Source organism: Acetobacter nitrogenifigens DSM 23921 = NBRC 105050 (genome assembly GCF_000429165.1).
Classification (GTDB): Bacteria; Pseudomonadota; Alphaproteobacteria; order Acetobacterales; family Acetobacteraceae; genus Acetobacter; species Acetobacter nitrogenifigens.
The window spans coordinates 57,672-288,357 of the sequence record NZ_AUBI01000004.1 but is presented as its reverse complement, the minus strand read 5'-3'; the positions used below and the strand labels follow the sequence as shown (position 1 = coordinate 288,357).

The 230,686-nt window shown below is 60.5% G+C and carries 191 protein-coding genes, 5 tRNA genes, 1 pseudogene and 1 riboswitch (2 of these 198 only partly in view); of the genes and pseudogenes, 127 read left to right on the top strand and 70 right to left on the bottom strand.

The window, feature by feature from the left end; genetic code table 11:
• Nucleotides 1-426, top strand: the 3' portion of a protein-coding gene (locus G442_RS21415) for a hypothetical protein (protein ID WP_051292093.1). 117 nt of this gene lie to the left of the window's left edge; the window shows 426 of its 543 coding nt (coding positions 118-543); its start codon lies beyond the left edge, outside the window; its stop codon occupies nucleotides 424-426.
• Nucleotides 427-723: 297 nt separating this feature from the next.
• Nucleotides 724-2,022 carry a transcription termination factor Rho gene (rho, locus tag G442_RS0108095; RefSeq protein ID WP_026397592.1) on the top strand — a complete coding sequence of 433 codons (1,299 nt, stop codon included), beginning with the start codon at nucleotides 724-726 and terminating at the stop codon, nucleotides 2,020-2,022.
• 178 nt (nucleotides 2,023-2,200) lie between these two features.
• Here the strand turns inward: rho and G442_RS21410 are convergent, their stop codons facing one another.
• From G442_RS21410 to G442_RS0108075, 4 genes are all read right to left on the bottom strand, one after another.
• The gene (locus tag G442_RS21410) at nucleotides 2,201-3,067 is read right to left on the bottom strand and encodes a formate/nitrite transporter family protein (protein ID WP_035376333.1); all 867 of its coding nucleotides are present in this window, start codon (nucleotides 3,065-3,067) and stop codon (nucleotides 2,201-2,203) included.
• A 440-nt stretch (nucleotides 3,068-3,507) separates the two neighbouring features.
• On the bottom strand, nucleotides 3,508-4,467 hold the full coding sequence (gene trhO / locus G442_RS0108085; protein WP_026397591.1) for an oxygen-dependent tRNA uridine(34) hydroxylase TrhO: 960 nt from the start codon (nucleotides 4,465-4,467) through the stop codon (nucleotides 3,508-3,510).
• A complete protein-coding gene (locus tag G442_RS0108080; protein WP_084440437.1) occupies nucleotides 4,464-5,402 on the bottom strand; it encodes an ABC transporter ATP-binding protein in 939 nt (312 codons plus the stop codon). The genes trhO and G442_RS0108080 overlap by 4 nt, the downstream gene beginning before the upstream one ends.
• Nucleotides 5,403-5,405: 3 nt before the next feature.
• Nucleotides 5,406-6,416, bottom strand: a complete 1,011-nt coding sequence (locus G442_RS0108075) for an ABC transporter permease (RefSeq protein ID WP_084440450.1) — start codon at nucleotides 6,414-6,416, stop codon at nucleotides 5,406-5,408.
• A gap of 174 nt (nucleotides 6,417-6,590) precedes the next feature.
• Between G442_RS0108075 and G442_RS0108065 the strand changes: the two genes are divergently transcribed.
• Together G442_RS0108065 and G442_RS0108055 are read left to right on the top strand one after the other, a co-directional pair.
• Nucleotides 6,591-8,063 carry a lytic transglycosylase domain-containing protein gene (locus G442_RS0108065; protein WP_246789364.1) on the top strand — a complete coding sequence of 491 codons (1,473 nt, stop codon included), beginning with the start codon at nucleotides 6,591-6,593 and terminating at the stop codon, nucleotides 8,061-8,063.
• 477 nt (nucleotides 8,064-8,540) lie between these two features.
• Nucleotides 8,541-9,089, top strand: a complete 549-nt coding sequence (locus G442_RS0108055) for a peroxiredoxin (protein WP_035376384.1) — start codon at nucleotides 8,541-8,543, stop codon at nucleotides 9,087-9,089.
• A 9-nt stretch (nucleotides 9,090-9,098) separates the two neighbouring features.
• On the opposite strand, the gene G442_RS26130 is transcribed toward G442_RS0108055, so the two are convergent.
• The 7 genes from G442_RS26130 to G442_RS25000 form a co-directional block, all read right to left on the bottom strand.
• On the bottom strand, nucleotides 9,099-9,608 hold the full coding sequence (locus tag G442_RS26130; RefSeq protein WP_051292092.1) for a hypothetical protein: 510 nt from the start codon (nucleotides 9,606-9,608) through the stop codon (nucleotides 9,099-9,101).
• A 151-nt stretch (nucleotides 9,609-9,759) separates the two neighbouring features.
• The gene (gene hemW / locus G442_RS0108045; protein WP_026397585.1) at nucleotides 9,760-10,911 is read right to left on the bottom strand and encodes a radical SAM family heme chaperone HemW; all 1,152 of its coding nucleotides are present in this window, start codon (nucleotides 10,909-10,911) and stop codon (nucleotides 9,760-9,762) included.
• Nucleotides 10,912-10,976: 65 nt separating this feature from the next.
• Nucleotides 10,977-12,977, bottom strand: a complete 2,001-nt coding sequence (locus G442_RS0108040) for a potassium transporter Kup (RefSeq protein ID WP_026397584.1) — start codon at nucleotides 12,975-12,977, stop codon at nucleotides 10,977-10,979.
• Nucleotides 12,978-13,095: 118 nt separating this feature from the next.
• Entirely contained in the window at nucleotides 13,096-13,815 is a 720-nt protein-coding gene (locus G442_RS0108035; RefSeq protein WP_026397583.1) for a YggS family pyridoxal phosphate-dependent enzyme, read from the bottom strand.
• Nucleotides 13,816-13,873: 58 nt separating this feature from the next.
• Entirely contained in the window at nucleotides 13,874-14,359 is a 486-nt protein-coding gene (locus G442_RS0108030) for a cupin domain-containing protein (protein ID WP_026397582.1), read from the bottom strand.
• A 70-nt stretch (nucleotides 14,360-14,429) separates the two neighbouring features.
• Nucleotides 14,430-16,658, bottom strand: a complete 2,229-nt coding sequence (locus tag G442_RS0108025) for an amylo-alpha-1,6-glucosidase (RefSeq protein WP_026397581.1) — start codon at nucleotides 16,656-16,658, stop codon at nucleotides 14,430-14,432.
• Between the two features lie 108 nt (nucleotides 16,659-16,766).
• Nucleotides 16,767-16,982, bottom strand: a complete 216-nt coding sequence (locus tag G442_RS25000) for a hypothetical protein (RefSeq protein WP_154660358.1) — start codon at nucleotides 16,980-16,982, stop codon at nucleotides 16,767-16,769.
• A gap of 183 nt (nucleotides 16,983-17,165) precedes the next feature.
• Between G442_RS25000 and G442_RS0108020 the strand changes: the two genes are divergently transcribed.
• The 10 genes from G442_RS0108020 (at nucleotide 17,166) to G442_RS0107975 (ending at nucleotide 29,670) form a co-directional block, all read left to right on the top strand.
• Nucleotides 17,166-17,549 (top strand): hypothetical protein, encoded by a 384-nt coding sequence (locus G442_RS0108020; protein ID WP_026397580.1) that lies wholly within the window; start codon nucleotides 17,166-17,168, stop codon nucleotides 17,547-17,549.
• On the top strand, nucleotides 17,546-19,741 hold the full coding sequence (locus G442_RS0108015; RefSeq protein WP_026397579.1) for a pyrroloquinoline quinone-dependent dehydrogenase: 2,196 nt from the start codon (nucleotides 17,546-17,548) through the stop codon (nucleotides 19,739-19,741). The genes G442_RS0108020 and G442_RS0108015 overlap by 4 nt, the downstream gene beginning before the upstream one ends.
• Nucleotides 19,742-20,012: 271 nt before the next feature.
• The gene (locus G442_RS0108010; RefSeq protein WP_026397578.1) at nucleotides 20,013-21,629 is read left to right on the top strand and encodes an FGGY-family carbohydrate kinase; all 1,617 of its coding nucleotides are present in this window, start codon (nucleotides 20,013-20,015) and stop codon (nucleotides 21,627-21,629) included.
• A gap of 79 nt (nucleotides 21,630-21,708) precedes the next feature.
• Entirely contained in the window at nucleotides 21,709-23,046 is a 1,338-nt protein-coding gene (locus G442_RS0108005; RefSeq protein WP_026397577.1) for an ABC transporter substrate-binding protein, read from the top strand.
• Between the two features lie 82 nt (nucleotides 23,047-23,128).
• Nucleotides 23,129-23,965: a carbohydrate ABC transporter permease gene (locus tag G442_RS0108000; RefSeq protein ID WP_051292091.1), complete on the top strand. Its 837-nt coding sequence runs from the start codon at nucleotides 23,129-23,131 to the stop codon at nucleotides 23,963-23,965.
• 4 nt (nucleotides 23,966-23,969) lie between these two features.
• Complete coding sequence (locus tag G442_RS0107995) at nucleotides 23,970-24,797, top strand: carbohydrate ABC transporter permease (protein WP_026397575.1); 828 nt, start codon at nucleotides 23,970-23,972, stop codon at nucleotides 24,795-24,797.
• A 31-nt stretch (nucleotides 24,798-24,828) separates the two neighbouring features.
• Nucleotides 24,829-25,938: an ABC transporter ATP-binding protein gene (locus G442_RS0107990; protein ID WP_026397574.1), complete on the top strand. Its 1,110-nt coding sequence runs from the start codon at nucleotides 24,829-24,831 to the stop codon at nucleotides 25,936-25,938.
• A 13-nt stretch (nucleotides 25,939-25,951) separates the two neighbouring features.
• Nucleotides 25,952-26,725, top strand: a complete 774-nt coding sequence (locus G442_RS0107985) for an SDR family NAD(P)-dependent oxidoreductase (protein ID WP_026397573.1) — start codon at nucleotides 25,952-25,954, stop codon at nucleotides 26,723-26,725.
• A gap of 225 nt (nucleotides 26,726-26,950) precedes the next feature.
• Complete coding sequence (locus G442_RS0107980) at nucleotides 26,951-28,426, top strand: mannitol dehydrogenase family protein (protein WP_026397572.1); 1,476 nt, start codon at nucleotides 26,951-26,953, stop codon at nucleotides 28,424-28,426.
• 86 nt (nucleotides 28,427-28,512) lie between these two features.
• A complete protein-coding gene (locus tag G442_RS0107975) occupies nucleotides 28,513-29,670 on the top strand; it encodes a pyridoxal phosphate-dependent aminotransferase (protein WP_026397571.1) in 1,158 nt (385 codons plus the stop codon).
• A 362-nt stretch (nucleotides 29,671-30,032) separates the two neighbouring features.
• Here G442_RS0107975 and G442_RS21400 read toward each other — a convergent pair whose 3' ends face one another.
• Nucleotides 30,033-32,186, bottom strand: a complete 2,154-nt coding sequence (locus tag G442_RS21400) for a TonB-dependent siderophore receptor (protein WP_084440433.1) — start codon at nucleotides 32,184-32,186, stop codon at nucleotides 30,033-30,035.
• Nucleotides 32,187-32,535: 349 nt separating this feature from the next.
• Here G442_RS21400 and G442_RS0107965 point away from each other — a divergent pair, with 349 nt between their 5' ends.
• The 13 genes from G442_RS0107965 to G442_RS0107900 all read left to right on the top strand — a co-directional run bounded on the left by G442_RS0107965 (nucleotide 32,536) and on the right by G442_RS0107900 (nucleotide 47,918).
• Nucleotides 32,536-33,795 (top strand): aminopeptidase, encoded by a 1,260-nt coding sequence (locus tag G442_RS0107965; RefSeq protein WP_026397570.1) that lies wholly within the window; start codon nucleotides 32,536-32,538, stop codon nucleotides 33,793-33,795.
• Complete coding sequence (locus tag G442_RS0107960; protein ID WP_246789363.1) at nucleotides 33,792-34,367, top strand: hypothetical protein; 576 nt, start codon at nucleotides 33,792-33,794, stop codon at nucleotides 34,365-34,367. Before G442_RS0107965 ends, G442_RS0107960 begins: the two co-directional genes overlap by 4 nt.
• Before the next feature lie 912 nt (nucleotides 34,368-35,279).
• A complete protein-coding gene (locus G442_RS0107950; protein WP_035376332.1) occupies nucleotides 35,280-35,756 on the top strand; it encodes a flagellar basal body-associated FliL family protein in 477 nt (158 codons plus the stop codon).
• Nucleotides 35,753-36,874, top strand: coding sequence for a flagellar motor switch protein FliM (gene fliM, locus G442_RS0107945; RefSeq protein ID WP_026397567.1), 1,122 nt, complete (start codon nucleotides 35,753-35,755; stop codon nucleotides 36,872-36,874). Before G442_RS0107950 ends, fliM begins: the two co-directional genes overlap by 4 nt.
• A 13-nt stretch (nucleotides 36,875-36,887) precedes the next feature.
• The gene (locus tag G442_RS0107940; RefSeq protein ID WP_026397566.1) at nucleotides 36,888-37,394 is read left to right on the top strand and encodes a DUF6468 domain-containing protein; all 507 of its coding nucleotides are present in this window, start codon (nucleotides 36,888-36,890) and stop codon (nucleotides 37,392-37,394) included.
• A complete protein-coding gene (locus tag G442_RS0107935) occupies nucleotides 37,391-38,152 on the top strand; it encodes a MotE family protein (RefSeq protein ID WP_026397565.1) in 762 nt (253 codons plus the stop codon). Before G442_RS0107940 ends, G442_RS0107935 begins: the two co-directional genes overlap by 4 nt.
• Before the next feature lie 112 nt (nucleotides 38,153-38,264).
• The gene (locus G442_RS21395; RefSeq protein WP_146882344.1) at nucleotides 38,265-40,784 is read left to right on the top strand and encodes a tetratricopeptide repeat protein; all 2,520 of its coding nucleotides are present in this window, start codon (nucleotides 38,265-38,267) and stop codon (nucleotides 40,782-40,784) included.
• A 373-nt stretch (nucleotides 40,785-41,157) separates the two neighbouring features.
• Nucleotides 41,158-41,619 carry an adenosylmethionine decarboxylase gene (gene speD / locus G442_RS0107925; protein ID WP_026397564.1) on the top strand — a complete coding sequence of 154 codons (462 nt, stop codon included), beginning with the start codon at nucleotides 41,158-41,160 and terminating at the stop codon, nucleotides 41,617-41,619.
• Between the two features lie 70 nt (nucleotides 41,620-41,689).
• The gene (gene speE / locus G442_RS0107920; RefSeq protein WP_026397563.1) at nucleotides 41,690-42,562 is read left to right on the top strand and encodes a polyamine aminopropyltransferase; all 873 of its coding nucleotides are present in this window, start codon (nucleotides 41,690-41,692) and stop codon (nucleotides 42,560-42,562) included.
• Nucleotides 42,563-42,647: 85 nt separating this feature from the next.
• A riboswitch (glycine riboswitch) is annotated at nucleotides 42,648-42,740 on the top strand.
• A 165-nt stretch (nucleotides 42,741-42,905) separates the two neighbouring features.
• Nucleotides 42,906-44,039: a glycine cleavage system aminomethyltransferase GcvT gene (gene gcvT, locus G442_RS0107915; protein WP_026397562.1), complete on the top strand. Its 1,134-nt coding sequence runs from the start codon at nucleotides 42,906-42,908 to the stop codon at nucleotides 44,037-44,039.
• Between the two features lie 60 nt (nucleotides 44,040-44,099).
• Nucleotides 44,100-44,462, top strand: coding sequence for a glycine cleavage system protein GcvH (gene gcvH / locus G442_RS0107910; protein ID WP_026397561.1), 363 nt, complete (start codon nucleotides 44,100-44,102; stop codon nucleotides 44,460-44,462).
• Between the two features lie 153 nt (nucleotides 44,463-44,615).
• Nucleotides 44,616-47,483, top strand: coding sequence for an aminomethyl-transferring glycine dehydrogenase (gene gcvP, locus G442_RS0107905; RefSeq protein WP_026397560.1), 2,868 nt, complete (start codon nucleotides 44,616-44,618; stop codon nucleotides 47,481-47,483).
• 45 nt (nucleotides 47,484-47,528) lie between these two features.
• Nucleotides 47,529-47,918 (top strand): helix-turn-helix transcriptional regulator, encoded by a 390-nt coding sequence (locus G442_RS0107900; RefSeq protein ID WP_084440432.1) that lies wholly within the window; start codon nucleotides 47,529-47,531, stop codon nucleotides 47,916-47,918.
• A 31-nt stretch (nucleotides 47,919-47,949) separates the two neighbouring features.
• Here the strand turns inward: G442_RS0107900 and G442_RS23910 are convergent, their stop codons facing one another.
• Complete coding sequence (locus G442_RS23910) at nucleotides 47,950-51,138, bottom strand: glycosyltransferase (RefSeq protein ID WP_051292090.1); 3,189 nt, start codon at nucleotides 51,136-51,138, stop codon at nucleotides 47,950-47,952.
• 698 nt (nucleotides 51,139-51,836) lie between these two features.
• Here G442_RS23910 and G442_RS0107885 point away from each other — a divergent pair.
• From G442_RS0107885 to G442_RS0107860, 6 genes are all read left to right on the top strand, one after another.
• Nucleotides 51,837-53,222 (top strand): beta strand repeat-containing protein, encoded by a 1,386-nt coding sequence (locus tag G442_RS0107885; RefSeq protein ID WP_026397558.1) that lies wholly within the window; start codon nucleotides 51,837-51,839, stop codon nucleotides 53,220-53,222.
• Between the two features lie 258 nt (nucleotides 53,223-53,480).
• Nucleotides 53,481-56,237, top strand: coding sequence for a glycosyltransferase (locus G442_RS21385; protein WP_371863408.1), 2,757 nt, complete (start codon nucleotides 53,481-53,483; stop codon nucleotides 56,235-56,237).
• Between the two features lie 92 nt (nucleotides 56,238-56,329).
• Nucleotides 56,330-57,523, top strand: coding sequence for an ATP-grasp domain-containing protein (locus tag G442_RS21380; protein ID WP_051292089.1), 1,194 nt, complete (start codon nucleotides 56,330-56,332; stop codon nucleotides 57,521-57,523).
• A 157-nt stretch (nucleotides 57,524-57,680) separates the two neighbouring features.
• Nucleotides 57,681-58,583 (top strand): IS1595 family transposase, encoded by a 903-nt coding sequence (locus tag G442_RS0107870; protein WP_026397556.1) that lies wholly within the window; start codon nucleotides 57,681-57,683, stop codon nucleotides 58,581-58,583.
• Between the two features lie 516 nt (nucleotides 58,584-59,099).
• Nucleotides 59,100-62,816, top strand: a complete 3,717-nt coding sequence (locus tag G442_RS0107865; protein WP_026397555.1) for an N-6 DNA methylase — start codon at nucleotides 59,100-59,102, stop codon at nucleotides 62,814-62,816.
• Nucleotides 62,817-63,245: 429 nt separating this feature from the next.
• Nucleotides 63,246-63,791 (top strand): hypothetical protein, encoded by a 546-nt coding sequence (locus G442_RS0107860; protein WP_026397554.1) that lies wholly within the window; start codon nucleotides 63,246-63,248, stop codon nucleotides 63,789-63,791.
• 168 nt (nucleotides 63,792-63,959) lie between these two features.
• On the opposite strand, the gene G442_RS21375 is transcribed toward G442_RS0107860, so the two are convergent.
• Complete coding sequence (locus tag G442_RS21375) at nucleotides 63,960-64,823, bottom strand: rhamnan synthesis F family protein (RefSeq protein WP_051292088.1); 864 nt, start codon at nucleotides 64,821-64,823, stop codon at nucleotides 63,960-63,962.
• Nucleotides 64,824-65,054: 231 nt separating this feature from the next.
• On the opposite strand from G442_RS21375, the gene G442_RS0107850 reads away from it, so the two are divergent.
• Nucleotides 65,055-65,324: an HU family DNA-binding protein gene (locus G442_RS0107850; protein WP_026397553.1), complete on the top strand. Its 270-nt coding sequence runs from the start codon at nucleotides 65,055-65,057 to the stop codon at nucleotides 65,322-65,324.
• A 196-nt stretch (nucleotides 65,325-65,520) separates the two neighbouring features.
• On the opposite strand, the gene G442_RS0107840 is transcribed toward G442_RS0107850, so the two are convergent.
• From G442_RS0107840 to G442_RS21370, 5 genes are all read right to left on the bottom strand, one after another.
• Nucleotides 65,521-65,595: transfer RNA gene (locus G442_RS0107840), tRNA-Gln, on the bottom strand.
• 66 nt (nucleotides 65,596-65,661) lie between these two features.
• Nucleotides 65,662-66,312, bottom strand: coding sequence for a hypothetical protein (locus G442_RS0107835; protein ID WP_026397552.1), 651 nt, complete (start codon nucleotides 66,310-66,312; stop codon nucleotides 65,662-65,664).
• A gap of 41 nt (nucleotides 66,313-66,353) precedes the next feature.
• Nucleotides 66,354-67,181, bottom strand: a complete 828-nt coding sequence (gene proC / locus G442_RS0107830; protein ID WP_026397551.1) for a pyrroline-5-carboxylate reductase — start codon at nucleotides 67,179-67,181, stop codon at nucleotides 66,354-66,356.
• The gene (locus tag G442_RS0107825) at nucleotides 67,181-67,684 is read right to left on the bottom strand and encodes a type III secretion system chaperone family protein (RefSeq protein ID WP_026397550.1); all 504 of its coding nucleotides are present in this window, start codon (nucleotides 67,682-67,684) and stop codon (nucleotides 67,181-67,183) included. The genes proC and G442_RS0107825 overlap by 1 nt, the downstream gene beginning before the upstream one ends.
• 159 nt (nucleotides 67,685-67,843) lie before the next feature.
• Nucleotides 67,844-68,188, bottom strand: a complete 345-nt coding sequence (locus G442_RS21370) for an accessory factor UbiK family protein (RefSeq protein ID WP_051292087.1) — start codon at nucleotides 68,186-68,188, stop codon at nucleotides 67,844-67,846.
• A 149-nt stretch (nucleotides 68,189-68,337) separates the two neighbouring features.
• On the opposite strand from G442_RS21370, the gene rfaD reads away from it, so the two are divergent.
• The 6 genes from rfaD (at nucleotide 68,338) to G442_RS0107790 (ending at nucleotide 74,289) form a co-directional block, all read left to right on the top strand.
• On the top strand, nucleotides 68,338-69,318 hold the full coding sequence (rfaD, locus tag G442_RS0107815; RefSeq protein ID WP_026397549.1) for an ADP-glyceromanno-heptose 6-epimerase: 981 nt from the start codon (nucleotides 68,338-68,340) through the stop codon (nucleotides 69,316-69,318).
• Between the two features lie 26 nt (nucleotides 69,319-69,344).
• Nucleotides 69,345-70,193, top strand: a complete 849-nt coding sequence (gene lgt, locus G442_RS0107810; protein ID WP_026397548.1) for a prolipoprotein diacylglyceryl transferase — start codon at nucleotides 69,345-69,347, stop codon at nucleotides 70,191-70,193.
• Between the two features lie 73 nt (nucleotides 70,194-70,266).
• Nucleotides 70,267-71,286: a class I SAM-dependent methyltransferase gene (locus G442_RS21365; protein ID WP_051292113.1), complete on the top strand. Its 1,020-nt coding sequence runs from the start codon at nucleotides 70,267-70,269 to the stop codon at nucleotides 71,284-71,286.
• Nucleotides 71,276-72,094: a peptidoglycan editing factor PgeF gene (gene pgeF, locus G442_RS0107800; RefSeq protein ID WP_026397547.1), complete on the top strand. Its 819-nt coding sequence runs from the start codon at nucleotides 71,276-71,278 to the stop codon at nucleotides 72,092-72,094. The genes G442_RS21365 and pgeF overlap by 11 nt, the downstream gene beginning before the upstream one ends.
• The gene (locus G442_RS0107795; protein WP_035376331.1) at nucleotides 72,091-73,065 is read left to right on the top strand and encodes a hypothetical protein; all 975 of its coding nucleotides are present in this window, start codon (nucleotides 72,091-72,093) and stop codon (nucleotides 73,063-73,065) included. Before pgeF ends, G442_RS0107795 begins: the two co-directional genes overlap by 4 nt.
• 126 nt (nucleotides 73,066-73,191) lie before the next feature.
• Complete coding sequence (locus tag G442_RS0107790) at nucleotides 73,192-74,289, top strand: ABC transporter substrate-binding protein (RefSeq protein WP_246789362.1); 1,098 nt, start codon at nucleotides 73,192-73,194, stop codon at nucleotides 74,287-74,289.
• 481 nt (nucleotides 74,290-74,770) lie between these two features.
• Here G442_RS0107790 and G442_RS0107785 read toward each other — a convergent pair whose 3' ends face one another.
• The 4 genes from G442_RS0107785 to G442_RS21360 form a co-directional block, all read right to left on the bottom strand.
• Complete coding sequence (locus tag G442_RS0107785; RefSeq protein WP_211229127.1) at nucleotides 74,771-75,172, bottom strand: hypothetical protein; 402 nt, start codon at nucleotides 75,170-75,172, stop codon at nucleotides 74,771-74,773.
• Nucleotides 75,173-75,267: 95 nt separating this feature from the next.
• Entirely contained in the window at nucleotides 75,268-75,909 is a 642-nt protein-coding gene (locus G442_RS0107780) for a hypothetical protein (RefSeq protein ID WP_026397543.1), read from the bottom strand.
• Between the two features lie 261 nt (nucleotides 75,910-76,170).
• Nucleotides 76,171-76,758 carry a cob(I)yrinic acid a,c-diamide adenosyltransferase gene (locus G442_RS0107775; RefSeq protein ID WP_026397542.1) on the bottom strand — a complete coding sequence of 196 codons (588 nt, stop codon included), beginning with the start codon at nucleotides 76,756-76,758 and terminating at the stop codon, nucleotides 76,171-76,173.
• A 169-nt stretch (nucleotides 76,759-76,927) separates the two neighbouring features.
• Complete coding sequence (locus G442_RS21360; RefSeq protein WP_035376330.1) at nucleotides 76,928-77,512, bottom strand: DUF4142 domain-containing protein; 585 nt, start codon at nucleotides 77,510-77,512, stop codon at nucleotides 76,928-76,930.
• Between the two features lie 220 nt (nucleotides 77,513-77,732).
• Between G442_RS21360 and G442_RS0107765 the strand changes: the two genes are divergently transcribed.
• The 3 genes from G442_RS0107765 (at nucleotide 77,733) to G442_RS0107755 (ending at nucleotide 79,737) form a co-directional block, all read left to right on the top strand.
• Nucleotides 77,733-78,113 carry a DUF423 domain-containing protein gene (locus G442_RS0107765; protein ID WP_051292086.1) on the top strand — a complete coding sequence of 127 codons (381 nt, stop codon included), beginning with the start codon at nucleotides 77,733-77,735 and terminating at the stop codon, nucleotides 78,111-78,113.
• Entirely contained in the window at nucleotides 78,106-79,047 is a 942-nt protein-coding gene (locus tag G442_RS0107760; RefSeq protein WP_026397540.1) for an SAM-dependent methyltransferase, read from the top strand. Before G442_RS0107765 ends, G442_RS0107760 begins: the two co-directional genes overlap by 8 nt.
• A gap of 171 nt (nucleotides 79,048-79,218) precedes the next feature.
• The gene (locus G442_RS0107755) at nucleotides 79,219-79,737 is read left to right on the top strand and encodes a thioredoxin family protein (RefSeq protein ID WP_026397539.1); all 519 of its coding nucleotides are present in this window, start codon (nucleotides 79,219-79,221) and stop codon (nucleotides 79,735-79,737) included.
• A 188-nt stretch (nucleotides 79,738-79,925) separates the two neighbouring features.
• Here the strand turns inward: G442_RS0107755 and G442_RS0107750 are convergent, their stop codons facing one another.
• Complete coding sequence (locus G442_RS0107750) at nucleotides 79,926-80,534, bottom strand: superoxide dismutase (RefSeq protein WP_026397538.1); 609 nt, start codon at nucleotides 80,532-80,534, stop codon at nucleotides 79,926-79,928.
• Between the two features lie 135 nt (nucleotides 80,535-80,669).
• On the opposite strand from G442_RS0107750, the gene G442_RS0107745 reads away from it, so the two are divergent.
• Complete coding sequence (locus G442_RS0107745) at nucleotides 80,670-81,536, top strand: squalene/phytoene synthase family protein (RefSeq protein WP_026397537.1); 867 nt, start codon at nucleotides 80,670-80,672, stop codon at nucleotides 81,534-81,536.
• A gap of 289 nt (nucleotides 81,537-81,825) precedes the next feature.
• Here G442_RS0107745 and G442_RS0107740 read toward each other — a convergent pair whose 3' ends face one another.
• Entirely contained in the window at nucleotides 81,826-82,287 is a 462-nt protein-coding gene (locus tag G442_RS0107740; RefSeq protein WP_026397536.1) for an Lrp/AsnC family transcriptional regulator, read from the bottom strand.
• Between the two features lie 110 nt (nucleotides 82,288-82,397).
• On the opposite strand from G442_RS0107740, the gene G442_RS0107735 reads away from it, so the two are divergent.
• Entirely contained in the window at nucleotides 82,398-83,858 is a 1,461-nt protein-coding gene (locus tag G442_RS0107735) for an aminotransferase class V-fold PLP-dependent enzyme (RefSeq protein WP_026397535.1), read from the top strand.
• 124 nt (nucleotides 83,859-83,982) lie between these two features.
• On the opposite strand, the gene G442_RS0107730 is transcribed toward G442_RS0107735, so the two are convergent.
• Nucleotides 83,983-85,446, bottom strand: coding sequence for a GntP family permease (locus G442_RS0107730; RefSeq protein ID WP_084440448.1), 1,464 nt, complete (start codon nucleotides 85,444-85,446; stop codon nucleotides 83,983-83,985).
• A 364-nt stretch (nucleotides 85,447-85,810) separates the two neighbouring features.
• Between G442_RS0107730 and yghU the strand changes: the two genes are divergently transcribed.
• The 5 genes from yghU to G442_RS0107700 all read left to right on the top strand — a co-directional run bounded on the left by yghU (nucleotide 85,811) and on the right by G442_RS0107700 (nucleotide 92,380).
• Nucleotides 85,811-86,689, top strand: a complete 879-nt coding sequence (yghU, locus tag G442_RS0107725) for a glutathione-dependent disulfide-bond oxidoreductase (RefSeq protein WP_026397533.1) — start codon at nucleotides 85,811-85,813, stop codon at nucleotides 86,687-86,689.
• 213 nt (nucleotides 86,690-86,902) lie between these two features.
• Nucleotides 86,903-89,161 (top strand): PQQ-dependent dehydrogenase, methanol/ethanol family, encoded by a 2,259-nt coding sequence (locus G442_RS21355; RefSeq protein WP_146882353.1) that lies wholly within the window; start codon nucleotides 86,903-86,905, stop codon nucleotides 89,159-89,161.
• A gap of 251 nt (nucleotides 89,162-89,412) precedes the next feature.
• A complete protein-coding gene (locus tag G442_RS0107710) occupies nucleotides 89,413-90,507 on the top strand; it encodes a DmpA family aminopeptidase (RefSeq protein WP_026397532.1) in 1,095 nt (364 codons plus the stop codon).
• Nucleotides 90,504-91,943 carry an APC family permease gene (locus G442_RS0107705; RefSeq protein ID WP_084440428.1) on the top strand — a complete coding sequence of 480 codons (1,440 nt, stop codon included), beginning with the start codon at nucleotides 90,504-90,506 and terminating at the stop codon, nucleotides 91,941-91,943. Before G442_RS0107710 ends, G442_RS0107705 begins: the two co-directional genes overlap by 4 nt.
• Entirely contained in the window at nucleotides 91,940-92,380 is a 441-nt protein-coding gene (locus tag G442_RS0107700; protein ID WP_170230062.1) for a GNAT family N-acetyltransferase, read from the top strand. Before G442_RS0107705 ends, G442_RS0107700 begins: the two co-directional genes overlap by 4 nt.
• A gap of 152 nt (nucleotides 92,381-92,532) precedes the next feature.
• Here G442_RS0107700 and G442_RS0107695 read toward each other — a convergent pair whose 3' ends face one another.
• On the bottom strand, nucleotides 92,533-93,393 hold the full coding sequence (locus G442_RS0107695) for a DMT family transporter (RefSeq protein WP_026397529.1): 861 nt from the start codon (nucleotides 93,391-93,393) through the stop codon (nucleotides 92,533-92,535).
• A gap of 116 nt (nucleotides 93,394-93,509) precedes the next feature.
• On the opposite strand from G442_RS0107695, the gene G442_RS0107690 reads away from it, so the two are divergent.
• Complete coding sequence (locus G442_RS0107690; protein ID WP_026397528.1) at nucleotides 93,510-94,919, top strand: aminotransferase-like domain-containing protein; 1,410 nt, start codon at nucleotides 93,510-93,512, stop codon at nucleotides 94,917-94,919.
• A gap of 135 nt (nucleotides 94,920-95,054) precedes the next feature.
• Entirely contained in the window at nucleotides 95,055-95,327 is a 273-nt protein-coding gene (locus tag G442_RS21350) for a hypothetical protein (RefSeq protein ID WP_026397527.1), read from the top strand.
• Nucleotides 95,328-95,456: 129 nt separating this feature from the next.
• On the opposite strand, the gene G442_RS0107680 is transcribed toward G442_RS21350, so the two are convergent.
• Nucleotides 95,457-98,090, bottom strand: a complete 2,634-nt coding sequence (locus G442_RS0107680) for a glycosyltransferase family protein (RefSeq protein WP_146882355.1) — start codon at nucleotides 98,088-98,090, stop codon at nucleotides 95,457-95,459.
• 463 nt (nucleotides 98,091-98,553) lie between these two features.
• Nucleotides 98,554-99,317, bottom strand: a protein-coding gene (locus G442_RS24305; protein WP_146882357.1) for an IS5 family transposase whose coding sequence is annotated in 2 segments (ribosomal slippage) — nucleotides 98,554-98,984 and nucleotides 98,984-99,317 — 765 coding nt in all. Because the reading frame shifts where the segments join, the coding sequence is not laid out codon by codon here.
• Between the two features lie 174 nt (nucleotides 99,318-99,491).
• On the opposite strand from G442_RS24305, the gene G442_RS0107665 reads away from it, so the two are divergent.
• The 5 genes and pseudogenes from G442_RS0107665 to G442_RS26545 all read left to right on the top strand — a co-directional run.
• A complete protein-coding gene (locus G442_RS0107665) occupies nucleotides 99,492-101,582 on the top strand; it encodes a S9 family peptidase (RefSeq protein ID WP_026397523.1) in 2,091 nt (696 codons plus the stop codon).
• A gap of 226 nt (nucleotides 101,583-101,808) precedes the next feature.
• Nucleotides 101,809-102,993 carry an AI-2E family transporter gene (locus tag G442_RS21345; RefSeq protein WP_174766890.1) on the top strand — a complete coding sequence of 395 codons (1,185 nt, stop codon included), beginning with the start codon at nucleotides 101,809-101,811 and terminating at the stop codon, nucleotides 102,991-102,993.
• 110 nt (nucleotides 102,994-103,103) lie between these two features.
• A complete protein-coding gene (locus G442_RS0107655) occupies nucleotides 103,104-103,994 on the top strand; it encodes an NAD(P)-dependent oxidoreductase (protein ID WP_026397522.1) in 891 nt (296 codons plus the stop codon).
• Between the two features lie 265 nt (nucleotides 103,995-104,259).
• On the top strand, nucleotides 104,260-104,715 hold the full coding sequence (locus tag G442_RS24995) for a hypothetical protein (RefSeq protein ID WP_146882360.1): 456 nt from the start codon (nucleotides 104,260-104,262) through the stop codon (nucleotides 104,713-104,715).
• A gap of 1,274 nt (nucleotides 104,716-105,989) precedes the next feature.
• Nucleotides 105,990-106,037 (top strand): annotated as a pseudogene (locus G442_RS26545) (hypothetical protein); the annotation flags it as partial.
• Between the two features lie 291 nt (nucleotides 106,038-106,328).
• Here the strand turns inward: G442_RS26545 and G442_RS26120 are convergent.
• From G442_RS26120 to G442_RS24300, 3 genes are all read right to left on the bottom strand, one after another.
• Complete coding sequence (locus tag G442_RS26120) at nucleotides 106,329-106,568, bottom strand: hypothetical protein (RefSeq protein WP_246789360.1); 240 nt, start codon at nucleotides 106,566-106,568, stop codon at nucleotides 106,329-106,331.
• Nucleotides 106,569-106,996: 428 nt separating this feature from the next.
• A tRNA-His gene (locus tag G442_RS0107635) sits at nucleotides 106,997-107,072 on the bottom strand.
• 430 nt (nucleotides 107,073-107,502) lie between these two features.
• Nucleotides 107,503-108,075, bottom strand: a complete 573-nt coding sequence (locus G442_RS24300) for an HNH endonuclease signature motif containing protein (RefSeq protein WP_035376329.1) — start codon at nucleotides 108,073-108,075, stop codon at nucleotides 107,503-107,505.
• An 822-nt stretch (nucleotides 108,076-108,897) separates the two neighbouring features.
• Between G442_RS24300 and G442_RS0107625 the strand changes: the two genes are divergently transcribed.
• Nucleotides 108,898-109,563 carry a recombinase family protein gene (locus G442_RS0107625; RefSeq protein WP_026397518.1) on the top strand — a complete coding sequence of 222 codons (666 nt, stop codon included), beginning with the start codon at nucleotides 108,898-108,900 and terminating at the stop codon, nucleotides 109,561-109,563.
• Here G442_RS0107625 and G442_RS0107620 read toward each other — a convergent pair.
• The 6 genes from G442_RS0107620 to G442_RS0107590 all read right to left on the bottom strand — a co-directional run bounded on the left by G442_RS0107620 (nucleotide 109,560) and on the right by G442_RS0107590 (nucleotide 113,924).
• Complete coding sequence (locus G442_RS0107620; RefSeq protein ID WP_146882391.1) at nucleotides 109,560-109,970, bottom strand: hypothetical protein; 411 nt, start codon at nucleotides 109,968-109,970, stop codon at nucleotides 109,560-109,562. The genes G442_RS0107625 and G442_RS0107620 overlap by 4 nt on opposite strands.
• Nucleotides 109,964-110,554, bottom strand: coding sequence for a peptidoglycan recognition protein family protein (locus G442_RS0107615; protein WP_026397516.1), 591 nt, complete (start codon nucleotides 110,552-110,554; stop codon nucleotides 109,964-109,966). The genes G442_RS0107620 and G442_RS0107615 overlap by 7 nt, the downstream gene beginning before the upstream one ends.
• A 255-nt stretch (nucleotides 110,555-110,809) precedes the next feature.
• Nucleotides 110,810-111,544, bottom strand: a complete 735-nt coding sequence (locus G442_RS23900; RefSeq protein ID WP_146882393.1) for a hypothetical protein — start codon at nucleotides 111,542-111,544, stop codon at nucleotides 110,810-110,812.
• 582 nt (nucleotides 111,545-112,126) lie between these two features.
• Entirely contained in the window at nucleotides 112,127-112,609 is a 483-nt protein-coding gene (locus tag G442_RS0107600; RefSeq protein ID WP_026397515.1) for a hypothetical protein, read from the bottom strand.
• 138 nt (nucleotides 112,610-112,747) lie between these two features.
• The gene (locus G442_RS0107595) at nucleotides 112,748-113,353 is read right to left on the bottom strand and encodes a hypothetical protein (RefSeq protein ID WP_146882396.1); all 606 of its coding nucleotides are present in this window, start codon (nucleotides 113,351-113,353) and stop codon (nucleotides 112,748-112,750) included.
• A complete protein-coding gene (locus G442_RS0107590; RefSeq protein WP_146882399.1) occupies nucleotides 113,346-113,924 on the bottom strand; it encodes a hypothetical protein in 579 nt (192 codons plus the stop codon). The genes G442_RS0107595 and G442_RS0107590 overlap by 8 nt, the downstream gene beginning before the upstream one ends.
• A gap of 291 nt (nucleotides 113,925-114,215) precedes the next feature.
• On the opposite strand from G442_RS0107590, the gene G442_RS24295 reads away from it, so the two are divergent.
• Entirely contained in the window at nucleotides 114,216-114,644 is a 429-nt protein-coding gene (locus G442_RS24295; RefSeq protein WP_084440427.1) for a BRO-N domain-containing protein, read from the top strand.
• Here G442_RS24295 and G442_RS24990 read toward each other — a convergent pair.
• The 4 genes from G442_RS24990 to G442_RS0107570 form a co-directional block, all read right to left on the bottom strand.
• Nucleotides 114,549-115,160: a hypothetical protein gene (locus G442_RS24990; RefSeq protein WP_051292082.1), complete on the bottom strand. Its 612-nt coding sequence runs from the start codon at nucleotides 115,158-115,160 to the stop codon at nucleotides 114,549-114,551. The genes G442_RS24295 and G442_RS24990 overlap by 96 nt on opposite strands.
• An 88-nt stretch (nucleotides 115,161-115,248) precedes the next feature.
• Nucleotides 115,249-116,124: a site-specific integrase gene (locus G442_RS0107580; RefSeq protein ID WP_146882401.1), complete on the bottom strand. Its 876-nt coding sequence runs from the start codon at nucleotides 116,122-116,124 to the stop codon at nucleotides 115,249-115,251.
• A 670-nt stretch (nucleotides 116,125-116,794) separates the two neighbouring features.
• Nucleotides 116,795-116,870: transfer RNA gene (locus tag G442_RS0107575), tRNA-His, on the bottom strand.
• A 71-nt stretch (nucleotides 116,871-116,941) separates the two neighbouring features.
• Nucleotides 116,942-118,126, bottom strand: coding sequence for an aminotransferase (locus G442_RS0107570; RefSeq protein ID WP_026397511.1), 1,185 nt, complete (start codon nucleotides 118,124-118,126; stop codon nucleotides 116,942-116,944).
• A gap of 330 nt (nucleotides 118,127-118,456) precedes the next feature.
• Between G442_RS0107570 and G442_RS0107565 the strand changes: the two genes are divergently transcribed.
• Both G442_RS0107565 and glnA read left to right on the top strand, forming a co-directional pair.
• A complete protein-coding gene (locus G442_RS0107565; RefSeq protein ID WP_026397510.1) occupies nucleotides 118,457-118,795 on the top strand; it encodes a P-II family nitrogen regulator in 339 nt (112 codons plus the stop codon).
• A gap of 180 nt (nucleotides 118,796-118,975) precedes the next feature.
• Entirely contained in the window at nucleotides 118,976-120,421 is a 1,446-nt protein-coding gene (gene glnA / locus G442_RS0107560) for a type I glutamate--ammonia ligase (RefSeq protein WP_026397509.1), read from the top strand.
• Between the two features lie 346 nt (nucleotides 120,422-120,767).
• Here the strand turns inward: glnA and G442_RS0107555 are convergent, their stop codons facing one another.
• Nucleotides 120,768-121,358: a GNAT family N-acetyltransferase gene (locus G442_RS0107555; RefSeq protein ID WP_026397508.1), complete on the bottom strand. Its 591-nt coding sequence runs from the start codon at nucleotides 121,356-121,358 to the stop codon at nucleotides 120,768-120,770.
• Nucleotides 121,359-121,658: 300 nt separating this feature from the next.
• Between G442_RS0107555 and G442_RS0107545 the strand changes: the two genes are divergently transcribed.
• The gene (locus G442_RS0107545; protein ID WP_026397507.1) at nucleotides 121,659-122,876 is read left to right on the top strand and encodes an NADP-dependent isocitrate dehydrogenase; all 1,218 of its coding nucleotides are present in this window, start codon (nucleotides 121,659-121,661) and stop codon (nucleotides 122,874-122,876) included.
• Nucleotides 122,877-123,240: 364 nt separating this feature from the next.
• On the opposite strand, the gene G442_RS0107540 is transcribed toward G442_RS0107545, so the two are convergent.
• Complete coding sequence (locus tag G442_RS0107540; protein WP_026397506.1) at nucleotides 123,241-123,705, bottom strand: ester cyclase; 465 nt, start codon at nucleotides 123,703-123,705, stop codon at nucleotides 123,241-123,243.
• Nucleotides 123,706-123,979: 274 nt separating this feature from the next.
• Between G442_RS0107540 and ada the strand changes: the two genes are divergently transcribed.
• From ada to G442_RS0107510, 6 genes are all read left to right on the top strand, one after another.
• Nucleotides 123,980-125,053 (top strand): bifunctional DNA-binding transcriptional regulator/O6-methylguanine-DNA methyltransferase Ada, encoded by a 1,074-nt coding sequence (gene ada / locus G442_RS0107535; RefSeq protein ID WP_026397505.1) that lies wholly within the window; start codon nucleotides 123,980-123,982, stop codon nucleotides 125,051-125,053.
• Between the two features lie 603 nt (nucleotides 125,054-125,656).
• Nucleotides 125,657-126,391: a 2OG-Fe(II) oxygenase gene (locus G442_RS0107530; RefSeq protein WP_051292080.1), complete on the top strand. Its 735-nt coding sequence runs from the start codon at nucleotides 125,657-125,659 to the stop codon at nucleotides 126,389-126,391.
• 222 nt (nucleotides 126,392-126,613) lie between these two features.
• Nucleotides 126,614-127,645 carry a transglycosylase SLT domain-containing protein gene (locus tag G442_RS21325; protein WP_051292079.1) on the top strand — a complete coding sequence of 344 codons (1,032 nt, stop codon included), beginning with the start codon at nucleotides 126,614-126,616 and terminating at the stop codon, nucleotides 127,643-127,645.
• Nucleotides 127,646-127,782: 137 nt separating this feature from the next.
• Entirely contained in the window at nucleotides 127,783-129,123 is a 1,341-nt protein-coding gene (locus G442_RS0107520) for an FAD/NAD(P)-binding protein (protein ID WP_026397503.1), read from the top strand.
• On the top strand, nucleotides 129,120-129,494 hold the full coding sequence (locus tag G442_RS0107515; RefSeq protein WP_026397502.1) for a YidH family protein: 375 nt from the start codon (nucleotides 129,120-129,122) through the stop codon (nucleotides 129,492-129,494). The genes G442_RS0107520 and G442_RS0107515 overlap by 4 nt, the downstream gene beginning before the upstream one ends.
• Nucleotides 129,491-130,390 carry a LysR family transcriptional regulator gene (locus tag G442_RS0107510; protein ID WP_026397501.1) on the top strand — a complete coding sequence of 300 codons (900 nt, stop codon included), beginning with the start codon at nucleotides 129,491-129,493 and terminating at the stop codon, nucleotides 130,388-130,390. Before G442_RS0107515 ends, G442_RS0107510 begins: the two co-directional genes overlap by 4 nt.
• 745 nt (nucleotides 130,391-131,135) lie before the next feature.
• On the opposite strand, the gene G442_RS24985 is transcribed toward G442_RS0107510, so the two are convergent.
• Complete coding sequence (locus tag G442_RS24985; protein WP_154660357.1) at nucleotides 131,136-131,717, bottom strand: hypothetical protein; 582 nt, start codon at nucleotides 131,715-131,717, stop codon at nucleotides 131,136-131,138.
• Between the two features lie 153 nt (nucleotides 131,718-131,870).
• Nucleotides 131,871-132,299, bottom strand: a complete 429-nt coding sequence (locus tag G442_RS25725) for a hypothetical protein (protein WP_026397500.1) — start codon at nucleotides 132,297-132,299, stop codon at nucleotides 131,871-131,873.
• Here G442_RS25725 and G442_RS26540 point away from each other — a divergent pair.
• Nucleotides 132,195-132,653 carry a transposase gene (locus tag G442_RS26540; RefSeq protein WP_146882413.1) on the top strand — a complete coding sequence of 153 codons (459 nt, stop codon included), beginning with the start codon at nucleotides 132,195-132,197 and terminating at the stop codon, nucleotides 132,651-132,653. The two genes, G442_RS25725 and G442_RS26540, sit on opposite strands and share 105 nt — an antisense overlap.
• Before the next feature lie 24 nt (nucleotides 132,654-132,677).
• On the opposite strand, the gene G442_RS0107500 is transcribed toward G442_RS26540, so the two are convergent.
• Complete coding sequence (locus G442_RS0107500) at nucleotides 132,678-133,640, bottom strand: LysR family transcriptional regulator (RefSeq protein WP_035376362.1); 963 nt, start codon at nucleotides 133,638-133,640, stop codon at nucleotides 132,678-132,680.
• Between the two features lie 125 nt (nucleotides 133,641-133,765).
• Here G442_RS0107500 and G442_RS0107495 point away from each other — a divergent pair, with 125 nt between their 5' ends.
• From G442_RS0107495 to G442_RS0107485, 3 genes are read left to right on the top strand one after another with little or no spacing between them, the layout of a single operon-like run.
• Nucleotides 133,766-134,656 carry an NAD(P)-dependent oxidoreductase gene (locus G442_RS0107495; protein ID WP_026397498.1) on the top strand — a complete coding sequence of 297 codons (891 nt, stop codon included), beginning with the start codon at nucleotides 133,766-133,768 and terminating at the stop codon, nucleotides 134,654-134,656.
• Entirely contained in the window at nucleotides 134,656-136,179 is a 1,524-nt protein-coding gene (locus G442_RS0107490; RefSeq protein ID WP_026397497.1) for an aldehyde dehydrogenase family protein, read from the top strand. Before G442_RS0107495 ends, G442_RS0107490 begins: the two co-directional genes overlap by 1 nt.
• 3 nt (nucleotides 136,180-136,182) lie before the next feature.
• The gene (locus tag G442_RS0107485; protein ID WP_026397496.1) at nucleotides 136,183-137,547 is read left to right on the top strand and encodes a DUF3100 domain-containing protein; all 1,365 of its coding nucleotides are present in this window, start codon (nucleotides 136,183-136,185) and stop codon (nucleotides 137,545-137,547) included.
• Nucleotides 137,548-137,599: 52 nt separating this feature from the next.
• Here G442_RS0107485 and G442_RS0107480 read toward each other — a convergent pair whose 3' ends face one another.
• Nucleotides 137,600-139,681: a phosphocholine-specific phospholipase C gene (locus G442_RS0107480; protein WP_026397495.1), complete on the bottom strand. Its 2,082-nt coding sequence runs from the start codon at nucleotides 139,679-139,681 to the stop codon at nucleotides 137,600-137,602.
• Between the two features lie 267 nt (nucleotides 139,682-139,948).
• Between G442_RS0107480 and G442_RS0107470 the strand changes: the two genes are divergently transcribed.
• Nucleotides 139,949-140,503 (top strand): GNAT family N-acetyltransferase, encoded by a 555-nt coding sequence (locus tag G442_RS0107470; RefSeq protein ID WP_307188545.1) that lies wholly within the window; start codon nucleotides 139,949-139,951, stop codon nucleotides 140,501-140,503.
• A 173-nt stretch (nucleotides 140,504-140,676) separates the two neighbouring features.
• On the opposite strand, the gene G442_RS26115 is transcribed toward G442_RS0107470, so the two are convergent.
• The 6 genes from G442_RS26115 to G442_RS0107440 all read right to left on the bottom strand — a co-directional run bounded on the left by G442_RS26115 (nucleotide 140,677) and on the right by G442_RS0107440 (nucleotide 145,040).
• Nucleotides 140,677-141,060, bottom strand: a complete 384-nt coding sequence (locus G442_RS26115; protein ID WP_264800449.1) for an isochorismatase family protein — start codon at nucleotides 141,058-141,060, stop codon at nucleotides 140,677-140,679.
• 6 nt (nucleotides 141,061-141,066) lie between these two features.
• Nucleotides 141,067-141,252, bottom strand: a complete 186-nt coding sequence (locus G442_RS26110; protein WP_026397492.1) for an isochorismatase family protein — start codon at nucleotides 141,250-141,252, stop codon at nucleotides 141,067-141,069.
• Nucleotides 141,249-141,698 carry a GNAT family N-acetyltransferase gene (locus G442_RS0107455; RefSeq protein ID WP_051292109.1) on the bottom strand — a complete coding sequence of 150 codons (450 nt, stop codon included), beginning with the start codon at nucleotides 141,696-141,698 and terminating at the stop codon, nucleotides 141,249-141,251. Before G442_RS0107455 ends, G442_RS26110 begins: the two co-directional genes overlap by 4 nt.
• Before the next feature lie 300 nt (nucleotides 141,699-141,998).
• Complete coding sequence (gene metC, locus G442_RS0107450) at nucleotides 141,999-143,222, bottom strand: cystathionine beta-lyase (protein WP_026397490.1); 1,224 nt, start codon at nucleotides 143,220-143,222, stop codon at nucleotides 141,999-142,001.
• Complete coding sequence (locus tag G442_RS0107445; RefSeq protein ID WP_051292076.1) at nucleotides 143,219-144,121, bottom strand: sulfurtransferase; 903 nt, start codon at nucleotides 144,119-144,121, stop codon at nucleotides 143,219-143,221. Before G442_RS0107445 ends, metC begins: the two co-directional genes overlap by 4 nt.
• Before the next feature lie 49 nt (nucleotides 144,122-144,170).
• Complete coding sequence (locus G442_RS0107440; protein ID WP_174766894.1) at nucleotides 144,171-145,040, bottom strand: helix-turn-helix domain-containing protein; 870 nt, start codon at nucleotides 145,038-145,040, stop codon at nucleotides 144,171-144,173.
• Nucleotides 145,041-145,271: 231 nt separating this feature from the next.
• On the opposite strand from G442_RS0107440, the gene G442_RS0107435 reads away from it, so the two are divergent.
• From G442_RS0107435 to G442_RS0107425, 3 genes are all read left to right on the top strand, one after another.
• Nucleotides 145,272-146,339 (top strand): AI-2E family transporter, encoded by a 1,068-nt coding sequence (locus G442_RS0107435; protein ID WP_026397487.1) that lies wholly within the window; start codon nucleotides 145,272-145,274, stop codon nucleotides 146,337-146,339.
• 122 nt (nucleotides 146,340-146,461) lie between these two features.
• Entirely contained in the window at nucleotides 146,462-147,067 is a 606-nt protein-coding gene (locus tag G442_RS21315) for an endonuclease/exonuclease/phosphatase family protein (RefSeq protein WP_246789371.1), read from the top strand.
• A 360-nt stretch (nucleotides 147,068-147,427) separates the two neighbouring features.
• On the top strand, nucleotides 147,428-148,696 hold the full coding sequence (locus G442_RS0107425; protein ID WP_051292075.1) for a PQQ-dependent sugar dehydrogenase: 1,269 nt from the start codon (nucleotides 147,428-147,430) through the stop codon (nucleotides 148,694-148,696).
• Nucleotides 148,697-148,856: 160 nt separating this feature from the next.
• On the opposite strand, the gene G442_RS0107420 is transcribed toward G442_RS0107425, so the two are convergent.
• On the bottom strand, nucleotides 148,857-149,774 hold the full coding sequence (locus tag G442_RS0107420; protein WP_026397485.1) for a LysR family transcriptional regulator: 918 nt from the start codon (nucleotides 149,772-149,774) through the stop codon (nucleotides 148,857-148,859).
• Between the two features lie 135 nt (nucleotides 149,775-149,909).
• Here G442_RS0107420 and G442_RS0107415 point away from each other — a divergent pair, with 135 nt between their 5' ends.
• Complete coding sequence (locus G442_RS0107415; RefSeq protein WP_026397484.1) at nucleotides 149,910-150,461, top strand: hypothetical protein; 552 nt, start codon at nucleotides 149,910-149,912, stop codon at nucleotides 150,459-150,461.
• Between the two features lie 146 nt (nucleotides 150,462-150,607).
• Here G442_RS0107415 and G442_RS0107410 read toward each other — a convergent pair whose 3' ends face one another.
• From G442_RS0107410 to G442_RS0107400, 3 genes are all read right to left on the bottom strand, one after another.
• Nucleotides 150,608-151,954 carry a class I SAM-dependent RNA methyltransferase gene (locus G442_RS0107410; RefSeq protein WP_026397483.1) on the bottom strand — a complete coding sequence of 449 codons (1,347 nt, stop codon included), beginning with the start codon at nucleotides 151,952-151,954 and terminating at the stop codon, nucleotides 150,608-150,610.
• Complete coding sequence (locus G442_RS0107405; RefSeq protein WP_371863411.1) at nucleotides 151,938-154,055, bottom strand: DEAD/DEAH box helicase; 2,118 nt, start codon at nucleotides 154,053-154,055, stop codon at nucleotides 151,938-151,940. The genes G442_RS0107410 and G442_RS0107405 overlap by 17 nt, the downstream gene beginning before the upstream one ends.
• A gap of 514 nt (nucleotides 154,056-154,569) precedes the next feature.
• Entirely contained in the window at nucleotides 154,570-155,019 is a 450-nt protein-coding gene (locus G442_RS0107400; RefSeq protein WP_026397481.1) for a membrane protein, read from the bottom strand.
• A 195-nt stretch (nucleotides 155,020-155,214) separates the two neighbouring features.
• Here G442_RS0107400 and G442_RS0107390 point away from each other — a divergent pair, with 195 nt between their 5' ends.
• The 29 genes from G442_RS0107390 to G442_RS0107245 all read left to right on the top strand — a co-directional run bounded on the left by G442_RS0107390 (nucleotide 155,215) and on the right by G442_RS0107245 (nucleotide 186,169).
• Nucleotides 155,215-156,597 carry a bifunctional ADP-dependent NAD(P)H-hydrate dehydratase/NAD(P)H-hydrate epimerase gene (locus G442_RS0107390; RefSeq protein WP_051292108.1) on the top strand — a complete coding sequence of 461 codons (1,383 nt, stop codon included), beginning with the start codon at nucleotides 155,215-155,217 and terminating at the stop codon, nucleotides 156,595-156,597.
• A gap of 103 nt (nucleotides 156,598-156,700) precedes the next feature.
• Nucleotides 156,701-156,785: transfer RNA gene (locus G442_RS0107385), tRNA-Leu, on the top strand.
• A 124-nt stretch (nucleotides 156,786-156,909) separates the two neighbouring features.
• A complete protein-coding gene (gene tig / locus G442_RS0107380) occupies nucleotides 156,910-158,247 on the top strand; it encodes a trigger factor (protein WP_026397479.1) in 1,338 nt (445 codons plus the stop codon).
• Nucleotides 158,248-158,539: 292 nt separating this feature from the next.
• Nucleotides 158,540-159,181 carry an ATP-dependent Clp protease proteolytic subunit gene (locus tag G442_RS0107375; protein WP_026397478.1) on the top strand — a complete coding sequence of 214 codons (642 nt, stop codon included), beginning with the start codon at nucleotides 158,540-158,542 and terminating at the stop codon, nucleotides 159,179-159,181.
• 128 nt (nucleotides 159,182-159,309) lie between these two features.
• Nucleotides 159,310-160,578, top strand: coding sequence for an ATP-dependent Clp protease ATP-binding subunit ClpX (gene clpX / locus G442_RS0107370; RefSeq protein ID WP_026397477.1), 1,269 nt, complete (start codon nucleotides 159,310-159,312; stop codon nucleotides 160,576-160,578).
• Nucleotides 160,579-160,839: 261 nt separating this feature from the next.
• Nucleotides 160,840-163,326, top strand: coding sequence for an endopeptidase La (lon, locus tag G442_RS0107360; RefSeq protein WP_026397476.1), 2,487 nt, complete (start codon nucleotides 160,840-160,842; stop codon nucleotides 163,324-163,326).
• A 186-nt stretch (nucleotides 163,327-163,512) separates the two neighbouring features.
• Complete coding sequence (locus G442_RS0107355; RefSeq protein ID WP_026397475.1) at nucleotides 163,513-163,797, top strand: HU family DNA-binding protein; 285 nt, start codon at nucleotides 163,513-163,515, stop codon at nucleotides 163,795-163,797.
• A 148-nt stretch (nucleotides 163,798-163,945) separates the two neighbouring features.
• Nucleotides 163,946-164,020: transfer RNA gene (locus G442_RS0107350), tRNA-Val, on the top strand.
• 338 nt (nucleotides 164,021-164,358) lie between these two features.
• Nucleotides 164,359-164,724: an NADH-quinone oxidoreductase subunit A gene (gene ndhC / locus G442_RS0107345; protein ID WP_026397474.1), complete on the top strand. Its 366-nt coding sequence runs from the start codon at nucleotides 164,359-164,361 to the stop codon at nucleotides 164,722-164,724.
• A gap of 54 nt (nucleotides 164,725-164,778) precedes the next feature.
• Nucleotides 164,779-165,351: a NuoB/complex I 20 kDa subunit family protein gene (locus G442_RS0107340; RefSeq protein WP_026397473.1), complete on the top strand. Its 573-nt coding sequence runs from the start codon at nucleotides 164,779-164,781 to the stop codon at nucleotides 165,349-165,351.
• Complete coding sequence (locus G442_RS0107335; protein WP_026397472.1) at nucleotides 165,344-166,003, top strand: NADH-quinone oxidoreductase subunit C; 660 nt, start codon at nucleotides 165,344-165,346, stop codon at nucleotides 166,001-166,003. Before G442_RS0107340 ends, G442_RS0107335 begins: the two co-directional genes overlap by 8 nt.
• Nucleotides 166,004-166,013: 10 nt before the next feature.
• Nucleotides 166,014-167,291, top strand: coding sequence for an NADH-quinone oxidoreductase subunit D (locus tag G442_RS0107330; RefSeq protein WP_051292074.1), 1,278 nt, complete (start codon nucleotides 166,014-166,016; stop codon nucleotides 167,289-167,291).
• Nucleotides 167,288-167,917 carry a complex I 24 kDa subunit family protein gene (locus tag G442_RS0107325; RefSeq protein WP_026397470.1) on the top strand — a complete coding sequence of 210 codons (630 nt, stop codon included), beginning with the start codon at nucleotides 167,288-167,290 and terminating at the stop codon, nucleotides 167,915-167,917. The genes G442_RS0107330 and G442_RS0107325 overlap by 4 nt, the downstream gene beginning before the upstream one ends.
• 12 nt (nucleotides 167,918-167,929) lie before the next feature.
• Nucleotides 167,930-169,264, top strand: a complete 1,335-nt coding sequence (gene nuoF / locus G442_RS0107320) for an NADH-quinone oxidoreductase subunit NuoF (RefSeq protein ID WP_026397469.1) — start codon at nucleotides 167,930-167,932, stop codon at nucleotides 169,262-169,264.
• A 5-nt stretch (nucleotides 169,265-169,269) separates the two neighbouring features.
• Entirely contained in the window at nucleotides 169,270-171,309 is a 2,040-nt protein-coding gene (nuoG, locus tag G442_RS0107315) for an NADH-quinone oxidoreductase subunit NuoG (protein WP_026397468.1), read from the top strand.
• 4 nt (nucleotides 171,310-171,313) lie between these two features.
• Nucleotides 171,314-172,336 (top strand): NADH-quinone oxidoreductase subunit NuoH, encoded by a 1,023-nt coding sequence (gene nuoH, locus G442_RS0107310; RefSeq protein ID WP_026397467.1) that lies wholly within the window; start codon nucleotides 171,314-171,316, stop codon nucleotides 172,334-172,336.
• Nucleotides 172,336-172,824 (top strand): NADH-quinone oxidoreductase subunit NuoI, encoded by a 489-nt coding sequence (nuoI, locus tag G442_RS0107305; protein WP_026397466.1) that lies wholly within the window; start codon nucleotides 172,336-172,338, stop codon nucleotides 172,822-172,824. The genes nuoH and nuoI overlap by 1 nt, the downstream gene beginning before the upstream one ends.
• A gap of 24 nt (nucleotides 172,825-172,848) precedes the next feature.
• Nucleotides 172,849-173,592 carry an NADH-quinone oxidoreductase subunit J gene (locus G442_RS0107300; protein WP_169720792.1) on the top strand — a complete coding sequence of 248 codons (744 nt, stop codon included), beginning with the start codon at nucleotides 172,849-172,851 and terminating at the stop codon, nucleotides 173,590-173,592.
• Nucleotides 173,589-173,912 carry an NADH-quinone oxidoreductase subunit NuoK gene (gene nuoK / locus G442_RS0107295; protein WP_026397464.1) on the top strand — a complete coding sequence of 108 codons (324 nt, stop codon included), beginning with the start codon at nucleotides 173,589-173,591 and terminating at the stop codon, nucleotides 173,910-173,912. The genes G442_RS0107300 and nuoK overlap by 4 nt, the downstream gene beginning before the upstream one ends.
• Nucleotides 173,913-173,918: 6 nt before the next feature.
• Nucleotides 173,919-175,859, top strand: coding sequence for an NADH-quinone oxidoreductase subunit L (gene nuoL / locus G442_RS0107290; protein ID WP_026397463.1), 1,941 nt, complete (start codon nucleotides 173,919-173,921; stop codon nucleotides 175,857-175,859).
• Nucleotides 175,860-176,007: 148 nt separating this feature from the next.
• Entirely contained in the window at nucleotides 176,008-177,432 is a 1,425-nt protein-coding gene (nuoN, locus tag G442_RS0107285) for an NADH-quinone oxidoreductase subunit NuoN (RefSeq protein WP_026397462.1), read from the top strand.
• Nucleotides 177,422-178,213: a biotin--[acetyl-CoA-carboxylase] ligase gene (locus G442_RS0107280; RefSeq protein ID WP_026397461.1), complete on the top strand. Its 792-nt coding sequence runs from the start codon at nucleotides 177,422-177,424 to the stop codon at nucleotides 178,211-178,213. The genes nuoN and G442_RS0107280 overlap by 11 nt, the downstream gene beginning before the upstream one ends.
• Complete coding sequence (locus G442_RS0107275) at nucleotides 178,197-179,009, top strand: type III pantothenate kinase (protein WP_026397460.1); 813 nt, start codon at nucleotides 178,197-178,199, stop codon at nucleotides 179,007-179,009. Before G442_RS0107280 ends, G442_RS0107275 begins: the two co-directional genes overlap by 17 nt.
• A 9-nt stretch (nucleotides 179,010-179,018) precedes the next feature.
• Nucleotides 179,019-180,665, top strand: a complete 1,647-nt coding sequence (locus G442_RS0107270; RefSeq protein WP_026397459.1) for a ribonuclease J — start codon at nucleotides 179,019-179,021, stop codon at nucleotides 180,663-180,665.
• A gap of 328 nt (nucleotides 180,666-180,993) precedes the next feature.
• Entirely contained in the window at nucleotides 180,994-182,310 is a 1,317-nt protein-coding gene (proS, locus tag G442_RS0107265; protein ID WP_026397458.1) for a proline--tRNA ligase, read from the top strand.
• Nucleotides 182,310-183,557, top strand: coding sequence for a lipoprotein-releasing ABC transporter permease subunit (locus G442_RS0107260; RefSeq protein ID WP_026397457.1), 1,248 nt, complete (start codon nucleotides 182,310-182,312; stop codon nucleotides 183,555-183,557). The genes proS and G442_RS0107260 overlap by 1 nt, the downstream gene beginning before the upstream one ends.
• The gene (locus tag G442_RS0107255) at nucleotides 183,550-184,245 is read left to right on the top strand and encodes an ABC transporter ATP-binding protein (protein WP_026397456.1); all 696 of its coding nucleotides are present in this window, start codon (nucleotides 183,550-183,552) and stop codon (nucleotides 184,243-184,245) included. The genes G442_RS0107260 and G442_RS0107255 overlap by 8 nt, the downstream gene beginning before the upstream one ends.
• A 392-nt stretch (nucleotides 184,246-184,637) precedes the next feature.
• The gene (locus G442_RS0107250; RefSeq protein WP_211229126.1) at nucleotides 184,638-185,498 is read left to right on the top strand and encodes a glucosamine inositolphosphorylceramide transferase family protein; all 861 of its coding nucleotides are present in this window, start codon (nucleotides 184,638-184,640) and stop codon (nucleotides 185,496-185,498) included.
• 104 nt (nucleotides 185,499-185,602) lie between these two features.
• Nucleotides 185,603-186,169 (top strand): phage tail fiber protein, encoded by a 567-nt coding sequence (locus G442_RS0107245; protein ID WP_026397454.1) that lies wholly within the window; start codon nucleotides 185,603-185,605, stop codon nucleotides 186,167-186,169.
• A gap of 320 nt (nucleotides 186,170-186,489) precedes the next feature.
• Here the strand turns inward: G442_RS0107245 and G442_RS0107240 are convergent, their stop codons facing one another.
• Nucleotides 186,490-187,731 (bottom strand): UbiH/UbiF/VisC/COQ6 family ubiquinone biosynthesis hydroxylase, encoded by a 1,242-nt coding sequence (locus tag G442_RS0107240; RefSeq protein WP_051292072.1) that lies wholly within the window; start codon nucleotides 187,729-187,731, stop codon nucleotides 186,490-186,492.
• Nucleotides 187,732-187,941: 210 nt separating this feature from the next.
• Here G442_RS0107240 and G442_RS0107235 point away from each other — a divergent pair, with 210 nt between their 5' ends.
• The 4 genes from G442_RS0107235 (at nucleotide 187,942) to G442_RS0107210 (ending at nucleotide 195,906) form a co-directional block, all read left to right on the top strand.
• Nucleotides 187,942-188,280 (top strand): P-II family nitrogen regulator, encoded by a 339-nt coding sequence (locus tag G442_RS0107235; RefSeq protein WP_026397452.1) that lies wholly within the window; start codon nucleotides 187,942-187,944, stop codon nucleotides 188,278-188,280.
• A 209-nt stretch (nucleotides 188,281-188,489) separates the two neighbouring features.
• Nucleotides 188,490-190,019 carry an oligopeptide:H+ symporter gene (locus tag G442_RS21310; RefSeq protein WP_146882408.1) on the top strand — a complete coding sequence of 510 codons (1,530 nt, stop codon included), beginning with the start codon at nucleotides 188,490-188,492 and terminating at the stop codon, nucleotides 190,017-190,019.
• 354 nt (nucleotides 190,020-190,373) lie between these two features.
• A complete protein-coding gene (locus G442_RS0107220; protein WP_026397450.1) occupies nucleotides 190,374-193,007 on the top strand; it encodes a TonB-dependent receptor plug domain-containing protein in 2,634 nt (877 codons plus the stop codon).
• A 265-nt stretch (nucleotides 193,008-193,272) separates the two neighbouring features.
• A complete protein-coding gene (locus G442_RS0107210; protein WP_026397449.1) occupies nucleotides 193,273-195,906 on the top strand; it encodes a TonB-dependent receptor plug domain-containing protein in 2,634 nt (877 codons plus the stop codon).
• A gap of 595 nt (nucleotides 195,907-196,501) precedes the next feature.
• Here the strand turns inward: G442_RS0107210 and tssG are convergent.
• Genes tssG through tssA form a run of 8 tightly spaced genes read right to left on the bottom strand, consistent with a single transcriptional unit; the run spans nucleotide 196,502 to nucleotide 205,560 of the window.
• Nucleotides 196,502-197,620 (bottom strand): type VI secretion system baseplate subunit TssG, encoded by a 1,119-nt coding sequence (tssG, locus tag G442_RS0107205; protein WP_026397448.1) that lies wholly within the window; start codon nucleotides 197,618-197,620, stop codon nucleotides 196,502-196,504.
• Nucleotides 197,617-199,434: a type VI secretion system baseplate subunit TssF gene (gene tssF / locus G442_RS0107200; protein WP_026397447.1), complete on the bottom strand. Its 1,818-nt coding sequence runs from the start codon at nucleotides 199,432-199,434 to the stop codon at nucleotides 197,617-197,619. Before tssF ends, tssG begins: the two co-directional genes overlap by 4 nt.
• 3 nt (nucleotides 199,435-199,437) lie before the next feature.
• Nucleotides 199,438-199,938, bottom strand: coding sequence for a type VI secretion system baseplate subunit TssE (gene tssE, locus G442_RS21305; RefSeq protein WP_051292070.1), 501 nt, complete (start codon nucleotides 199,936-199,938; stop codon nucleotides 199,438-199,440).
• Nucleotides 199,935-200,738, bottom strand: a complete 804-nt coding sequence (locus G442_RS0107190; protein WP_026397446.1) for a type VI secretion system accessory protein TagJ — start codon at nucleotides 200,736-200,738, stop codon at nucleotides 199,935-199,937. The genes tssE and G442_RS0107190 overlap by 4 nt, the downstream gene beginning before the upstream one ends.
• The gene (gene tssC / locus G442_RS21300) at nucleotides 200,735-202,357 is read right to left on the bottom strand and encodes a type VI secretion system contractile sheath large subunit (RefSeq protein ID WP_051292069.1); all 1,623 of its coding nucleotides are present in this window, start codon (nucleotides 202,355-202,357) and stop codon (nucleotides 200,735-200,737) included. The genes G442_RS0107190 and tssC (G442_RS21300) overlap by 4 nt, the downstream gene beginning before the upstream one ends.
• Before the next feature lie 10 nt (nucleotides 202,358-202,367).
• Nucleotides 202,368-203,861 carry a type VI secretion system contractile sheath large subunit gene (tssC, locus tag G442_RS0107180; RefSeq protein ID WP_026397445.1) on the bottom strand — a complete coding sequence of 498 codons (1,494 nt, stop codon included), beginning with the start codon at nucleotides 203,859-203,861 and terminating at the stop codon, nucleotides 202,368-202,370.
• Nucleotides 203,862-203,864: 3 nt separating this feature from the next.
• Nucleotides 203,865-204,371: a type VI secretion system contractile sheath small subunit gene (tssB, locus tag G442_RS0107175; RefSeq protein WP_026397444.1), complete on the bottom strand. Its 507-nt coding sequence runs from the start codon at nucleotides 204,369-204,371 to the stop codon at nucleotides 203,865-203,867.
• Between the two features lie 58 nt (nucleotides 204,372-204,429).
• The gene (gene tssA, locus G442_RS0107170) at nucleotides 204,430-205,560 is read right to left on the bottom strand and encodes a type VI secretion system protein TssA (RefSeq protein ID WP_035376327.1); all 1,131 of its coding nucleotides are present in this window, start codon (nucleotides 205,558-205,560) and stop codon (nucleotides 204,430-204,432) included.
• A 272-nt stretch (nucleotides 205,561-205,832) separates the two neighbouring features.
• On the opposite strand from tssA, the gene tssH reads away from it, so the two are divergent.
• The 8 genes from tssH to tagF all read left to right on the top strand — a co-directional run bounded on the left by tssH (nucleotide 205,833) and on the right by tagF (nucleotide 219,417).
• Nucleotides 205,833-208,484, top strand: a complete 2,652-nt coding sequence (gene tssH / locus G442_RS21295) for a type VI secretion system ATPase TssH (protein WP_051292068.1) — start codon at nucleotides 205,833-205,835, stop codon at nucleotides 208,482-208,484.
• 232 nt (nucleotides 208,485-208,716) lie between these two features.
• A complete protein-coding gene (locus G442_RS0107160) occupies nucleotides 208,717-209,196 on the top strand; it encodes an Hcp family type VI secretion system effector (protein ID WP_026397442.1) in 480 nt (159 codons plus the stop codon).
• 127 nt (nucleotides 209,197-209,323) lie between these two features.
• Nucleotides 209,324-211,090, top strand: a complete 1,767-nt coding sequence (locus G442_RS0107155; RefSeq protein WP_026397441.1) for a type VI secretion system Vgr family protein — start codon at nucleotides 209,324-209,326, stop codon at nucleotides 211,088-211,090.
• Between the two features lie 168 nt (nucleotides 211,091-211,258).
• Nucleotides 211,259-212,782, top strand: coding sequence for a type VI secretion system-associated FHA domain protein TagH (gene tagH, locus G442_RS0107150; protein WP_026397440.1), 1,524 nt, complete (start codon nucleotides 211,259-211,261; stop codon nucleotides 212,780-212,782).
• Nucleotides 212,779-214,104 (top strand): type VI secretion system baseplate subunit TssK, encoded by a 1,326-nt coding sequence (gene tssK, locus G442_RS0107145; protein WP_026397439.1) that lies wholly within the window; start codon nucleotides 212,779-212,781, stop codon nucleotides 214,102-214,104. The genes tagH and tssK overlap by 4 nt, the downstream gene beginning before the upstream one ends.
• Complete coding sequence (gene icmH, locus G442_RS0107140; RefSeq protein ID WP_026397438.1) at nucleotides 214,101-215,438, top strand: type IVB secretion system protein IcmH/DotU; 1,338 nt, start codon at nucleotides 214,101-214,103, stop codon at nucleotides 215,436-215,438. The genes tssK and icmH overlap by 4 nt, the downstream gene beginning before the upstream one ends.
• Nucleotides 215,435-218,860, top strand: a complete 3,426-nt coding sequence (tssM, locus tag G442_RS0107135) for a type VI secretion system membrane subunit TssM (RefSeq protein ID WP_026397437.1) — start codon at nucleotides 215,435-215,437, stop codon at nucleotides 218,858-218,860. The genes icmH and tssM overlap by 4 nt, the downstream gene beginning before the upstream one ends.
• Nucleotides 218,860-219,417: a type VI secretion system-associated protein TagF gene (tagF, locus tag G442_RS23890; protein ID WP_051292067.1), complete on the top strand. Its 558-nt coding sequence runs from the start codon at nucleotides 218,860-218,862 to the stop codon at nucleotides 219,415-219,417. The genes tssM and tagF overlap by 1 nt, the downstream gene beginning before the upstream one ends.
• Nucleotides 219,418-219,451: 34 nt before the next feature.
• On the opposite strand, the gene G442_RS0107125 is transcribed toward tagF, so the two are convergent.
• On the bottom strand, nucleotides 219,452-220,072 hold the full coding sequence (locus G442_RS0107125) for a hypothetical protein (RefSeq protein WP_146882423.1): 621 nt from the start codon (nucleotides 220,070-220,072) through the stop codon (nucleotides 219,452-219,454).
• A gap of 168 nt (nucleotides 220,073-220,240) precedes the next feature.
• Here G442_RS0107125 and G442_RS0107120 point away from each other — a divergent pair, with 168 nt between their 5' ends.
• The 9 genes from G442_RS0107120 to G442_RS0107080 all read left to right on the top strand — a co-directional run bounded on the left by G442_RS0107120 (nucleotide 220,241) and on the right by G442_RS0107080 (nucleotide 229,488).
• Nucleotides 220,241-221,935 carry an ATP-binding protein gene (locus G442_RS0107120; RefSeq protein ID WP_084440422.1) on the top strand — a complete coding sequence of 565 codons (1,695 nt, stop codon included), beginning with the start codon at nucleotides 220,241-220,243 and terminating at the stop codon, nucleotides 221,933-221,935.
• Nucleotides 221,936-222,079: 144 nt separating this feature from the next.
• Nucleotides 222,080-223,264 (top strand): peptidoglycan-binding domain-containing protein, encoded by a 1,185-nt coding sequence (locus tag G442_RS0107115; RefSeq protein ID WP_026397434.1) that lies wholly within the window; start codon nucleotides 222,080-222,082, stop codon nucleotides 223,262-223,264.
• Nucleotides 223,265-223,268: 4 nt separating this feature from the next.
• Complete coding sequence (locus tag G442_RS0107110) at nucleotides 223,269-224,126, top strand: c-type heme family protein (protein ID WP_026397433.1); 858 nt, start codon at nucleotides 223,269-223,271, stop codon at nucleotides 224,124-224,126.
• Nucleotides 224,123-225,469 (top strand): serine/threonine-protein kinase, encoded by a 1,347-nt coding sequence (locus G442_RS23885; RefSeq protein ID WP_051292066.1) that lies wholly within the window; start codon nucleotides 224,123-224,125, stop codon nucleotides 225,467-225,469. The genes G442_RS0107110 and G442_RS23885 overlap by 4 nt, the downstream gene beginning before the upstream one ends.
• A 44-nt stretch (nucleotides 225,470-225,513) precedes the next feature.
• Entirely contained in the window at nucleotides 225,514-225,726 is a 213-nt protein-coding gene (locus G442_RS0107100; protein WP_026397432.1) for a hypothetical protein, read from the top strand.
• On the top strand, nucleotides 225,723-226,814 hold the full coding sequence (locus G442_RS0107095; RefSeq protein ID WP_026397431.1) for an FHA domain-containing protein: 1,092 nt from the start codon (nucleotides 225,723-225,725) through the stop codon (nucleotides 226,812-226,814). The genes G442_RS0107100 and G442_RS0107095 overlap by 4 nt, the downstream gene beginning before the upstream one ends.
• A gap of 46 nt (nucleotides 226,815-226,860) precedes the next feature.
• Entirely contained in the window at nucleotides 226,861-227,583 is a 723-nt protein-coding gene (locus tag G442_RS0107090; protein WP_026397430.1) for a PP2C family protein-serine/threonine phosphatase, read from the top strand.
• Nucleotides 227,580-228,401 carry a response regulator gene (locus G442_RS0107085; protein ID WP_211229125.1) on the top strand — a complete coding sequence of 274 codons (822 nt, stop codon included), beginning with the start codon at nucleotides 227,580-227,582 and terminating at the stop codon, nucleotides 228,399-228,401. The genes G442_RS0107090 and G442_RS0107085 overlap by 4 nt, the downstream gene beginning before the upstream one ends.
• Nucleotides 228,402-228,750: 349 nt before the next feature.
• A complete protein-coding gene (locus G442_RS0107080; RefSeq protein ID WP_211229124.1) occupies nucleotides 228,751-229,488 on the top strand; it encodes a M15 family metallopeptidase in 738 nt (245 codons plus the stop codon).
• A 15-nt stretch (nucleotides 229,489-229,503) separates the two neighbouring features.
• Here the strand turns inward: G442_RS0107080 and G442_RS21280 are convergent, their stop codons facing one another.
• Together G442_RS21280 and tsaB are read right to left on the bottom strand one after the other, a co-directional pair.
• On the bottom strand, nucleotides 229,504-229,977 hold the full coding sequence (locus G442_RS21280) for a GNAT family N-acetyltransferase (protein ID WP_035376326.1): 474 nt from the start codon (nucleotides 229,975-229,977) through the stop codon (nucleotides 229,504-229,506).
• On the bottom strand, nucleotides 229,974-230,686 hold the 3' portion of the coding sequence (gene tsaB, locus G442_RS0107070; protein WP_026397427.1) for a tRNA (adenosine(37)-N6)-threonylcarbamoyltransferase complex dimerization subunit type 1 TsaB. The gene runs 4 nt beyond the window's last position; 713 of the gene's 717 nt are visible here — the last part of the coding sequence; its start codon lies beyond the right edge, outside the window — the gene reads right to left on this strand; its stop codon occupies nucleotides 229,974-229,976. Before tsaB ends, G442_RS21280 begins: the two co-directional genes overlap by 4 nt.

The following is a 230,686-nucleotide window of genomic DNA, read 5'->3' as shown; positions in this document are numbered from 1 at the left end:
CAGCGCGTCGTTGACCGGATGGGAGCTGAGCCCTGGCGTTATGGCGGCGCCTCGCCGGATGGACGGGCGCGGGTCGTCGTGGGATTGCGGCGTGACGGGGAGGACGGCGTCGTGGGCGAGTACGCGGTGCTGGATCGCAGGCTGCGTCCTCTAGCCTATGGAAGCGTTACGGGATCGTTTGAGATGCCGTCAGCTGCGGGACTGTCCGTCAGTTGCCGCATGGTTGTGACGTTGCCTGATCGTGTGCTGACGCTTTCGGGAACCTGCGCTCCACGGAGTCTTTCCGGGTCAATCGAAGTGAGGCGAACGCCAAAACTTCTTACGCAGCAGGTGCAAAATTTTGTCTCTCCTGATATGTCGGTGGCGCAGTACTGGTTAACCGCTCGTGGGTTTCAGGAGGCGTTTTCTTTGTCACGAGGCCTTTAATTTTCTATAAGATACTCGTTATCGTCGCCGACGTGAGGATTTCGTCGCTCTCGCTGCAAATTCGAGCCTGACAAATTCGAATTTCGAGCGACAATTTTTTCTTGACATGATGGCGATGCGCGACTACCGACAGCGCCACCGCTGACGGGGCCTCCGTCAAGCGCGTTCCTCCATCAAGACCCCGCTTCCAAGGGGGCGCGCCGAATGCGCGCCGTCCAGCCTGTATCGCATTGATATTGGGCAATGGGCGCCTTGATCCTCCCAAGTTTCTGCTTGCCACATCAAGGCGCGGCGCAAATGCATCTTTCTGAACTCAAGGCCAAGACACCGGCTGACCTGCTCTCTTATGCCGAGAGCCAGAACATCGAGAACGCGTCCTCGCTGCGTAAGCAGGAGTTGATGTTCGCGATTCTCAAGGCTCTGGCCGACAACGATCAAGCGATCTACGGCGAAGGCACGCTCGAAATCCTCCCCGACGGTTTCGGCTACCTGCGTTCGCCCGAGGCGAACTACCTGCCAGGGCCTGATGATATCTACATATCCCCTGTACAGGTGCGGCGCTTCGGCCTGCGAACCGGCGACACGGTTGAGGGGCAGATCCGCGCCCCGCGTGACGGAGAGCGCTATTTCTCGTTGCTCAAGGTCAACACGATCAATTTTGAGGCCCCCGATGCGATTCGCCATCGCATCAATTTCGACAACCTGACGCCGCTCTATCCTGAGCGTCGCCTGCAGATGGAGATCGAGGGGCAGACACCTCCCGAGCCTGAAACCGGCGGAAAGGGCAAGAAAGGCCAGACGCGCGACTTCACGCCGCGCGTGATCGACCTCGTCTCCCCGATCGGCATGGGGCAGCGTGCGCTCATCGTGGCGCCGCCGCGCACAGGCAAGACGGTGATGCTCCAAAGCATCGCAGCGTCGATCTCGGCCAATCATCCTGAAGTCTTCCTGATCGTTCTTCTGATCGACGAGCGTCCGGAAGAAGTCACCGATATGGCCCGCTCGGTTCGTGGCGAAGTCGTCGCCTCCACCTTCGATGAGCCCGCGACGCGCCACGTGCAGGTCACGGAGATGGTTCTTGAGAAGGCCAAGCGTCTCGTCGAGCACAAGCGCGATGTTGTGATCCTTCTCGACTCGATTACGCGCCTCGCCCGCGCCTACAACACCGTCGTTCCTTCATCGGGCAAGGTGCTGACCGGCGGTGTGGACGCCAACGCGCTGCAGCGCCCGAAGCGCTTCTTCGGCGCCGCGCGCAACATCGAAGAAGGCGGATCGCTGACAATCATCGCCACTGCGCTGATCGACACGGGTTCGCGCATGGACGAGGTGATTTTCGAAGAGTTCAAAGGCACCGGCAACTCGGAGCTCATTCTCGATCGCAAGCTCGCCGACAAACGCACCTTCCCGGCGATCGACATCACCAAGAGTGGCACGCGTAAGGAGGAGCTCCTTGTTGATCGCGCCACCTTGTCGAAGATGTGGGTCCTGCGCCGTATCCTCGCTCCGATGGGCACGATGGACGCGATGGACTTCCTGCTCGACAAGCTCAAATACAGCAAGTCGAACAATGATTTCTTCGAGGCGATGAACAACTGATCGGTATGATCGGTTGTTTTCTAAAGCCGGGCTTCGCCCGGCTTTTTTTATGCTTGATAGCGTCGGCGTGCGTGGAACTGGTTACATGCCAGTCGAAGCTCTGCTTTTTATCTTCGATGGCGAGATGCTGACGCCAAAGGAGTTGCTCAACTCAAGGTGCAGAGATTGATAAAAAAGATCAATCGGAGGCCTTGAGTTCATCACGAATGGGAGCGTGATTGAGCAATGCCGCCAGGACCGTGCCGCCGGCAGTGTTGCCGAGTAATGTCGGAATCATAAAACGGAAGAAATAATCAGTAATACTCGCGTGGCCAGACGCGACGCCGAAGAATGCTTCGGCGGAGCCAGCGATGATGTGTGGCGTCCCAAGGAGAGCCACCAGCGTCGTCAACAAGACAATAATAAAAGGCTTGGTTACGCCCGCTGCGGGCAACAGCCAGACCATAAGCCCGATAATCCACCCTGCGATCAAGGCTAGTCCGAAGGTGTGACCGAAACTGTGCGCCATGGTTGATTGTGAGAGTTCTAACATGGCGGCGCGCGTCGCGTCAGGAAACAGATTTGTGCGGGCGGACACCCAGCCCCACAGCAGTGTAGGCACAAGATTGGCTACGAGCACTGCTGCCCACACACGCAAAGTCTGCTGCGCCAGGGCTAGGCTGCGCTGGCCAAGCAACGGGATCAACGCAGTCAGAGTGGTTTCCGTAAAAAGTTGCTGCTGGCCTAAAATGACGATCAAAAATCCGATACTATAACCAAAGCTTGCGAGAAGGGGCGACCAGGAAGCCTGCGGGAGATGGCTTGATATTGTCGCCTCGGTGAGGAACGAAAAGCCGACGGAAAGCCCCGCAGCAAGGCCGGACCATACGAGTCCTGGTAATGTGCGTTCGAGTTCTTCCATGCCCTGGGCATGGATAATCTCATGTATGACCAGAGGGCCAATTGGCGCACGCTGTTCGGCTTGCTTTTTCTCTCGCTCGTCGAGGTGAGGGGAATCGTACCCCCCGCCTTTCTGACCGTGTGCAGGTGCTTCGTTGTTGCCCATCGTCTCGCCTCAACGTCGTATTCGGTGTCTCGTTCCCTGGCGTGTGAGGCCGATGCATAATTCAATTTTTGCGCGAAGAGTTCATTCGAAGGAATTCAAGGCGACTGAGCGGTCTATCAATACCGTTCGTTGAACGCGCTCTTGGAAACGTCTGATCCTTGGCAGTCCAGGGCGTTGAAGAGTTCGATCGGACGGTAGGATACGTATCTTGTATTGCTGAGGCGGTTCTGTTGAGCGGCTGTAGGAGGGAGAAGCGTTAATTTTGGAATGGGACATGCTCAAGTAAATGATATTTTTATACTTATGTCTGGAAAAGAGAAGCGCTTGTTCTATTTTTAAAAAATCATGAGGAGATTCGTATCTTCGCGCAAAAAACCGACGCTTTCCTTGAAATCAAAACCCTTGGCGGGGCGTGACCGGCCCTTGAGAGTTCCATGATTTTACTCGGATCCCAGATGGACCACGCCGCGCGCCGCCGCCAGACGGGTCTGGCGCTCGCGTTCGGCATAGCGTCGACGTTGGGCCTCGCTGCGTTCGTTATGGCAGGATGGGCAACTGACGCCGTCCTGAAACAGTGGCGACTCCCTGTCGGCTACGCTGATTGGCGCGCGGCAGGCGTGGCAGACGTCATAGCGGCCGGGAGCCAGGCCGTGAGTGACGGTCACGCGCTGATCGAAGACGAAACATTCGCCGCGCCACAGACTGTCTTCCTCAGGAACGGTTTCCAGATATTTCAGGATGCCGCCCTTGAGGTGATAGACTGCATCAATTCCTTCAGATTTTACGAACGCCGTCGCCTTTTCGCACCTGATCCCGCCGGTACAGAACATGGCGATTTTAGGGGTGCGACCCTCCGCTAGTAAAGATTCACGCTTTTCCTGAAACCATGCAGGAAAATCGCGGAACGTTTGGATATTTGGATCTATCGCGCCTTCGAACGTGCCGACCGCGACCTCGTAGTCGTTGCGCGTGTCGATCAGGATCGTGTCAGGATCGCGGATCAGGGCGTTCCAGCCTGCAGGTTCTATGTAATCGCCAGCGTCGGTCCGTGGGTCGAGGTCCGGCACGCCCATCGTTACGATTTCACGCTTGATCCGCACTTTCATGCGGAGAAACGGCATCGTGGCGGCGCGCGACTCTTTTACGTCGAGTTCGGCGCAGCCGGGCAGGGAACGGATATAGGCCAGCACCCTCTCAATGCCGTCGTCCGTGCCTGCGATGGTGCCATTCACACCCTCGTGCGCCAACAGCAAAATGCCTTTTACGCCCTGCGAGCAACAGAGTGTAGCAAGAGGCGCTTTCAGGGCTTCGCAATTCTCGAATGGCGTGAAGCGGTACAGCGCCGCCACGCGCACGGGCAGAGGCGACGATGCGTCGGTGGGGGGATGCCGGGCGGTCATGACGTCTCCATCTCGGCGCGGTAGGCGTCCAGCACAGCGGTGGTGGGGCCGTCCATGCGAATGCGCCCGCTCTCCAGCCAGATAATACGCGTGCACCATGTCTCCAGCACGTTCAGCGCGTGGGAGGTGATGACGAGAATGTCAGCGCCCTCCACCACGGCGGAGAGACGGTCTTTCGCCTTGTCCTGAAACTTTGCGTCTCCGGCCATGAACCATTCGTCCATCAGCAGGATGTTCGGCGCGATCGCCGTCGCCAGCGCAAAGCCCAGCCGGATCGCCATGCCGGAGGAATACAGCCTGACGGGAAGGTCGAGGAACTCGCCAAGCTGGGCGAACGCCTCGACGTCCTTTTCGAGTTGACGCAACTGCGCGGTGCGAAGGCCCTTGTGTCTGGCCTGCAACTGAATGTTCTCGCGGCCTGTCAGTTCGCGGTTCATGCCGGAATTCGTGTCGATCAGAGTTTCGACTGAGCCTTTGACCGTCACCATGCCCGGCACGGCTTCGTAGATGCCGCCTAACGCACGCAGCAGCGTGGACTTGCCCGCGCCATTATGGCCGATCAATCCGACACGTTCGCCGGGACGAATGGTGAAGGAGACGTCCACCAGCGCACGCACGCGCACGACGCCCGTGTCATTGGGGTCGATCTCGACCTCGCCGCCGGTACGGGCCGCGCGGGTTTTGGCGATTGGCGCGCGTGCGCGGCGAAACAGCGTTTTCTTCAGTGATCGGGCGCCGCCGTGAAAGATCGGAAAATCGAGGGTCAGGTGGTTCACCCGGATCAGGGCTTCCCCCTTGCGGCTAACGGCGTTCCCGGTGCGCCCCGGCTTCGAACCGTCCTCTGCGGGTGTGTGCGTCAGAGAGTCTGCTCGCGTTGCGTCTGGCTTCGTTGCGTCCGTCCCTGCTGGTTTCGGGCTGATGAGATCGGATGTCATGGCTCAGATCCAGAACGCAAGGCGTGCGCGCGAACGGGAAAACACCAGCAGTCCAGCGGCCCACATCGTCATGCTGACGCCCAGAGCCACAGCCCAGATCGTCAGAGACGGCGCCGAGCCGGTCAACGGCGCGCGCACGATTTCCAGCAACGAATAGAACGGGTTGAAAATCAGCCAGCGGCCACGCGCGCCAAGCTGCTGGACGTTCCAGATGATTGGCGTGACGTAGAAGGCGATCTGAATGGCGCTGCTGATGATTTGCGGCACATCGCGAAAGCGGGCGCAGAGCGAGCCAAGCAGTAAAGCGAAGGCGAAGGCGTTGAGCGCCCAGATCACAAGAGCTGGAAGGGCCAGCAAGCCGACGAAGCCGGGGAGCAGGCCGAAAATGGCGTAGACGCCGATCGGCACGACGATGTTGTAGCTGAACGTCAATCCGCTGCGCACCAGCATGCGTAGCGCCTGAAGCGAGAACGGCAGGCGCATCGAACGAATCGAATCAGCCGCGCGGGTGAAGCAGCCGCATGCGTCCTGCGTCACGCCAGCCACGCCGACCTGCCAGAGGATCATCGAGATCGACAGGTAAGGGAGATAGTCGCGCAGGACGAGATGAAACAGGCGGCTGTATATGCCGCCCATCGCGCCCACCATGATCGCGCTAGACAACGTGAGCCAGAGCGGGCCAACGGATGAACCGCGAAACTGTAACTTGATGTCGAGCCAGCCCAGTGCGACGGCCAGACGCCAAAGGCGCAGGCCCCGGCCGATGTCCTCCAACGCGATCAGGATGCGGGAGCGCCAGATCACGGGCTCCGCGTCTTCGTCATGGTCCGCTGCCGCCGTGAGGAGATCGCTGACGACGAAATCCGCACGATCCGCGAGGGCCTGCGTCGCGTCATGCTCGTGCGTCAGGACGTCGGTGTGACCGTTGGGGACGTTCATGATCCGACCGCGTAGCCCATAAGCCACGACCCGGGCAACCGTGAGCGCGTCTGGAGGGCCTGGTGCCGTCGCCATGCTCGCCGTGTCGCCATCATGGCGACACAATGCCTCGCCAACCTCCACAATGTCCGCTTCAGAAATACTTTTGCAGACAAAATGCGTGCATTCGAAAGATTTGGACGATATTGCTCTGACTCGAAGTGAACTGAATCAGGCGACGACCGAATTGTTGACGGAACGAGCATATTCATGACCGACTTGCGTAAGGCGACCATGATCGCGTCGTTCTCTTCTGGTTCATCGCCATCGCCTCAATCCGACGCCCCTCCGCTGAATCGACGTGGTTTCGTCGGAGCGGCGCGCGTGGCGGCAGCTACGGGGCTGCTCGCTCTTCTCTCCGCTTGCGCCGGGCAGGCGCCGTCAAACGAGATGACCGTCTCCGTAGCGCAGGAAGAAGCGCATTACCGCGCGCACGCCAAATCCTACTACGCGCCTCCCGGACCGCCGGAAGATCCGTGGGGGCCGTATATCGTCGAGGCCGCCAAGCGCTTCGACGTGCCGGAGCAATGGATTCGTGCCGTGATGGATCGGGAGTCAGGCGGGCGACTCTATCACAACGGATCGCTTGTCACGTCCGCTCCGGGCGCCATGGGGCTGATGCAGCTCATGCCGCCGACCTATGACGAGATGAAAGAGGCCTACAATCTCGGGGACGACCCCTACGATCCGCATGACAGCATTCAGGCTGGCGCGGCCTATATCCGGGAAATGTATGACATCTACGGGTCGCCGGGGTTTCTGGCTGCGTACAACGCCGGGCCCGGGCGGCTCGAAGATTTCCTGTCACGCAATCGTACGCTGCCGCGCGAGACACGTAATTACGTGTCGGCGATCGGCCGCCAGATCGCGGGCATAACGCCCAATAACCGCTCGCAGGCCGATCTTCTGGTCGCGAGCCACGAATCGTCGGCGAACGTAGCCTACGCTTCGGCTGCCATGCCGTCCGGCGAGGCGCAGGCCGTGCGTTCCGCTTGGGCGCATCGCGAAGAGAATCAGAACGACGGCGGCGACAACGCCGATCAGCCCGTGCAGGTGGCGGAGGCCCCGGCCGACAACGCACCCGCAGCGGCTGCGCCAGCTTACACTCATGCGTGGACGCCGGTTTCGCGAAACCCGGATTCGCCGCAGGCGGTGAACGCAGTGTGGGCGGCTCGATTGAAAAATCAGGGGGCGTCCCCTGCCGCCGCCAGCGTGCAGGTTGCGTCCGCTGACGCGGCTTCGCCAGCCGCTGCGCCCGCCAGTGATACGCCCGCCACGCCTGAACCTGCACCGCAGGCGGCCCCGGTCGTCGAACGGCCCGGCCGCCGTTTCCAGCTTGTCAGTCCGGCTATGGCCGAGCCCGCCCCCCTGCTGTCCCGTTCCGCACGTTCGGTGGGGTCGCGTGGGGCCGGAGTCGTGGTGGACGCCGATCGTAGCTGGGCCGTTCAGGTCGGGGCGTTCACGACCTCGGCGATGGCGGAGCAAGCCGCGAGCCATGCCCGCAGCCACGCCAGCACCCTGTCCGGCGCTCGCTCACAGGTGGCGAGCGTCAAGGCGCCGCGCGGGCAGCTCTACCGCGCTCGCCTTGTCGGGCTGACGCGGGCTGACGCGCTCGCCGCCTGCCGTCGATTGGACGCCAGTTCTGGAAATTGCGTGGTGGTTTCCCCAGATTCCGCTCGGTAAGTGGAGCCGCGTTGAACAAGACCGCTCGCAAGAGGGCAGGTGTCAGCGTATCAGCGTCTTGAAGCGTTTCCATACGCGGCTCTCAGAGAAAACCTTCTGGAAGCACGACGGGTCGAGACTCGTCATGGGTTTGGCGAAAAGCTGACGCAGCCTTTGCCAAACATTGGTTATCAGGCGCTTGAGCCAGTTAAAGCGGGGCGCGAGTTCCGGGCAGTTCTTGTTTCGCTCTGATGCTGAACACGGAAGACGTGATCTGCACCATCGCTCTCGCCTCCCCGAGTTCTACTCCGAAAACCGGAGCGAGTCGCCTCCGCCGCTGACGCCTTGACGGGATCTCTCCCATAGCGAAGCGCGATGCAGGCGTATTTCACTATGCTCAAGGCGCCGCTTGTCGTTCACGCCTCGCGGGAGCAAGCTTCACTGATCCGGATCGGTCAGGGCTTCACAGCCGGTCTCTCCAACAACGAAAGCGTCTCCATGCTCCGTCGCGCAGCTTCCGTCCTGCTCCCGCTGGCGCTCGCCGCCGGTTTCGCGCCCACGGCGCACGCCGCGTTGCCCGTCGGCCACGCAGCGCCGCCCATATCCCTGCAAGCCAGCATGGGGGGGAAGGAATTCAGCTTCTCTCTGGCCGACGCGCTGAAAAAAGGGCCGGTGGTCGTGTATTTCTATCCGGCCGCATTTACGCCAGGCTGCACCATCGAGGCGCACGACTTCGCGGACGCGATGGACGATTTCCACGCGCTTGGCGCGACTGTCATAGGCGTTTCGATGGACCCCATCGACAAGCTCGACAAATTCTCGGTCAGCGAGTGCCGAAGCCGCTTCGCGGTTGCCGCTGATACGGACGGCGCGGTGGCGAGCGCATATGACGCGAAGATGGCGCTGAAGGCTCACGCGACGCGCACGTCGTACGTTATCGCGCCAGACGGGCGTATCGTGATGAGCTACAGCGACAAGGCGCCAGACGAACACGTGACGCGCAGCCTCGCGGCGGTGCGGGCCCTGAAAGACGGTAAAAGCGGCTAGGAACCCGCTTCAGCCTGACGTCGATCCAGATGGATCAGCGTCAGCGCTGCGGCGCAGTCCCCAGTTGGTCTTGGTCCGCAGCCAGTCCAGCTCAACGACGAGGGCGAGGCGCCGCCCGGCGGGCGTATCCGAAGGCGGCTCCGCTTCGTCGCCTTCGATGAAGCCCCATTTGACCAGATCATCTCGAATCTTGGACGTGTCATAGACGTAGCCGTTGGTGACGATCGCCTTCAGCCGATGGACGATCTGCGCGAGCAAAAGCAGGTCGACGGCGTGTTTGTCGACGCAGATCTGGTGCTCGCGCAGCACGGCGGCTTCGGCGGCGAGGCGCGCTTCACGCTCGGTGACCAGAGGCTGGATGTCGTAGTCGAACATTCTGTAGCGTTCGGGGTCGCCGGTCTCGACCCAGCGTCGAGGGCCGGGGGCTTCGACGAGCCACGCCATAGCTTGAAATCTGACAGTGAGGTCTGGTGCGGCGAAAAGTGCTGTGGACGGGGCGTTCTGGTTCCGGTCGGTCATCTTGCCTTGCGAATCCTCCCTCACGCGTCAGTTACGCTGACACTCTCATGCCGTATCTTCACGATAGCGCCGTTAGTCTCATTTCGTAGACGAATTTTTGACTGCGGCAATGCGTTAACGCGACCTTTTCACCAAAGACATCATCGTTTCTTCATAACACTAGGCGCGGCAGGATGGCTTCGAGCCGTAAACGTCCGGCTGGCGTCGCGCATAACCGCCGGGCGTCGCCCGCGCCGATCATCTGCAGATAGCCTTCTTCCTCGCAGAACTTCAGGGTGTTCGCGTCGATGCAATCGCCAAGGATGAGGCCGGTGCGGCGCGCGAACCGTGTGGCGTTCACCCCTTCGGTCAGGCGCAGCCCCATCAGCAGCATCTCGCGCGCCCGGTCCTCGCGCGCGAGCAGGACTTCTTCCGTCTGTCCATCGCCGTCGCGCTCGACGCGCTCGGCCCATGGTTCCGGTGCGCGGTGGCGGCGTGTCGCCGCAAGACCTTTGGCGCGCGGCATCCGGCCATGTGCGCCGGGGCCAATGCCGATATAGTCGCCATAGCGCCAGTACGTCAGGTTGTGGCGGCTTTCCGCGCCCTGCGCCGCGTAGTTCGACACTTCGTAAGGGGCGAGGCCATGGCGTGCGGCGACGTTGGCGGTTTCCTCATAGAGCGCGGCCGCGAGGTCTTCGTCCGGCAGCGTCAGCGCGCCTTGCCTGTGCAGGACTTCGAAGCGGGTCCCGGTCTCGATGGTGAGTTGGTAGAGCGAGACGTGATCCGCGACCAGCGTCAGGGCGGTTTCCAGCTCTTCCCGCCATTGCGGCAGGGTCTGGCCGGATCGGGCGTAAATCAGGTCGAAGCTGACGCGCGGGAAGAGAGCACGTGCAAGCTCGAGCGCCTTGATTGCGTCCGACGCCGAATGTTCGCGCCCGAGCGCCGCCAGAGCGTCGTCGCACAGGGCCTGCACGCCGAGAGAGACGCGGTTGACGCCGGCGTCGCGAAACGCGCGCAGACGCGCGGCTTCGACGCTGGTCGGGTTGGCCTCAAGGGTAATTTCGATATCCGGCGTCGCGTCGAACAGGCGAAGCGCGTCCTCGATCAGGGCCGCGACGCCATCCGGCGGCATCAGAGACGGCGTGCCGCCGCCGAAAAAGATCGAACCAAGCCGTCGCCGCCCGGCCAGCGCGGCTTCACGAGCCAGCTCACGCCGCAGGGCGGCGACGAAACGCTCCGAGGGAATACGCTCTCGAACGTGGCTGTTGAAGTCGCAATAAGGGCATTTCGCGAGACAGAACGGCCAGTGGATATAGAGCGCGATCGGCTCGTCCGCTGCGTCGGTCGCTCCGGCGAACTGCGCGTTGGTCGGTAGGGTAGAGGTCGCGCTCAGATCGCCACCTTCACGCCGAGTTCGACGACGCGATCGGTCGGAATACGGAAGAATTCCGTGGCGGGAGTCGCGTTGCGCGCCATGAACAGGAACAGCGACATCCGCCAGCGCGAAATCTTGGTGACGGACGAACGGGCCAGCAACTCGCGCGAGATGAAATACGACGACTGCATGGGGTCGAAATCGATCCCGTTGGCCTTCAGTTCTTCAAGGGCGCGCGGGATGTTCGGCGTCTCCATGAAGCCGTAGCGGAGGATCACGCGGTACATGTCGTGCGCCAGTTCCTCGACGGCGACGCGATGGCCGCGATCGGCTTCCGGCTGTTCGAGGTTCTGCACCGTCACGAACAGGACGTGATCGTGCAGCACCTTGTTGTGCTTCAGGTTGTGCAGCAGGCAGGGGGGGACGAACTCCGGTGTGGCGGTCAGAAACACCGCCATTCCGGGCACGCGGATCGTGCGGGATTGCGGCAGCCGGGCGAGGAAGGAGCCCATCGGCAGGCTGTCCTGTCGCTGGCGCGCGACGATGAGGCTGCGCCCGCGCTTCCATGTGGTCATCATCAGCGTGAGCACGCCGCCCAGCATCAGCGGCACCCAGCCGCCGTCCGGGACCTTCAGCACGTTCGAGCTGAAAAACACGGCGTCGATGACAAGCAGCGGGACGAAGGTGGCGTACACCGCAGGCCGCGACCATTTGAACTGTCGGTGAAAGACCACGAAGCACAGCATGGTCGTGCAGATGAACGTGCCGGTCACCGCGATGCCGTAGGCGGCGGCCAGTCGGTCCGAACTGCGGAAGGCGAGCACCAGCAGCGTGGCGCCGATTGCGAGGAAGCGGTTGAAGTCGGGCAGGTAGATCTGCCCTTCCTCCTCGGCGTTCGTGTGGGTGATGCGCATGCGCGGCAGGTAGCCAAGCTGGATAAGCTGGCGGCAGACCTGAAAGCCGCCGGAGATGCCAGCCTGGCTGGCGATGACGGTCGCAAATGTGGAGAGTATGACGAGCGGCAGCCGAAGGGCGCTCGGAGCCATCATGAAGAACGGATTCGAAAGGGAGCCCGGATCGGCCATGATCAGCGCGCCCTGTCCCAGATAGTTCAGGGCCAGCATGGGCAGCACGAAGAAGTTCCAGGCGTACTGGATCGGCGCGCGGCCGAAATGCCCCATGTCGGCGTAGAGCGCCTCCGCGCCGGTCACACACAGCACGACCGAGCCGAGCGCCACGAATGATAGCGCGCCGTGATGGATAATGAACATTACCGCGTAATAAGGTGACATTGCGAACAGCACGCCAGGGTGATGCAGGATCTGCGACACCCCGAGCAGCCCGAGGGTCGCGAACCACAGGAGCATCACCGGCCCGAAGATGGTTCCCACCTTGCCTGTGCCAAGCCACTGCACGCTGAACAGCGCGATCAGGATGATCACTGAAGCGGGAAGAATGAATTCCTGTGCGGCGGGCAGGCTGACCTCGACGCCCTCAATCGCGGAGAGCACCGATATGGCGGGCGTTATGATGCCGTCGCCGAAAAACAGGCAGGCGCCGACGATGCCTGTCATCCCGAGCGCAAGACGCAGCTTCGGGCTGGTGGTGACGCGCTGAGCCAGCGAGCTGAGGGCCAGAATGCCGCCTTCGCCGTTATGGTCCGCGCGCATGACGAGAAGGACGTATTTGAGCGTAACGACGATCAGGAGTGTCCAGAAAATAAGACTTTCGACGCCCAGGACTTCAAAATCGCGGATCGGGTGGTGGCCGTTGACTGCTTCGATCGTCGACCGCAGGGCGTAAAGAGGACTCGTGCCGATGTCGCCGTAGACGACGCCGAGAACGCCCAGAAGCGCGGCGAAGCCGACCGGAGCCGCCGTGTGTTCGGGCTGGTCGGCGCCAAATTCGGTGATGCGCGCTGCTGTCTGAGCAGCCTTGGCCGTCGCCGTCTGGGACTCCGGGCCAGCGGCAGACCTGGAGTCCTGCTGGCCCGGTGTGTTGGTAGCGTCGGTCATGCGTAGTCAGACTCCTGAAGGACGGCTGAAGCCGCCCGGTCGGGGATGCGCAGAAAATGGGATGCGGTCGAACATGGAGAGTTCGCCTGATCGCGTTTCGGTGACTTAGGGCCTGTCGTCACGGTCTTGCAAGCATGGCGGGGCGTCCGCCGAAAATCGCCGTGCCGACGCGCACCAGTGTTGCGCCTTCAGCGATGGCTTCCGGGAAGTCAGCTGACATGCCCATGGACCGCGTCGGGAGACCGTGTGCGTCGGCGAGGGAGCCCAGGAAGCGGAAATGGGGCGCTGGGTTCGTTCCTTCTGGCGGGATGCACATCAACCCGCGCACCCGGTCGCCGAAGCGCTCCCGGCAGGTTCGGATGAACGCGTCCGCTTTTTCTCTGGGCACGCCGAACTTTTGGGGCTCGTCGCCGGTGTTGACCTCGATCAGCAATTCCGGGAGCCGCCCTTCCCGGTCCGCGGCGCGCGCCAGAGCGTCGGCAAGGGCCGGGCGGTCGAGGCTTTCGATCATGTCGGCGAGGCGCACGGCGTCGCGCGCCTTGTTGGTCTGCAAGCCGCCGATCAGGTGCAGTTTCAGATCCGGGTAACGGGCGCGCAAGGCGGGAAATTTTTCCGCCGCTTCCTGCACGCGGTTTTCGCCGAAGACGCGTTGCCCGGCTCGTAGCGCGGCCTCCACGCTCGCCGCCGGATGAAATTTGGAGACGGCGACAAGGCCGACCGAGGCGGGGTCTCGACCGGCGTCGCGCGCGGCGGCTTCGATCCGGGAGCGGACGGCGCGCAGGCCTTCGGCGATCGGATCGTTCACGCCTGTGGCCGGGTCAGATGACGGATCGTTCATAGACGGCAAAATGCCGCTCCTGAGCGTCAGGTCAAGCAGATGGTCGGAAGAAGGGTGCTTACTTCGCCGGGGTCGACGCGTTGGCCGGATTGTCGGCGGGGTTCACATAGGTCATGCCGAACGGGCCGACGCCGCTGACCTGCACAACCGTCGGAGAGGCGCCTGTGCGAAGCGCGTGAGGAACGCCTTGCGGCAGGTGCAGGAACGAGCCGGCTGCAAGCTCCTCTTTCTCACTGCTGTCCAGCGTTTTGCCGACGAAGTGCGTGAAGTGACCGGAGATGACAGTCAGCATCTCGTCCATGTTGTGAACATGGGGCGCGATGGTGGTGTGCGGAGGCATTTCGACGCGGATTACAAACGGGCCGGCGGCCGACACATCGCCGAAGACGTAGGAAATCTTCACGCCTTTGGGGAAGTCGACAGGCGCGGCGGCCCATGTGATCTGCCTCGGGGTAAGGACGACCGCCTTATCCTCGGCTGATGCGCAGAAAGGGGTGAGTGTCATTCCAATCAGGGAGACGGTCAGAAACGCTTTTTTCGACATTTGATCCTCTACGCGATGCGTGACGTTGCCGTTCCACGCACCCCAATACGGGTGCGTGGAACGGCCGGACTCAGTTCACGATATGCAGGCGGATGGACGGCGACCGCTCCACCACATTGATGGCGACTTCGTCTCCAACGCGGACGACGCGCGCCGTCAGATGCTCGCCGCCGACGGCGAGATTGAACAGGGTCAGGGATTCTATCGATTCAGGCAGGCAGGGCCGCGTGAACTCAACCGAGACTGATCCAGGATCGTAGCGCAGGCCGAGAATTGCCTGCAGCACGGCGGGCAGGGCGGCGGCGGCCCACGCCTGGGGTGAGCAGGCGACCGGATAGCGCACCGGCCCTTCCGACCTGTCGCGGGTGAAACCGCAATACAGCTCCGGAAGGCGCCGCAGGTCGGTGTAGAATGCAGCTGTGAACAGCGCCTCGAATATCTGGACAGCTTCGTCGCGATAACCGTGGCGGGCGAACCCCATGGCGATCAGCGAGTTGTCGTGAGGCCAGACGGTGCCGTTGTGGTAGGACATGGGATTATAACGCGCCTCGCCCTCCGGAATGGTGCGTATGCCCCAGCCACAGAATGAATTGCGGTGCATCAGCGTGCGGACCACCTGTTCCCGCCGTTCGGCGGGGGCGATGTCTGTCAGCAAGACGTGCCCGGCGTTCGACGATCGGACGGCGCATTGCTCCTTCTTGCCGTCCAGAGCGATGACATAGGTGCCTATGTCTTCGTTCCAGAATTTCAGGTTGAAGGTAACGCGCAGGGTCTCGGCGCGCTCGTCCTGATGAGCTGCGTAGGCTGTCTGGCCCAGTCGGCGACCAATCCGCGCAGCGGCGCGGCGCGCGGCATATACGTAGGCCTGCACTTCGCACAGGGCGATCGGGCCTTCCGCCAATGCACCGTCGGCGTGGAAAATGCTGTCAAAGCTGTCTTTCCAGCCCTGATTGACTAACCCGTCCTTGTTACGTCGGCCGTATTCGACAAAGCCGTCGCCGTCACGGTCGCCGAACCGCTCGATCCAGTCGACCGCGCGCGTGACGTGCGGCCAAAGATGGCTCAGCGTTCCGACGTCCCCCGTGCGATCGAGATATTCGCCAGCGAGCATCACGAAGAGCGGGGTTGAGTCGATCGAACCATAGTAACGGCGGAATGGCACCTCGCCGAGCTCGGCCATCTCGCCGAGCCGGACTTCATGCAGGATTTTTCCCGGCTCCGCGTCAGCTATGGGGTCTTCCTCATCGGCCTGATTGGCGGCGAGGTAAAGGAGGACGCCTTTGGCGATGGACGGATCGATCCAGAGCGTCTGAAGCGCCGTGATCAGTCCGTCGCGTCCGAAGACCGTGCTGTACCATGGCACGCCAGCGTAGGGGTAGTGGCCGGTCTTCTTCTCGGTCAGCAACATGTAGATGTCGCAGATGCAGCGGCGGATCGCTTCGTTGAATATCTCATTCGAGGTCGCGATGGCGGTGGCTTGAGACGAGGTCCGCCGCAGCGCGCGCCGCGCCGCGACGGCGCCGTTCAGAAACGCGCGATTGGGAGGAACGGTGCTGCGCTCCGACGGGTCGCACTGGATTTCCACATGGATCAGCGCGCGTTCGCCGGGAGCGATGGAGAACTCGAACGCCGCGTAATCCGCTGACAGCTTCTGCGGAGTTGGAGAAAATAGAAGACGCGTGGAGCGTTTCTTCTTATCGAGCCCCATATAGGAGAGCGTGACTTCATTCTCTCCGATCGCCGGGTCCAGGAACTGGCCACGCTTGGCGCGCCGTGCGCCACGAGCTTCGAACAGGTCGGCGTAGTCCGCGAAGAAACGCATGTCGCATGAGACGTTATGCGGTAAAACGTCGAAATTGCGGATTTCGATGCGTTCGAAGCAGCGGCCCTTCCAGAGAAAGCGGGACCGGCGGACATGCAGAAGGTCATGAGCCAGTCGTTCGCCGTCACTCAGGGGGAGTGATTCGTTGGTCATGTTGACCGACAGCATCACATTGTTTTCGCGGACAACCGACGACAGAAGCACCGGTCTCTGGCCGCCGAGCCGGAACGTCAATCCGGAAAGGTAGCGCGTGTCGTGGTAATATAGCCCGTCCGCGATGTCCTTGCCCCAGAGGATGTCGCCTGTCTGGTCGAAAACGCCAAACATATCACCCTGTTTCAGGGTATGCAGCTTGCGGCCAGACAGAAGTGCCGTGCCTGACAGGCTGAATTCGTCCGACTTGGGGGGGGCGGGCCGCTCCCCGACGGCGGGTTGCTTCTTGACGTCGCCGACCGTCGCTTCTGGCTGCATGTCCATGAGATCAGGTCCTCGCTTGCGAGAGCCGTCTTCCGCCCGGTGGTGGGCCGGAAGCGGCGTGGATGCACTGTGCGCCCGGCGCCAACAGGGGGCGTGACGGCGACTTTGTCAGGCACGATAGAACTGGCGGCGGATATGGGGAAGGTGGTTCGGCTCTAAAGTGGTCGGTTTCCGATTGACGTGGACTTCCCACCCTACGCGCGGTCCGGGGGGTGAGCCATAAATTTTTATCAACTCGATCTGACGCTTCGAAGGCGCGAAAAGTTCCCGCGACGTTGCCGGATTCTCCCTGCCGCGGTCGGCCTGATCGATTGCATTCCGCATGGCATCTATTCGTTTTTCAGGTAAATTTTTCTTTACCTAAGCGAGAGTTCGCGGCGGAATGCCGAGAAAAATCACCATGTCTGCACATTGCGTGAGGGATTGGTGAATTTTTAATACATCGCAGGCGTTGGCACCTTTGGTCGTGTCATGCGTTACAGGAGCCGAACCTCCTGGAGATTGTTGATGGCTACGTTTCACAAGCCGACAAGCGGGACGGAGTGGGCGACGCTCGTGCTCGCTGTCGTCGTCGTTCTGCTCGGCCTCCCTCTTCTGATCATGGGAGCGGAACTCGTCGCTCTCGGCGGCTCTTGGTACTATGTGCTGTTCGGCGCGGCGATTATCGCCGGCGGAGTGCTGATGTTGCTGGGGCGGACGCTCGGCGCTTTTGTATATCTTGCGGCATGGCTTGTGACCTGGCCCTGGGCCTTCTGGGAAGCCGGACTGGATGGATGGGCTCTTCTGCCACGACTTTTCGGACCGACACTGGTCGCCATCGCGGTCGCTCTGACAATTCCGGTGTTGCAGCGCATCGAACGCTCGACCGTAACGCGGGGAGGCGTCGCATGAAGAACCGTGCGCTACTTCTGACGGCCACTGTAATTGGTGGACTGTCTCTCGTTTACTCTACAGGACCGGGCGCGCTGGCGCAGGTGCCTGAACATGATGCGCCTCCGGGTCCAGGCGCCGGTAGTGACGGCGCTGGTGGGCGTCCGCCCTCCTATTTCGCAGGACCGTCGCCAAGCGCGCCCCAGGCGCCGGGCGTGAACGCGGCGAATATTCCGGATGGTCCGCCAGCGGAACCCAGTGAAGCGACCGAGGCCGTGGCGCAACAGGGCTCCGCTCCGGCGCACGACGACTGGCCTGCATACGGACGCGACAATGACGCGACCCGTTCGTCGCCGCTGGACCAGATCACGCCGGAGAATGTCGGCAAGCTTCAGCGTGCGTTCGTCTATCACACAGGCAGCAAGCCGGGACCGGGCCAAGCCAATAAATGGGCGGCTGAGACGACGCCGATCAAGGTCGGCGACGGCCTGTACACGTGTTCGGCCCTCGACGACATTATCAAGCTCGACCCGGCGACCGGCAAGGAAGTGTGGCGGCATGACGCGGGGGTCAAATACGCGAGTATTCCATATACGGCGGCATGTAAGGGCGTCGTTTACTACACGTCTTCGACCGTTCCTGAAGGCGAGCCGTGCCATAACCGCATCCTGGAAAGTACGCTCGATATGCGTCTGATCGAGGTTGACGCGGCGGACGGCAAGCTTTGTGAGGGCTTTGGGTATCACGGTCAGGTCAACCTCATGAAAGGCATGGGCGAGTCCGTTCCCGGGTTCGTGTCGATGACCTCACCGCCTCCGGTCGTGAACGGCGCCATCATCACCAACCAGGAAGTTCTCGATGGTCAGCGCCGCTGGGCGCCATCTGGCGTGATCCGTGGCTACGACGCCGAGACAGGGCGTTTCCTGTGGGCGTGGGACGTCAATCGTCCTGACGAGCATGGCGAACCGAAAGAAGGCGAGCACTACAGTCGCGGCACGCCGAATTCCTGGGCGACCATGACGGGCGACAATGAGCAGGGTCTTGTCTACGTTCCGACCGGCAACTCCGCCGCCGATTACTACAGCGCGATGCGGACGGACAAAGAGAACGCGGTATCGTCGTCAATCGTCGCGATCGACGTGAAGACCGGTTCCCCGCGTTGGGTGTTCCAGACCGCGCACAAGGACGTCTGGGACTACGACATCGGCTCTCAGCCGACGATGATCGACTTCCCCGGCCCGAACGGGGCTGTTCCCGCTCTGATCGTTCCGACGAAACGTGGGCAGACGTTCGTTCTCGATCGTCGTGACGGCAAGCCGATTCTTCCGGTGGAAGAGCGCCCTGCGCCGACGAACACCGATGTGCCCGGCGATCCTCGCTCGCCCACGCAGCCCTGGTCGGTCGCGATGCCGCGCCTTGGTTTCCCTGATCTCAAAGAATCTGACATGTGGGGCATGTCTCCGATCGATCAGCTTTACTGCCGTTTGAAGTATCGTCGGGCAAAGTATGACGGCGAATTCACTGCGCCGCAGATCGACAAGCCCTGGATTGAATATCCCGGTTACAACGGCGGCAGCGACTGGGGCAGCATGGCGTATGACGCCAAGTCAGGCATCCTGATCGCGAACTGGAACAACACGCCGATGTATGACCAGCTTGTGACTCGTCCGGTCGCAGACAAACTGGGCCTGATGCCGATCGACGATCCGCATTTCGACCCGAAGGGCGGCGGCGCAGAAGGCAACGGCGCGATGGCCGACACGCCATATGGCATCGTCGTGACGCCGTTCTGGGATCAGTACACCAGCATGATGTGCAACAAGCCGCCCTATGGCGCCATCACTGCGATCGATATGAAGACGCAGAAAGTGCTGTGGCAGCATCCGTTCGGCAGCGCTCGCGCGAACGGTCCGTGGGGTCTTCCCACCTATCTGCCGTTGACCATCGGCACGCCCAACAACGGCGGTCCGGTCATTACTGCGGGCGGCGTCGTGTTCGTGGGGGCGACCACGGACAACCTGATTCACGCCTTCGACGCGAAGACGGGCAAGGAGTTGTGGAGCGACGTGCTGCCGGGCGGCGGTCAGGCGACGCCCATGACCTACGAGTACAAGGGCAAGCAGTACGTCGCCATCATGGCTGGCGGACATCACTTCATGCAGACGCCGGTCAGTGACGCGCTGGTGGTTTACGCACTCCCTGACGCGCATTGATCACCAGATAACAAGGTCTGGCGCGTCAAAAGCCCCCGGTCGTTTCGGCCGGGGGCTTTTTTGTTTCGGCAACGCACTTGCCGCTGATTTGAACCGGTTTCGAGGCGCGTCGGGGCGAGGCGAAAGAGCAAAGCGCGTAAATGTGATTCTCGTAATTTTTTTTTGAGTATAAAAACCAATCTCCGTTGTTTTTGTTCTAATAACCAACAACACATGCTTTCGCGCGTCTCCCAAAAATATCTAAAATAACAAGGGAGGGATAATATCATTGGTGGATGTTCTGATTGGCGTCGACGTGGGCACAGGCAGCGCCCGCGCTGGTGTTTTCTCGCTTGATGGCGAAAAACTGGCTTCCGCGACCCAGTCGATCACGACATGGCGTCCACGGTCGGATTTCGCGCAGCAATCCTCCTCTGAAATATGGGCTGCGGTTTGCACTTGCGTCCGTCAGGCCCTGTCCCGGCTGTCGGACGTTCAGGTCGTAGGCGTCGGTTTCGACGCCACGTGTTCGCTGGTCGTTATCGGCGCGGATGGGCAGGGTCTGTCTGTCGACCCCGAGGGCGCGCCCGGTCAGGACGTTATTTTGTGGTCCGATCATCGAGCGCTCTCGGAGGCGGATGAAATAAACGTCGGTCGTTACGATGTGCTTCGATATGTAGGCGGAACCATCTCCCCGGAGATGGAGACGCCGAAGCTGTTATGGCTGAAGAGAAGACTGCCGGAGACCTATACGCGCGCGACGCTGTTTTTCGATCTCCCCGATTTTCTGACCTGGCGTGCGACCGGATCGGAATCCCGTTCCGCCTGTTCGACGGCCTGCAAATGGACTTACCTCGCGCATGAAGGGCAATGGGACGTCGATTACTTTCGCGGGATCGGCCTGGATGATCTTGTGGATGACGGGTTTGCGCGTATCGGTCGAGATATCCGGCCTCTGGGAGGCGTAGTTGGCCAAGGGCTGACCGAGGCCGCAGCGCGCGAACTCGGGTTGGAGCCCGGAACGCCGGTCGGGGTGTCAGCAATAGACGCCCACGCGGGAGGGATTGGAGTTCTGGGTGCGGCGGAGGCTTCGCAGTTCGATGCCGTGCTGGCGCTGATCTGCGGCACGTCGAGCTGCCATATGGCGGTCTCTTCCAGAGCGCGCTTTGTGGCGGGCGTATGGGGACCTTACGCGGACGCCATGTTGCCGGGCATGTGGCTGAATGAGGCCGGTCAATCCGCCGTTGGCTCGCTGGTCGATTTTATTGTCGAAACCCATGCGGCCGGGCCAGCGCTCATTGAGCAGGCAGGGCTTGAGAAACGTAGCGTGTTTGCTCTGCTCAACGAGCGTCTTGCGGCGCTGGAAAATGGCAGAGCGTCGGGAGAAATTGCGTCCTCCTTGCATGTTCTCGCCGATTTTCACGGAAACAGGTCTCCTTACGCGGATCCGGCTTTGCGTGGTGGAATCGACGGCCTGACGCTGTCGGCTGCGCAGGACGATCTGGTCCGCCTGTACCTCGCGTCCCTGCAGGGGCTCGCCTACGGAACACGCGACATTATCGACGCCCTCAATGCGGAAGGGTATCGGATCGACACTTTGCTTGCGACCGGAGGGTGGACGAAAAATCCTGTTTTTCTGAGGGAACATGCGAACGCGACAGGATGCAGGATACTTCTGCCGAAGGAGCCGGATTCGGTTCTTCTGGGCGCTGCGATTCTGGGAGCGATGGCCTCCGGCGTATTTCCAGACCTCGCTGCGGCGATGACGGCGATGAGTCGCTCTGGCGACGAGATATTGCCGGATTCAAGAACTTACGAATTCCATAAGGCAAAGCATGAGATTTCTCAGGATATGCGGCGCCGCCAACTGCAATATCGCGCGAGGATGGAGACGTGGGCGCGGGCGTGATTGAACGACGCCTTCGTCCGGAATCTTGAAGCTAAGAGATAATAAAATCAACAAAAGGCTTTTGGGGAGTTCAGAGAAAATGAATACAATCAGGGCGGTATTCAGCAAAACAGCGGCGGCCTTCTTAATCGCGGGCACGATCCTCGGCGGTGGGGCTGAAATTGCTCACGCAGACAGCACTTTGACGATCGCGACAGTGAACAATGGTGACATGATCGTCATGCGTGAATTGTCCAGCGAATTCGAAAAAGCGCATCCCGGCGTGCATCTGAACTGGGTCACACTGGAGGAGAACATCCTGCGCCAGCGCGTCACCACTGACATTGCGACCGGCGCCGGACAGTTCGACGTCATGACCATAGGAAATTATGAAGTTCCTATATGGGCGAAACAAAAATGGCTGGTCGAATTAAAGCCAGACGCGAATTATGATCTCGACGACCTGATCCCCACGGTGCGCAGCGGCCTGACTGTGGACGGCAAACTCTACGCCATGCCGTTCTACGCCGAGAGCGTCATGACCTATTATCGGAAGGACCTGTTCCAGAAAGCAGGTCTGACGATGCCGGAGGCTCCGACATACGACCAGATCAGGCAATATGCTGATAAATTAACGGATAAGTCCAACCAGATTTACGGCGTGTGCCTTCGTGGCAAGCCGGGCTGGGGAGAGAACATGGCGTTCGTGACCTCGCTGGCCAACACATACGGTGGACAATGGTTCGGCATGGGATGGAAGCCGATGCTGGACACGCCTGCCTGGAAAGGCGCGATAAACTGGTACGTTTCGGCTCTGAACGCCGACGGGCCACCGGGCGCGACATCGAACGGTTTCAACGAAAATCTGGCGCTTTTCTCCACCGGCCACTGCGCGATGTGGATCGATTCGACCGTGGCGGGCGGTTTGCTTTTTGATCCGAAGCAGTCGCAGGTCGCGGACAAGGTCGGGTTCACCGCATCCCCGAAGGGGCCTTACGGCAAGGGGCCGACCTGGCTTTGGACCTGGAACCTCGCTGTTCCTGCGAGCTCGAAGCATATTCAGGACGCGGAGGCCTTCGTCACATGGGCGACATCGAAAGATTATGTGAATCTTGTCGCACAGAAGAAGGGATGGGTGGCAGCGCCCGCCGGAACGCGCAAGTCGACCTATGAAAACGCCGAGTATCAGAAAGCGGCGCCGTTTGCGAAATTCGTGGAGAACGCCATCAACGAAGCCGGACCGGATGCGCCGACGGCGGAGCCGCGCCCGTATACTGGCGCGCAGTTTGTCATCATTCCGCAGTTTCAGGCGATCGGCACGCAGGTCGGGCAGACGATCGCGGCCGCGCTGTCAGGTCAGATGACGGTGGATCAGGCTCTGGCCGCGTCTCAAGCGTCTACAACGCGTACGATGCGCCAAACCGGCTATCTGCATTGAGGACATCAGCATGAGCGCCGTAACGACTGCATCGCAACATCACCGAAAGGCAGCGATAGGGGCGGGAGCAAGCGGGGCTCTGATGCTTGCGCCTGCGGTCTTTGTCCTTCTGGTCTGGTCCGTCGTTCCGCTTGTGTTGACGCTTTGGTACTCGTTCCAGAATTATAATCTGGTCGATCCGACTCTTCATGGGTTTGCCGGCGTCAATAACTACTGGTACCTGCTCTCCGACCCGGATTTTCTGCAGTCGCTGCTCAATACAGCTATTCTCGTCATTGGCGTTTTGGTGATTTCCGTCGGCGGAGGAACGCTGCTCGCGGTCCTGTACGACCAGGAGTTTGTTGGGCGCGGCGTAGCGCGTGTCCTTGTGATTTCTCCGTTTTTCGTCATGCCGACGGTGTCCGCCCTGTTGTGGAAAAATCTCATGCTGCACCCGATTTACGGTGTGTATTCATGGATGATGCGCGCCGTAGGTCTGACGCCGATAGACTGGCTGCAGCGATTTCCGATGCTGACGGTGATGATGATTGTGGCGTGGGAGTGGCTTCCTTTCGCCGTGCTGATCCTTCTGACCGCCGTGCAGTCGCTCGATGCGGAGCAAAAGGAGGCGGCGCTTCTGGATGGAGCGGGTCCTGTCGCACGGTTCTTCCACATCGTCCTGCCGCATCTCAGTCGGGCGATCGCGGTCGTCGTCATGATAGAGACCATCTACCTTCTCACAATTTTTGCCGAAATCATGGTCACGACGGCGGGTGGGCCGGGGGTCGCATCGACGAATCTCGCTTACCTTATCTATTCCCGCGCCCTGTTGCAGTTCGATGTCGGAGGCGCGTCAGCGGGCGGGGTGATCGCCATTGTGATCGCCAACATCGCAGCGGCGTTTCTCGTTCGGGCGGTCGCCCGCCATCTGGAGGTCTGAGGATATGGCGGGGCAACGTGCACGAGGGAAAAGTCTCGTGATCGCGGCGGTCGGTTGGGTCGTCGCTATCTGGATTTTCTTCCCGATATTCTGGATGTTCCTGACAAGCTTTAAGGGAGAAGCGGGGGCGATCGCTACGCCGCCGCGGCTGTTCTTCGTCCCCACCCTGGAGAGTTATCACGAGGTGTTTCAGCGGGGGAATTATTGGCGCGTCACTTTCAATACGCTGGGCGTCTCCATCGGCGCGACGGTTGTGGCGCTTCTGTTTTCCATTCCAGCAGCCTATGCGATGGCGTTTCTTCCCGGAAAGCGCACACGTGGAACTCTTCTGTGGATGCTTTCAACGCGTATGTTGCCGCCGGTCGGGGTGCTGGTGCCGATTTACCTGATCGCGAGGAACACGCATCTGCTGGATACGGTCACGGGTCTCGCTCTTGTGGACATGTTCACGAACCTGCCGATCACGGTGTGGATGCTTTACACGTTCTTTCGTGAAATCCCGGTTCCCATTCTGGAGGCCGGACGGATGGACGGGGCCAGCCGCTGGCAGGAAATCACGCGCGTCCTGCTGCCGCTTGCGACGCCCGGCATTGCGTCAACGGCGCTGCTGTCGATGATTTTATGCTGGAACGAGGCGTTCTGGTCGTTGAATCTCACGTCGTCGAACGCTGCTCCCCTTGCTGCGTTTATTGCGTCGTTCTCGTCGCCTGAGGGGCTGTTCTTTGGCAAGCTGTCGGCGGCGTCCACGCTTGCTGTGGCGCCGATCCTTGTCTTTGGCTGGATCAGCCAGAAGCAACTGGTGCGTGGCCTTACATTCGGCGCCGTCAAATGACCAGCATGAGCAGCGGTGAAGGAAACATCTGATGGCTACTGTCGAATTGAAAAATATTCGCAAGACGTATACGTCCGAAGAAATCATAAAAGGCGTTGATCTGTCGATCGAGAGTAAGGAGTTTGTCGTTTTTGTAGGGCCTTCGGGCTGTGGAAAGTCGACATTGCTGCGAATGATCGCGGGTTTGGAGGACATAAGCAGCGGGGATCTCCTGATTGACGGGCGACGGGTGAACGATCTGGCTCCGGCCGAACGTGGCCTCGCCATGGTGTTTCAGTCATATGCGTTATATCCGCACATGAATGTCTATCAGAACATGGAGTTCGGTCTGAAGCTGGCGAAGACGCCGGAAGCGGAGCGCCGCGAGAAGATCCTGGCTGTCGCACAAACGTTGCAGCTTGAGAACTACCTGAAGCACAAACCGGGGCAATTGTCCGGCGGGCAGCGGCAACGCGTCGCTATCGGCCGCGCGATCGTGCGGAATCCGAAAGTGTTTCTCTTCGACGAGCCATTGTCCAATCTCGACGCATCCCTGCGTGGTCAGATGCGCGTGGAACTGGCGACCCTGCATCGGAGGCTTGGGGCTACGACAATTTATGTGACGCATGATCAGATCGAAGCCATGACCATGGCGGACAAGATCGTGGTCCTGCAAAAAGGGATCGTCGAGCAGGTGGGGTCGCCTCTTGAGCTTTACGACCATCCTCGCAATCTGTTCGTCGCGAAATTCATCGGCTCTCCACCCATGAATTTTCTTCCGGGCACAGTGATCGCGGCATCCGAAGAGCAGGTCAGGGTTCGCCTTGCGTCGGGGCAGGAGATCGCCGTTGCGGCCGGGAGCGCTCAGGACTTGGTTGGCGCAGGGGTGACTTTGGGCGTCAGGCCCGAACATATCCGGCTGGGGGATTCCGTGGAGAACCGCGGAAGCGGTCAGGTGGAGCTTGTGGAATATCTCGGTTCCGCCGCACATCTTCATGTTCGTATGCAGGATGGCGCTCTTCTCGTGATCCAGACGGAAGGCGGCGTCGGCGTTCATGCGGACGATGCAGTCACATTCTCTTTCCCCGCAGAGCGATGCCATCTCTTCAATTCGGAAGGCGTGGCGCTCCATCGTCGTTCATCAGGTCGCATGGCCGCATAGGATCACAAAATCAATGTACGCCGAAAAATTCAATCTTGATCAACGCGTGGCGATCGTGACTGGAGGCGCCCAGAACATAGGTCTGTGTTGCGCGGGGGCGCTGGCGGAATTTGGCGCGCATGTCGTGCTGGCGGATCTGGATGAGGCGCGTGCGTCTCTTTCCGCTGACGAATTGCGTGCGAAGGGGCGCAAGGCGAGTCACGTGCGCATGGACGTGACCTCGATGGAAAGTGTCGATGCGGCGATCAAAGCCGTTGAAGACGAGTTCGGCCAGATCGATATCCTTGTCGCCAGTGCGGGACTCTGCATCTCCGAGGTCAAGGCCGAGGACATGTCGGAGGCTCAATGGCTGCGGCAGATCGACATCAACCTGAACGGCATGTTCCGCTGCTGTCAGGCTGTGGGGCGGGTGATGCTGCGGCAGAATCGCGGGAGCATCGTCGCGATCGGGTCCATGTCGGGCCTGATCGTGAACCGCCCCCAGCAGCAGGCGGCCTATAACGCCTCGAAGGCGGGCGTGCACCAGTATATCCGGTCCCTTGCGGCGGAATGGGCTCCCAATAACATTCGCGTAAACGCGGTGGCGCCGACATATGTCGAAACCACCCTGACGCGCTTCGGCATGGAAAAGCCTGAGTTGTATGAACGGTGGATTGACGGAACGCCAATGGGGCGGGTGGGTCAGCCAGACGAAGTGGCGTCCGTGGTGCAGTTTCTGGCCTCTGACGCCTCGAGCCTCATGACGGGGGCGATCGTCAATGTCGATGCCGGGTTTACCGTCTGGTGAAGGCCGCTCAGCGGCGTCTTTCGCGAGGCAGGGCGCCCCGGTCTGGCGTCCGGATGCAGCGTTCCAGTCATGCGTGTTTGACAAGGGCGGGCACGCGATCGTCACGATGACGGGAGCGGTGAACTGCGCTATTGTCGGGCGTGGTGAGACGATTGACGGCTGTCGAAGCTCGCCTTCCGACACATGCAGGGCGTGAGCGCTCGTCGCCATGCTACAGGATCAACCATGATCGACCTTCGTCTCGACACGCTTAAAGAAATTCCCGAACGTACGTCCTGTTTTTCCTATGACCGTTCGGTCGTAACACCGGGGATCGTTCACCTCAGCGTCGGGAATTTTCACCGGGCGCATCAGGCCTGGTATATGGATCAGGTTCTGGAGGCTGCGGGCTTGCAGGATTGGGGAATCGTTGGCGTCGGGTTGATCGACGACGCGACGGAACGCCTGAAACTGGAGGCGTTTCCCGCTCAGGACGATCTCTACACGTTGACCCGGTATGCGGCGGACGGATCCGTCAGGCACCAGATTATCGGCAGTATAATTGAATATATCTTTGCTCCGGGCGACCCGGAAGCTGTGTTGCGGCGGATGGCTTCGCCTGAAATTCGCATTGTCACCATGACGATCACGGAAGGTGGTTACAATCAGGACCCGGAAAGCGGGACGTATCATCTCGGAGCACGGGCGACGCAGGCGGAACTCGCCGCCCCGGCTACGCCGTCGTCTGCGTTTGGATACATAGTGGAGGCGCTGCGTCGGCGGCGGGAGGCAGGAACGCAACCGTTCACGGTCTTGTCCTGCGACAACCTTCGGAACAACGGCGCGATTACGCGTCGGGCTGTGATCGCGCACGCTACGGCCCTGGATTCCTCGTTGGGAGAATGGGTAGAGAAAAACGTGATGTTTCCGAATTCCATGGTCGATAGAATTACCCCTGCGGTGCTGAAAGAGGACGCTGACCGGGTAAACGCGGAATGCGGCGTCCATGATCGCCTGCCGATCATTTCAGAAGATTATGTGCAGTGGGTGATAGAGGATAATTTCTGTAACGCCCGCCCGCCGTTTGAGCAGTTTGGCGTGCGGATGACGGATGATGTGCATCCGTATGAACTGGCGAAGGTGCGGATGCTCAACGCGTCGCACTCGATGCTCGCTTATCCCGGTCAACTGGCGGGGTTGGAGTCGGTCAAGGACGCTGTGGATAACCCGTTGATTCACCACTTGGTGCTCGACTTCATGACGCAGGACGTCATGCCGCTTCTGACTGCGCCGGAAGGAATGGATCTGGAGCAATACAGGGACAAGATTCTCGCCCGCTTTGGTAATCCGCATGTGGGAGACCGCCTGGCGCGCATCACGGGGGACGGGCGTAGCAAGCTGCCGACCTTCCTGCTTCCGACGCTGGCGGCGCTGCGCGAACGTGGCGCGCCGACCGATCGCATCGCGTTCGTGCTCGCCTGTTTTCTGGGGTACCTGGCGGGGAAGACCGATGGCGGAGACAGTTTCGAGCCGTTTGAGCCACATTTGTCGGCGACTGAGCGCGCGGTGGCGGCGGACCCGATCAAGGCGTTGACCAGTTTGCCGATGTTTTCAGAACTTGCCCTGAACGAGAATGATCCGCTCGCGATCAGGGTTGCGCAATACGTACACGCCCTGCGCGAAATGGGCGTGATGAAGACGCTGGCGACGCTTATAGAGTGAACCCCGCCTCGGGAGGCGTTGGCGCCGTGGCGGCCTCCGGCTGTTTCTGGCAGGATACGCGACTTCTCCGATAGTCTGGACCGCCGATGACTGTGCCTTCGATTGACCCGTTTCACGCCATAACGCTCAGCGCGCTCGCGCACAGGCTTGCGGCGGAGGGACGCAGCATCATTCACATGGAGTTTGGGCAGCCGTCGACGAGCGCGCCGCGCGGAGCGATAGAGCGCGCGCACCATGTGCTGGACACTGACCCGATGGGATATTGGGAGAGCGAGCCTCTGCGGGTGCGGATCGCACGCCACTACGCGGAGAGTTACGGCGTTGAAGTCTCGCCCGACCGAATCCTTCTGACGTCCGGCGCGTCTCCTGCTCTTGTTCTTGCCCTGACCAGCTGTTTCGCGCCGGGCGCGCGGGTGGCGCTGGCGCGGCCGGGGTATGTGGCCTATCGGAACACGTTGCGTGCGCTGCATATAGAACCAGTGGAAATTCCGTGCGGTGAGAAAGAGAGATTTCAGCTGACTGCGGAGCTTCTTGCCGCCGTCGAGCCCCCGCCGGAGGGCGTGATCGTCGCAAGTCCAGCGAACCCTACGGGCGCCATTCTCTCGGGGTCGGAGCTTGAGGCCATTGCGGCGGTGTGTCGGAAGCAGGGAATTCGGATCGTTTCGGACGAGATTTATCACGGCTTGAGTTTCGGAGATCCGGCGCACAGCGCTCTGGAGTATGAGCCGGACGCCCTGATCGTGAACAGCTTCTCAAAATATTTCAGTATGGCGCCGTGGCGGCTTGGCTGGCTTGTGGTTCCGGAGGACAAGATCGCCGCCGCGCGGGCGCGCATGGGGAATCTATTCCTGACGCCGTCATCGTTGAGTCAGCATGCGGGGTTGGCCGCGTTTGATTGCCGTGACGAACTTGACCGCCATGTCAGGACGTATCGTCGCAATCGCGACCTTCTTCTGGCCGCGTTGCCGGCCTGGGGGTTGCAGCGGATCGCGCCGCCGGACGGCGCATTCTACATCTACGCCGACGTCGGGCATCTCACACAGGATAGTCTGGCCTTTTGCGAACAACTCTTGCGGGACACCGGAGTCGCCATAGCGCCGGGCGTCGACTTCGATCCAGTCGAGGGCAAGCGTTTCATCCGCTTCAGCTTCGCGGTGTCGACCGATTGCATCGAAGAGGCCATCGCCCGGATGACCCCATGGTTTGCGGCGCGTGAGGCGGAGACGCGCCCCATCGGACAGTAATTTGCGCATTTTCGCCAGAGCCGAGCGCGCGAAGATGTCAGAGCGAAAGGGAAGATCGTTGACGGACGTTCACGCCGCCGCGCGCCGTAGCGGCGTCAGCATAGAGAATGAAAAAGACGTTTATCGTCAGATATTTCTAGGGTTTTTTTGCCTATAGATCGCATGGCGCCAAATGGATGCTATTTTCGAGGGGCGGCGTTGTTACAGTCGCCTAGGGGGATAGGGGGCGCATGCAAATGCTGCGCCTTCTTATTCTTTATGTGAATGTATGTTATGCTGAGGTGTGCTGTCCAGGCAAGAAATATCGAGGCCTCTCACAGAGATGTGTATCGCCCGTTTCCGCTACGTAGACAGGCGCGACGTCAGAAATCGTACGACAGGGTTACGAAGGCCGCTCGCCCCGGAGCCCAGGAGCAGGCGACGGAGCGCGTGCAGATAGAGACGTATTTACGGTTTGTGATATTCGTTCCGTTAAATTGAATCTTGAACTGTCGGTAGTCGATATGGGCCTCCAGATCCCAGACGAGCTGACTCGGCACAAGAAACGTCGCAGGCAGCGCGCCGGCGGTGTTCCCCGTGTATCGCACCCCGCCACCGATTCCTCCGCGCCAGTCCGGCGTCAGCCGCACGTCCCGTTTGAGAAACAGGGACGCCATATGGGATGGAACTGTCGTCGGCCGCTGTCCGACCTCGCTTGCGTCGGTTGATTTGGTGATGCGGGGGTCCTGCCAGGTGAAGGACGCGAGAAAGTCGATATTCCAGGGCAGGCGACCCAGTCCTTCGACTTCGAACCCACGCGTGCGTTGCCGTCCGGTCTGGATATCGTATGTGGAGTCCACGGGATCGGTCGTCAGAACGTTTGTCTCGACGAGGCTGAAAACATCCGCCGTCAACATGAAATTGCCTAAAAAACTCTTTTCCGGCGGGCGATATTTCACGCCTGCCTCGATCTGTCTCCCTTTGGTCGGCACATAAGGGGTATTGAGGCGGGTGACGCCGACCTGCGGCTGGAAGGATGTTGAATACGCGACATAGGGAGAAAGGCCGAACGAGGACTGATAGAGCAGCCCGACGCGCCCGGTGAAGGCGTTGTTGCGTTGAGGCGTGCGCGCGGAGGTCAGGTTGTCGACTGTCAGGCTCTGCGTGAAATCGCCGCGTCCGGACAGCGTCAGATGAAAGCCGCGCCAGTCGGCCTGCTCCTGCGCATAGACGCCAAGTTGCGTCTCGGTCTCGTTGGTGTTGGTTTTGCTTCCATAGGTCGGCCACGAAATCGTCGTGTAGACAGGGTTGTATAAGTCTAGTGATGAAGCAGTCTTTTGTCCGCGCCGCGTGGCGATGAAATCGCTTCTGAAGTCAGTGCCGAACAGCAGGTCGTGATGCACGCCCGCCGTATTGAGTTTCAGTTCGGAGCGTGTATCGAGCGTGACGTTGTTGTAATTGGCGGACTGGAGCAACGCCTGGCGCGTCAGGGTGCGTTCGTCGGATTTCAGGGCGACGGCGGTGACGAAGCGATAAAGAAGATCGAGATGCGCGTAACGCATGTTCTGTGAAATCGTCCAGTTCGGCGTGATTTCGCGCTTGAAGGCATAGCCGACGGCGACCTGCCGTTTTGAATAGACGTCATAATTGAGATCGCTCATCAGGATATTACGTGGGAGCTGACCGTTCGGATTGTACAGCACGGTGCCTTGCGCTGGCAGAAACTGCGCCGTCGATCCGGCGTCGAGCTGCTCGAAGCTGCTGAGGAACGTAAAGTCTGTTTTCTGATCGGGAATCCACCGCAGGGAGGGCGCTACGTAAATCTCGTTGTTGAGGATATTTTTTGCGTACGTATCAGATTTTCTGATCAGACCGTTGAAGCGCCACAGGAGGGTGTGCTGCTTGTTCAGCGCTCCGCCTACGTCTGCTGCGCCCTGAACGCGGCTGTACGATCCTGTCTGGAACGAGATTTCGTTTTTCTGATCGGGCCGCGGGCGCTTGCTGACAGCGTTGATGATGCCGCCCAGTTGCCCCGAACCGTAAAGCGAGGAAGACGCGCCGCGAAGGACGTCGATCTCCTCCAGCCCCCATGGTTCGATGCTGAAGGATTGCGAGCTTGCGGCGTCCGGCGTCCGCGTGCCGTCGAGGTAGATGTCCGGCGTGAAGCCCCGGATGGTGCCGAAGTAGCCGCGTGGATCGTCTTTGGAGCCGTAGTCTGAAACGCCTGCGGAGTAGCGCACCGCTTCAGAAACGCTGCGTGAATTCAGAAGCTGCATTCGGTCCTGAGTGATGACAGTGACATTCTGCGGCGTCTGCTCGATGGGCGTTGCGGTCTTGGTCGCGGCGGCGACCGTATCGACGAGCAGCTTTTTTCTTGTGGCGCGTACGGTGACGGTTTCGGCTTCGGAGGAAAGAAACGGTCCGGAATCCGGGGGCGTCGTCTGTTTTGTGGATTGTGCGGCGTCTGCGTGAGAGGGCGCAAGCATGGGCGCTGCTGCGCAGAGAAGGGCAGGCAGCAGGGGGGATTGGCGACGCATTCGAGGGGGGAACCGTAAATATTGGGGGGCGTGGCAAGTCTACATGATATTAAGAACCATTATCAATGACTGTCGCCAAATTTCTCGCTAGAGCCTTTGGCTGGGCGTTTTAGCGTGCAGTCCAACGTGTCGGGCAATGGCCTTATTCGGCGTGCGCCAACGTCCGGGGTGCGACTGCGCTCCGGGCGCAATCGTCTCCACGTGGCGCTGAAGATGTTTCAATGGTCTATCCTGAATCTGGGGCGGACTTGCCCTTTTCCGCTCGCGGGGCCTACCCTTCGAAGGTGTCGCTCGGGCGGCCTTTCACGGCCGATCGCGTGTTCTCGCCTGCATACGGAGCCTTGACTATATGGCCACATCTCAATCCACCGACGCCGAAATCGCGGCGGGCGTCGACCGTCTGGCCCGCGCCGCTGTCAGTGTCGGGCTCAACATCGCGCATGGACAACAGGTGATCGTCACAGCGCCGCTTGAGGCGGTTCCTTTGGTCAGGCGCATCACCGAGCATGCCTACAAGGCCGGGGCGTCGCTGGTGACCACAATGTATTCGGACGACGAGGCGACGCTCGCGCGTTACGCCAACGCGGCTGACGACACGTTTGACGTCGCCGCGACCTGGCTCGCGGAGGGGATGGCCAACGGCTTTCGTTCCGGCGCCGCGCGGCTTGCGATTACGGGAGGCAACCCGAGTCTGTTGAGCGGGCAGGAGCCGGACCGGATAGCGCGCGCGAGCCGTGCGGCGTCGGTGGCCAATCGTCCGGCACTGGAGATCATCACAAGCTTTGCCGTGAACTGGAACATCGTGGCGGCGGCGACGCCCGCCTGGGCGGCGCTCGTCTTCCCCGGAGAGCCGGAGGATGAGGCAGTTCTGAAGTTATGGCGCGCCATTTTCGCGGCGTCTCGCGTCAACGGCGCCGACCCGGTCGCGGATTGGGCAGCGCATAACGCGCAGCTTCACCGGCGCGCCGCCGCTCTTAATGATCGTCGTTTCTCCGCGCTCCGTTTTACGGGGCCGGGTACGGACCTCACTGTGGGTCTCGCAGACGGCCATCTGTGGGCCGGGGGCTCGAACGCCGCCAAAAATGGCGTGGTCTGCAATCCGAACATTCCGACCGAGGAGGTGTTCACGACGCCGCACCGCATGCGCGTCGACGGATATGTGCGCAGCACCAAGCCGCTATCGTATCAGGGCTCGCTGATCGAGGGTATCGAAGTGACGTTCGAGGCGGGGCGTATCGTCTCGGCGCGAGCGTCGAAGGGCGAGAGCGTGCTGAGTCGGGTCCTTGATACGGACGAGGGCGCACGACGTCTGGGCGAAGTCGCTCTGGTGCCGCACTCCTCACCGATTTCCCAGAGCGGTTTGCTGTTCCAGAACACGCTGTTCGACGAAAATGCGTCCAGCCATATCGCGCTGGGGCAGGCCTATACCGAATGTCTTGTCGACGGACACGGGCAAAGCCCGGAGCAACTTGCCGAGCGTGGGGCGAACGGCAGCCTGATCCACATCGACTGGATGATCGGCTCTGGCGAAATCGACGTGGATGGACTGGACGATGCAGGCGGCGCGGCGCCGTTGATGCGACATGGAGAGTGGGTGGCTGCAGCATGAGTGACTGGACTTATCTTCGTGCGTCTTCGAGCAAGCGAACCGGAACGAGGCTGCGGCTGACGGGATCGTTGCTGGTTGCAGTGGGTTTATGCGCTGGGGCGCTTGCTCTACGCACTACACCAGCGCTGGCGCAGGAGACGCAGTCTCAGGCGGCCACGCCTCCGGCTCAGCCTTCCGCCGCCGAGATGGCGGCGATGCGTCGCGATGTCGAGACAGCGGCGCGGTATCCGCTGCCAAAGGATTTTATTCCCCGGATGTACGCCACTGTGCAGTCCCTGCGCGCCAACGGCTTGCAACCACCGCCGCCGGATCGGCTCTCCCTGGACGCGACGATCGCTCGTGTCTCCGCCGTTCCGGGGATCCAACCGGTGTTGAGTGCGCACGGGTTCACGCCGCGCGATTTTGTACTCGGATTGACGGCGTTCGGCATGACTGTCGCGATCATGTCGAATCAGGAGGCGCAGGCGTCCGGGCAGGCGCCAAAGCTCAATCCCGCGAACGTTGCGATGATTCGCGCCAATCCGGAGGGGACGCAGGCGTTGATGCAGGAGATGAACAGCCAGCCGCAGTGACGCCTCGGCGAGAGCGTGGGGGGGGGGCGGAAGCCTCAAGAAATCGACGATGAGATTTTGTAGGGGGGCTTCCCGCTGGCCGGCGGGCAAAGCGTCGAGTTTGCGAGCGACAGGCGCAGTCAAGATTTGGCTGCGCGAGTTGTGTTTGTGCGTGTGCGTTCCGCCTTGCGATCGAATGGGTTGAGGTGATTGCCTCCGACAATTTATGTCACAGCGTGCTCGTGGCGCAGTCTGACGACATTCGGGATGTCTGTTCAGCGTGACGGATATGCGACCGCGCTTTTCGTGTTGGCGCGGCATAAAGGCCGATTTTAAAGTCCATTGATGGTTAATTTATTTGGAAAATACTTTTTTGTCAGTAACGAATAGAGTTTACCTGCAAGGGTGTCGATGCTCTTCAATAAGCGATAATCTGATTTCGACGGTGTGTGTTAACTATTGAAGGCAGGAAAACGGTGATCCCCGTATGCTGCCGTAGAGGATGGGTGGACCCGTGAGATGCGCCGGGCCCAAGTCAGGACAACATTTGAACATTCGTCCTGAAGCCCGGCTATATGTTGTTCGTGCTTTTGTTTTCAGTTTTGCGACGCCGCTTCTTCCTGCTGCTCAAGATCAGAGCATGGGTAAGGCGGTCGTTTGATCGCCTGTTGAAGAGAGACGATGCCTCTCTCCGCGTGGGCGTTACGGCTTTCGCGGTCGATGCGTCTTACTGATGGAACCCTTCCGGCAGACGGTTTGTCTCCGAAATTAGGGATGCCTTAACAGGATACCGATTACCATCTGATGCAGATATTCCGGGGGACTGTAGTCGATGCGTCTCTCGTAGCGCGTCTCGTCGGGTAGGGGTCATAGTGTGCCGTGGCGTGAAATCTCTTGTCGAGAGGAACGCGCTCGGCGTGGTTCGGGGATCGAATGGCGGACAAAGCTGAAACGGACGGCGTGGACGCGCCTGCGCCCGAGAAAAAGAGCAAAAAAATTCTGCTTTTGGCAGGCGCGGCGGTTCTGCTGGCCGCACTCGGGGGCGGATTCTACTATTACAAATCGCGCGGCGCCGCTCATCCCAGACAGGCGGCCCAAAAGGTTCAGGACGAGCCATTTATTGTCGATATTCCCACGATGATGTCCAATCTCGATACGGGCGGCGGGCGTCCGGTGTTCGTAAAAATTTCGGCCAAGTTGCAAGTGCGGGGCGGAACGTACGAGGCAGTCGACGCCCAGATGCCGCAGATACAAAACATTTTTCAGTCCTACCTGCATGAGTGCACCCAGGCGGAGTTGAGCGGAAACGGTGTTTATCGCCTGCGGGAGGCGCTGCTCGGGCGTATCGCAGTTCAACTTGCGCCCATCGAAGTCAGAGACCTGCTCTTCACGGAATTTCTCGTGCAATGACCGACTCTGGCGAAGAACCTGGCGGCGGAATCCCGCGCCCCGGTCCGACCGCGTCCCTGCGAGATCTGACCGCCGGTGGCGCTGCTTATGGAGGGGCGGCGTTTGAAGACGCAAGCGCTTCCGATGACGATCATATTCTCGATCAGTCGGAAATCGACAGCATTCTGGGAAATGCTTTCGGTTCTGAGGATAGCGGTAGTGTTGGCGGGTTGGAGCGCGTCATAGGCTCTGGTTTGGTGACCTACGAACGCCTGCCCATGCTTGAGGTCGTATTTGATCGTCTGATGCGCATCGTGTCGACGAGTTTGAGAAATTTTACAAATGACAATGTCGAGGTTTCCATAGACGGCATCAACTCGATGCGGTTCGGCGATTATCTCAATGGCATACCGGCGTCTTGCGTCTTCGCGGTTTTCAAGGCGGAGGAATGGGAAAATTACGGATTGATGGTCGTCGATTCGTCTCTGACCTATTCGATGGTCGACGTGCTTCTCGGCGGGGGCGGCAATGCGCGTCCCCTCAACGTGGAAGGGCGCGTGCATACTACGATCGAGCGTGCGCTCATCGAGAAGATGGTCAGGCTTATTCTGTCCGACCTTTCGTCTGGTTTTAACCCGATATGCGCGATAAATTTCAAATTTGAAAGACTTGAGGTCAATTCGCGTTTCGCGGCTATTTCCCGGTCGTCGAACGCCGTGTTCGTAGCGCGCATGCGCGTCGAAATGGACGACAGGGGCGGCAATATCGACGTTTTATTGCCGTATGCGACTCTGGAGCCAGTCCGCGATCTTCTGTTGCAGCAGTTCATGGGTGAGAAATTCGGTCGGGACTCCATATGGGAGACCCATCTGGGCGCGGAACTGCGAGGCACCGATGTCGAATTGGAGGCGGTTCTGTCAGAACAGACGATGAAATTGTCCGAAGTCATAGCCTTGCGGGAGGGGGCGCTCATCGTTCTTGATCAGCGACCCGGCCAACCGGTCAAACTGCGGTGCGGCGAGATACCCATGTTCACCGGCCGTCTGGGCAGGAAGAAAGAGAGCATCGCGGTCAAGATCGAGGAAGATCTTCTCGGCGCGCGTACGCTTATCGAAAACTCCGATAATTTGTATTCCTGAGGGGGAGAATGAGATGACGGCGATCCAATACGCTATCGAAATTTTTCTCTCGATCCTGCTGGCGCTGGGAATATTTTACAGTATCCATCTCGGTCGAGCGCTTGCGGTTTTGAGACGCGACCGGCAGGAACTGGTTGATCTCGTCGCCCGCCTGGATGCAAGCGGTCATCGGGCTGAAGACGGGGTCGAGAAGTTGAAGCGTGCGAGCGACGTCAGTGGTCGCGCCCTCAGCCGTATGATTGATCAATCCAAGCTGTTGCAGGCTGAGCTTGAGGCGTTGGCGGAGAAAGGCGACGCCATAGCGGGGCGTCTCGATGGTCTGATCCGGCAAGGAGAGCGCTCGGAGGCGCGTCCGACCTCAGGTGAAACCCGGCAGCTTCCGGCGGCCGGGAAAGCGGACGTCGATGGATATTCCGTAAGCGTTGAGCCAAGGGCGGCCCCGCCGCGTCCCTATGAGCAGAGGTCACGTGTTCGGACTGCAGCGGAGCAGGATTTGCTTCGTGTGCTGCGAATGGGATGAGCCGCTCTATGCCGCCAAGGCTATCCTTTCAACGTCTGTTTCAACTGTCGTCCGGGCTCATGGGTGGGTTGCTGGCGATGAAGCTGTATGTGTTGGCTTCGTCGCTCCTGACGCCGGGCGTCGAGGACGCCAGCGTCAGCCTTGTCAGCGATGCTCTGGCGCTTCCGGCGTCGGCGACGCCAAAGAACGCGCAATCCGGTTCGGCGCCGCCCGCTAACGCAGTTCCGGAGCAGGGGGCGGCGAGCGCCGCAGCGAACGATGTCTGTTCTAAAGACACTCCCTGCGTCGGGCAGACGAGCGATCCTTCTCTGGACATTGACCACAGGGCCGAGGATCGCAGGCAGACGCTCATTGCGGACGTCGCGCAACGTGATCAGGAGCTTAAGGAAGAAGCCAGAAGTCTTGATGAAATGAAGCAGGCGCTTGAAACTTCGCGGGAGGCGCTCGAGTCAAGGCTTAAGCGATATGATCAGGAACAATCGACGCTGCAGAAGAAGGGGCAAGATGAAAAACGCCTGAGCGACGGCGATATCGATAGGTTGGTTAAAATATATGAGGCGATGGCTCCTCGCGACGCGGCGTCGATTTTCAATGTTCTTGACCTGCAGGTGCTCGTCCCGGTGATGGGCAAGATGAATCCCAGGAAAGCGTCGGCTATTCTCGCCGGGATGTCTCCAGAGCGCGCCACGACGACGACGCAGGCCCTTGCGGGGCTGTTTCCTCGCCGTGTGATGGTCAGGTCCGGAGAGAGTGGCTAGCGAAAATTCTCAATTCGGTTTGTAAATTATTTTATTGGTTCATTTGCGCCGAGCTGGTTCGAGCGACTGTTTGGCCGCAATTCAGGAATTTGGTGTGCGGATAAGATTATCTTTGGCGCTTTCGATCGCGACGGCTTGCGGGTGGAGCTTGACGGCGGACGCCGCAAGCGGCTCCGGCGCCGCGTCTGCCGGAGAGCACAAGAAGGTTCATCCTGCCGCCGCGCCTGCATCGACTTCGCCAACTCACGTGGAAGCGGGAGGGCTGCCGGCCGGCTGGAGACAAAATCTCGTCACGCCAGCGGCCGATGGGGCGGCGGCTCCGGCGACTGTCCAAGCTCCCGCAACACTTCCGGATAATGCCTCGCGTCCCGGCGCGCCTTCTCCAGCAAACCCGGATGCAGGGGCGGCGTCTGGCGCGACGACCGAAAAAACGTCGCCCGCCGTAACCAAAATATTTCTGCCTTTGGGCGACAAGACGGGCGTCGCCGGATTTTGGTCGCGGAAAACCTTCGTGATCGTCGCGGATCATGCGGTAGCGATGGATGCGGCCGCTTTGCGCGACTCAGGGCCGTTTTCGGCTCTCAGCGTGCATCTTCTGGGCGATAGCGCCATTATCACCGTACCAGCCAGCGTGCAGGGTTCGTTGAGTTTAAGCAAAGCGCCCGGCGGGTGGGTCCTCGCGGCTGAGGACGTGAGCGGACGCCCGCGTCAGGCGCCATCGATTACGCCGGAGCAGAAAGACGGTGGCGTCCTGTATCCAATGCCGAAGGCGGGGCGGGTAATCGCGCTCGCAGACCCGTCTTCCGGTGCGCGATTGCAAATCGGGACATCGGCGGAGGAGGTGTCTGGCGGGACGACATTCCGGCGCCACGTCGGTTACGAAATCTGGCCCGCCGCTCAAGGCGTGGTGTTTGCTGTCGAGTCAGACAGGATCAACGTGCGCAGTGGAGCGGGCGGTCCATTTGTCGATGCCGTGGGGCAAAATTCGGCGCCTGTCGTCAATGCGAGTTCATCCTCTCTTGCCGATGACGACGTCGATTGGTCATGGCTGGGGCTACGGCCCCTGACGCCGGCCGCTTTGCGCGAGGATTTTCGGCGACGTTGGACGCAGGCAGCGCTTGCTTCGCCTGAGGGGCGTGGCGAACCGAGGCTTGCAGCAGCGCGGGCGGCCTTCGCCATGGGGGATGCGAAGACCGCGCGTTCCATCGTGGACACCGCAGTCAAGGACGAACCGGCGCTCGCAGGTCGTCCTGGCGTGATGCTGCTTGCAGCCGCAGCGGCGCTGCTGAGCGGCGATACGCAGGCGGCGGGCGCACTGGAGCAGCCTGATCCTCGCGAAAGCGGAAGTTTCTGGCGTGGCCTCTATCTTGCTCGTGCTGGTGGAGATCGCGCCAGAGCGGCGGCGCTGCTTGCTGTCGGATACCCGCGCCTTAAGACGTATCCACAGCCTCTGCGGGAGCAACTGCAACCTGAAGCGGCGACATTCATCGCTCAGAACGGCTCGGACGGCGATCTTGGGGCTCTTGGCGAATTGCCTTCGGATCCGGCGTTCGATCCGGCTCGCGCATTTCTGTTGTTGAGGCGCGGAGACAGGCAGGGAGCGCTTGCGGCGTTCGAACGTCTGGCTGCTCGTCGTGACGACAGGCAGGCGGAATTGGGACGCGAGCAGTCGATCGGACTCAAGCTGCAGTTGCAGCGTATCTCTCCTGCCGAGGCGGCGAAAGCGTATAGTGGCCTTCTCCTACAGGCCCGTCTGGTCGGACGGGAGCTCGATGTTCGCAAAGCTCAGATCGCCGCACTCATGCAGGCTGGCTCGTGGCGCGAGGCGTTGCACGCGATCGATGACATGGAGAGTGTTTTCCCCGACCAGCGTTCGCCGGATTCGTCGCAGGTCGAGGCGATACTGGATAACCTGACCAGAGCTTCAGATCATGGAGCGAATACCGGAACGAATGACGTTATAGATTCGGTCGCACTTGTCGAAAGCCACATCGATCAGATTCCCGACACCGTTGTGAAGGGGCGTATTCTGGCTGGTCTGGCGACGCAACTGCAGACGATCGGCCTTCCGGGGCAGGCGGCCTCGGCACTTGAGAAAGCCTTGCCGCTCGCCGCTGACGACGCCTTGCGTGCAGAGTGGGGCGCGCGGCTGGCGGAGGCCGACGTCGCGGCGAAGCGTCTGGGGCAGGCGCGCCGTGCACTGGACGAAACGGCGGACACCGGCGCTCCGGCGGATGTCGTCTCCCGTCGGCGTGTGATCGCCGCAGGACTGCTTGCGCAGGAAGGCGGCAAGGACGAGGCGTTGCAGATGCTTGCGCAGGATGAGAGCGACGCTGCGCTCGATCTGCGCGGGCGACTTCTGGAGGAGCAGCGAAAATGGGCCGATGCGACGCTGGTGGTCGGGCGTCTGGCCACCCGAAGGCTTCCCGAAAAAGGCGACCTGTCCAACGTGCAGCAGGATCTTGCGATCAGGCTGGCGAGTGACGCCGCCCGGGTCAATGATTGGGCGACGTTGGATCGTCTCCGGGACTGGGTCGGCGGCCGCCGCATGACGGCGGAGCGGCAACGTGTCTTCACATTGCTGGTGACGTCGCCGGAGGAAGATTTGCGGCTGCGATCCGGCCAACGCTGAAGGGCTTCTGTCGCCTTGATGCGGTCTTGCGTCATGCGGATGAACTGTCCAGCCAACGCCGTTTGTAAGAAGTTTTTGTGTCGCGTTCGGCAGGATTGGCCTCGTAGCCGCCAAACATCGTTTCAATTGTAACTGAAAGGCGATATCGCCGCGGTTCTCTTCTCTGAGAGTGGTGCTCCGTCATCGGTCTGCAGGGCGCATGGCCGCGGCGCTCAGTCGTCGATGGTCAGCTATGTTTGGCCTGAGGCGAAATCTTCACAAACGAGACCTCAAAAACAGCTTGCGTCCAGGGGGATCACGCCCTATCAACCCCCTTCTTGGCCCAAGGGGGCAATTTTGCCCAACAGGCTGTCTACTGGTTTGGGGGTACGTGATGAACGCACTTGCTCAACTGGGGATGGTCTCGGAACTCCCGAGCAATAACCAGGTTTCTGTTTCCGTCGCCTCTCACGAAGAGGAGCGGAAGGATTACTTTGTCGAACGTGACGGCGAGAAGTTCGCTGGCACTCATCTGCTGATTGATCTGTGGGATGCGTCGAATCTCGACGATCCGGAGCGGATTGACGCCGTTCTCTGTGAAGCGGCGGTGACAGCAGGCGCCACGATTCTGCATAGTCATTTCCATCACTTTTCTCCGAACGGCGGTGTTTCGGGCGTGGTGGTGCTCGCGGAGAGTCATATCTCGATCCACACATGGCCGGAGCGTGACTTCGCCGCCGTCGACATTTTCATGTGCGGCGCGTGCGATCCGCATCTTGCGATTCCGGTGATGCAGCGTCTGTTCAACGCAGGCCGCATCGTCGTTGACGAGCAGAGGCGCGGCAAGGTCGCCTGATTCTAGGACAATCTGAAGTGTCGTGAACGAGGCCGGGCAAGTCCCGGCCTCTTTTATATGGGGATACGCGATGTCGATCGAATGGCTGAACGAAGAGCTGTACTCGGCGTGGGGACAAAGATTCCGGGTCGATAAGGAACTGGTCCGCAAGAAAAGCGACTTTCAGGATATAGTGATTTTTGAAAGTGAGTCGCACGGCAGGGTTCTGGTGCTGGACGGCGCCATCCAGATCACGGAACGGGACGAGTTCGTTTATCAGGAGATGCTGACGCATGTGCCGCTGCTGACGCACGGCGCTGCGAAGCGCGTGCTGATCATCGGCGCCGGTGATGGCGGCGTGTTGCGTCGGGTGCTGGAACATCCGGGCGTCGAGAAGGCTGTCATGGTCGAGATCGACGGAGACGTCATCGAACTTTCCAAAACATATCTTCCGAAGATCGCGGGCGATGCGTGGAATGATCCGCGCGCCGATGTCATCGTTGGCGACGGAATCGAGTATGTGGCGAAAGCGGTGGATGAGTCGTTCGATGTGATCATCGTCGACAGCACCGATCCCATCGGCGTTGGCGAAGTACTGTTCACCGATGCGTTCTATCAGCATTGCGCGCGAATCCTCGGACCGCAGGGTTTGATCGTCAACCAGTGCGGCGTGCCGTTCATGCAGGCGGACGAACTGCGCGAGACCAGCCTGCGCCGCGCGCGTTTCTTTCCGACCGTGTCGGCGTATGTCGCGGCGGTTCCGACCTATGTCGGCGGGTTCATGACGCTTGGCGTCGCGTCGAAGGGCGGCAACCCTGCGAAGCAGGATGTCGCGGCCGTTCGCGAGCGTGCGCGTGAGGCCGGGCTTCTGGGGAAGACGCAGTACTGGACGCCCGAGATTCATGTCGGGTCGTTCAATCTGCCGCCGTATATCGCGGCGAATCTGCCCGCTTCGCAAGACTGATTGCGGCCCTGCGCGATGTGTGTCGCGCAGGGCGTGCGGGTGCGTCGATTTCGTTTGACTTCGCAATGGTCGAATGCGACATCTGCGGCGTCATAGAGGGAGAGTTCGGGCTGCAAGGCCCGACGCCGAAGGAGCAACCGCCCCGGAATCTCTCAGGCTAACGGACCCTATGACACTGACTTCTGGAGAGTGACGCGGCATGCGTCCGCCGACGGGATAGCGATCTCAGGCAAACGGACAGAAGGGGCGCATAACTGACCCGGCTCAGGCCGGGTTCGGGAGGTGTGCCGATGCTTTCTTTTATGCCTGCGTTCCCGTCCCTCGTTCTCCGTCGGTTCTCGTTGTGAGCGAGGCGATTCTGGAGACTCCGCTCCTCGCGCTGCACAAGGAGCTTGGCGCGCGAATCGTGCCCTTCGCCGGTTACGCCATGCCGCTGCAATATCCTGCCGGCATCATGGCCGAGCATCTGCACACCCGCGCCAAAGCCGGTTTGTTCGATGTGTCTCATATGGGGCAGGTCTCGGTTCGCCCGCTTGACGGCGACATGGCGTCGGCCGCCCGTGCGATCGAGACGATCGTGCCGGTCGACGTTGTCGGTCTGAAGCCGGGACGGCAGCGCTACGGGTTCCTGACCAACGACAAGGGCGGAATTCTCGACGACCTGATGATCGCCAACCTTGGCGACCGGTTTCTGATCGTGGTGAACGCCGCCTGCAAGGCGGCGGACACGGCGCTGTTCCAGTCCGTCCTGTCGCCGATCTGCGAAATCGAGCCGATGGATCGTCGCGCGCTGATCGCCCTGCAGGGGCCGGAAGCGGAGCAGGCTCTGGCCCGTTTCGCACCCGCTGTTGCGAGCATGAAATTCATGGACGTGATCCAGGCGGATTTCGACGGGCTGGACGTGATTGTCTCACGCTCGGGTTACACCGGCGAAGACGGTTTCGAGATCAGCGTCAATGATGTGGATGTAGAGCCCGTGGCTCGCGCGCTGCTGAAGCAGCCTGAGGTCGCGCCGATTGGTCTTGGCGCGCGCGACAGCCTGCGTCTGGAGTCGGGTTTGTGCCTGTACGGATCGGACCTCGACGAAACGACGACGCCCGTTGAAGGCGCTCTTGAGTGGGCGATCCAGAAAATTCGTCGTGCGGACGGCGCCCGCGCGGGCGGTTTTCCTGGCAGCGACGTCGTCCAGCGACAATTCGCCGAAGGCGCGTTGCGTCGCAGGGTCGGGCTGCTGGTCGAAGGCCGGGCTCCGATCAGAGGCGGCGCGCTGTTGTTCGCCGGGGCCGAGGGCGGAGAACCGATCGGCGTTGTGACGTCAGGCGCGTTTGGCCCGACTCTTCAGGCTCCGGTCGCGATGGGTTACGTCGCCACGCCTTACGCCCAGACAGGTTCGGCGATCTTTGCCGAACTGCGTGGGCGTCGGACGCCTGTGACTGTCGCGGCCATGCCGTTCGTTCCGGCTGGTTTCAAGCGTTGAAGATCACGCGCCCGTCGGGCACGGTGGTAAAAGTTTCAAAATCGTAATGAAGAGGCGTGCATGACCACGTACTACACGAAGGAACACGAATGGCTCCGCGTCGACGGCGACGTTGCGACCGTCGGGATCACGGCTCATGCGGCGGAAGAGCTGGGTGAAATCGTCTTCTTCGAAGTGACCGCGCAAGGCGCGATCAAGCAGGGTGATTCGGCTGCGGTCGTTGAATCGGTGAAGGCGGCGTCGGACATCTACGCACCGGTGAACGGAGAGGTCGTGGAAGCGAATCCCGCTCTCGCGGACGACCCGTCGCTGATCAACTCGGCGCCGGAGGCGGACGGCTGGATGTTCACGATGCGTCTGGCGGACGCAGCGCAGCTCGACGATCTGCTCGACGCGGAAGCCTACAAGGCGCTGATCGGCTGATCGGCTGGCGGTCCCTCGTTTCGGACCGCCTTCGTCTTCGTAGTTCAGGGATGACGCGTCCGGCCGTTGTGCGGGCGCGCCTGTCTCCCACCTGTTCACGGCGCGAATTCCTGCCTCGCCGCCACATTGTTTCTTCGCACAAGGATTGTCATCGTGACCGCCCAGAGCCCCTGGTCCAGCCTTCGTCCGTCAGCCGACGCCTTCGCTTCCCGGCACATCGGCCCGAGAGAGGCGGAAATCACGTCCATGCTCGAGGCTTTGGGTCTCGGCAGCGAAGCAGCGCTTCTTGACGAGACGATCCCGGCGTCCATCCGCGCCAGCGCGCCGATGGGTATTGGTGCTGGCTGGTCGGAAGTCGCGGTTCTGAAGCGTCTGCGGGAGATCGCGGACGACAACGTCGTGATGACCTCCCTGATCGGGCAGGGCTACTACGGAACAGTTCTGCCTGGGGTGATCCAGCGCAATATTCTGGAAAACCCTGCCTGGTACACGGCGTATACGCCGTATCAGCCGGAGATCAGCCAGGGCCGTCTGGAGGCCCTGCTGAACTACCAGACGCTGGTTACGGAACTGACCGGGCTGGACGTCGCGAACGCCTCGCTCCTCGATGAAGCGACGGCGGCGGCGGAAGCCATGACGCTGGCGCGGCGTGTAGCGAAGAGCAAGAGCGCGGCGTTCTTCGTCGACGCCGACACGCATCCCCAGACCATCGCCGTTCTGCGCACGCGCGCCGAGCCGATCGGGATCGAGCTGGTTTACGGCGACCCTGCTGCTGACCTGCGGGCGGACGCCGTTTTCGGCGCGTTGTTCTCCTATCCGGGCAGCTCGGGCGCGGTTCGCGACCCGCGCGCCGCGATCGTGGCTCTGCACAACGCAGGCGCGATTGCGGTCATGGCGGCTGACCCGCTGGCTCTGACCGTTCTGGCGTCGCCGGGCGCGCTCGACGCAGACATCGCGATTGGATCGATGCAGCGTTTCGGCGTGCCGATGGGCTTCGGCGGCCCGCACGCGGCCTATATGGCGGTCCGCGACGAATACAAGCGTAACATGCCGGGGCGTCTGGTCGGCGTTTCCGTCGACAGCGCTGGCCGGCAGGCATATCGCCTCGCGCTGCAGACGCGTGAGCAGCATATCCGCCGCGAGAAGGCGACGTCCAACATCTGCACGGCGCAAGTTCTGCTCGCCGTGCTCGCCAGCATGTATGCGGTGTATCACGGCGCGGAAGGGCTGATCGCCATCGCCCGTCGCGTCGCCGGGCTGACGGCGGCTTTGGCCGACGGTCTGCGCGCGCTGCCGCTGACGGTGGAAACGGACAGCGTCTTCGACACGATCACGGTGACGCTTGCCGCCGACGAGGCTGAGCGCGTTCACGCGCGAGCCGTCGCCGCAGGCATGAATTTCCGCCGCGCGGGTGCCGGGCGCATCGGCCTGAGCCTCGACGAGACTTCTACTCCTGAGACTGTCGAGGCTGTCTGGGCGTGCTTCGGCGGCGCCGACGATCTGCTGTCGAAAATTTCAGTCGAGTCAGGCCTGTCGAAAGGCGTGCCCGAAGCGCTGCGTCGCGAGACGCCGTTCATGGCGCAGGACGTGTTCAACACGCATCGCTCCGAGACGGAGATGCTGCGCTATATCCGCCGTCTGGCGGACAAGGATCTGGCGCTCGACCGCACGATGATCCCGCTCGGCTCCTGCACCATGAAGTTGAACGCGACCGTGGAGATGACGCCGATCACATGGCCGGGCTTCTCGGACATCCACCCCTTCGCACCCGCCGAGCAGACGAAGGGCTACACGGCCCTGTTCGCAGATCTGGAGAAATGGCTCTGTGCGATCAGCGGCTATGACGCGGTGTCGCTGCAGCCGAATTCGGGCGCGCAGGGAGAATACGCCGGGCTTCTGGCGATTCGCGGCTGGCACCGTTCACGCGGCCAGACGCAGCGCGACGTCTGCCTGATCCCGGCGTCGGCGCACGGGACCAACCCGGCTTCGGCGCAGATGGTCGGCATGAAGGTTGTCGTCGTGAAATGCGATGAGAATGGCAACGTCGACATCGACGACCTGAAGGCGCGCATCGCGCAGCATGCGAACGAGCTTGCGGCGATCATGATCACCTATCCCTCGACTCATGGCGTGTTCGAGGAGGCGGTGCGCGAGATCTGCGCGCTCGTGCATGACGCGGGGGGGCAGGTCTATCTCGACGGCGCGAACATGAACGCCCAGGTCGGTCTGGCGCAGCCGGGCCGTTACGGCGCGGACGTCAGCCACTTTAACCTGCACAAGACGTTCTGCATTCCCCATGGCGGCGGCGGTCCCGGCATGGGACCGATCGGCGTGGGCGCGCATCTCGCGCCGTTCCTGCCGGGCCGTCCGGAGGCGCTGGGCGAGGCTGCGGTTTCTGCGGCGCCGTTCGGCTCCGCATCCATCCTGCCGATTTCCTGGGCCTATATCCGCCTGATGGGCGATGACGGGCTTGCGCGTGCAACGACGCTTGCGATCCTGAATTCAAATTACATCGTCTCGCGGCTGGAGGGCGCGTACCCGATTCTCTACCGCGGGTCGAAGGGGCGTGTGGCGCATGAGTGCATCGTCGATCTGCGGCCGCTGAAGGATGCGACGGGCGTGACGGTGGACGATATCGCCAAGCGTCTGATCGATTTCGGCTTTCATGCGCCGACGGTCAGCTTTCCGGTGGCCGGCACGTTCATGATCGAACCGACGGAATCCGAAGGCCGTCGGGAACTCGATCGCTTCTGCGACGCTATGTTGGCGATCCGCGCCGAGATCGCGCTCATCGAGGCCGGGCGGATGGACGTTGCAGCTTCACCTCTGCGCCATGCGCCTCATACGGCGGCCGATCTTGGCGCGGCCGAATGGGATCGTCTCTACGCACGCGCCGAGGGGTGCTTCCCACCGGGAGTTTCGCCGGAGGTGAAGTACTGGCCTCCGATAGGCCGTATCGATAACGTGTATGGTGATCGGAACCTTGTCTGCACATGTCCCGATATGACGGCGTACCGGTGAACGAACTTCCCGTTTGACGCCGCCTGCCACAGGAGGCGTTGAGCTATGGATTCATCTGGACCTGACATTCCCGCCCAGTTGGGCAGTCAGGAGACGCTTGGACAGCGTATCCGCTCCCTGCGGCTCTACGCCGGGCTGACGCAGGCTGATCTGGCCGATGCGCTTGGCATGTCGCGCAGCGCTGTTGCGCATTGGGAAACTGATCGCGACGGTCGTGTGCGCGAGCATTTGCCACGGGTGGCAGAGATTCTTGGCGTTCCGCTGGAGGTGTTCCTGAACGGCATGGCCACGCAGGACGTGGCGGTCGAATTGACAATCGACGAGGTCGACCTCCTGCGACTTTACCGGCGTCTTGATGTTGGCGAGCGTCTTGCTATCCAACGTTCTATTGCAAGGCTGCTACGGCGGCGGGGACCCGGCGAAGAGGTTGCGTAGACGCTCCTCGTCGCGAGCCGATCCAAGTCCATTATGCGCGGGAGATGGCCTCATGGTGAACGTCCACCCACGGATGCCGGGCCTTGATATGCGCGACGACGCGCGCCTTATGTGCGCCCCGTTCGGTTACGGAGGTGGTCATGGAGGCGTCATGCATCCTGTATTCCGCGACGACATGCGCCAGACGCGTGCCCCGGAGTCCCATTTCCGCCAGTGAGCACCAGAGGTCGAAATCCTCCCACCCCATGGCCTCCCGACTCACGTAATAACCGCCTGCGGCGGCCCAGGCCCATTTTGCGACCATGGCCATCGCGTCGATGTAGTTCTCTCCGGCCAGTCTAAGCGGCCGTGACGCCAGGTCGCCCATGATTTTTGGCGAATGCCCCTCGCCGAAAGTTCGGATCGACGGGTAGGCGTAAGCGGCGTCGGCGCAGGCTTCGAGCAGAGCCGCGCATGCGTTCGGCAGAAGGCGGTTATCCGCGTCCAGCGACAGAAAGAACGGCGTTTCGGAAGCGGATACGCCGATATTGCGCGCTCCGCCGAGGCCGACATTGCGATGCGGCGCGAGCACAAGCAGGCGGTTGAATCTGTCTGCGTGCCTGCGCGCCCATTGCAGGACGACAGCGGCGGAATCATCGTCGGACGCGTCATCGACCACGATAAGGTCGAGCGTTCGCATCGTTTGCGCCCGTACTGATTCGAGGGCTTCAACGATGAGATCGCCATAGTTGTGGGATGTGATCAGAACCGTCACCTGTGCTTCACCCAGAGCGTCATGGATGAACAGCGTCTGGCTTTCGGGAATTTCCGGCAGGTTGCGGCTCCGGTATGAGCCGCGCGCCAGTATCGTTTCGGTGGCGCGAGCCGCTTCGACTTCGTCTCCGAGTGACATGATGAGCGTTTCGAAGAGGAGGGCCTGACGCTCTGGGCCGAAATTCCACAGCAGATGGTTGAACGCATCGCGCGCCATCCGCGAACGAAGAGACGCATCGTCGAGCAGGCGCCGCAGGGCGCGGTCCCATTCGTCGGGCGTGTCGGCCGTCAACCCGGTGACGCCTTCGATGATAGCTGCACGATACGGCGCGGTTGGCGAGACGACCGATGGAACTCCGGCTAGGGCCGCTTCGAGAAATTTGATCTCGCTTTTCGCCTCGCAAAACACATTGCCTGTCTCAAGGGGGGCTATCGAAATATCGAAACGTGCGAATTCTTTCGGAAGATCCACGAGCGGTACTGTGTCGCGCCATTCAATTTGAGCCGCGACTGGCGCGAGCGCGGGGAACTCGTCCATGAGCAGAATCGGTTTGTGGTTGCCGGGCTCGCGGAACAACACAAGCCGCAGTTCGGGACGTTGGTACAGCAGGCGCGCCAGCACGTCGGCCACTAGCGCGAAGTCGCGTTGATGTGTGCGGGTGCCCGACGCGTAGCCGATGCGAATCAGTCCGTCCGTTCCTTCCCAGGCGCGCTGGCGGACGGCGAGGCGGCTTTTCGCCAGGCAGGCGTGATCGAATATGTTGGGAAGCGTATAAGTCAGAGGTTTCAGCCGCCGCATATGATGGGCGAGTGTGTCGGTCGTGCCGATGCAGGCGTCAGATCGGCTGAGAGTGACCCCGAACCCGGCGAACAGACTGTTGGTTTCAGACTCAGTGACGCCGATCGTTCGAATTCCGTCGATCACCGAAATATTGGCCAGCGCCGGAATGAAGACGAGGTCATCGACGTCGAACACCACTATCGCGCCACGTTCGTGTGCGAGACGGATAAGGATATTGACGTGTTCGCTGTAAACGACGCGCCATAGAATCAGCACATCCGCCCACGCCACCTCGTCCGGGCCGACAGCGGCGCAATCGCAGACTCGCGTGACGTGCCCGGTAGTAGCGCAGGCGGCAGCGTTACGTTGGCATCTGTAGATTGTGCCGGGCGTCGTCGGTTCGCCCGAGACGAACAGAATGTTACGCCGACGGGCGCTCGCCGGAACAAGGCGCTGCGCCGAAGATGGGGCTTCGATCAGGATGCCGGTGTCGAGCGTTTCCGGGGCAGGGGACGCGGGCGTGATTTCTGGCGGAAGTGGCTCGTCGCGCCAGACGGGTAAGACGGGCGGCGGCGCGCACGAAGTGAGGCGTGGCGCTTCGGGCGTCGTCGGTACGAAAGGCGAGAAGTTGGGGCGCAGGACGGCGCGGGCGAATCGGCGCACCACTCCAGCCGGAGCCTCAAGAAATGACCGGAGCGTCGTAAGTGCTTCTTCATGCGAGGATAGTCGTTGAGAGAATGCAGCCGTCGCGGTGCTCTGGGAAGTAAGGAGAGAAAACGCCTGCTCCATCCAGATTCTTACCGGCCCTAGCAACTCCTGTTGCTCGGCGGCCTGACGTCTGGTTCGTTCCAGCGCGTCTGTATTGCGTGCCAGCCGCGCCTCGACGTCAGCAAGCTTCGCATCGAGGCGGCTGGCTGCTGTCTGCGTCTCTCTTAATTGAGCGAGTAATGAGGCGTTGGCCTCGTTGGCGACATCTTCTCGTTTTTGGCTTGCGCGCAGGGCTGCCGTCATTTCACTCAATCGTATGCGGGCGTCGCGCGCAGCGTTTTCCCGGGCTTGCGCCACAGCTATTGCGCTGTCGCGCCCTGCCCGGTCGGCGGCCGTCTCGCCGAGAGTCGAAAAGTGATATTTGAGGCGGGCGAGCGCGCCATCGCCCAGACGTTGGCCCGGCGCTCCGAGCAGGCAGGTGAGCGTGGCCGGTATCGAGCGCGGCGCGAGCAGCCCGAGCCCTGGGCCGCCTGTCAGCAGAAAGGAGGCGCTTTCGGCTGACAGGCGGCGCCATAATGCGGCGTCGCGCGGGGTTTCGACGCCATAGATCAGAAGCGTTCCGTCTTCACGGAGGCGAGGCGTCCAGCGGTCAAGTCGCTCTTCAATAAGACTGGCTGGCGTCGTTGCGTCGATGTGGAGAAGGGCGATTTTATCCCAGCTTGGGGGTGTTTCCCCTTCGGCGTCGGTCGCGTGAACTGAGGTGGGTAGACTCTCGGAGGCGACGAGTTCGGCCGCCCACTCAGACAAAGATCGGGACGAATTGAGGAAAACCGCCTCCGTTGGACTCTGGGTATGAAGCAGGCAGGCCAGAAATGGCAGGTGAGCGTATGGGGAGAGGTCACTATCTCGTTTGAAGGCGTGCGTGAAAGCGGGCGCAAGGCTTTTGCTGGCGAAAGCAAAAAAAGAAGCGTCGCGCATTGTGGCGGTCCTATCGAGAGAATCTTTCAATTGATCGCGCTGACAGTGACGCTGTTTTGTATGCATTTTATGACAAATTCACCATTAGATCAGGGCAGATTCTATTTGCTACCTCGATACGGTGGCGCGCTCCAAGTGCCATAGCCCTTCCTGTGTGGATGCCGGCGAGATTTAAGCGCTGTGTAATACTATTACATAAAAAAGCGATACAGTGTTGCGGATAAATATAGTTTTGCGCCGATAGCACGGTAGAGGTAGATTACTTTTGCAATGTTTGTTTAAAACAAACTTATCGATGTGAGGAAAAATCGATATGGAGTATGTTTTTTCCCGAAAACCTGTTTGACGGCTTTAGTGCGGAGCGCTGAGGGGTTGTTGTCGAGAATTGAGGGGGCGGCGTAGTTTTTCTTTAGATAGAATCAGTAAAATTTCGGAGATGGGAGTTCTGAATTTAACGATTTTTTGATATAAATTTAATGAAAAATTAACCATAAAATTCCCACCAAGTTGTATTTGTTGCTTTGCGTGGCGAAGTGCTCAAAATAGAGACTAAAAAGTAAACGTTATAATGTTTTTTTTCTATTCTGGCGGTCAGATTCTGGTTGCGACGATTGCGAAACTTCATCTACAAACCAGACCGAGTGGCGATCCGCAAAAGGTGCGTCTGTCGCTGTGGGTAGCGTAGAGGGATGTGACTAATGGCAATTGTTACCGTTCAGGGCGCATCTTCCGGATCCGCCATCAACGTTACGGTCGATGGGGCTGCGACCGGGTCGCTTGGAGCGTTGGTAACGAGCTTCAGTAATGAGCTGACGAGCGTTATAGACACTCTGAACGGCGAAGCTCTATCGAGCGGCGGAACGTACGATTTTACGGGTAATGCGGCTGGTCTGGCTGTGCTCACAGGGACCGGCACTTACACGCTGGCGGGTAATCTCGAATACATCGTGTTCGGCGACACTCTGGGAGCTACGCCGACCGGGGCGTTCCACGTTGACGCCAGCGACGTCTCGTCCGGCACGCTCAGTGTCGTCGGCGGCACTCAATTCGGGATCGAATTTCAGGCTGGAGCATCGAACGGTACGTTTATCGCTGGAGCGGGCAATAACCTGTTCACGGGCGATCAGTCGTCTGGCGCTGGCAACTGGGCTGTCACGACTGGCGACGGAAACGACACTGTTATCGCCGGAACCGGCAGCAACACAATAAACGCCGGCGCGGGTGATAACCTGATCCTGATCTATCAGGGTTCGAATGTTGTCGCGTCCTACGGCCAGGACACTATTCTTGGTGGCAACAACAGCGGTCAGACCGTTTCGGTCTACGGCGGCAGTTCTGTTATCAACGTTGGCGCTGACGCTTACATCAATGACGCCAGCAGTGGTGGCAACTCCATCACGGTTGGCGGCACGTCGACGATTGTCGCTGGTACCGGCGACACCATTTCTCTTGCTGGCGCTGGGTCCTCCGTGTATGCGGGCGTGTCCGACACGATTTCTGCGTCTGGCGACGCTACTGTTTACGGTGCGCACAACGCAAGCATTGACGCTGGCGGGTCCCTGGCCTTCCTCGGGACCGGCACGACGACGATTACAGCGTCGTCTGCGACGATCTTTGGTGGCGCCGGGCTCGACGTCACGCTCGATACGACGGGTAGCAAAGGGTCTCTGTTTGTCGCTAACAGCGGTAATGAGACACTGAATGCGGCGAACTCGGAGTATGGCGTGCAAGCGTTTGGTAACGTTGCCGGCTACAGTGGCACGCAGGTGTTCATCGGCGGAACGGCGTCCGATACGTTGGTCGCGGGTGTGGGTGATGCAACCATGACTGGTGGCTCGGGCGCCGCCAACGAGTTCGCGTTCCGTAACGGGATCGCAGGCGCTTCGTATGAAATTACGGATTTTGGTTCTGCCGCAGGGAACTTCGTATTCTTGTATCAGTACACCGAAGCCGAACTGACGACCGCTCTTGCCAATCAGGTAAACAGCAACGGTAGCACGACGATCACGCTGTCTGACGGCAGTACGATCAAATTTGACAATGTTGCCAGCCTCACCAGTTCGCAATTTGCTATTGGTTCGTAAGGGTTGCCAAGGTAAGCTTTTAACGGAGTTTTTACTGCTTGTGAAAAGCCGGGCATTGTGCTCGGCTTTTCTTTTTTTTACCACATAATCACCCTTGTATTTGATTGTAATTCTCGACACAGAGAGATGGACGTTTCGTTAATGGCTCGTCTCGAATAGTCTCAGTCAGATGATTCCGCGTCTTCAATCTCGCGGCGTTATTCTAAATGGGACTTTCGTTGCGGGTGTCATGCGAAAATCTCCAGGTCATGTGTGGGTATTGTGAACGAACCTTTGGTCATTAAGGCGCTCGAACAGAAATTGCGCGACGCCGAAGCTTTGGTCGACAGCTATCGATGCGCCGCCTCTGTTCACAGTATGCGCGCAGATGGTTTGGCGGCGGAGGGCCACGCGCTTCGCGAGACCTTGAATATCTGGTCTGGCTCCAAAGTCGTGCGTGTCGGACGCGCAGTTCGTCTGTTGTGGTTCGTTCTCCACGGAAAATTGCCGTCTGGTAGTCGTTTTTCGCTTCTGGTCCGACGCGCCCGCGAAATTGGGCGTGACGAGGGTCTGTCTGCGTTGGCGCGACGCGCATATGCACGGATCCATGTACGCCGTCAGCAAATAACAAAACTGCGCAATGGGCCCGCAACGTCCGGTCGTAATGGTCATCTCGCTGAAAATGTCGACAACAGGAGCGTCGCTGCGTCTCGTCTGACAGAATTAACACCCAAAATTTCTATCATTGCTGAATTGACCCTACGGCAATGTGCGAAATACCGCGTCTGGCAAAAGCAGGAGCAACTGGAGAGCTTGGGGTGGCAGGTAGAGGTCGTTGACTGGCGTGACTGTGAGGCCGCGATAACGGCATTGCAGACATCTACTGAGGTGATCTTCTACCGTGTGCCGGCGTTTGATCCGGTTAAAGAAGTAATTCAGGAGGCCCGGCGATTGTCGCTTTCTCCGTGGTGGGAAGTCGACGATTTGATCTTCGAGCATGCTGAATATATCAAAAACAGCAACATCTCTGGTTTGTCGAATGCGGAGAAATCGGAACTTCTCAATGGAGTCAGGCTTTTCCGTGAATGCTTGCTGAGCTGCGATCGTGCGATCGCCTCCACACGGGCGCTTGGGGACGCCATGCGTCGTGCGGGGATCGCCGACGTTCATGTGATTGAAAACGCGCTGGATCAGCAGACTCTCGAAATTGCCGCACGGTTACGCGACGTGCGCGGTAAGGCGTTGGTGACGCCTTTGCAGGACATTTTGATCGTCTACGGATCAGGAACCAAAACACACGACGCAGACTTCAGGGAGTGCGCCGACGGCTTGCTGGCGGCGATGGAGAGCGAGCAGCGCTTACGCCTTCGCATTGTGGGCGATCTTACCCTTCCAGAAGGATTTGCACGGGTTTCTGAGCGTGTCGAACATATCGGGGGCAGAGATTACGCGAACTATATGGCGCTCCTTGCCGAAGCGGATATAGCGGTCGCTCCTCTTGAGGCGACGTTATTCAACGACGCCAAGAGCAACATAAAGTTTATCGAGGCCAGTATTCTTGGGGTGCCTTCGATATGTTCTCCGCGGGATACGTTCAGGCAGGTGATCCAGCCCGGGAACAATGGACTTCTTGCGGAGGGCGTGGAGGAGTGGCGGGACGCGTTTTTAATGCTCGCCAGGAATCCTGAACTCCGGCAGCAACTTGCAGAGCGCGCTTACGGCGACGTCATGGCTCGCTATCGACCTGACGCAATCGCTGCGACTCAGGTTGCGGCCTGCTTCCCGCCGTCAGTCGTAAAGCCATCGGGCAGGCTGCGCATAATGGCTGCAAACATCTATTTCGCACCGAGGACATTCGGCGGAGCCACGCTGATCGCGGAGGAGATGGTCAAGCGGCTGTCTGAACGTGACGTGGATGTCGCCGTCTTTACGGCCGCGGCCCCCAACCCGACACGGTACGTATCGTCAGTGAGGTACGAGGCTCTGGGCGTTTCAGTTCTGGGGTCTCCCTTGCCGCTTCACGTCGATTCGGCGGCCTCCCTCGATAATCCGAGGGTCACGCGGCAATTCGTCGCGTGGCTTGAGGCCTATCGCCCCGACATCGTTCATTTCCATTCGATGCAGGGCCTTGGGCTGGGGGTTCTCCATGCGTGCTCCGAGCGCGGCGTGCCTTATATCATCACCGTGCATGACGCATGGTGGCTGTGTGAGCGGCAATTCATGGTTCGCAAGGATGGTACGTATTGCGCGCAGCGCCGTATTGATCCGCACGTCTGTCAGCTTTGTGTGCCAGAGGCCCGGCATTTGGGCCTCCGAGCGGATCTGATGAAGCAAACGCTTGCCGGTGCGGCGCTCCTGTTGTCGCCGAGTGAAGCGCATCGCCGCCTCTACATTGAAAATGGCGTACCGTCGGACGCCATCAGAGTGAATCGCAACGGGTTTTTTTGGCCGAAGGCGCCCCGTAATCCTCGTCCTCACGGCGCTCCGTTGCGGTTCGGATATGTCGGCGGCGTCGAAGCTGTAAAGGGTTATCCGCTCGTCCGTGAGGCGTTCGAACGGCTGGATTCAAGCGACTGGCGACTGGTGGTGATCGATAACAAACTGAAACTGGGTTTTCAGTCGATCATTACTCACGATTGGAAGGTGAAAGGAGCAGTCATCGTTCGAGACGCCTATTCGCCAGATACTATGGACGATTTCTTCAATGAGATTGACGTGCTGTTGTTTCCGTCTCAGTGGATGGAGAGCTACGGCCTGACAGTGCGCGAAGCTCTTGCCAGGGATGTATGGGTAATCGCGACGAGTCCGGGTGGGCAGTCTGAAGATATCGTCGACGGGGTCAACGGAACTTTGATGCCGCTCAACAGCGGCTCCGGCGCTCTGCAGAATGCGATAGAAAAAGTGCTCGGCGAGGCAGGTCGATTTAATGGCTATGCGAATCCTCTAAAGCATACGCTTGCGACGTTCGAAGATCAGGCTGATGAACTCCTGACGATATTGAAGGAGCAAGTGGAAACGCGCGCTAATCAAGGCTAAAGGTATTTCGACGCTCCTGCGTCTGATATCGTTCTTGTGGCAAGAGGGAGTATTTACGACAAATTAGCGGTTTCGACCTTCTAATAAGCCGTATGCTCGATTTTTCCGAATTTTCGAACGACCCACGGGTGGCGCGGACCCATCTAGAGGAATGTCTGAAAGAGGGCGCTCCTCCAGCGCGTCAGGCGACTTTGCATTATGCGCTGTGGGAAGCGTGTCTGGTGTGCGGGGACGAAAATGCGGCTCTGGCTCATTTGAATATGGCCATAGCCATAGACCCGTTTGAGAGGTCTCGCGAAGGTAGGGCGGACCCACTCCGATGTCTGCTGGTTCTTGCTGCGCCAGGGAATTTTCAGGCTAACGCGCCGATAGGTATGCTCCTGGATCAGTCGACGACGGTCCATACTTTATGGATGACGGGCGATTTGTCGGCGAACGCCTCTTTGGTCAAGGCTTTGACTTCTTTGGAGCCAGCGCCCGACTGTCTTCTGGTTGGAATAGCTGAAGACATCCGCTCCCAACAGTATTTGTCACAAGCGGAAGATTTTGGGCGTCGCAGCAATTTGCCGGCAATCAACCGGCCGAAGCAAATAGAAGCGGCGTCCCGTTCCGAAGTTTCGCGGCTTTTGTCTGGTTTGAGAGATGTTGTGGTTCCTGCCTGTTGTACTGTGAAGGAACCGTTTGATAATATTGTAAAATATCCGGTGCTTATCCGGCCGATATCGTCCCATGCAGGGTTGAATTTGCGCAAGTTGGATAGCCGCTCGGAGCTGAATGCTTATTGTCGCCATGCAAGCATATCGGACACGTTCTTCGTAACGGATTTTTTCGACTTCAAGAATGAGGACGGATTATACAGAAAATTTAGAGTCGTGTTTATCGACGGTGAGCCATTTCCTGTTCATCTAGCTGTGCATAACGATTGGGCTGTCTGGTACTACAATGCTCACATGGAGCATTACCCGGAACGTCGTGCGGAAGAGGCGCGGTTTATGGGCGATATGGCATCGTATTTTTCTGTTTCGATCATCGATGCATTACGTGAGATTGCAACGCGCGTGGGGCTGGATTATTTCGGGCTGGATTTCGGTGTGTCCTCCGCGGGACAGGTCGTGATTTTTGAAGTAGAAACAGGAATGATCGTCCACGATCGCGACTCTCCGGAAATTTTTCCTTATAAATCGGAGGCTATAGCACGTATAAGGCAAGCATTTGAGGCGATGATTGATCGTCGAAAGCGTATCGGCAATAATTATGTATTCGGTAATAATGTGAATAATGATTGAATATCGATGTGATATAAAATAATTATTTTTATATTATTGGAATTTTCTATTATTATTTTCTTTAACGAAATTCGTTCGTAGTATGCGTTAAGCGATGATATTTTTTTACCCGTTTATCCCCTTGACGCATGTGCGTGAGTGTGTTACTCAATAAAGCATGAGCAAGAGTCCGTCCGCATCGCCTGAATTTTCAGTTCGGGAATTCTTTCGGCGCTTTCCCGATGATGACGCCTGCCTCGCTCATATCATGCGGGTTCGCTTCGGTGGCACGCGATTTGAATGTAATGTATGTCACAAAGAGACAACACACCACAAACTCAAAGAACGCCGCACTTACGTTTGTTCATCATGCGGCCATCATGTGAATCCTACAGCAAACACGATTCTACATGACACGCGGACGCCTCTCGTATCATGGTTTTATGCGATGTACCTGTTTTGCACGACACGTCACGGCGTTAGCGGCAAGGAGCTACAGCGCCAACTGGGCGTTACTTATAAAACCGCCTACCGCATGGGACAGCAAATTCGTGATCTCATGGCAAAAGCTCAAAATTTCGACGCCCTGCTTGCTGGACATGTAGAACTGGACGAAGCCTATGTTGGCGGACGGCGATCCGGTGGAAAGCGGGGGCGTGGCGCACCGGGCAAGACCATTGTCATGGGGCTCGCCGAACGTGGCGGCAACATGAAGGCAGTTGTTATCCCGGATGTCACAAAAGATACGCTGAGAGACGTTGTCCTGAAAAATGTCAAACCGGGTTCAACTGTCTCGACAGATGAACTTGTGTCGTATGGCTTACTAACGAACGATGGTTATCAGCATGGTGTCGTCAAGCACGCCGCGAAAGAATATGCTTACTATGATTACAGAGCGAAGGCGACCTTCCATGTAAATACTGTCGAGGGTTTTTGGAGGCTGTTCAAGGCGTCAGTGCGGTCAACTCATATCCAGATAAGTTCAAAGCATATGCAGCGCTATCTGGCAGAATTTACTTTTCGTGTGAGTTATCGCGCCCGTGTAAACGGCATGTTCGATCTTCTTGTCGGGGCGCTGTAATGCATCCCAGCAGTTTTTCAAAGATCTCCAGATTTGCTGGGCCGATGCCTTCCGCCTCGGCCTGGGCAGCAAAAGCATCGACTTCGCCGTTCCGCAGTGCTTCAGCTAAGGTTAATCGTCTCACTCGTCGCACGTCTTTCTGTTCTCCAATGCCTCGGACCATCCTTGACACACACCATGCGCGTCCTGCCCAAAAAGAACAACAAGGATTGGGACAGGTTGACGGAACAAACCAGTGTATCCTTTGCATTCGGCCGACCAGAAGCGGGCGGATTCAGGCAGATCCAAACCGCAAACCACACCTCAAAAAGCTGCCAGTGAAAGTTGTTTCTCACGCAGTAATCGAGACACCGGTTACGCGACGCGTGGCCTCCGATAGAATCGCTTTTATCAATCAGGAGCGAATCACTTGATCGGATGCGATATTCCGGAACGCCACAGGGTGCCGATATCTGGTGCAGGTGTAACGGTCTGGTTATTAGAGAGCCAATTCTATTCGGGACGTGATATTTGACGATGAAAAAGAGCGGCAATTCGATCATCGGAATATTTGCTGAAGCTATTCAGACAATCCGAGATGTAAAACGTGGTCAGGAAGCGGCTATGTATGGCCCTCTTCGTGATATTTTTTGTGATATTCTTGGGTATCCACGCAGTTCGGTTCACATAGACATCGCGGGAGAAGATGGGAGACCGGACGTCACCTGCCGCGCACCATCGGGAATCACCGATCGCAATGGCAAATCGATTGAGATTGACTGGTTGGTGGTTGAGGCCAAGGACGAGCACAACGCATTTTCCACCCTTAGCAAACGGGAGACAATTTTCGCTCAAAAAGCAAAATACATCCGTCCCGATACCGCATGGTTTGTCATGGTTGATCCAACGGTCATTATTGCCCGGCCAGTGATGGATTCAACCCATGATGCTTCCAAAGATATTACCTTTATCCTTGATCAATCGTCTGACGAAATCAGTTTCCGAAACATCTTTTCGCGTTTGTCGTATGAGATCGCAGGCGTCCCCAAGAGATTGGAAGCGTTTCGAGGAGGAGACGTCGCACTGATTGGGACTGAGAAGCTCACGATGCCGGACGAAGGAACCAAAAGACAAAACAACCAGGCACTCATCGCTCGTAGAAACTTCTATGAGACTCTACGCAACACGACGAGTTATTTGCAGGAGTCTACTCTCGGAACGCTGCAATCCGTTCTTGATAAAGCAACCAAGATTTCCGAATTTTGGAACAAGTTCAAGGAAAAATATCGAGACGCTGTTTTCGACCCATACACACTGACGGCCACGGCCCACCCAGGATCGTATGAAGCGGCGATGACTTATGGCGGTGATGTCGTGCGCCTTAATCGCGAGTTAAAAAAGGCTGGCAGTATCGCCCGCCTGGCGCTCGACGGCTTACCTGAATTCAGGGCACGGGTGAACGCCAAAGAAAATGATGCCAAGGAAGAAAAGAAGATTCTGGAGATGTTTGCGACCGAAACCGCAAACCTTATCCTTGCCCGTATCCTGCTGATACGCTTTTTCGAGGATCATGAATTCTTTGGCAAGAACCGCTACATTTGCAATGGCGGCGTGGAAGCATTTCAGAAGCTGCGAGAAAAGTTCTCCTTCGGATACACGCGCCTGCTGAGAATGGCGTATGAAAAGGCCCAGGCGCTCTACGCGGCGGCATTTGACGAAACTGAGTTGGATTGGGTCTTTGCCACCAATGATGGCAATCTGTCCAACGCGATCGAATGGGCCATGTACCAGCTATCTCGATATGACTTCACCACAGTCAAGGGCGATATTCTTACAGGCGTTTACGATCGTTTTCTCAACCGGGAACAACGTAAAAAATTTGGCGAATATTACACCCCGCCCTCGATCGCCCGCTATATCGTCGATCGGCTGGAATTAAAGCCAGAAGATCGTTTCATGGACCCCGCTTGCGGGAGCGGTACCTTTTTGATTGAGCGCTACCAGCAAGTGGTCGGAGAAGATGCCGATCGAGGGTTAGCCACCTTTGATGAAGTTACTGCCGCTCTCGACCGACTGGCAGGCAACGACCTTAATACGTTCTCAGCGGTCCTCGCACAAATTCAGATTCTCTGGCATGTCCTTGTCTTTAAGGATGAGTTGCTCGCCGCTCCCGAGTTTCCGGATATTGCGATCAGTGACAAGGCAAACAGCATCATTCGCCCAGGAGTAGAGTTGGCCCAGCATGGGCGCTTCGTCGAGCTTGATGACCGCAATTACGGTGGAATCGCAGGTAATCCACCCTACGTTCGTCCTGAACGCTCCGGCGCGCTAGACGAGGTAACGACCGAATATTTTGAAAGTGGTTATGATGGCTGGAAAGGCATTTCCGCCAAAGCCAATCTCTATGCCTTATTTATCTATCGCGCGCTTGATGGCTGGTGCCGACGTTCCAACCCGTGGGGCGAAGGAGCGGGGCGGCTTGGTTTCGTTGTCCCTCTTGCCCTTTGTGGCACGCAGGAAAATGCTGAATTGCGTCGCCTGTTTGGTCCGGACGGACGATGGACGATCAAGGAAATTGTTGATCTGGAAGTAATTTGGCGCGATTTATTTGATGCCAAAGTTCTGCCTATCGTCTTTATCGCCGAAGCGCGTCCACCCAGGCTGCCGCTTGATCCGAAGTGGTTAAATAAAACCACCCCTCTGCCAGTTGAGGAACATGAGCGTTATCGCGTCCGCGCAGCCCGCTTGCAGCCATGGATTGATGAGCGTCTGGCAAAGGCTAGGCCGGAAAGTCTTGCAGCATGGCAAAATATCGCGGATCGAAATCGAAAGCGATGGGAGGCGGACCAGGTTGTCATCAAACTGGCAGACAAGACCTGCATAGATTTTGGTGATGGAACGAAACGCCCTGCTTTTGATCTCGCGGGCATTCCTGGCTCACATCTCGATTATGCGGACTTGTTCACGCCCGATGGTCGAATTGTCACCCGTGTCACTCCGGAACGACGGACAATCATCAATAAGCTACTCACCAATCCGCAAATGTCATCTGCCTTTCAGGAATATTGGCATAAGACGAAAGGAGACAAACGCGGAACAGTCAGCCTCAATCCACCCAAAGGCAATGCAAAAATGTGGGAGCTACGTTCGATGTCAGGAGGTGGCCTCGCCTTTCGCGGAAAAAAGGCTTCTGCCCGATCCGGCGATGGCGTAGATGTCTATAAGGCCGAAAATATCATCGCTACCGCGCTGACGGGTTTACCATTAGATAAAAATATTGATATTGCGAGAGCCAGTGATATGGGGATTTTCCGCTTGGGAGAAATACTCCCCAAGCGATGCTACGCAGTGGCACAGATAGCAACCTGTCCGAACGCCGTTCCCTTTGACCCGTCGAAGATTGTTTTTACCAACACCGCCACAATTTTCGGACCACGCGAGGATTGTGTAGATGTGCCGTTTGACCTGATGTTTGTCTCACGTATCTACCGCTATTTTTATGCGTTGCACTGCCGTATGTCGTACCTAGACATGAACCGGAGTCATATTTATCCCACGAACCTGCGGATGCTTCCGTGGAACGATGCCATGATAGATAAATCAGCGGCGCTAGAAGCATTGCGAGACGATCTCGTGAATGCCTGCCAAAACCACTTCCGGACCGAGGCGTCCTTGTTCGCGGCGATTGATCGACTGTCGCTTCGACCTTTTCGCGACGTTGTTAAAGACGCCGTGAAAAAGACGGGTAAAAAGGTTGAATGGTCGGAAAGTCTCAACAAGGCACATGAACCCGTTGAGCTTACTCGCGATTGCACACCAGTTGTTGAAGGGGAAACCTGGCATCTCCAGATTTCCGAATATCTGCTGGATTGGGTCAAAGTACCGGATGAAGCTGCCGCCAAAGGCTTGGCGGCCGCCCTTTCTGCTCGGGCAGGAACTTCAAAAAACACGGTGGACAGAACGAGCATACTTGAGACGCCAATTCCGCCCGACGCGGAGACGCTTCAGAAGTTCCATGCCCTCGTGAAGCAGTTTAGAGAATCTGATCATGCCAGCGCGATTGATACTGTGGTGGACAAGATCGACACTATCGTCGGAGATGCCCTTGGGCTGGACGATAACGACATCGCCTCCATCAAAGCCGATATGACAAACGATCCGTTTTTGAAAAATATCACGCCGCGTTGGCCCGCCACCGAAACACGAATTCATGGCTACCGAACTGGGTTAGATAGCTCTAGTCGTTACAGTTGACTGGCGTGGCAACAAGAACACGAGATTAAGAATGCACATTTCGCATCGCTGGCCATCTATGAGTAGACAAGCGAGGAGAAAATAGCTATCGTAAAGCCATGACACGCTCGAAGTGTGTCATGGCTCCTTTAGGTTTGGGTTAGATTGCTACCCCAAATTTAACAAGAGTAGAGGCTTCAGGGATGGCAGCGCATACTGTCCAGGTCCCTTCCGCCTCAGCAGATGATTGCTACTCATCTGAATCTCCTAATTACGAGAGTGATACGGTCGCCGCCCTCCTGGCCGGGAGGGTGGCAACACCGTGCGGCGAATCCGTCATGGCCCTGAATTCATAGCGCAGCGCGCTGTGGTCGACAACTTAAATTGTGTTCCGAGCGCAGAATCTGCTATGTCGTTGTGTCGGTGTTGTCGAGTGGGGCGAGGAATACAATGGCAGATAATGAAGCGGTAAACCAAATTCAAACGCGGCTTGCCGCATGCGAGGCGGAGATCGCTGAACTCGCTCAGAAGCTAGAGAGTGCCAACGGAAAACGATCACAACTCATAAGTCTTCTGGAGATGTGGCGTAAGGTTATGGATCGTTCAGATCTTATGGAGACAACGCACCATAATACAAAAAAAGTGGATACCGTGGTGACTTCCTCGTCACGGAAACTCGCACGATCTAAGAATCCTAGCCGTAGTGCTGTGGAAAAAGCTGTTTCTGAAATTCTGCGCATACGCAATAAACCGGCTTCACGTCGGGATCTCTTTGATGCTCTGGCTGAGCGAGAAATCCATATTTATGGAAAACAGCCTGAAACAGTCCTCGGGACAATGATGTGGCGCTCACGGGAAAAAATCGTGTTTATTCAGGAGCATGGGTATTGGCTCAAAGACGTTGATTGTCCGTCTATCGGGTACCGTGCCGAAATCGACGAAAAATATGTGGAAGAGCAAGAAAATATCACTGGAGGGAATAATACAAATGAATAAGAATGATATAAACTAGGTTTATAAATAAATAGAGAATAAATATTTTTATTTGTCTTGATAATGTCTTCGGTGTGATTCCCTGAAAACCATTGTGATAACTCGAATTCGCGCTTGCTACAGGTTTTGAGGCCAACATGCGTCAAGGGGATAAACGGGTTTTTTTATAATTTATAAATGCATAACGTAAAGTATTTTGTAGAGAATTTTTCCCATCATATTAGGGTTTTTTGCGTGCTGATTGAGTTGTTGTGCGTGCGTCATCAGGTATGCCTCGATCCAGAGAGGGTCAAAACCATATTGGCCCTGCACAATGCTGCGCCATTTCTGCGCGACTCCAAGATTGAACGGGTCATCACGAATTAATTCGACTTTAATAAACGGAATATCGCGACCAGCCGCAAAGCGACGCCACCGCGTGTGCATTGGGTTGGCCGGGAAGAAGCGGCTTGAAACACTGTTCCAGTCTTTCCAGGCGGCGTCAAAAACCAACTCTGCCGCATTGCATGCCACTGCCAACCCCAGTTCTCCGTGCCAGATCACCTCTTCGCGGGACATGCTTGCAAAGTCCTGTTCAAAAAATCTGGCTATGACGGGGTGCTCAAAACTTTTTTTCTCAAAGCAAACGAACCATGATTGAAGATGGCGCGTAATAGCTCTGGAGCCCACGAGGCCCCACACGGGAGCGTCATTATGCATCATTTTGGCAAAGATTGGGGTTAGGGGCGTCATTGGGCCAAATACACTGTCATTGGCGAGGAGCACCTGGGTCGCGCCATCGGCGCAGCCTATGCGTTTCAGGTATTGCCAACTGCCGAAATCGAGGCCTGCGTTGGGCCTCGGCCAGATTTTTATCCCGTGCGCTTCGCAAAAAGTCAGTGAATCGGGGGAGGCACGCAGCGCTCCTGCAAGAGCGATATGGATGATAAATCCTTCTTTCGAGATCTGGGATAAATAATAAATCGTGTGGGGCGGCAATATGCCGTCAGGCGCATATGCAGCGAAAAGGCAAACGGAGGTGGCGCAGGGAGGCATTGATTTTCCGCTTGAGAGTTGAAACGTCGTCCTCGATGGATAACGTGTTTTCGGTGTGATCTGAATGAAGTTTGTTTATTTTTCTCGGAAAATTTTGTTTTGATCGCGCCTTTTTTTGTGGTTTCATTATTTACACTGCGTTAACCGGCAACGCCGCTTGCGATCGTCTTGTCGATAGAACTTTTCCTGAACGGTTTAAGGCTGCGTGCAAACAGGAGGTATATCCGGCCAATGAGTAAAGCTTTTATAGCCGCCGTTATTCAGGATTCCATCAACTGCACTGGTGTCGCGGCGAACCAGGCGGCGGCGGATCTGATGGAAGCGATCGTCAAGGAGTTGAAGAAGGAAGGTGGATTTACCTTGCCTTCGTTCGGCACGTTCACAGTGAAAAAGACCAAGGCTCGCAAGGCCCTTAATCCGCGTACGGGAGAACCCGTCAAGGTGAAGGCGGGCAAGACCGTGCGCTTCAAGGCCAGTCCCAACCTGAAGAAGGCTGTTTGATCGCCACGTCACGCCGTTTTTCCGAACGCCTTCGGGCGGCGGTCTCCTTCGTCGCGACGCTGGCGAAGGAGACTTTCTTCTGGATCCGTGGAAAAGACTCGCGAGTAATCTAACGGTCTCCGTCTGATCTGAAGAGCGTCGGATGCGCTCGTCCGACACATAATTCGGCGGCGCTTCGATATTTGCTGGATGATCGTGGCTGGGGCGGGAGGGATCGAACCTCCGAATGGCGGAATCAAAATCCGCTGCCTTACCGCTTGGCTACGCCCCACCGGCGGCACTCTCGCTGGCGGCTCTTTTAGAGCGGCTTAAGCCGCTCGTAAAGCCACTCCGCTAGTCAGTGTTCGTCGTCGGCCCATCCGCCGGGTTCAGTGTGGCCAGAGGCGTCGGAAGTCAGATCTGCCTCAGTCGGCTGGACGTCCTTCCCTGTGGCGCCGCGAAACAGCCCCAGACGTTCAGCGCGGTCCAATGCCAATTCAAGCGCAGCCATGGTTCCGCCAAGGTCTTCGCTGTCGTCTTTTTCCCAAGCGCGCAGGGTGTAGGCCCATACCGCCGTCACGCCGTGAATACGGACCAGACCTTCCAGACCCCGTGTGTTCACGCCCGATGCGTCGGAGATCCAGCGCATGCTGTTAAGCGTAGCGCCGCCGAGTAATGTGGCAAGCGCGGGATCGTAGGGCAGTGCGTGAAGCACGGCGAGAACGCCCTCCCGGTACTGCTGAAATACGTCGAAGCGGCGCATCAGCCGATCAAAAAGCGCCTCACGCGGTGAAGCGACGCTTCCGTCATCGACCAGCGACGAACGATCAGCCAACGTGCCGAGAAGCAGGAGCATCGAGCTTTTGAAGGGGAAACGCGCGCGGACGTCGCCCATATCGAAATCGGCATGTCGCGCGACGTCCGTCAGGGTGAAGTTGCGCCACCCCTGGCTCGCGGCCAGCGACATTGCGGCAGCGAGAAGGGCGGAGTCGAAATGGTCGTTTTCCATCGGCGGCGTACTCATGTTTCCGAATAACAATAAAGGCCGCTCTAGACGGCGAGTTCCCGTGCTCGCCGGGTTGCGGCCGCCACGGCTTCCGAGATTGCGGTCGGCCATGCATCTTTCGCCGCAAGAACTGCGATCGCCTGCGCGGTCGTTCCGCCGGGGCTGGTCACTTTGTGGCGCAGTTGCGTAGCGTCATCTGGCGAGCGGTCCATAAGTTCGCCCGCGCCGGAAATCGTCTTGCGGGCGAGAAGGCGCGCGACGTCGGCGGGAAGGCCTTGTTCAACGCCAGCGCGCTCGAGCAGTTCAGCCAAGAGAAACACATAAGCGGGCCCGCTCCCGGAGACAGCCGTGACTGCGTCTATCTGCTCTTCATGCTCCACCCAGACGGTGGCTCCCACGGCCGCAAGCAAAGACTCGGACAACGCGCGGATGGCCTGAGGCGCCTCGGGAGCGGCGAACAGGCCGGTCATGCCCCGGCCAATGGCGCTGGGCGTGTTGGGCATCGCGCGCACCACGACTGGACGCGCTACGGAGCCGGCGCCGAACAGGGCGGCCCCGATGGCCGCCGTCGTGGCGCCGGCCATGACGGACAGGACCGTTGCGTTGGCGGCGATATCGGGCCGTGCAGCAAGGAGATCCGCGATAGCCTGCGCCGCCGTCTGTGGTTTGACCGCAAGCACGATGACCGATGGGGTGAAATCGGCGGGAATTTCCGCCGCCGACCGGACAAGTCGGTGCGGGGCGGGAATGGCTTCCTTTTTGCGGTCGAGAACGACGGAGGGCGCCAGTCCCGCCGCGACCCACGCCTCGAACAGTGCGCCCCCCATGTTGCCGCAGCCGATCAGCAGAAGAGGGGGCGTATGTTCGGCCATCAGGCCTCGCCCACGCAATCCAGCATGGCGGCGTCGAGCGCGTCCGCGGGGCTTTTCCCACCCCAGAGTACGAACTGGAACGCCGGATAAAAACGCTCGCATTCGCTGATGGCGATATCGACCATGTCCTCAAGGCTCTCCATCGATGCGCCCGGCGCGCCGCGAAGGAGGACGGCATGGCGAAACATCGGCATGCCGTCTTCCAGATCGAGTCCGAAATGACCGATCCAGAGACGTTCGTTGGCCAGCGCGATCAGTTCGAACAGGGCTTTGCGCTGCTGTTCAGGCACTTTGAGATCAAAGGTGCAGGTGAAGTGCATCGCGCTCAATTCGGTCGACCAGGAAAAGTACAGACCGTAATCGCACCATTTGCCCGGGGCCTCTGCGGCCATTTCCGAAGAGTTGCGGCGGTCGAAGGCCCATTCGTAGCCTCCGACAATTTGTTCCATGAGGTCGAGAGGGTTGGAGTTGGGAGAGGAGGTGGTCATCGTCAGAGCAGGCATGCTGGACTCCCAAGCCATGAAGCCATCCCATGTTCGAAGACATGGTCGGCGTCGTCTGCGAATCATGCGACAGGCGCTGGCGACTCGTCGCATTTTTTCGAGCCTATGGACCCGCGAACTCCCCTGCAAGGAGGTAGGGCGGACTTTTTGTAACGGTAGTTAGCCGACGAATCCTGAGCCGACGTCGTTGCTTCCGGACGTAAATGTGGATTGTGAGGGGGCGTAACCGTCCGAGCGGCCGGAAAGCCGGTTTTCCAGTTCAGACACGCGCTGCTCCAGCGCGGCGATGCGCCGTTCGGCGTCTTCGTTGGCGAGTCTGGCGCTAGCGGCCATTTCGCGCACGACTTCGAATTCTTCGCGGCGGACGACCTGAAGGTGGGCAAGCGCCTCGTCCACGCGCGAGCGCACCAGAGCATTGGCTTCCTCCCTGACTCCCGCGATGGCGGAAATCGCGCCGCCGGCAACACCGGCAAGGTCGTCGAACAGACGCGGTCGGTCGGACATTCCGATCCTCCTGGCAGCAGCAACCGCGAGAGGCGCGGTTCTTCACAGAATCTGGCTTATAAGCATTGCCGGGCGATTAATCCAATTGGCGCGCCCCCGCCGCGTCAAGAGTTTGGCAGTGAGCGGATGCTCTTTATAAGGTGGTTCGCATGATCATCGTCACCGGCGGCGCCGGCTTCATTGGCTCCTGTCTTGTCGCCGCGCTGGCGCAGCGCGGTCTGGACGTCGTCGTCGTCGATCGCCTGCGCGACGGCGGCAAATGGCGCAACCTGCGACGTCATCCGCCGGCGAAACTCGTGGCGCCCGAAGATCTGGACGGTTTCCTCTCTGGCGCTCGTGGCGTCGAGGCGGTGTTTCACCTCGGAGCCATCAGCGCCACGACCGCACGTGATGGCGATCTGGTCTGGCGCACCAACGTCGCGCTGTCGGAACGTCTCTGGACATGGTGCGCGCAGAACCGGGCGCGCTTTATATACGCGTCCTCTGCAGCCACGTACGGGGCGGCGGACCGGCCAGAGCAGTTTTCGGACGCGCCGGAGACGCTGCCGGGGCTGGAGCCTCTGAACCTTTACGGATGGTCCAAGCACGTCTTCGATCAACATACGCTCAAGCGGATGAAGGGCAGTGACGCGGTTCCCCCCCAGTCGGTCGGGCTCAAGTTCTTCAATGTCTACGGTCCCAATGAATATCACAAGGGATCGATGATTTCCGTTGTAAAGGTCAAATATGACGATGTGCGCGCGGGCGGTCCGGCGCGCCTGTTTCGGTCAGATCGCCCGGATATCGCCGACGGAGAGCAGAAGCGCGATTTCATCTGGGTGGGCGACGTCGTTGACGTCATGCTCTGGCTCTACGACAATCCGCAGGTCAGCGGCCTGTTCAACTGCGGAACAGGGATTCCGCGCACATACCTGGATCTCGCGTACGCCGTCTGCGACGCGGCGCGCGCGCCGCGGGACGTTACATTCGTCGACATGCCCGAGTCCTTGCGCGGCCAATATCAATCCTTTACCTGCGCTGACTTGTCGCGTTTGCGCGCCGCAGGATACGACCGCCCCTTCACCTCTCTCGAAGATGGCGTCACCCGGTATGTCCGCGATTATCTCGCGGGAAGCGACCCCTACATCTAACGCCTCTCGCTTCAGGAATCCGCTCGATGCTTCCCGTTCTGATGTTCCCGCAGTTCGACCCGGTGCTGATTCATTTCGGTCCGCTGGCGATACGTTGGTACGCGCTGGCGTATATTGTCGGGCTCGTTCTTGGCGTGATCCTGCTGAAGAGGCTGGTCGCGTGGGCGCCGCGCGCCGCCAGTACGCGGCAGGCTGACGATTTCCTGACCTGGGCGACTCTCGGCGTCGTGTTCGGCGGGCGGCTCGGTTACGTGCTGTTCTATCAGCCCGGTTTCTATCTCACGCACCCGCTGGCGATCGTCGAGGTTTGGCGCGGGGGCATGTCTTTCCATGGCGGCGCCAGCGGCGTCATCATCGCGCTGGCGCTGTTTTCCTGGCGAGAAAAGCTGAATTTCCTTGCATTCTCCGATCGGGTGACGGTCTGCGTGCCGATCGGTCTCGGGCTGGGGCGCGTTGCCAACTTCATCAACGGCGAGTTGTGGGGGCGGCAGGCAAGCGACTCCCTTCCCTGGGCGATGATTTTCCCGAATGGCGGGCCGGTCCCGCGCCATCCTTCCGAACTGTACGAGGCGCTGACGGAAGGCGCGCTGTTATTCACCGTGATGATCCTTGCTGCACGGCGCACCGCACTTCGAGAGCGTCCGGGATTTCTGGCGGGCCTGTTCCTGTGCGGGTACGGATGCGCGCGGATTTTTTGTGAATTTTTCCGCGAACCGGACGCGTTCCTTGGTTTCCTCGCGTTTGGCGTCACGATGGGACAGATTCTGAGCCTGCCGATGATCGTCGCCGGCGTGGGGCTGATGATCCACGCATTCCGGACGCCGCGATACGCAGGAGCGCCCCTCGCCGCGGACCACGCCCACGACCCGGCGTGATGTTCGCTCGGCACGTGGAGCTTGCCCCGTGACTGCGGCAAGAGCGGCGGGCGCTGAGCGGCTGGACGCCTTCATGGCGCGCGCCAACGCTGCGTATTACGCCGGGCGCGACCCGTTTTCCGACTTCATCACGGCGCCGGAAATATCGCAGATTTTCGGAGAAATTCTCGGGGCGTGGTGCGTCGTCGCAGGGACGCGGCTGGGCGGTCCGGCACATCTGGTTGAGGCCGGTCCGGGACGGGGCACGCTCATGGCCGACGCCCTGCGCGTCATCACGCGGGCGGCTCCGGACTTTCTTCAAGGTGGGGCGGTGCATCTGATCGAGACCTCGCCGCGCCTGCGCGCCTGTCAGGCGGACGCGCTGCGCCCGTTTCCCGTGTCGCCGGTCTGGCACGAGACGCTGGAGACCGTGCCGCGTGGGCGCATGGTGCTTTTGGCTAACGAGTTTCTCGATGCGCTGCCGATCCGTCAGTTCATCAGAACGTCTGATGGGTGGGGCGAACGCTATGTTGAAGGCGGCGACTGGCGCGTCGAAAGCCTTCACGACGCGCCCCCGGAACTTGCCGTGCGTGATGCGGATCTGGACGACGTCGTGGAAATCTGCCCGGCGGCGCTGGCGTTCGCCGAAGCCGTGGGCGAGAGGCTCGTCGCCGATCCGGGCGTCGCGTTGTTCATCGATTACGGGACGGCGCGTTCGCTGCCTGGCGACTCCCTGCAGGCGCTGCGCGACGGCCGTCCAGCATCGCCGCTCGTCGATCCCGGTTCCGCTGACCTGACGGCGCATGTCGATTTCGAGGCGTTCGGCGCTGCCGCGCAACTGCGAGGGGTGCGAAATTTCGACGTCGTGGAGCAGGGGCGTTTGCTTGCGTCGCTTGGCGCCGTCGAACGCGCCGCAGCGTTGTGCAAGAACGCGCCGGAGCAGGCGGGGGCGATTCGTTCCGGGTTGGACCGGTTGATGGCGCCCGAGCGTATGGGGCGTCTTTTCAAGGCGATCGCGCTTGCATCGCCGGGGCAGGTCGCTCCGCCGGGTTTCGAGCCTGATGGGGCGCCATTTTCCGTGACGGGACAAAGGAGTTCGCGCAATGACGACTGACGGCGGTTTTTCCGCGCCAGAAGGCTGGGTGCTGCGCGCTCCCGCTCTGCCCGGAACGCGGCACGGGTTTTTCACAAGGTTGGGCGGCGTCTCGGCAGCGCCTTACGCCAGCCTGAACTGTTCGGCGCGTTCGGGCGACGACCCGGACGCCATCCGTGAAAATCGTCGGCGGGTGGCGGTCGAGATCGGCGTCGCGCCGGAGATGCTGCTCGGGGTGTCGCAGGTTCACAGCGCCGACGCGATCATCGTTGACGAACCATGGGCGTTTGGCGAAGGCGCGAAGGCCGACGCCATGGTGACGACGCGACCTGACGTTGCGCTGGGCGTGATCACGGCGGATTGCGCGCCGGTGCTGTTCGCGTCGCGCGACGGTCGTGTGGTCGGCGCGGCGCATGCGGGATGGCGCGGCGCGGTCGGTGGCGTGCTGGAGGCGACGCTGCGCGCGATGGAAGCATGCGGCGCGCGAGCGTCGGACGTCGTGGCGGTGGTCGGTCCCTGCATCGCCAGTCGGAGTTATGAGGTCGGCGAGGACATGCGCGCCGCCGTGTTGCAGGACGGGGACGACGCAGAAGCGGCGCAATGGTTCGCTCCCGGCGTCCGCGATGGGCATTATCAGTTCGACCTTGCCGGTTATTGCCAATGGCGTCTGCGTGCGGCCGGCGTTGGCGAAGCTCTCGCGCTCGGTGTGGACACACTGAGCGACGAGCGCCGCTTTTACAGCCACAGGCGGCGAACTCTGGCGGGCGGCGGTCATATCGGCCATCAGATCTCCGTCATAGCGCCAACACAACACGGAGGCGCCGTATGACCGTGCGTCATATAGCTTCACTGGCGGCGGCGGTTTCGGTCATCAGCCTGACTGGATGTCTCGACGTGCCGCACCCGTTCAGAAATCCCGGCGGCGTGGCGAGCGAGCTGGCCCATAATCCGCCGCCGTCGCGCCTCGACGTGCCGACGCCGACGGACGTGCAGATGAAGCCCGAACTCGCGGCAATCTGGGCGAAGGATATAGCCGCGATTCTGCTGCAGCAGTCCGTGCCCGCGATCGCGCAGCCGACGCGTCCCGGCGACTGGTGGCTGAAGCTCCGTACCGAGCGGCGCGGAGGGCAGATCGTGCCGCTTTACAGCATTATGACGCCCGCAGGGGCTGTGCGTGCGACACAAGAGGGAACCGGCGTGCCGGTCGATGCGTGGTCGGCTGTCGATTCTGGCGCCGTCGCGCAGATCGCGCATGAGGGCGCGGATCAGGTCGTCTCTGCTTTGAGTGGCATTCAGGCCGATCAGATGGATCAGGACCCGCACAGCCTGAAGCATCGTCGGGCGCGGGTATGGTTCAAGGGAGTGACCGGCGCTCCGGGCGACGGCGACGTCTCTCTGGCGCGGGCCTTCGCCGCGTCGTTCCGGGGATCGGAGCAGACCATCCAGACATCGCCTCAGGACGCCGATTTTACGGTGGCGACCACAGTCAAGCTGACGGCGGGTCCGCCGGGATCGCGCAACAATCCGCAGCAGGGCATCGAGATCGCGTGGCGCGTCACGGACAGTCACGACAAGGAAGTGGGTATCGCGACGCAGTTGCACGACATTCAGGCCCATTCGCTGGACGGGATGTGGGGGGACGTAGCTGTAGCGGCGGCGCAGCAGGCGGCGGAGGCCGTCGGAGAGATGATCACGCGCTACACCGGACGCGACGTCGCGCCTATCAAGCCTCCGGGGCAGGCGGGCGCGCCAGGAACTGCCGCAGCAGGTCAGACGAAGGCTCCGCCGCCAGGAGGTTGACGGCGCAAGAGCGGCTTTGCGCCACATTGTGTCGTGTCGGCAACAGAGTGAGGAAAGCGCGTCGCCCCCGCTTGTCAGAGGCGGCTTCTGCCTGATCTATATCTGCATGACTATAGACAATGCAAAATGAGTCTTGGCAACGTCGTGCGATCTTCCACATTCACGCCACGAAAAAGCCTGCGCGTGTACAGCGTTGGCGCAGGTATTTTACTCGCGTTGATTGGCGCGGGGCTGAAGCAGGGGGTGTGTGCGCCCTCGTCACACGGCGCGATCTTGGTGTCCGATATGCAGGGGGAAAAGGTTTCGACACCGGCGCATCCGGTTCGGATAGCCGATCTCTGGTTTGCGCATAACGAAGTTGTCGCGATGCTGGGGGCGGCGGACCGTGTCGCTGTCACGGTCGACAAGCCAGCCAATCAGCCATGGTTGTTTCAGGTCAGTCCGGCGTTGAAAGCTGCGCGCTTTGTGACGCCGGGTTCGGCTGACGTAGAGGGATTGCTGGCGGACAAGGTCGATCTTGTGTTCGTGTCCACCGGGCTGACCGACGTGAGCAAGCTGCGTGAAGCCGGACTGCCGACCCTCGATATGAGCTTTCGGGACATGGCGGGGCTGCGCCGTTCCGTCGAACTGACCGCAGCCGCGTTGAATGACGTCACGGCGCGCGAGAAGGCGGCGCGTTACAACGCGGCTCTCGACACTCAGCTCGTCGAACTGGATACAGCCCTTGCCGCCGCGCCCGCTGCGACCCGCCCGAAAGTACTTCATCTTAAAAGCCTGTTTCCACTTATGGCCGACGGACGCGACACGATCATCGATCAATGGATCACGCGTGCTGGTGGAAGAAACGCCGCCGGGGAGGTGTCCGGAAATATGCGCCCGGTCGATATGGAGCAAATTCAGGTCTGGGACCCGGATGTGATCATCGTTCAGGGGGGCGTGCCGCTTCCAGCCGCCGGGACTCCCGCCCCGGCGGGATGGGACGTGTTGAGGGCTGTTCGAAACGGCAAGGTGTTCATGAATCCCACCGGAGTCTTCCCCTGGGATCGTTATGGGTCGGAGGTGCTGTTGCAACTGCGCTGGGTAGCGAAGTTGCTGCATCCGGATCTGTTCGGGAAGTATGATCTTCCTGCAGACAGCAAGAAATTTTATCAGGATTACTTTGGTGTTTCGATGACGCCGGGGCAAATAGACCGGATTTTGACGAGCCGACCGCCAGCGGATTGAGCCGGCGGCATGTGGCGACCGCGACGTTCGGGCCGGTGTCGCTATGATGTGTGCGGTGGGTCATGGCGGCGCATCGTCGTATCGGACGATGCACGCTCAAGCGCCGTTCAGTCCGATGCTGTGTCTGGCGTTTCGCACACAAATTCCATGTCGATAATCAGTAACAGTGTTTGGTTATATTTTCGATAACGGTATCCTGTGTAGCATATTTTCGAACGTCCGTTTGAAGCGATACGCCCGCTCACACCGTGACTGTCGATACAGATATTGCGCGTGGTCTGGAAAGCGGCCTTCGTCAATCATGTGTAGTAGGTTACATAACCAATCAATGTTCGCGCTGTATTAACGATTTTTTGAAACACTACAACTGATGTGTAAAATTGAATACAAATATTGTATATTTTCATAAATAAAGAAAATAAAAATATCTTATAATATGGGGTAATTTAGTCGAGAATGCGTATGTCCCCGCCGCCAACGTTCATCCCGATTGCGTGTTTTTTTCTCTGGATTCGATTGTTGAGATTGCCTCGATGCAGATGGCGGGAAAAAGAAGTAACGCAATAGGTGAAAAAATCAGAAAAGCGGCGGCGGTATGCAAACCGGGAGCAATGAATCGAGTGGCCACGTTGCGGCTACCTTCGTTGAAAAAATAGACCATAAGGCCAATAATGATCATGACTGTAGGAAAATATGCGTGAAGCGCCCTTACATGTGTGGCGTCAGCGCGAGCGTTGTCCACGCTGGAGACGGCGCTTTGTACTGAAGATCCTCCCGACAGCCATGATGCAAGGTCAAAGAGAAGCTTACAGGGTAGAAAAAGCGACTCCAGAACACTTCTGAGCAATGTCAGAAAACCAAAGATGAGGTCGGGTACGATCAACGCTGCGGCGGCTGTCGCGCAGGAGGCGATGACGATTACGTTTCCAACCCCCTCCTGAATGATCGAGGTTGCGTCGGACGAAATGGAAAGACGTTTCAGTCTTTCCACCATTTTACAGGCTCGGGCTCATCCGCCAGAGTCAGTTCCTGTTGCCGTGCTACGCGCTCCCGCTTTTTGGGCGCGGCTGCGATTTGCGCCCGCAGATCCTTGACCTCTGCGAGGGCAGCCTGGCGCCCGGCACGTTCGGCGGAGAGTTCGGCAGTCCGATCCGCCAGTTCCATGTTCCGCGTCGCCAGAGACTGCTTCAGCTCATTGAGAAGCATCTCCGCATGTCCCAGCCGGGTTTTCATGGTCCGGTGTGACGTCTCGAGTTCGTTCAACTGACGTTCGGCCTGCTCGCGCAAACGTCGTTCATCGTCGAGAAGGCGTTTGTGACGATCGAGATCGACGCTTTCCGTTTCAGAAAAATGCGCGGTGCGGCCGGTCGGGCGCGTCAGCGCCTGTCGCTCGACCTGCACGTCTCCGTCCCGTACGAAACGGCGCTTGCGCTGCTGGTTCTGATCCATTGTGGGACGAAGCGAGAGGCGCGCGGGCGCGTCGTTGACCGGACGGGGCGTGTTTCCCGTGCGGGGGGGGCTTGGCGCGCGCTGGGAGCCGAGGCGATTGAGGGCGGCGCGAAGAGCAGCCTCCTCGGCGCTGCTGTCAACATTGGAGTCTTCGGACAGATCTTCGTCCAATTTGGAATTTTTTAGAAATCCGGAGTTCACTACCGTTCTTTCAGAAATCGTTGTATTGCTCGGGCCTGATCGCAGGCGTGTCGCACGCTGTTTGGCGGGACGGAATTATTTGAAAAAATTATCGCAACGTTACCGCCCGCCGCCAGAGGCTCGTTCAGGCTGTTTATACGGTAAAGTTGGCCCCCTCTAGCATGACGTTATCCACGTTTCAAGAAGGAAGATAACGAAGCCCGAGGGAGTATGGCGTGTCGGCGTCCGGCGTCACGTGTCGGGGATAGACGCTTCTCGCAAAGAGCGTCCTGGCGTCCACACCGTGTCGTTTCTGCCGTCGTCGTTCAAATGTCTGGCGAGAACGAAGAAGTAATCGGACAATCTGTTAAGAATAGAAACAAGAGCGCTGTTGATCTCGACGCTCCGGGACAGCGCGACCACATCACGTTCGGCGCGGCGGATGGAGGCGCGGGCCATATGCGCCCATGCTGCGGGCAGCGAACCGCCCGGAAGGATGAAGCTTCGCAGCGGCTCCTGCTTCTCTCGCAGACGTTCTATTTCGTGATCGATATCATCGGTCAGCGAGATGGAGACGCGTTGAGCCTTGGCGTTGTCCTGAGGCTGGCAAAGATCCGAGCCGAGATCGAAGAGCATGTTCTGCAAGGCGCTGAGGCGTTCTCTAAGCGCGCCGTCATGCATGACATGTGCTCGAAGCACGCCGATGACCGTGTTCGCCTCGTCGAGCGAACCGAGCGCCGCGATATGGGCGGAGGCCTTGCTGATCCGCGAACCATCGCCGAGAGAGGTTTCGCCTCGATCGCCGCCTCTGGTGGTCACCCGATCTATTCTCACGACCATGAGGCTGAGCCTTTCAAGACTGCAGGCGAAAAAGCGTCGGGAGCACGAAAAAATAGCGTCAACGTTTCCCTGCGGATAGTGCGCCCGGCTCCGGCGACATGCGCCCGGATAACCGAGTGTCGTCAGGCAGTCACGGGGACGTTTCGCACGCGTCCCCGTGGCGTCTGACTTAAAAGCCCGCCGGTTCGCTCGGAGTCGAGGCCTGCGTATGCGCTGTGCGCCGGCGTGCGGAGCGGCGACCGCCGGAGAGTTTTTCTGCGCTCTGAAGGTGGGCTTTCTCGCTGACCTGCATGTCCGCCACGTAAGACTTCAGATCAGGATCGGCGACCGTCGTCGCCTCCTGCTTCATCAGAGCTTCCGCGCTTTTATGCTGCTTGACGATCTCGGCAAGATACGCGTGATCGAGGCGAGAGCCCTTCTGGCTGGTCAGGCGCTCGATCAGCTTCTGGTCGTCGGGCGTGGGTTCGCTTGGCAGGGTGAAGCCGTGGGCCTTGGCGATTCCACTCAGGCGATCCTGATCCGCAGTGTGGTCTGTCACTACCGATCCTGCATAGGTCTTGATATTTGCGGAGTGACCTTCACTGGACTCGGCGTTGCTGATCGCAATTTCGACGAGATTGCTTTCGGCGGCCTGATGAACGAACGCTTCGTCCATGGCGGGCAAAAGCGGTCCGGTAAACTGCTTGGGGTGGTCGGCGCAAGCGGCTAGGGGAAGCATGGCGGCGATCGCCAGCCAGTTTTTTTTCTGTTTCATTGGTAACATACTCCACTGCCGATAGCTTCGACGAGAACCCGAGGCCTGCGACCGAAGAAACCCACAGGCTGATTAGCTGAAATGGCGTTAACACGCTCTATATAGATTGCACAAACCTGGCGCCCACACCGTCTTATGTTACAGATGTAATAGTTGTAAGTGATGTGTTCGACTGCTGATGACTTCTTAAGAAGGTTCGGCGAATTTCAAGGATGTCTTTATGTTGGTTCTGATGGCGCGTTTCTGGCGCTCGGCGGGCGCGCTGCTCGCTTGTGCGGCGGTGGCCATGGGGGCGGTCACGGCCCACCTTCCTGCAGAGCGGTTTGGACTCGGAGCGGGGCGGGAGATCGCGCATAGCGCTGTGGAAATGCATATGTGGCATGCTCTGGCGCTTGTGGGGTTGGGTCTCGGCGCCAGAAAGCCGACGCGCCTGATGGCTCTTGGCGGCAACGGTCTCGTGCTCGGGACGCTGATTTTCTGTGGCGCGCTCTATTTCACCGCATTCACGGGTCACCATCTGGGGGCGGTCGCGCCGACCGGCGGGTCGATCCTGATCCTGTCCTGGTTCGTGCTGGCCGTCGCGTTCGCAATCCATGAGTGAAGCTGAGCGGAGCCGTTGCGGCAGCGTCTATCAGGCGCCGCCCGGGCTGGAGAGCGTTCTCGCCGCCGAACTGGACCGGCTGGGTGCGGGCGACCTGATCTGGGTCGGGCCGTTGGCGATTTCGGAGCAGCCTCCGGCGTCGAGCGTTTGGGCGCTCGACATCTGGGCAGCGCCAGAGCGACGAAAAATCGCCTCGATCGGAGACGCGGCAAGCGTTCTGCGCGGCGTGCAGCGCAACTGGGCTCTGGTTCCCACGGGTCATTTCCGTCGGGCGAACCTTATCTCGGAGCGCTTGCCGCCGGTGAAGGCCGCTCCGCTCGTCTTTCCGCAGCCGGCGCCAGCGAGCCATCTGGGCGCGTGGACGCTGCTGGAGACGGACGAGCTTCTGTATTCCCCCACCAAGACGAGTCCGTTCCCCTCGGGCGTTCCCCGCTTCGTCGAGGACAGGGAAGGGCCGCCCTCACGCGCCTATCTCAAGCTGTGGGAGGCGTGCACGCGGCTCGGCCGCTGGCCTCAACCCGGTGAAACATGCGTCGATCTCGGCTCGACGCCGGGCGGCTGGACATGGGCGATCGCGCAACTCGGCGCGTCGGTCACGGCTGTCGATCGTGCGCCGCTCGCGCCGCAGGTCGCGGCCATGCCGGGCGTTACGTTCCGACAGGAAAGCGCTTTTGGGATCGACCCTGTCTCGGTCGAACGCGTCGACTGGCTGTTCTCGGACGTCATCGCCTACCCAGAGCGCCTTCTGGCGCTTGTGCGACGGTGGATCGAGGCAGGCCGTGCGGCGCGCATCGTCATGAGCGTCAAGTTTCAGGGTGAGACGGATTTTGCGACCATGGACGCCTTCGCCGCCATCCCCGGGGCGACGCTCGCGCATTTGTGGCATAACAAGCACGAGGTCACATTTTTCTGGGCCGATCCCGTTGCGTCGTGATCGTGCGCCGCTCATGTGAACAGGCACACGGCGCAATCCTCTTGCGTCGGACGGGAGCAGGCGTGGCCGGACGGAATCATCCGTCTGAGCAGGCAGGCTCCCATAAGAACACACAGAAGCGCGCGGCAGCCGACCATTCGTCCGTAACGCGCTGATACCGAAGGATATGTCATGGCTGGTCGTCTGACCACGGCGGCGGCTCTGCTCGCCACGCTCCCGTTCCTGTCTCCGCTCGCGGCGTCCGCCCGCGACTTTACGCCAGCGCCGCAGGTCGGCGCCGCCGCGATCAGCCCGGTGGCGGCGCCCTACGCCCCGGCTGAAGACGGCCCGACGGCGGTCAAGGCGGCGTTCGCACGCGCCAAGGCCAGCGGGAAATCGGTCCTTATCGATTTCGGCGGCAACTGGTGCCCCGACTGCCGGATGCTTGCGGGCGTTTTCGCGATTCCCGAAGTGAATACGTGGCTTGGGCAGAACTTTGAAACGGTCAGCGTGAATGTGAACCGTTTCAACGCCAACATGGACATCGCGCAGGGTTATGGCGTGACCATTAAATCGGTTCCGACCGTGCTGATCGTGACGCCGGACGGCAAGCTGCTCGATCCGGACGGCGCGACGGCCCTTGGAAATGCACGTCGCATGTCGGCGCAGGCCGTGGTCGATCTGATCGCGCAATGGGCGGCGCGGACCTGAGCGTCGGATTCCGATCAGGCGACTGAAGGTAAGGCGAGACGGTGAGGCGCGTAGGTTGATCGCAGCTCGCCTCACACGGTTGTTACAGAAAAGGGGGGCGATCCATCGGATCGTCCCCCTTTTTCGTCGCAGGCCGGTTATTCCCGATAAAGCGGGACGCAGACGCGCTCCGCTTTATCGATCCGGAATCAGGCAGCCTTCAGCTGAGCCTCGGCGAACTCATAGTTGGCGAGCTTGTCGAGGTAGTTGGTGATGTAGTCGGGACGACGATTGCGGAAGTCGAGGTAGTAGGCGTGCTCCCACACGTCGAGGCCTAGTAGCGCCTTGCCCTGGCCTTCGGCGAGGGGGTTGGAGCCATTGGCGGTCTTGGTCACGGCAAGCTTGCCTGCCGGGGTCAGAACCAGCCATGCCCAGCCGGAACCGAACTGCGTCGTCGCGGCCTTCTTGAACTCTTCCTTGAACGTCTCGACGCTGCCGAGGTCGCTCTTGATCTTCTCTTCAAGCGCGCCCGGAATGCCGCCGCCGTTCGCGGACAGGTTGTTCCAGAACAGGATGTGGTTCCAGTGTTGTCCGGCGTTGTTGAACACCGGCGCGGACGCGGCGTCGCCCTTGACGGCGAGAATGATCTCGTCGAGCGACTTGCCCTGCAGTTCCGGCTTGGCTTCAACGAAGCCGTTCAGAGCCGTGACATAGGCCTGATGGTGCTTGTCGTGGTGAAGCTCCAGGGTTTCCTGGCACATGCCTTTGGCGGCAAGCGCGTTGTAGGAGTAGGGGAGGGCTGGCAGTTCGAAGGCCATGACATGCTCCTTGGTGATTTATCCTGAGTTCAGGGCGGAGTGGCGCCGCCCGCAACAGCTATGTGCCGACCGGGGGACCGTCAAGAGACGGAGGCCCCGCGCGGCGCCATTCATCTCCATAAGGACCGTAACGCGATGAACGCGGAAGAAGATGCGGCGACCCGCGCAGCGCGGGCCTGCGCCGAGATTGCGCGCAAACGCGATCCCGACAGGTTTCTGTGCGCGATGTTCCTGCCGCCTGCCGTGCGAAGCGTCGCGTTCCCGGTGATCGCGTTCAACTGCGAGATCGTGCGCGCGCTCCACCAGCCCGTGTCGTCGGCGTTCGCGGGGCCGATGGCGGGGCTTATCAGGCTGCAGTGGTGGCGCGACATCGTGCAGGCGCCGGAACGTCGTTTTCAGGCCCGTCACGATGTCGCGATGACTCTGGGCGAGCTGCTTGAAGAGGGGCGGATTCAGCCGCAACCTTTGCTGACCATGCTCGAAGCGCGCGAAAACGAACTCTACGGTCTGCCGGACTGGGAGGGATGGCGTCAGGCGATGCGCGACGGTTCCGGACAGATGCAACGCATCGTCGGGTCGTTGCTCGGGCTGAAGGACACGGCGTTGCTGGAGCGTATTGAGGAGGCGGGCGCAGCCTACGCCGCAGGCGCGCTGTTACGCCATTTGCCTGCGGTGCTGGCGGGCGGACGGCCCGCGCTTCCGTCGGAGGCGTTGGTCGCCGCTGGCCTCGATCCTGAAGATCGCGCCGGGCTCGCGAAAATCGAGCCGGAGCAGCTGGCGCTTCTCGCCGCCTCCTTGCGTCAGGAAGGGACGGCGTTGTTGCCGTCAGGGCGTGACGCTGCGCCCCGGCGCAACGCAGGGTCGCAGCGTCACGCCCTGCGGCTGGCGTCCCTGCCTGCGACGCTGGCCGTGCGCGATCTGCGGCGCGAGCCGGTCCAAATGGGACAGGAGCGGGGACTTGGGGACCGGCTGCGCGTCGTTGTCAGGGGATTGTTGCGATAGGGGGCAGGGCGGCGGACCTTCGGAGGTTTCGCCGAACAGGGCCTGGGCGCCTTGTCCGTGTCGTTCTGGCGCTTAGCTCTTGCGTGATCCACGTTCGAGCGGCGGCGGTCTCGGTGACGGGGTGATCTCGCCTGGTTGGAGCGTTGCTTCTGTGGCGGGCGTCGAAGAGCGGGCGCCTGATATGGTCGAGCGCGGCCTGCGACAGCCGGGCTGGCGAGAGAGCGCAGGAAAAACGGCAAGAACGCAATTATATGGGCGCATTCATACGGGTGACGGCGCATGCGCGACGTCACACAGGCAGGTCTCGGCTGTCTGCGATCGTCTCCATCGAGATGTAGGATGTGACCGTGTCCAGATCGATCTTCTCGATCAACTGTCGGTAGACCGTGTCAAAGGCGTTCATGTCCTTCGATACGATTTTGAGCATGTAATCGTAATCTCCGGCGATCCGGTGGAAATCGGTCACGTTTGGAAGAGCGAGCACGAGCGCCCGAAATCGTTGCAGCCAGTGCTGGTCGTGGTGGCGCGTGCGCACCATGACGAACACGACCAGCCCCAGCCCGAGCGCCGCCGGGTCGATCCGCAGGGTTTGCCTGTCGAGAAACCCTTTTTCGCGCAACGCCGAAAGACGTCGCCAGCAGGCGTTTTGCGACAGCCCGACAACGTCCGCGAGGGCGCGTTGAGAGAGGGAGGAGTCCTTCTGCAATGCGCGGAGCAATGCACGATCGATATGATCCAGATTTTCGGCCATTGTCAGATCATATGACAACAAAATTCGTGATTCAAAGCAGAATATGAGTTGGAACTCGCGCCTCCAGTCGTGGTCGAATCACCATGACATCATTCAGGTGAGCCAAAACCATGATTGCCGATCGTGCGCCGTTCGACCGCTTCGAAGCCTCTCTCGCCACAGGCGACGTTTTGTCTGCATTGCGTGAAGGACTGATCGGCGAGGGCGCTCCGGTCCCGGGACCTTTCGGCGTCCATCCTCTTGTGTACGCGGATTATATCGCCTCCGGCCGCTCCCTGCGGCAGGTCGAGGATTTCATTCTCGAGCATGTCCTGCCCTACTACGCGAACAGCCATACCGAAGCGTCGTTCTGCGGCATGTACATGACGCGCACCCGCGAAGCGGCGCGCAGAATTATTGCCGATCAATGTAGGGCGACGGACGACTACGCGACGATTTTTGTGGGCTCCGGCGCCACCGCAGGGATCAACCGACTGGTGGAACTGCTGGGCGTGGGGTCGGCCGCGCGCGAGGGGACATCTCGCCCGGTCGTTTTTATTGGTCCTTACGAGCACCACTCGAACATCCTGCCCTGGCGCGAGTCCGGGGCGGAGATCGTGGCCATCGCCGAAGCCGCTCAGGGAGGGCCGGATCTTGACGTCCTTGAGGCGGCGCTCAGGGCGGCCGGACCGGAGCGGTTGAAGGTCGGCGCGTTCTCGGCGGCGTCGAACGTCACCGGCGTCATGACCGACGTGGACGCTGTCAGCGCCGTGCTGCGTCGCCACGGAGCGGCCGTGGTGTGGGACTACGCGGGCGGCGGCCCTTACCTTTCCGTGGACATGCGCGCAGGAACGGAATTCCAGAAAGACGCGATCGTTATTTCACCGCACAAATTTCTCGGCGGACCTGGCGCTTCCGGCGTGCTGATCGTGCGCAGGCAGGCAGTGACGCTTGACCGCCCGGTCTGCCCCGGCGGCGGGACCGTGCGCTTCGTCTCGCCATGGGGACATGACTATTCGGTGAATGTCGTCAGCCGAGAGGAATCCGGCACGCCGAACGTGATCGGCGATATCCGCGCCGCGCTGGCCTTTCTGGTCAAGGACGCCATCGGTCAGTCCAGAATGGACTCTCGCCATGCGCAGTTACGCGAACGCGCGCTGCAGTATTGGCGACGTAACGACCGGATCGAAATTCTGGGTAACAGCGCGGCGGCGCATTCGTTGCCGATATTTTCCATCAGGGTGCGCGGTGAGCGGGGAGAAGGATTTGTCCATCAGCAGCTTTTCACGCGCATGCTGTCCGATCGCTACGGCGTGCAGGCGCGCGGCGGTTGCGCTTGCGCAGGGCCGTATGCGCACGATTTGCTCGGGATAGGGCGCGAACATTCGGTCGTTTTGAGAAATTCAATTCTAAGTGGTGACGAGATTGAAAAACCTGGCTGGACGCGCCTGAACCTGAGCGTGCTTCTCACCGACCAGAAGGCGCAGTTCATCATCGGCGCCGTGGACGAACTCGCGCGGGACGCTACGGAAATCGCAGCCCTGTATCACTGCGACAAGAGCACGGCTCGCTTTACGCCATTGGCCGGCTGAGGCGGTCGGGCGGCTCGGAGGATTCTGCGTTTGATCTCGCAGGAAGGGAAAGCAACTACGGTTGCAGAAGGGGTTGTGCAAAGCGGGAGAGGCGGAGACCGTCTCGAAAATTTCGCTTTGTCTGTTATGACGCCAGAAAGACCCAGATCGCGCTGCAGAGGGCCAGCCCTGTCAGGGATACGATCGTCTGGAGGACCGACCAGACCATCAAGGTCTGCTTCAGCGTCAGTCCGAACAGTTCGTGCACCATCCAGAAACCTGCGTCGTTGACGTGACAGAAGAAAACGGAACCCGCCCCGATTGAAAGCGCGACAAGCGATGTTTGTGGAGACGAAAGGCCCATCGTCGCGAGAAGCGGGGCCATGAGTCCCGCAGTCGTTGAAGTCGCGACTGTCGCAGATCCCGTCGCCTGACGAAGGCAAACCGCGATCAGCCACGCCAGGACGACGAGAGGTAGAGACGAAGATTCCGCGATCTTGCTGATCGTCCCGGCGATCCCTCCGCTGAGCAGAACCTGCTTTAAACCGCCCCCGGCGCCTATGGTCAGCAAAAGCACGGCGAGCGGCGGCAGGCTGTCATGCAACGTGCGGCCTGTTTCACGACGCGGCTGGCGGCTCAGCCAGCCGAGAACGATCACAGCAAAGAACACTGAAAGCAGGAGCGCCATAAAGGGCTCGCCAACAGTGTTAAGAATGTGCGCAGCCATACCATTCCGGGGCAGGCACAACTCCGACGCCGTGCGTGCGAGCATCAGCGCGACAGGTAGCAGGATCGTCATCGCGGCGGCGGCAAGAGAGGGCTGTCGCTCCTGCCGCACGTTGCCGGGAGACGAGAAATTCGCCGACGCCGCCGTGGAGATCGTTCGGTATTCCGGTCGGGTGGAAAGAAAATTTCCATACACAGGCCCTGCGAGGACGACGGCTGGCACAGCTATCGCCAGTCCGAGCAGTAATGTCGTTCCCAAAGAGGCGTGCAGGGCGGATATGGCGATGAGAGGCCCCGGATGCGGCGGGACCAGCGCGTGCAGCACGGTCATGCCCGCAAGGGCGGGAATAGCGATACGCAGCACTGGCTGACGCGCGGTTCGGGCGACGCCGAGGACGAGCGGAAGCATGATTACCAGCCCGACTTCGAAAAACAGCGGCAACCCCACCAGCATGGCGGCGACGGCCACGCACCACGGAAGCGCGCGCGCCGAAAGAGGCCTGCCGCCCGGACTCAGGAGCGCCGTCACCAGTCGATCAGCGGCGCCGCTGCCGGCCACCATGCCGCCGAGCAACGCGCCCAGCGCGATGATGAGGCCACTGTCCCCCAGCAAATGACCTGCTCCTGCCTGAAAGGATGCGATGGCCTTCGCCATGTCCAGACCCGTGGTGGCGCTGAAAACGATGGCGCCGAGCAGGATCGCAAGAAATGGAGGCAATTTCGCCAGACTGATCGCCACAACGATGACCAGCAGGGCGAGCGCGCAGGAAATGATGACGCCGGTGTCGTGGGCGCTCCACGCCGTCAGATGATGCAAGGGTTTTGGCCTCGTCTGTTTCTTTGGCCAGTCATGAAGCACGCCGTGGCAGGAGGGAGGGATCATCATCTCGTGAGAACTGGCGTTTCTTCACGGTTGAGGTTCGCTCGTTCTCGTTGCGCGGGACTTCTTATGGCGACTCCCACACTTGCAGATGCGACTGTTCGTCAGGGAGCGTGGTCATGCGCCTGCTGACATATCCGCGCAGGGTGGTCCGAAAGGACGGAGCGTGTCATGAGAGGCGTGGACTGGCCGGGTGAATGTTGACCTGACGCTTGAGCGCGTCATGGAGATGATGAACGTTCACGCGGCGCCTGACCGGGGGGGGGGGGTGCCAAGAGCGGGCAGCGACTCAACAATCTTACGAACGAAGACGCGCACGGGACCTTGCGGCGGACCAGTTTTCCACATTGTCAAAAGGGATATCATGATGACGGGACCATCGGACTACGTGCCTCCTAAAGTCTGGACGTGGACAGCGCCTGGCGACGGAAAATTTTCCAGCACAAACCGTCCGACAGCAGGAGCTACCCATGACAAGAAGCTTCCTGTGGGCGAACACCCCCTTCAACTCTACTCTCTCGGCACGCCCAACGGTGTGAAGGTAACAATCCTGCTCGAAGAGCTGCTGGCCACGGGTCACACGCAGGCGGAATATGACGCCTGGCTCATCCGTATTGGCGATGGCGAGCAGTTCGGCTCAGGTTTCACGGAAATCAATCCGAATTCCAAAATTCCGGCGCTTGTCGATCTTAGTCATGAACAGCCGATAGCCGTTTTTGAATCTGGCTCCATCTTGCTGTATCTCGCGGAAAAATTTGGGGCGTTCATCCCGAAAGATATTGCTCACCGGACAGCATGCCTCAACTGGCTTTTCTGGCAGGTGGGAAGCGCGCCCTATATCGGCGGCGGTTTCGGTCACTTCTATGCGTACGCGCCAAAAAAAATAGAATACGCGATCAATCGTTTTTCTATGGAGGCCAAACGCCAGCTGGACGTTCTGGATCGACGCCTTGCGGAAAGTCCCTTCGTCGCGGGTGTTGAGTATACCATTGCCGATATGGCGATCTTTCCGTGGTATGGCGGTCTGGTGGAAGGTTGGCTTTATAATGACGCCGCCACATTCCTGAGCGTACAGGACTATCCCCACCTCAAGGCTTGGGCGGATCGACTGCTGGAGCGGCCTGCAGTACAGCGTGGACGTATGGTCAACCGGGTATTTGGAGACCCGTCCAGTCAGCTCCATGAACGACATGACGCTTCGGATTTCGAGACCAAAACTCAGGATCGATTGGTCAAGAAATCTTGAAGTTTTATATTTGAAGAAATTTTGGATTTTCGATTGCACCTGTGGTCGGGAATCCGAATGTTGAGAAATTCTCATATGGCAATGTGAATACTGTTTACGGATACTCTCTGGCATTCATGTTGATGCTCATTTTTTGAGGCGTCGAGAGAAACAGGCGTCTCACCTGCTTTCAATATCCACCATATTTACAAAAGCCATAACCGGCTTACCCATATGATTCATCCGAACCATCGCCCGGATGAATCATATGGGGTAAGGTATCGTCTTGCTGAGCATCACGTTCATAATTACGATACAGAAATGTGTATCTCACGCCGCATCACGCTGTTCCTGCCTGTTATACTCCTCGCCGTATGTGGCGTCGCTTCGGGAAATATTCCGGGAGATCCGGCCTATGCGGAGAGCCTCAAGCCAACATCTCCGAAGCAGCCTGGCGCGATTGACGAGGCGCGCATGGCGCAGGCGGATGCCGAACCGCAAAACTGGTACGCGACGAACCGGACGTTTGCGGCCGATCATTACTCCCCGCTTAGCCAGATCAATGATTCCAATGCCGAGAGGCTTGGCTTTGCCTGGCAATACAATACCGGAACCACGCGTGGTCTGGAGGCGTCGCCCGTTGTGATCGACGGGGTCATGTATGCGACCGGAAACTGGGGAGTGGTCTATGCGCTCGATGCGGCGACGGGGCGCGAGCTATGGACATTCAATCCACATGTCGACGGACGATGGGCCAGGCGGGCGTGTTGCGACATTGTCAATCGTGGCGTGGCCGTATGGAAAGGCAGGGTCTATGTCGCAGCGCTCGACGGACGGCTCTTTGCGCTGGACGCCGGGACCGGGCGACAAATATGGGTTCGCGATACGATCATCGACCATGATCGTTTTTTGACCAGTACCGGCGCGCCGCAGATCGCCGGAGGCAACGTCGTCATCGGCAATGGCGGCGCCGAGATGGGGGTGCGCGGTTACCTCACTGCTTTCGACGCCGAGACCGGCGCTTTTGCATGGCGCTTCTTCATTGTTCCGGCCGACCCGTCCAAACCGCAGGAGAATCCTGAACTGGCGATAGCGGCGCCGACCTGGGGCCCGAAGAGTCGTTGGGACGTGGGGGGAGGCGGGGCTGCCTGGGACGCGATGGCGTATGATCCGGAGCTGAATCTCCTGTATGTCGGGACAGGCAACGGGTCTCCGCATCCGGCGTTCGTTCGCAGCCCGGGGGGAGGCGACACTTTGTTCGTGTCTTCAATTCTCGCGCTTAATCCAAAAACCGGTCGCATGAAATGGTATTATCAAACGACGCCCCGAGATAGCTGGGATTTTACCGCGACGCAGCAGATGACGCTGCTCGATCTGAGGATAGGCGGAACGTTGCGGAAAGTTCTGGTTCAGGCGCCGAAGAACGGATTTTTTTATGTGCTCGACAGAGCGACTGGAGAATTGATCTCGGCGGAAAAATATACCGACGTAAACTGGGCTGATCATATCGACATGAAAACCGGACGGCCCGTGTTTACGGCTCAGGGGGATTACTCGCGCGAGCCGAAGCTGGTTTATCCCGGGGAGGCGGGCGGCCATAACTGGCGGCCGATGTCATATAGTCGCAGGACGGGATATGTTTATATCCCAACGCTGGATTTCCCGATGGTGTTTTCACTGTCGCGCGATCTTGCCTACCATCGCGGCACGGACAATTCGATGGATGTCACGGACCGCGCCGCGATATCCCGTGCACAGAAAGGCGAAGCTGATATCCCGGTCATTCGCCACGATACGTTGCAGGCCTATGACCCGGTTCATCAGCGGGCGGCATGGTCTGTGGTTACAAGCACGGATCCCGAGCAAAGCGGAGGCGTGCTTTCGACAGGCGGCGATATCGTGGCGCAGGGGGATGCGACCGGATTTCTGAACATATACGACGCCAGAACCGGAGCGCCGCTCAGCCATATTCGCGTCGGCACAGGAATCATGGCCGCGCCTGTCAGTTACGCCGTCGCCGGGCGTCAGTACATTGCAGTTATGGCTGGCCTCGGTGGAGCATCCGCCTGGGAGTTTCCAGAAAATTCGGCGGGGTATCGCTATGGCAACGCAGGGCGCATTGTGGTTTTCGCGCTGGACGGCGGCGCTGTGCCGACCCCGGCGTTGGTGAATCGCTCGGTGGTCGCGATATCGCCGCCCTCTGGAATCAGGACTTCGCCTGAGATGATTACGCGCGGCGCCCGTCTTTTCGACTCCGCGCGTTGTTCGGGATGTCACGTTCCTGGAAAGGCCGGCATCGCCCCAAATCTTTTGACTATGCAGGAGTCGACGCATCGCGCGTTTGACCAGATCGTTCTCGGCGGCGCGCTTTCGGCGGCCGGAATGGCGAGCTTTTCCGATATCCTGACACAATCGGATGCGGACGACATCCACGCTTATCTGGCGAGCGAAGCGAAAAACACCGCGACACTGCACACTGCGGTGCGCCATTAGAGCGCCGCGCGGGCGGACGTAAACATGCAGGCCAGTTGGCCGCGTCTGCGAAACGGCGTAAGCGCATACGCTTTCAGGTCACGGCGACGACCAGATCCGGCGTTCAGAGAGGCAAGCCGAAGGCCAGGGAAGAAGAGCAACTCGCTCGAGTCTGTCGTCCGTAAGGTGGTTGCTCCACATCCGTAACAGTCTTGCGCGCCCGGGCGGGGCGTCCTTAACTCCCGGCACACGCCCACTGTCCGGATTTTGTGATGTCCAGCCGCCCACGCGCCAGAGAACTCGCCTTGCCTCTTCCCGGCGTGCCGGGTCCGTGGAATGCGATTACAGACGTCCCGGGCGTGCGGGTCGGCTACAGGACGCTTATCTCGGGTGAGGACGAGCATGCGATCCGGACAGGCGTGACGGCGATCCTGCCACGCGCGGAAGGCGATCTGCTGCACCCCGTTCTTGCGGGCAGTTTCTCAATGAATGGTAACGGCGAGCTGACTGGTTGTCACTGGATCGACGAGGCCGGATGGTTCATGGGCCCGATCACGCTGACCAACACCTGCTCGCTGGGCATCGCGCATCACGCGACGGCGCGATGGATGTTGAAGACGTTCCCCGACGTGATGGGAGAGACCCTCTGGCCCCTCCCTGTGGTGGGGGAAACGTTCGACGGGTGGCTGAACGACATCGCCGGGCAGCATGTGACGGAGGTCGACGTGCTGGCTGCGATCGAGGCGGCCGCAGCCACCCCGGCCTTCAAGCCAGTGGCGGAAGGGAATGTCGGCGGTGGGACGGGGATGATCGCCTATGAGTTCAAGGGCGGCACGGGCACGTCGTCGCGGATCGTGCGGACAAAGGCTGGCGAATATACGCTCGGCGCGCTGGTCCAGGCCAATCACGGGCGGCGGTCGTGGCTGACGGTTTGCGGCGCGGCGGCAGGGCGCGCCATGCCGGAAGATACGCTGTGGCCGTCGGAACGCGGGTCGATCATCGTGATCCTTGCGACCGACGCGCCGCTGGAACCGACGCAGCTGCGGCGCGTGGCGAAGAGGATCGGCATCGGCATCGGACGCGGAGGCACCCCCTCGGGAAATAATTCCGGCGACATTTTTCTGGCGTTCAGCACGGCTAACGACTCAGGCGCCTTTCCGGGCGCGCCGTTGAGGCGAATAGAGGCGTTGAGTGACGAAGCGATGGACGACGTGTTCATGGCTGCGGTCGAGGCGGTGGAGGAAGCGGTGCTGAACGCGATGCTTGGCGCGGAGACAATGGTTGGACGGCGCGGGCGGCTGGTGCGGGCGATCGACCCGGAGCGGTTGAAGTCACTGGTCTGCGTTCCTTCGGGAGGCGCCGCATGACGGATCTTGCAACGCCGGACGCCGCCATTTCGGGAAAAGGCGACGCGGTCGCGCCGATCGAAGGCGCGGGCGGCCAACCGTCCGGGCTGAAGCGCAGTATGGGATTGCTCGGCGTGTTGATGATTACGCTGTCGGCGATCTCTCCGGCGTCGTCCGTGTTCATCATTGTGCCGGGTATTTTCGCGACGGGCGGCTCTGGCGCGCTGATCGCCATGGCCGTGGGCGCGCTGGTCGGGCTGTGTATGTCCTTCGTATACGCCGAACTGGCCTCGGCTTTTCCGCTTTCGGGTGGTGAATATGCGATCGTCGGCCGTATCCTCGGCCCATTCGCGGGATTTGTCGTGCTGGGCGTGGGGGTGATGCAGCTGATCGCTATCCCGGCGGTCATGGCGGTGGGGATCGGCGTCTATCTCGACGTGCTGGTCCCCGGAGCGCCGCCGATCGCCGCCGCCGTGTTGACGGTGGCGCTGGCGGCGGGCGTATGCGTGCTGCATCTGCGGGCCAGCGCGGTGGTGACAGGGGCGTTTCTGGCTGTCGAGTTGCTGGCGCTGGCGGCGCTGGCGGCGCTCGGGCTCTTTCATGCCGCGCGGCCGCTGAGCGAAGTGGTGCTGCATCCTGTGTTTCTCGACACAATCGGAACACTGTCCGCAGTGTCTCCGACGTTGATCGCCATGGCGGTGTCGCTGTCGATCTTCTCCTACAACGGTTACGGCTCAGCCGTGTATTTCGGCGAAGAGACGCATGACGCGTCCCGCCACATCGGTCGGACAGTGTTGCTCGCGCTTCTGGTGACGGTCATTTGCGAAATCGTGCCGGTCGTTGCGGTCCTGCTGGGCGCGCCGGATTTGCGAACGTTCTTTTCATCGCATGACATGATGGGCGTGATCTTTCTGTCCTACGCAGGACCGGTCGCGAACGTTCTGGTCAGCTTCTGTCTTGTTCTGGCGATTCTGAACGCCGTGATCGCCAATCTGCTGATGTGCTCCCGCCAGTTGTACAGCATCGGACGCGACCGCATTCTCCCTGCGCGGTTGAGCGACGGTCTGACAGTTATTCATCCGCGCTTTCACTCCCCCTGGGGCGCGACGTTCGCGGCGGGAGCATTCTCCGGCGCTGCGTGTCTGATCAGCGAGCAGATGCTGCTGATTATCACCGGCAGCGGAATTCTGGTGATGTATATGGCGCTTTGTCTGGCGGTGATCGTCGGGCGGCGTAACGGGCTGACCGCAGGGGGACATTACCGTATGCCACTGTTTCCGCTGCCGCCCCTGCTGGCGTTTCTGGCGATGGTCGGCGTGACGGGAATGAACTGGATGGACGCGCAGACCGGACGCCCAAGTCTGGTGCTGACTCTGTTCGTGGCGCTGGGAGCCGGAGCCTATTACCTGCTGGTGCTGAGCCGTCGCGGATGGCGGATGCAGGGGCCGCAAAGTTGAGCGCGTCGGAGATCAGGGCGGCGACGCAGGACGATTTGACGGCGATCGCCACGTTATGGCGGGAAAGCACGATCAGCATGGACGGCGGCGCGCCGAGGGTCCACGATGTGAAGGCGCTGCGCGCCAGGCTTCAGTCGGAAGGATGGTGGATCGAGGTTGTGGAAAACGACGACAGGATCACAGGATTTCTTGCAGTTCGTGAAAGAGAACGCGTGGTGGATCAGTTGTTCGTGGCGCCGTCGGCGCAGGGCGCGGGCCTTGGCGCAAGGTTATTGCGACGCGCGCAGGCGCTGATGCCGGAGGGCTTCACGTTGCGCACGCCGTTAAGCAATCTCGCGGGCCAGAGGTTTTACGAACGCCATGGCCTGATCATGCTGCGCGACGAACCCCATCCACAGGCCGGGTTTCTTGTCCGGTATTACGGATGGTCTCCCTGAACGTCGCGTGCTGGCGTGAGCGGTCAAGCGCCGAGCCTTCGTTATGTGACAACGCGTCTTGGATGCGCCATGCCTCCAAACTGGAAAAAGTCTTTTTGCTTCTTTTTCTTCAGAAAAAGAAGAAGCGCCCAAACTCCCCGCCACACACCCGCTCAGGCGTAACGCCGCGCGCCCGCCACACAGGCGACAACGACCATCGTGACGCCGCACATCGCCCACGACACGGCCTCCCCCAACACGGCATGGGCAAGGATCAGGCCGAAAAACGGTTGCAGCAACTGCAACTGTCCGACGCTTGCGATGCCGCCGAGCGCGAGGCCGCGATACCAGAAGATAAACCCGACAAGCATACTGAACACCGAGACGTAGGCGAGGCCCATCCACGCCGACGACCCGATGGCGGCCCAGCCTCCGGGCTCGGTGGCGAGGGCGAGCGCCGCCATCGCCGGAGACGCCAGAACGAGCGCCCAGGAAATCACCTGCCAGCCGCCGAGACGACGCGAAAGTGCTGCTCCCTCGGCATACCCCAGCCCGCATAACGCCACGGCCGCGAGCATCAGCGTATCGCCCGCGACAGACCCTCCGCCGCCATGCGTCAGCGCAAAGCCCGCAACACTCGCAGCCCCAGCAAGGGAGAACGCCCAGAAGACCGCGCCGGGGCGCTCCCCGCCGCGAAGAACGCCAAACAGCGCCGTCGCAAGCGGCAGCAGACCGATAAAGACCAGCGAATGGGCGGAGGTGATATGGCGCAGGGCCAACGCGGTCAGCAGCGGAAAACCGATGACCACACCCAGCGCCACGACGCCCAGCGACGGCAAATCTGGCCGCGCAGGGCGTCGCTCCCGCAACGCCGCAAGCAGCAGAGCGCCGAGAGCCGCCGCAATCAGCGCGCGCGCCGCCGTCAGGAACAGGGGCGAGAATCCGGAGACCGCAAGGCGCGTCGCAGGCAGCGACCCGCTGAAAATCAGGACGCCCAGCAGCCCGCTGCCGAATCCTTTTGTCGATGTTTTCATGAAGTCCCCCACGATTTTCGGGAACGGTAGGCGATCCGGCGCTGGCGGCGACAGGAACAGTTCAGTACAATATCGAAAAACTGTACCGATACTTTTTACCATACGGACTGGAAGCGATGACGACGCGAGGCTCCCGCACGGCGGATGTGGTGACGGCGATACGCGCGCGCATAAGCGGCGGCGCGTTGGGCGTGGGAGACCGCCTGCCGTCGGTCAGGCGTTGCGCTGACGCGATGGGCGTGTCCCCCTCGACCGTGGTCGAAGCCTATGACCGGCTGGTCGCGGAGGGAGCCATTCGCGCCCGCGCAGGCTCCGGGTTCTACGTCGCAGGTGCGGCCCCCGCTCTCATGCTGACGGAGGCGGGGCCACAGTTCAACCGGGAGATCGACCCGCTCTGGGTGTCCCGGCAATCGCTGGACGCAGCGCCAGATACGCCACGCCCTGGCTGCGGCTGGCTCCCGGCGGAGTGGATGCCAGGTGATGCGATCCGGCGCGCCATGCGGGCGGCGGCGCGCGGCGACGACGCGCTGCTGGCCGGATACAGCCCCGCGCGGGGCTCCCTGCCGCTGCGGCGGCTGCTGGCGCGGCAATTTGCAGCAGAAAATCTGCCCGTCGCGTCGGACCAGATCCTTCTGACCGGCTCCGGGTCGCAGGCGCTGGATCTTGTGTGCCGCCTGCTGCTGCGTCCGGGCGATACGGTGCTGGTCGATGACCCGTGTTACTTCAATTTCCGCGCGCTTTTGCGGGCGCATCGCGCGAACGTGGTCGGCGTCCCTTATGAGGCGGACGGACCGAACGTCGAACAGTTCGCGCAGATCGTGGCGGCGGCGCGGCCCCGGCTCTACGTCACCAACTCGGCGTTGCATAACCCGACGGGGGCCACGATCTCGCCGCGCGTGGCGCATCGCGTCCTGAACATCGCGGCGGAACACGACATGATCGTCGTGGAGGACGATATCTTCGCCGATTTCGAGCCCGAACCGTCGCCGCGTCTGGCGACGCTGGACGGACTGCGGCGCGTCATCCGCATCGGCAGCTTTTCCAAGACATTGTCTGCTTCTTTACGTTGCGGCTATATCGTGTCGACGCCGGAGTGGATCGAGGCGCTGACGGATCTGCAGGTCGCGACCTGCTTCAGCGCCGTGTGTCCCGTCGCCGCCGAGGTGACTTTGTCGATCCTGAGCGACGGCGGATACCGCAAGCATATGGAGGCGCTGCGGCGCCGGCTGGCCACGGCCAGACGCGAGACGACGAAACATCTCGGTCAAATCGGAATTTTTCCACATCTGACGCCGCGCGGCGGGTTCTATCTTTGGTGCGCGCTGCCGGATGGCGTGGACGCCGCGACGCTCGCCCGCATCGCCCTGCGGGATGGGCTGGTGCTGGCGCCGGGCGACGTGTTCAGTGTCTCGCGCACGCTGTCGGGCTCCATGCGGTTCAATGTGGGGCAGATGGGGGGACGGGGGGTGTATGCGGCGTTGCGGAGGGCGGTTGGGGCGAGGGTGGGTGGTGGTGGCGGCGTCTGAGTAAAGAAAGTCGGGCCATTTCCACAACGGGTGTGGAATCTCCGCTGACGCCTGCAAGCAGGGATGACCGGGCAGAAGTGGGTCCGCTGGCGGAAGCTATACCAGCAGGCAATAGATGGCAGCAGTTGAACTGCCATGGGCGATCAGTGCCATATTGGGTCAAAACCGGAGAAATCTGTCGAAGGCCATGATACAAATCTCGAAATCGTCATCCTGCCGCTGGTAATATGGGTTTTGTGTTATTACCCAGCGATGGCTCGTAGAGAGAGCGTTCGCGTGGTCGACACGGTGCGGGAGGCTGTGAAAGACTACGAGCGCTGCGCTTCAACACTTGCTGAAATGCACACCATCGCTTTCGCATCCCTCTTGCTCAGAAACGTTGCTAACCTGGTCATGCAAAGTGAATAATGTCGTCTGTGGAGCCCGATAGGCTCCACAGCATAGATTTCAAGAAGATGTCCCAGGATCTCTCATCTGCTGATGACCCGTGCGTAAATCGAGATGATTCGGTCCTTAAAGCCCGAATTCCATAAACCGTTAAAGACGTTGCCTTCTTCTTTCCATCATCAGCCACCCTGCGCATCCTGCCAGCCCCAAACCGAACAGCGTGCACAGCAGTCGATATCCCGGGGGCCTGTAATCAAATGTAATCGCTGATTTTCCCGGTGGGAGCGTCACCGTCTGATGTAGCCCGTCCTCCGTCATCCCGACAGGAACCGAGGCTCCGTTTAATGTCGCGTGCCAATGCTCTGCATACAATTCATGCCGGACCAGCGTCGTTCCCACCGGGCAGTCGGCGCTCAACGCATTACGATCTGTCGGCTTCACTATACAGCCGGGAGCCGAAAAATAGGGTGCTGCACCAGGGATGGTTTGAATAAATACATAAGGATCGCTGTAGATCGTTTCCAGTCCCGGCTGGTTAAAATTGTAGTCCACGGCAAAGAAAGGAATGTGCTCGGCCTGCCTCTGTCGTGCGGGCCACATCCAGAGCGCCGCCGGGCGATCCGTTTGACTGCCCCTGATCGTTACATCCAACGTTCGTTCCCCAGTCTGAGAAACTGTCAGAGGATGCGAAAGATCTAGCCATGTCAGCCTATTGTCGTTAGCGCGATCCAGTTCGCCAGTCGCCGTGACGCAGTCATCGGACGCACACAGCGACATCTCTATACGCCCACGAGACGCGCCCTGATAGGTTCCCAAAGACACACCGATTTTTCGGATCGTCGCGGTTGTCTCTTTACCGTCTTTTCCTGGTGCGGGGAGCGTGATCTGTCCACGGACGGTACCCGTGCCTAGAGGTACGGGCACAGCGCTCCCGGGTCCAATGGAGGATGCAGCACGGTCTCTCCATACGTCCGTACCATTGCGGGCCACGATGAAGCCTACGGATTGTTTGCGCAACCACTCCAACGTTTGTCCAGAGCCAAGCTGTGGGATGGTCTGAATGTTCTGCCAATACTCGGGAGTATCGGACATAGACCGACTAAGTCCCGCCGGAATATACTGTGTCGGGTCACCGTCACTGATCGCATGCGCCGCGATTTCGTTCGCAAAATTCCGTGGCACTGGCAGATAGGTGTAATTGATCGAAGCGATCCCGTAATAGGCGCCATAATTGGGAGCTAGAGCATTAAGACTCAGCACCCGCTGCAGTCGGGTCAGATGCCGCAAGGCAGATAGAGCGCTCTCATCGGATCTTACTGGTTTCACACCACAGAGCAAGGGGACCGAAAACAGGACAACGGAATTGACCGACAGCGTCATTCCAACCAACACTCTTCCGCTCTTTCCGGATTTCCAGAATCCCCAGAGAAGAAGCGTCGCTGTAGTTACGGCCCACATGAAAGACCATGCGACAAGAGCGTGGTAATGGTGGCCGTGCGTCCACAACTCGGCAATAGCGCTGCGTGCGCCGCTCACCACCAGAACGCTTGTCACTGCAAGCGGAACAAACGTCAGCACGCATGCGTGCCGCACAGCCGCTTTTGCGGCTGTGCGCGTATCATCGAATGCCAGTCCGGCGAGCAGGCTGAGAGCGAACCACCAGCTCGGCCCGATATAAATATGCGTCATGGTCTGACGGATGCCTGGAATCATATCCATCAGGTATTGTCCAGGCTGGATGCCAAAAACCTTCATCCCCGTCATTAACAGATAGAGGCCAAGGACCACTCGCAAACCACGCCATGCAACACTCCCGGTCCGACGAGAGGAAAAAACTGCGCCTGCCAACCCGACAAGAGCTGCCAGGATCAAAGTGAAATCGCAATAGGCGCTAGTGTGCCACCACAAAGCTCTAGCGGCTTCGTTAGCCTGAACGAAAAACGCGAATTGCGGTGGCCCAAGAAGATAAGGAAACAACAGCATGGCCGCATTCGCAACATCCGCGTGGGCTGTCCCTATATCGGAATTCTGGCCAAGATAGGCATTGCGAATCAGAAGAATGAACGGAACCCATGCGGGGGCGGAAAGAAGCACTCCCAAAAATCCACCACCGATAATATGGAGAGCCGTGGGCAGGCCGTGGCGGGAGATACCGATCCGCCATATAGCAATCACAAGCGCAAGAAGTCCATCAAGAAACGCTGTCTCCGGAAACCCTGCGATAATTGAACCACCGATGCCCAATGCAACGAGAAGCCATCCCCAGCGACGCCCCGCGTCCCGATTCCCGCCGCATCTCATGATTCCCCATACCAGCATCGGCAAAAACGGCACAGGCATGATCGGTCCATGCGAAAACCACGCAAAAGTTCCTGAGCACTCCATAAGAGTGCTGACGACGATACGCGCGCCGAAAGAAATCCGCATCTCTCGCGCTAGACCATACATTGCGAACCCTGCGAGACACTGCATGGCGATTTTCAATAAAACCAGACCGTTCGGTAGGGCGAGAAGAAGGACAAACGGGAAAAATAGCGCGGAACTTTGCATTTCCGCAGCCATTGGCATTCCGATGCCGGAATAGGAATCCCACCACGGTACGTGTCCCGAAAGCCACTGCCGAGCCGCCGACGCGCCCAATGCCTGCGTAGTGGCCCCGGAGTTGGGGTCAAGCCATCCGGGAAAGCCGGGAAGAACCGGATCCTCCGGGAGCGGGCCGAATTTCAGAAAGCTGTAAATTGGATCTTCCGACAGAAAACCCAGAAGACCCGGCGCATGGATCAAGAAAGGAAGCGCCAGCAAAAAGATTAAAGCCAGCCATTCTCGAGTAATCGGGTTTGTTATGGTTCGGGGCACTACGCGGTCCGCTCCTTAGTCTTTATTCTATGTATCCCCGCTATCGTGGCTCGCGGTATAGATTACGATAGCATGACAGCTCCCCAGTCTTTATATCCGAGGTTGGCAATTATAGGCCAGTCCCCTTCAGTTCGTGACAAGAAAGCGCGGTCGGGCGGAGGTTGGCCAAGTTTGCGGGGAGTTGTGGCTGAAACTGCGTGATGGTGATCTGAGGAGGCGGCGTATTGTGGCGGGTGAGAGCCTGCCTGAATCCGCAGCATGGAGCGATACGCTATGAAAGACGATGGCATTCCAACCGGCATGGAAAATTGACCCTGATTGAGAGGGTATAGGAGCCAAAAACTGACCCCTTTGGTGCGGAGGCGTAGTGCGCGCGGACGAGGCTCAGGGCTCATTCTTTGAGCCAGAAGATGAAGCTTGCTGCGATATGGATTGCGAACATGCAAGTATGAGCGCAGCAGTCGTATCTGGTTGCAACACGCCGCCAGTCTTTCAGCTTTGCGAACATGTTTTCGATCAGATGGCGTTTTTTATACAGACGCCGTTTGTAAGGCGGCTTTGATTTCCGGTTCATTTTCGGGGGAATACAGGCAGTGATGTTGCGTTCTGCGAGGGATAACCTGATCCGGTTGCTGTCATAGCCTCTGTCCCCGATGACTTCCTCTGTCTCGTCGGGGAGATCTGCCAGAAGCACGCCTGCGCCTTTGGAATCACTGACCTGTCCCGCAGTCAGATGAAGCCAGACAGGCCGACCCTGACCATCGCACACGGCATGGAGTTCTGAGTTCAGCCCGCCTTTTGTCCGTCCGATATGGCGGGGAAAAGCCCCTTTTTGAGCAGGGAGGCCGCTGTCCGGTGCGCTTTGAGATGTATCGCATCGATCATCAGGCGCGTCGAACGGCCTGCCTGTTCCGTCAGGGCGACGAAGATTCGGTCGAAGACGCCCAGGCGGCTCCACCGAATGAAGCGATTATATAAAGTTTTGTGCGGGCCATACGCTTTCGGGGCGTCTTTCCGCTGAAGACTGTTCCGGATCACGTAAACAATTCCGCTCAGAACACGCCGGTTATCCACGCGTGGCGCTCCGTGAGCCAGCGGAAAATGCGGCCTGATCTTCTCCATCTGGCTCTCAGACAGCAAAAACATGTTACTCACAGGCTCAATCTCCTTCGATAAGCCTGTGAATCACAACGCCGCGCTCAGTTCACCGAATTAACAGGTCCTGAGCCTAACTCCCAAACTGGACAGCCCCTTCCAGTTCAATGCCCTGTGCCACCCCACACAGAACTGTGCCATCCTGCCATTCCGACCACCACACGGAAAGCCTTGATGCTCCACCCAGTCGCCCCGCCCGCCGCCCGCAAGGACCCTCGCACCATCGAGCAACTCGGGCGCACGCGCACCGACGACTACGCATGGATGAAGGATGACAACTGGCAGGCCGTTCTGCGCGACCCGACATTGCTGCGCGCTGATATTGCGGAGCATCTACGCGCGGAGAACGCCTATAGCGATTCCGTTCTGGCCTCGACGCAGGCTTTGCAGGCGGAGATCGTGGCCGAGATGAAGGGGCGTTTGCGGGAGGACGAGTCCTATCCCGCGCTGCCGCATGGCGTCTGGCGCTATGGCGTTCGGTATGAGGCGGGGGCGCAGCAGCCGCGCCATGTGCGGCATTACGAGGATCGCGTCGATCAGGAAGAGGTGCTGCTCGACGCCGACGCCCGCGCCAAGGATCACAGCTACTACGTGGCGCGTTCGGCGACACACAGCCCTGATCACGCGCTGTTCGCCTGGGCGGAGGACACGCAGGGCTCGGAGATCTACACCGTCCGGGTGAAAGATTTGGCGAGCGGCGCGCTGCTGCCGGTCGAGATCGGGGACTGCTCGGGAAATTTCGTATTCTCGCCCGATTCGCAATACATTTTCTGGACATGGCGTGACGAGAACGGGCGCCCGGTGAAAGTGTTCCGCCGCGCTGTCGCAGGCGGCGCCGATGAACTGGTTTACGAGGAAAAGGACCCCGGCTTCTTCGCGGGCGTCGCCTCCACCCGCTCGGGGCGCTGGATCGTCATCAGCTCCAACGATCACGACACGGCGGAAAGCTGGGTCGTGCCGGGCGATGACCCCACGGCGGCGGCGCGGTGCGTTGCGGCGCGCGAGAAGGGCGTGACCTATGATCTGGCGCACTGGGGCGACCGCTTTGTAGTCCGCACGAATCTTGGCGATGCGACAGATTTCCGCCTGATGACGGTTCTGGACACGCAGATCGGCGAGCGTGCGGCGTGGCGCGAACTGGTTCCGCATCGTCCGGGCCGTTACATCACCGACTGCACTGCGTTCGCTGATCATGTCGTGTGGGTGGAGCGTGTGGACGCGAACACGGCGATCCAGATCCTGCCACGAGAGGGGGAGGCCCATCATCTGGCGACGGATGAGGACGCCTACACGCTGTCCCTCGACGGCTCCTATGAATTTGCTACGAACGAGTTGCGCTACTCCTATCAATCGCCAACGACGCCGCGCCAGTGGCTGTCCTACGACCTGGCGACGCGCGAACGGTGGCTGCTGAAAGCGCAGGACATTCCCTCCGGCCACGATCCGGTCGATTACGTCTGCCAGCGGCTGTTCGCGAAGGCGCCGGACGGAGAGAGCGTGCCGATCACGCTGCTGCGCCGCCGCGACGCGCCGGAGGGCGTTCCTGCGCCGACGCTGCTTTACGGATATGGGTCCTACGGCATCTCCATCGACCCGACGTTTTCCACCCGCAATCTCAGCCTGGTCGATCGCGGCTGGGTCTACGCCATCGCGCATGTGCGCGGCGGGGCGGAGAAGGGATGGAACTGGTTCCTCGGCGGGCGGGGAGAGACCAAGACCAACACGTTCACCGACTTTATCGCCTGCGCCGAGCATCTGATTGCTCAGGGCGTGACGGAGGCCGGGCGCATCGTCGCGGACGGTCGCTCTGCGGGCGGGATGCTGATGGGCGCGATCGCGAACATGCGGCCGGAGCTGTTCGCGGGAATCGTCGCCGTGGTGCCGTTCGTCGACGTTCTGAACACCATGTCGGACGACACCCTGCCGCTGACGCCGCCGGAGTGGCCGGAGTGGGGCAATCCGCTGACCGACGCCGCTGCCTATGACCGCATCGCCGGGTATTCGCCTTATGACCGGATCGAGGCGAAGCCCTATCCCACGGTGTTCGCCATCGGCGGTCTGACCGATCCGCGCGTGACCTATTGGGAGCCCGCGAAGTGGATCGCGAAGCTGCGCGAACATTCGACCTCCGGGCGGCCGCAGTTGCTGCGCATCAACATGGAGGCCGGGCATGGCGGCGCGTCCGGGCGGTTCAAGTCGCTGGACGAGGCGGCGCTGATCCATGCTTTCGCCATCTGGGCGGAAGGGGCCGCGCGTCGGGGCTGACGCAGCGCCGTAGCGGCCGGTTCGCCCCGCCCGTTCGCTCCTTCGCGCGAAGTGGGGTATGCTCGGCGTCCTGCGCCGTGTGTGGATGTACTCCATTCGAAACGAATCGGAGGCGCAGCACAGGGTGAAGCCCACCTGCGCGTCATTCCCTGATCCGCCGCGCGAGTGGTCGGACGGCGCAAGGCGGGCCATATTTTACGCCGCCCCAGGGAGGAAGCAGGTTCGGATGTCCAAGACCGGTCAGACATTGATCGAGCCGCCGCCTGGCGCGCATGCCGCAGGCCGCACGCCGGCTGCGGATCTTCTGACCCCGTCGCCCGCGGAGGCCGAGGCTTCTACCCCGGCCCAGCGCTCGGTCATCATGCGGTCGCAGTGGCGTGCGAGGGAGTTCCTGGGCATCGCCATCGCGGCGGTCGCCCTCTACACCATCGCAGGGTTTCTGACCGCGCTGGTCTGGGGCGGCGTTTTCGCGATCGCGACATGGCCGCTCTATCAGCGAACGCGCGAACGCTGGCCGCGCCTCGCCAACGGCGTCACGTTGCCGCTGCTCTTCACGGCGGCGCTGGCGCTCATCTTCCTGATCCCGCTGATCATGGTGGGGCTGGAGGCGGCCAAAGAAGCGCAGGGCGTGCTGGAGCTCATGAAGAACGCCCGCAGCTCGGGCATCCCGGTCCCCAGATGGGCGCATCATCTGCCGCTCGCCGCAGAGAGCGTGGTTGCGTGGTGGGAGAACAATCTGAGCAGCCCGGAAGATGCGCACGAATTCTTCAGTTCGCTCGACAGTCGCAGCATGGCGGTGACGAAAGCAGTGGGCTCGCAGGTCGCGCACAGGACCACCCTGTTCTGCTTCTCGTTGCTGACCCTTTTCTTTCTCTACAAGGATGGCGCCGCCGCTGCGCGCCAATGCACGCTTGCGTCGCGTCGCCTGTTTGGTCGCCGGGGAGAGGTGATCGCCCGTCAGATCGTCGCGTCAATCCACGGCACCGTCGCCGGTCTGGTGCTGGTGGGCGTGGGCGAGGGTTTGCTGATGGGCGTGGTCTATCTGCTGGCGGGCGCCCCCCACCCAGCGCTGTTTGGCGTGGTCACCGCCATCGCGGCGATGATCCCGTTCTGCGCGATGATCGCCATCGGCCTGGTGTCCGTCCTGATTTTTGTGCAGGGCGCGACGGTGGCCGCGATCAGCGTGTTCGCCATCGGCGCAATCGTTATCTTCGTCGCCGACCACTTCGTCCGCCCCACCCTGATCGGCGGCAGCACTCAGTTGCCGTTCCTGTGGGTGCTGCTCGGCATTCTCGGCGGGGCGGAAACGTGGGGGATGCTGGGCCTGTTCGTGGGGCCGGCCGCCATGGCGGCGCTGCATCTGGTGTGGCGTAGCTGGACCCGCGAGCGCGGAGGCGACAAACTGGCCTGATTCTGCGTGACTCGGCTCCGGCCGCTTTGCGCGCAACCCTGCGTCGGCGCAGTCATGGCGATCTTCATGTCAGCCGCCCGTCTTCGCGCGCAGCTTTTCCGAGGACGCCCATGACCGCGCTTACCCCCCAAAACACTCCGCTGCTCGGCTTTATCGGTTTTGGCGCGATGGCGACCCGGATGGGCGTCCATCTGCGCAACGCCGGTTACGGCGTGATCGCCTACACCCCGTCCGGCAAGAGCGGCGACCCTGCGGTCGAGATTCTTCCGACCGCTCGCGCGGTCGCGGAGAAGGCGGACGTCGTCATCGCCTGCGTGCCGGATGATGAGGCGCTGGAAGCCTCGATGTACGGTGAAAACGGCGCATTGGTGGGCATGAAGGCGGGGGGCGTGTTGCTCAACACCTCGTCCGTCTCGCCCGAGGCGACGGACGCGCTGCTCGCGGCCGGGCGCGCGAAAGGCGTCACGGTGCTCGACGCCCCGGTCTCCGGCAGCACGCCAGAGGCGGAGGCGCACGCTCTTGTCATTCTGGTCGGCGGCTCTGTGGAAGACGTCGCAAATGCCGCGCCAATCTTCGACACCATTGGCAAGCTGACCATCCATGCAGGTCCCTCTGGCAGCGGAGCGAAGCTGAAACTGGTGGTGAACGGCATCATGGGCGCGGGCCTGACCGCGTTGGCGGAGACCGTGTCTTACGGGTTGGCCTCGGGCCTTGATCGCTCGATGCTGTTTGATGCGCTGGATCAGGTCGCCGTGATTTCCCCGCATCACAAGCGGAAACTGAGGGCGGCGAAAACTGGCGATTTTACCTCGCAGTTTCCTTCCCGGTTGATGCAAAAGGATATGCGCCTTCTGGTCGACGCCATAGCCCGACAGGCGATACCGGCGCCCACTCTGGCGGGCGCCCTGCAGGTGTTGTCGCTGGGTCGCCATGCTCATCCCAATGACGATTATTCGGCAGCCATCGCGATCATGGAGCGGTTCGCGGCCAACGACGCGTAACGGGCGCTGCGAGATCGGCGTCATTGAAGAACTCGGTACACTCGGGGGGGAATGCGGCGTTAAGCGTCCGACCCGGTTTGCCGGAAGCCATGCGCCCGTTCCTTTTCTGAAGCCCTGCGGGGCTGTGAAGGTCCAGATCGATCGCCGATGACGCCTGAGACTGCCTCAGGGTTCCTGGATCACGAGGAAGGATTACGCTTGCCTCGGTGAATTTTTCTTTGGTGTGCATTGCAAGTTGCATTTTGATGCGTGGGAGTGTCGAATTTTGAAACGTATCAAGCAAGCTTATATTCTGGCTGGCGTCCTCTTTTTTGGGAGTGGTTGTGCAGATAAGCAACTTTCAAATTATAACGGTAATTATATTACTCCGCAGCAAGCGGTAATGGCTGCGGCAGAAACGGAGAGCGGAATTTCCGGAAAATTTGTCATGACGGTGCAGGCGACGGGCTATGATGCAGGTAATTTATACCTTAATTCAGAAAAAGATTATAGAGATCAGAGAAACCTTAGTATTAAAATCGAACCTGAATTAATAAAAAAACTTCAATCGCGTTTGAATGAAAATCCGTCCACCTACTACATTAATAAGCGCATAGAAATTTCTGGAACCGCGCTGAAAATAAGGATAGCGTTCGTAGTTGATGGAGAGATAACTGATAAATACTATTTTCAAACTCATGTAAATCTGGAAAGCGAAAATAACATACGGGTAATAAACTGAGTTAAAGCGGTGTGCGCCGATCGTTTCCTCTAATGTGGCGAGGGGTGGCCGTTAACCAAACGTTGTAGGTGTAAGCGTCCGTGGCGACTCCTTGGGAATAGCATGTCGCCAGCGCTCCGGATGAACGCATCTGGCTTTGGAGACTGAACCGTGTCTTCGTGAGGCGCCTGGGCACCCATGGACCACCAATCTCGCCGCCTTACCGAGAGCGTGCTCCAGTCTGACGTTACAAGTGTGTGGATGTTCAGCGGCGCTTTGGATGACAGGCGCCTGCAAGGTCCTTCGGCTCTCAGACTGCGCGCTGGATGCAACCGGCTGAGGCCTCCCCGGTCCCCCTTCCCGCTACGGCAATGCATGAATGCCGCATTGGTGGATTTTTTTCCGACAGCGCGATTCACAGGCCCGTTGTGGATTCGTTTGGAACAAAGAGGGAAAAATAAGCGCAGGTGGCCGCTCGCCTGTCGCTGCACACTTTATCCACAGAGTTATTCCAACACCTGTCCACGGAATCTGTGGGTAATATGACGTTAATGTGTCAGGCGAATTGCGCCAGAAATTGGCGGATGTCCGCCATTCATGGAGAATCTGGCTGTCAAGGCCCAGAATCAGCTTGCGTTTCTCATTGGCTGGGGAAGGCGCGAGTCCTGCGTTTCATTCACAGGTCGCTTCGCGGGCATGATCCCGATTAAGGGAGGGGCGTGCGGTGTAGCCATGCCCATCCTCCGAAGAGCGTCATGTCAATCGGACGCCCGTATGATTATTCGGGTCATTTGAATGCCGTTGCGCGATGCCATTGTCCCTCCTAGAGGATTCCGCAACGTGACAAGCGGGTCATCAGGTGGCTGTGGCGGTTTTTTGGAGGCTTTTCAGTGTAGGGTATAATTGAAATTGATGATTACAAGTGCGAGCACGATGAGCAACGTTAAGGAGGTCTCGTTAGAAACGGCGAGAGAATTATTTGATGCGATCTCTCCTTTGCAGGATTTATTGAACGGTCGACCTGTCGTGTTTCGGGGGCAAGCAAATGCAGATTGGGGATTAGTGCCGAGTGTATTGCGCAACGTGAAAAAAGATCGCGTCCTGAAAATCGATAAAGGCAGTTATACTTATTTCTTATCTCTAATAGGGAGGGAGATTTTTTATTTAAATAGTTTCTATAAAGCGGCTGATTCGATTGCTTTAGGTGTGCCTTACGGCACGGAGAACATATTCAAGCGGCTCAGCTTGGCAAAATTGATTCCTTTGCCCAACCGCAGAATTGGCCGCCGGAAGACATGTTGCCACTTTTGGCACTGGCGCAGCATCATGGGGTTCCAACTCGGCTGCTGGATTGGACGAGGCAGCCATATGTTGCGGCGTATTTTGCTGCATCAAGCGCGTTGGCAAGCGCCAACAAAGACGAAACCGGCAAACGCCGCCTGGCGGTGTGGGCGCTTGAAGAAACTCCGTTTCGGGGTAAAGGTAGATCAAACCGCGTCGACGGTCATATTTCAATTTTCGATGCCCCGGGAGCAGGGAATAAGAACGCTGCTGCGCAACGGGGTCTGTTTACGGTTGCACGATATAAGCACCACACAACAGGAGACCACGATGATGTAGATAGTTATGTTGACTTAATTCCAGCTATCGAGAGCCTTGAGAAACCAATCGCGTTGATAAAATTTTCCGTTCCAGCCACCGAAGCCGGAGCGCTGCTCGGCTTGTGTGCGAAGTTTGGCATTACGGCCGCAACGTTGTTTCCAGATTACTACGGCTGCGCCCGGCATGCAGTTGACGTCATGAATACGGGCTGGTTGGGCAAAGACTTGTTGCAAGATTAATGCGTAGCCAAGCTCCCAAAAGCTGCGTTGCACGTCCTCCTGTGCCTTGCTTTCGAAAATACTGAGGCGTGCGCGTTAGCAGCGTTGTCTTGTTTCGGGACGGATGCCAACAGCCTTCCGAAGACTCAATTTGGACGTCTCGCAGTTCAGCGTGCATGCCTGCACTCGCACGGATTGCCGCAAAAGCTGGCGAACGACGCCGAATGGCTTCTCGGTGGTCTCGGGTTCGGAGGGAACGGACGATCTCTCTACGGACGCCATTTGCGGCCTCCGTTGCTGCTCCAACATCCCGCCAACGGTCTCTGGGAATGGTCAGGCGCACGGAGTAGCCGCGCCGTCTGAAGACCAGTTGATGCGTCTTTCCGTCCCGCAAAATGTGTGACGGTGGACGTGTAACGCAGCATCGCAGGCCCCGATACGGAGCCCCGATTAACCCATCGATTTTTCTGGAGAAATTTTGCTGGGGCGAACGACGGGGATCGAACCCGCGACAACCGGTACCACAAACCGGCGCTCTACCAACTGAGCTACGTCCGCCACACAGCGCATTTTCCAAGAGAGTAACGCCTTGTTTGTAACGCCCACCGTGTTGAATCTCCCGACAATATGAAGTGGTGAGCTAGGGGCATGCAAGTTCTTTTGGGCGCTCAATGCTCATGGTCCAGATTTAGGAGAGTTGGATATGATCCTTCGGGTGAGCGGCGTCGCTCTGAGGCGCATTCGTCACACCCACTAAATTTCCTCTGATGCAGCCATCAACAGGGCCGTTGTGGATTCGCGAGGAACAAAGAGGGAAACGCGAACGCGCTCCGCCGTCCGCCTGATGCTGCACACTTTATCCACAGAGTTATTCCAGCACCTGTCCACGGAATCTGTGGGTAATGTTACGTTCGTGTGTCATGCGGACGGCGTTCGAAAATGGCGGTAAACTGCCATTCACGAAGAATCTAGCTGTCAAGGTCAAGAATCAGCTTGCGTTTCTAACTCTCTGAGGACAACGCGAGTCCAGCATTTCATTCACAGCCGTGCAGGGCTGCCATGTCCGGTCTGGGTGCGCTTCGAACCAGACGAGTAGCGGCTCTATTTCTGGTGCAATCTCAGCCATGCGCCTGAAGAACGCCGAGACTGTCGAGTAGCATAGACCTGTGATGTCGGTGATTTTCTGGTAGGACGCTCCGCCAGCTCGAAGGCGCTGCATGGAAGCTGCGAGGATTGGAGTGATCCTCCTGCCTCTGCTCCCTGATCGGTGACGCTCCACTTTGTCCTTGATATTGTCTTGATTGGTTCCAACACGCAGATGTGCAGGATTAACGCAAGCCGGTCGGTCGCAACTGTGCAGGACGGATAGCCCCTCTGGAATGACTTCGACGAAATGCTCATAGGACACGCGGTGGGCAGAGAGCGTGACGAATCGTCCATCGCCATCCTTTGCTTTCACCTGAGCATGGCCTGTGTGCTTCTTTTTCAGCCCGCAAACCCAGCATGGGCCGAGTTCTGGCTTGTAGGGATGTTCTGGGCCGTTCTTGTCGGTCTTGGCCATCACGCGGTCGATGGCTGGGCGCGAATTGGTCTTGCGCTTTTGGAGTGTAGACGCAGCAAAGCCGCCACGTCCATTGGATGTGGAAATGGTTGGGGTATCCTTGTGATTTATGGAGATAGTGATTTAGAGAGCTGACCCGGCCCCTCCCGGCATAGGGGTGTCAGAAGCCGGATTTTGACGGGGGTGGGGTCAGCGGATTGCCCATGCGCTCCCATTCAGGGACGTAGGGAACCTAGTTTTCCAGAGCGGATATTGAGAGTTATTTAGGGATTTACTAGCTCTTTAAGGAACTATTACTGTGGGTGGTTTCCCACCACACTCATTGGCTATCAGCCGCTTTACAAGCACCTTATAAGGCTTCTCTCTACTATCCTCTTCCTGCTTCTCTTATGACGCCGAGCTTGCTCCCAAAAAAGCCCGAAAAACCGCTATTTACCCCGGTAGCAATTATCCCCCCAGGACTTGCAGTTACCCTTGATCGAAATTCGATGGGGTGGGGGTCTGGGCTTGCAAGGTGCTGTCCGGGTCATTTTCCAGAGGCTCCACCCTGCTCAACGATGTCGAACAAGAACAAGGCGGCGCTCTAAAGCCCCGAATTTGAAGCCGGGTTCTGAGAGAAATGGCCGTTTAGTGGACCGTTTTATGAGGCTCCATGGAACCTGCGGGCACGGCTGGGCCGGGTGTGGCTCAGTGGGTCCGGTCGAGACCCGATTGATTCAAGTTCCGAATCAGAGGGATTCAGCTTTCGGGGATTCTGCCTGCCCGTCTCCGACTGTATCACGAATGTCAACGCTCGATGACTCTCGCGATACAGGCCAAACCATGACCGCTTTCGTCACCTACTTCCGTGTCAGCACGGCCCGTCAGGGAGCTTCAGGACTTGGCATAGAAGCCCAGCAGGCGAGCGTTAGCGCCTATGTGGACCAAACAGGCGGTAAGGTGCTGGCGACGTTCACTGAGATAGAGAGCGGCAAGAAGAATGATCGCCCGAAGCTCATGGAGGCGATGGAGCGTTGCCGTCTGACCGGAGCGACATTGCTGATCGCCAAGCTCGACCGCCTGAGCCGCGACGCCCATTTCCTGCTCGGGCTTGAAAAGGCCGGTGTGGAGTTCGTTGCGGCTGACATGCCCAACGCGAACCGTCTCACGGTCGGCATCATGGCTCTGGTGGCGCAGCAGGAACGTGAGGCGATCTCAGCCCGCACCAAGGCGGCGTTAGGCGCTGCAAAAGCCCGTGGTCAGAAGCTGGGCGGATATCGTGAGGGAGCACGCAAGGTCGATTATCGGCTGTCCGTAGAATCCCGTCAGAAGGCCGCTGAGGCGTTCAGGGCCAGTGTCGGCCCGATGGCGTCAGGTCTGCACTCCGAGGGCCTGAGCCTGCGCCAGATCGCCGCACGGTTGACAGATCAGGGCATCAGGACATCGAAGGGCGGACAATGGACGGCGGCGGCTGTCTCTCGGCTCTTGGTGGGGGCGATTGCGGGCTAATTAGCAAAGGGCAGTTCAGCCCCCTTGAGGAACACAGACACGTTCTTGTTGAGCACGATCCGGCCTCGACCGCTCTGATCCAGTTCCCAGCTATAGGACCGCCCGTCGCCCGTCTGGAGCGTCCCGTCAGCCGAACACTGCGTCCAGTCGAGTTCTTCGAGCCACGTATGCTGATCGACCTCTGACGACGCCTGAAACCACTTCAACGCTTCCGGATCATGCAGGACGAACGCCTTGCAGTCCGTGGCCGTCTGACGTCCGTTCGGATCGGCCCGCCAGAGCCCGCTATGATCGACATGGACCGATGTGACCACGAAGGATTGCGGCTGGGCCGATGCAAGGGAACTTGCGGCGACCACAGACAGCCCGCCTACGGCCAGCCAACCCGCTAGCCTCTGCATTACCATTTCGCCGTCTCCGCCTCGTGTGGGTCTTTGTATGACACTTGAGGATGCCGGAAGACCTCCGTCAGCGGAACCTTGAACGTGGTCTGCAATTCAGACACCAGCCAACTGAGCGACGCATTTTGCTGCTTGGTGACGGCTTCATAGAGTGGATCGTTGCCGCTGCCGATTGTCCCGCCAACCAGTTCGATACCGATGGAATCTTGATTTGAGGGGTAACGATCCGGAACGCTTTTGGTCATTTCGGATTTGTTGATCGCGGAGACGCCCATTTTTTTGAGCTTGGCGACCTCTACGGGCGTGCATCGCAACTCGGCTAGGCATCGCGCTCTGATCTTCCCGACGTGCCACTGAATCCAATAGACGGAGCCGGTTTGATAGATCGTGCCATCCTTGTCGATCAGGAAGTGCGCCCCGTTTGCGCCTGCATTAAGGTAGCTGTTGAGGGATGACTGAGCCGTCTTCGCGCCTGTCTGGTGCACGACGATGCCCCGGATGACGGTCATGGCTCCGTGACGCAGATTAGGACGGCGAGTCAGCGTTACCCGCTTGTCAGTGCACCACCCGTCCGCGTCAAACGTGAGCATCAATCACCTGTCACTTAGCCAATCAGAGTCTGTAGGTTAGTCCGGGTCAGTATTCCCCTTCAAGGATTGATGTATTTCATATGAAACACGTCAAAACATTTCAAAGATTGGATGGCGTCTGACGCGAGTATTTGTTTGCGATTGACGTCGATATCGAGACGAACGGTGATGACTTGCCGGAGGGAGCGTTAAACACTGTTGGGCCGTGATCAAGTCTCGCATTGCACAAAAAATAGGCAAAAAAACCGTATTGGGTTAAGGCGGCTGTCCGATGACGAAAAATAACCGTTGATCGCCCATCAGGAGCCCGCAACTCCCCCGTGTGTCCTCTTTCGCCAGCTTCGCTCTATGACGCTTCACGGTCGCCTCACCAGCCCCAGAGAGGTCCGCGAGGGTCTGGTTTGGCAGATAGCCGTGGTTCGTCAGGAGCCAGTGCAGCCGGTCTCGCTGCTTGCCGGGAAGCGAACAGGCCGCAACGATGCTCTGCCAGCCCACGGATGCGACGATCTCGGTTAGGCGGTCCTCATAGAAAACTGGAAAAGGGAAGCTGCGGCTTGCCCCGCTCAGACGGATACTGTGCTTCGATGACGGGTCAACGTTATGACCGTATCCACCCTGTATCGTCTTCTCCGTAGCCAGTGTGCGGGGCTGGTTGCGCCCGTGCGGACGCGTTGCCAGCCATCCTGCATGGATGAGCAAGCGCCGGAGGTCTTCGTCGGATGGCGGCTGGTCTACCCATAGATCAGGACGGGCGGCTATTTCGGAAACTGTGAGGCCGATACGTGTCTTCCCGGGCTTGAGGATACCCTTGCGGGAGACGTTGAGGGCTTTTGGCGTTCCGGATGGCTGGGCCGCATGATCCAGCCTCCCCAATAGTATCCGTTCGCGGGCTTCAACGGCCTCAGAATAGAACTCCGCAACGATGGCGGGATCATCCCGGTAAAGCCGGTCCTGAACGTCAGAGAGCGTGACGGACGAATCCAAAAGCATGTCGCGAATGCTGAACAAGATGCGTGTGCGATCACGGGTAGAGAGCGAGGCAGGCTCATGGGGCGGCCCCGGTATTTGGTTAACAGATGTGGCAGTGATGCTTGTTTCCTTCGAAAATGATGGTTGTCAGTTCTATAGAAAAGGTGCCTTTCGGGCGTCGTCAGGCCCAGAGCGGATACGGTGAAGGCCCTGAAAATGATCCTCGTGAGTTATATATAGAGTTCCTTGTCAGGCTTCCTTTTCAGTTCCCTCAAGATCGCTTTTTCCGAGCGGATCGGAGTGGTGATCAACCACCCAATTTCAGAGCGCATTGTCAGGGACCAGATACGGACTTGTAAGGAGACCTGATCGGAGATGATTTGCATCATCGTCCTCAGTAACTTCTCCGGGCTTCGCAATGGCCGTTAAATGACACGAGGTCATTAGGTGGATGACCACCATACTCATCGTCTTGTAAGGACCTTTTAAAGTGTCGGAAGGGAAGCCGTTGGCGTGGTGGTGATCACCACACACCCGCTCTCCTTCCAAGCCTCTTTACGGAACCAATATGCTGCGCTCTAGGGCAGTCCTTCGCTCTGAATGCTATTGAAGTGCAGCCAGCACACCACCACCCATCCGGGTAATGAAAGCCCGATACACGCGCTCATCAAAAGCCATAGCCGCCTCAAGACCGTCATCCGTGACTGTCCATGCTCCAGAAGCGCCTTCACGAGTCAGGAGAGGGCCATAGCGCCCGTCATGCTCACCACTAGCCAGTCTGGCGATGATCGGCTCCACGGCTCTGTAATCGGCGCTTTCAGGGTCATAAGGAATAGCTCCTTGGTCCTGCTCAGCCGTCACGAGGCGCAGCATCAGAGAAGCGGCTTTTGGGCAGTTCATAACGTCGTCTTCCCGGTCTGCCTTCAAGGCGTCAGGCATAGCCGGAAGAGCCGCCAGAGCGTCAGGAAGAGCTTCACGGATAGGCGGCCAGTCGAGCGCCTCCGCCAGTTTCTCGGACAGGATGCCGGTGAAGGCTGTGGAAAGCTGCTCTTCAGGCGTTGCTACGGCAGGATGAATCGAAATCATGGGCTCTTCCTCGTTTGTCGATGATGACGGAGGTCAACGAATCACATGCGGCCAGAAAGTACAAGTGGCTCCGGTAAAGTTATTTCTCGGGATAATCCGTGATCCCGGAACATGATTCAGAGATTTGACCGCTCATCGTCACCGCTTTGAGAGCAGTCTGGCCAGAGCTGATGAAGGCGACACGTCAGGCAACCCAAAGATCGGTGCTCCGGTGGCTTTGTGGGCTTTCAGCAGGGCGAGAAGGTGAGGCGGAATCGCTGTCTGTCCTTGCTGGGTCAGCGATGAAACCGGTAATGCCTTGCGTGGCTGGCTGAGAGCCGGAGGGAGTAGGTCAGGCGCAGGCAAGAAGGGATGCGAGAGAACGGGGCGCGGCTGGGATACTGGCAAAGGATCGGGGGCTGCGTCTTGGGGAGTTAATTGCGGGTTGTTCCTGAGAAATACCCGGTCCATCGCCTGCTTCATCTCTGCAAACGTGGCGTCGCTGTGCGGGTCCATCGCCCAATCTGCGGCCCGATCTTCCAATTCGCCCGGATAGGTTTGAACGAATGGCAGGGCTGGCCGAGCAGCGTCCGGGGCTATGAAAGATGCCGAAGTGTCGTCGTCATCGTCATCATCCGGGGCTTGAGCAGGGGAGTTCTGCCATCTGGCTTGATTGGCCTGCATGGCCGCGAGGGTCTTCCTCAGAGCCTCGATAGAGTCATCCAGCCCTGCAAACGGGCTTGCAGGGGTCTTGTCGTCAGCCATGAGCCTTGGCCAGCGCATGTTCGACCAGTCCGGCCCTGCGCTGCTCCGCCTTGCTCCAGTCGATATCGTGATGCGTGCCCGTGGCGTTCACTTCCAGATAGAGATTGTCGCGACGCATATTGAACGGGTTACGGTCGCGGAACCGGACACGTCTGCCCTTGTGTGTTTCGCCAAGTAGAAGGCGAGCGACGGTGATATTGTGTTGCGGGTTCGTGCTGCCAGCGAAAGCCTGAGCGCAAGGACCGCCGATGGTCACCGCTGTGCTGGTCTTGTCGCCGTTCTGGATCACATAGAGCTTTCGACCTTCCTCCGACATGGCAAGGGTTATCTCGGCGTCGTCCGTGTCCAGTTCCAGCCGATGCCCGTGGCCGTGAGCGCCTGTCAGCGGAATAGAGACGTGATCGACATGGCGTGTCGGGTAGCACGCTTGCCGGGGCTGTGCAGGCCCGCGCAGGATGCCCTTGTCAGAGCGTGTCTTGCGTCTGACGGGCGGCTGGATAGTCGTGGCCACTCTATCGAGTAGGCGTGCGTTATCGCTCCGACCGGGGGCCGAAGTGTCCTGAAGTGGCATTGTGTGTGATCCTGAAATGGTTTGGGGGTGTTCGCTATGACCAGCGAAAAAGGGATGAGCAGAGGGCGGCTTCTATTGTCCTTCTCTCGGGTGACGCCACGTTTGTCCTCAAAAACGCTCAAAAACCCGCAGAAGACCGTCATGTTTTCCATGATTTGAAATGACCGCCAGAGGGCGGCCTATTGGCCTTCTTCTCATTTGACTGCACATTTGCCCTCAAAAATGCTCAAAAAACCGCAGTCGCCCGCCACGTTTTCCATGATTTGAAATGACCGCCAGACGCGGCCCTCAATCTTCAGCTTCGAAGGGGCTTCTGTCCGCGTTCTGGAGCGGGGTGGGGAGCCGTGGTGGGTGCTTGCGGATGTTTGCGCTGTTCTGGAGCACCGCAATCCGACTATGGTGGCCAGTCGCCTCGACGATGACGAAAGGATTACCCTAAACATTAGTGAGGGTAATCGCGGCAACCCGCACGCGATAGCAATCAACGAGTCCGGCCTTTGGTCCCTCGTTCTCACGTCACGCAAGCCACAAGCAAAGCGGTTCAAGAAGTGGATCACGTCCGAGGTCATTCCGTCCATTCGCAAGACTGGCGGCTACATCGCGGCGAATAGCGGATTGAGACGTTTAACCGATGCTCATCCACCCATATTTAGAGAACATCTCTTCGAACCCTTGGCGTGTGGACAGCAAATTAGTCGTCTCAAGCCGTTTTTTGAATGACTCGAATCCTACTTCGCAGGCTTTATGGAGTGCGGGAAAGTTAATGAGAATTTTTGATCCTAGATCAGTGCTGACCTTATGGTTATCGACCTCATAGATCAAAGAGAAAAATCTTTGCATCCCCTTTCCGTTCGATTTCGGAACAGGCATTTGGTATGAATGATGTAAAGCGTTGCGAAATTCGTATATCGTTGCGCCAATATCCTCTCCGTATATTTCGGTCGGAAGCGCAAATTTAATAAAATCCTTAAATCTATCGCCTGCTCGCTTGTCTTCATCTTTCCCGTCATACATTTTCGCGAGAAGATCGACGGCCGTCATTAGGCACATCGCTCTAGGAAATATGAGTGCTCTTCCTTTTGCGTTCGGGTAGGCGTCCGCCATATTTTGGATGTCGTTACGGATGAGACGGAGCGTGCTCCATTGATTTCCGCGCGGCGTGTCTCCAAAGAAGAACAATACTTTCTGATCATAGGGCAGTATTTTCACGTCCCGGACGAAGGTTTGTGTTTGCACGGATTTCCCTCGATTGGCTGCGTGTCTGAATACTAGCGGGAGCGCCAAATTTACAAAAATCAAAAATATGCGGATAAATTATATGCACTCACGAATCTAGTGCCGCCCTGACGCCCTCCGGCATCCCCTTTTTGACCATGCCGAGGATAGCACGTTCATATATGCCCCAATCGAGCGCCTTGGCTGCATACGTGTTCGAGCCAAGCGCCATAGGCTTGTGGCCGATCAAGTGATCCCGCACCAGTTCGGAGCACTCTGACACGCCATTCGCCAAAGCTGTGGCCATGAAGGTAGCGAAACATCGTCGCGTGCTGTGAAAGTCGGTTGGACTCTTCATGCCGACGATTGACTGTCTGAAGGATGCAAATCGCTTCGAGAAATAGTGTCCGTGCTTGTCGTCGCGGCCTCCCGGTGTGCATTCGGGAAACAGCAGGGCCTTTTCATCTGCTCCGAGTGGCAAAGCACGACAGCGGCGTTCCACTATAGCTTGAGCGAGCGGGTGAAGCGGTATCTCGCGAATTGCGCTCTTCGTCTTTCCAACTTCAGCCGTGATGCGGATATCCCATAGCCTGCTTTGCCCGTGTGGACGCACCACGCGCCCCAGAGTCAAACTTGCCAATTCGTTCTGGCGTGCTCCGGTTAATAGGCCGAGGCGCAGAAGATCGCGGATAGCAGGCCCCCAGCGACCATTCCTGTTTGTCTGAGGATCAGCAGTCAGCAACGCTATGAGTTCGTCTTCTGTGAAGGGGCGCTTGTCGCCGTTAGGTTTAACTGTCCGCTCTGCTCGTCTTTTGAGCCCCCGATGAACGCCTTCCCACGGGTTTGCTGCGTCCCGAAGTCCGACGTCAGACGCCCAATCCCAAAAGGATTTCAGACATGACAAGCGGGCTCCTACCGTCTCTGGATGAAGAGCTTTCGTCTGCAGCAGCCAGTCCTTGAAGATTGCAGTGTCTCTTTTGGTCACATCAGAGAACGATAGCGACCTTATATATAGCGTTGGCGCGACAGCGGAGCTCGGCGGAGGCTTTCGGCAGGCTGCCAAGCATTCTCCGAACAGCCGAAACGATAGCCGCTGACGATCCAAGAGCTCGTTCGTGACGATACCAGTCTGTTCAGTTTGCCACCTGTCTATGAGCGGACCGATAGGCTCCTGAACCGCGTCCGGCTGGGGCGTTCTGGGCTCGGGTAGGGTCTCGGAGGCCTTGGAAACGGGTGGCTCCGCACGGCTCTGAGCGGGTGCTGGCGCGGTGGCGGGAGAGGGCGTTTCCTTGCTCCAGACCGGAACCCAGACGCCCTCCAAGGGCTGCATCATGGCGTCTTGCAGCGCCTCGTTCACGCTTGCACGGATTGCTGCGATTGCTGCGTCTCGACGCCGAATGGCTTCTCGGTGGTCTCGGGTTCGGAGGGAACGGACGATCTCTCTACGGACGCCGTTTGCGGCCCCCGTTGCTGCTCCAACATCCCGCCAACGGTCTCTGGGAATGGTCAGGCGCACGGAGTAGCAGCGTCGTCTGAGGACCAGTTGATGCATCTTTCCGCCCCACAAAACGTGTGACGGTGGACGTGTAACGCAGCATCGCAGGGCCCGATACGGAGGTCCTCCTAACTCGTTGATTTTCTTGGAGAAATTTTGCTGGGGCGAACGACGGGGATCGAACCCGCGACAACCGGTACCACAAACCGGCGCTCTACCAACTGAGCTACGTCCGCCACACAGCGGCCCCGTCATTAGACAAGACGTGCGCGCCAGTCAACGGCGTTGTGCGCGCGTCCCCGGCGGATTACGCCTTGGCGATCCAGTTCCGCAGCCGGATGATGGCTTCTTCCAGAACGGTTGGCTGCTTGCAGAACGCGAAACGCACGAAGTGGCTCGGGGCCGGACCGCCCGCCGGGTCATAGAACGCAGAAACCGGGATCAGCGTGACGCCTGCTTCGACCGTCGCCCGTTTGCACCACGCGACGTCATCCTCTCCGGGACGAGTCGCGGCGCCCAGAGGGCGGATATCGGCGGTCAGGAAGTAAGTCCCGTCGGAGGGCAGAACGCCGAATCCCAGATCGGACAGGCCAGCGGCGAGGAGGTCGCGGCGGACCCGCATGCCCTGCGACAGTTCCGTGAAATACCCCGTGTCCTGATCCAGACCGATTGCGACTGCGCGTTGAAGGTTCGGCGCCGTGGCGAAGGTCAGGTTCTGGTGCGTTTTGGCGATCACGGACGCCAGCGCCTTTGGCGCGGTGATGTAGCCGACCTTCCAGCCGGTGAAGGAGAAGCTCTTGCCCGCGCTGCCGATCCGCACGCAGCGTTCGCGCATGCCGGGAAGCGTCATCAGCGGCGTGTGGCGGGCGTCGAAGACGAGATGCTCGTAGACCTCGTCGCAAATGGCGTAGGTGTCGTGCTCCTGCACCAGTCCGGCGATGAACGACAGCTCTTCCTGCGTGAAGACCTTGCCCGTCGGGTTCATGGGCGAATTCAGCAGGATCGCCTTCGTCTTCGGTCCGAACGCGGCGGCGAGTTCGTCGCGCGGGAGAGACCAGTCGTGCAGGTTCAGACGAACGAGGCGCGGCGTTGCGCCGAGCAGGCGGATGACCGGCAGATAGGTGTCGAACGCCGGTTCTATGACGATGACCTCGTCTCCGGGATTCAGCAGGGCGGCGAAGGACGCGGCAAGGGCTTCCGTCGCACCGGACGTCACCACCACTTCGGTCGCCGGATCGATGTCGAGCCCGTAAAAACGTGCGTTCGAACGCGCCACCGCTTCGCGAAGCTCGGGCAGGCCGGTCAGCGGGGCGTACTGGTTGCGCCCGTCGCGCAATGCCGCGGCTGCGGCCTCGACAAGATGCGCGGGTCCTTCAGTGTCCGGAAAACCCTGACCGAGGTTGATGGCGCCGTGTTGCTGCGCCAGCGCCGACATCACGGTGAAGATGGTTGTCGGAAGCGCGGCGGTCTGGCCGTTAAGCGGTTTCACGATCTCTCCCTCGGGTTCTGAGATAATAAACGATATCGTAGGTTAGATTTTCTGTCGCCCGATTTTTGCAAGTAGATCTTGCTTGGGCAAGCCGTTTACTGCGCGTGTCGCTTGCGACTGAGCCGCACGGCTGACGTCGTCGTGGCCGGGATTGCGTGGATGCGGCCTCGGATATTATTTCGCAGTCAACCCGATTGCTCCGCCCGGCGTCCCGTGCGAACTTTACGCCTGACGGGCGCGGCGCCCGGGCGCAGGGACGCGCCATCGCCGCCAACCAATAGCGGAGCGTGCGGGCCAGTTCGCCCCTATACAGATGAAGTGTGACGACGCGGCATGAAGAAGATCGAAGCCATCATCAAGCCATTCAAGCTCGACGAGGTGAAGGACGCCCTTCACGAACTCGGCTTGCAAGGCATCACGGTGATTGAGGCGAAGGGATTCGGTCGACAGAAAGGGCACACCGAGCTGTATCGCGGCGCGGAATATATCGTCGATTTTCTACCCAAGATGAAGATCGAGATTGTGTGCCCCGACGACCTTGCAGAGCGGGCTGTCGAGGCGATTACGGCGGCCGCCCGCACCGGTCGAATCGGCGACGGGAAGATTTTCGTGCTCCCGGTCGACGACGCCATTCGAATCCGCACCGGCGAGCGGGGAGGCGACGCGATCTGATCCGTCCGGCCCGCGCGCTTTGGCTTTCTCCGCGAGCGGCGGAGAGGCTTGCGGCTCCGGACGACATGGGACAAACAGTTTCGGTATGACACCGGAGTGGGCGCCGATCTCGGGCAGCCCCTGGCGGCGTCGACAACAGCACGCCGCCAAACGGCGTTTAACAGGCAGGTAAGGGCTATTATGGCGAAGAAAGAGTCCGGTTCGACCAGCGCGGCTGCAGCTGCGGTTGCCAAGGTCTTCGACCTCATCAAGGAACACTCGGTCGATCTGGTGGACTTGCGCTTCACCGATCCCCGCGGAACCTGGCACCACACGACGCAGCACGTGTCGACGATCGAGGAAGACACCTTCACCGAAGGTTTCATGTTCGACGGTTCGTCGATCGCAGGCTGGAAAGCGATCAACGAGAGCGACATGGTTCTGCTCCCGGACGCCACCACCGCCGTCATGGACCCGTTCTCGGCCAAGCCGCAGCTCATCCTGATCTGCGACATCATCGATCCCGCCACCGGGCAGTTCTACAACCGCGACCCGCGCTCCACCGCGAAGCTGGCTGAGAAGTATCTGCAGTCCACCGGTCTGGGCGATACGGCGTTCTTCGGCCCCGAAGCTGAATTCTTCATCTTCGACAACGTCCTGTTCGGCACCGGCCCGAACTACGGCAAGTTCCAGCTGGACAGCATCGAAGGACCCGGCGCGTCTTTGAAGGAATACCCCGAGGGCAACCTGGGCCACCGTCCGGGCGTCAAGGGTGGTTACTTCCCAGTCGCTCCGGTCGATAGCGAATCTGACCTGCGCGCCGAAATGCTGACGACGATGGGCGAGATGGGCCTGCCGATCGAGAAGCACCACCATGAAGTCGCGCAGTCGCAGCATGAGCTGGGAACGAAGTTCGACACGCTGGTCCGCTCCGCCGACTTCATGCAGATCTACAAGTACTGCGTGCACAACGTGGCCGTGTCCTACGGCAAGTCCGCGACGTTCATGCCGAAGCCGATCTATGGCGACAACGGCTCGGGCATGCATGTCCATCAGTCGATCTGGAAAGCGGGCAAGCCGACTTTCGCTGGTAACGGCTACGCCGACCTGTCCGACACGGCGCTGTATTACATCGGCGGCATCATCAAGCACGCGAAGGCTCTGAACGCTTTCACGAACCCGTCGACCAACTCCTACAAGCGTCTGATCCCCGGCTTCGAGGCTCCCGTGCTGCTGGCCTATTCGGCCCGCAATCGCTCGGCGTCGTGCCGTATCCCCTACGCGACCAACCCGAAGGCGAAGCGCGTCGAGGTTCGTTTCCCGGATCCGACCGCCAATCCGTACCTGGCGTTCGCCGCCATGTTGATGGCCGGTCTGGATGGCATCAAGAACAAGATCCACCCGGGCGACGCCATGGACAAGGATCTTTACGACCTGCCGCCGGAAGAGCTGAAGCAGATCCCGACCGTTGCGGGCTCGCTGCGTGAGGCGCTTGAGGCTCTCGCCGCCGATCACGAGTTCCTGCTGGCAGGCAACGTGTTCACGAAGGACCAGATCGAGAGCTACATCGAGATCAAGTGGCAGGACGTGTATCGCTTCGAACACACGCCGCATCCGGTCGAGTTCGAGATGTATTACTCGGTCTGATCGTCTTTCGATTTCGGATCAGTGGAAACGCGGCCCTCGGGCTGCGTTTTTGCGTTTTGGCGGCCAGAGACGACCTTGTTCATGGTCAGGGAAAGATGTTCGTTGAAACCATGAGGCTGGGGGTTCGCACTGAATCACAGTTCGACGCGAATGCCCCGGCTCTACGGGGCGCTCTTTGTCGAGACCGCTCGAAATCCGGATTCGAATACAGACAGTCTTATCCGGTGGATGCACGTGAATGGGCTGGATCGTGCAAGAAGAATAACTGCGTGACGCATCGTGATCGAAGCGACGTTTCGGAAAGTGAAATCGGGTGGAGCCGAGGCTCGATGAGCGAATTCTCCCGTCACGCGACCTGTTCGGCTGGCGTGTGGTCAAGCCGTTTCCAGTACAGGACCGTGCCGGTCATGCCTCCGTGTGGCTTGTAGGCATAGCCTGGGATCAGCCCCGCCCGGACATAGCCGAGGCGTTCGTACAACCTGCCGGCTCCGCCGTCTTCGGCAGTGTCCAGCGTTAGCAGGGTTTTTTCGTGGTCTCGCGCGATCTGTTCGGCGGCGATCAGGAGGGTGGTCGCGGCGCCCTGTCGTGCAAAGGCGCGCGCCGTCATCATCTTCATGATTTCCGCTCGATGGGGCTGGTTTTGCGGCGCGCTCACTGAGATGCTGACCGTGCCGATCAACGTCTGCCTCTGTTGCGTCCCGTCGTCCATCCTATCCGGCGTCGTTGCGCCGAGAATGACTCTGTGCCCGCGATCCGATTCCTCCAGCGCGGCCGCCCAGAAATTTCTGGCGATGTCGTGAGGCAGGGGGTGCATGAAGCCGACCGAACCGCCTCCGGCCACTGTATCGACCAGTAGCGTCGCCAACTCGTCGATCTCGGCGTTTCGCTGTGTCGGGGAGGCTCCAAGGCGCTCAATCGTCCATCCGGGGGTGGTCATGCAGTTTCCTTATGTTGGTTGACGACCTCGAGCGGTCTGCCGCAGGCTTGTTGGCATAGCGATTCCGGTTGACCGGACGCTCGGCGAACTATGCCGGGCCGCCCGGACGCTGACGAGTTTTTGAAGCGCGCGCATTCGCCCGGTTTAACCGCGCAGTGCATGACCGCTATCGTTATTGTGAACAGGCGGGAGCGCGGGCTGGCATAGGGGCCACGCCGTCAGCGTGCTACTGCCGAACACCTTTCCGCTGGCGTCTCCGGGCGTCGGCACGACACCCATCGAAAGGGGCCGCTAAGTCTCATGGCGAAAATCAAAGTCAAAAATCCGGTTGTCGAACTCGACGGCGACGAGATGACGCGGATTATCTGGCATTTCATCAAAGACCGGCTGATCGTCCCTTACCTCGACATCGATCTGAAATACTACGATCTCGGTATCGAGCACCGTGACGCGACCGACGACAAGGTGACGGTCGAGGCCGCCGAGGCGATCAAGAAGTACCGCGTCGGCGTCAAATGTGCGACGATCACGCCGGACGAGGCGCGCGTCGAGGAATTCGGCCTGAAGAAGATGTGGCGGTCGCCCAACGGCACGATCCGCAACATCCTCGACGGCACGATCTTCCGTGAGCCGATCATCTGCTCCAACGTGCCGCGCCTCGTGCCGCACTGGGGCAAGCCGATCGTCATCGGCCGCCATGCGTATGGCGACATCTATCGCGCCGCCGAGACCAAGATCCCCGGTCCGGGCAAGGTCACGCTGAACTTCGTGCCGGAAGGTGGCGGCGAGCCGATCACGCTCGACGTGCATGACTTCAAGGGCCCGGGCGTCGCGCTCGGTATGCACAACACCCGCGCCTCCATTGAAGGCTTCGCCCGCGCGTCGCTCAGCTATGGCCGTGATCGCAAGCTGCCAGTCTACCTCTCGACAAAGAACACGATCCTCAAGGCCTATGACGGCATGTTCAAGGATGTGTTCCAGGAGATCTACGAGAAGGAGTTCAAGGCCGACTTCGACAAGCTCGGCCTGACCTACGAGCACCGTCTGATCGACGACATGGTCGCAAGCGCCCTGAAGTGGGAAGGCGGCTATGTTTGGGCCTGTAAGAACTACGACGGCGACGTCGAGAGCGACATCGTGGCGCAGGGCTTCGGCAGCCTTGGCTTGATGACGTCCGTTCTGCTCGACCCGACCGGCACGATCGTCGAGTCCGAGGCGGCGCACGGCACGGTGACGCGTCACTATCGTGAGCATCAGAAGGGCCGTCCGACCTCCACGAATCCGATCGCGTCGATCTATGCGTGGACGCGGGGCCTGATCTATCGCGGTCGTTTCGATGACACCCCTGATGTGGTGAACTTCGCCGAGACGCTGGAACGCGTCTGCGTCGAGGCCGTCGAGGCGGGTGAGATGACCAAGGATCTCGCCCTGCTGGTTGGCAAGGACGTGAAGTGGCTGGACACGCAGCCCTTCCTCGATGCCATTGACGTGCGCCTGCAGAAGGCGCTCAAGGCCTGAGGCTCTGGCGGACTGCGCGCTGGCGTGGGCTGCGCGCATTTCCCTCTGACTAGCGTCTTCGGACGGCTCGTCGTGCGCTAGCCCCGTTTGACGGTGAAAGTGTCGAACGGTTTTAGGACGAAGATCCGTCTGTAGACAAAGAAGTGCAGGGCTCTGGAGGTTAGGTCTCCAGAGCCTTTCCTTTTGATGACTATATCGCTTGCGAAGACGGCGGTTTTGGAAGAGGCGGGCGGTTCAACGCCAAGCCGAGGGCGCCGACGTATATATGTCGCTTCGATTGACGGTGTGCCTGATTGCAGACCTTCATGTGTGCAGCTGGCAGTCCTTGTCTGGAGACGTTTTGGCGCCAGAAAAGCCGCCAAAATTATCTTGTCCTCTCAATTGGCGGTATCAGGACAAGTTGCTGCAATGCCGCCAGCGCGCATTCTTGTCCCGGTTCATTGACGATCTTTCCATCCCTGACCTCGAGCCAGCTAGTGCCGGTAAAACGCATGGTTTTCCCGGTATTTGCACGCGGTAAAGCGCCTACGGGCAAATCATCGAAAGCTGGACCGGTGTTCGTCCCGCCACCGTCCCAGCGCGCGACGACGATATCGCCTTCGGCAACCATCTCTTCGACGCCCCAGAAATTGAGGTCTGGAAAGGCCTCCCGGAACTCGACCATAAACTTCTTCACTTCCGCTTTGCCCTTGCGCGGACCGTGCATGGGGTAGAAGACAGTCAGATCGTCGGCGCCCAGTTCGTCGATAACGGCCTCATCGTACGGATTGCCCCAGAACCGTTTGAACCATTCTGCGACAATCGCTTTGTTTTGTGTTTCTTTCGACATGCGTCACTCCTGTTGTTCAGCGCGATGCGCGTTTGCATCAACACCCAACGCTAGCGGAGAACGCTTCGCAAAAACGTTCCGGTTCATGACTTGAAATTGTTTGCGCGCCATCAAGACTACGCATTGGTGAGGCGTAGGCGTCGCCGCGTATGGGCCGGGCGACCCCTTTCATCTCGACGCGTTTGTCTTTGCGATGGACGCATCAGCGTCGTATTTCGAATTTGAAAGCAAGAAACAGAGCGTGCCTTAAAGCGTCGGCGGACAGAATGGCCACATGATGAAAACTGATAAATATCCTCAGGATACTGCAAGAGATTCTCGTTGGACGAGAATTCTTGCCCGCGACAGGAACTCGGACGGGACGTTGTGGTATTCCGTCTCCACGACCGGCGTATATTGCCGTCCGTCCTGTCCTTCCCGCACGCCGAACCCCAAAAACGTCACCTTGCATGACACGCTGGAAAGCGCGAGGGCGACGGGCTGCCGCCCTTGCAAGCGATGCAATCCTGAGGGGTGTTCAACCGATGCGGCAAATGCCGCATTGGTCGAGCGGGCCTGCCGCTTGATAGAAACCGCAGAAGAGGCTCCTTCGTTAGAGACTCTGGCGACCGCTGTCGAACTGAGTCCGGGTTATTTTCAACGCATTTTCAAAGCGCAGACAGGTCTTACACCCAAGGCGTACGCCAGCGCCAGCCGCGCTCGAAAAGTGCGTGAGGGGCTGGAGCAAGGTGCGAAGGTCACAGACGCACTTTATGATGCGGGTTTCAACTCCAACGGTCGTTTCTATGCGCAGTCGTCCGCCATGCTGGGCATGACGCCAAAACATTATAAGAATGGCGGCGCGCACGAAGTTCTTCATTTCGCGGTGGCTCAATGCTCCCTGGGGGCTATCCTCGTCGCATCAAGTGAAAAAGGCGTTGCGTCGATCTTGATCGGTGATGATCCGGAGGCGTTGGTGCTGGATCTGCAGGATCGGTTTCCCAGGGCGAAGCTCATTGGAGCAGACCCCGACTATGAAAAGAATATCGCCAAGGTTATCGGTTTTGTTGAAACTCCGAATCAGGGGCTTGATTTACCGCTTGACGTGCGCGGGACGGTATTTCAGCAACGTGTATGGCAGGCGTTGCGTCAGATCCCGGCAGGCGAAACCGTCACTTATGCGGAAGTCGCCCGAAGGATTGGCCAGCCAACAGCGACACGTGCGGTTGCCGGGGCCTGCGCGTCCAACCACATCGCCGTTGCGATCCCCTGTCATCGCGTTATTCGCAATGACGGGTCTCTTTCAGGATATCGATGGGGCGTCGAGCGCAAACGTCACCTGCTTCGACGTGAGGCTGAAGCAAAGTGACCGACGATTCTTTATCGGAGCGATCTGTTTTTTGACAGGGTGAGTATTGCTATTTTGCACGTTCTTTTGTCGCGAAAGCGAACGCCTTGTTGATCTCTGTATCCGCGCCTGATTTGTCATTACGAACTGTTTGAGGAAAAATATCTGGTTTAGAATACAGTTTTTCGATCGAATACTCTATATTTCATACGCCATGTCATGTGGGTCGCCGCCTCCAGCACCGCTGACGCACGGTTGTGGATAGGGGAGCTGGTCTCTTTTCACCTGGTTTCCCTTGGCGAATAAATTCGTTGTATCGGACCATCGTGGCGCTATTCGGCATGCTTGTCGGCAGTGAAATTGTTCTGGCCCCGCGGAAAAAATGAAGGCGGGTATAAGATTCCGTCAGCGGGGGATTGCGCCACAAACTGGTGTCCTGTGCGTAAATAACGTGGATACTCTCGTGTAAAGATGCGCCGTGAGGCCCGAAAATGCGAGCGGGTTACTGTCGGGCGCGTGGCGTCACTGTTTCTGATGCGCGATAGTATTCATATATTGCCGAAAACGAGAACAATACTCTCAAGAAAATCTTGAGATTCTTCAGTCGCAGGAGGAAGCGACCCTATGGTCGATACAACAAACTTTCAGGCTGATGCTTTGCGGGCACGTATTGACGCTTATGACTGGGGAAAAATCTCTCAACAGATCGATCGGGAAGGGTGGTGCATATTGAGCGATCTGTTTGAAATTCCCGAATGCGATTTGATATCACGCCTGTACGGACCGACAGACGCGTTTCGCAGCCATGTCCGTATGGTTCGGCACGGCTTTGGGCGCGGTGAATACCGTTATTTTTCCTATCCATTACCGTCCCTGATAGGAAGCGCACGAACGGCGCTGTACCCACGTCTCGTCCCGATTGCCAATGGCTGGTATGAACGCATAGGCAATGCCGTGCGCTTTCCCAAAAGCCATGCAGATTTTCTTGAGCGGTGCCATGCCGCCGGTCAGACGAAACCTACGCCCCTTCTTCTGGAATATCGGCAGGGAGATTACAATTGCCTGCATCAGGATCTCTATGGCGATCATGTTTTTCCGCTTCAGGTTGCGGTCCTTCTTTCTGAACCTGGTGCGGATTTCACCGGTGGCGAGCTCGTCTTGACCGAACAGAGGCCCCGTATGCAATCTCGGGCGACGGTCGTTCCGCTTGGAAAAGGCGATGGTGTTCTGTTCGCGGTTAACGCCCGTCCTCAACGGGGCGCCAAAGGAGATTATCGCATTACGATGCGTCATGGCGTCAGCGCCATTCGATCCGGGTTGCGGCATACGCTGGGGTTGATTTTCCATGATGCTGCCTGATCTGCTTGCTGGCGGGGTGCGTCGCATGCCCGACGTCTCTTTTGCGCCGCTTACCCCGTGTGACTAGATGAGCCGGTTCGATATGCCTTCGACAACAGCAACGGCGTTCCCCGCCGGTTTATCGCAACCACCTTTTCCTGCCGGCAAATGGATCGAAACTGAGGGGCGTCTCAGCGATTTCTAACTCGTTGTTAACTGGTGCGCAGTCATCATGCCCGCGTTATGCATCGTTTTTTGTTGTTTCTGCTGCTGATCGTGGGAAGTATGCCGCTTGATTCGGCGGTGGCGGCGGTTCCTGGTGCGCCGGAAGGGGCAAGGCCAGAGTCGAAGTCGAGCGCGAACGAATATTTGTCACGCCGGAGCGCAGGCGATGACAACGCGGGAGAGATTCTGACGAATGGTGGTTTAGTGATCGGGGCTGCGAACGCACGGGAAGGCGTCGTCGAAATTCCGGCGATCAACTCCGACAGCCCGGAATTTGAGTCTCAGGCTGCTCCTTCCATGGCTTACGCTGCGTTGGATGCTGGCTTGTGCACTCGTGCGGCCCTTTCTGCCGAACGCATCTACCGGATTCCCGATCAGTTCCTTGTAGCAATGGGGCGTGTGGAAAGCGGGCGGCGCATTTCGGGCGGCGGCGTGGTTGCGTGGCCGTGGACGGTCAACGCGCAAGGGCGAGGTTATGTCTATCACTCGAAGCAGCAGGCGATCGAAGCCGTGCGGGCGTTTCAGGCGCAGGGCGTGACGTCGATCGACGTTGGATGCATGCAGGTCAATCTTCAACAGCACCCAAATGCGTTTCCATCGCTGGAGGCCGCTTTCGATCCGGTGGCAAACGCCAATTACGCCGCCCGCTTCCTGACGGATCTGTTCGGCCGCACAGGAAGCTGGCCCGGCGCCGCGGCCGCCTATCACTCTTTCACGCCGGATATCGGCAACACGTATCAGTGGAAAGTCCTTGAATCATGGGCGGCGCCCTTGGGTGGCGCGGGGCGCGGGCCAACGCCCGGTTCGCCGCACGTCGCCATGACGGTCAGCCACGCGCCGCCATTTCCGGCGGGAGGAGCGGACGTGCCTTCATCGATTCCCGCCTCGCAGGCACGTTCAACGACGCCGTTCAGCCCGACGATCCGCGGTTTCACGCCGCCGCCTTCACGGCCTTCGATGGCCTCTGGAAACGGTCGAACGCTGGCGTTCTATCGTGCGAACGCAATCCATGTCGCCCGACAGCCGTCATTGATCCCTGCGCGTTTCTGACAGGCACGGAGGAGCGCGGGCCGAGGGCAAGCTGAATCGTTCGTCCTGCATGAACGATTCAATCGATATAATCTTCTGGATCGCGTAATTGCTTCGGACCATTCTGCACGCAACAGCGTTGCAGGAGCATGAGCGATATGACCGAAACAGACATACGCGATATTGTCGTCATCGGTGGGGGAGCAAGCGGCACGTTAACGGCGTGGAATCTGGCCGTACGTCATGGCGTAACCTGCACCGTGATCGATCCGTCTGAACGGCCGGGCTTCGGGCTGGCCTATTCTACGCCGTCGCTCAAGAATCTGTTGAACGTGGCTGCAAGGGGCATGAGCGCCGACCCGGACGATCCAGACCACTTCCTGAAGTGGCTGCGCGACAACGTGCCGGGCTCCGTTGCTCCAGGGGAGTTCGTCCCGCGTGCTATCTATGGCCTCTATTTGCGCAACCTTTATTCCATAGCTGGGCCAGAGCACGAGCGGCAGGCGGCCGTCGCATGTCGCAGACTGGAGCGCGGTTTCGAGATAACCCTTGCCGATGGGCGGAAGATTCGAGCGGGTAAGGTCGTGCTTGGTTGCGGGCACTTCGATCCCGCTCGCTTGCCGGGGATTCCGCCTGAACTCGATGCGACGGGGCGCTACCATCATAACGCCTGGGCTGAGCGGGTTTTCGCCGGGATTGCCGTCTATGACGAGGTGACGGTTATCGGGACAGGACTGACGACGGTCGACGTGTTGCTGCGCCTTCGGGAAAACGGCCATCGTGGCCGGGTGACGGCGTTGTCGAGGCGCGGTCTGTTTCCTGAACGCCATGCTGATTACACGCCTTTGCCCGCGCCGGTCGTTACGCCTTGCGGCGTACCGCCTACGGCGCGCGCTTATCTACGGGCGTTCCATGCGGCGCTAAAGCGCGGCACGAACTGGCGTGCGGCGGTGGACAGCATGCGCTCTGTGACAAACGTGCTCTGGCTCGCGCTGCCGGATACGGAGAAAATTCGTTTTCAGCGGCACTTGTTACGGCGTTGGGAAGTCGTGCGGCACCGCATGGCGCCGCATATCGCCGACATTCTTGATCAGGAGCGTCGCGCCGGATCGCTGCGTGTGCTGGACGGCCGGGTCACCGCGATTGCGGCCGATAACGACCACCTGACGATCACGGCCGTGGCCGCCGGGAAGGCGCTCAGCCTTCGCGCCGCGCATGTGATCAATTGCACCGGTCCCAGCTTGAACTACAAACGTGTCGCGGCGCCTCTCCTGCATGATCTGTTCGATAAAGGCGAGATCGTGCCGGGTTTTGGGGGCGCAGGCCTGTCCTGTACTCCAGACGGCGCACTGATCGACCGAGCAGGCAAAATCGCCGATGATCTGTTCGTCGTGGGGCCGGCACGGCAGGGCGTCCTGCTGGAATCTATCGCTATTCCTGAAATTCGTTGTCAGGCAAAAAAAGTAGCAGACATTATCGTCAATGCAGGTGCGACATGATTCCTCGCTATACCGATCACGCAGCCAACGAACGCACGTTTCTGGCGTGGGTGCGCACTGCGCTGGCCATCCTCGCTTTTGGCGGAGTTCTGACGAAGTTTGATCTGTTTCTCAGGCTCGTGGCGGCCCAGCATGACGCGGGAGCTCCCCGCCCCTATGGCGCGACAGCCGAGCTCGGGGTGACGTTCGTCGCGTTGGGAATCGTCCTGTTTGTGGCGGCCTATCGTCGGTTTCGCGTTACGCGCGACGCGATCTCGGCGGAAACTGAATTGCGGAGCGCTGGTCCCGCGATGGAGCGCGCTCTGACAATAGTGCTTGCCGCGCTTGGCTGCGGCGTACTGGCTGCGCTGGTGCGGGCGATCGTGTCATGACGCTCGAACAGCTCAGGATTTTTGTCGCCGTCGCCGAGCGGGAGCATGTTACGCGTGCGGCCGAATTCCTGAACCTGACCCAGTCTGCGGTCAGTCACGCCGTAACTCAGCTCGAGGGGGAGTTTCAGCTGTCGTTCTTCAGCCGCGTCGGCCGCCGGATCGAACTGACGGAGGCCGGGAGGCGCTTTCTCGACGAGGCGCGTACGGTGCTCAACCGCGCCGAGGTTGCACGTGAACGGATGCTTGACCTCAGCGGGCTGCGGGACGGCGTTCTGCGCATTCACGCCAGCCATACGATCGCGAGCTACTGGCTTCCGGCGCGGTTGAACGCGTTTCGGGCGGCGCACCCCGGCATCCGTCTGCATGTCGCCATCGCCAACACGCGCGACATCGGTCGTCTGGTGCAGTCGGGCGAAGCGTCCATCGGTCTTGTCGAAGGTGAGCTGCCGACGCTCGATCTTTGTTCCGATATCGTAGCCCATGACCGGCTTCTTCTGGTCGTGGCTCCCGATCATCCGTGGGCGACCACGCCTCCGGACGTGGGAAGTCTGCTCGATACGCCCTGGGTGCTGCGTGAGGCGGGATCAGGCACCCGCATGGAGTTTGAGCAGGGTCTGCGCGTGCTTGGCGTTGACCCTGACAAGCTCGATATCGTGCTGGAGGTCGCGTCCAACGAGGCCGTGGCCGGCATGGTGGAAACCGGGGACGCTGCGGCCGTATTGTCGGCCAGCGTGGTTGCCGGGCGCGTAGAGGCTGGACTGCTGTGCGTGGCTCCCCTGCCTTTGCCGGATCGGCAATTTCGTGTGTTGCGTCACCCTCAACAGCGGTTGTCACCTGCTGAACATGCGTTTTTGACGTTATTGGGGCTCACAATAACGCCGAACAAACCTATGTGACATTGCCATAGCGCAACGCGTGTGAGGCCTGACATGGCGTAGGTCATGATAAGCTGAAATATTTTATGTGATTATACCGTTCGTAGCTGCTTTGGTTCTATGCGGAATTTCTCATTTAATTATTGCTTAATTCGCAAACCTTCCGACAAGACGGTAGGTTTGCGCAGGAGTTCGAACTTCCAGATTGACGTCGATGTCAAAGGACGCCGCTTTTATACGCTGAGTGTAGGCCAAACGGTCAAGTTGGCGCTGGAAGTATGTTTTCAAAAAATCCAATTCAAGATCGTGTGGTTTTCATAAAAAAATCGAATAATATGTTCTGTAATTTTATATGGCTTAATATGAACAATAAACGAAATTAAGGAGTGCGGAAAGCGCAAATGTAGGAAATTAATTATGATACAAAAGAGAAAAACTCATTTGGACGGGTGCTTGTCGCATCTGTCTTGGTGACGATAGCTGGCTGCGCAGGGCCCGACGGCGCGCAGATAGTTGAAAATCCTTGCGGCACTTGCGTCTCTGACGCAAACCCGATCGGAAATGAAAATTTCCCTTAGAGTATGTCGTCAGTTAGGGCGCAATGCTTTGAGGCTTGTACTTCCACTTGGTCTGTGATGTTTTCTCTCTGTTTTTGGAGCGGGGGGCTGCGAATGCGCCGGTATGGTCTGAACATCATCTATTGTTTGCGTTGAAAACGCCGAAAGCGACGACAATAAGCCTCGAAGAGCAGTAACGGAAATTGAATTCATGGTGACGTCTCCGACATGGAAATGCAGAATATAAATGGAATTTCGCGTCTTTTTGTCATTGTAATTTCTATTTTATTTGAAAAATTCAAAGAATTAAGCTTGAGTGTAACAATCGGACGAAATGGATTCGCTGACTTTCGCGCCCACGTGGTATCGAATAATTGCGCAACGTCGTCACATGTTACATTTGCGTAATGCATATCTAAATCTACGCTTAATTCGTTGGTGGTAATTAAACCGTCTCGCAGGATCACGTAATTTATTTTGACAAAATCTGTTGTCAAAGATTTCACCCGCCCCCTATATTCAGAAAAAAACTCAGGCTGCGATGCTTTGCTCCGAGTAGATATATGTGCAAATTCAATGCCGAGCATCTCCGAGAAATTGTCTGTTAACTTGATGTTTTTTATATCTTTAAATTTTGATAGGAATGACATGAATTCACTTTTATTCCGCCTCTCTTCATCAGGGCCAACTGCATTCACCAGTTTATAATCTGCTCTCAACCGACCCCGCATATTACCCTTCCTTACCATTGCGCCGCCTCTAAAATCCGCTACAGGTGACGAACCAGCCATTGGTCTGAACTAATGGCTATCATCTATTATATATCAAAACGAAACAATAGGTAATAAAAACGTTCAGCAACATATTCCGCAATTTCTTAAAATACAACCGCTATTGTGTGACATGTGGCTGATTCGAAACGGTCCCCGCTTTTGAGGTGATCCTTATGATTCCATTCCCCTGTGGTGTTTGGGTGGATCATGACGCATTCCAGTCCCTTTGATGTTGAAAATGGACTTGCGCCGCTGGTGCGAAAGCGGGGTGATCAAACGGATTTCCGGCATTTGGGGGCCGATCGCGACAATGAATACATGATGATCGACAGCACGATCGTCAGAGCACATCAGCATAGTGCACGCGCTCTTAAAAGGGGTGCGGATCAGGCCATCGGACGGCCCCGGGGCGGACTGATCACGAAGATCCAAACCACTGTCGATGCTGCGAGGAAGGTCGTGGCTCTTTCCCTGACGTGAGGGCAAAGGGCCGACATCGCCGAAGCAGACACCCTTCTGGATGAAGTCGATCCGGCAGCCGTTATTGCCGACAAGGCTTATGACGCTGATCCATTCATCGGAAAGCTCGAAGACGGGCATATAGCATCGGTTATTCCGTCAAAGAAAAACCGACGCAATGCACGGGAAATCTCCCGCTCGTTATATAAAAACAAAACATCATCGAGCGCGATTCGCCAGATTGAAGCAGTTCAGAGGCATTGTAACACGACACGACAAGCTGAAACCAACATTCCACTCAGTAGCAGAACTCGTCTCTGCCGCCATCGGAATCAACTGACGATACGCCCTAGAGTGAGTGTTTGGATTTGTGCAGAGATGCAATCGAATTCGTCGAGATCGATCGACTGCAAGGAGGAGCGCCAAGACGCGATACCTGTCTTGTCTGATTTTCGCGGGCGTTACGCCCACCAAAATTATAGCGCGAGCCATTGAATTGTATAAAATATATATTTTTTATCAATCATTCGTATACGACGCACCATGCGGCTTGTTGGCGGCGCGTAAGCTGTCATCGGCTGCCTCCAGTCTCCGGAACTCTCGTCCAATCTGACGCAGCACCATGGTCGCTGCACTAGGCAGTTGCCGACCCAGACGCGACATTACATGCATGCTGGCGTCCAGCACGTTATGCCTGAGCGGAACCGCGACGAACTTACCGCTTTGAATTTCATTCGCCGCTACGAAAGACGGCGCGAGCGTAATGCCGCCGCCATGCTCCACGAAGTTTTTGAGCATGGAGATGGAGCTTGTCGTCACTGCTGCGGGAATACGTAGTCCTGAAATGTGTGTTGCATTGTCTATAATCTGACGAATTCCGTAAGAATGCTGGAGTTGAGCGATCCGTTGGTCGAGCAGTTCTGTTATGTCCAGAGGCCGTCCAAGCGCCGCAAACGGATGGTCGGCGCGCGCAATGACACGAACCGGTTGGAGCGCCACCGAATGCGTCCTCAATCGGGGTTCCTTAGGCGGGTTGTAGATAAGCCCTATATGAACAGCATCTTCCAATAGCAGCCGCGCCACGTCATTCGTGCTTGTTACTTCAACGTTCAGCGAAATTTCCGGATATCGCTTCCAGAAGCGGGCCAGGGGGCCAGCGGCGATCGTATCGATGAATCCCTCGCCAAGCGCCAGACTGATGTGGCCACGCCTCAGGCCCTTGATATCTTCGATGCGGCTCAGCGTGTCGTCGTGGTCGGCGCGCCGTCGGCGATAATAATCGAGGACGAGTTCCCCGGCCTCGGTCGCGCGGACTCCCTTGCTGTGGCGCTCCATCAGGCTGGCGCCAACGGCTTGTTCAAGGTGAACAATCTGTCTGCTGATAGCTGAAGGATTCACATTCAGCTTGTCGGCGGCGGCTCTTACGCTGCCGCCGACGATTGATTCATGCAGATAGAATATCCAGCGCTCGTCCAGTTCCACGAAACGACCCTCCGGCGTTGCTTTCAGGGCAACAGTTATGACGGTGTACATGCCTTTCGCCAATCGCAGAACCGTTTTCACTAGGCACGGCGTGGTGCGGATTTGCGACGAAGGAGAATGGCAGGGTGTCCAAAATCGGTGTGGTCGGGCTTGGAAACATGGGGCGTGGGATGGCTGCGTCCCTGATGCGAAAGGGTTTTGACGTTCTGGGGCATGATCCGTTCCTCGACGGGCCACTCATACTCGAAGGACGAGATGTTTCGCTTGCGACGTCGTTGTCCGACGTGACGCACGCCTGCGATGTCATCGTCCTTTCCCTTCCGACCGCTGCTGTCGTCGAGCAGGTTATTGCGGGCGAAGGCGGTGTGCTGGCTTCTGGCCGCGCAGGAGTCACGGTCATTGACACGTCGACGTCGCACCCCGACGTGACACGCCGTCTGGCGAAGCTGATCGACGAGGCTGGAATGCATCTCGTTGACGCCCCGGTCAGCGGCGGTCCTTCTGGCGCCATGGCGGGTGCGCTTGGCATGGTGCTCGGTGGAGACGCGGCCGATATCGCCCGCATTGAACCGGTTCTGGAAGCCATGAGCCGCGTGCGTACTCATGTTGGCGCAGTGGGGGATGGTCACGCGCTCAAAATCATCAACAACGTCATGTGTGGCGCAAACCTTATCCTCGCCGCCGAAGCGCTCGCGCTTGGTCGAAGCCTCGGCATGCAGGACGACAAGCTGGTTGCGGGCCTCAATTCCGGTTCGGGCCGCAATGCTGCGACGGAAGTCAACATGCCGCGCTGGATTCTGAATCAGGCGTTCGATTCAGGTTTCACGATGAAGCTGATGCGTAAGGACATCCGTCTTGGCGACGATCTGGCTCGGCGTTCCGAGCTGACGTTGCCCTTGATGGAACAGACGATCGCCGCATGGGCGGATAGCGCCCCCACATTGGCCGATCAGGCGGACTTCAACCGTATCGTCGAAATGACGCTTGACCAGACTTCGGTCACGGAGGCTCAATAATGACCGATCAAGCGCGTCGCGTTGAAGCCCTGTTCGCACATTTCTTTCCGGAAGCGACGGCTATCGGCTCCTATATTGGGGGCGTCATTGTAGAGGGACACGGCGAACCGATTGAGATCATAAGCCCCGTCACGACGGAAGCGCTTTGCGCGTTCTCGGACGCAGGGGCTGAAGTCGCGCATCGCGCGGCCATCGAGGCGGAGCAGGGGCTGTTGCGCTGGAGGTCCTTCACCCACGCTGCGCGAGGGCGCGTGATGCAGGCGATCGCGCAGGCGGTGCGGGCTGAATCCGAAAGCCTTGCTGAACTGGAAATGCTTGTCTCGGGAAAGCCAATTCGCGACTGCAGGGGAGAGGCGATCAAGGTCGCCGAGATGTTCGAATATTATGCAGGTTGGACAGACAAGCTTTTCGGCGAAGTCATTCCGACGCCGACGTCGCATCTGAACTATACCTTGCGTGAGCCGGTTGGCGTCATTCTTCAGATCACGCCGTGGAATGCGCCAATCTTTACCGCCGGCTGGCAGGTGGCCCCGGCGATTGCGATGGGCAACGCTGTCGTCCTCAAGCCCTCGGAGCGGACGCCTCTTACATCCCTCGCACTGGCGAGACTGGCGGAGAAAGCCGGGTTGCCAACCGGGGTCATCAACGTGCTGAACGGCTACGGACACACCGCCGCGCAGGCCGCCATTGCCGAACCTGCCGTCAAGAAGGTGGTTTTCGTCGGATCGCCAGCAGTGGGCGCGCAGATCGCCGCCGCCGCCGCGCGCTTGCTGAAACCGAGCGTGCTCGAACTGGGCGGTAAATCCGCCAACATCGTGTTCGAGGACGCCGATCTGGCGCTTGCCGCCAAGGGGGCGCAAGCCGCGATTTTCGCAGGCGCAGGGCAAAGCTGCGTCGCAGGCTCACGCCTGCTGGTGCAGCGTTCCATCTATGATCGGTTTGTCCGCATCGTCGCCGAAGGCGCTGCGCAGATCAGGGTTGGAGATCCGGCCAGCCCGGACACGGAGGTCGGGCCGATCAACAACATTCGGCAGTTCGAGCATGTGCGCACCATGATCGACAAGGGCGTTGAGGCTGGCGCCGTGGCGACGCCGCCGCTCGGCGACGTCGATCCGGCGAAGGGTTATTTCGTGCCTCCCACGATCCTGACGGGCGTCGATAACGACATGTCCGTGGCCCAGACTGAAATTTTTGGTCCGGTGGTCGTCGCGATCCCGTTTGAGGATGAGGCTGAGGCGGTGGCCCTTGCGAACGCAAGCCCGTTCGGTCTGGCGGGAGCGGTCTGGACGCGCGACGTCGGTCGGGCGCATCGCGTCGCTTCAGGCGTGCGTGCTGGCACCTTCTGGATCAATTCCTACAAGACGATCAACGTGGCTTCGCCATTTGGCGGATCAGGGCAGAGCGGGTACGGTCGATCGAGCGGCGTAGACGTGCTCAGGGAGTACACGCACATGAAAAGCGTCTGGGTCGAAACGGCAAGGGAGCCAACGGCCGCCTTCGGTTATGCTCCCGGTCTCGGCTGAGTGATGAGCGCCGGGTCTGTCTCCCCGACCGCGACGCCAACGCCAGCCGCCGCACGCTTTGTTCCGAAGCGTCCGGACATGCTGCGCATCCTGCTTGCGACTACGTTCATCGTGATCGCCGCCGAGGCCATCGGCCCTGTCACTGTTCCGATTGGCCCCGGCGGCGTCACCCTTCAGCCGCTTGTCTGGGCGCTCATTGCGGGGGCGTTATACGGTGTCTGCGGACTGGTTTCTCCTGGAAACATGACGTTGTCCGTGCAAGCGCAGGTGACGGCGGCGAAACTTCTGCAACCTGTATTGCTGCTCTTCATCACGCGATTGGGCCTGCTTGTTGGAGGCTCGATTCCGAAAGTGCTGCAGGCCGGCTGGGCGCTCGTGTTTCAGGAGTTCGGGCATTTTCTGGGAACCATGGTTTTCGGCCTGCCGCTCGCCCTGCTGTTGGGAATAAAACGTGAAGCGATAGGCGCGACATTTTCCATCGGTCGTGAGCCAAGCCTTGCAATCATCGGGGAACGGTTTGGCATGAACTCCCCTGAAGGGCGCGGCGTTCTTGCCGAGTATCTGACCGGCGCCATTTTCGGCGCTATTTTCATTGCGCTGTTTGCGGGTTTGCTTACGGATACGGGCTGGTTCAGTCCTTATGCCCTGGCGATGGGCTCTGGCGTCGGCTCAGGGAGTATGATGGCGGCCGCGTCCGGGGCGATCGTAGCCCGCATGCCGCCGTCCATGGCTGACGACATCGCCGTTTTCGCCGCTGCAAGCAATCTTATCACGACCACGATCGGCACGTATTTCACAGTGCTGATCTCTCTGCCTTGCACGATATGGGCGTACCGTGTTTTGGAACCTCTCCTGGGACGCAGGGCGGCGCGCCGGACGTCGAAAGTTCGTGACGCCGACGTCGTGCATGACGACGGGCGGCAGTTATCCTTTCTCTGGGTGCTGGTCTGCTGGATTTTCATTGGCTGTCTCGCGCTGATCGGTAACAGGATCGGCCACGGCGCGGCCGTTACAGCATCTACCATGCTGGGCATGGCGATCATCGTTGCAATCAGCGCAGCAGGACTTGGGCTTTACCGCCTGGCAGGCGGACGTATACCAGCCGTCCTGTGGTGCTCCATCGTCGCCATGCTGGTGACGATGCCCGGCTCGCCCGGCGCCGCCACGGTGGCGGCGATGACCGCACCGATCAATTTCCTGTCGCTTGTCACCCCGATCCTGGCTTTAGCCGGACTATCCGTGGCGAAGGACATTCCGGCTTTCCGCCGGTTGGGGTGGAGGATTGTGATCGTGTCCTTCTGCGCGAACGCAGGAACCTTTCTGGGTGCGACGCTGATTGCCCAGCTTCTCATGCATAAACCGGCCTGAAGCGGCTATCGCCTTCGGCCGCCGCACCTTTCGCAAGGAGGCGGCGTGCGCCTCATCTGGCCGAGCCGACGCCCATAGCTGGGTCCGTAATGCTTGCCCGACCAGTTTCAACGTGACCGGCGACGCGAATTTCGTTGCCCGTTTCATCCGAGACAGTGACGGCCAGATCGTACCAATGGTGGCTATCTTCAAGATCGAGCGTCTGCGTCATTTTTCCCATTGCTGGAACGGCGAGGTTACGGTCGACCGCGCCATAGGCATTGTCGCGGAGCGTCAATTGTTTGGGCGTGCTGGCGCTGTTCGCGATTTCAAGGACGAGCGCGCCTTTTGCTGCGTCGTGCCGCGTGGAGAGCGAAATTGTGCTCGGTCCGGCGAGCCGCAGGTAGCGCGCGAAACCGTTGGGGCCAAATACTGTGAAGTGGCGCTCGGTCGCTTGGTCGGGCGCCCATTCGTCCTGAAGCGATTTTCCAGCTTCAATTGTATATCGCCGTGGTGTTTCCTGAGTGAGGTCCCGATAGACGAGAAGGCAGGCCGCGCGCGCGCCGTCATTGCGCATGGCGATCGTCACGGCGCCGGAGGATGAGGCGGTAAAGTCGGCGGCAAGCGCATAAGGTAGAGCGCGAGCAGGCCGCGCTCCCGGCTCCACGGAACCAATATCCTCGATCCGGCTTTGCTGCGGAATGACTGGATTCGGCAGCTTGCACTGAGCGTCTGCAATTTTCTTGTAAACATTGGTGTCCGGGAGAGGCGTCTTGACATGCCGCTTGCGTGAGAAATCGAATGCGCCGGTCAGATCGCCGCAGATTGCGCGCCGCCATGGCGTGATGTTGGGTTCGCTCACGCCGAATCGCGCTTCGATGAAGCGAATGACGGACGTGTGGTCGAAGACCTCGGAGCAGACGAAACCGCCCGTGCTCCACGGTGAAATGGCAAAGGCCGGCACGCGTGGGCCCAGCCCGTAAGGCAGCAGGTCGGCCGTATAGCGTTCCGGTTCATAGCTGCTGATCCTGTCGTGAATCTCGCCGGTCGTCGCAATCGTGCTCTTGCCCGGAAGAACCGGCGTGGGCGGTTGCGGTGGAGGAAGATGGTCGAAATAACCATCGTTCTCGTCATACATGATGAGGAAGGCAGTGCGCGCCCATACTTCCGGATTAGCGGTCAGCGCATCGAGCGCATGGGCGATGAACGTTGCGCCGTAGCCCGGCGTCCAGCGCGGATGCTCCGAATATGCGGCGGGGGGAAGGATCCACGACACCTGCGGCAAGCGGTCCGCCAGAACGTCGGCGCGGAGTTGGTCGAGGGGACGGGCGACCATGGCGCGTTCGTAGAGCGGCGAACCGGGCTGCGCCTTCACGTAGTTCTCGAAGCACATCAGGACATTGGTGCCGAAGTTGCCGTTTTCGACATCCGAGACGGAGGTGCCTTGCTGATAGATCCGCCAGTCTATCCCTGCCTCCTGCAGGCGCTCGGGGTAGGTCGTCCAGGAGAAGGGTGGCGCGACATGAGGATAAAAGGGCCGGTCCACCCAATCGACGTTGTCGAGGACCGGGCCACCGCCTGCGCCTGTCGGATCCACCATGCCCGTCATCAGATAATAACGGTTCGGATGGGTCTGCGTCGGCGTCGAGCAGAACCAGTTGTCACAGGTCGTAAATGCGTCGGCGAGCGCATAATGAAACGGAATATCCTCGCGCGTGTAGTAGCCCATCGTCATGTCTTTCTTGTGACGGGGCCACTGATCGTTCCATCCCTTGTTGATCGCGGCGTGCGTGGGCGCCCAGTTATGGTCGAGGTCGATCATGCATTGGGCGCTTGTCGTCTGGGTTGGAAGGTGGAAGGGCGTGATCCAGCCGTCTTCCGCCTTGTGCCGCTGTTGCCACCAGATCGGCAGGCCTTTCGGCCCGCGCACGACATGCCGGTCGCCATAGCCGCGCACGCCGTTGAGGTGGCCGAGGTAATGGTCGAAAGAACGATTTTCCTGCATCAGCACGACAATGTGCTGAACGTCCTCGATCGTTCCGCTATCCCGTCGGGCCGGAATCGCCTGTGCGCGACGAATGGAAGGCAACAGGGAAGTCAGGGAGAAACCGGCTCCCATTCCGAGAAGCGCACGGCGCTCGAGTTGTGACGCCACGGCAAGCGCTCCATATGTTTGGTTGGTTATACTATAACATTGTCGCTGAAGGATGGAAGGCAGTGTATGGCTGGTCTTCGTGTCAGTTCCATGAACCCATGCGCCAGCAGAGGGGTGGTCGTTTTCATGCTGTGGTTCTTGGAGGTGCGCGTCGGACATCCGCTGACGCCAATATCCAAATCGATTTGGATATTGGCGCCTTCCTAGTGGAAGCCTGACGAGAAATTTCGGTCCGCTCAAATGTGAATGATTCCAAATTTTATAAATATGCTAAGAAATTCAATATTTTTGACGGTAAACGGGCGAGCGTCAGTTATGAGCGAAATATCGCTGAGCAGGATATGTCCACAGGATGCGGGCGATTTGATTAAAGCCAATCTCGAGAACCGCTCTTATCATGCTCCATGGGCTCAGCCGTTCATAACGAAAGAAGGTTTCGACGCCTGGTTCGCCGACCAGATGTCTGACGCCAATATCGGATTTATTGCACGAGATCGGCATACTGAAGGCGTTGTTGGCGTCACGCATCTCAGTCAAATTGTTATGCGCGGGTTTCAGAACGCCTATCTGGGCTATTATGGCATGGCGCAGTTTTCTGGACGTGGATTGATGGCTGAAGCCGTGCGCCTGACAGTGCGGGCCGCCTTCAATGACGTGGGCCTGCACCGTCTGGAAGCGAACATTCAGCCCGGAAACGCCAGATCCATAGCGCTTGTTCGAAAACTGGGTTTCCGTCATGAAGGATTTTCACCACGATATCTTCGTATAGACGGGGAGTGGCGTGATCATGAACGTTGGGCGCTGTTGAGAGATGAGGTCTGAGTTGCGAACGCAGGTCTGCGCCCGTTTCGGGCAGTCGAGCGCCCGCGTTATCAATCCGCGTCGCCCGCTTTCCTGAAACGAGAGGGCCGGGGGTCATTGTTCGGATACACGGAGCCTAAGAGTAAGAATTTTATATATAGGAAAACAGATTTCCGGAAGTTCGTTGCGTAATGTCATTGCGCCCGATGTTCGCGGAACTCAACCATCCTCGATGGCGTCATCCGTACGGTTTTCGATCCCGCGCTGAATCCCGACAGCACGCAGTTGTGGTGATCGATGATTTGTTCGGCGGTCAGCGCTCCGAAATCTGCGGTCGTGTGACCATCGCCGATCAACAGAACATCGAAGCCCAGAGAAACTGCACGTCGGGTAGCGGTGTCGATGCAGAACTGGGTCATGCAACCGCCGATCGCCAGACGATCTACGCCAAGTTCGACCAGACGTTCCTTCAAGCCGGTATCGTGGAAAGAGTCGCATGACCGTTTGTGGACGATGACCGTATCGTCGCGGGGAGCAACCTCGTCGCGGAACAGCCAGCCGGGCGTTCCGACTTCCAGACGATGTCAGGCGTCCCCGTCGTGCTGAACGAGGATGACGGGCGCTCCTGCGGTTTCGGCCGCGCGCTTCAATCCGCCCAATCGTTTGGCGACCGCGTCAAGCTGCCCGTCAAGCAACTTTTGTCGATCGGCAGACGCGAGGCCCGTCAGAATTCCTTGCTGAAGGTCGATGACAAGAAGGGCGGTTTTCATTGTGCGCTGATCCACGTCGCCATTCCTCTTGCATCGGGAAAAACATTTTCGAAGCCGAATCGCTCGTACAGCCGCCATGCCCCGCCGTTCGCCATCAGGCTTACATAAGTTTCGGCAGGGATGACGGCGCGTATATGGCGCATGATGGCGCCCACGATTGCGGAGCCGATTCCTTGTCCATGATGCGCAGGCTCAACAGCGATGTCGACAATATGGATAAAGAGCGCGCCGTCGCCAATCATGCGCCCCATGCCGACGATGTCGGAACCATGCGCAACATGCACGCCATAGAGCGTATTCGGAAGACCCGTGCGGGCGGCCTGTAAACTTCTTGGCGTCAGGCCGCTTGTTGTGCGCAGACGGCAATAGGCGGCAACGTCGGGGACGCCAACGTGCAAGGCGTATCCATCAGGCAAGGGATGGTCGTCCGTCACATTGAAAGACATGGTAGCCGTTTCCTTTGCGGAAGCCGCCATTGTCAGCCTGACTGGTCGTTTCTGGTGAAATGACGCAAAGCAAGCCGACTGATGCGGCCTGGTTCACGAAAAGAGACCTACGCCGCTCCAGAAACGGAGCGCCGCCAGAAACTGAAAATTGCACGGGGTGCGAGAGTCATGCCCTCACCGTTGCATACCCGAATCCTCTTTGCAACGTAAGGCGATGTCAGCGCGTCGGGAAAAATCGACGCAGTCCTCGCCCTGTCCGCCAACTTTCCGCGCGGCTGCGACCGAACATGTTACAACCCGTCAGGTCGCTGCGAGCGTCCCCAGCCCGTTTTCAAGATCCGCGATAAGATCTTCCGCGGCCTCCAGGCCGATATTGAGGCGAAACGACGGCCCTTCGTCGTTTTGCTCCGGAGCGGACACGGACCGCACGATCCCGCCCGTCGTCGGTAGCACGAGACTCTCGAACCCGCCCCATGAAGCCCCGATGCCGAACAGGGCCAGAGAGTCGACCATAGCCTCCATGGCTGCGCGCGTATAGGCGGGCGTCAGGGACACGCCGAACACCGTGCCGGCGCCCGAGAAATCGCGTTTCCACAACGCGTGACCAGGACAATCGGGAAGAGCCGGGTGCAGAACGCGGAAAACTTCCGGCCGCGCGTCCAGCCACCGCGCGACCTGCAGCGCCGTTCGCGACTGATGCGCAAGACGGACGCCCATGGTGCGCAACCCGCGCAGGGTCAGCCAGCATTCGTCCGGCCCGGCGAGCTGCCCGAGCTGGATCGCCGCATCGCGCAAGGCGCGCCACAAGCCGTCGTCCGCGACAGTGATCGCGCCCAGCACCGCATCCGAATGTCCGGCGGCGTATTTCGTCAGAGCCTGTATCGATACATCAACGCCATGTTCGAACGGCGAAAAAACGCCAAACCCCCAGGTGTTGTCGAGCAACAGTCGGGCGCCGCCGTCATGTGCGACGCGGGCCAGCATCTTCACGTCTTGTATTTCGAAGGTATGGCTGCCCGGGCTCTCCGCGAACACGACCTGCGTGTTGGATCGCATCAGCGCGCGCAACGCACCCTCGCCGGCGCACGGATCGTAATACTCAGTCTCGACGCCGAAGCGTCGCAACATGGTGTCGGCGAAGCGCCGCGTCGGCCCGTAGCACGAGTCGGGGATCAGGCAGTGACCGCCCGCGCTGGTCCAGACCAGCAGCGCCGTGGTGCAGGCCGCAAGCCCGGACGACACGACCTGCGTGTTGGCGCCGCCTTCTATTGCTGCGACCGCCCGTTCGAGCTGATGCTGGACCGTCGATCCCATCGCCCCGTAGATCGCGACGTGTTCGTAGCGCTCGCGCCCCACGCTCTGCATCGTGGCGATGTCGGGAAACAGGACCGTCGACCCGCGCGTCACGCTCGGGTTGACCAGCCGCCCGCCCTGCGGCGCCTCGTCGATCTCCGGGCGACCGACGCGAACGAGCAGGGAGTTCAGCCGCTCCCACCCAGCGGAGACTGCGTTCTCGTCGCTCATGCCGCGCTCTCGCCGGCTGGAGCGCCAGCCCCGGTTTCGATCGGCGCTCCGGGCGTCGACGCCCACTCGGCCCACGATCCGTCATAGATCGCCGCAGGCGGAAGTCCCGCAGCCTCGATGGCTACGGCGATTACGGATGCGGTCATGCCCGAGCCGCAGGTCGCGATGACGGGCGCAGCGCCGGTTGCTCCTGCACGGGCGAGGCGTTCGTTCAGTTCGATTGGCGGCAGGAACCGTTTGTCAGCGCCCAGTAACTCGCCAAAGGGGAGGCTGGCTGCGCCAGGTATGTGACCGGAAGACAGTCCCGGCCTTGGCTCGGGCGCGGTTCCCTCGAAGCGTCCTCGCGCCCGAGCGTCGAGGATGATCACTTCGCCCGGGTGTGACGCATGGGCGAGCATGTCTCCCAGACCGGAGAGGCGCTGAACGGTCAGCCGGGATTCGTAGGCAGCGCTCGTTGGCGGGATCGGGGGGGCGCTTTCCACATGGCCGCCAGCGGCGATCCAGGCGGGAAGCCCGCCGTCAAGCACATAGGCGCGTTCATGGCCGAAAAGGCGGGCCAGCCACCAGGCGCGGCAAGAGGAAGCGATATTGCCCTGATCGTAGAAAACGATCGTGCTTTCGCGCGTCAGCCCAAGCTCTCCGGCCAGCCGAGCGAAGCGCGAGGCCGTCGGCGCCATGTGGGGCAGGGAGGCTTCAGGGTCGGAAAAGACCTCAATGTCGAATCGTCTGGCGCCGGGTATGCGGTGTGCGAGGAATTCCGAATCGGGGTCCCGCGTCTCGCCGGGAAGCAGGGCCGTGGCGTCGAGGACGACAACCCCCGATCCAGGCACGCTGGAAAGAAGGGTTTCGGCCGATATCAGCGGCGTCTGGCGCGACGGCGACGCGGGAAGGGCGGACATGCGATCAATTGCTCCTCTTCACGCCTTCAGGCGCTGAGAGAGCATTGGATCATCGGATCGCATACTCGGCAAGCAGCAGGCGGAGACGGTCCGCAGCCTCCTTGCCCTTCAGCGAATCCTTCCACAACGCCTCGATGACGCGCTGGTGGGCGTTTACTGCTTCAGGCGCGCTGGTGATCAGCGAAACGCCGGTGGACGCGGCCGGGGAGGTGTCGGCCCTGAACGGGTTGATCGCCAAAACCATGCGCTCACGCCCGCGCATGAGCATGCAATTGGCGGTATTGTCGACCTCGGATACGACGCTGAACTGCAAGCCGATCGGCTCCGCTTCGATCATCTCCACGATGCGCGATATTTCCGCCGCAGCGACACGTCGGGCGGCATCCCGCAGTTCCGGCGACGGGGACGCAGCCTCGCAAACGCCCCTCAGGAGGAAGCGCTCCACCGCCTGCTCGGGCAGCATGGTGATCATCGTAGGACGACGCGTCTCATAGGCGGATTTTCGCGCCGCCATGATCGATGCGTATTGCTCCCCGGACGCTGCATCCTGCGTTTCGGCGATCGCCTGAAAGAGGACCCTGTCGTAGTCCGGGGAGGTCACAAGATAAGCCACCGGATCGGCGATCTGCAGAATCTGGTCGGTTTCTTCCTCGATCTGGCGGATACGTTCGAAAAAACCGATGGGACGGCTGTAGTATTCGACGCCGATTCCGAGCAACGTCAGGGGAGAAACCTTGAGAAGCTCGGCGAGGCGCTGGACGGTGTCCAGCTTGATCACCTCGCCCTTTTCATAACGGTACAGCGCGGCGCGGGAGACGCCCAGTCGAGCCGCTATTTCGTCCGCTCGCATTCCGGATTCCAGGCGGAATGCGCGGAGCTGCTGACCGATCTCGCTAAGACGCATAGTGACAGCAGCCATCGTTTAGATTTCCTTGCGACTTTTTTAGGGATGGATGTTCGTCAATATTGCGTTAATCCATTTTTTTGTAAAGTGTTTCGGTACCGCGACTCTGATGTTGCTGGCTGCAAAGTTCCGACCGCGGCCTTACAGGCGTCGTGTCGGGGCTGTTCATTGGCCGTCGCGTGGTTCAAAATATTGAACAACGAAATACCGCCCGGAATATCGGGGGGGTGCGTCGGCACGGAGGCTATGGCGACCGAACGGATCATTGCAGGATTGTTGCTCGCGGGCGTGGCCTATGGCTGCGTCGAGGTGATGGCCCCGTTTTCTTCCGCTTTGCTTTGGGCGGCCATTCTCGCATTTGTTACCTGGCCGGTGTATGCACGTCTGCGCAAGCGAATCCGTCCGACTCTCGCCGCTCTCGCCATGGCGGGGCTGTGCGCCATATGTCTCCTGCTTCCTATTGCATTGCTCGCCACAAAAGGGGTCGCCGACGGGCCGGGCGCCGTTACGGCGCTGACGGATTTTCTGGTTCCAAGGCTGAAAGTGCCCCAACCTCCGGCTTGGGTCGCTGCGACGCCTCTCATTGGCGCCGAAGCTGTCCACGCATGGACGGAAGCGGCGAAAGACATCGGCAATCTTGGCCAAAGTCTCCGTCCATACGCTGGCGACATCGCCCAGTCCGCTATTTCCCTGCTTGTACAGATCGCAAGCGGCGGCCTGCATATCGCGATGGCGCTGTTCATCGCTTTCTTTTTCTGGCTCAGCGGCGACTCGCTCGGACGGACCCTTCGCGCCCTGCTGGCGCGGGTGGCCGGACGGCAGGCCGACCGTCTTTTGCGGATCATCGGCGGCACGGTGCGTGGTACGGTCTATGGCGTGCTGGGCACCGCAATCCTGCAGGGCGTGCTGACAGGCGTCGGTTTCTGGATCGCCCGACTACCCGAGCCGGTCCTGTTCGGCACGGTGGCGGCCTTGCTCTCGGTATTGCCGATCGGCGCGCCTCTGGTCTGGATTCCCGCAGCAATATGGCTGGTCGCATCCCACCATTTGTGGCGAGGGCTGGGTCTGGCGGTTTATGGAGTCGTCGCGATCTCAGGCGCGGATCATTTCATCCGGCCCATCTTCATATCGCGGGGCGCGGAACTACCTTATCTGCTGACCTTGATTGGCGTCATCGGTGGCGTTCTGGAGTTTGGCGGCCTGGGCATCTTCCTCGGCCCGGTCCTTCTTGCGATCGGATACGCCCTGACTGTTGAATTCGCGGCCGGTCACGTCCCGACAAAACTCTCTAAGATTGGAGAATCTGAATCGTGACGGTCAAATCCGTCCTGACCCCCGCAGTTGTGTCGGGGCTAGCCCCCGTGACCGGCCTCCGTTTCAAGCGAAACAGGTCGCGACCACTCACCTCAGGCACTTCGGGCGGCGCAGCGGTTACGATCATCAGCTGGAACTTGCTTCACAGCGTTGGCGCCGCCCTGAGCGACGTCGTCGCGTTGATCGAGCGTGAACGCCCCGATCTTTTACTGATGCAGGAAGCGACTGCGGACATCGACCTCCTGCCGGAAAGGATCGGCGGTTATTACGCGCGCGCGCCGTTGCCGGGTCGCATCCACGGTCCGGCGTGCTGGAGCCGCCGGCCATTCGCGCGCGCGCCGCGCGCCTGCGCCATTCCTTCAGGAGCGCTGGTTCGACGCGTAGCGCAGGTGATCGCCCTTGGGGACTTCACAGTCGCCAACGTTCACCTGTCGCACGGACAGATCATGAACCGCCGCCAGTTGAGGCGCCTCGCCGCCATCCTGCCTGCTCCGGCAGCCATTCTTGGCGACTTCAACCTTGTCGGCCCTGCTCTGGTGCCGGGATTTCAGGATGTCGGCCCGCGCGAACCAACCCACCGTATGGCGGATCTCCTGCCGATCCGTATCGATCGCTGCCTCGTGCGCGGCATGAACTGTGAAGGGGCGGCGGTGCTGCCCGTTTACGCTTCCGATCACCAGCCAATCATGGTGCGCGTCAGCCCCTCCCTTGTTCGGTCGGCAGGGTAGCAATGGCGGTCGTGTTCGCGGCCTCGTTTTTGCAGCGGTCTGTCGTCGGACCCGTCTTCGCTCGTCGTCGGTAGAAAGACGGGAGCGGCGCCGTCGGTCTCTGCAAGATGGCGCACGGGCTGATGACATGGGAACACGCCTTGCGAATGCGGCAGCTATGACGGCAAGGGATGATACCTGCTGTCCGAATTAAGGTCGGCGCGATTATCGCCATGACATACTCCCGCCGTGCTTCCTAGTGCATAAGCAGCGGGGCGCGTCGCGCTATCAGATCCCGGAACTAAAAATCTGTAACGTGGTTCGCACACTGATCACCAAATATGCACGATAAACACTGTGACGGTGGAGAGGGGAGGTCGTATGGCGAACCAAAAAATAGCGGCGTGTCTCTGTGTCGCGAGAAAATTTCTCATAAACATTGTTAAAATATTGTGCGTTTCCCTTTTTGTATTTACGGCGCATGCGCTTCACGCTCGAACTGTCTACGCAACCAGCGGGTCGTGCGATGGTTTTCCAGGTGTCAATCTTCAGACGCCCAAGGGCGCATGTCTGGGCCTCGTCGCATCGGGAATGCGTTTTACCCGGGGTATGGCGGTCAAAGGCGGCACGATTTATGTTGTTGATATGGGGAGTTGGCAGCCTCATCGTGGCCGTTTGCTAGCCATTGAACAGAATGGGCACGGACCGGAAAAAGTCCTTCTCACCGGCCTGGATCGTCCCAGCGGCCTCACGTTTGCATCTGATGGACAACTTTACATTGGATTGCCAGACCGCGTTCTGCGCGTAAACCTGCACGGCGATGGAACGGCGGATACCCAGGATGCGTTGACGGGATTGCCTTCAACGGGTCGTCATCCCCTCAAGGGACTGGCGGCTGACCACGATGGCGGCCTATACGTCAGCGAAGGGTCCGCCACGAATAATTGCGAAACAGCATCTGGTGGTCTTCCTGTTGCGTCACAGGCCTGCCCCGAATTGCGGGGAGCTGTCCCGCGAGCATCGATTCTTTATTTCAGACCTCAAAGCATCCCCCAAATCGCCTCGGCTGAAAATGTTGTAGCGACTGGCATGAGAAATCCTGCTGCGCTGGCGGTCACCCCGGAAGGCGTATTGCTGGCTGCGGTCAATGGCCGTGACAATATCAACGTGGTTGACCCAAAATTGTCAGATGACGCGCTGCCGCATGAACCGTTCCTTGTTGTGCGGAAAGGTCATAATTATGGGTGGCCTTATTGCTTCGATGACGGGAAGCCTGCTCCGGAGTATCCGCAGCACGATTGTTCCACGGTCACTGCGCCGAATCTGCTGTTGCCAGCTCATTCAGCGCCTTTGGGGATGCTTGTTTATACCGGCGCAGCTTTTCCTGAATTGCAGGGGCGGGTCATCATGGCCTATCACGGCTACCGCAATGCGGGGCATCGCGTGGCGAGTCTGGCCATTGATGCAGACGGCAACCCCAGGGGTTCACCGCAGCCTCTTGTCCAGGGCTGGCGTAATCTCTCACAATCAGGAAGCGAGCCGACCGGCTCACCAATCGGCCTCGCAGTGATGGCTGATGGAACCTTGCTGATTTCGGAAGATCATAACGGTACGATTTTACGTCTTGCTCCGGAGAAAGCCGGTGATTGATTCTGAACCTTGCCGCATGGCGTTAAAGTGAGCGTCGACGCCGTTTCGTATTAATTTCCGAGGTTAAAATCGCGGATCGTTTTGGTAAAGCAAACTGGGTGTAAATGATGTATCGGTGGCCGCCGCGATAGATGCGGCTGCCGCGTCGCCGCCCGCCAGATTATGTCCATATCGGCGGATTGCCGATGATTTCCTTGATAGCCGCAGTCGCGGCCCGCAGGCGTGCGGATGGCTGGGCCAGAGCCCGCAATAGCCATACGCCGGTCGGCGTCGCATTCCACGCTTCTTCCTCGAGAGGTATGCGTATCAAAGACCCGTCGTTGACGTCGGAACCCACCACCCAGTCTGGCAGCAGGGCGACGCCCATCCCGCCAACGGCTGCGAGGCGCATCGCTTCGAAATCATCGCACCGAAAAACAGAGTGAGTGCTTGAACCATCGCCAATCCGACGTCCGAGAATGTCGGCCCAACCCAGAAGATCAGCTCCGTGCAGCTTTTCGATGAGACGATGCTGGGTGAGCGCCTCGACGCTATCCGGCATGCCCATATCCGTTAAATAATCCTGGCTCGCGACCAGTAATCGTCGCTGATCTGCGAGGCGGGTGGCAAAGAGGCCGCTATCGGCGAGCTGACCGATGCGGATCACTGCATCGAGCCGATCCAGCACGGGGTCGGCCAGCCGTTCGGTCAGATCGAGTTCAATCCGCAAATGTGGGTGCGCGCGCATCATCTTCGTCAACGCTGGGATCACGTAGCGCTTGCCGAAGGTTGGAAAACAGGCAAGGCGCAGAGTTCCCGCCACCGCTCCGTCGAAGGCCGCTACCTCTGCATGGGCGTCCGCCAGTTGATCCAGCAATGGTTGAGCGCGCTCCATCAGGCGCTCGCCAGCATCGGTCAATCCAAGCGCGCGTGTGGAGCGAACCAGCAGGGTGACGCCCAAAGACTGCTCCAACGTGTCGATCTGCCGTACAACCGCAGAGGGAGTTTGTCCCCGTCTGCGGGCTGCCGCCGAGAAGCTGCCATGGCGCACGACATCGACGAAGACCGCCAGATGTTCGGCAAAACGTGGATCTTTCATCATAAACCGCCTGACCTTTGCGGAAACGGCAAAAGCGTTTCGGCGCAATTCCGGCTTATCCCGCGCCTCCGCGCGGCGCAAACCTTCGTTCATCGAACAGGGCGCGTCCCCTGTCGAATTGAAGGAGCAAAACAAATGAAAATCCTCGAACAGATCCTCTCTCAGTCCGCTTACTCTCACGAAATCGACGTGCCTTTCGCCGAAGTCGATATCGCCGAGTGGCTCTTCACGTTGCCTGAAGCTGAATATCTCCGTTGCTGCGCGCCCGACCACATTGCTGCAGGCATTACGACGACGGACGACGGACGCCGCATGTCCATCAATGTCGAAATGATAGGCACGGGTCTGGTGGTGCAGCATTACGTCGCCGAGGAAGCGACGCCGAGTTATTGCCGGATGAATTCAATTTCCGATGTTTTCACCCCTAATGGCCGGACACAGGTGAATGTCGTCTGGGAGCTGATCGCCGAGGAACTGGGGGGCGGGCGTACTCTCTACACAAACCGTGTGACCGCCCACCCGACGGACGCCTTCATGGCGTTTCTTGGCGAGCATGGCGTCGCGTTTGAGCAGGCCGCCGCAGCCCGGCAGGAGGCGGGCGGCGATCACAACCGCCGGGAGACGCCGTTCTTCGCGGAAAGCATCGCCCGGCGCGCCCTGGCTCGCCGAGTCTCTGGGAACGCATGATCCAAAGAAGGCTTCTACGGTAAATCAGAGACAGTTGCTGACGCTATCTGTCGTGGCGTCCCGCAACTGTCGCAACTGAGGGAATTTCCGGACTTGTCGACCGACGGCGTGGAAGCGCGCGTCAGTGATCGCAACGCTTGCGTCTCTCAGCGTCGCAAACGGTGCGGCTTTCGGGAAAACCGGCACACCGTCTCGATTTCCGGCGACCAGAGAAACTGATCGACGACGGTGACAGCATCCAGAGAGTAACCAGCTGCGAAAAGGCTTTTCGCGTCCTTCAGAAGAACCTGTGGGTTGCAGCTTACGTAGATCAGCGCTTTGGGCGTGGCGCGAAGAATGGCCTCCATCTGTGCGCCCGCGCCCGTGTAAGGGGGGTCAAGCACGACGGCCAGAGCGCCGCCGAGATCCTTCGCGTCGACTGGTTGTCGGTTCAGATCCCGTACAGCAGCGTCGACGCGACGCCCGGCCGCAGCCTTGCGTAACGTCTGCAGGGCTGCCGGATGGCCCTCGTAAGCCTCGACCCGCGCGCGTTCGGCAAGGGGGAAGGTCAAGGTGCCGCAGCCTGCGTAAAGTTCGATGATCTTCGCTTTGCGTCCGGGCGTTGCAGGCGTGGCGTCCAACACGGCGTCGCGGATCGCGGCTTCGCCCGTTGCGGTCGCCTGCAGGAACGCGCCCAGTGGCGGCTCGACGGACGCATCTCCGAAGACCTGCCTTACCGGGCCAAGCTGCGAGACTGTTTCCGGCTCGTCCCGCAAGCCCGGTCGCCAGCCTATGCGCGGGATCGCATGTTCGCGTGCGAAAGCGGCGAGCTTTCCCCGGTCGGCGGAGGAAGGCGGCGCGTCCGTTGTGAAAAGTAGATCCGGTCCTGAATCCAGAAGATTGATCAGAAGGTCGCCAGAGCCGCGCAGCAGGTCGAGACGCGGCAGCAACGCCCGCAACGGCGGCAAAAGCGCCATGATGCCCGGATGCAGCACATGGCACTCGGTCAGGTCGAGCACATCTCCGCCGCGCCGGTGCAGGCCGATGACGACGACGCCCGCATTTCGCTTCAACGCAAATTCGGCGCGACGCCGTGTGGAAGGAGGCGACTGTACAGCGCGTGGTTCAGGAACCTCCGCAAAGCCTGAGTGGCGTAAGCCGGTCACGATCTGCTCGACTTTCCACGAAAGCGTCCAGTCCATCGGCAGGTGCTGCAAAGCGCATCCGCCGCACTGTCCGAACAACGCGCAGGGCGGCGTCACCCGAACAGGGGAGGGCGCGACAATCCTTTCGCAGGACGCGCGCCCACGGGCCACAGGCTGGGCCATGACCGTATCGCCCGGCGCGGTGAAGGGAATGAACGTCGTCTGGGTCTGCGCGTCATCGCCCTGCTCCGCTCGTGCGACGCCATCGCCCCCGGCGCCGAGGCGATCGACAACGTAGAGACGGGCGGGACCGAAGGATTCAGGCGGCGGAGGCGTTCGTGGCCTGCGCGGATCAGCTTTCCGCGCCATCCTGACTCAGATCGACGGGCGCGGGACGGCGCAGGCGCCGAGGAGCAGACATGAAGGCCGGTGCGTCCGCGCCAAAGCCTGGCACGCCGTCCGCCGTCGTGTCGGCAGGGATTTCGTCACGTCTGCGGTGGTCCTTGTGGCGCTGGTTCCGTTCGCCGTCGCGGGCTTCACGCCCCCGGTCGCGATTGCGGTCGCGGCGATCATCGTCGCGACGGAATCCGTCGCGCGCTCCGGCGTCGGCGCGGCCCTGCTCGTTCCGGGACGGCTCATGACGGGACGATTCGCCGCGCGTGTGATGAGGCTTCGCCGTCTCGCCCTGCCCGCCGTCCTGTCGCTTCGCGTCGTTGCGGTGCGGTTCGGCCTGACGCGCCCGGTTATCGGACTCACCGCCGTGTTTCTTGCCACGATCGTCACGACGCTTCTTGCCGCGGTCATGACGCGGACGCGCTTCCTCCGACCATTCGAGCTGGGCGACGCCGCCCAGTTCAAGGCGCGGGATCGATTTGCCCGTCAGTTTTTCAATGGCTTCGGCAAATGTGCGATCGTACGGGGTCGCAATGCTGTAGGCGCGCCCCTCACGACCGGCGCGGCCCGTACGGCCAATGCGATGGACGTAATCCTCCGCGTGAAACGGCAGGTCGAAGTTGAACACATGCGACAGGCCGCCAATGTCGATGCCGCGTGCCGCGACGTCCGAGCAGACGAGAATTTTCAGCTCGCCTGCCTTGAACTTCTCAAGCGTGGAAAAACGTACCGATTGAGGAAGATCGCCATGCAGCGCGCCGACGGAGAAGCCATGCTTCTGCAACGACTTCAGGAGCATATCCACGTCGCGCTTGCGGTTGCAGAACACGATGGCGTTCTGAAGATCCGCAGACCGCAGCAGTTTGCGGAGAACCTTACGCTTGTCGTCCTCGTCCACGACGACCAGTCCGGTTTCGATCGTCGTCGCCACCGACGAAGGGCGACTGACGGTGATTTCGACTGGATTTTGCAGGAACGCGTCGGCAAGGCGTCTGATCTCCGGCGCCATCGTGGCGGAGAAGAACAGCGTCTGGCGCATACGTGGCAGCAGGCCGACGATTCGCTCGATATCCGGAATGAATCCCATGTCGAGCATGCGGTCGGCTTCGTCGATCACCAGCGTGCGCGTCTGGTTCATCAGCAGGCCGCCGCGCTCGAATAGATCGATCAGACGCCCGGGCGTCGCGATCAGCACGTCGACGCCGCGATTGAGCGCCTCCTTCTGATCGGCCATGCTTTCGCCGCCGATCAGAAGGGCATGGGTCAGTTTGAGATACTTGCCGTAGTTTACGAAATTTTCCGCAACCTGAAGCGCCAGTTCGCGCGTCGGCTCGAGAATCAGCGAACGGGGCATGCGGGCGCGGGCGCGCGAGCCGGACAAGGTCTCCAGCATAGGCAGCGTGAAAGAGGCCGTCTTGCCGGTGCCTGTCTGAGCGACGCCAAGAACGTCACGCCCGTTCAACACTGCGGGGATCGCCTGGGCCTGAATGGGCGTCGGATGTACGTAGCCCATTTCCGCCACGGCGCGGAGGATTGGCTCCGAGAGCCCAAGCCCGGTGAAAGTCGGCTTGTCTTCCGTTGGCGGTTCAGCCACCGGCGGCTCTGCGGCGGCGGCAGGCGTGACATCCGGCTCAACCGTTGCGCTTACATCAAGCCCGCCGGCGACATGCAGCGGCAGGGAGACCTCATCGACGTTCGTGATCTCGATGTCGGCGGCGGTTGAGACCGGCGTTTCGTCAGCGGCAGGTTTCGTCGCGTTCCGACGCCCGGCGCCACGCGTCGTTTTGGGCGCGGGTTTTTCAGCGGCTTCGACTGCAGCGGAAGCCCAGCGCGACGCAGCGCTCTTCCGCGCTGTGACTTTTTCGGCCTTCGGCTTTTCGGTGGATTTCGGGGAAGACGCCGTTGCGGACTTCGTTTTTGCCGCCGTGGCTGGCTTGCGCGCCGTTTTGGTCGCCTTCACGCTCGGCGTCTCGACGGTTTCGTCGGACACGGTCGCAGCGGATTTTCTGGTGGCTTTTTTCGTAGCAGAAGCGATTTTTGGCGTTTTCGTTGCGACTTCAGACGACCTGGCGGTCACGTTCCCGCGTTTCGCCGGGGCTTTCGCTGTCGCTGCAGGCTTTGCTTTCGCAGGCGTCGACGCCGCGCTTGCGGCAACCTTACGGCCTCTGGCGCGCGGCGCAGCGATCTCCGCAGCGTCGCTCTCAGGGGCTTCGCCGGAAAGAACCACAGTTTCAGCCGCCCTGGCGGTCTTTCGAACGCGCGGCGTCGCGACTGTCTTGCGGGTCTTTTTTACTGACGTATCAGTGGTTTTGGCGTTCAAATCGCTCTCGAAGCTGTCAGCCGCGCTTGGCGCGCGGCGGTCGGGCCACGCTGCACGGGCGCCTGACCGGGTAATTAAGGCGTGGGGAACTTAAGGAGAAGTCCGCGGCTGTCGGTAGAGTGTCCGGCGTGAAAAATCAAGCGTTCATCGGTGAATGAGCGCGATCAGACCGCAGATTTTGGCGCTGCCGCCTGATTGGCGCCTCGTGACGTCACAGCCGTGATGCGAAACATGACGTGTGCCCCCCGGGGCGATCAGGCGAGCATGTTGATCAGAAACCGTGTCCCATCGACGCACAGAGGATGGTGAGCAGGCCCAGCGCTGCGACGCCGAGTACGAGAGTGCGGATCGAGTCGAATGTTTTCTGCTGTGGACGAAGGGCCCTGCGGGCCGTCTGGTAGGGGCCGAAGACGATCCGCAAAAACAGGGCGGCCATGAGCAGGCCGAGAAGCTGCATTGCATTGGTCGTCCACGGGACGACGGCGAACCCGCCTTCGTGCAGGATCATCAGCCAGCCGGTGACCAGAACGATCGGCATGACATGCCATACGACGCGCAGGAATTTCTTGAGCGTCAGCAGATGAACGGCGTTACGTTGCGCGCCGTCCAACAGCGTCAGGCTGGGCCGCAGGATCAGGGCCGCGTAAGTCGCGCCGCCCACCCACACGGTCATTCCCGCGATATGGAGGGTCAGGATGAGGCTCCAGAGAATATGGGGCATGCGAACTCCGTTTCTCGCTCTGGCAAAGGAATCAAGCGGCTTGATCGCGAATTCGGCGCGCGAACGCAAGCGTCTCGACCGGGTTCGCCGCTTCGGGAGCGTCGCAGAAACGCCCGACGCAGCGGGCGGACGCTTTGAGGAGATTTTTTCGTGACGCTTTCGATTCCATCCCTTGCTCTTCCGTCGCCCCGCGAAATGGGAGAAATTGATCGTATCGCCTCCGATACGACGCCAATCGCGGCGCTGATGGAGAATGCAGGACGCGCGGTGGCGCGGGCGGTCCGCGGATGGACCCGGCCGTGTCGTGTGCTCGTCCTTTGCGGACCGGGCAATAATGGCGGCGATGGCTATGTGGCCGCGCGCCGCCTCGCGGAATGCGGCTGGCCGGTCGCCGTCGCCGCGACCGCCGAGCCGTCCCCGGGCGGCGATGCGGCTCGCGCCAGCGCTCTCTACCGCGGTCCGCGTGTTCCCTTTTCCGTCGCCGAAGCTGCGCGCGCCGATCTCGTGCTGGACGCTGTTTTCGGGGCGGGGTTGAGCCGCCATCTTGCTGAACCGGCCGTGGCCGTCCTGTCCGCCGCGCGGCGACTGGTCGCGGTCGACATGCCAAGCGGCGTTGACGGCGCGACGGGCTCGCCGCTGGGTTACGCTCCGAAGGCGGAACTTACGGTGACGTTCTTTCGTGCAAAGCCGGGACATCTGCTGCATCCGGGGCGGGAGTTCGTCGGGGCGTTGCAGGTTCACGACATCGGCGTCAGCGCGTCGATCCTCGATCAGGTGGGCGTCAGAACGTGGCGCAATGAGCCGGGCCTGTGGCGGCTGCCTGTGCTGACGCCCGCCAGTCACAAATATACGAGGGGCGTGGTCAGCCTTTGCGCGGGCGAGTCGATGCCGGGCGCGGCGCGCCTCGCCGCTGCTGGCGCGCGCGCGGCGGGGGCCGGCGTCGTTCGCATCGCGGCGGGCGTGATGGCGGACGCGCTCCGTCTGGGGCCGCCGGGCTTGATTGTCGATTCCGCCCCTCTTCCCGAATTGTTGAAGGATACGCGGCGGCGCGTGTGGATTTGCGGTCCGGGACTCACGCCCGAAGAGGCGGGGCTAATTCTGCCTCAACTTCTCGCCGCCTCGCGCTGTGTGCTTGCGGATGCGGGGGCGCTGACGTGGGCGACTTCAATGCCCGAGCGCCTGCGCGGCGCCGCCGTGATCACGCCGCACGAAGGAGAGTTCACGCGCTTGTTCGGGCCTCCGGGCGCCGATCCGCTGGGCGCGGTGCGGCAGGCGGCGCGACGGATCAACGCCGTTGTGGTGTTGAAGGGGGCGACCACCATCGTGGCGTCGCCGGACGGCCGTGCGGCGCTCAACATTCACGCCACGCCGGCGCTTGGCACGGCCGGGTCCGGCGACACGTTGACCGGCGTGATCGGCGCGTTGCTTGCGGCGGGGATGGCGCCATGGGACGCGGCCTGCGCTGGAGTCTGGCTGCATGGGGAAGCGGGATTGCGCGCCGGGCCGTGGCCGCTGGCGGAGGATCTGGATCGGCATCTGGGCGCGGCGCGAGAGCAGGCTGCCGGACTTCAGGGATAATCACGAGCAGGAAAAACGGCGGAGATCGGGGCGGCGCCTTGCCGAGCGTGGAGGTCTGGGGTAAGTCGGCGCCCTCGGCGACGTGGGTGCGCTGAAACGCCGTGCGGGCGTGGTGGAATTGGTAGACACGCCAGATTTAGGTTCTGGTGGCGCAAGTCGTGGGGGTTCAAGTCCCTCCGCCCGTACCAGGCTCTGCCCCCAAGGGGGCGGTGGCGCTCCCTTCATTGCCCAACCGTTGCTACGCGGTCTCCGACATTCCGGGGACCGCTTTCGTCTGTTTGACCGAGTTCGTACGAGAGGATGGCCTGGCATATGCAGGTTACTGAGACGCTTTCCGAGGGCCTGAAGCGTGCCTTCACCGTGGTCGTTCCGTCGACCGAGCTTGAGAGCAAGCAGGCGGCCCGCCTGAAAGAGGTCGGCTCGACTCTTCGCCTTCCTGGTTTCCGCCCCGGCAAGGTGCCGCTCGCGATCGTGCGTCAGCGTTACGGCGCCGCCGTGAAGGGCGAAGTGCTTGAGCAGGCTGTCTCCGACGGCGTGCGCGACCTGCTCGAAGAGCGTGGCCTGCGTCCGGCCCTGCAGCCGAAAGTCGATCTGGTCGGCGGTGCCGACGCCTCCGCGACCGCCGACCTCGAATTCAAGGTCGAGATGGAGGTCCTGCCGGAGATCGCCGAGCCCGATCTGTCCGACCTGTCCCTGACGCGCCTGAAAGCGACTCCGGACGCAGCGACGGTCGACAAGGCCCTGAATGACATCGCCAAGCGCCAGCGCCAGTTCGAGACGATCGAGGAAGAGCGTCCGGCGACGACGGGCGACGTCCTGACGGTCGATTTCGTGGGCAAGCGCGACGGCGTGGCTTTCGACGGCGGCACGGCTCAGGACGTGAATGTCGAGCTGGGCGCCGAAGGCTTCATCCCCGGCTTCGCCGAGCAGATGGAAGGCATGAAGGTTGGCGAAGATCGCCAGATCACCGTGACCTTCCCGGAAGATTACAGCGCGACGGAGCTCGCCGGTAAGGAAGCGACCTTCGATATCACGGCGAAGGCCCTGAAGCGTCCCGTTGACGCCGCGGTTGATGACGAACTGGCGAAGAAGATCGGCTTCGAAGGCCTCGATCAGGTTCGTGAGCTGATCACGAAGCAGGTCGCCGAGGAATACGACCAGCTTTCGCGTCTGCGCATCAAGCGCGACCTGCTGGACGAACTTGCGAAGAAGACCGATTTCCCGGCTCCCGAGAGCATGGTCGAAGCCGAGTTCGCCCAGATCTGGGCGCGCGTCGAGGCCGACCGCACTGCGGGCGAACTGGACGATGAGGACAAGGACAAGGACGAGGACACGCTGAAGGCGGACTATCGCAAGATCGCGGAGCGCCGCGTGAAGCTGGGTCTGCTGCTCGCGGAAATAGGCCGCAGCAAGAACATCGTCGTGACTCAGGACGAACTGGCCCGCGCGATTCGCGCCGAAGCGCTGCGCTATCGCGGTCAGGAGCAGGCCGTGTTCGACTTCTTCACGAAGAACCCGCAGGCGGCGGAGTCGCTGCGTGGGCCGATCTTCGAGAACAAGGTCGTCGACTACCTGATCGAGCTGGCGAAGGTCGAGGACAAGGAAGTCACGCCGGAAGAGCTGTCGGACATGCCTCCCGCCGACATCTGAGACTTGATCGACTGAAGCGGCGACGCGCCTTTCGCGACCAGATGTCCGAAGCGCGTAGTCGTCCCGCTCGGCAAGAGCGCGAATGGCGAGTCGCCTGCCGCCGTGAACCGCTCTGACTGCCGTCAGGGCGGTAAATTTGTCCCGTGGACTGGCGTAGCCGCCTTTTCTCTCTATTTTAGGAAGACCGGCGTATGTGTCGGGACGGTTTTGGGCGTCGATTCCCGGTTTCGCGACTGGTGGATTTGTCGCTGCCGACCGTCCGGATCGGGCCACCTGGATCGGGAATGATGTGATGAGGGATTCAAACCCTGTCGAAGTTTACAACAACGCGCTCGTCCCGATGGTGGTCGAGCAGACGTCGCGCGGCGAGCGGGCGTTCGACATCTTCTCTCGCCTGCTTCAGGAACGCATCATTTTCCTGACGGGGCCTGTCTACGATCAGGTGGGTTCGCTGATCTCGGCGCAGCTTCTCTATCTTGAGAGCGTGAACCCGACGAAGGAAATTTCCTTCTATATCAACAGCCCCGGCGGCGTCGTGTCGGCTGGTCTCGCGATCTACGACACCATGCAATACATCCGCAGCCCGGTCAGCACGGTGTGCATCGGGCAGGCCGCCTCGATGGGTTCGCTGCTGCTCGCCGGCGGCGCGCCGGGTCGCCGGTTCGCCCTGCCGAACGCACGCGTCATGGTGCATCAGCCGTCTGGCGGCGCGCAGGGGCAGGCAAGCGACATCGAAATTCAGGCGCGCGAAATCCTGACGATTCGTCAGCGTCTGAACGAAATCTACCGCGAACACACCGGCCAGACGCTTGAGGATATCGAGCAGAAGCTGGAGCGCGATTCTTACATGTCGGCGGACGAGGCGAAGAGCTTCGGCATCGTCGATGAAGTGATCAAAAGCCACGCGCCGCAGGCGGCTGCTGAAAAGTCCTGACGACGCAGTTTCGTCGCCGGGGTTGCGTTCGACGTCCCCGCTTGATGGGGGACGTAGGCGCGGCTAGGCTTTTCGTCTTGCCCGGAAGTGTGGCGGGTGCTCCGTAGGGGGCGAGGTTAGGAGGACCGATGAACGCGAAGTCCGGCGATTCCAAGAATACGCTTTACTGCTCATTCTGTGGGAAGTCGCAGCATGAGGTCCGCAAGCTGATTGCCGGGCCGACGGTCTTCATTTGCGACGAGTGCGTCGAACTCTGCATGGATATCATCCGTGAGGAGCACAAGACGACTTTCGTGAAGTCTCGTGACGGCGTGCCGACGCCCAAGGAGATCTGCAAGGTCCTCGACGACTACGTGATCGGACAGTTCGACGCCAAGAAGGTGCTGTCGGTCGCCGTTCACAACCATTACAAGCGTCTCGCGTACTCCCAGAAGAGCAACGACATCGAGATCGCGAAGTCGAACATCATGCTGCTCGGCCCGACCGGGTCCGGCAAGACGCTGCTCGCGCAGACGCTGGCCCGAATCATCGACGTGCCGTTCACCATGGCTGACGCGACGACGCTGACCGAAGCCGGTTACGTGGGCGAGGATGTCGAAAACATTATCCTGAAGCTGCTTCAGGCCGCCGACTATAACGTTGAGCGGGCGCAGCGCGGCATCGTCTACATCGACGAAATCGACAAGATTTCGCGCAAGTCCGACAACCCGTCGATCACCCGCGACGTCAGCGGCGAAGGCGTGCAGCAGGCCCTGCTGAAGCTGATGGAAGGCACGGTCGCCTCCGTCCCGCCGCAGGGCGGACGCAAGCATCCGCAGCAGGAGTTCCTGCAGGTGGATACGACCAACATGCTGTTCATCTGCGGCGGCGCGTTCGCGGGCCTCGAGAAGATCATCTCCGCGCGCGGCAAGGGGTCGGGCATTGGCTTCGGCGCAGACGTTCAATCGCCTGAAGACCGCCGCACCGGCGCCGTGCTGCGTGAGGTGGAGCCCGAGGATCTGCAGAAGTTCGGTCTGATTCCGGAATTTATCGGACGTCTGCCAGTCGTGGCGACGCTTGAAGATCTGGATGAAGCGGCGCTGGTGCAGATTCTGGCGGAACCGAAGAACGCGTTGGTCAAGCAGTACGCACGCCTGTTCCAGATGGAAGGCGTCAAGCTGACCTTCACGGACGACGCGTTGAAGGCCATCGCGCACCGCGCCATCCAGCGCAAAACCGGCGCTCGCGGCCTGCGTTCGATCATGGAGAACATCCTGTTGTCCACGATGTTCGATCTGCCGGGGCTGGAGAACATCGAGGAAGTGGTCGTCAACCGCGACGTCGCCGAGGGCAAGGCCCAGCCGGTCTATGTTTACGGCAAAGGCGCCGACAAGCAGCCAGCGGAGCAATCCGCCTGAGCGCGGCTTGCGTTAAGTCAGGATACGGCGGAGCGAGGCAATCCGTCGGCTCCGCCCCGCTGACAAAGGCCTTTCGGGCCTGATGCGCGACCGATCCTTGTTACAAGCCCGTCGGGCGCCGATATATGTCTACAGCCGGGTGAGGGGGGCGGATGGTTTTCCGTTTCTTCCGGCAAGCATTCGCCGCAAGGCAGATTGAGGAACGCGCGCCGAAGACGGGCGCGATCCGCAGGATCGTCCAGTAAGGAGATCGACTCCATTATGACTGAAAAACCTAAAACTCCCGCACCCCGTCGCCGCCGCGTGAAGGACGAGGCGTCCGCGCCCAAATCCGCTGCGAAGTCGGCTGCCACGCCCGCGCCCGCCATGGAGCGCGTCGCGGTTCTGCCGCTGCGCGACATCGTCGTGTTCCCGCACATGATCGTGCCGCTCTTCGTCGGGCGGGAAAAATCGGTGCGCGCACTGGAGTCGGTGACCAAGGACGACAAGCAGATCCTGCTGGTCGCCCAGAAGGACGCGGCGCAGGACGATCCGGGAACGGATGACGTCTACCGCTTCGGCACGATGTCGACGATCCTGCAGTTGCTCAAGTTGCCCGACGGTACGGTCAAGGTGCTGGTTGAAGGCAGCCGCCGTGCTCGCGTCGTGGCGTTGCACGATGTCGATGGCCACTTCGAAGCTGATATTGAGCCGGTGATCGAGGAGCCGGCAGTGGGTGGGGAGGCCGAGGCTCTTGGTCGTACGGTGGTCTCCCAGTTCGAGCAGTATGTGAAGCTCAACAAGAAGATTGCGGCCGAAGTCATCGTCTCGCTGAACCAGATCTCGGATCTGTCGAAGCTGGCGGATACGGTGGCGAGCCACCTCAATCTCAAGATCGCCGAGAAGCAGGAAATTCTCGAGCTGCCGTCCACGACGAAGCAGCTCGAGCGGATTTTCGCCCATATGGAGGCGGAAATCGGCGTGATGCAGGTGGAGAAGCGCATCCGTAACCGCGTCAAGCGGCAGATGGAGAAGACGCAGCGCGAGTACTACCTGAACGAGCAGCTCAAGGCGATCCAGAAGGAGCTCGGCGAGGGCGAGGACGGCAAGGACGAAACCGCCGAGATCGAAGAAAAGATCGCCAAGACGCGCCTGAGCAAGGAAGCCCGGGAAAAGGCCATAGGCGAGCTGAAAAAGCTGCGGACGATGAGCCCGATGTCGGCCGAGTCGACCGTGGTCCGCAACTACCTCGACTGGCTGTTGGGTGTGCCGTGGAAGAAACGCTCCAAGGTCAAGAACGACCTGGCCGAAGCCGAGCGGGTTCTCGACGAGGACCACTATGCGCTGGAGAAGGTCAAGGAGCGTATCCTTGAATATCTGGCGGTGCAGAGCCGTTCGCAGAAGCTGAAGGGGCCGATCCTCTGCCTCGTCGGACCTCCGGGCGTAGGCAAGACGACTCTGGCGCGCTCCATCGCGAAGGCGACTGGCCGTCAATACGTCCGCATGTCGCTGGGCGGCGTGCGTGACGAGTCGGAAATCCGCGGCCACAGGCGCACCTATATCGGCTCAATGCCCGGAAAGATCGTGCAGGGCATGAAGAAGGCGAAGGTCTCGAACCCGCTCTTCCTGCTGGACGAGGTGGAGAAGATGGGCTCCGACTGGCGCGGCGATCCGTCGTCCGCGCTGCTGGAGGTGCTGGACCCAGAACAGAACGCGACTTTCGCGGACCACTATCTGGAGGTCGATTACGATCTGTCGGACGTGATGTTCGTGATGACGGCGAACAGCCTCAACATGCCGCAGCCGCTGCTCGACCGCATGGAGATCATTCGGTTGTCGGGTTACACCGAGGACGAGAAGGTCGCGATCGCCCGGCGTCATCTGATCGCCAAACAGGGTGAGGCTCACAACCTCAAGCCCGAGGAATGGTCGATCTCCGACGACGCGCTGCTGGAGTTGATCCGCTCCTACACGCGCGAAGCCGGCGTTCGTAATCTTGAGCGGGAGATCGCCAACGTCGCCCGTAAGGTCGTCAAGGAGATCGTGACAGGCAAGGCGAAGAAGATAGCAGTGACCGTCAAGAATCTGGGCAAGTATGCGGGCGTGAAGCGTTTCTCGCATGGCGAGACCGAGACCGAGGACATGGTCGGCGTCGTGACTGGCCTGGCCTGGACCGAGGTGGGGGGAGAGATCCTGACCATCGAGAGCGTGGTCGTGCCCGGCAAGGGCGCGATCAAGCAGACAGGCAAGCTTGGCGACGTGATGCAGGAAAGCGTCGCGGCGGCGCTGTCCTACGTGCGCAGCCGTTCTACGAATTTCGGCGTGAAGCCGACTTTGTTCGAGCGGCGCGATATTCACGTCCATGTGCCCGAAGGCGCTACCCCGAAGGACGGTCCGTCGGCGGGCATCGCCATGGCCACGTCGCTGGTCAGCATCCTGACCGGCATCCCGGTGCGTCGGGACGTGGCGATGACGGGCGAGATCACGCTGCGCGGGCGCGTTCTGCCGATCGGAGGCCTCAAGGAGAAGCTGCTTGCGGCGGTGCGCGCGGGCATAAAGACGGTCTTTATTCCGAAGGACAATGAAAAGGATCTCGCGGAGATCCCTGATACTGTGCGGAAGAGTCTCGAAATCATCCCTGTTTCGCACGTCGATGAAGTTATCGGCCGCGCGCTTGTGCGCGCTCCGCAGCCCATCGAATGGGAGGAACCGGCGGAACCTCTTGCGGCTCTTCCGACGCCAGCAGCGGGAACGCCGCTTCCTCACTGAGGAAGGCCGACAACGGGGTCGCACTGATGAAAACGGCGGGGGACGCAACCCCCGCCGTTGTTTTTTTTGGCGTGTTTCGGCGCTTCGTTAGTGTTGACGTAAGAAAAAACGGCTTCATAGTGCCCGCCGGAACGCTCGCTCGCCGCCTGGTGCGGCAGGCGAGCCGGAACAAAGAAAGGCGTATTAATGGACAAGCCGCTCAACAAGCAGGAACTCGTGGCCCTCGTTGCTGACGATGTCGACCTGCCCAAGGCGAAAGCTGGCGAAGTGGTCGACGCAGTCTTCACCGCTATCGAGAACGCCCTGAAGAAGAATCAGGAAGTCCGTCTCGTCGGGTTCGGTTCGTTTGTCACGGCGCACCGCAAGGCCACCAAGGGCCGCAACCCCCGCACCGGCGAAGAGATCGACATTCCGGAGTCCACCTCCGTTCGCTTCAAGCCGGGCAAGACCCTGAAGGACGCCGTCAGCTAAGGCTGACTGACGTCTGAAGCGTTGTGCGCGCTCCGCAAAGGCGCGCACGCGGCCCGGTTGACCGGGCCGCAAACGCCGAGGTCCTGAAGGCCGAGGCGTACTGCGATTGATCGATTGCAGTATTTTGTTTATGCACTGGCCTCCCTGAGGGCGATTAGCTCAGCGGTAGAGCGTCTCGTTTACACCGAGAGGGTCGGCGGTTCGATCCCGTCATCGCCCACCATGGCGCCGTGATGATTCATAACCGGTCTCACCGGATGAGGAATCGAACACGGCGCGTAATCCCTAACAATCTGATTTTGCATGTCTGGCGCGCGTCGGCGCGATACAGCGCTTGATGCATGTCATTTTGTGTCTTTTCCGCAGCAGCGAACAGTAGAACCGGGTGGCGGAGAACGGCGTTGTCGTACGTCGTCGCAGCGCCTTCACGGGAAAGTGCCTCACGCTTGGCTTGGGCAGGTCTGGCCACACCGGGACTGCGGGCATAGGTTGGGCCTCACGGACCGGCGTGTCGCGCAAGCGGCGCGTGGTCGGCTGAGTTGCTGGTAGCGGAGGGCGGTTTTGCATTCGGTGATAAACGATTACCTGCCCGTTCTCATTTTCGGCGTTCTGGCGGTCGTCATCTCGGGCGGCATGCTGGGCGGGTCGCTGCTTGCGGGGCACCAGAAGCCGTACGCCGAGAAACTGTCGGCCTACGAGTGCGGTTTCGCCGCCTTCGACAACGTCCGCCGCCGCTTCGACGTGCGATTTTATCTGGTCTCAATCCTCTTCATCATTTTCGACCTTGAGGTCGCGTTCCTGTTCCCGTGGGCGATCAGTTTGTCTCGTATCGGGGCGTTCGGGTTCTTCTCGATGCTCGCGTTCCTCGGCGTTCTCGGGATTGGTTTTCTTTACGAATGGCGCAAGGGCGCGCTCGACTGGGATTGACGGGCTGCTGTCGATTATTTTGACGTCGAGACAAGGCGGAGGCGCGAGATGAGCATGAACGACGGTAAGGCGGTCGGCGGATCGGAGACGATCGTCTGGAATCGCGATATGGTTCCCCCCGGTCCGGAGCAGGACGCCATCGTGCGTGGCGTCACCGGGGAGATCAGCGAGAAGGGGTTCGTCGTCGCGAATCTCGACAAGCTGGTCAACTGGGGCCGCACCGGCAGTCTCTGGCCGATGTCGTTCGGTCTCGCCTGTTGTGCGGTCGAGATGATTCACGCCTATATGCCGCGTTACGATCTCGATCGTATGGGGGTGATTCCCCGCGGTTCGCCGCGTCAATCCGACGTGATGATCGTCGCAGGCACGCTGACGAACAAGATGGCCCCGGCGCTGCGCCGGGTGTACGACCAGATGGCTGAACCGCGCTGGGTGATCTCGATGGGTTCCTGCGCCAATGGCGGCGGATACTACCATTACTCCTATTCCGTCGTGCGTGGCTGTGACCGTGTCGTGCCGGTGGATGTCTATGTCCCGGGCTGCCCGCCGACCGCCGAGGCGCTGATTTACGGCATCATGCTTCTCCAGAAAAAAATCCGTCGCACGGGGACCATTCTGCGTGGCTGAGGAAACTGCACGTCTCGCCGGAGCCGCGTCCGCCGACAGGCTCGGAGCGCTGGCTTTCACCCTGTCCTCGTCCTTTCCGGGCGTTTCGTCCGCCGCTGTCGAACGTGGCGAACTGGTCGTGCGCGCCGACAGGGATGTCCTGATCCCGCTGATGACGCTGCTGCGCGACGATCCGCAGTTCCGGTTCGAGCAGATGATGGATCTGTGCGGCGTCGATTTTCCGGCGCGCAAGAACCGGTTCGACGTCGTGTATAATCTGCTGTCGGTCAGCCTGAACCAGCGCGCGCGCGTGATCGTAACAACCGACGAACTGACGCCCGTTCCCTCCGTGCACGGCCTGTGGCCCTGTGCGACGTGGTGGGAGCGCGAGTGCTACGACCTGTTCGGCGTGCTGTTTTCTGGCCAGCCGGATCTGCGCCGCATCCTCACCGATATCGGGTTCGAGGGGCATCCGCTGCGCAAGGATTTCCCGCTGACGGGCTACACCGAGGTTCGGTACGATCCCGAGCGGCGGCAGGTGGTGCGGGAGCCGGTGTCGTTGACGCAGGATTTCCGCGACTTCGATTTCGTATCGCCGTGGGAGGGCGTCCTGACGCTCCCCGGCGACGAAAAGGCGCATGAGCTGCGCCAGATCATGAAAAAGCTGAGCTGACGGGGCCGTCATGACGAATGCGATCGAGCAGGCAGCGTTGGACCACGCCCTTGGCGAAGCGGCCGTGCCGGAGTCTCTCCTTCCCGAACAGGCAGTCGAGCAGGCTGAACGGCGCACGGTCGAGATCGACAGCCACGCGCTGAATTTCGGACCGCAGCACCCGTCTGCGCACGGCGTTTTGCGTCTGGTGCTGGAGATGGAGGGCGAGGTCGTCGCCCGCGCTGTGCCGCATATTGGCCTGCTGCACCGCGGCACGGAAAAGCTGATCGAATACAAGACGTATCAGAAGGCGCTGCCGTATTTCGATCGCCTCGACTACGTCTCCCCGATGTGCGAGGAGCATGCGTTCGCGCTGGCCACCGAGAAGCTGTTGGGGATCGAGGCGCCAGATCGCGCCAAGTGGATTCGTGTGATCTTCGCGGAAATTACGCGCATCCTGAACCACATTCTCAACCTGACCGCGATGGGGCTGGACTGCGGCGCGGTGACGCCTGCCCTGTGGGGGTATGAGGAGCGCGAGAAGCTTCTGGAGTTTCACGAAGCTGCCTCCGGCGCCCGGTTCCACGCCAATTACTTCCGCCCCGGCGGCGTCGCTCGAGACCTCCCGGCCGGTCTGGAGGAGCGTATCGCCAACTGGGCCAGGGAATTCCCGGCGTGGATTGATGATCTTGAAAGCCTGCTGACGGAAAACCGCATCTGGAAGCAGCGTACCGTCGGCATCGGCGTGTTTACGACGGAGCAGGCGCTGGCCTGGGGCTTCAGCGGCCCGTGTCTACGCGGGTCCGGCGTGCCGTGGGATCTGCGCCGTTCGCAGCCCTACGACAATTACGACAAGGTCTCGTTCGAGATTCCTGTGGCGCGTCACGGCGACTGCTACGATCGGTATCTGGTCCGCGTGGCCGAGATGCGTGAGAGCGTGAAGATCATCGAGCAGGGGCTGGCGCAGATCAAACCCGGCCCCATCAAGGTGCAGGATCCGAAATTCTCCCCGCCGAAGCGCGCCGAGATGAAGCAGTCGATGGAAGCGCTGATCCATCACTTCAAGCTCTTCACGGAAGGGTACCATGTTCCCCCCGGCGCTACTTACACGGCGGTCGAAACGCCGAAGGGCGAGTTCGGCGTGTATCTGGTGGCGGACGGCAGCAACCGCCCATACCGCTGCAAGATCCGTCCGACCGGGTTCTCCCATCTGCAGGCGATAGATGAATTGTCACGGCGTTCCATGCTGGCCGATACGGTGGCCATCATCGGTTCGCTCGATCTCGTGTTCGGTGAGGTGGATCGATGAGCGCTCAGACGCCGGAACAGCCGGCCCATTTCGCGTTCGACGAGGCCAGCGAAGCGGAAATCGCGACGATTCTGGCGAAGTATCCGCCGGAGCGTAAGGCCAGCGGTGTGATTCCGCTGCTCTACGTCGCCCAGCGGCAGATGGGTCGTCTGACAGGCAGCGCCTGGGTTCCGGTCGCGGCCATGGACGTGATCGCCGCCCGTCTGGAGGTCGCGCCGATCCGCGTCTACGAAGTCGCGACCTTTTATCTGATGTTTAACACGAAGCCGATCGGCCGTTACCACCTGCAGGCGTGCACGACGACGTCCTGCTGGCTGCGCGGATCGGATGATGTGGTCGCCGCCTGCAAGAAGGCCACCGGCATCCAGCATTTCGGCGAAACCAGCGAAGACGGGATGTTCACGCTGACGGAAGTCGAATGCCTTGGCGCCTGCGCGAACGCGCCGATTCTTCAGGTCGACGACGATTATTATGAGGATCTCGACGGCCCCCGTACGGAGCAGTTGATCGAGGCGCTCCGTAAGGGCGAGCGCCCGGCCTATGGGCCTACGATCGATCGCTTTAACTCCGCGCCTGAAGGCGGCCGCAAGGTGCTGCTCGACGTCGGCGACTCGGGTCAGGGATAGGGAGAAGACACGATGCTCAGCGACAAGGATCGGATCTTCACCAACCTCTACGGCCAGAACGACTGGCGGTTGGCTGGCGCGCGCGCACGCGGAGACTGGAGCGACACGGCGGAGCTGATCGCCCGTGGCCGCGACGCCATCGTCAACGAGATGAAGGCGTCGAACCTGCGCGGCCGGGGCGGCGCGGGGTTCCCGACGGGCCTCAAATGGTCGTTCATGCCGAAGGGCGACGGGCCTGTGCCGCGTTACCTCGTCATCAACGGTGACGAGTCCGAGCCCGGCACCTGCAAGGATCGCGAAATTCTGCGGCATGAACCGCATAAGTTGATCGAGAGCGCCCTGCTCGCGTCGTTCGCGATGGGAGCGCACGCGGCGTATATCTATATCCGTGGCGAATTCTTCAACGAAGCCAGGCATCTCCAGATCGCGATCGACGAGGCGTATGATGCGGGGCTGCTCGGCCCGAACGCCGCCGGGTCCGGCTGGGATTTCGACTTCTACATCCATCGAGGCGCGGGCGCTTATATCTGCGGCGAAGAGACGGCGCTGCTGGAGAGCCTTGAAGGCAAGAAGGGCCAGCCGCGCATGAAGCCGCCGTTCCCGGCGGGAGCAGGTCTGTACGGCTGCCCGACCACAGTGAACAATGTCGAGAGCATCTCGGTCGCGTCCACCATCCTGCGGCGCGGGGCTGCATGGTTCGCAGGACTGGGACGCCCGAACAATTGCGGCACCAAACTGATGGCGATTTCCGGCCACGTGAACACGCCCTGTGTGTTCGAAGAGGAACTGGGCGTTCCGCTGCGCGAGATCATCGAGAAGCATGGCGGCGGCGTTCGCGGCGGGTGGGACAACCTGCTGGCCGTCATTCCGGGCGGATGTTCGGTGCCGCTGCTGCCGAAATCGGTCTGCGAGACAGTGCTGATGGATTTCGACAGCCTGCGCGCCGAACGCTCTGGCCTCGGTACCGCGTGCATGATCGTGATGGACAAGTCCACGGACATCATCAAGGCGATCGCGCGCTTCTCGCAGTTCTTCAAGCATGAAAGTTGCGGCCAGTGCACGCCGTGCCGCGAAGGCACCGGCTGGATGATGCGCGTGATGAACCGCATGGTCGAAGGCCGCGCGGAGATCGAAGAAATCGACATGCTGGAGCAGGTTACGCGTCAGGTCGAGGGACACACGATCTGCGCGCTGGGCGATGCGGCCGCGTGGCCGATTCAGGGGTTGATCCGGCATTTCCGGCCGCTGATGGAAGAGCGGATTCACAACTACAAGCGGCTGCATGGCGGCGCGGGACGGATTGATGCGCCGTCGCCCGCGACCCTCGCGACCCTCGCGGCGGAGTAAGGCGAATGGTGAGGGTTATCGTCGACGGAACGCCGGTCGATGTGCCTGCGGGCTCATCCGCGCTGCAGGCCTGCGAGGCCGCGGGGAAGGAAATTCCGCGCTTCTGCTATCACGAACGACTGTCGGTCGCGGGCAACTGCCGCATGTGTCTTGTCGAGGTCGTGCGCGCGCCCAAGCCGGTGGCGTCGTGCGGTTTTCCCGTTGCGGAAGGCATGGAAATCAAGACGGACACCGAAGTCGTCCGCAAGGCGCGGCGCTCCGTCATGGAGTTCCTGCTGATCAACCATCCTCTGGACTGCCCGATCTGCGATCAGGGCGGCGAGTGTGATCTGCAGGATCAGGCTTACGGTTACGGCAGCGGCGTGTCGCGGTATGACGAGCCGAAGAGGGCCGTGACGGACAAGAATCTCGGGCCGCTGGTCAAGACCGTCATGACGCGCTGCATCCAGTGCACGCGCTGCGTCCGGTTCTGCGCCGAAGTGGCCGGAACCCCGGAGCTTGGCGCCGTGTCGCGTGGCGAGAACATGGAGATCACGACCTATGTCGAGAAGGCTCTGACGTCGGAGCTTTCTGGCAACCTGATCGACATCTGCCCGGTCGGCGCCCTGACCTCCAAGCCCGGCGCGTTCCAGCAACGCCCGTGGGAGTTGAAGAAGACCGACGCCATCGACGTGATGGACGCGCTCGGGACCAACATCCAGATTCAGGCGCGTGGCGGCGAGGTGAAGCGCATCGTTCCGCGCGTCAACGACGAGGTGAACGAGGAATGGCTGTCCGATAAAGGCCGCTTCGCCATAGATGGTCTGCTGCGTCGCCGTCTGGATCGCCCCTGGTTGAAGGTCCACGGCAAGCTTCAGGCCGTATCGTGGCAGGACGCGTTCGTCGCCATCGCCCGTCGCCTCGAGGGCGTTCCCGGTTCGCGCATCGGCGCCATTGTCGGCGATCTGTGCGACGCCGAGAGCATGATGGCGTTGCGCGACCTCATGATCTCTATGGGGTCGCCCAATCTCGATTGCCGTCAGGACGGCGCGCATTACGACGTGTCCGACCGCGCGAACTACACATTCTCATCTGGTATCGCCGGAATCGATGAGGCCGACGCGTTGCTGGTGATCGGGGCGAACCCTCGTCACGATGCGCCGGTCCTGAACGCGCGCATCCGTAAAAGATATCTCGAAGCGGGCCGTGGCGGTCTTCCGATTGGCGTGATCGGCGACATGGGCTCCGACCCGACATGGGCATACGAATCCCTGGGTGCGGGCGCTTCGGCGCTGGCCGATCTGATGGCGGACGGAAACCCGTTCCTCGAAAAGCTGAAGGCGGCGAAGCGCCCGATGATCATCGTCGGGCAGGGCGCGCTGACGCGTGACGACAGCCCGGTGGTGCTCGAGGCCTGCGCGCTACTGGCGGAAACTGTGGGCGCGGTGACGGATGAGTGGTCCGGCCTGAACGTCCTGCACACGGCTGCTTCACGTGTGGCGGCTCTGGATCTCGACTTCCTTCCGGCCGAGGGCGGACGCAGCGTGCGCGGCATGCTCAGCGGCGGTGTCGACGTGCTGTGGCTGCTCGGCGCGGATGAATTTCCGGTGCACGGGATCGGGCCGGACACCTTCGTGATCTATCAGGGGCATCATGGCGACGCGGGCGCAGCCCGCGCGGATGTGATCCTTCCGGGGGCTGCGTACACCGAAAAGCAGGGAACCTGGGTGAACACGGAAGGCCGCGTGCAGCGCGGGTTTCAGGCCGTGTTCCCGCCGGGCGAGGCGCGCGAGGACTGGCGCATCCTGCGCGCGGTGTCCGACGTGCTGGGGCATACGCTGCCCTACGACACGATCGAGGCGCTGCGCGAGCGGCTTCAGGTCGGGGCGCGGCATGTGACCGCGCGCCGTTCGGCGGCGGAAGCGCTATCCGATAGCGTGCTTTCGAAGCCGTTCGCGTCTTCCGGCGCCAGCTATTACCTGACGAACCCGATTTGCCGGGCGAGCGCGACGATGCAGGAATGCGCCAGCGTTCATGCTCCGCACGCGGCTGTGGCGGCGGAGTAGCGACGTGGAACAGTTCTTTTTCCATACGACGACCGGCCACGTCATCCTGCTGGTGCTCGAGGCTCTGGCGATTCTGGTGCCGCTTCTGATCGCCGTCGCCTATCTGACGCTCATGGAGCGCAAGGTCATGGCCGCGATGCAGATGCGGCGCGGACCGAACGTGAACGGTCTTTTCGGCGTGTTGCAGGCCTTCGCCGACGCCATCAAGATGATGACCAAGGAGACGATCATCCCAAGCGGGGCGAACCGTTTCCTGTTCCTTCTGGCCCCGTTCCTGACGTTCTCCCTCGCTATGCTGGCATGGGCGGTAATCCCGACGGGAGATGGTCTGGCGGTCGCCAACATCAATGTCGGCATCCTGTATCTGCTCGCGATTTCGTCGCTGGGCGTTTACGGCATCCTGATCGCGGGCTGGGCGTCGAACTCGAAATACGCATTCCTCGGTGGACTTCGCTCTGCGGCGCAGATGGTTTCGTATGAGGTGTCGATCGGTCTGGTGATCGTGTCGGTGCTTCTGGCCGTGGGTAGTCTGAACCTGAACGACATCATCCTGGCGCAACGACACGTATGGTTCTGCGTGCCGATGTTCCCGATGTTCATCATCTTTTTCATCTCGGCCCTCGCCGAGACTAACCGCGCGCCGTTCGATCTTCCGGAAGGCGAGTCCGAACTGGTGGCCGGGTTCTTCGTCGAATACTCGTCGCTGTCCTTCGGCCTGTTCTTTCTCGGCGAATACGCGAACATGATCCTGATGTCGGGGATGGTGAGCATTCTCTTCCTCGGTGGCTGGCTGCCGCCGCTGGGGATCGCGCCGCTGACCTGGATTCCGGGTCCGATCTGGCTGATCGCCAAGATCCTGTTCTGCCTCTTCGTGTTCATCTGGGTGCGCGCGACGTTCCCCCGCTATCGTTACGATCAACTCATGCGGCTGGGCTGGAAGGTGTTCCTGCCGTTCTCGCTGCTGTGGATGATCGCCACCGCCGGGTTCCTGCTCGCAACGGGCAATCTGCCTCAGGGAGTAAGCTGATGGCCGGCCTCGACCGCAGCCTCAAGGCGTTTCTGCTGACCGAGATCGTCGCCGGCATGACCGCGACGTTCAAGACGATGTTCAAGCCGAAGGCCACGATCAACTACCCCTATGAAAAGGGGCCGCTGTCGCCGCGCTTCCGGGGCGAGCATGCGTTGCGTCGCTATCCGAACGGCGAGGAACGCTGCATCGCGTGCAAGCTGTGCGAAGCTGCGTGTCCGGCGGAGGCGATTACGATCGAGTCTGAAGCGCGCGACGACGGTTCGCGCCGGACGACGCGCTACGACATCGACATGACGAAGTGCATCTATTGTGGTCTGTGCGAGGAAGCCTGCCCGGTGGACGCGATCGTCGAGGGCCCGAACTACGAGTTCGCGACCGAGACCCGTGAAGAACTGATGTACGACAAGAACAAGCTGCTCGCCAACGGCGACAGATGGGAGAGCGTTCTGGCGCGGAGGCTCGAACTCGATGCGCCGTATCGCTGAACCCCGGCTGGTGGAGAGTCCGACATGATGATCCAGCTTGTCTTCTACGTCTTCGCTGCGGTGCTGATCGCATCGTCCGCGATGGTGATCTTCGCGAAGAACCCGGTCCATTCCGTGCTGTTCCTCATCCTCGGCTTCTTCAATGCGGCGGGGCTGTTCCTGCTGGCGGGGGCCGAGTTCCTGGCGATGATTCTGGTCATCGTCTATGTCGGCGCGGTCGCGGTTCTGTTCCTGTTCGTCGTCATGATGCTCGACATCGACTTTGCGAGAATGCGCGAGGGGCTGCAGCGCTACGCGCCGCTGGGCGCAGCCGTTGGCGGCGTCCTGTTCGCCGAGTTGGCGATGGCGGCGGCGCACTGGGCCAGTTCGCCGGTCATGCCGGAGCCGATTACGGGCGGCCTTGGCCAGCCGGGTGGTCCGATGACCAACACGGCGGCGCTCGGGACGCTGCTCTACACTCATTACATTCTGCTGTTTCAGGCCTGCGGCCTCGTGCTGCTGGTCGCGATGATCGGCGCGATCACGCTGACGCTGCGTGAAAAGCCGACGGGTCGCCGTCAGGTGATCGGCAAGCAGCACGAGCGCATGCGCGCGGACACGCTGGAGATGCTGACCCTGCCGCTGGGCTTCGGGATCGACGCCAATGGCGGGTTCCTGCGTCCGGCGAAGGGGTATTACGACACGGCGGTTCCGGGTTCCTACGGCGTGCCCGCCGCGCCGGAACCTCCCCGCGAAGAGGTCCGCAAGGTCGACGGAGACGCGCCATGAACGACGCTTTCGCTCAGATCGGTCTGGGGCCTTTTCTTACGGTCGGAGCGGCGCTCCTGGTTCTCGGCGTGTTCGGAATTTTCCTGAACCGGAAGAACATCATCATCATCATGATGTCGATGGAACTGATCCTGCTGGCTGCGAACATCAACCTCGTCGCATTTTCTGCGGCGTTGGGCGATCTGTCCGGGCAGGTGCTGACGGTCTTTGTGCTGACCATCGCTGCGGCGGAGGCGGCCATCGGCCTTGCCATCCTCACCGTCTATTTCCGCAACCGCGGCTCGATCCAGGTCGAGGACGTGGCGTTGATGAAGGGCTGACCGGCGATGCAGGCGGCATTGATCCTTTTCGCGATTGCTGTGCTTGCCCCGCTGGGCGGCGCCGCGATCTCCGGGCTCTTCGGACGGCGTCTTGGCGACGGCGTGGCGCAGTTCGTCTCGATCCTGTTCATGGTCGTGGCGGCGCTGTGCAGCTATGGCGCGCTGATCGGCGGCATGACGTCCGGCGCGATGCCGGGCGTCGCGCTGCTGGCGCACTGGGTCGACGCCGGGTCGTTCCATGCCGCGTGGGCGCTGCGTTTCGATACGCTGTCGGCGACGATGACGGCGATGGTGCTGACGGTCTCCCTGCTCGTCCACATCTACAGCGTCGGGTACATGTCTCATGACTCGATGCCGCGCTATCGTTTCTTCGCGTATCTGTCGCTGTTCACGTTCGCCATGCTCATGCTGGTGTCGTCCAATGACCTGATCCAGCTCTTCTTTGGCTGGGAAGGCGTCGGCCTCGCGAGCTACCTGCTGATTGGGTACTGGTTCCAGAAGCCGAGCGCGAATGCTGCAGCGATAAAAGCCTTCGTGGTGAATCGCATCGCTGACCTGTTCTTCATCGTCGGCATCGGTCTGCTGTTCGTCACCTTCGGGACCGTTCAGTACGACAACATCTTCTCGCTGGTCCCGGATCAGGCGCGCAATGCCTACATGCTGTTCGGCAGTCCGCATTCGCTGCTTGAGGTGATTGCGACGCTGCTGTTCGTCGGCGCGATGGGCAAGTCGGCGCAGTTGTTCCTGCACACATGGCTGCCGGATGCGATGGAAGGTCCGACGCCGGTTTCCGCGCTCATTCACGCGGCCACCATGGTCACGGCGGGCGTGTTCCTGATGGCGCGCATGTCGCCGCTGATCGAGTTCACGCCGTACACGCGGGAGTTCATTGTCCTGATCGGCGGGACGACGTGTTTCTTCGCCGCGACGGTCGGCATGGTGCAGCCGGACATCAAGCGAACCATCGCCTATTCGACATGTTCGCAGCTTGGCTACATGTTCGTAGCCATCGGCGTCGGCGCGTATCAGGCGGGTGTGTTTCACCTGACGACGCACGCCTTCTTCAAGGCGCTGCTGTTCCTTGGCGCTGGTTCGGTCATTCACGCCGTTCACGACGAGCAGGACATGTTCCGCATGGGTGGCCTGTGGCGGAAAATTCCCGTCACCTATGTGGTGATGTGGATCGGTAGCCTCGCACTCGCCGGCGTGTTTCCCTTTGCGGGCTACTGGTCCAAGGACGCGATCCTGAACGCGGCCTGGGCGTCGGGCAGCAGCGTCGGCATGTATGGCTGGGTTCTGGGTACGGTCACGGCCTTCATCACGGCGTTCTATAGCTGGCGGCTGCTTTTCCTGGTGTTCCACGGGAAACCACGCGACCAGCATCTGCATGACGGCGCGCATGAAAGCCCGCCGGTCATGGTCGCGCCGCTCGTGCTGCTATCCATTGGCGCGCTCGCGGCTGGCGCGGTGCTGGCGCCGCTTTATGTCGGTTCGAAGCAGGCGATGTTCTGGGCCGGGGCGATCGTCAACGCTCCGGGCAACACGATCATGAGCATGATCGAAGAGGTCCCCACGTTCATCGCACTGCTGCCGAGCGTCGCTGGTCTTCTGGGCATCGCTGCGGCCTATGTTTTCTACATCGTCAAACCTGAACTGCCTGCGTCTGTGGCCTCGTCGTTCCGACCGCTGTACCTGTTCCTGTTGAACAAGTGGTATTTCGACGAGCTGTATGACCGCATCTTCGTGGGGCCGTATCGTGCGATCGCCCGCCTGCTGCGTCGCAACGACGAGGGCGTAATCGAGAAAGCGCCGGTCGGGCTGGCGCGCCTGACGCTGGGCGGTGCGGTGCTGGCGACGCGTTCGCAGACAGGCTCCATCGCGATCTACGCGCTGTCGATGCTGATTGGTCTGGTGGCGCTCGTAACGACGGTGGTGTTCTTCCAGTGACGGACGCGATGCCTGTGGCCCTGTCGCGCCGTAAGCCGGGCGACGAGAGCGGCGGTCGTCCCGTCGGGTGTTTTTTGCGTGCTTTTCCGGCGCGTGAGGGGATGGGGCGCGCGCCTCTCCCGCACGTCCGTTCGATGGAGTTGAGACGATGAACTGGACACTTGCCCTGCCGGAGATCGTGCTGGCGGTCAGTGGTCTCGTGATCCTCGCCGCGGGCGTCCTGATGCGCAAGGATGAGGCGTTCCTCCCCAGCGCCACGTTGAGCGTTGCGGCGATGATCGTCTCCGGGTTTCTGGTGGCGACGTCTTCCAGCGGCGTCGGCTACGGCGATGTTTTCGTCGTGGACGCCTTTGCGCGCTTCATCAAGCTGCTGGTGATTGCGGGCGGCGTCGCCTCGATCACGTTGTCGATCGGGTATTCTGACGGCAAGAACGCCCTGCCGTTCGAAACGCCGATCCTGATGCTGTTTTCCACGCTTGGCGCGATGATCATGGCGTCGTCGGCGAACCTGATGACGCTGTTCGTCGGGCTCGAACTGTCTTCGCTGTCGATCTACATCCTCTGCGCCATTGAACGGGATCGGGTAGAGGCGGCGGAGGCCGGGCTGAAATACTTCATCCTCGGGTCTCTGGCGTCCGGGCTTCTGCTGTACGGCGCGTCGCTCGCCTACGGCTTCGCGGGGACGATGGAGTTTGCGCCGATCGCCGTTGAAATTAACGGCGCTGGCGCCCTGCCGGTGGGGCTGGTCATCGGCGTCGTGTTCATCGTCGTCGGTCTGGCGTTCAAACTGTCGGCCGTGCCGTTCCATATGTGGACGCCCGACGTCTATCAGGGTTCGCCGACTCCTGTGACGGCGTTCATGGCGGGCGCGCCGAAATTCGCCGCGTTCGCACTGATCCTGCGGGTGATGATGGGGCCGTTTGGCGCGATGTCGCCGCGCTGGCAGCTTCTGATCGAGGCGATTTCGGCGCTATCGATGCTGTTTGGCGCGCTGGCGGCGATCCCGCAGCGCGATATCAAGCGTCTGATGGCGTATTCGTCGATCGGTCATATGGGATACGCGATGATGGGCCTTGCGGCGGCGACCCCGGTGGGGACGCGCGGGACGCTGGTCTATCTGACGACGTATCTGGTGATGAATGTCGGCGTGTTCGGCGTCATCTCGGCCATGCGCCGTCGTGGGCGTGAGGTGACGACGATCGCCGATCTTGCCGGGCTCGGCCGTACCAACCCGGCGATGGCCATGGTGATGGCGATCTGCATGTTCAGCATGATCGGCGTGCCGCCGCTGGCCGGGTTCTTCGGCAAGTTCATGGTGTTTGGCGCAGCCTGGAACGCGGGCCTTTACGGGCTGGTCGCTGTCGGCGCGCTGTCTGCGGTGATCGGCGCTTTCTATTACCTGCGCGTGGTGAAGGTGGTCTATTTTGATGCATCGGCTGCGCCGTTCGACAAGCCTGCGCCGTCCATCGCGTTCGTGTCCGCCGCCATGGGGCTCGCGACGGTGCTTTTCCTTCTGGCGCTCGGTCCGGTGAGTGAAGCGGCCGGAGCAGCGGCGAAAGCTCTTGTCGGCTGAGTTCGTCCGGGAGGACGTCTCCGGTTGGCGGCTCGAGTTGCATGACGAGTTGTCCTCGACGTCCGACGTCTGCATAGAGCGCGCGGATCTCGGAGAGGCGGAGGGGCTCGCGCTACTGGCGCGCCGCCAGACCAAAGGCCGTGGCACGCGGGGGCGCGCGTGGGCCGATCCCGGCGACAGCCTTGCGCTCTCCGTGTTGATGAGGCCTGAAAAGAATGACCCTTCGGTCAGCGCGCCATGGTCGTTCATCAGCGCGCTGGCGTATTACGACGCGCTGGCCGATGGCGTGCTGACGCCGCGTCTGCGCGTCAAATGGCCGAACGACATCCTGCTGGATGGACACAAGCTGGCAGGCATTCTGGTCGAAGCCAGCGGCGGCGAAGGCGGATGGGTCGTGATCGGTTTCGGCGCCAATATCCGGCGCGCGCCGGAGGTGGAAGGCCGCACGCTGGCGTGCCTCGCGCAATACGATCCTGCGGCGGAGGCGACGACCGTGGCGCGACGGGTGCTGTCTGCCCTGACGCGTTGGCGCGCGGTGTGGGAACGCGACGGTTTCGCCCCGATCAGGCAGGCCTGGCTGGAGCGAGGGCCGCCTCGGGGCGCGCCCCTTGTGGTCAGCGGGGGAAAAACCTATGTTGAAGGCGAATTCGAGGGGATCGACGAAGGCGGAGAGCTTCTTCTGCGCTGTGGTCCGGAGTTGAAGCGCATAGTCACCGGCGAAATTTTGTACGGCGATGCGGCGTTAATAAAAATGGAAGCGCAAAATGCTTCTGGTCGTTGACGCTGGCAACACCAACGTCGTCTTCGCGGTGCATGACAGCGCCACATGGCGCGGAAGCTGGCGCATTTCGATGCAGCCGCAACGCACGTCGGACGAATACGCCGTTTGGCTGATGACCCTGCTGCAGGCCGCCGGACTGTCAGTACATGACGTCAGTCAGGCGGTGATTGGCACCGTCGTTCCGGCGGCGCTCTATCACCTGCGTCTGTTGTGCAGGCAGTATTTCCAGACCGAGCCGCTGATCGCGTCTTCTCGTCTGGATTGGGGGTTTCGTATTGCGCTCGATAATCCGGGGGAAGTCGGCGTCGACCGACTCCTCAACGGATTGGCGGCGCACAGGATTTACGGCGGTCCGTTGATCGTCATCGATTTCGGCACGGCGACGACATTCGACGTGGTGGATGTGGACGGGGCGTATTGCGGCGGGGTGATCGCGCCGGGGATTAATCTGTCGGTCGAAGCGCTGCACAAGGCGGCGGCCCGTCTGCCGCGCATCGGCGTCGGGCGTCCGGCGGGCGGGCTTGTCATAGGACGTGATACGAACTCGGCCATGCGGTCGGGCGTTTTCTGGGGGTATATCGGGCTGGTCGAGGGGATCGTCGAGAGGATCAGGCAGGAATTCGGGGCGCCGATGAAGGTGCTCGCGACCGGCGGTCTGGCTCCGCTCTTCTCGGAGGGAACGAGTGTGTTTGAACACATCGATCCTGAACTCACCATTAACGGTCTTCGGTTTCTGGCCGGGAGGAATCCCGCGCCACATCTTACAAACGACAAAGATTTGATTACGGAAGGATAATATCTAAAAATGAACGAAAATAAGGACGGTCTGGCCTTTCTGCCTCTCGGCGGAACGGGTGAGATCGGCATGAATCTCAACCTGTACAGGTTGGGCGACAAGTGGCTTGCGGTTGACTGCGGCATTGGCTTCTCCGGCAACGACACGCCGGAAGCAGAAATTCTCACGCCCGACCCGACCTACATCATGGAGCGCCGGGACAAGCTCGTCGGTCTGGTGATCACCCACGCGCATGAAGACCATCTCGGCGCGGTCGCGCATCTGTGGACGCGTCTCGGGTGCCCGATCTATGCGACGCCGTTCGCGACCGCCGTGCTTCGTCGCAAGCTCGGTGAGGCGCGCCTGCTGCAGCAGGTGAAAATCCACACGATCAAATGCGCAGGCCGCTTCAATGTCGGGCCGTTCGACATTGAGTTCGTTCCGGTCGCCCACTCGGTGCCGGAAGCGCAGGCGCTGGCGCTGCGCACACCGCATGGCCTGATCGTTCACACCGGCGACTGGAAGATTGATCCGACGCCGCTGGTGGGGCCGCCGACGGATCTGAAGCGTCTGAAGGAAATTGGCGACGAAGGCGTCCTCGCGCTGGTCTGCGACAGCACCAATGTGATGACGGACGGCGCGTCGCGCTCGGAAGCCGAAGTGCGTGAAGGCATGACGGCGCTGATCCAGTCGCTCAAGGGCCGCGTCGCGGTGACGTGCTTCGCCTCCAACGTCGCGCGTGTCGAGACCATCGCCATGGCGGCGCAGGCTGCGGGCCGCAACGTCGTGCTGGTCGGGCGGTCGCTGCGCAATCTCGACGTTGCGGCGCGTGAGTGCGGCTACCTCTCGGGCGTGCTGCCGTTCTTCTCGGAGCAGGAGGTCAATGACCTCGCCGACGACAACGTGGTCATGATCATCACGGGCAGCCAGGGCGAGCCGCGCTCGGCGCTGTCGCGAATCGCTTCGGACGTGCATCCGAACGTCTCGCTCGGCGAGGGCGATACGGTCGTCTATTCCAGCCGCATGATCCCGGGCAACGAGCGCGCCATCATGCAGGTGCAGGACAACCTGACCCGCCGTGGCGTGACGGTCCTGACTGATCGCGACGCGATGGTGCACTGCTCGGGTCATGCGACTGGCGACGATGTGCGGACGATGTACGATCTGATCCGTCCGCAATACGCCGTGCCGACGCATGGTGAATGGCGTCATCTGACCGCTCATGCGGCACTTGCACAAGAAAAAGGCATTTCGGCGATCCTGCTTGAGGACGGCGATATCCTGAATCTGTCGCCCGGCAAGGTCGAGGTCGTGGACACGGCGCCGACCGGTCGTCTGGCGGTGGACGGCAATCGCCTGCTGGCGATGGATGGCGATGTGCTTTCCGCGCGTCGCAAGATGCTCTTCAACGGCATCGTTCTGGGCAGCTTCGCGGTTGACGACGAAGGCTACGTGATCGGCGAGCCGAAGGTCAGCGCGCCCGGACTGCTCGACGCCGACGAACCGGAGAGCGTTCGCGTCAAGGAAGAGTTTGCAAGCGCCATCGACGAAATTCCGGACGAACTTCGGATGGACGACAACTCCTTCCGGGAGGCTGCGAAGACCGCGCTGCGCCGTGCGCTCGGGCGCAAGATTCAGAAGCGTCCGCTGGTCGACGTCCATGTGCTGAGGGTCTGAAGACCCTTGGCTCCGGCTACCCGCCCCGCATAGAAAAAGCGGCGGTCGGGTCGCCCCGGCCGCCGCTCATTCTTCAGCTTTAGTTATTTTTCTTATTCTTGTTAGGTATATATATCCGGCAATTTAGGTATGGGCAAGCGTTCGCGCGTTCACAAAAACGTTGCCGACGCTCCGTCATCCTGAATCCCGTTGCCCGGATTGCTTGCATCCCCTGCACGAGTAGGAGATAGGCGTCGGTCAGACTGACAACGAGCCGGTTTGACGCACCCGCGTCGGTTCTGTTCCACCGGCTTTCGGTTCCGCCCTTCCATCATCGAGAAAAGCCCCAATGCGCCTGTCACGCAGCTTTCTTCCCACACTCAAGGAAACGCCGTCCGACGCGCAGATCCCGTCGCACCGGCTGATGCTGCGGGCGGGTCTGATTCGTCAGACGGCTTCGGGCATATACGCCTGGTTGCCCGCCGGCCTGCGCGTGCTGCGCAACATCAGTCAGATCGTGCGGGAAGAACAGGACCGGATCGGCGCGCAGGAAGTGCTGATGCCGACGTTGCAATCCGCCGAGTTGTGGAAGCGTTCCGGCCGTTACGACGCCTACGGCCCCGAAATGCTGCGGATTCAGGATCGTCATGAGCGCGATCTGCTTTACGGACCGACGAATGAGGAGATGATCACGGACCTGCTGGGGCAGTCGGTGAAGTCGTACCGCGAACTGCCGCAGATGCTCTATCACATCCAGTGGAAGTTCCGTGACGAGGTCCGCCCGCGCTTCGGCGTGATGCGCGGGCGCGAGTTCCTGATGAAGGACGCCTACAGCTTCGACGCGTCGTATGACGCGGCCGTGGACACGTATCGCCGGATGATGCTGGCTTATCTGCGCACGTTCCAGCGTCTGGGCGTGCGCGCGGTGCCGATGGTGGCGGACACGGGACCGATCGGCGGCGATCTGAGTCACGAATTCCTCATCCTCGCGCCGACGGGCGAGAGCGGCGTGTTCTACGACGGCGCGCTGGAGAGCAAGGACTGGCTGAGCGACCCGATCGACGTTGACGACAGCGCGTCTCTGGCCGGCTTCTTCAACACCCTGACATCGTATTACGCCGCGACTGACGAGAAGCACGACGAGACCGCATGGGCCGCCGTGCCGGAAGAAAAGCGTCGTGAAGGCCGTGGAATCGAAGTTGGCCATATTTTCTACTTCGGGACGAAATATACCAAGTCCATGGATATTTCGGTCACTGGTCCCGACGGCGCGTTGCTGTACCCGGAAATGGGTTCATACGGCATCGGCGTGTCGCGTCTGGTCGGCGCGATCATCGAGGCGAGCCACGACGACGGCGGTATCGTGTGGCCCGAGAGCGTGGCGCCGTTCCGCGCTGCGATCCTGAACCTGAAAGTTGGGGACGCGGAATGCGACGCTCTGTGTGAGCGCCTGTATGACGCGGGCGACGAGCAGTTCCTGTATGACGACCGGACGGATCGTGCGGGCGCGAAGTTCGCCGACGCCGATCTGATGGGGCATCCGTGGCAGATGATCGTCGGCCCCCGCGGCGCCAAGACCGGCACGGTTGAATTGAAGCGCCGGGCCACCGGTGAGCGTTTTGAACTGCCAGCCGAAGAGGCGCTGGCGAAAGTTCTCGGGCGCTGATGTTCGGGCCCTTCGAGCGCGCGGTCGCCGGACGATATCTGCGCGCCCGCAAGGGTGAGCGCTTTGTGTCGGTGATCGCGATCTTCTCGCTGGTCGGCATTGGGCTTGGCGTGGCGACGCTGATCATCGTCATGGCGGTGATGAACGGATTCCGCGCCGATCTGATGGGCCGAATTCTCGGCCTGAATGGCGATCTCAGCCTGTATGGCGTGACGCGCTCGATCACCGATTACGATGACATCGCAGCCGAAGTCCGCAAGGTTCCGGGTGTGACCCAGGCGACGCCTTTGTTGGAAGGGCAAGTGCTGCTGAGTGCCGGTCCATATAGCTCCGGCGGCGTCGTACATGGCATGACGAAGCAGGGGCTGAACGACCTCAAGGCGATCAGTTCAAACATTATCGCCGGATCTCTTGATCAATTCGAAGGTGACGACGCGATAGCGGTGGGCGAGACGCTGGCCGAACGTGCGGGACTCGGGGTCGGATCGCAGCTGACGCTGGTGTCGCCCAATGGCGCTGCGACGGCGTTCGGCACTGTGCCGCGTGTGCGGGCCTATCATGTCGTCGCGATCTTTGACGCGGGCGTGAACGATTATAACGCCGGTTACGTGTTCATGCCGATGTCAGCGGCGCAGATCTATTTCCAAAAACCGAAGGCTGTCACCCAGATTCAGGTGATGGTGCAGGACGCCGACAACGTGCGTCCGGTGACGCGTGCGATACAGCAGGCTTTGGCAGATCCGCGCATCCGCGTGATGGACTGGACCAATAGCAACAATGCGTTCTTCGGCGCCGTGCAGGTCGAACAGAACGTGATGTTCCTGATTCTGACGCTGATTATCCTGGTCGCGGCGTTCAATGTGATTTCTTCACTGATCATGATGGTCAAGGACAAGACGGTGGACATCGCGGTCCTGCGCACGATGGGCGCGACGCGCGGGGCGATCATGCGCATCTTTCTGATGTGCGGCGCCTCGGTCGGCGTGACGGGAACGGCGTTCGGAACGCTGCTCGGCGTCGTGTTCTGCGAAAATATCGAGCGTATCCGGCAGGTTATGCAGCGTATTACCGGAACCAACCTGTTTAATCCGGAAGTTTATTATCTGGAGCACCTTCCGGCGAAGCTGGTCTGGGGGCAGGTGATCGAAGTGATCGTGATGGCTCTCGCGCTGTCGTTGCTGGCCACGCTGTATCCGTCATGGCGTGCGGCTAAAACCGACCCGGTGGAGGCGCTGCGTCATGGCTAAGTCTCCCGGTGATGTTGTGCTGCGCCTTCAGGGCGTGCAGCGATCCTATGTCAGTGGCGACGGGGAGCGTCTGAGCGTTCTCCGTGGCGTGGACTTCACTTTGCATGCGGGCGAGATCGTGGCGCTGGTCGCGCCGTCCGGCACGGGCAAGTCGACGTTGCTGCATGTCGCGGGCCTGCTCGATTCACCCGACGGGGGATCGGTCGAGATAGGGGGGCGGGACGCCACGCGCCTTTCGGATGGAGAGAGAACGGTCATCCGTTCGCACGAAGTGGGCTTCGTCTATCAGTTTCATCATTTGCTCGGCGAATTTACGGCGCGTGAGAACGTGATGTTGCCGCAGATGATCGCCTGGCGTGCGCGCGGCGCGGCGCGCCTGCGCGCCGACGCGTTGCTGGGCTCATTCGGGCTGGCGCATCGTCTGGATCACCTTCCGGGTAAATTGTCCGGCGGCGAGCAGCAGAGAGTGGCGATCGCCCGCTCTCTGGCCAATGAGCCCTCGTTGCTTCTGGCGGACGAACCGACGGGAAATCTCGATGTGCGCACGGCGGATGTGGTGTTCGAGGAGTTGCTGGGCGCCGTTCGACGGTCCGGGCTTGGCGCGCTGATCGCAACGCATAATGACGCTCTGGCCGCACGGATGGATCGCGTCGTGACGTTGCGTGACGGGGCTCTGGTCGCGCTTTAGAACCTTATCCGGTCAGACGGAATGGGCTGATCGGCTCAAGATGTTCGTCAAAACAGCAAGTCGAAGCCTTATCCGTGAACCTGTGTAACCGGATAAGGCCCCGGCCTGATCATTGAGCGGATTGTTCCGACGCTGCGCGGGAAAAAGTCAGCTCTTGTGCCTATGTCTGTGTGCATGGGCACGGGTTGTGCGGCGTATCCCGTTTTGGACGAAAGCGTTTGGACAGGGGGCGTCGCGCGGTAAATAACGACCCTGGGGCGCGTCTGCTGATCGAATGTTCAGCGGCGATGCGCCCGGGGGCGGCCTTATGCGGGCGCATGTCTTCGTTGGAGCAATCAGCTATGCCTTTCATGCGAACCGATCTTTGGCGTTGTGCGGTTGTTCATGCACCGATGACCGATCTGGTTGCGGCAGGATCACTGGCTGGCCGGAAAATCACCTGGCTCAACGAAACGCGGTCATTTCGCTTTCTCGCGGACCCTTTTGGTTACTGGCGTGACGGCGTGCTCCATGTTTTTGCCGAGGCGCTGGATTATCGTGACAAGCGCGGGCGTATCGACTGCCTGCGGTTTGACGTCGATTTTCGCCTTCTCGACCGTCAGAGCGTGCTCAACGAACCGTGGCATCTGTCTTATCCAGTCGTTTTCGAAGCCGACGGCGAGATCTGGATGCTGCCGGAAGCCTATCGCTCTGGCGCGTTGCGCCTGTATCGCGCGGCTCGGTTTCCGGACAAATGGGAGGTTGTCCCCGACTGGTCGTTTCCTGTGGCTGCGATCGACGCGTCCCCGGTCTGGCATGGCGGACTCTGGTGGATGTTCTTCTCTCCGCCCGGTTCGTCGGTTGAAAAACAGTCTTTGCTATGCGCTGCGTATGCCGAAAGCTTTTCTGGACCGTGGCGGCTTCATCCCAGAAATCCATTGCGTCGCGACCTGATGTCGGCGCGTCCCGGAGGCACGCCATTGGTCACGCCACAGGGCATCGTGCTGCCGACGCAGGACTGCACGCGAACATATGGCGGCGCCGTGTCACTGCTCGCTATCGACGAACTGTCGCCTGAGCTTTTTTCGGCGTCCGTGACGGGACATTTGATAATGCCGGATGCGTTCGCGCCGTGGGTGGATGGGCTGCACACGCTGTCGTCGGCGGGGCCGGTCACCCTGATCGACGCCAAAAGGGTCAGTCGCTTGCCCACGCGCCTCGCCTTTGACGCGCGCCGGTGGGCGGCTGGTCGCATTGGACGTGTGAGTCGGTGAACTGAGCAAACCTTTCGGCAGGTTCCCTGTTCCGGACATTGCTCTGGAGACGTCCATAATTCCCTCGTTTGGTCGATCATTTATTGGTGCGAGGAGAGGGTGGCGTGGATTTTTTTGTTGGTTATCTGGGATTGATCGTGAGCGGGCCGCCGAAGACAGGCCTTGAGGCGAGCGGCGCGGGATATGCCCGGCGTCCGGTGACCTTTGGCGCTTTGGGTGACGGTTCGCGAAGCGTTGCGACGTCCCTTTCGTACAGTTTCGGGGTCGCTGAAGCGGATTGGGGCGTTGTAACGGGCCTTGCGTTGTACCCTGACGCTCTTGCGTCATCGTCGCCTGTTGCCGTCTGGGAAACACCACCGCGCCATGTGCCGACGGGAACGACATTTCTCGTTCCGTCGGCGTCGCTGTCTTTGCTGATTCATGCGCGCGGCATATGCCCGGCGGGAGAAACATTGGGACAGGCGTCCGACGGAGGGGCTATCATCGCCGGGCAAACGGTGTCTATTCTCGATGGCGTTTTGGCCGCTGCGTCTACGGCTGCGACGATGAGCATGTCGCAACTGAGTAGTTTGCTCTCGCAACTTATGCGCGCTTTGCCGACGAGTGATCCTGAGGATGGCGTCTCGCTGTGGAGTAACGCCAATCTTCTGGCTATATCAGCAAAAGATTAAAATTTCTCAATAATGCTCTTGTTTCCCGTCGAGGTGGATGTGCGTGATAAAATTTTCTAAATGTAAAAATGTATTTTGATATCAATGTTTATGACGTCGATTTCGTTTCCTGGTTGCGATATTTTAGGGTGTTTCAAGGTGTATCCGTTTTATGAAAATGATGGATTCTCTGGAAACTATTTGAGAACGTCTGAATGTGGCGTTCTTCTATACGGCGGCAGCAATGTGTGTAGCATTTTTGTATAATTTACTGAAAATTCCTTATGGTGGGAAATTTCAGTAAATATCATCCTCATATTGAAAAATATAATAACCGCGCGCTACACGCCCATTGCGTGTCGCACGAATGCGCGTCGCAGGCGTGGCATTCTGTGCACTGCAGCGATCCCGAGGTCGCGGCCCAGACGCAAAACCGGGTTATTGTTGCTGAACAGGCGATCGAGTGCGTCCGTCGCGGCGAGCATCAGCATGTTCGCGGGCCGGCAACGTTTCTGGTAACGGGCCAGCAGCGCCGGGGAGCCCGGATCTTCGCCCTTCCGATGCGCTTCGATCAACAGTTCGGAAAGTGCGATCACGTCTCGGAAGCCGAGATTGAGGCCTTGTCCGGCGATCGGGTGAATGCCGTGCGCGGCGTCTCCTGCGAGCACAAGGCGCGTTGCGGTATAGCGCTGCGCATATTGCGCTGCGAGCGGATACACCCAGCGTCGTCCGACCGGGGTCACGTCGCCCAGACGGTCGCCGAGCCGACGTTTGAGTTCGCGGGTGAAGCTGGCTTCGGGAAGGGCGGAGAGACGACGGGCGGTCTCATCCTTTTCACTCCAGACCACCGCAGAGAGATTCGGGTGTTCCGCCGTGCCGCTCATAGGCAGCTGCGCGAAGGGACCGCCGGGAAGAAAATGCTCCAGCGCGCTGTTGTCGTGGGGAAGCTCGTGGGCGATGGCGCAGACGATGCCGCTCTGGCCGTAGGGCAGGCGGGTGATCGGGATGCCAGCCTGTGACCGGGTGCGGCTGCCACGTCCGTCGGCCGCGACGATCAGGCGAGCGTGGAGCACGCGTCCGTCTTTCGTTGTGACGATCGCGCCTTCCGTCGTCCGCGTGATCGACACGTCGGCGGGGGCGAGAAGCGTGACATTGGCGGATTCATTGAGCGTTGCGTTGAGAGCCACGCGCAGGGCGCGCGCTTCGGCCATCCAGCCAAAAGGCTGCGTTGCGTCCTCGCGCGAGAATTCGAGCGACAGCGGCGACGGCGGTTCGCCGGGGCGGCCATCGGTCACCAAAATCGATTCTATCGGGTTTGGCGTCTGCGGCAGGCGTTCCCACACTCCGGCTTCTTCCAGAAGGCGTTTCGGCCCGGCGGCGATGGCGTAAGCCCGGCCGTCGAAGTCGGGGTGCTCCATCGGCGGCAGAGGGGCGCGATCGACGATGCCAACGCTGATTCCTTCGCGGGCAAGGCGGCATGCGAGGGTCGCCCCGACCGGTCCTGCGCCGATGACGCATACGTCCACATGCGCCGGACTTGTTGCGCAGGCGTAAACAGGAGAAGCTGTATCCGGGCTCGTCATGATCTTTCCTTTCCGGCGCGCGGCGTCAGGGCGTCGCGGAGGGGGGAATTATGGAGCCCGTGCTGGAAATCGGGCCTGCCATGCGCGCGGAACTCATGGCATGCTTCACGCCTTGATACTATCCCGTCGCCGGTCCCGGTTGCGGGGCGCGTCAGGTCCCTTGGTTTGAAGGCCTGGACGCGCGGGGTGGAACATGAGGAGGAATCGGGGATGAAGCTCGTCACGGCTATTATCAAGCCATTCAAGCTCGACGACGTTCGCGACGCGCTTGCGCCACTGGGAATTCAGGGCCTGACCGTCTCCGAGGTGAAGGGTTTCGGCCGTCAGAAAGGCCAGACGGAGATTTACCGCGGCGCGGAATATCACGTCAGCTTTCTGCCGAAGATCAAGGTCGAAGTTGCGGTCTCTGACGCGCTGGTCGATCAGGTGGTGGAGGCGCTTTTGCAGTCCGCGCATACCGGCAAGATTGGCGACGGCAAGATTTTCGTCAGCGATCTGGCTCGGGTGATCCGTATCCGTACGCGGGAGAGCGGCGAAGACGCGCTGTAACACTCCACTCTCTGCTGCGGGCTACGAATGCGGCCCCTGATGGCCGGTTCGGCGGCGCGCAGTCGTTGCTCCTTCCCATTCGTATGAATTCGTGACGACGGGGCGTTTCTGATCAAGACGATGAAAAAGGGTCCCTGCGCGGTTCCGCAGACGCCTTGGCGGCGTTTTTTTGCAAAATTCGAAATCGGCACGTCTCTCGAACGGACGGCTTGCGCACGCCCGCAACTGGCGGGGCGGGTTGCGGCTGCGGCCCGTCGGAGACGGCGATGACGTCCGGCGCGGCGCTTCCGGTCTCTGGACGTCCATGGCGCGCGCTGTTTCCCGTTCTGACGTTCGAAGCCACCGAACGCTTCGGCTTTTATGGTTTGCAGGGCCTGCTGCTGCTGTATCTGACGCGCTCGCTGAACATGCCGGAGAGCGACGCCAATCTGATCGCGGCGAGCTTCAGCGGGGTTGCTTACGCCAGCACGCTGCTGGGTGGCGCGATTGGGGGGCAGCTGTTTGGCGCGCGTGCCGCGGCGATGGTCGGCGCGGCTCTGCAGGGTTGTGCGCTGGCAGCGGCTTGCGTGGCGACTGACGTCTGTCGTTTTCTTGGCGTCCTCGCGGCTGCGGCGATGGCGAACGGACTGACCCGGCCCAATGTGGCGACGCTGGTTCGCGATCTGAAGCAGCCCGGCGAACGCGCGGATGGCCTCTTCACGCTGTATGCTCTGGCGGTCAATCTGGGCGCCGCTCTGGCGTTTCTTGTCGCGCCGTGGCTGGCGCGCACGATGGGCTGGGCGCCAGCCTTCGGTTTGTGCGCGTTATGCGTGATCGTCGGAATGATCGTGCTGGGGGCCTCCGCTTCCCGAAGCGTGGCTGACCGTGCGCCTGAGAATGGTCAGCGCTGGAGGGGCGTTGCGGGACTGGCCGTCGTCGCGGGCGCCGTGTTGTGCGTATTTGGGGTGCTGAATGACCCGCGACTGGGGCGGTATGTCTTTCAAGTCACGGCGTGTGCGGTTCCGGCGTTCTGGGTGGCCATCTGGACGCGTTGTGGCGCGCGGGAGCGGCGGGGCGTTTTGATTGCGCTGTTGCTGATCGCGCAGGCCATGTTCTACGCCCTGTTCGACCAACAGACGACGTCGACCTTCATTCTCTTCGCGCTGCATGACGTCGGGAGTGATTTCCGGGTCGGAGGCGTTACGATCGCGCATTTGTCGGGCGCGCAGTTCGTGGCGGTGAACGCCGGGCTGACTATGGCGTTGGCGCCGCTGTTTGCACGTCTCTACCGGCGGCTTGGCAAGGTTGGGCGGGAGCCGCCGCTTCATACGAAATATCTGATCGGCTCTGCGTTCATTATCCTGTCGTTCGGGCTGCTCTGGCTGCTGATTCGACGTCAGGACGGGGGGATGCTGTCTCCCTGGGGGTTGACTGCCGGTTACGCGTTGATCTCGGTCGCAGGTCTGCTGATGAACAGTCTTGGGCTTGCTGTCGTCTCTGAATATGTGCCCCTGCGTTTCAACGGAGTAGCGACGGCGTTGTTTTACATTACGCTCGGAACGGCGATGTACGCGGGCGGCGTGCTGTCCAATGCGTTCGCGTTGCACGATCTGGCCGCGGCCGCGTCGCCGGAGGCCGTAAGGGGCGTGTTCGAACGGTTGTTCCGTGATTTCGCCCTGCTGGCAATCGCCGGATTCTGCATTGTTCTAGTCCTTCAACCTGTGCTCAGGCGGATGCAAGGCAGTTACATGCGCCGCTGAGTGCGGCGGCGTTTCGTCTGTGGTCTGGTGATTTTGTCGATCTGACGTTTGCCATTTCCGTAAGGGATAAACTTGCAGTTTGTAGTATTTTATAATATTACTTCTTGCGGACCACAAGTTAACATTACGATATCGGAATATTAACTTGTGATCTGCAAATATTTCTATATAGAAATAAACGCCGATCAATGTCAGTGATGGGCGGTGGACGATTCTGTTGTTTGTAAGCAACAGTTCGAGTTCAGAATGACACGATATCGATATCTTCTCTTTTGTCGGGTGCGCTGTGTACCGTAAGCCTCAATCATAACGACGCAGCGCCTAAGCCGCGCGATACTGGAGCCTTCGCCGAACATGACCTCTCGACGCAGACTTTTCGCAGCCACTATTCTGGCCGTGCCGATGCTGGGAAGCAGTGCGGCGGCCGTCGCCGACACACGTCCCGTCTCGACGACCCACGCGAAAACCCACAGCAAGACGTCTGCGCACGGCGCCAGGGCGAAGGCCGCTTCGACGACAGCGGCGAGTACGACGGCTCAGACGCATGGCGTAACGCCGGCTGCGGCTCCGGCGAAACGGGCGCATTTCACGAATGACGCCAACGAAGCCGTCATCGTCACCGGCACGCACAGCGCCAACCGACACGCGCGTCAGAGCGTGAGCCCTGTCACCGTCCTGACTTCCGCTGTTCTGCAGCGCTCTGGTCAGATCAATCTTGGTGACGCCCTGACGCGCACTTATCCTCAGATCAACGTGCAGCCCATGGGCAGCGATGCCGCGGCTCTGGTGTCGTCCATTCACATGCGCGGCCTCAGCTCCAATCAGGTGCTGGTGTTGCTCGACGGTAAACGCCGCCACACAACCGCTAATATCACAGCCGATTCTGGGCCGAACTTCGGCGCCACCGGCGTCGATCTCAGCATGATCCCCGCCAACATGATCGACCACATCGAAGTGCTGGAAGACGGCGCGGCGGCGATGTACGGCTCCGACGCGATCGCGGGCGTGATCAACATCATCACCAAGAAGACCGATCACGGCATCAACATGAGCGCGCAGACCGGCGCGAACGCCTACGCAGGGTCGGGCTGGCAGTATCAGCTCAACCTCGACGGCGGCATGAAGTTGGGCAAGGACGGCTATATCCACCTGTTCGGGCAGATGTCGCATTCGGACCATTTCTATGTGAATGGCGTGCATGATCATCGCCTGATCAACCAGCCCTCCTACGCAGGCGCGTCGAGCTATACGGGCCAGTCGATCCCAAGCGATTCCAACCACATCAGCAGCACGCCGGAAGAAACGCGTGAGAATTTCGGTCTGGACTGGGGCAAGCCGCTGAACGACGACGTCGAATTCTACGGCAGCATCACCTACGCTCACCGCCACTCGGAAGCGTATGAGAACTATCGCGTGCCGAACGTGGGCGGCGGCGTCGCCGAGTCAGTCTATCCATACGGCTTCTCGCCTCTGGAGACGATCGAGGAGAACGACTACGCCGCGACGGTCGGGGCCAAGGGCGACAATTTCCTTGGCTTCGAATGGGACGTTTCTTCGACGTACGGCGCCGATTACGACAAGGTCGGCAACAAGAACACGATCAATACCGGCGTTCTGGCCTCGACCTGTTCGACCGACGCGTCGAGTTCGTACTATTCCAGTGTTGGTTGCGGCACCAGCCCCACCACCGCGCGGGCTGAGAGCTACTCCATGGCGCAGTGGACAAACAACCTCGATTTCCGCCGCCACTTCAACATCGGCCATGTCGTGCCCATGACGCTCGCTTTCGGCATGGAGCAGCGCATGGAATCCTACCAGATCTGGGCAGGTAACCCGTACTCTTACGTGCTTGGCGGCACGCAGGGTTATGCAGGCCTTGCGCCGCAGAACGCTGGTAAGTGGTATCGCGACATCTGGGCGTGGTACATGGACGGCGACTTCCACTTCACCAAGAAGTGGGAGATGGATTTCGCGGGCCGCTTCGAACACTACACCGACGTCGGCGACACCGAGAACGGCAAGATCTCGACGCGTTACGACTTCACCAAGCGCATCGGCGTCCGTGCGACGATCAGCACCGGCTTCCGCGCCCCGACCCTGGCCGAAGAGCATTTCAGCGCCATGAACGTGTCGCCCACAGGCGCCTCCGGCCTTCTGGCCGCCAATTCCAGCGCTGCAAGAACGCTGGGTTCGCCGGGCCTGAAGCCTGAGCGCTCCACCAGTGAGAGCGGCGGCATCGTGCTGGAGCCGATCAATGGCCTGCATGTCGAAGCCGACGTCTATCAGATCAACATTCGTGACCGCATCGTTCAGGGCGGAACCGTCAACGGCCAGACCGCCATCGACGCGATTCAGGACATGGGATTTTCCCTGCCTGGAAACAGCTACAGCGCCAGCGGCGTCAGCGCGTATTATCTTGCGAACGGCGCCAGCACCCGCACGCAGGGTCTGGACATCAAGGCCGACTACACGTTCCATATGCAAAAGCATGGCAACCTGATGCTGAGTATGGCGCTTGATCTCAACCGCACGCGCCTGCATCACAACGGCATCGGCTCCACCGGCAAGCAGCTTCTGAACGCACAGAACATCGGCTACATCACCACGGCTTATCCGCGCAGCAAGATCATCCTGAATGCGTTTTACACCGTTGGAAACTGGGATGTGAACGTGCGCCAGACCCGTTACGGTCAGACGACGAACATGCTGACCTATCAGGACTGGGCCTATCCGAAGACGCTCCAGTACAGCGTCGATCAGTTCCAGAAGTTCGAAAACTCCCCGCACTGGCTGACGGATATTGAAGTTGGCTACCGCTTCAACAAGAACTGGCATCTGGCCGTCGGCGTGAACAACATCTTCAACGTTCGTCCGCGCCGCGTGTCGCAGATCGTCAACTACCTCGGTTCGCGTGCCTATGACACGGCGTCCATGCAGATCCCGATGACGGGCGGCTACTATTATGGTCGCGTGAACGCTTCCTTCTGAAGCGCCATCGTTCCTGCCGCAGGTTTGAAACCGGTCAGCCGCAAGGCTGGCCGGTTTCTCTTTGTGAAAAGCAATGGTGTTGTTTTCCTGATTGCCTACATCGTCTGTTTCGGTGATGCGAAGATTCTGTTGCTTGGTGGCAACAGTTCGAGTTCAGAATGACACGGTATCGATATATTCTCTTTTGCTTGATGCTCTCTTTAACGTAAGCCTGAGGCATCACGACGCAGCGCCAAGCTGCGCGATACTGGAGCCTCCGCCGAAAATGACCTCTCGACGCAGACTTTTCGCCGCCACTATCCTTGCAGTGCCCATGCTCGGGAGCAGCATGGCGGCCGTCGCCGACACGCGTCCTGCTTCGACGACCCACGCGAAAACCCACAGCAAGACGTCTGCGCACGGCGCCAAGGCGAAGGCCGCTTCGACGACAGCGGCGAGCACGACCGCCCCGGCGAGTGGCGTAGCCCCGGCTGCAGCTCCGGTGAAGCGCGCGCATTTCACGAATGACGCCAACGAAGCTGTCATCGTGACCGGCACGCACAGCGCCAACCGCCATGCCCGCCAGAGCGTGAGCCCTGTCACCGTCCTGACTTCCGCTGTTCTGCAGCGTTCGGGTATGATCAATCTCGGGGATGCGCTGGTGCGCACCTATCCCCAGATCAACGTTCCGACGATGGGCGCGGACGCTGCGGCGCTGGTGTCGGCGATCAACATGCGTGGCCTCAGCGCAAACGAAGTTCTGGTTCTGTTTGATGGCAAACGCCGTCACACGACGGGCAACTTCACTGCGGATTCTGGACCGAACTTCGGCACGACCGGCGTCGATCTCAGCATGATCCCGGCCAACATGATTGATCATATCGAAGTGCTGGAAGACGGCGCTGCGGCGATGTATGGCTCGGACGCCATCGCGGGTGTGGTCAACATCATCACCAAGAAGACCGATCACGGCATCAACATGAGCGCCCAGACCGGCGCCAACGCTTATGCCGGGTCGGGCTGGCAGTATCAGCTCAACCTCGACGGCGGCATGAAGCTCGGCAAGGACGGCTATATCCATCTGTTCGGGCAGGTGTCGCACACGGACCATTTCCTGGCGAGCGGCGCGCATGATCATCGTCTGACTGGCAACCAGCCATCCTATGCGGACGCCGCCAGCTATACTGGTCAGTCGATTCCCAGCAATTCCAACCACATCATGAGCACGCCGGAAGAGACGCGCGAGAACTTCGGTCTGGACTGGGGCAAGCCGCTGAACGACGACGTCGAGTTCTACGGCAACATCACCTACGCTCATCGACATTCGGAAGCGTATGAAAACTACCGCGTTCCGAATGTCGGCGGCGGTGTCGCGGAATCAATTTTCCCCTACGGCTTCTCGCCGCTGGAGACGATTGAGGAGAACGACTACTCGGCCACCGTTGGTGCGAAGGGCGACAATTTCCTTGGCTTTGAGTGGGATGTGTCCTCGACCTATGGTTCGGATTACGACAAGGTCGGCAACAAGAACACAGTCAACACGGGTATGTTGCAGTCGACCTGTTCGACCGACGCGTCCAGCGCGTACTACTCGAGCGCCGGATGTGGTTACAGCCCGACCGATGCGCGGGCTGAGAGCTACGCCATGACGCAGTGGACGAACAACCTCGATTTCCGTCGCCGCTTCAACATCGGTCATGTCGTACCCATGACGCTCGCCTTCGGCATGGAGCAGCGGATGGACGCCTACCAGATATGGGCGGGAAATCCTGTTTCTTACGTTCTGGGCGGCACGCAGGGTTACGCCGGTCTTGCGCCGCAGAATTCCGGCAAATGGTATCGTGACGTCTGGGCGTGGTACATGGACGGCGACTTCCATTTCACCAAGAAGTGGGAAATGGATTTCGCAGGCCGCTTCGAGCACTACACCGACGTCGGCGACACCGAGAACGGCAAGATCTCGACGCGTTACGACTTCACCAAACGCATCGGCGTCCGCGCGACGATCAGCACCGGTTTCCGCGCCCCGACGCTGGCCGAAGAGCATTTCAGCGCCATGAACGTCTCGCCTACAGGCGCTTCGGGCCTGCTGGCCGCAAGCTCCGCATCAGCCAAGGCGCTTGGCTCACCGGGCCTGAAGCCGGAGCGTTCGATCAGCGAGAGCGGTGGCATTGTCGTAGAGCCGATCGACGGCCTGCATGTCGAGGCCGACGTCTATCAGATCAACATGCGTGATCGCATCGTTCAGGGCGGAACTGTCAACGGCCAGACCGCTATCGACGCGATCGAGTCGATGGGCTTCTCGCTGCCCGGCAACTCCTACAATGCAAACAGCGTCAGCGCGTACTATCTTGCGAACGGCGCGAGCACGCGCACGCAGGGCCTCGACATCAAGGCCGACTACACGTTCCATATGCAAAAGCACGGCAACCTGATGCTGAGCATGGCGCTTGATCTCAACCGCACGCGCCTGCACCACAACGGCATCGGCTCGACGGGTTCACAGCTTCTGAACGCGCAGAACATCGGCTACATCACCACGGCTTATCCGCGCAGCAAGATCATCCTGAATGCGTTCTACACCGTTGGAAACTGGGATGTGAACGTTCGTCAGACCCGTTACGGTCAGACCACAAACCAGATGACTTACGAGGACTGGGCGCCGACCGCCCTGCAGTATTCCGTCGATCAGTTCCAGAAGTTCGAAAACTCTCCGCACTGGCTGACCGATATCGAAGTTGGCTACCGCTTCAACAAGAACTGGCACTTGGCCGTCGGCGTGAACAACATTTTCAACGTTCGTCCGCGCCGCGTGTCGCAGATCGTCAACTATCTAGGCGCCATGCCTTACGATCAGTTCTCGATGCAGATCCCGATGACGGGCGGCTACTACTATGGCCGCGTGAACGCGTCCTTCTGAAGCGCCATCGTTCCTGCCGCAGATTTGAAACCGGTCAGCCGCAAGGCTGGCCGGTTTTTTCTTGCCCGGACAATGGACGATTTCGCTGTGCGGGAAGGCGTTCTACTTCGCGCCTTTAGATTTTCTCCTGGAATTTGTTATTGTTTTTTCGGGCGCTCAGGGGTGGTGGTTTCTGGAGGTTGTGTGTTGCGGTTCATGCGGTGATTAAAGCCTTATCTGTTCACAATGGTACACGGACAAGGTTCTGGTTTGTGGTTTTGGCCAGGCATCTTTATCCGATCAGCCAATTCCGTCTGATCGGATGATGCTCTCGTGAACGGTGTGAATATCGCTTAAATTATATCTTGCGAGTGTATTTTTACGCCCGCTTCAGAATTCGTGTCGGTCGATGACGACTCTATTTGGCTGCGGACTTGCGTTATGATGACGCTATCTCATCAGATAAAGATCGACGTACGGAGCGTCACTTCAGAGATCTGTGCGTGCGGACAGGTAAAGTCTCTCCTCCGCAACACGGTGCTTCGTAAGTATTGGTGTGGTTTGGCCGCAGTGATTTCGGCGCGCATGGCGAGGGCCTTTAAACCGACGAAATTTTTCAGGCCTGAGCGGCGGCGAGCGCTGTCGAGTCGAAGACGACGTCAAAGACGTCGTTCTCTCGACCGCTGGATATGCCGAGCCAACTTGTCCAGCCCAGACGCGCCTCACCGATGCGCGCGTCGGGCACCTCATCACTCTTAACCGAGAGAGTCACTGCAGCTTCTGCCTGATCGTCCAGATACGCGGTGACGACGCCGAGCGCTTCCTGCAATCTTTTTCTGTCAGGCAACAGAGATTCGAAGTCCGTGTATGACAGCGGACCGATCACGATGTTAATGCGCGTGTTAACGTCCCAGGTCTGTTGTCCTATGGCTGCGTCGACGCCCAGTTGCGAGAACTGCCCGTCTCGCCCGGGAGCGGGAAGGGCGCTCTGCTGATCCGGGTCGAGCGTGCGCCAGACGCCGGAGAATTGCTCTATCTGGACGTTGGTCGCCAGCCATTCTCGCAGAAGAGACGCCAAACGTTCGCTGGATCGCGGCCATGACGCGAACGTTCCCGAAAAATACAGCAATTGCAAAGGCGAGATCGCAAGCCTTTGGCGATCGTGGTCGGATTCGTATCCTGTCAGCGCGAACAGAGCTCTCGCGAAAGCGGCTTTTTCCGGGCGGAGCCGGGGATCTTCGTGCTGTCGGTGTGGATGATATTTGGCGCCAGCTTCGGCGAACTGGGCCATGCCGCGCTGCGCCAGAACCTCCATGAACGCCGACAACGCAGGAGACCGTTTGCGATGTTCCTCGTCGACCAGCGCCGTGTAGGGACGGGGCATCGTTCCGCCATGGCCGGTAAGGCCGGAGAACGCGGTCGTGACGTCGTGTCGTCCATCCCCGCGGGCCTTGACGGAGAGAACGTCGCTGGCGGGCGTGGCGAGGCCGGGGGGAGTCTTGAACTGGACGGCGTCGGAGACGTCGCGAGAGGCGTGCGTCCGCCGGACGATTTCTACGGCGGCGTCAAAGGAAAAGCGCGTGGGTTCTTCGACAACCTGAGCAAGCAGCGAGTCGGCGAGGGTTCGGACGCCGGCCGACGTTTGGTCGTCGCGACGCTTGGCGCCGGGCGTGACGGTGGGTGTCGGGACCGTATCAGCCGAAGCGCGAGCGATGTCGGGCGTTCCGTCGTTCACAGCAGGGTCCTGTATCCGGCCCGGGCAGGGAAGCGTGCGACCGGGTCGGGACGCCCGGTGAGCCGCACGGTGGTGCGTACGAAGGTGTTGACGGTTACATGGAGCGCCAGAAACCGCTCGATCACGCTCGCCAGCAGGAACAGCCCGTCTTCGGCCCAGCGAGATGCTTCGAAGGTGAGCGTAACGTCGAGTCCGCGGCAGAAGCTGCCGAGTTTTCCGCCGGGCGGGCGGGCGATCGCATCTCGCGCGTCAACTGAGACGAGGCTGGAGATCGCGACGGCGGTCTGTTCGCTTCGGCGCATGTCGTACAGGCTGAGAATTTCGCGGAGGGAGGCCGCCGCCTGAGGGCCGCCGACCAGAGAGAGTCGCCCGAGCGTCAGATGCGAGATCAGGCGCCAGTTGTTGCGCAGGCGCAAATCCGCCCGCCAGCTTTGGGTCGGTGGGAGCAGGCAGTCGATGGCCGTAACACTGCCAAGCCCTTCTGTCGGTTGCAGCGATTGGCTGGAGCCGCCGAATGGCAGGCGCGAGGGGAGCGCGCCGTTGGTCAGCAGCGCGTCTATAGACAGGAGGCGGTCCGCGTTTTCCGGCGCGTCGAGTTGCAAGTCTATCGGCGCCAGTCGTGTTTCTGTGCCCTGCGCGACGAATTCCGACGCACGACGGATCAGCGTGTAGACGCCCGCGGAATCGCCTGCGTCGTGCGCGAGTTCCTGATAAAGTGGGCGCCAGGGGCGCGTCGATCCGTCAGGCTCGATCTCGCGCACGCTTTGGACTTGCCAGATCTCGTAAGCTTCCGGGTGAGCGAGGTCGGCGTCGATGGGATAGTCGGTCTGGGTGTGCGTCAGACGAAGCGGTTCGCATTGGCCCGGAAAAAGATTGACGATCGGCGCACAGCCCAGCTTGAGCGCGTCCGGGCGGAGGTTGCGTTGCAACTCCGGAAATGATCGGTCGAAATAAATGAAAAGATCGATCTTGTTCTTGTCGGAGACCACCGTGCGGGCGTCGAGGCCGTCTATGTCGATGAACAGGAATTTTTCGGGCAGTGCGAAATATTCCGTCAGAAGCCGGAAGCCTACGAACGAGCGTTCAGGCCATGGCAGCAACGCCTCTTCCGGCGAAAAACCTGCGGGTTGTAATTGCGACGGCGTGAGCAGGGTGGGTCGGACGTCGTTTGGACCGTCCGCGAGCGCCACGCCGATGGTGTGCTGGCACAGCAGTTCGTAAAGCTGTATGGCTTGCGCAGGGGAGCCGTGGATAAAAAATCTCAGACGAGACGGTGCGATTTCGTCGAACCGCGCCTGCGGGTCCGTCAGGGAGAGCGTCACCCGCAGGCAACTCGTCGCCAGATGGGAGGCCGGATGCGTCGGCGCGTCGATCGGCGTGCCCATCAAGCGTGCGTCATGGGCGCGTATTGGCCAGACCTCGATTGGCATGGTCGTGCGGAAGCGACAGCGCACGTCGTCGAGGGCGCCGGTCTGCAATTCGGAACCGGAGGCTACTGGCAGGGGCGTTTTCGCATCCGGCATGCAGAAGAACTGCGCCACCGACGACGACGGGACCGGCGCGAGATAATGCGGGTATAGAATGTTCAGCAGTGCGTCGGTCAGTTCCGGGTAATCGTCGTCCAGACGCTGCTGCGTTCTGGCGGAGAGAAACGCCACGCCCTCCAGCAACCGCTCCACGTGGGGGTCGTCGACGGTGTCGCGCGTCAGTCGCAGCCGTTGTGCGATCTTCGGATGGTCGTCGGCGAACTGTGCGGCGAGGTCGCGGATCGCTTCGAGTTCGCGCTGATAGGCGCTGGTTAGGTCGTTCGGCATCGATCAGACTTCGCGTTGCGGGGTCAGCGTCACGTTCTCGCGTGAGGGTGAGATCGCCGTATCATAACGCACGTATTCAGGTTCCGGGTCCACAAGCAGGTAGGCTTCCACCATCAAGGGTATCACCGCGCTCAGTGGCGCATTATCCGGTAGCAGCGACACCCGGACGTTGATCAGCCGGGGCTCGAAGCGGCGTATGGTCGCCTCGATTTCGCGGCGTACGGCCTCGCGTTCCTCCTGATTGGACATGACGTTCGCCGTGACGTCGATCATCCCGTAACCCATTGGAGAAACGGCGAGGCTGAAACCCGTTTTCGGCGGAAGCGCCCACGGGCGTCGGGCGTTGAGCAGAAGCTCCAGGTCTCGCTGCACAGAGCGTTGGAGCGCTGCAAGGCTTTCCCCCGTCCCCAGCGGACGCTCGGTCTCTCGTTCCGGATGCTCGTCCATCAGGCGGTCGAGCACCGATAACGTGACGCGTGACGCTTTGGGACGCGGCGATCTCATGAGAACTCGAGCGTTCCCAGTTCCATGACGTCGAGAGGCTCGTCTCCGACAAGGAACATGCGGCGGCCAACGCCGCGCACGGGCTCGTCTTCGGTCCATTCGGTCGAGCGGCCGAGACGCAGGGCGTCGTCATCAGACGACGTGGTCAGCGGGTAGGTCGCGGGAATGTAGACGTCGCCTTCGGGGCCGTTGCGCACCATCGCGGTGCAGCGGCGCCAGTAGAGGTCGCGCGGGCGGACGGGGTCGTGAAAATGCAGGCTGATCAGAGATTCGTTTGGAATCCAGAAATATTTTCCGGTCGAGGTCAGCAGTTCCGTCGTTCCACCGATGATGTCGTCAGCGTCGCGGAAATCGTCGAATGTGGTCGTGTCGGCGCCAGCGATGCGTTCGCCCGTCGGATGGGGGCGTGCGCTTTCGGCGGCTTGAGCGGCGGCTTGTGCGCTGGCGTCATCGCCGGATCGCAGCGCCGTCAGCGCGCGCAACGACTCCTGCTGAACCGCTGTCGGCTCATGCAGAAACTCCGGCAGCGCGCCATCGGCGAAGACGGCGCGACGCTGGGTCTCGGCGCGGAGCAACTGTCGAAACTCAGCAGCGATAAGAGCAGCTTTCGGTTCGATAGATTCGATTGCCGTCAGCATGGTCTCCGCGCGCTGCAGATCGCCGCTGAACAGGGCGAGTTCGGCGAGCAGGAGACGCGGCGCGGCTGCGGCCGGGTTGGCCTTGACGGCGGCGACTGCGGCGGACATGGCGCCGGACAGATCTCCGCGCTGAAACAGGGCGTCGGCAGTTTCCGTGGTCATGCGGGTTTGTCCTTTTTGGTGGTGAGGGCGACGCCGCCAGGCGTCCCGCCATCGGGAGCCAGATTGGTCACCAGACGAAACGTCGTGGAGACATCGTCAAGTTGGTAATGCGGCTGCAGGTGAATGACGCAGTGATATTCGCCAGGGCGGCCTGTTGTTTCGGAAACTTCCACCGCGCTTGACAGAAGGGGAAAGCGCGCGCGGCTTTCACGGGAAGCCATTGTGCTCATGTTACAGTAATGGCCCAGCCATTTTTGAAGTTCCCGCTTGATTTCGTCGGACGAGGCGTAACGTCCGACCATGTCTCGGCCGAGCATCTTGATGTGGTGCGCGAAGCGACAGACGCACAGCAGCGCATTGATTTCCGCCGAAAGACGCCGGTTGGCGGCCGTTGGCGTGGGGACGCCGGAGCCGGGAGGCGTGTATTGCAAGCTGGAAACCGACGCAAAAGCGGCTTCGCCGTACGGAAGCGTGTTGAGGGCCATGAAGCCCGACAACGCCAGCGCGCGCTCCTGCTGGTCGGTGAAGGATATTTCGGTCGAGGCGCGTGGAAGCTGCGTCGTCGCTCCAAATACGAATGGATCGCGCGGGGCGTCGAGCACCACGCCGCCACTACTCGCGCCCGGCGTTACGCCGCGAATGTCAGCGGGCCATCGGAACTCAGTCTGGGCGCGGACAACGTTACGGGCCAACGCGTAACCGGCGGAGAACCAGCTACGCTCACGCTCCGTCGGGGCGTACTCGACATGTCGCCCACGAGTGGTCGCGCGCGTCCACGGCGCGCGGGCGAGGATGCGTGGCATGGTGACGCAGATGAAGCGGGAATCTTCCGACTGCGTGACGGAGTTCCAGCGCCGGTGCTCTTCGTTCGAGACGACGACCGCAATTTCCCGCGCGAGGGCCAGCTCGGAGAACTGATCGACGTCGAACAGACGCGGGGATGCGGCGGCCACCATTGGGACGAACGCGGCTGCGGCGATCGCGGCAAGGCGCTTGAGCATCATGACGTCGTCGGTGGGCGCCTCGCCTGCAAGGCCGCGAGGCCCGGCCCGGTGGGCCAGTTCGTAATCGAAAACGATCAGACCATAAGGCTGACCGCCCGGATGTCCGAATTCGCTTTCATAGATCAGCTTGAACAGCGAGGACTGATCGAATTCGAGCGCTCTTTCCAGATCACGGGAGATTTCGCGTCGTCGGGCGGGGAAAACGCGCGCGATGACGCGCGCCTGCGGCTCTATGGCGGACACCAGCCAAAGGAGCCCGCGCCACGAACCTTCCAGTCGTTGAAATGTCGGGTGATGCAGAATGGCGTCCGTCTGGCGGCGGAGAGCTGCGTCGATGGCGGCGACGTCGCGATCGATGCGGCCCCGGAGCAGCGTCTTGATCTGGTCGCGACCCATGCCCAGCAGCGTCGCTGCGGGAGGCAACGCGCCGCCGAACCATAGGGCCAGCGCCTGGGTATCGTCGCGCAGGAAATCTTCGAACGCGGAAAAGTCGAAATCCCGCCGCGTATGCGCCCCGCCAAGAAGCGCTTCCCGAAGCGCGGGGGCCGCGCTCGGCTCCGAAGAGCCGGCCGCGGCCCCCGCCCGGGGAGGTTCAGTGAGGGCGGGCGCGCTCATTCAGCCTGTGTCAGGTCCGCTCGGGGATACGGGCGACGAGACGCATGCTGGTGGTCAGTTCCTCAAGCTGCAGCCAGGGGCGCAGATACGCAACGGCGTTGTAGGCGCCGGGACGTCCGGGAATTTCCTGAACGGCCACGCGTCCTTCACGCAGCGGGAACTTCGCCTTCGCCTCCGGTCCGACCGCGTCAGAGGCGTTGACGTACCGCTGAATCCACTTGTTCAGCCACGCTTCGCAATCCTCCACTTCCATGAAGGATCCGATCTTGTCGCGCGCCATCACCTTCAGATAATGCGCGAAACGGCTGGTGGCCATGAGGTAGGGGAGACGCGCGGAGATCGCCGCGTTCGCGGTCGCTGCGGGAAGGTCGTAGGTCTTGGGTCGCTGCGTGGTCTGCGCGCCGAAGAACACAGCGTAGTCTTCGTTCTTGTAATGGCACAGCGGCAGGAAGCCGAGGTTGGACAACTCGTTTTCGCGTCGGTCGGTGATGCCGATTTCCGTCGGGCACTTGGCGTCCATGTCGCCGTCATCCGACTGGAAGATATGCTGCGGAAGATCGTCGACCAGACCGCCATTTTCCTTGCCGCGAATGGTCGTGCAGAAACCGGTGCGGGCGAATGCTTCCGTCAGGCGCGTGCCCATCACATAGGCTGCATTCATCCAGCAATATTCGTTATGAGGCAGCGCCAGAGGCTTGCCGTCGGGCGCACGCGGCGCTTCCTCGTAGGCGAACTCGTCGACGGCCTTCACGCCCTCTCCATAAGGCAGGCGGCTGAGCACGCGCGGCATTACCAGAGAGACGAAACGGCTGTCTTCGCTATCGCGGAAGCCGCGCCATTTCAGGTATTCGACCGTGTCGAATACCTTGGCGAGATCGCGCGGACGGGAGAGTTCCGTCCAGTCGTTGAAGCCGAACATGCCGGCGCCCGCCGCGGAGATGAACGGCGCGAACGCGGCGGCGGCGACGTGGCTCACCTCACGCAGCGTCTCGATATCTTCCGGGGTGTTGGACCACTCGTAGTCGCCGATCAGGGCGCCGTAGGGCTCGCCGCCCGGCGTGCCGAACTCGTTCTCGTAAATCTTGCGGAACAGCAGGGACTGGTCGAACTCGACCACACGGGTCAGGTCGCGATGAAGTTCCCGCTTCGTCGCGTTCACCACACGGATTTTCAGGTTGTTGCTGGTTTCGCTGTTCTTGACCAGATACTGCAGGCCGCGCCAGCTGCCCTCAAGCTTGAGGAAGCGCGGATCGTGCATGATCGCGTTGAGCTGCGTCGACATCGCTTCGTCGAGCGCCGTCACGGCGCGTTCGATGGTGCGCGTCAGGTTGCGATCGAAGGACACGACGCCCTTGCCAGCTTCCTCGACCAGCGTGCGCACGAGTTCCGCTGCGCGGTCGGGCTCGGTCTGGCGGGTGGCTGCGACGACCTGCGAGAGAATGCTGGTCGAGGATTCCGTGGTCTGGGCGGGGGCGGATTGCTGAGAGGCATTGGTCTCGGACATTGATCAATCCTCCTTCTTTTTCGAAAGTTCGGCGCTGAGGGCCTCGAGTTCGTTCTGGTCCTTCAGGATGCGCTCAAGGAGCAGTTCCAGCTCTTCGGAGCGATCAGCCTTGCTCATCAGGTCGCGAAGCCTGTTGCGCGTCTCCAGTAGGGCCTTCAGCGCGGGAACCTGATCAACGATTCGGCCTGGCTCAAAATCCTCGATGCTATTGAACGCCAGATCGACGGCCATTTCCTTGTCGCCGCCTGCGAGCGTATTGGCGACTTTCAGCTTCAGGCCCGGCGCCATGCGCTGCATGACTTCGTCGAAATTGTCGCGGTCGATCTGGGTGAAGCGCCGCTCGGCGAAGGGACGCAGCGGCTTGGTCGGATCACCCGAGAAATCGCCGACCACGCCGACGACGAAAGGCAGCTCCCGGATCACCTCGGCTCCCTCGGTCTCCACCTGATAGGTGATGTGGACGCGAGGACGACGGACACGGGCCAATTTATCGTGAATACTTCCGCTCACTCGACTGCTCCATTTCTTTTGCGGCGATCGTTCGTCCGACCGCTTGCGTGATTAAAACTCAGGCGTCGGGGGTCTGGATGCCCAACCGCGTCATGATGTCGGCGCGCGACGCGCCGTCGGCGACGATTTCGAGCAACAGCTCAGGCAGTGTCATGCGCGCCCTGCGCACGGCGTCCTCAAGCGTGTAGCTGAATGGTGAATTCGGCTCCCGTTCCCGGAAGAGGGCGGCAATCTTCAGCGCCTCGTCAAGGAGGTCTTCCCGGGTCAGCTGTTTCGGCGCCGCCTGACCGCCCGCCGTCTCGACGGCCTCCGCGTCGTCGATCGACAATTCGGATTCCTCCTCCGCCTCGACAGTTTCCGGCGCGAGTTCGTTCGACGGCACGTATCGTGCCGCAACCTGGGCCAGGTCGTCGAGGATGCGGGTTACGCGGGTCATCGACGGCGTTTCGGGAAGCGTGTCGGTCGTTTCGTGGATCGTCTCCAGCGTCGTGCGGAAATCGTGCCAGGCGGTGCGCGCGAACGCGGCCTCACGACCGACAGTGGCGAGCTGCGCCCGCCCCGAAGTCTTGGCTGCGGCGTCCATCACAGCGAAGGTCGGCAGGGCGGCTGCTTTCGCAGAGGGTTTAGTGTTGGCTGGAAGCGCCGAAATTTCCCGCGCCCGCTCGTATTGCCAAAGCGTGACCGGCGTGCCGTCCGGAAGCAGGAACAGTTCGGTCTTGCGCAAAGGCTGGATCAACGAACCGTCTTTTTCTCCGCCGCTCAGCCCTGTGACGGCGAAGGTTCGCGCCTCCGGGTCGTCCGCTTCAAGGTGCGGATAGAGCCCGGCGTCCCAGAATGAGGCGGCCAGTGCAGTCATGATGCGCGCACCGAGCGCGAGTCCGAAAAGCCCGGACTGGCGGGTAAGGGCCTCGGTCAGCCAGCAGGCTACCTCAAGGTCCTTGGTCATCCCGGTCAGCGCTTCTTCTGCGAGTTCCGTCACCGTCGCCCACGCGGGACCGGCGGCCGCGGCCAAGGCAGGATCGTCGTCGAGGCTCCGTTCCTGTTCCCGAGCTTCGGAGCGGGCGTCCCGCAAGCGTGAATACAGAGACGTGGGAGCGATGTTTTCGCGCAAATCCACCCCGCAGGGCGCTTCGTCGCTGAGCGGGGCGGCTATCCTCTCCAGAAGCTGTTCGTGACTGGAGTCGAGCATGCCGATGGGTCGTGCCTTTCACGCAATAAGCCGCCGATGCGCGTATCGCGGGACGGCGCAGCGCCATTCCGGAAATGCGTCGTCACGGCAGGCCGTTAACCTGCCCGTTTCAGGACTATGAGCATTGGGCGGCTGCGCGGCAACAAGAAAGGCGAGCATAAAAAGCTACAAATGAAACCTTTAGCCGGTGGACGCGCTGCGGGATTAGTTGGAAAGATCGATTGTAGGATAGGCGGCGTCTTGTCGCTGGAACGAAAAGTGCGGGGGTTTGCGTGACGGTAGCGATCGATTTGCAGAAGTTGATCGGCCGATTCGACGAGCTCTGCCATCGAACACTGGAAGCGGCGGCCGGGGCAGCGATGTCCCGCAGCCACTACAACGTCGAGATCGAACACTGGCTGCTTCAGCTCCTTCGCAGCGAAGGCTCGGACCTCGATCTGATCGTCACGCGCTCGGATATCGATCCGGGTCGCCTCGCAGCGGGTCTTAATCACGCGTTGGACCGGCTATCGACCGGCAATGGTCGCGGTCCGGCGCTGTCTCCCGATCTTGTGGCTGTGGTCAAGGACGCCTGGCTGGTTGCGTCGATCGACATGGGAATGGCCGCACTGCGATCAGGACATCTTCTCTGCGCCTGCCTCTCCGATGAATCCATTGCCCGACGTCTGCATGCAGCCTGTCCCGATCTGCGCGCGCTGCTGCCCGATGTGGTGAAGCGTGATTTCGCGCGCCTGACCGAAGGTGGGGTTGAACGGACTTCTTATGCGCTGGACGGCGACGCGCCTGAAGGCGGTGATGCTGCGGGACAGCCTGGCCGCGCGTCGGCGACGCCGTCTCTGGACAAATTTACGACCGACCTCGTGGCGCGCGCCCGGGCCGGGCGGATTGACCCGATTCTGGGGCGCGACGCGGAAATCCGACAGGTCGTCGATATTCTGACCCGCCGCAGGCAGAACAATCCGATTCTCACCGGCGAGGCCGGGGTCGGCAAGACCGCAGTGGTCGAGGGGCTGGCGCTGCGAATCGCTGAGGGCGACATTCCTGAGGCGCTCGCCGATGTTTCGGTCCGCACGCTCGACCTGGGGCTTTTGCAGGCGGGCGCGGGCGTCAAGGGCGAGTTCGAGAACCGCCTGCGCGCCGTCATAGACGAAGTGCAGGGAAGCGCGACGCCAATCATCCTGTTCATTGATGAAGCGCATACGCTGATCGGCGCTGGTGGTCAGGCGGGTCAGGGCGATGCGGCCAATTTGCTCAAACCGCCGCTGGCGCGCGGGGAGTTGCGGGTGATCGCGGCGACCACCTGGGCCGAATACAAGAAGTATATAGAGAAAGATGCCGCTTTGGTGCGGCGTTTCCAGGTCGTGAAGGTCGAGGAACCCAGCGTCCCGGTCGCGACCGACATGTTGCGTGGTCTCGTGCCGGTGCTGGAGAAGCACCACAAGGTTCGTATTCTGGATGAGGCGACCGCTGCAGCGGTGTCGCTGTCCGCCCGTTATATCCCGGATCGCCAGCTGCCGGACAAGGCTGTCAGCCTGATTGACACCGCCTGCGCGCGTGTGGCGATGAGCCAGAGCACGACCCCGGCCCTGATCGAGGGACGCAGGCGTCGTCTTGCTGCGATCGAGGCCGAGCGACGGATGCTGGAGCGTGAGGGTTTGTCGGGAAGTCCGCACTCGGCCCGGCTGGAGGCTTTGGCTGGTGAAGAGGCGCAGCTGAACGACGATCTGGCTCAGACGGAAGCGCGTTGGGAAAAAGAGCGCGAGCTTGCGCTCAAGCTCGCCGAGGCGCGTGAAAAAGCCGAAACCGGCGTTGATGGCGCGAGCGCCGAAGAGATGCGCGAGGACGCTCTTCGTGCTGCGGAGGAGTTGCGCGCCATTCAGGGCGAGCACCCGATGGTGTTTCCCATGGTCGACGCGCAGGCTGTCGCCGAAATCGTTGAGAACTGGACGGGGATTCCCGCCGGCCGGATGCGCTCGGATGAGGTCGAGGCGATTCTGCATCTGGAAGCGCGGTTGCAGGAGCGTGTTGTCGGGCAGGATCACGCGTTGCACGCGGTCGCCGAGGCGATCCGCGTCTCGCGCGCCGGCCTGACCGATCCACGCAAGCCAGTCGGCGTGTTCCTGATGGTTGGGACGTCCGGCGTCGGCAAAACGGAAACGGCGACGGCGCTTGCGGATCTGTTGTATGGCGGCTCGCAAAGCCTGACGACGATCAACATGACCGAGTTCAAGGAAGAACATAAGGTCAGCCTGCTGATGGGCAGCCCACCCGGCTATGTCGGGTATGGCGAGGGTGGCGTGTTGACGGAGGCCGTGCGGCGGCGCCCGCATTCGGTGCTGCTGCTCGATGAGCTGGAAAAAGCGCATCCCGGCGTACAGGACGTGTTTTTCCAGGTGTTCGACAAAGGCGCGATGAAGGACGGGGAGGGGCGGGACATCGATTTCCGCAACACCATCATCATCATGACGACGAACGCCGGAACGGGCCTTATAGACACGTTATTCTCGGACCCGGACACTGCGCCGGACGCAGCAGGGCTCGCGGAGGCGCTGCGCGAAGAAATGCTCAAGCACTTCAAGGCGGCGTTCCTCGGGCGCGTGACGATGGTTCCGTATCTGCCGCTCGGTCCCGATACGCTGGCGAAAATCGTGACGTTGCAACTCGACAAGGTCGTGCGTCGCGTGGCGCAGGTTCACGGAGTGGCGCTGTCGATTTCGGAGGCGGTGCGCGAAGAATTGCTGCGTCAATCTGGTGTTTCGGCCAGCGGCGCGCGTGCGATCGAGCAGACGATAGCCGGGCGCATTTTGCCGACGCTGTCCCGGTTGCTGCTCGTTCGCGCGCGCAATGACTCTGCGTCTCATGCGACGCTGGACTGGCGGGACGGAGAATATGTCGCCGTGTTGAAGGACGTCGTTCCAGCGTAAGCGAAAGTAGTGGCGATATTCTTGCTTTCGCAGTTGCGCGAAATGAAAGATTGTCGCCTTGTCGAGGGCTGCTTTTTCGGTTCTCTTCTCAGACTTTGATTTTTTTGGAACGAATTTTACATTGGTAACGTGAATTCGGGCGACGGGGCGGCGTTCGTGTTGCTAAGTGTAAGGGCCCACCAGATGTGGCCACCGAGCGGTGAGACAAAGATTGTCAGGAGCATAGAAAACCATGGCTATTTACATGAAATTCCCCAGCGCTACCGGTAACGTCACGGAGCAGGCCCACACAGACTGGATCGAGGTCCTGGACTCGCAGTGGAGCACCTCGCGTAGCATCCGCAGCGCCGTCGGCGTCGGCAGCAACCGTGAATCGTCGTCCGCGTATGTCAGCGAACTGACGGTCACCAAGTACATTGATAACGCCAGCCACCCGCTGACGGTCGCCGCTTTCAAGGGCATGCCCGCCGCCGAAGTGCAGATCGACTTCACGCGCACGGATCACTCGGGCGAGACGATTTTTCGCACGATCACCCTGGAAGAGGTGATCATTTCCAGTCTGGTGAACTCCGGTCACAATCAGGACCGCCCGACGGAAACCCTGTCGTTCAACTTCTCCAAGATCAGCGTGATGGACGCGCCGGAACTCAAGGACGGCAGCACGTCCAGCCAGACCGTTATCTTCGACCTCACCACGTCCAACGTCGCCTGAGGTTGCTATTGAGCTGACCCCGGTCGCAGGCTACGCCTTGCGCCGGTGGTTGGCTCGTCTGTTCTTGTTCTTGTGAGGTATAGGTATGGGGGGAGGGTTCCCTAGTCTTCTGTTGATGAAGTCGCCCATGGGCGACGACACTCAACCGTTTGAGGAAGGAACGCTTCACGCTGTCGGCCTGCGCGCACACGAGCGCCTTTCTGCTCCTTACGTCATGTCGATCGAGGCGGTCTGCACCGAGCAGGGTCTCGACGCTGATACGTTTCTGGGGCAGCCGGTATCGATCACCGTTCGCCGCAAGGAAGGGATCGACCGGTTTTTTCATGGCGTCGTCAGGCAGTTTGTGGCGCTCGGCATCGAGCAGCGCGGGCGCTGGCACTACCGTATCGAGGCCGTGCCGTCGCTCTGGTTCCTGAGCCAGAGCGTCGACTGCCGTATCTTCCAGAAAAAGACGGCGGTTCAGATCCTGCGTCAGGTTTTCAGTGACCATGGCGTCACCAAGGTCAAGTTCCAGGTGACTGGCGCGCAGACGCCCCGTGAATACACTACGCAATTCAATGAAGACGACCTGACTTTCTGTCATCGTATCATGCAGGAAAGCGGTCTTTTTTATTATTTCGAGCATACGAAGGACCAGCACACCCTGATTGTGACGGATTCCAATCAGGGGTTCCAGAAGATGGAGCAGCCGGACCATCGTGTGATCGAGCTTGGCGACAACGTCGATATTTTTAACGACTGGCGCACCAGCGCCGCTACCGGCTTTGGCGTCGTTAAGACGCAGGATTACGACCCGACGCAGCCGACGACGCCGGTTTCCGGACGTGGCGTGGCGCAGTTGGCTGGTCCCGATTCCGGCAAACGCGACGTTTACCGCTGGCCGTCGATGACCACAGAGCACAGTATTGCGGGCGATCGCGCGCGGTTCGCGACGGAGGCGTCCGACGTTCGTTCGACATTGTGCGGCGGCCGTGGTTACGACCCGAATCTCTGCCCCGGTTTCCGCTTTATGCTGCTGAGCGATCCGACGGATAACGGCGCGGATAACGAATATGTCGTGGAGGAAGTCTTCCACAGCGCGCAGGACGACACGTGGGTGGGCGGGACTTCCCCCGCGGATTACGTCGCGCAGTTTTCCGCGTTTCTGGTCAAGACGCCCTGGCGTGAGCCGCTGGTCTGTCACCGGCCGGTGATGACGGGCATCTACTCGGCGATCGTGCTGGGTGACGGCGGGGAAGAGATTCACGCCGATCGTCTCGGGCGCATCAAGGTGCGGCCGCTGTTCGATCACCGTAAAGAGACGGTGGCGAGTATGGCGATCTGGGCGCGCGTACTGCACCCCTGGTCCGGCAACAAGTGGGGATGGCAACATCTTCCGCGCGTGGGCACCGAGGTCGGCATCTCGTTCATGAGCGGCGACTGCGACAACCCCGTCGTCATGGGGTGTTTCTATCACGAGCAAAACCCGCCCGTTTTCGATATCCCGTCCGAAAAGACGAAGATGGGTTTTCGCAGCCGCTCGACGCACGGCGGCGGCACGCAGGACTACAACGAACTTTCGTTCGACGATCGCCTTGGGCAGGAAGTGTTCTTCATGCACGCGCAGAAGGACCACCTTATGGAGGTCGAGCGCAACCAGAGCGACAGCATAGGAGGTGAACGCGATACCGTCGTGCATGATGACGATTCGCTCACCAGCCGAACCGGTAATATCAGCACTACGGCGGAGATGGGCAGCATTCTCATGCAGGCCGAAACCAGCATTAAGCTGCAATGCGGAGAGTCGATCATTACCATGACGCCGGCGGGCATCACCGTCGAAGCGCCCGAAATCACGATAAACGGAACGGCGACTGTGACGATTTCAGGTGGTATGGTGTTGATTCAGCCGTAATCGGGTGAGTGTTCTTAAATCGCCGCATGGTGTGGCGAGCGTTCCTGACGTTCTGAAGCGCCAACCTCAGTGTTCGGGCGTTTCAGGAGAGGGGACGGCCCGGCTGACGGCAAGCGACGTGTATCAGGCGATTCGTTCTTCACACGGAGCAATGGGAGGAGATCGCACATGAAAAGCCTGATTCTCGCGGTGCATCGCGTCCCGACCGGTGTGAGCCTTCAGGATTTCAACGTTCAGGGCGACAGGGTCACGCTCGGGCGCGGCGCCGGCTGCGACTGGGTGCTGGTGGACCCTCAACGCCTGCTTTCCAAACGCCACTGCGAGATCGTGCGTCAGCAAGCGCGCTGGATGGTGACCGATCTCAGCAGCAACGGCATGACGGTCAATGGCCGGTTGTTGCCGCCGGGTGTGCCGTGCGAACTTCGTGACGGAGACCGTATAGGTTTTGGCAGTTACGAAATCGACGCGAAGCTGGTCGAGGCGACGAATACTTCGGGTGACGAGGCGACGCTCGGGGGCAGGGCCGCGGGCGGGCGCTACCCGCCGAAGCCGATGACTCACAACCGCGAAACCACGTTCGAAAGTGTATTCGAGCAGGAAACCGGGCCGGGCGCTTTCTTTGACCTGACAGGTTCAGGCATCCGATCGGACAAGCCGCGAACGCTGTCGATCGTCAATCCTTTCGATATTGCTTTGGGTGAGATTGCAACGTCGCCAGCGCCCCGGAGGAAGGGCGATTCTCTCACTCCCAGCGACGCCGTATCGGATCTGGAGGCCTCGTTTACACCACCGAGGCCGACCTCGCTGCTGTTGCCCGATGACTGGGAAGTCCCGCTGAGCGAAGAGCCTCCGGCAATAGAGCGGCAATCACCCACTCCGGCGACGCCCGGGGCGCAGTCGCCGCATCCGACACTCGACCCTACCTTGCCGTCCGGGCCCGTCCCGATGGCCGCTCCGTCGGCGACGTCGCCGTTCGAGGCGCCGCTCCCGCAACAGGGACCGGTCTCGCATCCGCCGTCACTCCATGCGCCGCAGCCGCAAACGGGGTATGCGTCTTCGCCGCAATCTGGCGAAGACGAGAGTGTGGTCGCCGCTTTCTTTCGTGGGGCCGGAATTGACGGCGCGTCGGTCGAACAGCCGGCGCAGCTGATGGAGGAAATGGGGCGCGCGTTTCGCGCGATGGTGACTGGTCTTCGGCGGGCGATGATCGCGCGCGCCGAGATCAAGGGCGAATTTCGCATAGACCGGACCATGATCCAGCCGCACGGTAACAACCCGCTCAAATTCGCAATCGACGACGACGACGCGATTGCAGCGCTGCTTGGGGTCGGTCGCCGCACCGGCGTCAGCCCGTCAGGCGCGATCGCCGACACGATGGACGACATTCGCAAGCACGAAATCGCCGTGACGCGAGCGATGGAGGCCGCAGCCGAGGAGTTGCTGCGCAGCAACGGACCCGAAGCCGTGCTCGGGCGTCTGGCCTACGAACCCGGCAAGCCGTTGTCGCTTCTTCGGCGGGCGAAAGCCTGGAACGCCTACGTGCAATCCCATGGGGAGGTCGCGCGTTCACTCGAGGAAAATATGGACGGGGTGTTCGGGCGGGCTTTCGGCAGGGCTTATGAGGCGGCCTTGCGCGACATTGGAGCCTCCGACCAGCGTGTTCTACGAGACGCGAAGGATAAAAGATCGTGAGTTGGGCCAATCGCGTTGTGTGGCAGGAGGGCATGTTCCTCCGCGCGCAGCATTTTCAGCAGCAGGACCGCTGGAGCAGCCAGGCTCTCGGCCGGGGCCTGACGATGCTGCGGCCCTACTCGTGGGGGTTCACTGAACTCGTCGTCGCGCGGGACCTGCTCTCATCCGGCCGTTTCGGCCTCGCCTCTGCGGCAGGACTTTTCGAGGACGGCACCCAGTTCTTCGCGCCGGACGAGTCCGAATTGCCGCAGCCTCTCCTCGCGCCCGATTCAGCGCGGGACGTGCTGGTGCATCTCGCGGTTCCTATCGCAGGGCCCGGCCGGGCGGAGTTTGGGGACGCAGGTCGGCCCGTACGGTTTCAGGCGCGGGAAATGGATATCGACGACACCCATTCCGGGGCGACGGCGCAGGCGACGATCCAGATCGGACGTCTGGCACCGCGTCTGATGCTTGATACGGACGATCGGGCCGGGTTTCTCTGCCTGCCCGTCGCGCGCATCGTCGAGGTTACGGCCGACCGGCGTGTCATTCTGGACCCGAACTGGATTCCGCCTGTCATCTCCTGCCACGTGTCGTCAGTGCTCGCGAACCTGCTCGTCGAGCTCGTGGGGGTGCTGCATCAACGGCGCGAAGCGATCGCCGCGCGTCTGACGGCGATAGGCGCGAAAAGCAACAGCGAGGTCACTGACTTCATGTTGCTGCAACGTATCAACGGCTGGCAGTCGTTGCTGTCGCATCTGGCGGATACCGGGCGCATTCATCCCGAAGAGCTGTATCGGAAGTTCCTTGAAATGGCCGGGGAACTGGCGACGTTCACCGAGTCGTCGCGTCGCCCGGAAAGTTTCGAGACATATCGCCACGACGACCTGCAGCGCAGCTTCGCCCCTGTGACCGCCGCCATCCGCCGGTCGCTGTCGAGCGTGCTGGAACAGACGGCGGTGCAAATTCCTCTGCGGGAGCACCGGCATGGCGTTCGGGTCGGGACGATCACCGACCGCACCATTCTCGTCGGTGGCTCCATCGTGCTGGTGGCGCGCGCCGATGTGCCGAGCGAGACGCTTCGTCGGGATTTCCCGAAAACCGCGAAGATCGGAGCCGTCGAGCATATCCGCGAACTGGTCAACGTCGCGTTGCCGGGCATCGAGTTGCGTCTGCTGCCGGTGGCGCCGCGGCAGATGCCTTATATTCCAGGCGCCCAGTATTTCGAGCTTGAGCGCCATTCGCCGCATTGGGAAGCGATGAAGCACTCGGGCGGCTTCGCCATTCATGTTTCCAATGACTTCCCGAATCTGATGCTTGAACTCTGGGCCATCCGCGCATGAGTGAATACGCAAATCCCTTCGCCGAGCCTGAGGACGACGACCGTACGGTCATTATGCCCCGCTCAGCCCTATCGGCTCTGGCGCAACGCGCCAACACGCCCGCGCAAACGGCTTCGTCGACGGCGGAGGCCGATTTCGCGTCTCTCGCAGGCACCGGAGAATCTCCGATCATAGCCTACGCCGGCCCGTTGCTGTCATTGATCGCCCGGTTGCGCAATACGCTGACTGTCCCTGATCCCGGCGCTTTGCGGGAGCGGACGGTTGGTGAAATCCGCAGCTACGAAGCCGCGCTGCGTGAGGAGCGAATCGATCCGGATATGATCCGGATCGCTCATTACGTGCTGTGCGCCAGTCTGGACGATGTCGTGCAATGCACGCCATGGGGCAGCCGTGGGCCGTGGGCTGACCTGTCGCTCACCTCGGCGTTCCATCGTGACGTCAAAGGCGGCGAGCGCTTCTTTCAGATATTGCGCAAGCTTCTGGGTAGTCCCAACGCGTTTCTGCCACTGCTGGAGCTGATGTATCTCTGCATGTCGCTGGGCATGCAGGGTCAGTACCGTCTTTCGCCGCGTGGTCCCGCCGAACTGGATCAGGCGCGGGAGGAAACCTACGCGACGATCATGCGCCTGAAGGGCTCGGCGCCTCGGGACCTGTCGCCGCACTGGATGGGGCTCGCCCGCCCGTTCCGCGCGCCACGGTTCGAGACGCCGCTATGGCTGGCCGGGATTGTGGGCGTCGGGTTGCTCAGCGTCGTCTACGCCTTCGCGTCTTTCGGAATAGGCAGTTCTTCTGACGACCTGCTTTCGGCTGCCGCCCATCTGCCGCCCGCGACGATGGCGACGATCACCCGCGCCGGGCCGGAGACTCCGCCTCCGCCGACGCCTCAGCGTCCGGGTCTGCGTTCCCGCCTTATCGCGGCTCTGCAGGGCGATATCCAGCAGGGGCATCTGTCGGTCGAGGGAACGGAGTCGGTTCCGATTGTTCGCCTGCAGAGTCAGGGCATGTTCGCGTCTGGGCAGGCGACGGTGCTGCCGCAATATGTCGCTGTCCTTCGGCGCATCGGCGACGCGATTGGGCATAACGAGGGCAAGACGCGGGTCGAGGGCTATACCGACACGCAGCCGATCCATTCGCTTGTATTCCCTTCCAACTACGACCTCGCTCTGGCGCGCGCGCGGGCTGCGGCGGAAATTCTCTCGCCGTATATCGGCGGAGATCGCGTTACGGCGATTGGTATGGGCGATCAGTCTCCGATAGGCGACAACAGCAACGAACAGGGACGGCGGGCGAACCGTCGCGTCGAGATCACGGTGGACGGAACTTCCGGTCAATGAGTCAGGTTTTGTCGTTGCTGCGGATGCTGTTTCGCAACCGCTGGTCCACCGCTTTCGGCATAGCCGTCATGATCGGCACGATGCTGTGGTTTTATCTGCCGTTTGTGCCTTTTTTCGCGCCGATTTTGCGTCGTGCGATAGCCGTCGCGGCCGCTTGTCTGATCGTTGCAGCGGTTACGTATGTGCTCCATCGCCGCCGCCGTACAGAAGAAAGCAAGGTCCGGGACGCCCTGATCGACAAGAAGGAAGGGCAGCAGGACGAGCAGGCGGCGAACGATGAAGTCCGGGCTCTGCGGAAGAAATTGCAGGAGGCGATTGTCGCTTTGCGTCGGCGCGGCGTGCGTCGTCTCTACGAGCTGCCATGGTATATCCTGATTGGGCCGCCGGGGTCCGGCAAAACCACATCGTTGCGTCATTCCGGCCTGCATTTCCCGCTTGAGAAGGATGGAGACGAGGCGCTTCGTGGCGTTGGCGGCACGCGTCTGTGCGACTGGTGGTTCGCCGAGGAGGCGGTGCTGATCGACACCGCGGGCCGTTACACCACGCAGGATTCTGATCGCACCGTTGATCGCGCGGGGTGGCTCGGCTTTCTGGACGCCTTGCGCAAGGCGCGTCCGCGTCAGCCGGTCAACGGATTGCTGGTGATGATTTCGCTGGTCGAGATCATCGAGGCGACGCCTGAGACGCTTGAGGCCCATGCGCGCCAGATTCGGCTTCGAATCAACGAGGTGACCGAACGGCTCGGCATGCGGATACCGGTCTATCTCATGTTTAACAAGGCGGATCGCCTCGCGGGCTTCGACGCGTTTTTCGATGATCTCGACAGTCAATCCCGCGAGCAGGTCTGGGGCATGACCTTCCGGCTGGAGCAGGGGCAGGACGCGTTTCTCGAGGAATTTCGATTGTTGCTCGGAAGGCTGGAGGCGCGTTTGATCGAGCGTCTGCAAGCCGAGCGCGGCGCCGACAGGCGCGCGTTGATCAGCGGCTTTCCGCTACAAGTCGCAAGCCTTCTCGAGCCGCTGTCGTCGTTTCTGCAGATCGGTTTCAGCGGCAGTCGCGTCGATCAGGCCCCTTTGGTGCGCGGCGTCTATTTCACGTCAGCGACGCAGGTCGGCGCTCCGCTCGACCGGCTTGCAGGCGCGCTCGTCAAGTCGTTTGGGATCGACCAGAAACGTGTGGGTGCGCCCGAAGGTAACCGGGGCAGAGCCTACTTCCTCACCCGGCTTATTCGCGAAGTGGTGCTCGGTGAGGCGCTGCTCGTCTCGCAGGCGCCGGATCGCTACAGGCTCAGGCGGATGGTGCGTTCGTCGGCTCTGGCGGCGCTTGTCTTCTGCACGGTCGTCGGTCTTGTGCTGATCTGGCGCGCCGAGATGGAGGCGCGCGCCATGGTGCAGCAGCGCCTTGAGATATTTGCGGCTTACCGTGACGCGGTGACGCCGCTCGCGGGCAAGGCGGTGGATAGCGACGCGGATCTGGTGCAGGTCTGCGACGTACTCGATAAAATCTCAGCGGCGCAGCAGCCGCAACCGGATCGTCTGGCCCGATTTTTTCATCTGGCGCCGCGCGGCGCGATCGACGACGCGGGCAGGTCGGCGTACGAGAACGCCTTGCGGCGACAGTTCTATCCGCGACTGGTCTGGCGGGTCGAGCATGAGATGCGCCAGCACATGCACGACCCTGGCGTGCTTTACGAAGCGACGCGTGTTTATCTGCTGCTCGGTGGCCTTGGTCCGCGCGAGCCGGGCATCGTCGAGGACTGGTTCCGTCAGGCGTGGGGTGGACTGTTCCCGGGCTCCCTCAATGTCGCGCTACGTGAGCGGCTGGACCATCATCTGGATGCGCTTCTGGCGCTTCCGCCGCCAGCGGAAGCGCATCTTGACGGGGATCTTATTCGTCAGGCGCGCATCGCCTTCGGTCACGTGACGCCTGCAGAAAGAATCTACGGACGTCTCCGCGCGAGTGCGTTGCCTGCCGATATTCATACGTGGTCGCCCGCAGGCGTGCTGGGCGCTGTGGCTGATACTGTTTTCTCCCGGCGTAGCGGCGCGCCTATGACGGACGGCGTGCCCGCTTTCTATACCGGTCAGGGCTTCGCGGTCGCGGTCAGAAAGGACTTGCCGTCAGCGGCCCGCGCTGTGGCGGATGAATCGTGGGTGATCGGCCGCGATCCGGACGTGACAGTCAACGGCTCGGCGGTCGGTGGGCTTGAATCCGAGGTCGCGCAGCTCTGGGTCGACGACGCCCGCAAGCATTGGGATCGCGTCCTGAACGATCTTTCGCTGCGGCTGACCGGGGATCGCTCGCAGGTGGAAAGCAGCCTGTATATGCTGTCCTCGCCGCAATCGCCTTTGCGCGATATGGTGGCGTCCATTGCTGACGCGCAGACCGTGCCGATGCCCAAGCCGCCCCAAAGCAAGGAGCAGGGCGCTGCGGCGGCGGTCCAGCAGGCTCCGCTTGATCCGATGGATGTTGTCGCCGCGTCATGGAATGACAGCAACAAGCCGCTTTTTTCGCTGATTCATCCTGAGGGCTCGGGAGCCCCGGCGATCGAAACGCTTCTCAGACTTATCGGGCAGCTCAGCGATGAATTGTCGCGGGGCGTCGCTTCGCCCGGCGCCCTGCCGATGACGGCGGGCGCGTCTTTGGACCCTGCGCAGCGGCTGCGTACAGAGGCGTCGCGCCAGCCCGAACCGGTCGCGACATGGTTGCAGCAGATCGCCGAATCCGGCGGCTCGGCGCTTGGTCAGGCGGCGCGGCAATCGGCGTCCGGGGCATTTAACGGCGCCGAGGGTCCGGGAAAGGCATGCACCGCGCTGGTTAAAAACCACTTTCCGTTCGACGTGGAAGCTACGACGGACGCGCCGCTGGATGGTTTCGTGCGGGTATTCGCGCCGGGCGGTCTGCTCGACCAATATTTTCAGACGTCTGTCGCTCCTTACACGGACCAGAGTGGCCCCACTTGGCGGCTCCATCCGACAGGCGGCGTCACGCCGCCGTTCACGGCGCAGCAACTGGCCGCTTTCCAGCGTGCCACCGCGATCCGCAAGGCGTTTTTCCCGGCGGGAGGCGCGCCGTTCGTATCGTTCCCGATAAGTCTGAAAAGTTCGCCCGAATTTTCTCTCTCGCTCGGCGCCGCGACGGTACATCCTGACTCTACGGTGCATCTGACGTGGCCTGGCTCCGACGGTCTCTCGCCTGCGACCATCACGCGCACGCGAAAGGACGGCGCGCAGACTTTGGCGCAGGCGCAAGGCCCGTGGGCGCCGTTCCGTCTTTTGCAGCAGGGCTTTCAGCAACCCGCCGAAGGCGGTCAGCGAGTGTTCCTGTTCCCGGACGGCGAGGAAGTGCACGTTACCGTTCCGTCGGATGGGGCCTTCGTTTTCGATCTTCTGCGCGGATTCTCCTGCCCGGCGGTTCCGTAATGATTGCGCCTTATGTCGGATATTACGGAAAGCTGCCCTCCAGAGGCGATTTTTTGCGGGGCGGCCTGCCGGACGACATGAACGACCGGCTGCATGACTGGATTACCCACCAGATTGCCGGATCTCGTGAGCGGCTGGGGGACGCGTTCGAAGAAGTCTGGCATGCCGCGCCATTTTGGCATTTTACAATCACGTCTGGGCGGCTGAGTCCGAATTGCGCTGTAACTGGCGTATGGGCGCCCAGCGTCGACAAGGTCGGTCGTTGTTTCCCGTTCGTGCTGGCGATCGTTCACGATCCGCGAGACGTTCTGTATCGCGCGCTGGCGCCATTCAGCGATGTCGTGAGGGATGCGATCGCCTCAGGGAAAGATCCCGATGTCGTCGATCAGGAGATAACCCGGCTATGCGGCTATCCCTGGCCGTCGGCGCCGCCTGAGAGAGATATCTGGTGGCTGGAGACGCATTCTGGACCGCAGGTCACGCTGCGTTGCGCGCTTCCGGTCGATCAGGCGTTCGACTGGTTGCTCACGACCCCCGACAGAGGGCGGGGATCGTGAAGGCAGTCGTGAGCTTCAGGCGTTGGCGGTCGTATTACTGCGCGCCGGACGCAGGGGCGTTTCCAGAGGCGGTCTCGCCTGGAGCCGCAGGAGCGGCCGCGACGGCAGGGGCACCCTGAAGGTGTTCGACAGTCCGTTGCGCGAAAAGATCGAAAACCGAGGGGTCGGTCGTCTGATCGGTGTCCGACGCGTTCTTGGGCTTCGTTTTCGGTGGCGCGGCGGAGACGGAAACGTCGAAGGATTTTTCGATCGAGAGATCCGTTGCGTGCCCGTTCCTTACTGTTTCGTGCGCGATGACTGCGGTCGCCGGTCCCGGCGCCCAATGACGCTTGCCGTTACGAAAGCGGGTCGAAATCTGCGAACGATGCACGCTTTGCACTTCGGCTTCGAGCACGTGATCGACAGGCGAGGCGTCCGTTACAACGGAGGCGGCGACGCCGCTGGAGACCAGCGCCGCGCTCAGAGGACCGGCAATGGCCGCCGCGTCGGCGTCGCTGGCACCGGTAACGGCGACGCGCCACGTCTGCGGAGTTTTCTCCGGGGGGGCCGACTTGCTCGCGTCATCCGCGCATCCGGAGAGAGACAGGGCCAGAAGCAGCGCTCCGGACCAGCAGCCGTTATGGACCAAATGTTTAGAACGACTGGACGTTGTCATGATTGTATTGGCCTCAAGGACGATGAATACTCGGGAGAGATGACACAACGAAATATTGCGGTCAATTGGCCGGTAATGAGTGCTCAGGTTCAAGAATTTTTCGTTATATCTGAATATTGGACGTACAAGCGGATGGGCGGGCTGTGAAGCCCGTGCCATGAATTGAGAATGTCGACCCGGATTCCTTCAGGAATGATTGCGGCCAAGGGTGGTCGTGGCGCTTATCAGAGTGTGGCGGCCAGTCTGGCGGCTGCGCATTCAGCCGAACTCGCCGACGCCATTGACGATGCGCTTCGCGTGCTCGGGGCGTGTTGCTCCGCACGAAGCGTAGCTCTGGCCTCTCCCGGGCGTCCGATACGAAAAGCGTGGCTGGCGCTGGAAACGCCGGCTCCTGCTGATCTTGGAGAGGCTCTGCGTGCGTTCGCGATGGAACGCGCGAAGGACGCGGTTGTGGAGCGTGCGCTGGTTCTGGATCCGGAGGCTAAGGGCGAAGGAGAGCGCCGGCTGGCGCGGCTGGGGCTTCTTTATGTGCATCTGGTTCCGGTTCGCGGTCGACACGACGTAGCAGGTCTCTTGTTGTTGTGCCGGTCGTCGCGGCCGTGGCGGGATCGTTTCGGGCCAGGCGGTCCGCATGCGCCGACCGAAGCGCGGCAGATCGCCGAACTGATCGGACTTGCTTTGGAGCGCAACCGGCTTTCGGAGGAGCGGGGCGAGGTGAAGCGCCGCCTGCGGCAGTCGCAACGTCTTGAAATTGCCGGCGCCACGGCGGCTGGCATGGCGCATAACCTGAACAACGTGCTTGCGGCGATGTTGGGGCACACGGAAACGGCGCTGGAGGCGTCGCGGGGGAACACGGCAGTCTACAACGCTGTGGTGTCGATCAAGAACGCTGGCGAGCGGGCTGGCGAGTTGATTGAGAATCTTCTCGGTTTTGGTCGGCGGGATTTCGTCGAGAAAGTGGTTCAACTCGGGGCGCTGTGCGAGGAGACGATTCTTCTCGTGCGGCCGTCAATTCCAACCCGCATCCGCCTGGAACTTCGCGAACGCAGCGACGGAGCGGAAACGATAGGGCGGGTCGAGGAGATTCAGCAGGTCCTCTTCAATCTCATCCGAAACGCTGCGCAGGCGATTGCGAACGAGGGCGAAGTCGTGTTGACGCTGGAGACGCGCAGCGGCGACCCTTCGCTCGCCATGCAGATAGGGGCCTTGGCTCCGCGCGAATATGTCGTGTTGGAAGTTCGGGATTCAGGGATCGGGATAGACGCGGTCGCCCGTCTCGAAATTTTCCGACCGTTTTATACAACGCGCCCCGCAGGCACGGGACTCGGCCTCTCCACCGTGGCGGACATCGTCTCGGAGCATGGCGGAGCCTTGCGCGTGCTGGATGCTCCGGGCGGTGGAAGCGTGTTCGAGGTCTGGTTTCTGACGCATGACGAGGCCGCCCGGACCGTCTTCCTGCCGAAGGGGGAGGGGGAGCCGGTTCTCGTCGTCGCCGAGCGTGCGGTGCGCGAAAAAATCGAGGATGTCGTTGCTGCGCTGGGCTACGAACCTCTCGGCCTGTCGCACCCGCGGGAGGCGCTGAGGGTTATCGAGGGGGATCCCGATAACTATCACGCCGTGTTTCTTTGCACCGACCTGATAGAGCTGGATGATTATTTTTTTCTTGCGGAGCGCTTTCACTCCGTATGCCCGACACTGCCGCTGACTATACTGACGCCTGGACGGACGCCGCCGACGTTGCTGGGCGGCGTGTCCGGGCGGCAGGTGTGGCTCGCCGGACTGGACAGCAGCACTTCAATTGCGGCGGCGCTGCGATTGATGTTCGGTTCGGGCGATGGATCGAGAGGGGCGGGGTGTGAATGAGGCGTTTCATCCACGAGTGAACGGTTGTTTGCGTGATACTGAAAACCTATACTCAGGAGCTGGACGATTTTTGTCTCCGGCGGACGTGGGCTTCGATTTATTTATCGCGTGGTTCGCACAGGTTTGACGGAGGCTTTTCGACTCATGATGTTTCGTCCCCTTTCGCGCCTTCCTCGCCGGGCGTCGTTTGTAGCGCTTCTGCTGGGTGCGGCTTTGGGAGGTTCCGCTTACGCCGAGCCCGTCTCCGCCACTCTGATCGACCTGCCTACTGTTGAAACCCTGCCGAAGCTCAGCGGCTGCGCTGCGAAAATGCCATTGCTGCAGGCAAGCTTAAAGGCTGCCGGGGTGCCGAGTCGCCTTCTTGAATCGCCCGATGCGAACGGGGTCCGCGCAGCGATGATGGCCGCGTCTCTCGATGCGAGCCGCACGCCGCAACTGCTGGTGGTTTGTGGATACGGGGCCGTCCGCGGCGGTCGCCTGTTCCTGCTCCCGAGTGGAACGCCGATCGCGACGGAAGACCTGTCGCGCGGCGCAATGAGCGCTACGGCGTTTTCTAGAATCGTCCAGCCGAACGGCGGCGTCATTCTGGACCTGCATCCCCTGTCGGCTGACCCCCCGCTGGGCAATGCCGTCGCCCAGTGGCGCTCTGATCCTGCGATCGGGGGGCGGAAGCTGGGAGGCGTTGACGAAGACGCCAACGGCGCCAGCGTCATAGATACCCTGATCACCACGGCGCTGCGGGGCTCCGACGCTTTCTTCCCGGGTGTTTTCCTTCCGGTCGCCGCAGCCCCTGCGTCTGGCGGCCCCACGACAGGTGGGGCTCTTGCTGGCGCGCCTGCCGCCGCAACGATTACTCCGCAGAGCGCCGCGACATCTCCGCAGGTCGCGCCGTCAGGCGCCACCCCGGCTCCCGTTAAGCCGGCAACGCCTGTCGTCACGCCGGCGCCCGCAGCTCCGCCCCCCGCAATTCCGACGCCCGTCGCTGCCGCGAGCGAGCCGAAGCCCGCGGTTGTGGCGCCACCGCCTGCCGCTGCCCCCGTGGCTACAGAAGAAAAGCCGTCGTCTGCATCAGAGAATTCTGCAGCAAGCGCACCTTCCGTCGCCGCCGCGCCAGCAGCTCCGCCGCCAAAGCGTGTCGCGCCGAAAACGGATCCGGCTGTGCGTAATGCGCAATTGGCGCTGCTCGCCAAAGGCTTCTATTCCGGTCAGGTGACCGGTTACGACAGCGCTGCGACGCACGCTGCGATCAAGCGGCTGCAAGCCGTGCTCGGGCACCCTGTGACAGGCAAGCTCTCGCCCGAAGAGTCCCAGCAACTGATGGGCGAGTGACATAATGACCCTGCGTCTCAAGGTTAACATCGCATTCGCCGCCGTTGCGGCGGCAGGACTGGTTCTCTTGTGGTTCGTCCTCGGGTACAGCCTGAGCGGAGACCGCATCACGGAGGCCACGCGTGAAGCGCGTATATTGACGGCGCAGGCTGACGCGATCGCCCAATATACGGATAAGGAAGTCGCGCCGCTTCTGAGTGGCGCGGATCGGGGCGGGGCGCTCTTTCTTCCGCCAGCGGCGTCGTTTTACGCTGTTGAGGCGAACGCAAAACTCCTTGAAAAACTGGCGCCCGGCGTGCGTCTCCGCCGGGTCGTGCTTGACCCGACCAACGCGGACGACACCCCTGACGAGTGGGAGCGTGATGCGATCTCCGAATTGCGCGGCCCGCGTGACGGCCAGCAATTCACAGAGGTCACTCCGGACGGAAGCATTGCTCTCGTTACGCCTTTGAGGATGCGTCCAGGCGTATGTGCGACGTGTTATTCCTCCCTGGACGCCGCTCCGGCTGGCGTGCGCGATGCTTTTGGCGGGGCCAGGGGGTTCAATCGGCAGACCGGCGAAATCGTCGGCGCCACGATCGCCACCGTGTCGCTCCCGCCAACGTCATCTGCTTTCTATTGGACTTTCGGCGCTGTCGCCTGCATCATTCTCGCTCTGTGGGCCGCCGCGAACGTCGTTTTGGAGGTGCTTGTGCTCCGCCCGATCGCGCGGGTTTCGGCCATTGCTGAAAGCGTCTCTCTCGGTCGCGCGGGCGTCGTGGAATTTGATGTTCCGAAGACGGGCGAGTTGAGCATTCTGACTGCGTCGTTCAATCGTTTACGGCGCAGCATGGAGAGCGCCATGGCTCTGCTCGAATCATGACTGCCGCCGCGACGACGACGCACATGCCGGAACGCATCGGGCGTTTCCGGCTACAGTCCATGCTGGGTCGCGGCGCCATGGGCGTCGTCTACAAGGGGCATGACGAAGAAATCGACCGTCCGGTCGCGATCAAGCTGATACGCGCCGATCTCCTCGACAGCGCAGAACGTGAAAGCTATTTCAAGCGCTTTCGTAATGAAGCGAAGATCGCCGGGCGATGCGTTCACGCGAACATCGTCGGCCTCTACGACTTCTCGCTTCACGAGAACAATCCTTATCTCGTCATGGAGTATGTCAACGGGGTTGGTCTGCAGCAGGCCATTCCCCGCGGTTCGCAACGCCCTGTCGAAGAGGTGATGCCGATAGCGCTGCAGGTGCTCGACGCGCTGCAATATGCGCATGAGCGCGGCATTGTTCATCGCGATATCAAGCCTGCGAACATTCTGCTGACGCCGCAATCGAAGCTGAAAATCACCGATTTCGGAATTTCCCGCCTGACCAGCGCGGAGATGACGCTGACGCCGTTGTTGATCGGCACGCCGAGCTACATGTCGCCGGAGCAGTGCATGGGCTCCGCGCTTGACGGGCGTTCGGATCTTTTTTCCCTGGGGTGCGTCGTCTACGAACTGCTCGCCGGGCAGAGGCCATTCACGGGCTCGAATTACACCGACACGATCCTGAGCATCATCAACAAGCCGCACGTGCCGTTGTCCACCCTGCGGGACGATTTGCCGCAAGGCTTGAGCGAGGCGATTGACCGTGCGTTAGCCAAGCGGCCGGAAGACCGCTTTGCGGACGCCGACGCTTTCTCGCAGGCTCTGCATGATGCGAGCAACATTCGGTCTCCAAGCCCGCCGCCCCTGGCCCAGACGCTGAAAAGCGTCGTTGCCGGGCATACGTCCGGTCTGGGGCATGACTCGGACGAAACAATCGTCGCGCCACCTCTTGACCCGACGTTGGGAACCTCTGGAGGAGCCTCTGGCGCGTATGCGTCCGGCGGTTATAGGCCGGTCGCCAGCGCGCCAGAGGAATACCAGCATTACACGCATCACGAGGCAGTCCAGCCTGGCGAAACGCCGAGCTACGATGCGGCTCAGGAATCCGGGCCGCCTGAGACAATGTTCGAGAGCGAGGAGGGCGTATCCGACTGGTCTGCGTGGGGGCTGATGCAGAGGCCTCGGCGCATGCGCCGGAGGCGCACACGTCCGGGGCGCAGGATCAGGCCATCCATGCGACCGACGGTATTGTGGATTACGCCTATGAGACGGTTGCTGAGACGCCCGTCGTTGCTGCGCCTGTCGTCGAGCAGGTCTCCGAGTCACCGGCGCCAGTGGAGAGCTTAGATGAGGCCGGGTGGCAACGGTGCTGCGAGTGGACTGCCCGCTGTTTGACCTACGTGCTCGGCCCCATCGGTCCCACCGTCGTCGCGCGCATGGCTGCACGAAGCAACTCGCCGTTGACGCTGGTCAGCGAGTGCGCCGGGTTTATCCGTCATCAAAATGAACGAGACGAGTTTCTACGTCTGATCGGGAAAGGACCGGCCGATGTGCGTCGGACGATCGGACAAGCGCCGACCGGCGGTCGGAGGGTGGCGTCATGACGATGCTTGTCCTGTCCATGACCAGCGCTCCTAAAGGGGTGCAACTTGAAACCCGCTGTGTTTCCAGCGGATATTTCTCTATCGGTCGCGACGCGACGAACGATTGGGTGTTGGCTGACCCTCATCGTCAGCTTTCCCGGCGGCATTGCCTGTTCCAGCAGGACGAGGACGGCTGGTCGCTGTCGGATATGAGCCGCAACGGTGTCTCGTTCGATCAGGGGGGCGGTTCCTCCCCCGTCGGCGCTGCGCCGCGCAGGTTGGGTCGTGGGGATCGAATCAAGGCTGGCGGCTATGAGCTGGTCGTCGATCTGCAGGAAGACGAAAGCTCCTTCAGAATCATGCCGTTGCCCGGTTTCGTCGCCGACGCCATCAAGGGGTTGCGGGCGAGCGCTACGGCCACTGCCGCCGCCATGCCGCCGCCGCGCGCGGCCAGGCGCGCCGCTGGCAAGGACGTGCAGGACGACACGGTGGAATTGCCGCGCATCATGGCTTCCCCGAGGCGGGCTCCTGCGCCCGAAGCCCCTGCGACGCCGGATGCGTTGCTGGAGATACTTGGTCTCGACGGAACGAACGTCACCGACGTGCGGCGCTCGGTGATCCTTTACAGATTGAGCGCGTCGATGGAGGCGTTCGTCAGAGGATTGCGTCGCCTGACCCGGTCCAGCCTTGATGGAATCGAGACGGACCGCCGCCGCCGGGCGTTGTCGACATGGCGGAAATCGCCGCTGGCTGAAGACGCCGACGACGGGCAGGTCCTTCGCTGGATCGCGGGTTTGCGGAATGGTCGGGCCGAGGCGCCCGAACTGGCCATAGCGGATGCGTTTGACGAGATGCAACGCCATCTTGTGTGCGTTGACCGGGCCTATCGTCGCTGCGCGCGCGGCGTGATCGAGGTGCTCGATCCTGATTACCTGCCTGGTCAGGACACGGCTCAGGCCGCCGATATGCTTACGCCGTGGAGACGCCTGAGGGCCACGGCATTGTTGCGCAAGCGTCACCGGCGACTGCGTGTGAATTTCGACGCGCTGTTCGACGCGGAGTTCACGCGCGCCTATCAGGAAGAGTGGGAGAGGATGACACCGCGGTGAGAAGGCGCGACCAGAGCCGTTTATGCGGCGCCCGGGGGCTGCGCCCATGAACCCTATTGCGGAGTACAGCTACCACGCGACCGATCCGGGCGCGTTCAGGAGCGAAAATCAGGACGCGTTGATCAGTCGGCCTTCGCTTGGGGTTTACGCAGTCGCGGACGGCGCAGGCGGGCATCGGGACGGACGGTGGGCCGCCAACACCGTTATCGACGCGATCGCAGCCATTCCGGAAGGATTGCCGCCGTCGCAGCGTCTTTCTGCAATTCGTCAGAGCATCGCGCATGCGCATGACACGTTGCGTCAAGCAGCCGACGAATGCGACGATCCTCGGGGCGCGGCGGCGACGACAGTCGCTGTGCTGTTGCTGGAAGGTGATTATTTCGTGGTGCTGTGGGTAGGCGATTCACGTGTCTATCTTCTGCGCGACGGTGAGCTGATCCAGCTGACGCATGATCATACGCTGGTCCAGCAAATGGTGGACTCTGGCGCCATCATGTCGCGGGAAGGGCGCAATCACCCGCACGCCAACGTCATTACCCGCGCAGTCGGCAGTTCCGATCCGGAGCTTGCGATCGACAAGCGTACGGGCACGGTTCTTCCCGGTGACCGCTTCCTGTTGTGCAGCGATGGTCTTTTGAAAACCATGGACGACGACGAGATATGTCACGCGCTCGGGCAGGGCGGAGACGTGGCTGCAGCGATGGTGGCGACCGCCCTGCGCAGGCGTGCGCGCGATAATGTTTCGGCTGTAGTGGTGGTGCGTCCGTGATCGCCGCGCCGCAGCTTACCGAAGGGGCGGATATCAGCTCCGACAACGGGACGACTGCGGCGACCGTGATCCTGATCGACGACGACCACGAATTTCGCAAGGCTATTGGCGACTATCTGGAATCGAACGGCGTCAATATCGTCGCGATGGCGGGTGTCGCCGATATCGCCGCTCGGGAACTCGATCTTTCCCAGTGCGTGATCGTCCTTGATATGCAGCTTGGCGATGCGGATGGTCTCGACGTGATGCGCAGGTTTCGCGACGTCACCGATGCGCCGATCATTCTTATGACGGGGCATCGCAAGGCTGAGATCGACAGGGTCGTCGGGTTGGAACTGGGCGCCGACGATTATCTGATCAAGCCCTTTAGCCCGCGTGAGTTGCTGGCCCGCATTCGGGTCGTCGGACGTCGGCATGACACATTGCGGATGGCGCGTGACGAGCATGCCGTGCGCGGCGCAGATAAACGCGTGGAGCCTGAGCCGCCGCGCGTCTATCGTTTCGGCGGGTGGAAACTGGATCGACGCGGTCGGCAGATGACGGATCCGTCTGGGAACGTGGTCAGCCTGACAAAGGGAGATTTCAATCTTCTTGTCGCGTTCCTCGATGCGGCTGGAAAGACGTTGTCTCGCGAATATCTCCTGAACGCGACGCGGGTGCACGAAGACGTTTTCGACAGGAGCATCGACGTGCAGATTCTTCGGTTGCGTCGGCGGTTCGACAACGGCGGCGGCGCTGCCGGGCAGGACGGGCGCAGCATCATCCGCACGGAGCGTGGCGCCGGTTATGTTTTTACGGTTCCGGTCGAGGCCGATTAGACTGTTTCCACACGCCGTCTGATCGTCGCCACTGGCCTGTGACGTTGTGTCGCGGGTGAAATTATTCGTTCCCGCCGATCCATTTCGTAAAAAAAAAGCCCTGGAGTCGACGAATCGCGGCGACCATCGTGTGGTCTTCCCCCAAAGCGCCGCAAGCTGTGCGGATAGGGGCGATTTTTTTATCGTGGGGTCGCGCACGAAAGACTTTCAGGCTGTGGTAATTCCCGTGCGCCGCGACGCTTTTCGGAGTATCGTTTTGGAACCGTTCTCATATGGCCAAGCGATTCGACGCGTCCGGGCCAAACCGGGCGGCGAGGAGCGTCCTGTCGTGATTCTCTGGAAAATTTATATGCAGACCATTGTTTCGAAAATCGCGACCGGAGTGACGGCGATGACGATGATGACCGCCGTAGCATGCGCCCAGGCCGCTCCCGTTTTTCAAATACAGCCCGTAAAACCACTTGCGACGCTGCTTCCCGAGGCGCTGAGAGCCACGCCGCCTGCGCCGCGCGGCGACGAGCGGCAGCCGGACCTCGTGGAATTGACGACACTCGATCCGGATTTTCACCTCGATATTCGCTACGCGACGTCGCGCAATATTCTGGGCGAACCGCTTTATTCGCAGGCGCGGGCTTTTCTCGAACGTCCGGCGGCGGAAGCGCTCGTTCGCGTGCTGAAAGCTCTCAGGACGCAAGGGTACGGCCTGTTGATATTCGATGGCTATAGACCGTGGTATGTCACAAAGTTGTTCTGGGACGCTACTCCTCCGGACAAGCACATGTTCGTCGCAGATCCGGCGCAAGGGTCCGTGCATAATCGCGGCTGCGCCGTCGATCTTTCGCTCTATGATCTGAAAACCGGTCAGCCCGTTGAAATGCCTAGCGGGTATGACGAAATGACGCGCCGCGCCTACGCTGATTACGCGGGCGGGACGGAGGCGCAAAATGCTGCGCGGGCGCTGTTGCGTGACGCTATGGCGCGAGAGGGCTTCACGCAGCTTCCCGAGGAATGGTGGCATTTCGATTACCGCGACTGGCGGCTCTATCCGGTGCAGAATATCCGTTTCGAGGATATTCCTGCCAAATAAATGATTTTTCGTCGTTTAAGACGATGACGGCGTCTCGTATGTCATCGTCTCCGCGTCCGAACCATCTTCGTAATAGTGGCGTCGTAGACCTGTCGAGACGAAGCCCGCATCGAGATAAAGACGCTTGGCTGCGTCGTTGAGAACGGAGACTTCAAGGAAAATTCTGGCGACGCCATTGTTTTGCGCATGCTCTTGCAGCGCCTGAACAAGCGCGCGCGCAATGCCGCGTCGACGGGAGGGACGAGCAACGGCGATCGTGAGAATTTCGGCTTCGTCGACGATACAGCGCGCCACGAGGAGGCCTGCAGGTTCTCCGCCAACTGACGCCAGAAGGCAGAGCGCGCCGCGCAGGCTGAGAAGCGTGGTGAAATCCGACGTCGACCAGTGTTCTCGCCCGCTGAAGCCATCCGCATGCAGCGTCGACAGGATTTCGGCGAATGGAGGCCCGACCTCCTGGACGATTGGGGGTTGGTTGGCCGGAGTCGTCAAACCGGCATGGACCTCAGGCCGCCTGCGGGTTTGCTGGCTTCAGGCTGGTCGACGTAGAGCGGCAGCGGCGCGCGGAACGGCGACGAATTCTGGAACTGTGCGACCGCGGCGCGTGCGATCTGCACACAATCCGCGCCGGTTTGCGCTGCGAGCGACTGGGCATTGGCGTCGAATGCGCCGATTGCGTCCTCCGCAGCGTCTCCTGCCAGCAGCCACCGGCCTTCCGGGGGCGCCCACCCGGAGTTCTCAACGGCGCGGGCTTCACGGATCTGGCCGTTGGCCGCGCACTGCTCGACGAACCACCTGCCGCTTCGTGCACCATAGAGCGCGATCCAGCCATCGAGACGTTCGGCGGTTACAGCGGCGGTCAGTGTCTCAGCCAGAGCCTCGCCTCTTGTGACGCCGATTACAGGGGCGCCGACGCCCAGGCCCAGACCCGACGCTAATGCGCAGGACGTCCTCAAGCCCGTGAAGGAGCCGGGACCGACGCACACGGCGATCAGGTCTGGAGCGTGCGGCTCCACTGCGCGGAGACACGTCCGCAGCATGTCGGCCATCGCGGCGATTCCGTCGTGACCGGGGCGGGACTCTTCATGGAGAAGCGTCGCCCCACGGTTATCGACGATCCGCACTGCGGCAACGCGCGCTCCCACCAGCGCCCCTGCCGGAGAGGCGTCGAGAACAATGACGGTTAGAGCGGCGGGGGCGG

Coding starts and splice junctions, on each gene's coding strand:
- G442_RS0107975 (WP_026397571.1), top strand. CDS start 28,513: ATGACTGTGCCTTCGATTGACCCGTTTCACGCCATAACGCTCAGCGCG.
- G442_RS21370 (WP_051292087.1), bottom strand. CDS start 68,188: ATGTCCGACCGACCGCGTCTGTTCGACGACCTTGCCGGTGTTGCCGGC.
- G442_RS0108030 (WP_026397582.1), bottom strand. CDS start 14,359: ATGTCGAAAAAAGCGTTTCTGACCGTCTCCCTGATTGGAATGACACTC.
- G442_RS0108020 (WP_026397580.1), top strand. CDS start 17,166: ATGGCTACGTTTCACAAGCCGACAAGCGGGACGGAGTGGGCGACGCTC.
- G442_RS0107375 (WP_026397478.1), top strand. CDS start 158,540: ATGAGGGATTCAAACCCTGTCGAAGTTTACAACAACGCGCTCGTCCCG.
- speE (WP_026397563.1), top strand. CDS start 41,690: ATGTCGATCGAATGGCTGAACGAAGAGCTGTACTCGGCGTGGGGACAA.
- G442_RS0107755 (WP_026397539.1), top strand. CDS start 79,219: ATGGCTGGTCGTCTGACCACGGCGGCGGCTCTGCTCGCCACGCTCCCG.
- G442_RS0107850 (WP_026397553.1), top strand. CDS start 65,055: ATGAGTAAAGCTTTTATAGCCGCCGTTATTCAGGATTCCATCAACTGC.
- G442_RS0108055 (WP_035376384.1), top strand. CDS start 8,541: ATGCTCCGTCGCGCAGCTTCCGTCCTGCTCCCGCTGGCGCTCGCCGCC.
- G442_RS0107415 (WP_026397484.1), top strand. CDS start 149,910: ATGAAAATCCTCGAACAGATCCTCTCTCAGTCCGCTTACTCTCACGAA.
- tssC (WP_026397445.1), bottom strand. CDS start 203,861: ATGTCCGAGACCAATGCCTCTCAGCAATCCGCCCCCGCCCAGACCACG.
- G442_RS0107485 (WP_026397496.1), top strand. CDS start 136,183: ATGAGCGCCGGGTCTGTCTCCCCGACCGCGACGCCAACGCCAGCCGCC.
- G442_RS0107235 (WP_026397452.1), top strand. CDS start 187,942: ATGAAGCTCGTCACGGCTATTATCAAGCCATTCAAGCTCGACGACGTT.
- G442_RS0107885 (WP_026397558.1), top strand. CDS start 51,837: ATGGCAATTGTTACCGTTCAGGGCGCATCTTCCGGATCCGCCATCAAC.
- G442_RS0107555 (WP_026397508.1), bottom strand. CDS start 121,358: ATGACCACCCCCGGATGGACGATTGAGCGCCTTGGAGCCTCCCCGACA.
- G442_RS0107390 (WP_051292108.1), top strand. CDS start 155,215: ATGGGAGAAATTGATCGTATCGCCTCCGATACGACGCCAATCGCGGCG.
- fliM (WP_026397567.1), top strand. CDS start 35,753: ATGACCGACTCTGGCGAAGAACCTGGCGGCGGAATCCCGCGCCCCGGT.
- G442_RS0108000 (WP_051292091.1), top strand. CDS start 23,129: ATGCTTGCGCCTGCGGTCTTTGTCCTTCTGGTCTGGTCCGTCGTTCCG.
- G442_RS0107825 (WP_026397550.1), bottom strand. CDS start 67,684: ATGCCTGCTCTGACGATGACCACCTCCTCTCCCAACTCCAACCCTCTC.
- G442_RS0107355 (WP_026397475.1), top strand. CDS start 163,513: ATGGACAAGCCGCTCAACAAGCAGGAACTCGTGGCCCTCGTTGCTGAC.
- nuoI (WP_026397466.1), top strand. CDS start 172,336: ATGGCCGGCCTCGACCGCAGCCTCAAGGCGTTTCTGCTGACCGAGATC.
- G442_RS21325 (WP_051292079.1), top strand. CDS start 126,614: ATGCATCGTTTTTTGTTGTTTCTGCTGCTGATCGTGGGAAGTATGCCG.
- G442_RS21345 (WP_174766890.1), top strand. CDS start 101,809: ATGTCCAAGACCGGTCAGACATTGATCGAGCCGCCGCCTGGCGCGCAT.
- G442_RS0107110 (WP_026397433.1), top strand. CDS start 223,269: ATGACCCTGCGTCTCAAGGTTAACATCGCATTCGCCGCCGTTGCGGCG.
- G442_RS0107120 (WP_084440422.1), top strand. CDS start 220,241: ATGTCGACCCGGATTCCTTCAGGAATGATTGCGGCCAAGGGTGGTCGT.
- G442_RS0107790 (WP_246789362.1), top strand. CDS start 73,192: ATGAGTCTTGGCAACGTCGTGCGATCTTCCACATTCACGCCACGAAAA.
- rho (WP_026397592.1), top strand. CDS start 724: ATGCATCTTTCTGAACTCAAGGCCAAGACACCGGCTGACCTGCTCTCT.
- G442_RS21365 (WP_051292113.1), top strand. CDS start 70,267: ATGGCGCGCGCCAACGCTGCGTATTACGCCGGGCGCGACCCGTTTTCC.
- proC (WP_026397551.1), bottom strand. CDS start 67,181: ATGGCCGAACATACGCCCCCTCTTCTGCTGATCGGCTGCGGCAACATG.
- G442_RS0107260 (WP_026397457.1), top strand. CDS start 182,310: ATGTTCGGGCCCTTCGAGCGCGCGGTCGCCGGACGATATCTGCGCGCC.
- G442_RS23885 (WP_051292066.1), top strand. CDS start 224,123: ATGACTGCCGCCGCGACGACGACGCACATGCCGGAACGCATCGGGCGT.
- icmH (WP_026397438.1), top strand. CDS start 214,101: ATGAGTGAATACGCAAATCCCTTCGCCGAGCCTGAGGACGACGACCGT.
- G442_RS21380 (WP_051292089.1), top strand. CDS start 56,330: ATGCTCGATTTTTCCGAATTTTCGAACGACCCACGGGTGGCGCGGACC.
- nuoL (WP_026397463.1), top strand. CDS start 173,919: ATGCAGGCGGCATTGATCCTTTTCGCGATTGCTGTGCTTGCCCCGCTG.
- G442_RS0107870 (WP_026397556.1), top strand. CDS start 57,681: ATGAGCAAGAGTCCGTCCGCATCGCCTGAATTTTCAGTTCGGGAATTC.
- G442_RS21355 (WP_146882353.1), top strand. CDS start 86,903: ATGATTCATCCGAACCATCGCCCGGATGAATCATATGGGGTAAGGTAT.
- G442_RS21410 (WP_035376333.1), bottom strand. CDS start 3,067: ATGGGCAACAACGAAGCACCTGCACACGGTCAGAAAGGCGGGGGGTAC.
- G442_RS0107160 (WP_026397442.1), top strand. CDS start 208,717: ATGGCTATTTACATGAAATTCCCCAGCGCTACCGGTAACGTCACGGAG.
- nuoF (WP_026397469.1), top strand. CDS start 167,930: ATGCTCAGCGACAAGGATCGGATCTTCACCAACCTCTACGGCCAGAAC.
- nuoG (WP_026397468.1), top strand. CDS start 169,270: ATGGTGAGGGTTATCGTCGACGGAACGCCGGTCGATGTGCCTGCGGGC.
- nuoK (WP_026397464.1), top strand. CDS start 173,589: ATGAACGACGCTTTCGCTCAGATCGGTCTGGGGCCTTTTCTTACGGTC.
- lon (WP_026397476.1), top strand. CDS start 160,840: ATGACTGAAAAACCTAAAACTCCCGCACCCCGTCGCCGCCGCGTGAAG.
- G442_RS0107190 (WP_026397446.1), bottom strand. CDS start 200,738: ATGACCACGGAAACTGCCGACGCCCTGTTTCAGCGCGGAGATCTGTCC.
- G442_RS24985 (WP_154660357.1), bottom strand. CDS start 131,717: ATGGCTGGTTCGTCACCTGTAGCGGATTTTAGAGGCGGCGCAATGGTA.
- G442_RS21375 (WP_051292088.1), bottom strand. CDS start 64,823: ATGCCTCCCTGCGCCACCTCCGTTTGCCTTTTCGCTGCATATGCGCCT.
- G442_RS0107795 (WP_035376331.1), top strand. CDS start 72,091: ATGACCGTGCGTCATATAGCTTCACTGGCGGCGGCGGTTTCGGTCATC.
- G442_RS0107540 (WP_026397506.1), bottom strand. CDS start 123,705: ATGTCGAAAGAAACACAAAACAAAGCGATTGTCGCAGAATGGTTCAAA.
- G442_RS0107985 (WP_026397573.1), top strand. CDS start 25,952: ATGTACGCCGAAAAATTCAATCTTGATCAACGCGTGGCGATCGTGACT.
- G442_RS0108025 (WP_026397581.1), bottom strand. CDS start 16,658: ATGGACATGCAGCCAGAAGCGACGGTCGGCGACGTCAAGAAGCAACCC.
- G442_RS0107240 (WP_051292072.1), bottom strand. CDS start 187,731: ATGACGAGCCCGGATACAGCTTCTCCTGTTTACGCCTGCGCAACAAGT.
- G442_RS0107980 (WP_026397572.1), top strand. CDS start 26,951: ATGATCGACCTTCGTCTCGACACGCTTAAAGAAATTCCCGAACGTACG.
- G442_RS0107520 (WP_026397503.1), top strand. CDS start 127,783: ATGACCGAAACAGACATACGCGATATTGTCGTCATCGGTGGGGGAGCA.
- G442_RS0107515 (WP_026397502.1), top strand. CDS start 129,120: ATGATTCCTCGCTATACCGATCACGCAGCCAACGAACGCACGTTTCTG.
- G442_RS0107325 (WP_026397470.1), top strand. CDS start 167,288: ATGAGCGCTCAGACGCCGGAACAGCCGGCCCATTTCGCGTTCGACGAG.
- metC (WP_026397490.1), bottom strand. CDS start 143,222: ATGAGCGACGAGAACGCAGTCTCCGCTGGGTGGGAGCGGCTGAACTCC.
- G442_RS0107440 (WP_174766894.1), bottom strand. CDS start 145,040: ATGGCTGCTGTCACTATGCGTCTTAGCGAGATCGGTCAGCAGCTCCGC.
- G442_RS0107595 (WP_146882396.1), bottom strand. CDS start 113,353: ATGGCTGACGACAAGACCCCTGCAAGCCCGTTTGCAGGGCTGGATGAC.
- G442_RS0107470 (WP_307188545.1), top strand. CDS start 139,949: ATGCTAAGAAATTCAATATTTTTGACGGTAAACGGGCGAGCGTCAGTT.
- G442_RS0107765 (WP_051292086.1), top strand. CDS start 77,733: ATGTTGGTTCTGATGGCGCGTTTCTGGCGCTCGGCGGGCGCGCTGCTC.
- G442_RS0107835 (WP_026397552.1), bottom strand. CDS start 66,312: ATGGAAAACGACCATTTCGACTCCGCCCTTCTCGCTGCCGCAATGTCG.
- G442_RS0107420 (WP_026397485.1), bottom strand. CDS start 149,774: ATGAAAGATCCACGTTTTGCCGAACATCTGGCGGTCTTCGTCGATGTC.
- G442_RS0107400 (WP_026397481.1), bottom strand. CDS start 155,019: ATGCCCCATATTCTCTGGAGCCTCATCCTGACCCTCCATATCGCGGGA.
- G442_RS0107565 (WP_026397510.1), top strand. CDS start 118,457: ATGAAGAAGATCGAAGCCATCATCAAGCCATTCAAGCTCGACGAGGTG.
- nuoN (WP_026397462.1), top strand. CDS start 176,008: ATGAACTGGACACTTGCCCTGCCGGAGATCGTGCTGGCGGTCAGTGGT.
- G442_RS0107530 (WP_051292080.1), top strand. CDS start 125,657: ATGGTCGATACAACAAACTTTCAGGCTGATGCTTTGCGGGCACGTATT.
- G442_RS0107510 (WP_026397501.1), top strand. CDS start 129,491: ATGACGCTCGAACAGCTCAGGATTTTTGTCGCCGTCGCCGAGCGGGAG.
- G442_RS25000 (WP_154660358.1), bottom strand. CDS start 16,982: ATGCGGAATGCAATCGATCAGGCCGACCGCGGCAGGGAGAATCCGGCA.
- tssM (WP_026397437.1), top strand. CDS start 215,435: ATGAGTCAGGTTTTGTCGTTGCTGCGGATGCTGTTTCGCAACCGCTGG.
- G442_RS0107330 (WP_051292074.1), top strand. CDS start 166,014: ATGACGAATGCGATCGAGCAGGCAGCGTTGGACCACGCCCTTGGCGAA.
- rfaD (WP_026397549.1), top strand. CDS start 68,338: ATGATCATCGTCACCGGCGGCGCCGGCTTCATTGGCTCCTGTCTTGTC.
- G442_RS0108005 (WP_026397577.1), top strand. CDS start 21,709: ATGAATACAATCAGGGCGGTATTCAGCAAAACAGCGGCGGCCTTCTTA.
- G442_RS0108075 (WP_084440450.1), bottom strand. CDS start 6,416: ATGGCGACGGCACCAGGCCCTCCAGACGCGCTCACGGTTGCCCGGGTC.
- G442_RS0108065 (WP_246789364.1), top strand. CDS start 6,591: ATGACCGACTTGCGTAAGGCGACCATGATCGCGTCGTTCTCTTCTGGT.
- G442_RS0108080 (WP_084440437.1), bottom strand. CDS start 5,402: ATGACATCCGATCTCATCAGCCCGAAACCAGCAGGGACGGACGCAACG.
- G442_RS0107960 (WP_246789363.1), top strand. CDS start 33,792: ATGAGTGACTGGACTTATCTTCGTGCGTCTTCGAGCAAGCGAACCGGA.
- tssF (WP_026397447.1), bottom strand. CDS start 199,434: ATGCCGAACGACCTAACCAGCGCCTATCAGCGCGAACTCGAAGCGATC.
- G442_RS0107935 (WP_026397565.1), top strand. CDS start 37,391: ATGAGCCGCTCTATGCCGCCAAGGCTATCCTTTCAACGTCTGTTTCAA.
- G442_RS0107625 (WP_026397518.1), top strand. CDS start 108,898: ATGACCGCTTTCGTCACCTACTTCCGTGTCAGCACGGCCCGTCAGGGA.
- trhO (WP_026397591.1), bottom strand. CDS start 4,467: ATGACCGCCCGGCATCCCCCCACCGACGCATCGTCGCCTCTGCCCGTG.
- G442_RS0107600 (WP_026397515.1), bottom strand. CDS start 112,609: ATGATTTCGATTCATCCTGCCGTAGCAACGCCTGAAGAGCAGCTTTCC.
- G442_RS0107340 (WP_026397473.1), top strand. CDS start 164,779: ATGAACGACGGTAAGGCGGTCGGCGGATCGGAGACGATCGTCTGGAAT.
- G442_RS0107745 (WP_026397537.1), top strand. CDS start 80,670: ATGAACGCGGAAGAAGATGCGGCGACCCGCGCAGCGCGGGCCTGCGCC.
- clpX (WP_026397477.1), top strand. CDS start 159,310: ATGAACGCGAAGTCCGGCGATTCCAAGAATACGCTTTACTGCTCATTC.
- lgt (WP_026397548.1), top strand. CDS start 69,345: ATGCTTCCCGTTCTGATGTTCCCGCAGTTCGACCCGGTGCTGATTCAT.
- G442_RS0107655 (WP_026397522.1), top strand. CDS start 103,104: ATGACCGCGCTTACCCCCCAAAACACTCCGCTGCTCGGCTTTATCGGT.
- G442_RS0107275 (WP_026397460.1), top strand. CDS start 178,197: ATGCTTCTGGTCGTTGACGCTGGCAACACCAACGTCGTCTTCGCGGTG.
- G442_RS0107710 (WP_026397532.1), top strand. CDS start 89,413: ATGTCCAGCCGCCCACGCGCCAGAGAACTCGCCTTGCCTCTTCCCGGC.
- G442_RS21400 (WP_084440433.1), bottom strand. CDS start 32,186: ATGCGTCGCCAATCCCCCCTGCTGCCTGCCCTTCTCTGCGCAGCAGCG.
- G442_RS0107125 (WP_146882423.1), bottom strand. CDS start 220,072: ATGACAACGTCCAGTCGTTCTAAACATTTGGTCCATAACGGCTGCTGG.
- G442_RS0107690 (WP_026397528.1), top strand. CDS start 93,510: ATGACGACGCGAGGCTCCCGCACGGCGGATGTGGTGACGGCGATACGC.
- G442_RS0107410 (WP_026397483.1), bottom strand. CDS start 151,954: ATGGCGCGGAAAGCTGATCCGCGCAGGCCACGAACGCCTCCGCCGCCT.
- tagH (WP_026397440.1), top strand. CDS start 211,259: ATGAAAAGCCTGATTCTCGCGGTGCATCGCGTCCCGACCGGTGTGAGC.
- G442_RS0107940 (WP_026397566.1), top strand. CDS start 36,888: ATGACGGCGATCCAATACGCTATCGAAATTTTTCTCTCGATCCTGCTG.
- G442_RS0107740 (WP_026397536.1), bottom strand. CDS start 82,287: ATGGCCGAAAATCTGGATCATATCGATCGTGCATTGCTCCGCGCATTG.
- G442_RS0107090 (WP_026397430.1), top strand. CDS start 226,861: ATGAACCCTATTGCGGAGTACAGCTACCACGCGACCGATCCGGGCGCG.
- yghU (WP_026397533.1), top strand. CDS start 85,811: ATGACGGGACCATCGGACTACGTGCCTCCTAAAGTCTGGACGTGGACA.
- G442_RS0107995 (WP_026397575.1), top strand. CDS start 23,970: ATGGCGGGGCAACGTGCACGAGGGAAAAGTCTCGTGATCGCGGCGGTC.
- G442_RS0107270 (WP_026397459.1), top strand. CDS start 179,019: ATGAACGAAAATAAGGACGGTCTGGCCTTTCTGCCTCTCGGCGGAACG.
- G442_RS26110 (WP_026397492.1), bottom strand. CDS start 141,252: ATGAAAACCGCCCTTCTTGTCATCGACCTTCAGCAAGGAATTCTGACG.
- G442_RS23900 (WP_146882393.1), bottom strand. CDS start 111,544: ATGCTTTTGGATTCGTCCGTCACGCTCTCTGACGTTCAGGACCGGCTT.
- G442_RS0107210 (WP_026397449.1), top strand. CDS start 193,273: ATGACCTCTCGACGCAGACTTTTCGCCGCCACTATCCTTGCAGTGCCC.
- G442_RS0107965 (WP_026397570.1), top strand. CDS start 32,536: ATGGCCACATCTCAATCCACCGACGCCGAAATCGCGGCGGGCGTCGAC.
- G442_RS0107750 (WP_026397538.1), bottom strand. CDS start 80,534: ATGGCCTTCGAACTGCCAGCCCTCCCCTACTCCTACAACGCGCTTGCC.
- tssA (WP_035376327.1), bottom strand. CDS start 205,560: ATGCTCGACTCCAGTCACGAACAGCTTCTGGAGAGGATAGCCGCCCCG.
- G442_RS0107860 (WP_026397554.1), top strand. CDS start 63,246: ATGGCAGATAATGAAGCGGTAAACCAAATTCAAACGCGGCTTGCCGCA.
- G442_RS0107435 (WP_026397487.1), top strand. CDS start 145,272: ATGGCGACCGAACGGATCATTGCAGGATTGTTGCTCGCGGGCGTGGCC.
- G442_RS0107155 (WP_026397441.1), top strand. CDS start 209,324: ATGGGCGACGACACTCAACCGTTTGAGGAAGGAACGCTTCACGCTGTC.
- G442_RS0107950 (WP_035376332.1), top strand. CDS start 35,280: ATGGCGGACAAAGCTGAAACGGACGGCGTGGACGCGCCTGCGCCCGAG.
- speD (WP_026397564.1), top strand. CDS start 41,158: ATGAACGCACTTGCTCAACTGGGGATGGTCTCGGAACTCCCGAGCAAT.
- G442_RS0107620 (WP_146882391.1), bottom strand. CDS start 109,970: ATGGTAATGCAGAGGCTAGCGGGTTGGCTGGCCGTAGGCGGGCTGTCT.
- G442_RS0108035 (WP_026397583.1), bottom strand. CDS start 13,815: ATGAACGATCCGTCATCTGACCCGGCCACAGGCGTGAACGATCCGATC.
- ada (WP_026397505.1), top strand. CDS start 123,980: ATGATGAAAACTGATAAATATCCTCAGGATACTGCAAGAGATTCTCGT.
- G442_RS0107080 (WP_211229124.1), top strand. CDS start 228,751: ATGCAGACCATTGTTTCGAAAATCGCGACCGGAGTGACGGCGATGACG.
- G442_RS0107250 (WP_211229126.1), top strand. CDS start 184,638: ATGACCGATCTGGTTGCGGCAGGATCACTGGCTGGCCGGAAAATCACC.
- G442_RS0107705 (WP_084440428.1), top strand. CDS start 90,504: ATGACGGATCTTGCAACGCCGGACGCCGCCATTTCGGGAAAAGGCGAC.
- G442_RS26130 (WP_051292092.1), bottom strand. CDS start 9,608: ATGACCGACCGGAACCAGAACGCCCCGTCCACAGCACTTTTCGCCGCA.
- G442_RS0107545 (WP_026397507.1), top strand. CDS start 121,659: ATGGCGAAAATCAAAGTCAAAAATCCGGTTGTCGAACTCGACGGCGAC.
- G442_RS0107775 (WP_026397542.1), bottom strand. CDS start 76,758: ATGGTCGTGAGAATAGATCGGGTGACCACCAGAGGCGGCGATCGAGGC.
- pgeF (WP_026397547.1), top strand. CDS start 71,276: ATGACGACTGACGGCGGTTTTTCCGCGCCAGAAGGCTGGGTGCTGCGC.
- G442_RS0107615 (WP_026397516.1), bottom strand. CDS start 110,554: ATGCTCACGTTTGACGCGGACGGGTGGTGCACTGACAAGCGGGTAACG.
- G442_RS21360 (WP_035376330.1), bottom strand. CDS start 77,512: ATGAAACAGAAAAAAAACTGGCTGGCGATCGCCGCCATGCTTCCCCTA.
- G442_RS0107665 (WP_026397523.1), top strand. CDS start 99,492: ATGCTCCACCCAGTCGCCCCGCCCGCCGCCCGCAAGGACCCTCGCACC.
- G442_RS0107990 (WP_026397574.1), top strand. CDS start 24,829: ATGGCTACTGTCGAATTGAAAAATATTCGCAAGACGTATACGTCCGAA.
- G442_RS0108040 (WP_026397584.1), bottom strand. CDS start 12,977: ATGACCGACGCTACCAACACACCGGGCCAGCAGGACTCCAGGTCTGCC.
- G442_RS25725 (WP_026397500.1), bottom strand. CDS start 132,299: ATGCCCGTCTTCGAGCTTTCCGATGAATGGATCAGCGTCATAAGCCTT.
- G442_RS0107220 (WP_026397450.1), top strand. CDS start 190,374: ATGACCTCTCGACGCAGACTTTTCGCAGCCACTATTCTGGCCGTGCCG.
- G442_RS0107900 (WP_084440432.1), top strand. CDS start 47,529: ATGGATTCATCTGGACCTGACATTCCCGCCCAGTTGGGCAGTCAGGAG.
- G442_RS0107095 (WP_026397431.1), top strand. CDS start 225,723: ATGACGATGCTTGTCCTGTCCATGACCAGCGCTCCTAAAGGGGTGCAA.
- G442_RS24300 (WP_035376329.1), bottom strand. CDS start 108,075: ATGGCCAAGACCGACAAGAACGGCCCAGAACATCCCTACAAGCCAGAA.
- tig (WP_026397479.1), top strand. CDS start 156,910: ATGCAGGTTACTGAGACGCTTTCCGAGGGCCTGAAGCGTGCCTTCACC.
- G442_RS0107590 (WP_146882399.1), bottom strand. CDS start 113,924: ATGCCACTTCAGGACACTTCGGCCCCCGGTCGGAGCGATAACGCACGC.
- G442_RS0107735 (WP_026397535.1), top strand. CDS start 82,398: ATGATTGCCGATCGTGCGCCGTTCGACCGCTTCGAAGCCTCTCTCGCC.
- G442_RS0107115 (WP_026397434.1), top strand. CDS start 222,080: ATGATGTTTCGTCCCCTTTCGCGCCTTCCTCGCCGGGCGTCGTTTGTA.
- glnA (WP_026397509.1), top strand. CDS start 118,976: ATGGCGAAGAAAGAGTCCGGTTCGACCAGCGCGGCTGCAGCTGCGGTT.
- G442_RS0107490 (WP_026397497.1), top strand. CDS start 134,656: ATGACCGATCAAGCGCGTCGCGTTGAAGCCCTGTTCGCACATTTCTTT.
- G442_RS0107730 (WP_084440448.1), bottom strand. CDS start 85,446: ATGATCCCTCCCTCCTGCCACGGCGTGCTTCATGACTGGCCAAAGAAA.
- tssC (WP_051292069.1), bottom strand. CDS start 202,357: ATGAGCGCGCCCGCCCTCACTGAACCTCCCCGGGCGGGGGCCGCGGCC.
- G442_RS0107300 (WP_169720792.1), top strand. CDS start 172,849: ATGATGATCCAGCTTGTCTTCTACGTCTTCGCTGCGGTGCTGATCGCA.
- G442_RS0107695 (WP_026397529.1), bottom strand. CDS start 93,393: ATGAAAACATCGACAAAAGGATTCGGCAGCGGGCTGCTGGGCGTCCTG.
- G442_RS0107255 (WP_026397456.1), top strand. CDS start 183,550: ATGGCTAAGTCTCCCGGTGATGTTGTGCTGCGCCTTCAGGGCGTGCAG.
- tssE (WP_051292070.1), bottom strand. CDS start 199,938: ATGAGATCGCCGCGTCCCAAAGCGTCACGCGTCACGTTATCGGTGCTC.
- proS (WP_026397458.1), top strand. CDS start 180,994: ATGCGCCTGTCACGCAGCTTTCTTCCCACACTCAAGGAAACGCCGTCC.
- G442_RS23910 (WP_051292090.1), bottom strand. CDS start 51,138: ATGCGCGACGCTTCTTTTTTTGCTTTCGCCAGCAAAAGCCTTGCGCCC.
- G442_RS0107865 (WP_026397555.1), top strand. CDS start 59,100: ATGAAAAAGAGCGGCAATTCGATCATCGGAATATTTGCTGAAGCTATT.
- tagF (WP_051292067.1), top strand. CDS start 218,860: ATGATTGCGCCTTATGTCGGATATTACGGAAAGCTGCCCTCCAGAGGC.
- gcvH (WP_026397561.1), top strand. CDS start 44,100: ATGACCACGTACTACACGAAGGAACACGAATGGCTCCGCGTCGACGGC.
- G442_RS0107445 (WP_051292076.1), bottom strand. CDS start 144,121: ATGTCCGCCCTTCCCGCGTCGCCGTCGCGCCAGACGCCGCTGATATCG.
- G442_RS0107425 (WP_051292075.1), top strand. CDS start 147,428: ATGGCGAACCAAAAAATAGCGGCGTGTCTCTGTGTCGCGAGAAAATTT.
- G442_RS0107455 (WP_051292109.1), bottom strand. CDS start 141,698: ATGTCTTTCAATGTGACGGACGACCATCCCTTGCCTGATGGATACGCC.
- G442_RS0107760 (WP_026397540.1), top strand. CDS start 78,106: ATGAGTGAAGCTGAGCGGAGCCGTTGCGGCAGCGTCTATCAGGCGCCG.
- G442_RS21350 (WP_026397527.1), top strand. CDS start 95,055: ATGGGCGATCAGTGCCATATTGGGTCAAAACCGGAGAAATCTGTCGAA.
- G442_RS0108015 (WP_026397579.1), top strand. CDS start 17,546: ATGAAGAACCGTGCGCTACTTCTGACGGCCACTGTAATTGGTGGACTG.